Below are 230686 nucleotides of genomic sequence, written 5' to 3' on the forward strand. Positions count from 1 at the left end.
CTAAGCATGAAGCCCCCCTCGAGATGAGATTTCCCATTACGCAAGTAAGTAAGTTCCCTCAAAGAAGATGAGGTTGATAGGTCTGGGGTGGAAGCACGGCGACGTGTGGAGCTGACGGATACTAATCGAACGAGGACTTAACCTAATTTAAAAAGGGCAGGTTGGCCCTGATTTGTGAAACACAATGTCTATTTTATTCAGTTTTGAGTGAACAAACTCAAAATAGTCTGGCGACGAAGGCGAAGAGGTCACACCCGTTCCCATCCCGAACACGGAAGTTAAGCTCTTCAGCGCCGATGGTAGTTGGGGGTTTCCCCCTGCAAGAGTAGGACGTCGCCGGGCACACGGTCATTACCAATAGGTAATGGCTTTTTTTGTGTTTAATTTTAGGGGTGCAATTATCTTGCAAAGGGAGACATCCCCTAAGCGGCTTCAAAGAACTTCCTTTTTACTCGACTTTAGGATTCTGTTTTTATCATAAAAATAGCTCTGAAATTTTCTTATCTTTTCTCTTATGGTTATCCCGTTGACTTGTTCCGAATAGGGTATATTGAAGTAAAGAGGTGAATGGATGAGGATTCTTCGAAATGTTGTAACCCGTTTTTTCAAAGAACGCTTTTTTGATCATGCTGCACAGACGGCATACTACCTTCTGTTGTCTATGTTTCCATTTCTTATTTTTGTCTTTTCCTTGCTTAGTTTGTTTCCGGTGAATGAAGAAATGCTTCTGTCGTTTCTCAGACCTTTCACGCCAGACGAGGCATTCGTGTTAATAGAGAGGAATATCTGGATGGTACTGAATAAGAGCCAGGGAAACGTGCTATATGCGAGCCTTGCCGGGGCATTTTGGCTTTCTTCGATGGCGGTCCAGTCACTGGCCCGTTCACTAGATCTGGCAAATGGATATGAGCGACGTTATGCATTTTGGAGAGTACTATTACGTGACTTTAGGGTTACACTATTCTTTATGCTCGTCATACCTCTGTCATTGTTCCTGCCAATCATTGAGAAGGCATTGTATAGAGTTGTGACTTATTATGATACGATTGAACAGTGGCAAGGATGGCTGTATGTTTGGCCGAATGTTAAATGGGGTTTGGGAACATTGTTTTTGTTTCTATTTTTCCTTTTATTTTATAAAGTCATACCAACGGGGAAAATGAGGTTGAAGGAAGCCCTTCCTGGTGCAATTTTCTCTGCACTTGGCTGGCAATTGTTTTCGCTTGTATTTGGGAATTATGTGTCGAATGTTGATTATACAAGGTTCTATGGGCAGTTATCAGGGATTATTTTACTTGTTCTTTGGTTTTATTTGTCTGCAGTTATTATTTTGTTTTCGGGTTTATTGAATGCGGAATGCCGGAAGTGGGCTAGTAGAGGGAGGAGCATTAGAAAGTGATGAAGATACTTGTTGTGGATGATGATCCGAATATTTTAGAGTTGGTGAGTATCCAGTTGACGCAGGCGGGGTATAGGGTACTTAAGGCATCGGACGGTTTTGAGGCACTGGAGCTGTTAGAGACAGAATTGCCGGATTTGGCCGTGGTAGATGTGATGATGCCGAGGTTTGATGGTTATAAGTTGACGAGGAAGTTGAGGGCTGAGGCAAATATTCCGGTTTTGTTGCTGACGGCTAAAGGGGAATTGGAGGATAAGGAGAAGGGATTCCTTGCGGGGTCTGATGATTATGTTGTGAAACCGTTTGAACCAAAGGAGTTATTGTTTCGAATCAATGCCATTTTGCGTAGATATGATAAGGCGGTTGATGTATTCATCGAGGCAGGTCCAATGAAAATCAATCGGCAGAGTTATGAAGTGTCCGTTGGCAAGAAGGTATTACTTCTCCCTTTAAAGGAATTTGAATTGCTGTCGGTGTTGGCATCGAGACTGAATCATGTGTTTGCACGTGAACTTCTGCTTGAGCGAGTGTGGGGTTATGATTATGAGGGTGATGAGCAGACGTTGAATGTCCACATTAAAAGACTACGTGATAAGTTAGGGAAGCTGACTGAAGATGTAAGGATTTCAACGGTGCGAGGAGTTGGGTATAAGCTAGAGGTGTCCTTGTGAGATCGCTCTATGGCAAGTTCATTGCGATGACGGCTGCGATTATGGTAGTCAGTGGACTTATCGCATTTCTCGCGGTCAATACATATTATCATCAGTATTTGAAGGGGCAGAACGATGAGAAAAACATGACCATGGCGAAAAGTGTTGCGTCTTTTATTCAAGCAAATGAGGGGGTGGATCTTGAAGAGTATTTAACGACGCAGTCTGCAGTGGGCTATAAGTTATATGTTGTGAATGAACAACAGGAAAAGACCTTGTACGGGGACAAGTTCCGTGTTGAAAACTTATCGGAGAGAGCCGTCAATCAGGTGTTGAATGGGGACGTTTATCACGGGATGAGGGATCTTCCAAGTGAAACGTTTGTGACGGGATTTTTCTCGGATGAGTCGGCCAATACGGTAGGGGTACCGTTTGACTATAAGGGGGAAACCTACGCACTTTTCCTGAGGCCAGATATTAAGATGCTGTTCACGGAAGTCCATTATATCCTTGGGGGCATGGTACTCGTGATGGCGGTCATTAGTTTGTTGTCCATGTTAATGGTAGCGAAAAAACTGATTGACCCGATTACAGCATTGACCGTCGCGACGAAAAAGGTTGGGGAAGAACAGTTTACCGGAACACTTGCCATTAATCGCAAGGATGAAATCGGGCAGCTGGCAAAAAGTTTTCAGCATATGACGGAGAAGCTAGGTGAAAATGATCGGATTCGAAAAGAATTCATTAGCGATGTGTCTCATGATTTTCAGTCGCCGTTGCTTAATATAAAGGGATATGCACAGCTCTTATTAGATGATGAATTGCCGCAGGAGTCACGGAAAAGCTATGCGAGTGTTATTCAATCTGAAACAGAACGTTTGTCTTCGTTGACAAAGCAGTTATTGCTATTGACTTCGTTGGATCAGCTATCATCGCCGCTTGAAAGGAAACCATTCGATCTGGATGAACAGCTGAAAGAGACGGTTCGCAAGTATAGGTGGCTATTGGAAGAGAAGGAAATGTCATTGGCGATGGACATCGATGAAGTACGCTATACTGGAGATCCAGCATTCCTTGAAAAAGTGTGGGAGAACCTTGTATTGAATGCGTTGAAGTATACGGAAATGGGCGGTTCCATTGATATCCTATTAACAGCGCAGGAGAACGATGTTACCGTGATGGTTCGTGATACTGGCATTGGTATCGATGAAAAAGACCTGGTGCGTATATTCGACCGTTTTTATCGGGCGGATGATTCGAGAACGCAGCAAACAGGGGGAACGGGACTTGGATTATCGATCGTTCAGCAAGTTGTGAAACTGCATGGCGGAACCATTGATGTTGTGAGTCATAAAGGGGAAGGTACGACGTTTACAGTGCAATTGCCGAAGTTGTAACGTCCTGTTCATCTTCCGTTCATCTTGGCTGTTTAAGATAAGGGTATAATATGAACTATACAGGAGGAATATAATATGCAAGAAAAGTGGAGCTTACGATTAATTCGTGTTGCAGCAATCTTTGGTTTGATCGGAACGGTATTGGGATCACATATGGCGGGGGCAGGATCATACGCATTCCGCCCGATTCACGCACATATTTTATTGGTAGGCTGGTTGTCGCTATTTGCTTGGGGCGTCTTTTACAAAATTTACAAAGTTCGTGCGAAAAAGTTGGTTACGCTTCACGGTTGGACGGGAATTATCGGGGCAATCGGTTTGACGACAGGTATGTGGCTACAATTTATGAAGCCCTTTAATGTCAATGAAACATTGGCACTCATCTTCTACATCGTTGGTGGGACGATTTTACTTGTCAGTTTTGCGTTGTTCACCCTTATTACGTTTATGACAGAGAAAAAAGGTTCATAATGATGCCCTCCCACTATAAAATGGGAGGGTATTTTTTATGTCCAGACTCCAGCATGCTTGCGCTTTTATTACGTCCATAAAACACCTAGCAGACAGCTTGCAGTGAGGATGGTCATAAATAAAGCCACCAGCACCCAATCATGTAGGCGCACAGGTACAGGTTTGAAAAATGCGGTGCGTGGTTGACCCGTAAATCCGCGAGCTTCCATCGCAAAAGCGGAACGTTCCGCCTTTCGTACGGCGGCTGCAAGAAGTGGAATCAGCATACGCCTCATCCCCAAAAGTCGTTGCCACCACCACTTTTCCATGCCAACCCCACGAAGCCTATGCGCATGGCGGATTTGGATAAATTCCTCCTTGATAACAGGTAGAAACTGATAGCCGACCAAAATACTATAAGCAAGTTTGGGCGATAGTCGAAACTGTTGCATTAAGCTCATGATGAATGTTACTGGCTGCGTTGTCAAAACGAAAAGGAGGGAAATCGCAGAGAATGCGATGACTCGAAGCGCCAGTGATAGCGCACGCGACAGCTGTTCATCGGTCACTTCAATGCTGTTCCATGTCCAAATGATTGTACCTCCCGTATCGGCGGCAAATAAAACCGTCGTCCACAAATAACCGATAGCTGTGATTGAAAAAGGAATCATCAGCAATAGCCATAGTTTCCACTTCACAGAGCTCAGTACTACTTGCACAGTGAGGATACCTATAAAAAATAAGAAAGGTGTCCAAGGATTGAAGAACCAAGCAAGTGTCAGCATGGAAATGACAACAATGAGAAATTTTAAGGCAGGATTCATCGTATGAAGTTGGTTACGTAGTTGCATACACAACACCTCCCACAGGTGGCAATAAGGAGTGTTCCTGCAACAACGTTTCGTTTCTCCAAACATCCGCTGCATTGTAGCGTCCTGTCAATCGACCTTCTTTCAATAAAAACACCGTATCCGCAACGGCTGCTGCGAATTCCATATCATGCGTCACGATTAACAGCGCAAGTCCTTCTTGAGCCTGCTTATGCACAAGGTGATGGAGTTCCTGCAAGGCAGCTTCGTCCTGTCCGCTCGTCGGCTCATCTAATAGGAGAACGGGTCGTCTTTCTGCAAGCATCGCCGCAATGGCTGTTCTACGCTTTTGCCCATGGCTAATCGCAAAGGGGTGAGACTGTCGAATAGTCTCTAACTGCAAACGCCGCATAATATCCTCAACTAGTTCAGGTGCTACACCTTTGGAAAAAACAATCTCGTCCTCTACCCGCTGTGTGACAAACAAGTGCTCAGGTGATTGGGGGACATAGCCCGGAAGGATAGCTTCGCCTATGATATGTCCTTTCGTCATCGGTAAAATACCACAAATAGTTTTCAACAGCGTCGATTTTCCACTGCCATTATGACCGGCAAGTACGGCAATTTCCCCACTTTTCAGCTGGACGGACACATCTTCTAACAACGTTTTACCTTTTACTACGACAGACACGCCTTGCATGTCAAAGACCGTAGCAGAAGCCATCGACGACCTTCTTTTTGGGAATAAAATCGGAGCCGCCACAGCGCAATCTGCTTGTTCAACAAACCCGCCAGTCACGACCTGCAATCCCCAGTCAAAAAAGTCCTGCCAAACATCAAGACGATGTTCAACTACAATGACCGTCCAACCATACGTGCTTTGTAAGGCATCTAACCAGCCCACAAATTCTTTTGCCGTTAATGGATCCAGATGTGACAAAGGCTCATCCAATAGTAGGGCTTCTGGTTTCATAAGGATGGCACAAGCGGTTGCGACTCGTTGTTTCATCCCACCAGACAATGTTTGAATGACTGTATGTCTCAAGTATGTTAACTGCGTGACTTCTAACGCTTCCGTTATTCGCTGCTCCATCTCTGCGCGTGGCACATTCAAGTTTTCCAGGGTAAAAGCCATTTCCTCTTCTACAGTCGGCATACAAAACTGCGAATCGGGATCTTGGAACACAGTGGCAACACGGGCATTGACCTCACCAGGAGCATAGTCGTCATGGTCTTTATCCCATAACGTGATGGTCCCTGTTAGGATGCCGTCACAGCTTGCGGGATACAGGCGGTTCATCAAATAAAGCAATGTACTTTTGCCGCTACCGCTCGCACCTGTAATGACGACACGTTCCCCTTGCCGGATGGTCAATGAAACATTGTGTAACACAGGCTCCTCATTCTCGGGAAAGCGAAAGGTGACGTTGGCGAATGCCATGACAACCGGGGATTCAACTGCCGGTGCTTGTTTGGCCCATTCAACGCCCATGTTGAACCGTTACTTTCTGCTCGCGCTTCGGTTTATCCCTAGAAATGGCATAGCCACGCAGTGCTCCCATCGCAAGAAGACCATCAGATACCCACTTTCCACCAAGCCCCGCAATAAGCGCTCCACTTATGACACGTAGTCCAAACATTAAAGCTAAATAAGTAGGAGAGAGCGCCGCATAACCTGAAACCAAAAAGCCAAATGCAAAGCTGAACACTGCTGAACCGACACCTGCAAGAATAAGCACCCATGTATTGAACCGTTTATAACCTGTCGCAGCGAATGCAGCTTCTGCTCCTAATCCTTGGATAAGACCACTCAAAATAAGTCGGGGGCCAACCGCATTGCCAATCATTACTTCAATGGCGGCAGCTACGGTTTCAGATAAGACGGCCGCACCTGGTTTGCGAATGATGTACATACAGATAATTGACACGATAAACCAAATGCCGAAGATCCATTCATAAGCAATAGGGCCGATAAAACCCGCCCAAATATTGCCGACATGAACGAATAGTAAATAGACGACAGCAAACACAACAGCCAACACCGACATCAGCACAACTTCTTTCAGCTTCCAAGACTTCAACATATCAGGCATCCCCTTTATGCGAAGGACTATTGATGCTCATATTGACCGTCATGACGAGATGCCGATGTTCTGTAGTACGTGCTTTGGAAAATGCCTCTTCCAAGAATGCAAAAACTTCATGAATATCCCCGTGTAAGCCGCTAGCATAATGCATACTCGTATTAAAAACACCCTGTTCCTTAGCGCGCTCTACTTCCTTGTAAATGACCGACATATAATCTGGATTGTTCATGGGATACAAAGCAAACTGTGAGGATACATATTGCCGTAAATCTTTCACCAGTGGTTCATTTAACCGAATATCCTCTTTTTCTAAATAAACATCCCCCGCAGAATCGCCAGGGCACCCAACTGAAAAAGTCCCGTTAAAGGCGACATGTGCCCCCGTTTTTGCAGCATGTAGCACAATGGCTTTGGCCGTATCGAAAATATGAATCTCTTTGCCGCGCATCACCGTACTGACGTCATCGGTATGCATCCATACATTGGATGTATCTGCCTCTGATAATGCCCCTTTAATGATGGCTACAAAATTGTCCGCCATTGGATGAAGCGAGAAGCGTAATCCAATAATCGGGCTCGTTCCACAAGAAAATGCTGTTTCCATAACCGTTTCCCCCTATTTTTCTCCACAAAAAAAGCCACATCCGTGAAGATGCAGCCCTCTTGCGCATAGGGAACCTACGGCAAAAGTAACCGCACTTCCCCACGCCAGTATTACCTGGTTCGAGTTATAAGGGATCGAAGCAAAAGCTCTCATCTCAGCCGAAAATAGGCACCCCTAGTGCAGACAACGTATGTGATTTTGAATGTAAAGTACATATTCTGCCGAATTGTCTCCAGCGCATTCAGTGTAAAGGAAGGATTGAATTTTGTAAACTATTAACTTTAAATAGATTTTTTATAGGGGGTCAATCCGTCGATCGTATACTTCCCGTACTCAACTTGCAAAGTCCCGTTCTTCGGTACAAATGCAAGGGAGGGATTTAATGATTGGATCGTTTCAATCACTTTGTTTTGATCGATACTTGTATCTAGTTCATGTTCATGATTGGCAAATCCGAAAAAGAAAGGAGTTGACTCGAATAGTCTGTTGGCTAAGGATACTATATAATCGGTCATTTCCTCGTTGTGATGCCTGTCCGTATCCTGGCCCAATATCATTAACGGGATATCAACCTGTAGTCCAAAATAGCCTTTTCCGAACGCCCAACTGACTAGTATGGATGGTTCTCCTAAGTCTGATTTCAGTTTGATTAGTGGATACTGTTTGTCATGAAAATCATGCATATTTTTATCAATGAGTATCGTTTCATCCAACTGCCCGTCATAGTAAGAACATGTCTGAACTTCACCGATATAACGAATTAAATAATCAACCGTTTCTTAACTATTATTTACGTTATCAAATAGGAAATTGACAATAATGTTTCCACCTACACTCATAATCATTCCCTTTCCAGCTTTAGTAGCTGCTCTTTCATTTCTAAACCACCCCTATAACCCGTCAACTTCCCACTTTTTGCGATGACACGATGACAAGGAACCGTGATTAAGACTGGATTGGCGCCAATCGCAGTCCCGACGGCACGGACCGCGTTTGGTTTTTGAATTTGTTCGGCAATCTCCGTATAGGAAACTGTCTGGCCGTAGGGGATATTTTGCAACGTTTTCCAGACGGCTTGTTGAAATACTGTCCCATGGAGATCCATTGGTAATGTGAACTCTTTACGTCTGCCTTCCAAGTAATCAATTAATTCTATTGCATAAGGTTTTAATCTATTCTCATCTTCCGACAGTACATAAGTAGGGAGCCGTTTTTTCACCCATATGGCAAGCTCTTCGAAGGTAGCGCGTTGTGTACCAACATAACAAAGTCCTTTTGGTGTTGCTGCAATATATATGGTCCATGATTCGTGTGTAAGTAGCATCCAATACACGAAATCCTCACTATTTTTTATCATTTGTTTGTACCTCCATTTGATACTGTTTAGGTGTTTGCCCCGTTCGATTTTTGAATAAAGTGATGAAATAAGGCGTATTAGGAAGACCAACAGTGAAACCAACTTCCGCAATAGATTTACGATTTGTAGAGAGTTCTTTCATCGCATGTGTAATGCGTACTCTTTGGATATATTCGGCGGGTGTTATCCCGGAAACTCTCTTAAAGGTTCTTTGTAAATGATAGGGACTTCCATGACACATGTCTGCTAATATTTCCAACGACAATGGCTCGTGATAATGTGCATGTATAAATTCTTTGATTTGTTCTGTCCATTCCTCATCTGGCAAATCTAGCCCGCCAGGCTTACAACGTTTACAAGGACGAAAACCTTCGGATATGGCCTCATCCACATCGTTGAAAATACGGACGTTCTCTTTTTTAGGATCCCTCGATTTACAAGAGGGGCGGCAACAGATACCCGTTGATGTTACTGCGTAAATAAAAATAGCATCATATGACTGGTCATTTTGCGTAATTGCTTGCCATCGTTCATCAGTCAATTGCAAGACGTCTTCAGTGTTACTCATGGAATCACCTCATTTTTTTGCTAATAAGTATTTATTGGGATGTAAGAGCAAGATAACGAAATTTTTGATTGGGGTAGTATGATAAAACTATGGATAGGGTGAATAAAAGAATCCTACTATCAATTCTCGACTACCCCAGTACGTACCTTTGCTGGGGAGTAGATAGAAAAAAATATAAGTGGGAAACAACAAGAAGGAGCGTTGAGGGAATGGTTGTTCATCAAAATAAAGATTTAGTAGTAAAGGTCCCAAAAGAATTCAGTTTTAAAGAAAATCTAGGCTATATGCAACGATCTTCAAATGAGTGTATGTTTGAAATCCGGGATGACAAAATAATTAAGGCGATTACTCTTGCGGATGAAATGCTATTGCTTGAAGTGAGCGAAGGTGTGAACGGTTGTCTTGTCCTTCGTTTTTTAGGCAATTTTCATCCAACGAACGAAAAAGTACGTGATCAAGTTGTTCACTATGTACGAGAGTGGTTTGACTTAGAAAATGATTTAAAGCCTTTTTATGCAATGGCGGAAAAGGATTTGTTGCTTCAAAAAGCAATTGATGAATTTTATGGGCTACGCAATATTGGGATTCCAGATTTATTTGAAGCATTGGTTTGGGGGATTCTTGGACAGCAGATCAATTTGACGTATGCGTATACCTTAAAAAGACGTCTGGTTGAAACGTTCGGAAGCTCAATTGAATGGGAAGGCCGTCTTTATTGGATTTTCCCTGAAGCGAAAGTCATTGCCAATTTGACTGTAGAGGATTTGGCGCCTCTAAAAATGACGGTGAAAAAGTGTGAATACCTAATCGGGGTTGCCGGGCTGATTGTCGAAGGAAGTCTTTCAAAATCACTTGTAAGAGGAACTGGCGATTTTAAAGAAGCAGAAAAAATGCTTGTCAGCATCCGTGGTATTGGTCCGTGGACTGCTAACTATGTCTTAATGCGTTGCTTACGATTTCCGAATGCGTTCCCAATAGCTGATGTCGGGCTACATAATGCGATTAAACATGTAACAGGTGTAGAAGAGAAGCCGACGAAAGAAGAAATATTGAAACTAGCTGCTCCATGGAAGGGCTGGGAATCCTATGCGACTTTCTATTTGTGGCGATTTTTGTATTGAACGAAAAAACGTCTTTCCCTCTACTATGGGGGAAAGACGCTACGATTGTATGGACAATTATTCTTCTTTTGTTAGATCATCTGCTTCAATTTCACTCGGCTTCGCACGGTAAACCATAAACGCAAAAATAACGGCTACGATAGACATGGCAAAAGCGATGAAATAGACAAGTTCAACACCGGCTACCATGGCTTCACTGATTGTAGCTGGATCATTCGGCGTATCGGACTGTTGTAAAAACTTCAGTTGCCTAGAGTTCATAATACTGATAAACACAGACACACCGATTGCACCTGCAACAGGTTGTAGTGTCGACATAACGGCAGTTCCATGTGGATAGAGTCGCTTAGGCAACTGATTCAAGCCATTCGTCTCGGCGGGCATCATAATTGCGGAAACAGCTAACATTAATAAAATATAACCAAGGATGACAACCCATAAAGCAGTATCCGTTGTCAGTCTGCTCATCATAAACATGGTTCCACTTAACACAATGGATGCTGGAATCATCAGGACTCTAGGACCAAACTTGTCAAAGAGATGTCCCATAAATGGTGACATAATCCCGTTTAAAATACTCCCTGGTAAGAGGACAAGACCCGCTGTAGCTGCACTTAAAGCTAAAGGACCTTGCATATAAATCGGTAAAATAATCTCTGAAGCGAACATCGCCATAATAATAATTAAAAACATCAAAACGGCATGTGTAAACATGGGGTATTTAAACACCCGTAAATCCATAACAGGTTCTTCAAGCTTTAATTGTCTAAAGACGAATAACACAATACCAATAACCCCAGCAATAATCGCAATCAAAACAGTTCGATCCAAAAATCCATCTGGGCTTGATCCTACAGAACTAAATCCATACACAATGGACCCGAAACCGATTGTAGAGAAAATAATGGAGAGTACGTCAATCTTCGGCTTCGTTACTTCTGATACATTAATCAAGTATTTAGCTGCGAATAAAATGGAGAAAATAGCAAACGGAATGACTAGGATAAACAAATAACGCCATCCTAAGTATTCAACAATCACGCCAGAGAGCGTTGGACCAATCGCGGGCGCAAACATAATGACAAGACCTACTATGCCCATTATTTTTCCTCGTTTTTCTGGTGGATAAATGAGTAAAAACACATTAAAGATAATAGGCATTAAAAGCCCTGTTCCAACTGCCTGAACTAATCGACCGACTAACAACATCGCGAATGTTGGTGCACTCGCACTGATAATGGTCCCAATGGTGAAAACAATCATCGTACTTAAAAATAATTGTCGGGTCGTATACCATTGGAGTAACAAGGCGGATATAGGAATGACAATGGCCATCACAAGCATGAAGCCGGTCGCCATCCACTGTACAGTCGTCAATGAAATGGAGAACTCATCCATTAACGTAACGAGTGCAATATTTAACAGCGTTTCGTTTAATATCGCGAAAAAAGCCCCAATGATAAGCGAGAGCATGATCGGCAGAACCTTGGCGTTCGGGTTCTCCGACAAATACTCGTACTTCTTTGGTTGCTGAGTATCGTTCATATACAAAAAAACTCCTTCTGTCTATAGTATTTTCTAATCATACACTAAAATGTTAAGAAACAAAAAAGAGAGGATGGTCCCTCTCCGTTTAATTTTGATTAATTTTTCTTGAATTACTTAGGAGCTAATTCTTTCGTCATTAAAACATGAGGAATACCATCTTCCATGAATATGCTGGATGAAGTTTGATAGCCAAGTTTTTTATAAAAACCTTCTGCCTGTGTTTGTCCGTGTAATTTTACTCGGGATAGTCCCTTTTCCTCTGCAATTTCTTCTAAGGCTCTTAGTATTACTTTTCCGAGCCCAAATTTCCGGTAAGGTTCCAAGATACAAATTCTCTCCAATTTACCGAAGCCATCAACCCATCTTACCCGTCCAGTTCCGACAGGTTGTTCATTATAGTAAACTAAAATGTGTTCAGCAAGCTCATTAAGTGTGTCGAATTCATCAAACTCATCTTCTAAAGGAACGTTTTGTTCTTTGACGAAGACTTCTTTTCTGATATGAAAGGCTACTTTTAAGTTTTCTTCCAGTGTTATTCTTTTAGAATCCAATGTGCTTCTGTCCTTTTCTAGCTTTATTTTGTCGGGGAAATCATGATTAACTTATTGCTTCGTTTACCCAGTAAGGCACCTTCGCTAGAGATTATATATAATTATTTTTTCTACACATATTGTTAAATCTTTCTTCAGGATTTACTGAGAAAACTCCAAATTTATCTTCCCATCGACAAGTGCCAGTTGTGCATCAAATTTGTTACCTGTATTGGCTGTAAAGCCTTTGATCACATTTGTTTTACCTTTTGTGCATAAGAGCTTAATCTGGCTAGGTGTAAGCTTCTTTTTCAAAAAGGTACCAGGAAATGTTTGCTTGCAGCCACTTTTATAAGCACTACAACCGTAAAATTCTTTGCGTGCAATAATCATGCCTTCTTTACAAGCGGGGCAAGGTGCTACTTCTACTGGTTTGTAGGAGGTGCGTTGAGTTGTTTTGCTAACAACATTAGCGGCAAGTTTCGCATCAATCGGTTTGGCGTTTAATTGGCCTGGAACTTCTTCCAATAGACTATGAATGAATTTCGCAATGCTGCCGAGAAAACGTTCCTGTGTTCCTTCGCCATTGCCGATTTTACGTAAATACGCTTCCCATTTTGCAGTCATAGATGGGCTTGCCAGCAAATTCCCTTCGATGGCCTGACATAGGATGCGTCCTTTATCCGTAATCGAAACAATATTTTTCGTCACACTAATATAACCATGTCGTTTAATCGTCTCAATGATGCCACTTCGCGTTGCTTCCGTACCAAGCCCTTCTACTTCTTTCAGGATTTCCGTTTCATTCTTATCCTCGATGAGCTTCCCGCAAGTTTTCATCATGGCGATGAGCTGACCTTCTGTATACGGTTTGGGCGGCATTGTTTTGCCCTCTTTAATACCGATGTCACTGTCGACAGTTTCGTGCAACGTAAGAGGTGGCAATGTAGGCTCGTCCTTATCGTTTTCTTTGGCAGATGAACGGACAAATAATGCTTTCCAACCTTTGTCACGCTCGGTCTTGCCGACTGTAAAGAAAGGAAGTCCGTTAACGTCTGTTGTCACTTTTGTTTCGGTGTACAGATAGTCAGTATGGAACATGGCAAGTGTCGTGCGGACCACTTCTTCGTATAAGTTACGCTCGATATTCGATAATCTGCCAAGCACCGCTTGTGACGGGATTTTTTTCGTCGGAATAATGGCGTAATGCTCCTGAACCTTCGAGCTGTCAACATAACGCTTTTTCGGCGCAAGCGACTCGACAGGGAAGGGATGTCCGATGAGCTGTTGGTAATCGCCTACTTGGTCAGCAAGATAAGTGAACTCACTCGGCGTAATATAGCGCGAATCGGTCCGTGGGTATGTGACAATCTTCTTTTCGTAAAGTCCTTGCATGATTTTCAAGACATCTGCAGGGCTCGTTTTCCACAAACGGTTCGCTGCCGCCTGTAACGTTGACAGGGAATGGAGCTGAGGAGGCGGCGTCCGCTTATCAATTTTTTCCACCGATGTAATCGTTCCCGGTGATTTCGGATGGATGTTATGCTTTGCCAGCAACTCCCGAATGATTTCTCGTTTCGGTTCCTTGGCTTTTGCTTTCCCTTTATACGCTCCATTGGCAGCCGTAAAAGTCGCTTCAATTTCAAAAAACGGCTCGGAAACAAACGTCTCAATTTCTCTTTGACGTTGATAAATTAAGTAAACCGTCGGCGATTGCACACGGCCGATTGAGAACACATCCTGGATACCACGCCCTTGTAACAGCAGCGAATACAGTCGAGAGCCATTCATTCCAACGAGCCAATCGCTAATTTGCCGGGCTTTCGCTTCCTCGTACATGAGAAGGTCTTTCCGATTATCCTGTAAGTTGGAGAAACCTTTCCGCACTTCATCCACTTCAAGTGAATTGATCCACAGCCGTTTAATCGTTTGGTTTCTAGCCCCTGTTTGATAGTAAATACTATAGAATATATTCGATCCTTCGCGGTCCACGTCACAGCCATTAATGACCGTATCCGTTCCTTTAATAAGCTTTTTTACAATAGTAAACTGCTTGCTCTTCCCTTTTGCGACCTGAAACTCATAGCGTTCAGGCAAGATTGGCAGGCTACCTAGCGACCATTTTGTCCATTTTGAGTCGTACGCTTTGGGTTCCTTTAATTCAACAAGATGGCCAATACCCCACGTGATATAGGCACCTTCTGGGAAGATAGGAGAAGGTAAAAGTTCCAAATAACCTTCATGTCGTTTAACAGAAAAAGCATCCGCATAAGCCTTCGCTTGGGATGGTTTCTCCGCTAGGATTACTGGTTTCACACTAACACCTCTTTCATTTATACGATGAAACAGTAGTTCCTATAATGATAGCGCATTTGCGTAGGGGGTGCTAGTGGGGACTGGTGATTGAATAACTGACACAATCCCGGTTCATCCCATTATGGAGTCCAATAAATCAAAATTGCTCATTCAATCATGTTTGTTTCCGTGACGGTAGAATAAACAGTCATTTACTTTAAGTGGGGGTTACCAGGTACTTATTAAATTCTGAATTGTGTACGTAAATTGTACCTGAAATTGACCCTCCTTAATAACAACGGATGATTTTAATTCTTCCTTATCCTTTAAAGCGTCTATGACTCTTGAAAAAATGGTTTCTTTACAAAAGACATATGAATAGCCCCTACTATGATTGATTCATATTAATTATGGCGTTTTGTTCTAAATGGATCCAGAATTGTGTCTGAATCCGAAACCTAAAAAACGCCAACACCAAATTAGGAGTTGACGCTTTTTAAGTTTATTCGGCAGCTATCTTACATCACGTCGATCGGGCGATTTAATTTAGTCAGTATTCAAATCTTTAGACGGAACAAAGGAAGTTGTGACGAGTTCACTATAAATTTTTAAGTGGCTGTCCAGAAACTGAACTGGACAGCCCTTTTCTTACGCCCAGGACCCCCGTTTCAATTCATTGAGGAAACAAGAAGAATACGTGGGGGATCAACTGCCCGTGAAAGCCCGAATGGTTAAACTAACAATGAGTAAAGCGCTCCACGTAATCTTTTTGTTCATTCTATTCACGGGGATCTCTTCTCTGAGGAATTTCAACCCCTAGCTCTTCTAGCTGTTTTTGTGCTTCTTCCCAAGTAATAGTTCCTTCTCTTTGTTGGTCCAAAATGCTTTGGACTTTAGTTCTCGTTCCCTCATCCAGGTTGGAAAACATCTCTCCTCTATTTCCTTTTCCTTGTGACGGCAACTGTCCGTCATTTGGAGTTTTCATTCCTTCTGGTGGCTCGATACCCTCGGGTACTCCCATACCACCAGGACCAGAAGTTTTTGCAGTGGTGATTCCAGTTTCATCAAGCCATGTAACGGTATCGGAAATTGTGAACTCCACTACTTTCGTGCCGTCTTTGTAGTCACCAGCTTCAAAAAGACCATCACTTTCTTTACCAGACGTTGTCCCTCCTGAGTAAAGGGTATAGGAAGCATCTTTCGTTAGTTTTGGCGAACTAATGACGACCGATTGATAGTCTTTTGCGGGCGTAAATGTCACAATCTCATTTCCTTCGCTATCTTCTAGACGCAGTGTGGTTCCAGCAGATTGTGTCTCCGGATATGTCATCAAGATCGTATGTTGTGATGAGTCTTCTGAAGTGGCCATCGCCATACCAGAACTACCAGCAGCGATGAGGACTCCGCCAGTTATTTCAAAGTCTTCGTCATAATCCAAAGCACCATTGCCATTATTCGTAGGTCCATTGACGATCACGGTCCCGCCTGTCATTGATATGAAACCATTTGAATCGAGTCCATCACCGGCTGCATCGACATTAATATAGCCACCACTTATTGTAAGCAGTAGCTCTTCCGCTTGTTCAGTAGACGTGTCTGAATTATCGCTGCCTCCGCTAATGTTTATGCCATCATCAGTTGCTTTAACATGAATTTCTCCGTCCAAGACTGTGATGGATTTACCTTCTATCCCCTCATAACTCTTCGTGATGTCAATATTTCCACCTTTGATCAGAACGGATGTATCTGCATGAATTCCATCATCGCCGGAAGCCACTTTCAAATCGCCGTCAATTATGGTGACAGAGTTGTTGCTGTGTATCGCATCATCTAATGAATCCAGTTTAAAGCTTCCCCCGCCAATTACCACTTCTTCATTTGCCTTAAGCCCTTTGCCACTAGATGTCTCAGAGCTAGTGTCAGTTGTGCTTGTTTTCGTTTCTCCAGGAGTAGGCCGATCCATTTCAGTATTCGCTATTTTTTCAGGACTGCCGCCTCCAGATGAAATGTTGAAATCTCCGTCCGCGATCAGAAGTGAAGTCTCTGCCTGAATGCCATCATCAGCTGCCTTGATATCAAAACTTCCTACTTCAATAGCAATGATCCCTTTTGAAGCATCTTTGTCATTCGTGGACTTCATCCCGTCGCCACTCGCTTCGATACTGATATTGCCATCTTTAACAGCGAGGAGATCTTTTCCCTTTAATCCATCATCAGCTGAAGTAATTTGGATTGTTCCTCCTGTAATTTTCAATTGGTCTTTACTGGTGATACCGTCGTTGTAATTGCCTTGCACGACTAGTTTCCCACTGCCGTTAATGGTGAGGTCGTCTTTGCTGAATAACGCTGCATTCGGCTCATCTTCCTCTGAATCCTCATAAACATATTCTGCTCCGTCGGATAAAACGTTTTCAGTTCCTTCTTCTAATGAAACAACGGTCTTTTCAGCTTGTTTCACGTAGATTGGTGAAGTAGTGGAAGAATGAATTTCTGCACCATTCAAAACGAGCCGAACGATGCCTTTGTCTTCTGTGTCCACAATGATTTGCCCGTCATCCAGCTTTCCTTGGATTTCATACACACCTGAAGATTTTATCGTGATGATGCTCTTGTCGATGACGACTCCGCTATCAGCTTCAAAGCTGGCATTACTTCCATTCAACTGAATAGATGTTGCGTTTTCCCAATCAGCGTAAAAGTCTTCATCGGAATAGCTTACATGCTCGCTAATAAGACTAGCTAATTCTTGATTGCCAATCGTATTTAAGTTGTCGTCTTTTGCAGTAGACTCATTAGTGGTATTTACCTTTTCTGAATCATTGCTGCAAGCAAACAAGGATGCGGTACACATAAGAGTTGCGGCTACCTTTATAAATTTAGAATTTTGTTTTTTCATCATAAGCTCCTTCTTGCAAATGAAATTTCATCCATTTTTTAGATGATTTTTTGCTAAGAACCTTATTATTCAGTACGAACCTTAAACGAAGCTTAAAAAAGGCATTTTAAATTAAAGTTTGCATTTATTTCAATTGGTCCTATAATCAATCGTAACGAATTAAAACGTTGATAAATCATACGAGGGGGGCACTAAATGAAATTACTCATCATTGAAGATGACAAGTATCTCTCTGGATCAATATGTGAAACAACAAAGGAAATGTTCGAAATCGAGCAGGCTTTCGATGGAGAGGAAGGACTGTTTCTTGCTCAGCAAGATATTTTCGATGTCATTATTTTAGATATCATGCTTCCGTATATGAACGGTTATGAGGTATTAGAAAATTTAAGAAAGCAAAACATCACGACACCTGTCATCATGCTGACAGCCAAGGATGGAATTGATGACAAGATTAAGGGTTTTAAAATGGGAGCAGACGACTATTTAGTGAAACCATTCCATCGAGAAGAACTATTAGTGCGGCTGGAGGCAATGGTAAGGAGATCTGGAGGTCTATTTAAGGAAAATGTCCTAACTTTTAAGGAACTACATTTGAATATCAAAAATAAAACCGCGGAAATTAATGGGGAAGCACTTAAGTTGAATGGAAAACAATTTGATTTACTGGAGTATTTGATGAACAATAAAGACGCTATTTTGACCAAGGAACAGATTTTTGATCGAATATGGGGATTTGAGTCTGATACTTCTACTACAGTTGTAGAGGTATACGCCAGTAATTTACGAAAAAGTCTCAAGAAGTTTGAGTATGATCAATATATCAAAACCTTTCGTGGGTTAGGTTATATGCTGGAAGACCCTGGTGAAGGTAATGTTTAATAAACTAATTTTCAAGAAACAGCAGCTAAAATTTATGATTTTCAATTTGATCGCTTTTACTGTGATTTTCACGATCTTTAGCATTATCATTTTCGGCCAAGTTCAAAATACATTATTTTCAAAGACGGACAGGGAACTCTTATCTTTTAAAGAAATGATGACAGATAACAATCCAAAGGGTTTGCGGCTGCCTCCTAAAGTTGGAGAATTAGACCAGCCTGTACCTGATAACGAGAGGCGGAAAAATACGCCAAATCCCAGGATGATTGTCATGCATTGGGATAACGCGGGAAATATACTAAATGAAAATGAAATTGGAACCTTAATTTACGAAAACTATCTAAAAGAGTATAAGCTGGATAAAACAAATATGGACAAGATTACAATGACGAAAATCAGTGATCTGTATAACTTTAGATATATTCTTTTTAAAGACCATAATGATGAAGACGGAATTGCCTATACACAGCTGATGATTAACGTGGACGCTGAACAAACCATCATTTCCAACTTTGAGAAACTGTTCATTATCTGGTCGGTAATCTTCATCGTCCTCTCTATTTCCGCTAGTTTCATCTTATCTAAAAAGATGATGAAACCAATTATTCATTCTTGGAATAAGCAGGCGGAGTTTGTTGAAAATGCATCACATGAACTCAGGACGCCTTTGACGATCATTCAAAATAAGCTGGAGCTACTCCTAACGGCACCGCAAGAAAGAATTTCAGATAGGTTTGAAAATATTGCCCTAAGCTTGTCTGAAACAAGGCGGTTGTCTAAACTCACTACGGATTTATTGACCTTGGCAAGAGCAGATTCGGCGGAAACACAAATTGTGAAGCAATCCATTCATATCGATACATTCATCCGAAGCGTATGTACGCCTTATAAGGAAATTGCTGAGTCGCAGGATAAGCATTTTTCCCTAAATTGTCAAAGCCCTTTTACTATAGAAGCAGATGAAACACGGCTGCATCAACTGTTAGTAATTTTATTGGACAATGCTTTAAAATATACGAATGAAAACAATCGTATTCGTGTAAAAACATATGTCGAGGATCAGAAAGTTGCAATTGAAGTGAGCGATACGGGGATCGGTATTAAAGAAGAAAATGTCCATTACATTTTCGATCGCTTTTACCGAGAAGACAAAGCCCGAACTAGGGAAACGGGAGGTATGGGATTAGGATTGTCTATCGCTCAGTGGATTGTATCGATGCACAATGGAACAATTACTGTGAAAAGGAACCAGCATAAAGGAACCACTTTTATAGTCAAACTTCCAAAGTAAGAGATCACATCTTCGTGATCTCTTTTTTTGTGTTGATAAATCGTTTTAAGGTTTGTTTAAGGTTCGTCTTTTAGTATTTAGTTCATAGAGCGACAGCAAAAAGGAGTAGATGGATATGGCGATCGAAATCTTCAGTCGGAAAGAGCAAAAGTACTTAATCACTCGCCGCCAATACGAAGAACTTGTGGAACGGATTGGACCTGAGATGCGAAATGATAAGAATGGCGTCGATGGAAAATATTCAGTCACTAGCCTGTACTTTGACAATGTGGAGAAAGGCATTTATTTTGAGACCAAAAACAAACTAAAATACCGTCAGAAATTACGTTTACGCGTATACGACGATGCAAATCTTACTAGCACGGCATTTTTTGAAGTGAAGCAGAAACATAAGAAAGTCGTCAATAAAAGACGGATGCTTTTGCCGCTAGGGGAAGCGTATCGCTATTTAGAAGAAGACGGTCAAGCGGGTTTTGATCACTACAAAACGTCGAATTCACAAGTCATGAAGGAAATTGATTATTTCCGTAAGTTCTATCGGTTACGTCCCGAAATGGTCGTATCGTATAGTCGTCACGCATTGCACGGGATCCATGATTCAGAACTGCGTATCACCTTCGATTTCGACTTACGTTGCCGTAAAGAAGATCTACATATCGAGAATGGTCCGTACGGAGAGCATTTCATCGATCCAAATCTCGTCGTGCTAGAAGTGAAAGTCGATCATAGTGTGCCGCTTTGGTTAGCTCGTATTTTACAGGAGCTTCAGTGTGAGCAGCGCAGTGCTTCAAAGTTTTGTACCAGTATGGAACTGCTGAGTGGAGATGTATTACCGCAGTCAGGATATTTTGAACAGAAAGAATTGGAAGAACCACTAACAGGAGGAATAGAAAATGGATCAGATCACGAACTTGTTTTCAACTAATGGATTGGATGGAGCCACACCGACCATGTGGATGAGTATTACCGCTATGGCACTCGCTGCGGTCCTAAGTTTTATCATTACGAAAGTTTATCAAATTACATTTACAGGAGAGCGCTATTCACAAGCGTTCGTCCATACAATTATTATGATGAGTGTTGTCGTGTCGGTTGTCATGAACGTAGTAAGCGGAAATGCCGGTGTGGCGTTTGGTTTATTCGCAGTATTTTCTCTCATCCGCTTCCGAAGTGCAGTAACGAACGCCAAGGATATTGCCTACATCTTTTTCGGATTATGTGTTGGGATGACAGCAGGACTGTTTCAATTCCCTCTGGCCATTGCATTGACGTTATTCGCCAGTCTGATTTTCTATATTCTGTACAAAGTGGACTATGGCAAAGGGAAAGATACGCAAATTCTTAAAGTAACTGTCCCTGAAAACCTAAATCACGAAAATTTATTCGACGATATCTTGAATGAAAAAACCGAATACTTCCAACTTCGACAAGTTGAAACAACGAACTTGGGGACGATGATTCTCTATACATTTACCATCCGAAGCAAGACTGATACAAAAGATCAGGACTTGCTGAATGAAATCCGTGTACGTAACGCGAACTTGAAAGTATCCCTTTCCTATCTTGAGATGCGGGACTGAACCCATATAAAAAATCCAACCGACTCATTTTCAGGTGCCGGTGTATAATGTAATATAAATCAAGCGTAAATTCCCATGAAAAGTGGCCGCACGAAACCTAAGCCTTCAGTGGTAAATTTAAAAAACTCAACAATCTAGACTGACATAGTGCACTGACTTAAAGAAATGAGACAATATAAAACACCTTCAAATTGGTACATTTATAAAAAGTACCAATTTGAAGGTGTTTTTGTAATTATGTGAGTGACTGGCATTAAATACACCCAAAAATATTCGGGTGTAATGTGTACAACCTATGTATGTCAACGTATTTATAATTACACCCGGAAAAGAAGAGGATACAACTGAACGCGCCCAATGGAAAAGACGTCCTGGACGCCACGCTCCTTCAACAGCAACGAATACAGTCATGAACCATTCATCCCTACGAGCCAATCACTAATCTGACGTGCTTTTGCATCCTCATACATCAGTAAATCTTTGCGATTATCATGCAAATTCGCAAAGCCTTTGCGCACTTCATCCACCTCAAGTGAATTGATCCACAACTGTTTTATCGTTTGGTTTCTAGCCCCTGTTTGATAGTAAATGTTATAGAAAATATTCGAACCTTCGCGGTCTATGTCGCAGCCATTAATAACTGTATCCGTTCCTTTAATGAGCTTCTTCACAATCGTAAACTGCTTGTATTTCCCCTTCGCCACCTGAAACTCATAGCGTTCCGGCAAAATTGGCAAGCTATCCAATGACCACTTCGCCCATTTCGAATCATAGGCTTTCGGCTCCTTCAATTCAACCAAATGTCCAATGCCCCACGTAATATAGGCACCCTCTGGGAAAATGGGGGAAGGTAAGATTTCCAAATAACCTTCGTGGCGTTTAATAGAAAAAGCATCCGCGTAAGCTTTCGCTTGGGATGGTTTTTCAGCTAGGATGACCGGATTCATGATAGCACCTCTTTTCTTTTTGCGATGAAACATTTCTTTCAACACCGGGTCTAATGAATACCCTTTTTTGTTAAGGAATACTCGATCTCAACAGGTGTTTCAGGTATAACATTGCGCATAACAATACCCTGTTGTTCTAAATCCTTTTAGCGTTCCGATAAAAGATTGAATTGTACTGAATCGGTGTGATTCCAACAATAGTTGATTGATAATCAAAGCCGTCTAGCGCTGACTTAAAAGCGAGATGGCTTTTTTAAATTGAGGACAAATAGTAGCTTGCTTCATTTTAGTTCACTCCTTTATATCTAGTAGATAACATGATGGGTTGAAAGAATATGCAATAAAATCCCTTGACGTAAGTTTATTACCGTTATATAGTTACTTACATAAAGTAACTAACTATAGAGGAGAGAAAAGAAAATGAATAGAAATGATGCAGGTGCAGTTGTTTTACGGGTGATTCTAGGTCTTACCTTTTTCATTCATGGGTTATCCAAGTTCCAAGGGGGCTTAGGTAACACGGCTGGTTTTTTTGAAAGTCTCGGAATGCCAGGGTTTTCAGCTTACGTCGTTGCAGTTATAGAGTTAGTCGGCGGTATTATGTTGATACTTGGTATTGGAACACGAATTGTTTCTGTCTTGTTTGCAGGTATTATGCTGGTGGCAATTTTTACAGCAAAACTTGCCGCAGGATTTCTCGGCAATGGTCAAATGGCAGGGTATGAATTGGAATTGGCCCTACTTGCTATGGCTATTTTCCTTGCGCTTGCAAACAGTGCTGCTTTCTCGTTAGGTAACAAAATTTTTCGTTCAGCAGCAAGAAAATAAAAATGGAGGTAATAAATTTGAAGTTTCATAGTAAACCAAACACTTATGTAGGGCATGTAAATATTAAGGTACAAGATTTAGATCGCTCACTTATGTTTTATCAGGAGGTTCTAGGTTTTCAAATTTTGGAGCAAACGAAAAATGCAGCTAAACTAACGACTGATGGTAAAACGAGTGTATTGTCGATTGAACAACCGGAAAACGTTGTACCGAAACAAGGAAAAACTACGGGCTTATATCATTTTGCCCTTCTTCTACCTAAACGTTCTGATTTAGCTGAAATCGTTCATCATTTTACAGAAATCGGTTTTCGGTATGGATCATCAGATCACCTTGTAAGTGAAGCTTTATATATATCAGACCCAGATGGAAACGGGATTGAAATTTATATAGACCGCGACCCTTCTGAATGGACTTGGAGTAAAGGTGAAGTGGCAATGGCGGTGGATCCGTTGAATTTTGAAGATCTACTTTCCGAAGAGAAACAGCAGTCGTGGAAGGGTCTACCAGCCGGGACAGTCATGGGTCATATTCATTTACACGTATCTGAATTGAAAAAGACTGAGGAATTTTATAGTAAGGGACTCGGTTTTGAAGTAGTTAACCGATATGGTAATCAAGCACTTTTCATCTCTACTGGTAAATACCATCATCAAATCGCCTTAAACACTTGGGCGGGTGTTGGCGCTCCAACACCTCCTTTAAATAGTGTTGGGCTTAAGTCGTTTACGATCGTTTTAGCAGATGAGGCAGCACGGAATAATGTTATCGAGCAGTTGAAGAGTATTGGTGCTTCTGTGACAGAAGAAAACGCTTCTTTCGTTTCTTATGATCCTTCTGGGAATCGCATTTATTTAGAGATTTAAGGAAACAGTAAATTTGTCCGGATGAAGTATTGGAGCAGGTAAGAAGTACATCAGATAGGTGGTTAGCAGAGTGGGTTTTTTAGACAGACTATTAGGTAGATCTAATGAGGAGGAACAAACAATGACAAACGAAAAATTGAAAATAGGTATTGTTCAAGGTAGTGTACGTGAAGGACGTAATGGAGATGCAGTAGCAAAATGGATGATAGATTTTGCGGAAAAACGTAATGACGCGAAGTATGAAATTGTGGATCTTGCAAATTACAATCTTCCATTCTTAGGTTCAGCATATGCACAACCAGATGCTGCAGAACAAATAAAAGCTTGGTCAGAAAAAATGGCTTCTTTCGATGGCTATATTTTTATAACACCGGAATATAACCATGCAATTGGTGGCGCACTGAAAAATGCACTGGACTTTTTGAATCCAGAATTGAACAATAAAGCAGCTGGATTTGTTGGATACGGTAGCTTGGGCGGTACGCGTGCACATGAAAACCTACGTCTGATTTTGGGTGAGCTACAAGTTGCTGACGTACGTACCGCAGTTACGTTCTCCCTTATGTCCGACTTTGAAAACATGAGCGTGTTTAAACCTGCTGATTACCATGCAGGAAACGCAAACACTATGCTGGATCAAGTCCTTTCTTGGAGCCGGGCATTGAAAACTGAGCGATAAAATCAGCGACTTTGTGCAGTACCAACGTAGCTCAGAATGACGTCGGTACTTGCACGCTTTTTTATAATGTCTTTTTCTTACTATCTCGCACGCTTTATTTATAGGCAGAGGTTAACTTCGACAAGGTTACCAATACCATATTTCAGAAATCCTAGTCAGTATCGGTAATAATCACTTTCCGTAATGAAGTTCAGTTGAAAAATCGAGTAGTCATGGCACCCATGACTACCTTGATCCCAAGCTTACGAAGTGTGGCTTCCTCTATTTGAGTAAGAAATGGTTCAGCAGTAAGGTATAGCTTTGTAGCGGCGACCATTACAATTTGCAATCGTGTTTATAGCATTGAGCGGCAACGATTAAAAAGAACACATTGTAGAATGTGAAATATATTAATTGGAGGAATTGATCATGAAAATTGGTGTTATCGGAGCGACAGGAAAAGCAGGAAGTCTTATTGTAAAAGAAGCTAGCGAACGTGGCCATGAAGTAACAGCGATTGTTCGGAATGCAGCGAAACTGTCCGAGGAAAAAATGGCTGTCCTTGAAAAAGACGTGTTTGATTTGCAAGCGGAAGATCTTCGCGTATTTGATGTCGTCGTTAATGCCTTTGGTGCTCCAGCAGGGCAAGAGAATCTTCATGTAGATGCGGGGAGAGTTCTAATCGAATGCGTTAAAGGTGATTCTGACACAAAATTAATTGTTGTAGGTGGTGCAGGTAGCTTATTCGTAGATGAAGCGCAAACCGTTCGTTTGATTGAAACGCCTGAATTTCCTAAAGAGTATTTCGCGACGGCTTCCAATCAAGGGAAGAACCTAGAGGATTTACAAAATGCAAGTGGAATTCGATGGACGTTCATCAGCCCCGCAGCATTTTTCAACCCAGAAGGAAAAAGAACGGGTTCCTATCAAAGAGGAAAAGACAATCTCATTGTGAATTCAAAAGGAGACAGCTATGTTAGTTATGCTGATTATGCAATCGCTGTTCTTGATGAAATTGAAAGGCCTCAACATATAAACGAGCGTTTTACTCTTGTTTCTGAAGCAGAGTGATTTTGACTTAATTCAGCAGGATCTCAAACCCCAGCCAAATTAAGTCAAAGCCTCCGGCGGATGTCACAGATTTTGAAGTGAGTTAAGGAAGGCAGTCTAAGTTCACGACGTCCTGTCGCAACAAGGAAGGATGCAGTTCAATCCTTCCCCTCTGTAGGGCCCAAGCTCAATTCAAAATCTGGACGCAATCACGCCGAGACGTGATTGATTAAGGAGATGTGTATCATGCAAAATGAAACGAAGAAATCTGGAATAGAACTTGGAGTTTATACGTTTGGAGATCTAGGCCAAGATCCTCAAACCGGAAAGACAATCGATATTCATCAGCGTCTTCAAGAGGTATTGGCTACCGCGAAGTTAGCAGATGAAGCGGGACTTGATATTTTTGGAGTCGGTGAGCATCACCGTTTGGACTACGCAGTATCGTCTCCAGCTGTCGTTCTTGCTGCCGTGGCACAAAATACGAAACGGATTAAATTATCAAGCGCAACCACTGTTTTAAGTACAATCGACCCTGTCCGTTTATTCGAAGACTTCGCGACGCTTGATTTACTTTCAAATGGCCGTGCTGAAATTATTGCAGGTCGTGGTGCATTCGTAGAATCGTTTCCGTTATTTGGGTATGATTTAAGCGACTATGACGAGCTGTTTGAGGAAAATATCCTGCTGCTACAACAACTGAATACCAATGAAATCGTCAATTGGCAAGGATCTTTCCGTTCTTCACTACATAATGCCATGATTGCGCCTCGTCCAGCCCAGAAAAAATTACCGATTTGGATAGGTGTAGGCGGAACACCAGAAAGTGCAATTCGCGCTGGAAGACTCGGAACAGGATTGGCTCTTGCCATTCTCGGGGGGGATCCGATTCGTTTTAAGCCCCTTGTTGATTTGTACCGCCAAGCTGGAGCAGAAGCGGGACATTCCAACGAAGATTTAAAAGTAGCAGTGACAGGCCATACTTTTATAGCAAAAACTTCGCAACAAGCGAAAGATGAATTTTACCCTTATTACGCAAATTATTGGGGATATGTGAATAAACAACGCGGAATGGGTACGAAAATATCCCGTTCTGATTTCGAGTATATGGCCAGTCCCGAAACCGGACTATTTGTTGGAAGTCCTCAACAAATCATCGAAAAAATTCTCCATCAACATGAATTATTTGGGCATCAACGATTCATTGCGCAGATGGATATCGGAGGTTTGCCGTTTTCAAAGGTCGCCGAAGGCATTGAAATGTTGGCGACGGAAGTGGCACCGGTTGTTCGACGAGAAACGGCAAAGTGAACATTGTTGATTTAGAAGTCTAAAATAAAGCATGTATCGGTCTCCTCACATTAAGGAAATCAATACATGCTTTTTGTAATTGCCCAGGAAATTATAAAGTCTCGTACCGTGGCTAAGGTACGATATAGAGTTTTGGCGTCTAGGCTCCAGCGCTTTTTTCTATGCTTGAATGGCTATGTAAATGTCTACTTGTGCATGTTGTGGGTTCTCGCATCTAGCGTCATATAGCTCGAAATCACCCGTATAGGTTCGCTCTACTTCTTGGTGTTGTTCAAACCAGCGCCAAATTTCTTGCCACAGTGTAATGACGACATCTGTTAGGGGGCCTTCTTCAGATGTGAAGACTAAATAGGTTGCAGCTGGAATGGATTTAACAACGACCCCTTCAGGACATTCACTAGCATCCTTTACTTCTAAGCCCGCCGTGATGTCATATTCTCCATGTACACCATCTTCATAATCTGAATACAGCCCATAGGTCACGGGGGCATTCACGGGATTGGGAACCCCATCGGAGATTTTCTGCCCGTAATATCGTCCCCATAGTCCCCCGATTTTCGCATCTACCGTTATTTCATTTGCGTTTGTTGTTCTCACTGAAATGCCCATCATACAAAACTGATCTTTCGTTTTCAATACTGGTTGTCTCATTTTTTCTCGCCGCCTTTTTAGGTTTGTTTTCACTATACCAACCTAAACCTGACAGCAGTCTGTCATATTCATCTGTTATATAGATCAACGATGTTTCGCACCTTTTGTTGAATGATATTTCTTATATGTACAGGCTCAAGCACCTCCACTTTATCTGCAAAACTTAAGATGAATCCGTATAACCACTCATCTTCAGGTATGTCTATTGTGACAATGGATTGATGGTTGTCGATTGACTCCGTGCCAAATAGTTCTTCGAGTTTAAAACGATAGTCTGGATGAAATGCCATTCTTAACGTAACGATATTTTCCGGCGCATACCATGCTTGATCCCAAGGAAGTTCCTCTTCTTTCACTTCTTTTCGAATAAAAGATGCATGACAAAGCTGCAGGTCCTGTATCCTCGCCAATTTAAATAAACGAAATGCATTTCTGAGCAGGCAGTATCCATACACATACCAAGTTCGTCCTTTTTGAACAAGTGTATGTGGCTCTATGGTGCGGAAGGTGACGTTTGCATCGCTACTCGCATAAGAAAAGCTCACGCAAGTGGTTGTGGTAATGGCTTGTTTTAGTAGTGTAACTTTTTCCTTCAAACGTGCATTTTGTCCCCATGGACTATCATCTACGAATAGATAGTCGAAAGCGGGTTTTTCCTCTTTCACCGCAATTCTTTCTAATTTTTCTAATACTGCCTTAGCAGGAAGGTCTTCATAAGAAGTAAACACGCTTTTTAAGGCGATGGAGATGGATGTGATTTCGTCCTTCGTAAGTGTTTGTTTATCCATCCTGTACCCTTCAAGCAGACGAATCCCCCCATTGGCTCCCTGATAACTGATTACCGGAATTCCGGCGTTACTCAGCGTATCAATATCTCGATAAATCGTACGAACAGATACATGAAAGAAATCGGCAAATTCTTGGGCTGTTACTTTTTTACGATTCAACAACATAATGGTCATGGTTAGCAATCGATCAATTTTCATTGATTACCCTCATTTGCTCTTTTTTGATATGAATGAGCATCCTTTTACTCATACAGAATGAAACGTTTGTTCTTGTACTCGTAGTATCGCATAAATTGAAAGGCCTGCCAAATGCATAATGGGGGTAGGGGTTGGTGTATAATTGGGGGAGGATTAATAATCTCTAAAGATCTAAGACTTATGAACGTTTGGTGAAAACTGACTATTTAGGTGGGTATATGATAAAATAACAACAGCTTGGCTTTTCAATATGACAAGAAAACAGGAGTGAAATTACGTATGAAAAAGGGTTTGCTCTTAGTGATGGGTTTATTACTAAGCCTGGTGTTAGTAGCTTGTAACAACGATAGTAGTGCCCCAAATGAAGAGGCGACACAGGATATAAAAGAAAAAGTACATGAATATAGTGTGGGCACTTTTGAAGATGTAACCGCATCTATTACCTCACATGAACTCATTGTGACGGATAATGGGAAAAAGACTTCTTTTGACCTTCCTGAGGACGAGTTTTTTGTTTCGATTGCCCCATTTGTAGGAACTACACATGAATGTGGTATCCACAGTTTAACGGGGTGCCAAGGGGAATTAGTGGAAAAAGACTTTGATGTGCATATTCAGGATGAAGAAGGCAATGTCGTGGTGGATGAAACGATTGCATCTTTAGAAAATGGTTTTATCGATCTATGGTTACCGCGTGATCGAACATATCAAGTGAAAATTGAGTATGACGGTAAAACGGTGGAGTCTGAAATCTCTACTTTTAAAGGCGACAATACTTGTGTCACTACAATGCAACTAACATAATAATTGGAACCGTGAATGTGCTTAAGGTACATATCACGGTTCTTTTTTTTGCTGTCGATTATTCGCGTATTCGTATAGATTTTGCTGATTTAAATCATATGGGATGTGGATTGGATGTCCATCTAGATGGAGTCAGTCTAATTCATTAGCTGTGAATTGTGAGAATAGACTCCTAGCATTCTTCTTATTTTTTTAGAAATTAAACAAAAATAATTCTAAATCAGGCACGGGATGGTTATCCATCTCACATCCTTTTTTTACTAGCACACTTGACTGAATGTGGTTCAGTCAATTATGATTGAATCAGATTCAGTCGCGGTGGATAATACAGTAGGAGATGACTTATGAAAAGAATATCGAAAGAACCTGATATAAGACGCCAAGAGTTAATGGATATTGGTTTTGAACTTTATATGAAAAATGGTATAGGAGGATTTAGCATAAAGGATGTTGTGAATCGTGCAGGTGTAGCAACGGGATTATTTTATTATTACTTTAAATCTAAAGAAGAGTTTGTTGATGAGGTTTTGAATAATTTTATTGTGAAGAATATGAAAGAAATTCAACAAATACTTGCTTCAAATGAACCGTCCATTATGCAAAAGATGAAAGATGCACTAGAGGTGTTTTGGGTATTTGCTGAAAAATTAGCACCCTATAAAAATGTGAGTTCGTTTCAGACAGAACAACATTTCCTGCTTGAGCAGAAAGTATTCGTGCAAATACAACCACAAATCCAACAGGTAATTGACGAAGGGGTAAGAACGGGGATTTTCCAAACGGATAACTCAATTTTAGCCTCCGAATTTATTTTATACGGTCTTAGCGGTATTGCCCATTCAGAGAAGGTAGAGTTGAATCTTGATACGAAGAAAGAGTTGGTTAATTTGGTATTGACCATATTAGGATACAACCAAAGAGAAGAAGATATCTAAAAAAACACTGTGGAAAATAACTGATTAAGAATAAAGGAGGATTAATATGAAAATTTATATTAGCGGAAACGATGTGTCAAAGGAACAACTTATAAAATGGAAAAGAAAACGTATTACAAATGCTTTTCGTATACTAGGGCAGACAGAACCAAAATTAAAAGATACGGACATATTGGTGGAAAAGTTATCTGAACTAAAAATGCGTTACTCCTACGATGAAATGTACGATAAGTTACAATCTAAACTTAGATTGGGGGGAATGGTTATGCGTGTCTGTGCTACTTTTTCTGGAAAGAGACGAAAATTTTCCAAAACAGATTTCCATCTAGATGGTGTTACAGCAGAAGAAATATTAAGTGGATTTGATCATCTTATGCTCAAGCAATCATCAGAAAATGATTTCATAAATTTATCGGCTTGCCCAGATCATTATGTATTAAGACCTTTTGGAGAAAATGGCCAAGAGGTTATTGAATATACCGGTAATTCTCCGTTGCCTGTTCAATTCTTCATTGTTTACGGTGACGAAACAGGATTAAAAACACCTAGAGATAACGCTTATCAGTACCAATCAGTAGGTGTTGCACGTATGAAAGACGGCACTGTTATTGGCGGCGTTCGACATCAATTCAAAAATACGAACAATGGCGTTGAGGTAAGAGCGTCTGTTGAATTTCCAGTACTTTGTCCTACCAGCCTTGTTAAATCGCATCAAATCCATTTAGCATGTGAGTTTTCGTATTGGCTCCAATGGATAAAGGATCAGAAAAATAATAACGACAGAGCTTCCTTGAAATAGACTAAACTTTTATTCAATGAAGGCTGAGGTGAACTCTTATGTTTGCAATACTTTTGGGTATAAGTATTGGAGCCGTTTTTGCTGTGCAAACAGCTATTAATGCCCAATTACGGAGATTCGTGATTTCTCCTTTTTTAGCTTCAATGATCTCATTCGCTGTAGGGGTGATCTTCTTAACGGTTTCACTAGTCATGAGTGGTTCACCATTAGGTATTCCATTAGACTTATTCTTGAGCCAACCGATCTTTATATGGTTGGGGGGGATTGGTGGCGCCATTGCTTTAACCATCAACATACTTTTGTTTCCTAAACTAGGAAGTGTGCAAACGGCAATAATGCCAATCTTGGGAATGACTCTGATGAGTATGTTAATAGATCATTACGGTTGGTTTAACTCCATACAATATTCTTTCGGATTGAACAGAATCCTCGGTATATTTCTAGTCTTACTTGGTGTTTTTTTAGCTATAGCTATGCAAGACGCGAAAAATGAACAGCATCCTTCTAAAACCATGTTAAATCAATGGATTTGGCGTGTAGTAGGTGTACTGGCAGGAATGTTACTGGCTATTCAAATTGCTATCAATGGCCAATTAGGAAAAGTTCTTCATTCTTCTTCACACGCAGCCCTTGTTTCGTTCTTTGTAGGTGCTATTACCTTAATTGTGATTGTAGGGGTAATGGATCGTTCCTACATAAATATTAAAGAGCCTTTTAAGCACTCAGCTCCTTGGTGGGTATGGATTGGCGGTATATTAGGTGGGTCTTATGTTCTGATAAATGTGTTTCTCGTTAATCAAATTGGAAATGGACAAACTGTAATCCTTGTTTTATTTGGTCAAATCACCGGTAGCCTGGTGGTAGAGAAATTCGGATTGTTTAATTCTTAAAAAAACCGTATTAAACCAATACAAGTATTTGGTTTAATTGTTATGATAGCTGGTGTCTTTTTAATCGGAATATATTAAATAACATCATTGTTTCGCCAATGGGAGCTAAGGTTTAATAATTGAAATCCCAGAAATTGTCGTTGTGGATTTTGCTACTGCTTACTTAGCAGATAGCGGGGATGGTTACTATTTTATTAGCGTAAAGATCAATCATCGCAAAATCAGCTAGTGAGATCGAGCATTTATCCAGTTGAACCTTTCCCCTTAACCCGCTTTAATGTCGCTACAATCAAAAAGCTCACAATCACCAATAAAAGCCATGAGCTTACCTTTCCTAGATGAACAAGACTCCATGTATTCGTTTGGTTAGGATATTGCCAAGCGCCAAAGAATGTTGCGATGTTTTCGGCGACCCATATAAAAAATCCAATGAGCACAAAAGAAAGTGCGATTGGCATGCGGTAACGAGTCCCATTCACCTCATATGTGACCCATGATTGCCAAAAGACAATTATGACAAGTGCAGCTAACCACCAACGTACGTCAATCCAATAATGATGGGTGAAAAAATTCAAGTAAATTGCAGTTGCAAGAGGTACGACTAGTAAAAAAGGTGGCCACTTAACGAGCTCCACGTCAAGTCTTCTCCATGCTTGGCAAAGGAAACTTGCTACACTTGCATACATGAATCCGCTGTACAAAGGCACTCCGAAAATCTTGAAATAGCCTTCCTCTGGATAAGACCACGAGCCCATATGTACTTTGAAAATCTCAAGGGCAAGTCCAATGAGATGGAACAATGTAATCACCTTTAGCTCATCCCGCGTTTCAAGCCCAGAGCGCACCATCCACCATTGCATCAAAATACAGATGATAAGTATCCAGTCATACCGCGGAAGGATGGGAAGGGGGATGATTTGCGTCAAAGCCAAAGTGGCGAAAATAACGACAGGGAACAAACACGATAGGGCCTGCTCCCAGCCAAAATGAGCGAGTTGTTTTAGTGCTTTCATGATTGATGCCTCCAAAGGTTTTCTAAAGATAGAAGCCCTATTTATTACGAGCCTTTATCGCCGGGCTGACAGTCTAAAGCCTTACAAATCGCCAATGCACAGAATTTAAAGAGGATATGGCAGGTGGAGATCATCAGGGTTTACTGGATTAGTAGTTAGCCAATATATTCTTAATATAGACAAGGCAAGGACTGGGATTCCCATTAGAATAACAGCCATCCTTAAAAATAGCGTTGACCACCGATTCATAAAAAGTACCCTGTTTAGTTATTATGAAATTGATTTTAACACTCTATTTATCGTTATGCAATAAAATATTATCGTTTAATGGATATACTATTGATTTTAGATAAAGATAAAAGCATGCTCAAATTACAGGGTAATGCTTTATAGCTTTAAACTTTTCAAATGAATCATGACCACTCACTCAATCGTGAAAGTTCAAAGAAACACGTTTATTCACACTCGTGGGAGCCAGACCCTGCCTATTTTATAGCCACTAACCAATCAAAAAACCTTCCAACGATACATCATATTCCATAAAAATATCCTCAAACAACGCTTTATCGATCAATTTACGTAGTACGCCATCAAAATAACCAGCGATATTGCGAATCTCTTTGCGCTTTGTCGCTTGAACAGCGATATGAAGGGCTTGCATCGCCAATTGTTCAAATAAATCGCCTTGTTCCTCATGAAGACGAAATTTCATCATGCGTAATGACTGTGCACGATATATGCCGAACAATTGACGTGCTAAAGAACTGTCTCCAATCGTTGTTGTCAATAGATTTTTCATTCTTCCAAATAACGTCGTTGGTGTAGGAATCGGCTCCGCAGGATACGTATCTGTAAGAGTGTTGGTCTTCATGTTTTTAGATTCAAAAGAAAATGATTCAGGCTCAGGAACAACGTCGCCAGCCTCACTGTCGCAAGGCTTGTCCATTGTTGCCGGCATGGTCAAAGTCGACTGGTCAACGAAGGGTAAAATAGTATAGATGTTGGCACCAAGTCCATTCATAACTGGGCGAATATAATGGATCCGTTCGATGATGCCGAGCTTTTCTAGTTTGCGAATCGAACGGCGAATTGTTACGTTGGACTTGCCGATTTTATCTGCCATCGTGTCATGCTTTAAGTGAGCAGCACCATATTTCACGGAGTATCGGCGAATCATTTCAAGTACAGCACGATCTGTTGGATTCATGTCGTTCCAATGTTCAATTACATGACGGCGCGCCGCCTCGTCCATATCTTGTGTGTTTGTGAAGTGTGAATAGCCTTTTAAGTAAGCTGTCATCGTGTGGTCATTCCCCTTTATCTTTTATATAGAAGGAAATGAGGGAATCGGATACACTTTTATAAATTTTTTTTGAAAAAGAAAAATCCTTCTAGGAAAGCAAGGATTCATACAGGCACTGCTAAAAAAATGAAATCACTTTTTTAACCCAACGGCATAAAAAGGACCGTTTAGTGTGATGGTCGATAATATTCGAGCCATTTCTAGCGGTGATTCTTGACTGTCGCCATCTAGCCACTGCTGAATGACGCCTATGTGTGCGGAAGCAATATAGGAAACTAAATATTCACCAGGAACAAGTAAATTCTCCTTATTGAAAGTGGGGATGTCATTGCCCTCAAATAGTATTTTCCACATTAAACTTTTCAATTTTGTTTGAAAGGTAACATCCCCCTTCGAACCTAACAAAGCCCTCATAAGTTCTCTGTTGTCAAAAAGATACTCAAATATAGAAATGGCTGGAGCGAATGCATTAAAATCAGGTGTCCCGTTCATATTCAGGTCTTCTAGGGCAACGGGTATTTTCTTTTTCACAATGCCCTTTATATCGTTTAGAATATTTTCCTGGCATTTATTCATCAAATCATTTTTGTCTACATAATGTGCATAAAAAGTACCTCTGTTGATCCTTGCTTTCGAAGCAATATCCTTCACAGTAATGGCTTCGAAACCTTTCTCTTCAATCAATTCTACGAGTGCATTGCGTATCGATTCTTTTGTGCGTATCACGCGTAAGTCTGTATATAATTCATCCAAGGTCCTGTCTCCTCCTTCATTTTAACCAACAGAAAGTGCCAGTCTGTTGGATAACCAACACAATTGCCGTTATTGATTCTTGTCTTACCATTTTTTATATCTATTCTGTATATAGAAGATAAACAACACGTTGTTTGTTAGTGTACGGAATAAAGGGGTATAAGTGAATTACTATGGAAAAGGGGGTTTTTGATATGTCTGTATTACAGGTTGAACACCTAACAAAAGACTATGGTCATAATCGGGGCGTATTCGATGTTTCATTTACTGTGAATAAAGGGGAAGTGTATGGCTTTCTGGGGCCTAATGGGGCAGGTAAAACAACGGCAATCCGTCATATCATGGGCTTCTCTAGACCGCAGAAGGGGCATACATTGGTCAATAACCTAGACAGCTGGGAACATGCTGCTGACATTCAAAAAAATCTAGGTTATTTACCAGGGGAAATTGCGCTACCAGAGTCACTAACGGGTACACAATTTATCAAAATGATGGCAGACTTACGGGGCATTAAGGATTTTACGCATACAGATTATTTGATTGAAAAATTTGAACTGGAACCGTCAGGGAAATTAAAACGTATGTCCCTTGGCATGAAACGTAAGCTTGCCATCGTTACGGCCTTTATGCACGATCCAGCTGTACTGGTCTTAGATGAGCCGACGAGTGGACTAGATCCAATCATGCAAAATGTGTTTATAGAATTTATTAAAGAGGAAAAAGAAAGAGGGAAAACAATCCTTATTTCCAGTCATATATTTAGCGAAATCGATGCTACATGTGACAGGATTTCTATTATAAAAGACGGACGATTGATTTCATCATTTGTGGCGGATGATCTGCGTTATAACGAACAAAAAGTATTTGAAATCGAATTTTTAAGTGTGGAAGAATTTAATCGTTTTAACGAGGACGTAGAAGTGAGGAAGGAATTGCATGTGCTAGACACTGATCATTCGAAGAAACAAGCGAAAATTCAAGTAGAGGATAGCGATATCAATCATTTTATCGACCTTATTGCTTCGTATGACTTAAAATTTTTCTCTGAAATTAAATTTACGTTGGAAGATTACTTTATGAAGTTTTATGATCGCAACATAGATACGGAGGAAGGTGCTAGCTAATATGTCGATTATCGAAATGAACAACATGACGAAGGATTATGGTGATGGCAGAGGAATATTTGACGTTAACCTTTCGATAGAAAAGGGAGAAGTATTTGGCTTTGTAGGAACAAATGGAGCAGGTAAAACAACAGTCATCCGTCATATGATGGGATTTTTACAACCACAAGATGGGCATTGTTTCATCAATGGATTGGATAGTTGGAAGGATTCCGCAGAAATAAAAACGCATGTCGGCTATATTCCTGGTGAGTTTAATTTCCCGGATGCTAAAACGGGAACCGAATTCTTAAAATGGCAAGCTGAATTAATGGGCCTAACGGATATGTCTTATGCAAATCAAATTATTGAAAAGCTTCAACTGGATCCAACAGCTAATTTAAAACGGATGTCTAAAGGTATGAAGCAAAAGACTGCGATTGTAGCAGCTTTCATGGCTGATCCAGACATCTTAATTCTTGATGAGCCAACAACAGGACTGGATCCGTTAATGAGAGTTGAATTTGTTAATTTACTAAATGAAGAAAAGAAAAAAGGCAAAACGATTTTTATGTCGAGCCATATGTTTGAAGAGGTTGAACACACTTGTGACAAAGTGGCGCTCATCAAAGAAGGAAAGATTATCGCAGTTAAACCAACAATCGAAGTGAAGCACAACACAGATAAGGTCTATAAAATTGCGTTTTCTACTTCGCAGGACTATCAGCGGTTTTTATCCGAACCCTTTACTTTTATAGAGGCAAGGGAGGATCAGCGTCAAATCACAGTTACGGTGAATGACCAAGACATTAATCCATTTTTACGCGTGTTAAAAGGATATCCTATTCAATTTATTACGGAGATCCAGTATACACTTGAAAAATATTTCAAAAGCCTATATTAAAAGAAAGGGTGCAAGTCATATGAATGTCACGATACTTAAACAAACAGTACGAGCAAATTATAAGCTGTGGATTATATTTACAGTGGTATTAAGTGTGTTAAACGCAGTGCTGATTGCCGTCTTCGAACCTTCTACGCTGACAAATATGGCTGATATGGTCAAAGATACTCCATTAGCAAGTCTGTTAGGTGACACAAGCTTTTTAGGGATGCTGGCACAAACTTTTTATTCGATTCATGGTGTTATACTGCCTTTAATATTCATTATTATGACTGCCAATAGTTTAGTTGCTTCCCAAGTAGACAAAGGATCGATGGCCTATTTGTTATCGACGCCAATTAAGAGAACGACAGTGGTACGAACGCAAGCATTGTATTTAATTACAGCCATTAGTACGATGTTTGTAATCGTGACGCTTGCGGGAATAGTAGCCATACACGTTTCTCAAGGGGAGCTAGGTACTTATATAGCAGATTATATAGCGCTTAATGTGGGCTTATTTCTTCTGATGTTTGCGACAAGCGGTATTTCGTTCATGTTCTCTTGTATCTTCAATTTATCGAAACATTCATTGGCATTAGGTGCAGGTATTCCAGTTGTATTCTTCTTATTTCACCTGATGGCCCAAGTGAGTGATAGCCTGGAAGGATTAAAATATCTATCGGTGAATACATTGTTTGATACAGCTGCTATTTTAAGTGGAGAAAGCTTCTGGTTGCAATTTACTATACTCGGGATTGTGGGGATTGTTATCTATATCATTGGCATACGTTTCTTTGGGAAGAAGGATTTGCCTCTTTAATAAATAGTGCCAGTCATTCAAACATGGTTGTTTGTGTGACTGGCATCTTTTTTTAGTTACTATTCTCATTCATCATTTCCAGGAATTTAAGCGGGATGTTGATTTGATTTTTTTCGTTAAAAAGGGTTGTAGTTGAGGTGAACTCTTCGTCCATTCGTTTAATTTCATTGATTTCTCTATGAAGATTCTCCATTTTTTGATCCAATGCGTTGGCAGATTCCGCAGCCTCTTTCAACTCTGTTATCATTTTTTCAGGAACAGATTTGTTGAATTTATAAAATATTTTATGTTCCAGGCTTGCCCAAAAGTCCATAGCAATTGTCCTGATTTGCATTTCAACAAAGACATGTTCTACTCGATCTGACATAAACACAGGAATCCTTAATATCATATGAAGACTCCGGTAGCCATTGGGTTTCGGATTTTTTATATAATCTTTATACTCAATGACTTCAATATCCCTTTGCTTTTGAATCATCTCACTTAGTTTATAAATGTCAGTGTTAAAGGAGCAGTTAATACGAATTCCTGCTATATCCCGTATATGTTCCTTTATGGAAGGCAGGGATAGTTCAACATTTTTACGATATGCCTTTCCTATAATGCTTTCTGGCGTTTTCAAGCGAGTATTAATATGTTCAATGGGGTTATATTCATGTATCAATTGAAATTCTTCTTCTAAGATATTGATTTTAGTGCTTATTTCGTCTAGCGCAAATTTATAGGCCAACATGAATCTCGTCATTTCTTTTTTTAGATGATTCAATTGGTTATAGTCTAGTTCTTTTACCAGCTTCAAAATAAATTCCTCTTTTCTTCGCCTTATTAAATAATAGTACGAATACCCTAAAAAACTGAACTTGGGTTAAAGCTATTTTAGCATTTTCATTGGATATTAGCTGTTTTGGTCACTCTCTATCGAAATATATCTTGATTTCAAGGTTGTTTAGTTGAAACGTCTTCACTTGCGTGGTAAAGTGACATTGTGGTTAGCGATAGAAAGGAAAGTAGGATCCTTTCTTCGCCAAAATAAGGTTAGATTACAATTTGGAGAATGTTTTATCTTTCTTCACCAGAGGTTCAAAAGCCTGCTGAAGAAAGATAAAGCCTCCGGCGGATGTCATAGATTTTGAAAGGAGTCAAGGAAGGCAACCTAAGTTCACCGCGTCCTGCGCCAACGGTTGCATGACCTGCGTCGTGCAGGCCTCAAGCTCGATTCAAAATCTGGACGCAATTACGCCGAGGCGCAATTGATAATAGAGAGGATGGAAATAACAATGACAAACGAAAAATTAGCAATCGGAATTATCTTAGGGAGTACGCGACAAGGACGTGTCAGTCCACAAGTAGGCGAATGGGTAAAAGGAATTGCGGACAAACGTGGAGATGCAGCATATGAAATCGTCGATATCGCAGATTTTAATTTACCGTTTGTAGGAGCAGGTACTGGGGAAGAAGCAGGGTTGAAAGCTTGGGTTGAAAAGATTTCTAATTTGGATGGATACGTATTTATCGCTCAAGAATACAATCACAGTATTACAGGGGCATTAAAAAATGCGATTGATTCGGCTTATGCAGAATGGAATAACAAGGCAGCGGGCATCGTAAGTTACGGATCGACAGGTGGAGCACGTGCAGCCGAACATTTACGTGGAATTTTAGGCGAATTACAAGTTGCGGATGTTCGTAACCACCCAACATTATCTTTATTTACGGATTTCGAGAACTTTAGTGAATTTAAGCCTGCTGAATTACATGATGCAAATGTAAATGGAATGTTAGACCAAGTCATTTCATGGTCGACTGCATTAAAGTCAGTTCGTTGATTGAAACAGTTGAAGTGATTGGGGGTTGTAGGTTTCCTACACCCCTTTCTTCTTTAGAAAGTACAGGAATTGAATTACCATATACGATGTGTTAAGGTAGCTAGGATTTGCGATTAATTAGCTATACGATACTACAAGATATTTTTTTGATACCAATGTTAGTTACCACTAACTAACACCTGGAAACTAAAATAGTATGGAGGGATTCGAGATGCAAAATACTTCAGATAAAATACTTCAAGCGGCATTAGCATTAATGCAAGACAAAGGGTATCAAGTGGTTTCTGTAAAGGAAATAGCGCAGCATGCCGAAGTAAGTGAAATGACGGTTTTTCGCCATTTTAAAACGAAAATGGGTGTTTTTGAAGCAGCTGTAGAAAGGTTTTCTTACATTCCAAGTTTTGAAGAAATTTTTGCAAAGCAAATTGTTTGGGATTTGGAAACGGATTTGACTTTAATAGCAAAGTCCTATCTTGATTCGATGAATAGAAATAAATCCATTTTTTTAATTGCGATTCAGGAGAGAAGCGATTTTCCAGAGTTAAATCAAGTCATTGCCAAAAATACGATGAAACTTAAAGATTTAATCATCTCTTATTTCACTTCCATGCAAGAGAGAAGTCGAATGAAGGAGACAAATGTAGAAGCACAGGCAATGATTTTTTTAACAACGTTATATGGCTATTTTTCATCCACTGCTTTATGGAAAGACCATTTTCTACATGAATGGGAGGAACCTTTTTTCATCAATACGATTGATTTGTTTTGTGAAGCACTAAAAAAATAAATGTAATGGATAGGAGCTGAAAATAAATGATAGCTGAAAAACAGTCATTTAACCGAAATCTAATTGTTGGAATTTTGTTAGCGGCATCTTTTGTTACCCTTTTGAATCAAACATTAATCATTATAGCCATTCCGCCTATCATGAGTGATTTTCAAATTAATGCGAGTCAAGCTCAATGGCTGACAACAGCGTTTATGTTAACGAATGGAATATTAATACCTGTCACAGCATTTCTCATTGAAAAATTTTCAAGTAAACATCTTTTAATTGCGGCGTTAAGTGTTTTTTCTCTTGGAACGCTTATAGGAGCAATCGCACCTAGTTTTTCGTTCTTGCTAGTAGCAAGAGTTGTTCAAGGAATGGGAGCGGGAATTATGATGCCGTTAATGCAGACGGTTATGCTCACTCTTTTCCCACCTGAAAAAAGAGGATCTGCCATGGGAATGGTGGGGCTCGTCACAGGTTTTGCCCCTGCAATAGGTCCGACATTAGCAGGATTTCTTATTGTTCACTACTCATGGCGTTCACTATTTTATACTGTACTTCCAGTCGCTCTGATTGTTCTCGTTTTAGCACTCTTCCTCATGAAAAACGTAACGGAACAAAAGCAAGTAAAAATAGATCTTGTATCTGTTATTTTCTCGACTTTTGGATGGGGAGGTCTACTGTACGGATTTAGTATTGCGGGCACAGCTGGCTGGATGAGCGGACAAGCTCTCGGGTCAATTGGTGTCGGGGTGGTAGCATTAGTTATATTTATCACAAGACAGTTGAAACTTAAACAACCAATGTTGGAGTTCCGTGTATTTAACTCACCTATGTTTATGATTACAACGATATTGTCTGTCTTTGTCTTTGCGATTATGGTAGGAACTCAAACACTATTACCCATCTACGCACAGGATGTCGCAAGCTTTACTGCACTTGAATCAGGATTAATGCTACTTCCTGGGGCGCTGATCATGGGCTTTATGTCTCCAGTAACAGGTAAAATCTTTGATAAGTTTGGTGGTAAATGGCTTTCTGTCAGTGGCTTTTCCTTCATTACGATAGCGTTGGTTTTGTATGCAAACCTATCACTGGATGCGTCACTTGTATGGATTGCAGGGATATTTGCTATTATGATGAATGGTGTATCTATGATCATGATGCCGTTAATGACAGCGGGCATTAATGCGTTACCTCCGCATCTGATTCCCCATGGTACGGCAATGAATAATACCATTCGGATGGTGGGTGGATCGATTGGAACTGCAACGCTCATTTCTGTGATGAGTCATGCATCTTTAAACACATTCCTTCAAGAACCTAAACAAGCGGCGATGGAGGGTATTCAAAACGCGTTTATGCTTGCATCTGTATTAGGGGTTTTAGGTCTACTATTGGCATTCCGTATAAAAAGTAAGAGTGGAAAAGCGGTGAAAAAATGAATTTTGAGGTAAGTAAGGAAGCAGCTGAGTGGTATAAAAGTGAAATGGATTTAGAACAAGGTGATTATGTTCAATATTACATTCAACTTTACGGTGGGATTCCTACTGCACATCCCAATTATTCTTTAGGTATGTCCGTTGGAAAAGAAGGAAGTATAGGTGAAAAAGCTGAGGTTGAAGGAATTACTTTTTACTTTAATGAGGAGAATTCCTGGTTTTTGAAGGAGTTTGACATGAAGGTTATTGTGGAAAATGAAGAGTTTGGGTTTGTTTTTTTAGAAAAATAAGTGCTACTTTATTGGTGATAGTCATTCATTCAATCGTGAAGGAGCTGTACAATAAGAAGAGAGCAGGCAGGGAAACGTTTCGTTTTCTCTGCCTGCTTCTTTTATGGGAATGATTCGACTTATGTGGTAGTAATCGCCCCCAACCGAACAGTTCAGTTACACCAAAATTCTGGACAGTCTAACGTGTTTGTTTGAGTGAATGTGGCCGTGGCCCCATGATGATCAGACATTCACATTATCATAAATAGACAACGTACGTTGCAATGAATGGAGCTCTCCATCGTTCAATGGAATCATCGGCAAACGGACGCCGCCGACGGGAATTCCTTTTAGATTCAATGCCGCTTTTACTGGCGATGGATTTGGGGCGGCAAAAAGAGCTTTCATAATCGGCAACAATTTACGGTGGTCTACAGCCGCCTCTTTGATATGGCCCATTTTGAAGTTTTTAATCATCGCTTGCATTTCATTTCCTACAATATGAGAGGAAACAGAAACAACGCCAGCTCCCCCAATTGCTAATACCGGAATCGTTAAGCCGTCATCGCCGCTATATAAGGAAAACCCTGTGGGCGTCTGTTCGATGATTTCAGCCATTGCATCCAAATTGCCGCTTGCTTCTTTAATCGCAACGATATTCGGGATTGCTGCCAGGCGGATGACTGTATCGACGTCGATATTGACAACTGTTCGCCCTGGCACATTGTATAACATAATCGGTAAAGAAGTTGCTGCTGCAATCGTTTGGAAGTGTTGAAACAAACCTTCCTGGCATGGCTTGTTATAGTACGGGGCGACGAGCATAACCGCATTGATACCAACATCTTCTGCTAACATTGTTAGTTCAATCGATTCCCTTGTGCTGTTCGAGCCTGTTCCGGCAATTACTGGCACTCTGCCACCCACAACTTCCACTGCAAACTTAAATAATTGGACCTTTTCCTCAGTCGTTAATGTCGGTGATTCTCCAGTTGTGCCTGACACAACTAAACTATCCGTTCCGTTAGCGATTAAATAATCAATCAAATTCCTCGTTGCTTCAAAATCAATGTCCCCATGTTCATCAAAAGGAGTTACCATAGCTGTTACAACTTGTCCGAAATTCATCATTCTCCACATCCTATTCATTTTTTTAGTAAAAAATAAAATAGAGGGTGGAGGGCAATTATCAATTATGCCTTGGCGTACCTGCTTGATATCCGCCAGAGGCTTTATCTGAATCCAGATAAATTGACGCAAAAAAGCAACAACGAGGGTTCGTTGTTGCAGTGAAATAATAGATTATTTCTTTGCATAAGATAGCCCTCCATATAGTCTCCTATATGACAATCCTGTACTTGTTCAACACAGAACCAGCTTTGAGATAATGAGTGTCTCTCCACTTCGGCAAATCCCCCTTTCTACAATCTTCACAGGATCTCATTATCCTCGGATTGTCTACTAATGGTTTTTGCGCCTCTATCCTTACTTCAAAGTTCGAAATAAGTAATATTAAATTATTACCACCTTACACGTAATTTGGTATAAATGCAAGTTGAAAGTGAAATTGTTTGTTGGGGAGGCACTATAAATCCTCGTTCAACGCCTCACAGATGCTGCCATTCTTACATAAGTATGTCGTCTTCCTCTAATGACGATTGAATACGTCATGATGTTTTCGGGCACCGCAATCCCATAAAAACCTGTATCACCGATATGGTAAATATCAGCGCCTGCCATTTTACTGTTGAGTGCGATTTGGCGTATCGTTGCCTCATCCGCCCCTTCTTGGCTTGTTCCGATGGTGAGCATGGCCAATGCACCTTTTGAATGGACAAAGCGAACGTATTTTTCAGCCGTATCCACCGTGATTCCTGGTACGGTTCCTGGAGCTGGCATTAAAATAACATCAGCACCCGCTTCGATAAAGCTTGAAAGAGTCGCTTCTGAAATAATACCGCTACCCGTTTCGTTAGCGACACCAGCACCATGCATTTTTCCAGCGATAATTAATCCTTCTTCGCCAAAAATCTCTCGCGCTTTCTTAATGGCAACGACTGTTTCATCGTTTGTAACTCCAGTTTTTGGATTCCCTGTTAAACAAATAAAATCAAAACCTAGTTTTTTTGCTTCTGTTAATGCTTCTTCGGTAGCCATTCTACCTTTTGAGACTGTGTCCAGCTTTTCAATTTGTTCAGCGTTAAGATCAACGGGTTCCAAATTTAGACCGACAGGACGTCCCGTTAATTCCTTCACCTTTTGGATGATTGACTCATTCCTATCACATTCGTATCCTTCAACAGCCGGGTTAAAAACATCAAATAAATTCAATAATAATAAATCCGCACCAAAGGAAGCTGCAAGTTCAGCATTTGTGATACCTGGATATAAGGGTGCTACAGAAGTCATTGTCTCCGATAACATCACTCTTCCCTCACATGCTCGGATCGATTTCTTTAAGTCTTGCCCATTCATTTTTTGAAAATCAGAAGCGGTACAATCTAATAATCTTTTCACAGAAATTCCTCCTCTTTCAGTAATCTTATCCAAACGAGTCTAAATCGGCAATGTATTTTTGAAATAATCTACCTTTTCTATAAACCCTTGGTTGAGCGATTTATGCATCTCCTTAGTGATGGGGAAGAAGTGAAATTAGCGCTCCGCCCCGTTGATTTGCGTGATGACATGATGACAAGAAACGTGAGGCATTTATCGCAGTTCCGACTTCGCGTGCGGACTATGATTTGTGAATTCGCTCTATGATATCAGTAAAGACCAATAAATATTGGAATGTAACAAACATTAAATCATTAAAATATTTATACACTAATAGGAGAAAAGGGGGCTTAATTGAAGTGTGAGAAGGTCTATACTTTTTTTCGTTTGCGTTGCTTTGTTGACGGCTTGTAGTGATAATGACAAAACTAAAACAACCGCGTCATCTGAAACAGAACGTGCAGAAACAGTAGAGGGGAATACAGAAGCTACTAAGGATACTGTGAGACATGCAGATTTTCAGGCTGTTCTACCAACAGAGTGGCAAGTGACGTTACCGATTATGTATCCGGTTGAAGAAGGGAAATATGTTACAGCTAAAACGATGGTAACGGCGGATGAAGTGACATACGATTTTTATGAATTTGATGGCGAGGTAGCGCTGGATGATGCGAAAGTAGAAGAAGGTACGTATATAGGACAGTTAATGGTGACGAAATTTGAGGATGAGTTTGCTGCTGACGAAGCATTGAAGACCTCGCTCACAATAAATGATAACTATGTAGATATAGGATCATTCTTGGTCTATCCGTTTACAGAAGGTGAAGCAAGTGTCGTAAACTGGAACGACAATCAGGGCTGGACTATCTTTGTGCGTTCCATGGAAAAATCACCAACCGAGTTAGTGGAATGGATAGAAGGAGGAAACGTAGTTCCAGACTTATCAGAAGGTGTGTTAAACGGGCAGTATCCGAGGCCACAAATTTTAGGGCAAATGCATTTCAATGAAGATGATCAAGCTAAAACATATGTAACATGGGCTGCTAATGAAATCGTTTATACATTAAAGGACTTTGAGGATCATACGTTAGAGTGGCTTGGTGCTTTTGGGGAATCAAAATAGATTTCCTCCTTATGTGTGACGATTAAAAATCAGGTACATGGCGCCAGACACTTATCTAATAAGCATAACCCCGTTCTAGTTACAGAACGGGGTTAAAAGGTTGTTATTTAGTACAAGATCTTCAGAAATTCACTCAATCTATTTCTCTTGCTCTCTGTGTATCTCGAACATTTTTCTGAACAGTTATTGCTGCAAATATACTAAGAACAAAAGCCATGCCATAAAACCCTTTTTCACTTAAGACAATGCTTCCTGCGTTGTATAAACCGATGGCCATTAATAAAATAGAAATAATAAGTGCTAACCAGCTAATCCCATAATAAATGTTTGTAACGGGTATTCCTTCTTCCTTATCTCTTACTGCTTTTTGTAAAGATATAGATGAATAGAGACCAAAAATTAAAATGGCAAAATAATATCCTTTTTCATTCAGTTCCATGCCTGCATTAAATAAACCTAAGAGATAAGCCAATACACCTATTAACAGCGCTGCCAAGGAAGCTCCTTTGAAAGCTAGACTGGGCTCGCCATCTTTTTTTTCTACTTTCATTTTCAGGTCATTTTGTCTTTCCTTATTAAATAAATCTTCATTTTCATGATTATTCATCGAATGTATCCCTCCCCTTTCGACAATCATATCCATGTGAGTATAAATCAGCAATGTTTTTTTGTAACAATCTATCCTTTCTATAAATTATGCGGTTAATGTCACAAGTGTCCCCTGATTCCAATTTATACACATGGGTCTTTGTTTAGACTTTGGAAAAGCGTCCTTTGAAAACATAAGATAACGTAATTAGGACATAGATGGATAGGGTAATGCTCGTTATGACTATAGAAGTCGTAAAGACAATTCCAACTAGAATAGCACATAAAGCAATAATGGCGATCCATGTTGTATAAGGATAGAATTTTACTTTGTAGCCACTTGTTTGTTCAGGCATTGTTTTACGTGATTTAAGATGGGCAATCGCAATGATTAACCAGATAAATAACACCGTATATCCTAGAGACCCCATTAAATATTCAAACGTTTTACTTCCCGCAAACAAAGAAATGATTACACCAAGATATAAAAAAGAAGTACATAATAAAATGGAATAAGTAGGAACACTTTTTTTAGATAGGCGAGCAAAGATCTTTGGCATAAGTCCATCCATCGCTTGTGTGTATAGAACGCGGGATGACCCATATAAACCAGAATTCATCGATGAAATAATTGCAAGTAGGATAACGGCGTTCATAATGTGATCAGCACCTGGAACCCCAATCATTTTAAATACCATCACAAACGGACTTTCAGGTACACCATTCACTTCTGTCCATGGAATTAGGCTGACAATGATGAAGAACGGAATGATATAGAAGGAAATAATCCGTACTAATGTATTGCGAACGGCTTTCGGAACAACTTTTTCTGGGTTTTTCGTTTCAGCCAATGTAACACCAATAATTTCTGTCCCACCATAAGAGTAGATCACAACAAGCATCGCTGCAATAAATCCTGTTGAACCGTTGGGGAAGAAGCCACCGTGTTTTGTTAAGTTAGAAAAACCAACAGCTGTATGATCGCCAAAAGTGACAAGTAATAGCAATAACCCGGCGATAATAAACACAACAATCACCGTAATTTTAATTAAAGCAAGCCAGTACTCTGTTTCAGCAAATACTTTTACTGACAGTAAGTTAATGACTGTCACAGCTACAGATACGCATAGGGCGAGTATCCAAATTGGATATTGCGGTAACCAATATTGAATGAAAATGGCTGCAACGACGGCTTCAGCCGCAATGTTTAACACCCACATTTTCCAATAGATCCAATCTAGAAAATAAGCGGGGTATTTTCCTAGAATTGATTCTACTAAATCCCTAAATGTTCTTGCGTTACGATTACGAACAGCCATTTCAGCTAGACCTTGCATAACGAATAATAGAATAATTCCACCAATCAAATATGCAAAAATAACGGATGGACCGGCCATATCAATGGCCGCACTGCTTCCTTTAAATAACCCGGCTCCAATAGCCCCCCCTAAAGCCATCATCATAATATGGCGAGAAGTCATTGTCCGTTGCAATTGCTGGTTGTTTTTCTCCATAACAATACCTCCCGTAAAAATTTTAATATACCTAACTTACAATAAAGACCACGTTGGAATACCACGCTTCCTCCGTCCTTTTTTCATAGAAAAAAAGCTTATCGTCTCTTCCTTCATAATCAAATGAAAGAAGAGACGATAAGCCTTAGGCAAACCGCGGTACCACTCTTGTTGGTTCATAATGAACCCAGCTTTAAAACCTTGTAACGAAGGTTACTCGTTAAAACGTTAGAATAGTTTAACTATTCTTTTCGTCTTACCACTCCTGGGCGAGTTCAAAGCATTATTGGACTACGTCACACCAACCCGCAGCTCTCTTTACCTAATAATGGACTCTTACTATTCCCAATCGTTGTGTTGTGATATGTAATATATCGAAAATGTAATGAATGTTTAGTACTATACGGATATTTATTTATATTGTCAATCCTTATTTGAAATACCGTTTTATTGGGATTGTTTTCATAATTAAATCAATTTAACTGACCTATTATTAGGTTTTATAGATTATAATAATAGTTATTGAATTCATTGAACTTATACATTGAATTAGTTCAAGTGATAAGGGAGGGTTATACTATGTTAATAAAACCTGAAATGCTAAAAGCGGGAGATAAAGTGGCGACGATTAGTTTATCTTGGGGTGGAGCTGGGGAACCCGACTTAAAATGGCGCTATGACCAAGGGGTAGAGAGGCTCAGAACGGTTTTTCAATTGGAAGTAGTTCCAATGCCAAATAGTTTAAAAGGATCCGATTTTTTATATGACAATCCCAAAGCGCGTGCGGAAGATTTAATGAATGCATTCAAAGACCCTTCGATTAAAGGCATCATTTCAAATATTGGAGGAAGCGATAGCATTCGTCTTTTACCATATATCGATTTTGATGTCATGCGCGATAATCCCAAAATATTTATCGGGTACTCGGACTCAACTATCACACATTTGTTTTGCCATAAAGCAGGCATTACGTCTTTTTATGGACCATCTATTCTTGTAGATTTTGCTGAAAACATGGAGATGCATGCGTATACAGTAGAGGCGTTGAAAAAAACTCTGTTTGCAAATGATGCAATAGGTGAAGTGAAGCCAGCCACAGAGTGGACGAGTGAACGTGTAGAATGGATTATTGAAAACAAAAATAGACAAAGAAAAATGAATCCGAATAATGGATACGAACTACTGCAAGGAACGGGAGTTGTTCAAGGGAGATTAATCGGAGGATGTATTGAAGTACTAGAGTTCGCGAAAGGAACATCACTTTGGCCAAACGATTCGTATTGGGAGGATAGTATTTTATTTTTTGAAACATCAGAAGATACACCTGAGCCAAGCCTAGTCGAATATTGGTTGAGAAACTATGGATCGCAGGGGATTTTACAAAAGGCAAAAGGTATTGTATTCGGAAAACCTCTCAAGGAAAAATATTATGAGGAATACAAAGAGTCTATCGTAAAGATTATGAAGGAAATGGATCTGACTTCGCTACCTATCCTTTATAACTTGAACTTTGGTCATACAGAGCCGAAATTTGTGCTGCCATATGGGACAATGGCTGAGATAAATTGCGAAAATGCTACATTTTCTATTTTAGAAAGTGGAGTGAAGTAATAGGGTCAGGTGACAGTGACCAAAACTTGGGGTAGGGGGAATATTTATGGAAGCTCAAAAGTGGATTGATCAGCTAGAACTTACGCCGCATCCAGAAGGTGGGCATTATGCATCATCCTATCGATCAGATATCTCGGTGGAATGCGACCAAGGAAAACGTCCTCTTTATACGAGTATTTATTTTTTACTTCGCTCTGGAGAGGTGTCGCATTTCCATCGTCTTCAATCGGATGAACTTTGGTACTTCCATGCAGGTAGTTCTTTGACGATTCATATGATTACACCAGAAGGAGAGTATCAAGAGGTGTCTTTAGGGATAGACGTTGCAAATGGCGAGGTTCCGCAGTTTGTCGTACCAAAGCATACCATCTTTGGATCCTCCGTAAAGGATGGCAATACATTTTCTGTAGTTGGTTGTATGGTGTCGCCTGGGTTTGACTTTTTAGATTTTGAACTGTTTTCACAGGAGGCACTTTTGTCAGAGTATCCTAGGTTTGGCGAGATTATTAAGAAGTTGACTTAATATAGGTTGAATGATTGAAGTACGGTTAAATGTGTATGTACACACGTACTTCAGATGGATATTTTATTAACCATTTACAAATAAATATGGGGGTTCCTGTGCAACAAATGAATAAGTTGCACGGAACCCCCACACCAAAAATTAGATTAAGTTTTTCACAACTTTGGACATTGTTCCGCCGTCTGTTTTCCCCGCAAGTAATGGTTTTGCGATTTTCATGGCATCGCCCATGTTCATACCTTTGGTGATTCCTGCTTCTGTCAACATTGCTACAATTTCATCTTCGCTAAGTTGTGCAGGCAAGAACTTTTTGAGCAGGGCCAATTTAGCTTCTTCTTGTTCAATTAAGTCTTCGCGCTGTGCTTTTTGTGCGCCTTCCAGCGATTGATTGGTCTGCTTGATTTCACGGTTGACGATGGCAACTTCCTCTTCAGTTGAAAGAGCAGTCCCTTTTTCCTTTTCCGCGCTATCCAGTCCTGCTTTCAATAACGTCAGTACACCTTTTGCAAGCACGTCTTTTTCTCTCATAGCATTCTTTAAATGTTCGAACACAGTTGTCTTTAACATGTTTGGATTCCCTCCCATTAGTGGTTAAAAGTATAAAATAAGTGCTTGTGAAAAGCAACCAATGATGATTGGGCATCTACGCGGATGTCTAATCTTTTTCGCGTGTTTAATCAGATATGTGAATTCATAATTGGATGGAGCCTCACATAAATAATACTGTATCTTAGGGAATTAACTGGTGATACAGGAGGCAGGAATCAGTATGAGAGAAAACAATAATGGGGAATCAGGCTTTTCCACGGACCTAAACAGAGATTTATCAAAAATAAGGGCTAAGGAAATACATTCACAGACTGTAGGTGAAAGGGGTCCTGTATTAGAGCAGGACAATATTTTGCATGAAACATTGGAGACCTTTATCCATACAAAAATTTTAGAAAGACCCGTGCATGTCAAAGGTTTTGGTGCTTTTGGTTATTTTGAGACTGCGTATTCTATGACAAATTATACAAAGCTAAGCTTTTTACAAAATCCGGGGCAGCAGGTTCCAGTCACGGTGAGGTTTTCGCTTGCTGTGAGCAATAAAGGCACTCCGGATACCTCGCGAAATGTACGTGGGTTTTCTACTAAGTTTTATACTAGAGAGGGTATCTTTGATTTAGTTTGCAACCATATTCCTGTATTTTTAGTGCGGGACGCCATGCGTTTTCCGGAGGCTATTCAGGCTCTTTTACCCTCACCGGTAAATAACTTGCTGGATCCCGAGCGGTTCTGGAGCTTCGTAGCCAGAGCACCAGAATCTATCCACTTTGTTGTTCGGCTTTATTCGGATGCCGGCACAGTAAAAAGCTTTCGCCACATGCCGGGCCATAGTGTGAACACCTATGTTTGGCGAAATGGGCAGGACGTTCGTAGTTATGTTAAATATCACTGGGTTCCTGAAGCTGGAGTGCACTATATAGATAGTCAAGAAGCCGCCCGATGGAATGGCGAGAATCCAGATATTGCAGGTCAGGATTTATATGATGCGATTGCAAAGGGGGAGCCAATTGTCTATGGGTTGTATGTGCAACTGATGAATCCCGAAGATGAAAGCGGACTTCCTTATGATCCATTGGATGATACGAAGGTTTGGGATGAACGGCAGTATCCAATGATACCAGTTGGTCGCTTGATATTGAACCGGAATCCGGATAACTATATGGAACAAGTGGAAAAAGTGGCGTTTTCACCGTCCAATCTATTGGAAGGCGCCGAATTATCAGATGATAAGTTACTGCAGGGACGTGCTAATATTTATTGGGATTCTCAGCGTCGGAGGCTTGGACCAGATTTTCGCAAGATACCGATTAATCATCAAAAAGATTGGTCACCAGCTTCTCTTGTAACAAGCGGAGATGGTAGATATGTGGAGGGGCATCTTGTACGATCTGATTTGCCAAAGCAGGATGATTTTACGCAAGCCGGGCACTTTTATCATGCGCTTTCCCCTGTGCAACAAGATCATCTAGTCACTAATCTTGCTGCTGATCTTGCCGGCATATCCCAGGAAACGCAACGCATTGTTTTGACGTATTTGTATAATGCTTCGCCAGAAATGTGGGAACGGATTGTTTGGGAAATTGACATGCAGGCAAAGGGTTAATTAGATAACCCGAAAAGCGTACAATTTCTTGAAATAGTACCCAGCGATATCAAAGAAGTAAGTTCAATATTTATTATAAGAATTTCGATTAGAAAAAGCCGCTCAACCAATTGGTCGAGGGCTATTTTCTTTTGGAGAAATAAAAGGAAACGGCCCCACGTTTGTTGAATGTATATCCTTATAAGAGTCTTGGAGGTTTTGGGCATGAGCGTAGATGCGTTGTTGCTTAATAAAAAAAGTTGGGATGAGGTCGCACCACGATTTTTCGGTCGCAATCCACTTCCGGAGTATGGACCGCTTGCTCCTCGGGAAGAAGAATTGAATTTATTGGGCGGTGTGAAGGGCGCCAAAGTGTTGGATATTGGTTGTGGTAGCGGTCATTCATTGCAATACATGGACCAACGGCGTGCTGGAGAACTTTGGGGAGTCGATCTTTCGAAGACACAAATTGAAACGGCAAGAGAGCTACTGGATTCGTGCAAATCACCTGTCCATTTATTCGAATCCCCAATGGAGAATAATCCGGGTTTGCCCAATAGTTATTTTGACATTGTCTACTCGATTTATGCGTTAGGGTGGACGACTGATCTTCATCAAACAATCGAAAACATCTATCAATATTTGAAACCAGGCGGTATTTTCGTGTTCAGTTGGGAACATCCGTTATTCAGCCGGGCTGAGCTAGTAAAGAGCGAGCTTCGCTTCCACAAATCCTATCATGAAGAAGGTTCCTATGACCATGAAGCCTGGCATGCACCTGCCATCATGCAGCAATACAAAGTGAGTACATATATTAATACATTAATTGAATGTGGATACCGAATTGAGAAGGTCATCGAGGAAGTTTCTTTGTCAGAGGAAGATAAGGAAAAGCATATCAATCGCTGGTATTCCTATGAAAAAGCGAAGATGATACCGACAACGTTAATCGTAAAGTGTAAAAAATGTTAGGAATGGTTTTTGCGGATTGTGGAACAAAATGATTCAAGGTGCCGGTCATCTTACAATTAGAATGCTTGGGGGTTATATTTTTGTTACTTTATTTTTGATAATATCATCTCTCTAATAACTCACTATAATTTAGGAGCTGATATAGTATGATATACAAAAACGGACTCGATGGAATTTCTTCGGATATGCTAAAAGGCTTTTTTGTGGATTGGCCTAATCCGCCAAATCCAGAAACTCACTTAAAGCTCTTAAAGAATAGCAGTAAAGTGATTATTGCGGTGGAGCGTAAGTCCAATCAAGTAGTTGGATTTATAACGGCGATTAGTGATGGAGTTTTATCTGCTTATATTCCACTTCTTGAGGTTTTACCGGAATATAAAAATAAAGGTATAGGTAAAGAACTAGTACAGCGGATGTTAAAGGAACTGGATGACATATATATGATTGATTTATGTTGCGATGATGACCTAGTTCCTTATTATGATAAGCTCGGCATGATGCAGACAAATGGTATGATTTTGCGGAACTACAACATGCAATCTGGAAGTTGAAAAGACTGCAAATTAGTTCAAAGCTAAGACGATTGGACAGCATTGATCGGTATCATTTTGATAACGTCTACTGTAAATCGAAAATATCAAATTAGCATAGGGAAACCGACACAATATCCATCAAGCTAATACCGATGGGCGTGTGTTGTTTTCCTATTTTTATTGATATATTTCAATACCGTTTAATGGGACACTGCCATTTTCAATTAAAACTGGCTTCGACGCAGAACTATTTGAAAATATTCCACCCTTGACCGTTATTTTCTTTATTGCACCTTGTACGTGAAGACTTCGAACATTTGGCCCATTTGTTACGATTCTTCCACCAATTTCAACGTTGTCGATTACGCCGCCTTCTTTAACACTTAATCCGTCGGCGGATAGTTGCGTGATGACTCCCTTTACCAGGGATTCACCTTCTCCCCCAAATGTTTCAATATCTTCATGCACGACCAATGTTCCTAGAGGTCGACTGACTTGGATACCGACAGCAGCATTTGCATGGGTGACAATCCGTTTAAATTCCGCATGTTTTAAGCTTCCATCATACAAATTGAATCCCCGGGCACCAATCCCGTATGTCTCAATATCACTCAGGATACGCAGTGTTCCGATTTCGCTAAAGTTTACAACACCAATACCACTGGGCCCATGAGAAGTAATTCGACCTTCAGCCACCCATTCGTTCACAATTCCCCAATTATCTAGCACCATGTCATTCACGCCATAGGTTGTCAAAGACTCATGATTGATAACTTTTTTCACATACGCGCCATAAACGACAAAAGCACCACCTGAAATGACATCTGGCGTACCTTGTTTAATGCCGCCATTTGAATGTATCTCGCCTGTTTCCAACAGATCTATTTCGAGCCGTCCACCTACATCGCCGGCCCCACTGACAAATATGCCACTTCCCTGTACAGGTTTTTCGTTACTTCCTGCCTTCAGATTGGTGAGATGGGCTGTAATTGTCACGTTTGCATCGGTTTGTTGATTCCATAATGTGAAGGCGCCCTGCAAGACATATACGCCGAACCCTTTCGGTCGATCCAGCCGCTCTCTCGTATCCGCTTCGATTACGGCCACATTCTGAGCAACTACATGTCCTGAACGTATAGAACCAGTGGCTATTAACTGAACTTGTCCGATTGTTTTTACATTTCTTAAGCTTAAAGTTCCAAGTGTTTCTACATCTGAGCGGTTTAGTATTGCCCGGCGGTTGGGTTCAACTATAACTGTTAATCCATCAATACTGTTGTTCTGACTGACTTCAATGCCATCACTACCTTCTTTAAATTCGATTGTTGAATCACCTTCACCAATTAATTGCTGCCCCGGTGATAAGTGTAGTGAAGGGCTTTCTTTTATTTTCCCCTTCACACGAATTATTTCAACTGTATGATTATCAATGGCATTCACAAGTTCTTCTACTGTTGATGCTAAAACCTCATTCACACACTTCATCCTTTCATTATAATATTATTTTTCATCACTCCCAAAAATGAGTAATTCTAAATGATCTTGATTATAGGTATTCTCTTACTTGATATCCTTAAGACGTGTGATGAATAAATATTTTGCATGAGGACAAATTCTAAGTATTTGATGGGCTGATAAATAGTTGAACAGCGCCATGGATACAGTCCTAAAAATGGTTTGGAATTCACCGCTAGCGTTTGTGATGGGATAGGTCATATTTTTAAAGTATGAACCGTGATACAGCTGTTAAGTAAACGGTAAGTAAGTATGAAGCTATCAATTCTTTTACTGCTTGTATGATCGCATCAAGAAGGAGGGATTAGTCACCTTCCAGTTGACAACCACCGCATGCATGTTATATTTTCTATATATGAACATATAATCATATACCGTTATTGGAGGTGAACAAGAAAATGAATGAAGAACAGCCAAACATCCACCATGCATCCCATTTAGACGAAGAAACACTATTTGTCGTATCCCAAACATTTAAAGCGTTGAGTGATCCAACAAGAATACGAATTTTAAACTTATTATGTGCAGAGGAGCATTCTGTCAGTGATATCGCCGAAACTTTAGATTTGGGCCAGTCGACGGTCTCTCATCAGCTGCGCTTTTTGAAAAATTTACGCTTAGTGAAGTTTAGAAGAGAAGGAACGACGATTTATTATTCGAAAGACGATGATCACGTTATGAATTTGCTCACCCAAGCGATTGAGCATGCGACGCATAACTAAATTATACAGAGACATTTTATGAAATAGAGGGGGGATTTATATGGGACACGATCATGGCCATGACCATACACATGGCGCCAATAAAAAAGTGTTACTCATCTCATTTTTCATCATTGCGAGTTATATGATCGTTGAGGTCGTAGGTGGTTTTCTAACTAATAGTTTGGCTCTGTTATCAGATGCAGGGCATATGCTAAGTGATGCGGTATCATTGGGCATTGCCTTACTCGCTTTTACATTCAGTGCAAAGGTAGCCAACCAACGTAAGACATTTGGCTATAAACGATTTGAAATATTAGCAGCCGTATTAAACGGTGTAACGTTAATAATCATTGCGCTTATTATTTTTTATGAAGCCATCCAACGTTTTGCAAATCCACCTGAAGTCGCTACAACTGGAATGCTGATTGTTAGTAGTATTGGTTTAGCTGTCAATATACTCGTTGCATGGATTATGATGCGCGGTGGAGATGTCGAAGATAACTTAAATATGCGTGGTGCATTTCTTCACGTCATTAGTGATATGCTTGGTTCAGTGGGGGCGATTATTGCTGCGCTTCTCATTATGTTCTTTGACTGGGGCTGGGCCGATCCGTTAGCGAGTGTCATTGTAGCTGTACTGGTTTTACGTAGCGGTTATTATGTGACAAAGTCCGGGCTGCATGTCTTGATGGAAGGGACACCGCAAAATGTTAATATGGACGACGTCATACAAACCATTCAACAAACATCAGGTGTTGAAAGTGTACACGACTTACACATTTGGTCGATTACAAGTGGTTTAAATGCGTTATCCTGCCATATTGTTGTCGATGATAAAATGACAATTGCAGAAAGTGAACCCTTACTGCGCAAGATTGAACATGATCTTGAACACCAAAGTATTCAGCATGTAACGATCCAACTAGAGACGTCCGCACATCAGCATGACAATTCGATTTTATGTACAGCGAAAGCTGAATCGTCAGGGCATCACCATCATCACCATTAAATTTTTTGTTTGTAATATACCCATATATAGTATAATTAGCAGTGCCAGTCACTCATTCAATTATGAAGGTTCAAACAAACATGTTTATTTAAATTAACGTGTTTGTTTGTTTGAGTGACTGGAACCTTTGAAATCAACGTACAACAAATTGTGAAATAGACATGCTATGATAAGATACTTGGATTTGGAGGTGAAAAAATGATGGCTACTCGTTTAACAACGAAAGAAAAGCTACTGAATTTATTAAAAAAAGAGACTGAAATGACAGTAAGTCAAATGGCTCAAGCGCTAGAAATTACTGAAATGGCTGTCAGAAAACATCTTAATATCCTCGAAAGAGACTCTTTTATCCATATCTCTGAACTAAAACAACCCCTAGGACGACCTGTTCAAGTTTTTTCATTAACATCGCAAGCAGATGTGCTTTTTCCGAAAAGTTATGATAATCTTACTGTTGATTTTCTGAATGACCTTCAGGCGCTTCAAGGAAATGACATCATTGATCATCTATTTGAAAAGAGGCGTCAACGGCTGGCTGATAATTACTCTTCTCTTATGAAAAATAACCTATCCAATGAAGAAATGGTAGAAACATTGAAGGCTATTCAAGTTGAAAAAGGTTATATGGCTGATGTTATTAAAATAGATAACAATCAGTTCGAATTGATTGAACATAATTGCCCTATTTATGAGGTAGCTAAAAATTTTAAACAGGCCTGCAACTGTGAAACAAACATGTTTAAAGAAGTATTGAATACGAATAATGTACGACGGACAAGCTGTAGGGCTGATGGGGATAACCACTGCCATTTTCTTATTGGATTCGATGAGGATCATGCGTCTGTTTAAGGGAGGTCATCTTGTAAGAGAGTGACCTTTTTTACATTCCTCGAATATAGTGGATAAGTGGATGCAGGCAACTCGATTGACTTTCACTAATCACTTATTCTATTATTATGATAGACACTTAATATACTATAAGGTTTATAAAGTATGTTAAATGAACAACAAATCTTAGGGGGACTTTAAAATGACTACATTTACATTACCAGCACTACCGTACGGTTTCGATGCATTAGAACCAGTTATCGATCAACAAACGATGGAAATCCATCACGGCAAACATCATCAAGCATATGTGAACAATCTAAATGCTGTACTTGCAGGACATGAAGAGTTAAGTGGCAAAACATTAGAAGAACTGCTAGCAAATATCGATGCGCTACCTGAATCAATTCGCGCGGCTGTTAGAAATAATGGAGGCGGTCATTTCAACCACTCATTATTCTGGGAATTGCTTACGGCTCCATCGGAAAACAACGTGCCAACAGGCGACTTAGCTGCGGCGATTGAAAAGCGTTTCGGAAGTTTTGACAAGTTCAAAGAAGAATTTGCGAAAGCAGCAACTACTAGATTTGGTTCTGGCTGGGCTTGGTTAGTTGTCAATAAAGAGAAACAAGTTGAAGTAACAAGCACACCGAACCAAGATAGCCCAATCATGACAGGTGAAACAGCTATTCTAGGGATAGACGTTTGGGAGCATGCTTATTATCTTGCTTATCAAAACAGAAGACCTGATTATATTTCAAGCTTCTTTAAAGTTGTTAACTGGAATGCAGTTTCTGCGAAGTTTGAACAAGCGTTGAATAACTAATCACTAACGACAGGATAAGCGACCTTTTAGGTGCTTATCCTGTTTATTAAAAGGAAGGGGGAAAACTTTCATTGTCAGGACAAGAAAACAAGCAAAAGATGACCTTCAACATTTTAAGCGGTGATTCTACTGATGGAGATGGTGGATTTGGTATTGGTACCATTAGCCTTGATAATGTGACGCCCATCATCATAGATCCTGAAGAACAGGCCGTTTTTATAGATATGGATGCTTTACATGCCAAAAGTAAAATTGAAAAAAAGGTCCGTTTCAAGCCTGACAAAGAACATGCGGGACCGAATCCGAAATGTTATTGGATTGTGTGGCTGACGCTTCGAAATGATGGTGAAGGTCCTTATTATTCAGGTGCAACAGCGTGTGAAGTGCTTGTATCGCGGGAAGAACGACGCATTAAATTAGGCTATAAATCTTTACCCGAACATGTGAATTTTTTGGATAAATCGTTAAAAAGCCAATTTATCCTTTCCCATATGGATCAGCAATCGCTGGAGTTACTTAGGGAATACCTACAAGAATATGATGAACGATATTGGAAGCGTTCTAAAGATGAGTTAAAAAGTCAATTTAAGGAATCACTATGATTCGTAAAGGAAGGCCTTGAAATGGCTTTTGTGATCACATCACCTTGTGCAACCGAGCAGGCTGCATCATGCGTGGATGTATGTCCGGTAGATTGTATAGAAATGGGAGAACATCAATATTTCATTAATCCAAGGCTTTGTATTGATTGCGGCACATGTGAGTCGGTCTGTCCGGTAGAGGCCATTTATCATGAGGATTATTTATCTGAGGAAGATCAGCTGGACTTTCAAAACGCGAAAATTTTCTTTGGGTTGAGAAAATAAATACAACTATAAGTTAGGGAGTGATTGCATGCAAAGTAATTCTGAGAAAACGAACGCTTTTAAGGAAGCGATGGCGAATTATCCTACCGGCGTGACCGTTGTGACAGCGATTGATGACAATGATAAACCCATTGGATTGACAGTGAATTCGTTCGCATCAGTGTCATTGGATCCACTGCTTGTTTTGTGGTCCATTGATAAGAGAGTGTCTACATATGAAACATTTAAAAAGATTGATCAGTTTGCTATTAATCTATTAGCTGACAATCAGGCAGATATTGCTTCTTTGTTTGCAAAAAGTCATCAAGACCGGTTTGCTAATTGCGATTGGTATCAATCACAGCATCAATTACCGATTATTAAAGGGGTAATGGCATCATTACAATGCAAGACCTTTAAACAAATTGAAGCAGGGGACCATACGATTTTGATTGGAGAAGTCGTTGCAATTGATGTTGACAAGAAAGGTCCTCTTGTCTATCACGGAAGAAAGATGGGGGCATTGCCAGCCAGTTTTCATGAACAATAACATCTCCTTTGGATAGATGAGGAGGGATGGCATTGGTGTTTTACATGCATTAAAGCTAAGCTTGTTAATACCTATTAAACCCGTTGCTTTCCAATTAAATCGTGTGAAAACAAAAGACTTTTTGCTATATATCTTTTTATTTCATGGGCTTGTTTCATTCCCTAACGGAGCACGACTGATCATCAATTCCATAAACAGTGGAGCGTTTATCAAAGAATCTTTGTTCATGCTAGTCCTGTTTTTAATGATTTTATTTAAAATGATTTTGTCTTATCCTAAAATCCGAAAAAAAGGTTGAATAATATAAAAGGGGTTTTAAAATGGCGTTTGTTATAACTTCAGAGTGTATAACAGAACGGGCGGCGGATTGCGTAGAAGTATGTCCCGTGGATTGTATTACCCTCGGCAAGGATCAGTTTCTTATCGATCCAAATACATGTATCGATTGTGGCGCTTGTGAAGTTGTCTGTCCTGTTGAAGCTATCTATTTCGAAGAAGAAGTGCCTGAAGGAGAACGGGCTTCTATTTTGAAGGCGAAAACATACTTTGGGATTCAGTAAATTATAGTGTTTATTCATAAATCCTAAAATTATAGATAACATACTTGCAGGCGGTAGAGTAGTAGATGAAGAAGTTACACCTAAACGGTATACTGAATTTATGTGGAAATTCAATGAAACGGTGACCAATCATCATTATCAAAAGTGAAAAAGGTAATGGTTTCACCGCCTGAAGGGAGTCGTCAGATGGCTGAGCAAATTGAATTAATGATTATCGATGATCTGATTGAAGAGATTGTTCAAGGGAAGTATCATGCGAATAATCAATTTCCCTCGGAAAATGAACTTGCTAAACGTTATGATGTGCCAAGAATTAAAGTTCGGAATGCTTTTTTGAAGTTGGAGGATATGGGCTATCTTTACTCGAAGCAGGGAAAAGGGCGTTTTTTAAAACCTAAGAAGCGCCAGATAGAATTGCATTTGACAGGGAGTTCGAGCTTCAGTGAGAAAATGGAACGGGCTGGCTATGATTTAAAGACGCAAAATCTTGGTTGTGAAAAAATTGCCTATGACCCTAAAATCTATGCTAGCTTGAATGTGCCAGAGGATGAGGAGGTCTATAAAATTTCCCGGTTGCGAATCATCGATGGACTGCCGATTGCCCTCCACAATTCATATGTAGCGAAAAGTACTTTCCCGCAAATTGAGCAGGATGGGGACGGTATTCAGTCGATGTTTGCTTATTATGCGAAACAAGGTTTCACCGATTTTTTGAGTAGCAAAAGCCATGTAAGCATTTCATTTCCTACCAACACCGAGCGTACCCTGTTAGAGTGTGCACCATTCGTTCCGCTGTTTGTTCTTCAGAGCGATTGCATAGATGCCAAGCGACACACTGGCCTTGAATATACAAAAATTATTTATCGCGGTGACTCGTTCACCTACATACTTACATCTGAGTAAATCCCGAAGTCTTTGTCAATCCATTTGACAAGGGCTTTTTTCGTCTGCGCATAGATGACGGCCTTACTTAACAGGGCAGAATGCATAGGCTTCTTCACTTTGCATTTACATTCTTTAACAAACCCTTAACACTATCTTACTTGGCAACAAGATAAGATGGGTTTGTGAAGGAGTGAGATGATGAATCGACGCAGACGGACGAAAATTCTAATTGATGGCTCAAGAACATTGGCAAGACAACTGGCAAACGAAATAGAACGAAATTATCCTATTCATGTTGTCACTGAACCGCATCATGGTCTAACGATGATCAAGTTAAGAGAAACCGCTAAAAAGACGCTGTTTTACCTTGGCGAGGTACTTGTTACTGAAACAAAGGTTCAAATTCATCAGTCGTTTGGTATCGGAATTGTTGTGGGGAATGAAGAAGAGCTATCTTACCAGTTAGCCGTAATCGATGCCGCGTACGAAGCAGATTTAATCGACACGCAAAGCTGGGCTCCACTCCTTATAGAAGAAGAAAAGCGAATCCAACAACATAAAACAAAACAAGAAGCATCCTTATTAAAAACGAAGGTCAATTTTGAAATGATGGACGTTTGAGCGAGAACAAATAACGAGGAGTGAAATAATGGTCATTGACGTAGTGCACGACACACAGGAAGTTTTTCGTACTATTCTCCATTGCATGTCGCGACCTGGAACGATAAAAAACATTGGTGAAATCGGCGAACAGCATGGACAGCAAGAAGCTTGCCGTGACTCCACTTTTCTAAGTGCAATGACCTTATTGGACGCAGAAGTAAGCTTTCATGTCGTCGGTGAAAATACGGCCCCTATCGAAGCATATCTATCTGCACATACATTGGCGAAAGTGGCGGAATTACAAGTAGCTGATTACCTTTTCATTATGAATAATGCAAGTGCACTAGATATAAGCGAAGCATTCCATCAGTCGAAAAAAGGAACGCTCACAAACCCTCAACAATCCGCAACAATTATTATAGAAACGGAAAAATTATCAAATGAACCTGGTCTGGCGCTGCAAGGTCCAGGAATTGAGACTAGTGAAACCGTACATATTACCGCAAGTCAGGTATGGATGGGTGAGAGGGCAAAGGCCAACCAAGAATATCCGTTAGGCGTGGATATGATTGTCATCGACCAGCAAAGTAATTTGATGTGTTTGCCAAGAACAACAATGATCCGTGATTGTGAGGTGTCCTAAATGGCTTATGTAGCGGTGAAAGGCGGAACAGAAGCGATTGAAGAATCTATTAAACGGCTTACGTTTGAACGGATTCAATCTCAAGAAGTGTTAGCCGTCCATACAATCATGGCAACGATGCGTGGCATGGTCGATCAGGTGATGTCTGAAAGTAGTTTGTACTCGGAATTTTTAGCGGCACTCGCTATTAAACAATCAGAAGGGAATATGGAAGAAGCCGTATTTCTTCTGCGTGCGCATCGGTCCACATTACCGAGACTTTATTATACAAGGGTTGTTGAAACGGACACGATGGCTGTAGAACGAAGGATATCCGCTAGTTTTAAGGATATTCCAGGCGGTCAGATTTTAGGGGCATCGTATGATTATACGCACCGTTTAATGGACTTTGAGTTGATGGGTGAGTCGAAATCATCCATGCAAGCATGGCTTACTCAATTTTGGCATGAAGAAATGACAGCTGGGGAGGCATCTGATTTATCGGCATTGCCAAAGGTAGTCGATTATCTTCGAAAGGAAGAATTGCTTGCCGAAGTGGAAGACGATAATACAGAACCGATTGATGTGACGAAACAAAGCCTGCAATTTCCAACGACACGCGGTGAGCGACTACAAGTGTTGACGAGAGGGCAAACCGGGGCGTTGACGTCGCTGGGTTACGCAGCTATTCGGGGCTATGGTGCGGTCCATCCGACAGTCGGAGAACTGCGCGTTGGCAAGTTACCGTTACAGATCAGTCACCCGACGGATACATCAGGTGAAATGGAAAACGATTATTATATTGGAAAGATCAAAGTGACGGAAGTGGAATCATTCGTTCCGATTTCCATTGAAAAAGAAAATCATGCAGAAGAAATGGAGTTTGAAATTGGTTATGGGATTTGTTACGGGCAGAACGAAACAAAGGCCATCGCCATGAGCATTTTAGATCAAAGTTTAGAAATTGGAAGCCAAGGTCACCCAACGCAGGATGAAGAATTCGTGTTGCTGCATATCGATTCGGTTGAGTCGAGCGGGTTTATCTCCCATTTGAAATTACCGCATTACGTTACGTTTCAATCCAAGCTGGACAGCATGCGGAAAATAAAAAAAGTGCAGCGTGTTGCCTCGACCTGACTAAACAACAAAGGAGTCTAAAAATAATGCAGCTAAAAACCCATTTCGCCTTATTTGACGAAGGTTCTAAAAAAGAGATTCGCAGAGCGATTTTAAAAGCAGTCGCCATTCCTGGCTATCAAGTGCCGTTTGCTTCAAGGGAACTGCCAATTGCTCGTGGTTGGGGAACGGGTGGACTTCAAATTACATTATCGATTATCGGAAAACAGGATGTGTTGAAAGTAATCGACCAAGGTGCTGACGAATCGGTCAATGCGGTGAATATCAAGAAGCTCGTCCACAAAACGACGGGGGTCGCGACAACCATCGAAACCAGCGAGGCGACCATCATCCAATCTCGCCACCGAATTCCAGAGGTGCCTTTAACAGAAAAACAAATTTTGGTGCTACAAGTACCCATCCCTGAACCTTTGCGTTGGGTGGAACCAAGCGAATATAAAACAAAAAAACTACATGCCGAAAATGAATATAGCGGGGCATGGTTACTGTTGTTCGAACAAATTATGAAGTACGGCAAAACGGCTACGAATGCGGATCATCCGGTACTTGTACATGATCGCTACGTGATGGCGCCGAGCCCGATTCCCCGTTTCGATAATGCGAAAATGCATCAATCGGAATCGTTAATTTTACTAGGTGCGGGACGTGAAAAGAAGATTTATGCAGTTCCACCTTATACAAATGTCGCTTCCTTAGCTTTTGAAGATCATCCATTCGAAGTGGAATCATTCGAAGGGAAGCATTGTCATATCTGTCATGCGACAACGGTTTTCATGGATGAATTGGTTAACCAGGAAACAGGTGAAACCTATTATCAATGCAATGATACGAGTCATTGTTTGGCTACATTGAATGAAAGTCCATTGGTATCGGAGGTGGAGATGGAGCATGCAAGATAACCCCGTATTACAAGTGAAAAACTTAACGAAACAATATGGACCAGGGTGTGTAGTTTGTGAAAACGTTGGTGAGGGCGTATTGGAAAAAAACTATTGTCCGCGATGTAGAACCGTCTACGCTTGCCGCGATATTTCGTTTGATGTCTATCCAGGTGAAATTCTTGGCATCGTTGGTGAGAGTGGAAGCGGCAAGTCGACAATGATGAAATGTCTCTATTTCGATGAGCCTGTAACGAGTGGGGAAGGATATATGAGCCCTTACCAAGGGGGGATGGCCAATGTATTTGAACAATCCTCTCAACAGCAGCGTTTTATCCGAAATACGATATTGGGCATGGTGTACCAAAACCCGATTCTTGGGCTGAAGATGGATTTTTCTTCTGTTGGAAATATTGCCGAAAAACTCATTGCGGCTGGTGATCGTAACGTCCATCGAATGGAAACGAGAAGTAAAGAGTTGCTTGAACATGTGCATATTCCACTTGCTCGTATGAAAGACGAACCGAAAAAGTTTTCCGGTGGTATGCAGCAGCGAGTTCAGATTGCGAAAGCACTGTCCAATAATCCACCCATTCTCTTACTAGATGAAGTGACGACGGGGCTTGATTTATCTGTGCAGGCAAGCGTCCTTGATTTGATCAAAAAGATTCAACGAGAACTAGGAATTAGCATGATTGTCGTTTCTCATGACCTTGCCGTTATTCGAATGCTTGCTGATCGGACAATTGTCATGCTCAACGGCACGATTATTGAGCAAGGATTGACGGATCAGATTTTGGAAGATCCGCAACATGCTTATACGCAACAGCTTGTCTATTCTTTAATCTGATAGGAGTGTTCACGTGTACGTACTGACAAATGGCCAACTAATTATGGAAAATGAAATACTTCAACACCATGCTGTCGTAATTGAAAATGACCGTATCCAAGCCATAATCTCTGAGGATGAGGTTGCAGCGTACAGTGATTACACAATCATCGATGCCTGTGGCGGTTATATTTCACCGGGATTCGTTGATATCCATTCTGACTATATTGAAAGCATCATCTCGCCGCGACCAACTAGTTTAATGGACTTCAATCTGGGTATTCGGGAAGCAGAGAGAATACTCGTGAGTCACGGAATTACAACAATGTTCCACTCGCTTTCGATTTACAAGGACGATGGGTTTTCACATAAACCAATTCGTAATCCGCAAAATGTCAATCGGCTTATTGATGCCATCAACGAAACGCATACGAGTGAGCATCTGATTCGTCACCGAATGCATGCACGATTTGAAATCGATAATATTGAAGCGGTCGATCAGTTTATACAAAACATTGAGGAAGGGAAAGTCCACCTCATTTCCTTCATGGATCATACACCTGGGCAGGGGCAATATAGAAATTTGGAAATTTACCGCGAAACATTAAAAGGTTTCCGTCGCATGTCAAATGCCGAAGCGGATGTAATGATTGCCGAAAGTATCAACAAAGAGAAAATTACATTGGATCAAATCAAAGACATCGCCCAAATTGCTTTGGCGAACAATATCGCCGTCGCTTCGCATGATGATGATGAAGTAGAGAAGCTATCCTTAGTAAAAAGTTTTGGTACGACAATCAGTGAGTTCCCGACAACACTAGAGGTTGCTCACAAAGCAAAAGAAATGGGTCTGTGGACAATCGCCGGCGCACCAAATGTGTTGTTAGGTGGTTCGCATTCCGGAAATCTATCGGCTGCTGAGGCGATTGGAGAACGGACAATCGATATTTTGTGTAGCGATTATTACCCTGCTGCGCTACTCCATTCCATTTTCAAATTAAGTGAAGAGTATGGCCAAGATTTACATGAAATGTTCCAACTTGTCACATTGAATCCTGCAAAAGCGGTTCAAATCGATGATGAAATCGGATCCATTCAAAAAGGGAAAAAGGCGGACTTGATTATCATTGAGAAAATGGATGATGGCTTTCCTGTCGTGACGGCATCTATTGTAGATGGGAAATTGATCACAAGGACGATGTATCGATGAAAATGAAGGAAGTACTTTTATCCAGAGAGCCTACGATTCATGCGCATGCGCAATTAACAAGCACTCGTCTGGGTGAGTTTACTGAAATTGGTTTGTACAATTTCATTGAAAACTCAGTAGTCGATGATTATTCGTATTCAGGTCAGTTTTGTTTTATCCAAAATGCACGGATTGGAAAGTTCTCCAATATTGCTGCAATGGTGCGGATTGGTCCAACTGATCATCCGTATGAGAGGCCTTCCCTTCATCATTTTACGTATCGCCAGAAAATGTATGGGTTCAGTGACCATGATGATGAACTGTTTTTTGAACAAAGAGAGAGCCAAATCGCAACAATCGGTCATGATACGTGGATTGGTCATGGAGCCATCATTCAGCCTGGCGTGACAGTTGGAGATGGAGCGATTGTCGGCAGTGGCGCAATTGTTACAAAAGATGTGCCGCCGTATGCCATCGTTGTCGGTGTTCCATCGCAAATCATCAAGTACCGCTTCCCAGCAGAAACGATTGCGGCTCTGCAGCGCATTCAATGGTGGGATTGGTCATATGAGACGATAAAAGAACGAATGAAAGACTTTCATTGTGATATTGGGCAATTCATAGAAAAGTATGATGGAAGGGGAGAATCCGATGAGACATCTGCTTGAAGTAAAGGAATTGAGTAAGTCTTTTACCATTCATCATTTAAACAAAAATATGCAGGCCGTTCAGAACATTGATTTTTTGCTAGATGAAGGGGAATTCATTGGCATCATCGGAAAGAGCGGCAGCGGGAAATCGACCGTTTTAAAGAGCATTTATCGAACGTACTTACCAGAACAGGGGACGATTCTGTATAGCTCCGAGAAGTTTGGGGTTGTTGATTTAGCGCAACTATCCGAAAGGGACGTTTTATATTTGCGTAAGCACGAGATTGGTTATGTGTCACAGTTTTTGAATGTGATGCCGCGAACGACGGCACGTGAACTTGTGGAACAATCCGTTATTGAAATGGGGAAATCACAAGAGGAAGCGAGACAGGCGGCAATAGAAGCTTTGAGTCATTTTGACCTGGATGCTGAGCTGTGGGATAGCTACCCAAACACCTTCTCGGGCGGGCAGAAACTGCGCTTGAATATTGCGTGTGCCATTGTAAAAAAACCACGGCTTTTGCTGTTGGACGAGCCGACAGCAAGCTTAGATGATGCCTCGAAATTGAAGGTCCGTGAAGTGATTGAACGATTGAAAGCAGATGGCACGACACTGATTGGTATCTTCCATGACCTCGAGTTTATGGATGGGTTATGTGACAAAGTGTATGATTTGCAGGGGAAAAAGGTCGTTTGAAAAGGAAGGGATTCGCATGAAGGCTGACTTACATGTTCACTCTCATTATTCAGATGGGTCCTCCTCGGTGGAAGAATTGATGGAGCTGGCTGCAAAGAACAGTATCACCCATCTAAGTCTCGTTGATCATGATACGACCGACGGTATTCAAGCTGCCCAAATTGCAGGAGCAAAGCATGGCATTACAATCGTTCCCGGCATTGAAATTTCTGCCTACGATTTTACAAGGAATCGCAAAGTGCATATTCTGGGCTATCAGTTTGATGAACAAGCGACGCATATCCGGGAACTTTGTCAACCGCTGTTAACAAGAAGACATGAAAACTCACTTTGGCAAATTGAGCAACTGCAAAAAAATGATTACGACATCCGGTTAGAGGATGTTGCGCAAAAAGCAAGGATGTCAGGCGTCATTTACAAACAGCATATAATGCATAGCTTACTCGATCATCATTTTATGAGTCCACTCTACCAGGAACTGTATCGAACTCTTTTCAAAGGGAATGGGATTTGTTCGAGAGATATTGAATACGTGGATGCGGTCGCAGCAGTTAAGGCCATCAAGGCAGACAATGGTTATGCGGTGTTAGCCCACCCTGGCCAACTCGATTCATACGATTTGATCCCGGAGCTGGTGGCAAACGGATTGGACGGAATCGAACGCAATCATTTTGACCATTCACAAGAAGACAAACAAAAGGTTGATCGATACGCAAATGAATTTGGGTTATTTCAAACAGGTGGCAGTGATTTTCATGGAGAGTATGGCAAGCCTATTATGATGGGTGACCTTGTCAGTCCCACTGAATTTCTTGAGGCAGTCTTCACATGAGCTTAGTTAAGCAAATCATCAACTAAACTACTTAATTTAAAGGAGAAAATCATGAAAAAAAATCTATTGTCATTTTTAACAATCTTTTTCCTTGTCTCCATTTTGACGGCTTGTTCGTCAGGTAGTGCGAATTCCAATGATAAGTTAACGATGGTTTGGTATCCAAATGAGTCTGGTAACGATTTAAAAGCAGCTCGTGATGAAATCGGCAAAGTAATTGAAGAGGTTACCGGTAAAAAAATTGAGCATAAGTTGACAACGGATTATGCAATTGCCATTGAAACAATTGCTAACGGCAACGCTCAGCTTGCCTTTATGGGTGCCCAAGGCTATATCGAGGCAAAAAATAAAAATGACAAAATCGAGCCACTCGTTGTCCCAAGTGGAAAATCGGGAACAATTGATGATGCAGTTTACTATAGTTGGTTGGCTGTGAAAAAAGCAGAGGCAGAAAACTATAAAGTGAATGGTGAATATGCAATTGATAACATTGTAAATTCTAACTTCTCGTTTGTATCTAGCAGTTCGACATCAGGATTTAAAGTACCATCCAGTGATATCATTGCGCACTTTTCAAAAGAAGATCAATGGAAAGACCTAAACCCAGAAGATTTAATGGAAAGTGGGCCATTTTTTAAAGAAGTGTTGTATGGAGATTCACACCAAGGATCTGCGGTGAACTTGCTAAGTGGACGCGCAGATGTAGCCGCATTTTGTGATACATGTGTTGGCAATTACGTCGAGATTGCCGAAGGGGAAGCCAACCAAAAGGGAAGTATCTATAAAGTGAAGGCGGATGCAGCAGAGCCTTTCAATACTGTTGCTGGAGAAGAGTTTACATTGATTAATGTGACGCCGGTGTTAAACGCACCGTTCGCTGTCAATATGGATAACTTAAGCGAAGAAGATTTCAAGAAAATCCAAGAGGTTTTAGTGTCGGATGTGGTGAGCAAGAACGAAAAAATCTTCGTTCCAGAAGACGCTGACATGGCAGGTCTTTTTACGAAAACGGCAGATGAAAAGTTTGTAGTTGCAGAGGATTCCTGGTTCGATCCGATTCGTGAATTGTCTAAATAAGTAGCCCTAGTTATGGAAGAAGCATGTACCAGACGATGCAAGCCAATCAGGTACATGCTTTTTTTAAGGTAAGAAAATACAAGATTTTCAACCTAACTTACTGTCTAGGCTCCAACGCTTTTCTTCACTTCATTCATCCAAAACGAGAGAAGGAGTTTTTTCGATGACGTTGTTACAAATTCAGAATCTCTCCAAACGCTACGAGAAAGATAAACAGGTATTGACGGACATTAATCTAGAAGTAAGTGAAGGGCAGTTTATATCTGTGATAGGCCCATCAGGAGCAGGTAAATCAACCTTCCTCCGTTGTATCAATCGGATGATCGATTCATCGGAGGGGGCCATCTATTTTGACGATGTCAACGTCATGTCGTTATCCAAAAAGGATTTGCGGAAACATCGAACAAAGATCGGGATGATATTTCAACACTATAATTTAGTCTCCCGTCTTACCGTCATTGAAAACGTACTACATGGAAGGTTCGGCTACAAGTCCACCCTCCAAGGCATGTTAGGACTGTTCACGGAAGAGGAAAAGCTACAGGCATTCCATCTACTGAAAAAGCTTGGAATGGAAGAACATGCATATAAAAGATGTGACCAACTGAGCGGTGGTCAAAAACAACGTGTAGGCATTGCGCGTGCATTAATACAGTCACCTAAACTTCTTCTGTGCGATGAACCGATTGCATCATTGGACCCGAATGCCTCTAAAGTCATCATGGATCATTTACGGGCGATTTCTAAAGAACTGAACATCACTTGTATTGTCAATTTACACCAAGTCGATGTCGCCAAAAAATATTCGGATCGTATTATTGGCTTGAATAGGGGAGAGGTCGTATATGACGGGCTTTCTAGTGAACTGACATCGGATGCGATTCATACGATCTATGGCTCTGAAGCTGGGGATCTCATAATGGAGTAGGAGGCCTACCTGTGGATATTACGATTTTCAGGAAAAAGAAACGGAATATGACGATCTTTGCGATTATCCTAATTGGCATTACACTGCTTTCAGCAAGGATGACAAACTTTGATGTTATACATGGCATACAAACCATGCCGAAAGCGTTGGGTTGGATGGGCTCGAACTTGATCATTACGGAACAATCGCTAGAAAAAATGCCGTCCATTATGGATAAATTGATCGAAACCATCTTTCTTTCCATTACTGCAACGACAACTGCAAGTGTCTTGGCTTTTTTGTTGGCTTTAATGGGTTCACAAACAACGCAGGTTAATCGCTTTTTCGGAAGCTTGAGTAGAATCGTTGCTTCCGTTTATCGAAATATCCCGATTGTTGCATGGGCATTAATACTTCTTTTGTCATTTGGTCAAAACGCTTTGACGGGCTATTTTGCGCTTTTTCTTGCAACGTTTGGTTTTTTGACACGTACCTTTATTGAAACGATTGATGAAACAAGTAGTAGCTCGGTGGAAGCACTGCAGGCAACTGGGGCTACGTATTTTCAAGTGGTCGCGAAAGCAGTTCTTCCGGAATGCTCTCCACAGATGATTAGCTGGATCTTATTCATGATTGAAACAAATATTCGAAGCTCAACGCTCGTTGGTATTTTGACGGGAACCGGAATCGGCTTTGCGTTTGATTTGTACTACAAGAGCATGAATTATAATGTGGTGAGCCTGATTACAATTAGCATTGTCGTCGTTGTCATCGGAATTGAGCTCCTGTCTAATTACGTTAGGAGGGTTATTTTATAATGACTGTGGTGAAAAGTGATCTGACCTTAAATTTGAAACAGAATCAGGCTGGGAAAATTAAGATTAGAGTGTGGAACAAGTCGCAGGTTGTCATGGTGGGGACATTTGTTAGTCTTTTTTTTCTAACGGTCTATGGTTTTCTAACTTTTGATTATAAAGGGATTGTATTAACTGAAGCTGTGATGGCTACTCTCTATAATTTGAAGCTGATGTTTTTGCAGCCGACACTGAGTCATTTTTCCTTCGGAGAGGCTGTGTACCAAATTAGTTTAACAATGGGACTGGCTTTTTTATCGACCATTTTGGGAGCAGTTCTTTCATTGTTTATCGCTTTGTTTGCAGCAAAGAATTTATCGTCAAAGTTTGTTTCAAATATGATTATAATGGTCGTCGCGTTTATTCGCGCAGTCCCGACGGTATTATGGGTGCTGATCTTTGCGATTGCGGCAGGACTTGGAAGTGAGGCGGCCATTTTAGGAATGCTTTTACATACGGTAGCATTTTTAGTGAAAGCATTTGCCGAGTCTTTTGAGGAGATGGACAATGGGATACTCGAAGCACTGCGAGCCAGCGGGGCAAACTGGTGGCATATCGTTACACATGCAGTAATCCCTTCGACAGCAACATCGCTGTTGTCGTGGACTTTCCTTCGCTTTGAAACAAATTTTACGGTCGCGGTTGCTATGGGTGCTGCCGCAGGGGCTGGTGGAATTGGATTTGAGTTGTTCATGGCTTCCGGCTTTTACTTCGATTTGCGTGAAGTAGGTTACATTACGTACGCAATCCTAATCGTTGCAATCGGACTCGAGATGTTATCAACTCAATTGAAAACACGCTATTTGATCAATGCACCCGTAAAATAGTCTGAGGCGACAGTTGCATATGTACCTTAGCCATAAATACTAATGCTGAAAAGCCCTTTGATTTTTTAATCGAGGGGCGGTTTTTTGGTTGTGGAATACAACTGTCACCATGATTACTATCGTTTTTTTTAGATTTTTGAACAAGTCACATGACAATCGCATAGTGTAGTGATGAGGTTAACGAGTAACGGGGAGGAATGGAATGGCAAACTTTCAGGCGTTTAATGGCGTTGTCACGATGATTGATGACTTTTCGATAGGACAAAATAATGAAGCCGGTTGCTATAAACTACTATCTGTAGATGATGGGTATGGTGCAACAGTAAATTTTGTTGTAGCTCCCACGACTTATTTTGTTGACCACGTAATGGTGAACGTAGGCGATAGGGTGACTGGATTTTATGATGCAAACGCCCCGGTTCCTCTTATATACCCTCCGCAACTTCGAGCACTTGTCATGGCAAAAGATACGCCTTATCAAAACGTGAAAGTAGACCATTTTAATCGTCGACTAGAAAGTAGCGATGGTACTTTAAGATTGAACATATCCCGGGATACTCAAATCGTATTGGAAAACGGTCAAGCTTTTACAGGTAATATTGCAGATCGAAATTTAATCGTTGTCTATGGGGCTACCACCAGAAGTATCCCAGCCCAAACGACACCTTCAAAAATTATTGTGATGTGTTAGTGGTTTGAAATGAATGACAGATACCTAGTCAAGCGATTCAGTGAGTCGCTCCATTCACACTACAACATCCTCTAATCGGTTTTCCGTATCGGGGATGTTGCGTTTTCTATATTTTCAAAACTAAATCATATTAGTAGTTGTATTTATGTAATAGTATGATTATAATAAAACCTATTGGTATAATAGGGATTTAGAAAAGAGGGATATTTTTATATGGGAATAATACAAAGTGATGAAATGATCGACACGATTTTTACCGAACTGGACAGCAACTTTGACAATATTGTTGCTTGGAGAAGGCATATGCATCAGCACCCTGAGCTTTCATTCCAAGAAGTGAAGACTGCCAAATTCATAGAAGAAAAGTTAATAAGCTTTGGGTTGGATGTAAAGACGAATATTGGTGGAAATGGGCTTGTCGCAGTGTTGTCTGGAGAGCAACCAGGCAAAACGATTGCTTTGAGGGCAGATTTTGATGCACTTCCGATTAATGATGAAAAGGATGCACCTTACAAGTCCTTGAATCCAGGGGTGATGCATGCTTGTGGCCATGATGGTCATACGGCTGCTTTACTTGGTACAGCGCAGACGCTTAGTAAATTCCGGGGAGCTATAAAAGGAAAGATTGTGTTTATTTTTCAGCCTGCAGAGGAACTACCACCTGGTGGAGCGAAATTTATGGTGGAGGAAAATGTATTAGAAGACGTGGACTATGTATTTGGTGCTCATCTTGCTTCAAGCATTCCATTAGGGGAAATCGCAGTTGGAGAAGGATATAAGCAGGCAGCTGTTGATAAGTTTGATATTTTGATAGAAGGAAAAGGCGGACATGGAGCTCGGCCACATGATACGGTTGACTCGATTGTAGTGGGTAGTGAAGTTGTCAATTCATTGCAAAAAATCGTGAGTAGAAGGGTAAATCCGTTGCAATCAGCGGTCGTCACTATTGGTGTGTTCCAGGCGGGCAATGCATTTAACGTAATTGCAGATACGGCGAGATTGGAAGGTACCGTACGTACGTTTGATAAAAATGTGCGAGAACAAGTGAAAGAAGAGATCTACTCCATTGTGAAAGGAATTACAGAAGGATTTCACGCTGGCTATCAAATTGATTATCTCCATGGATATCCTGCCTTATATAATCATCCCAAGGAAACAGACTTGGTTAAAGGGCTTTTTTCGGAAGTCCTTACTGAAAGTGCTGTGATTGAACTCGAACCATCGATGGGTGCGGAAGACTTCGCTTATTATTTACAAGAGAGACCTGGAACATTTTTTTCGGTAGGGGCAAGAAATGAAAACGACAATACAAATTACCCCCATCATCATCCTAAATTTGATTTTGATGAGCGAGCTTTGTTAACGATTGAGAAGGCATTTGTGAAGATTGTATCGCACTTTTTATTTTGAAATTAAACCGAGTTAATAAATAGGAATACATGAATTAATAGATTTGTATACGAAAAGGAGATGGAAGGTATGAAATCAACTAAAATTGCAAAACTCTTATCCGTTGTCGGACTCAGTATGATGATTGCGGCTTGTAGTGCAGATGAGGCTTCTGATGAAAAAAAACCTGCTGAGCAGAATACAGAAAATAACCCGGGGCAAATTGTTGTCGAGGATGAGCGGATAAAGGCGGAAAATCCTGCTGCATCACCACAATTGGCTATCAATCGCGGAGATACGGTCGTTGTGGGATTACAGGAGCCAGGTGGCGTGTTTACACCTTATTTCAACACAAGTGGGTATGACGGCAACGTACAATCGGTTATGTTCCCTGCATTGGTTGATATTAATGAGAAGGGCGAATCAATTCCAGGTCTTGCCCAATCTTGGGATGTTTCAGCAGATGGATTAGTCTACACATTTAAACTGCGTGACGGTTTGCTTTTCGATGATGGCACACCATTTACAGCAGAAGATGTGGCGTTTACATTGACGTTGCTACATGATCCAAACTATCCGGGTGGCACGGATATCACCGAAGCGAATGTCGTGGGCGGTTTGGATTATAAAAATGGTGATGCGACCGAAGTTTCAGGCATTCGTATCATTGATGAGAGCACAATTGAAATCACAACGGAAGAAGTAAATGCACAATCGTTGCGCTTACTTGGTGGTCAGATTTTGCAAAAGGACTATTATGGAAAAGCTTATCAGAAGGGGAATCTAGACTATTTAAATAGTTTGCATTTGAAACCGGTTGGTGCTGGACCTTTCCGCTTTGTGGACTATTTACCGGGCCAAGAAATTCGCTTTGAGGCCAATGAGCATTTCTATGCTGGAAAGCCTGAAGTGGCACAATTCATTTACAAAACGACTGAAGGAGACTCCCAGCAGTTTTTCCAAACGGGCGAACTGGATTATAGCGCTCTAGCTGCGAATCAGGATAACTTTGAATTTTTGCAAACCCTAGGATTTGCAGATGTTAATGTATACACGTCGTCGGCATACGGCTATATATCATTCAACCACGAAAAAGAAGTTTTCAAAGATCCAAAGGTTCGTCAAGCGTTTGTGCTTGGTTTAGATCGTGAGACGATTATTGCTACACATTATCAAGGGTTTGCCGAGGTAGCGAATATTCCTGTATCGCCTACTTCTTGGGCTTATACAGATGAAATTGGTAGCACTTCATATGATCCTGCACAAGCAAAAGCACTATTGGAAGAAGCGGGTTGGAAGGAAGGTTCTACAGGCATAAGAGAAAAAGACGGGAAGAAGCTCGTTGTGTATTACTTCACTACGGCGGGTGGGCTTGGAGATACATTAATCCCGATTGCGAAAGAAAATTATAAGGAGATTGGTATCGATCTTCAAGTAGAACAAATGGACTTCAATGCATTACTTGCACGCGTAGGGAATGGCGATCATGATTTAGCATCCTTTTCAACGACAATGTTAACGGATCCATACAATGGGGTTCAAAATTTCCATTCGAAAAGTACATCTTCTACCTTTAAAGGCTATGGAAATGATGAAATCGATGCCTTAATCGATGCGACGATTGCCTCTAATGATCTCGAAGCGCGTACAAAAGCACTTCATGAGTTGTATAAAGGATTAGAAGACAATCCGCCAGTGATTTATATGGATTACAAGAAAGTTTTAAGTGGTACAAATGCTAGGGTAGATGGATTCAATCCGAATGGCTACCGAGGAATTGCGTCTAGTTTGAAAGACTTACAAGTAATTGATGTAAGTAAATAAGTGAATGCATAGATTGTAGAACAGATTGACTAGTATTGGTTTAGGCGTATCCAGTATCAAATCTGGGTACGTCTATCTTGGCGTCTAGGCTCCAGCGCCTAGCCCCTCGAGTCGCTTGGGCCTACAGGATGTAGGTCATGCAGTCGTTGCCACAGGACGTGGCGTTTTTAGACTGCCTTCCTACTTGCTGATAAAGGCAAAGAGCGCCTTTATCTTCAAGCCTTCCAGCGCTTGTCGGGGCTGAACAGGCGCTTGCGCTTTTGGTGTTTTTAATAATGAATAGGGGAGTTGATACTTTGAGAGGCTATGCGTTAAAACGATTACTGTATTTAATCCCGACGCTGATTGGTGCGTCCGTACTTATTTTTTTCCTATATTCCTTGGTTCCCGGAAACTTTGTGGATGCAGATCCCAATTTAACGATTGAACGCAAAGCTGAGCTTTACGCCTTATATGGTTTTGATCAACCTGAAATAAAAAGGTATTTTATATGGATTGGGAACCTACTCAAAGGGGATTTTGGTTATTCCTTGCAGTTTCAACGTCCTGTAGGTGAGGTTCTTGGAAATTATATTTGGAGTTCTTTTTTCGTAGCTTTGGCTTCACTTGTCCTGACATGGATCATAGCGGTTCTCATTGGCGTTGTATCAGCGGTTCGCCAGTATTCTCTTTTCGATTCCTTCATTACTGTACTCGTTTTTGCCGCGATGGCAACCCCTTCCTTTTTCCTTGGATTGCTGGCCATTAAATTCTTTGCCGTAGATTTGGGTTGGTTCCCCGCAGGTGGCATGATTACGACTGGGAGTAATTATACGGGTTGGGCCTATGTGAAGGACGTTGCGCAGCATATGGTACTACCCGTCCTGGTACTAACAATGCTGGGTATCGGTGGGTTAGCGCGCTATTTCCGGACCAATATGTTGGAGGTCATTAAGCAGGATTTTGTACGTACTGCAAGGGCGAAAGGCTTGAAGGAGAAAGTGGTTGTATTTAAGCACGCCCTACGAAATGCATTACTTCCTGCGATTACACTTTTCGGCTTTGAATTGCCTGCACTCTTTAGTGGTGCGATTATTACAGAGCAGATTTTCAATTGGCCTGGAATTGGGGCTATTTATATGCAGGCATTCACCGTTCGTGATTATCCACTGTTAATGGGCTTTACGATGTTCATCGCATTATTGACAGTGATTAGTAATTTAATAGCCGACTTATTATACGGTGTAGCTGACCCAAGAGTACGGCTGAAGTAAACCGAGTCATCTTATAAAAGCAAGGAGTTGAATAGATTGGTAAATCCTTCAGTTGTGACTGTCACGAAGAGCAATGCAATGAAACAACGAAAATCCTCCCTATGGGGGCAAGTATTTCAACGTTTACTTAAACAGAAAATAGCTCTTTTAGGATTAGGATTTCTGATTTTCATATTTGTGTTTTCATTTATTGGTCCGTTTTTTTCTCCTTATGTCAATTTAGGTGTAAACCCAACAAATATCAATCAGCCACCAAATGCTACACATTGGTTAGGAACCGATAAATTAGGGCGGGATGTTTTAACGAGGCTCATGTTGGCCGGAAGAATTTCTTTAACTGTCGGTCTCGGGGCGATGGTGATGTCCGTTACAATCGGTTCCTTATTGGGGATTATGGCGGGCTACTATAGAGGAATTGTCGACCAAATTGTCATGCGAACAGCCGATGTGTTAATGACACTTCCTGGATTGCCTTTGTTGTTTATAATGGCTGCTGTCATGTCAGAGTGGAAGATTCCTACCGAGCATAGGCTCTACATTGTTATGCTCATGCTAAGTTTAGTGGGTTGGCCGGGGCTAGCGAGACTGGTGCGCAGTCAAGTGCTCAGTTTGCGGGAGAGGCAATTTATCCAGGCGACAGATGCATTAGGATTACGGGATCGAAGAAAATTGTTAAATCATTTATTGCCAAACATTGTGCCGCTATTGATTGTTTCTGGGACATTGAGTGTCGGTGGTGCGATTTTAAGTGAATCTACACTGAGCTACTTTGGATTAGGGGTTGTTCCTCCTGAGGCGTCTTGGGGCAATATGATTACGGCTGCGAACTCACTCATTGACTTTCAAAAGCGTCCATGGCTATGGATTCCACCGGGAATGGCTATTTTTATGACAGTTATTAGTATCAATTTACTGGGGGATGGACTGCGTGATGCGATCGATCCCAATATGAAACGGAGGTGACTGCGATGGCGAATGAGCCTATTCTTCAAGTGAATCATTTGTTAACGCAATTCCATTCAGAGAATGGCAATGTGAACGCAGTGAACAATGTCAGCTTTGAGATTCAAGAAGGGCAAACGGTATGTCTTGTGGGGGAATCAGGATGCGGAAAAAGTGCAACGGCCATGTCAATTATGGGCTTAATCGATCCTACGTCAGGACAGGTGAAAAGCGGGGAAGTACTCTTTAACGGCCGAGATTTATTGAACATGAAAAAAGGGGATCTTCGCAGAGCCCGAGGCAATGAATTCGCAATGATATTCCAAGAACCGATGTCTTCTCTGAACCCCGTTTTAACGATTGGCGAACAAATCACGGAGCCATTACTGGAGCATGAAGTACTAACGAAAAAGGAAGCGAAGAAAAAGGCGCTGGAATTGATTGAGCTTGTGGGAATCGGGCGAGGTCCTGAAATCTTTGCTTCGTATCCACATCAGTTAAGTGGTGGGATGCTGCAACGCATTATGATTGCCATAGCACTTTCTTGCAATCCTAGCTTATTAATTGCGGATGAGCCGACGACAGCTCTTGATGTAACGATTCAGGCTCAAATCCTCGATTTACTACGAGTATTGAAGAAAGAGCGAAATATGTCGATGCTGCTCATTACCCATGACCTAGGTGTCGTTGCAGAAGTGGCGGACTATGTAATCGTTATGTATGCAGGCAAAATAATTGAGCAGGCATCCGTGATTGAGTTATTTACGAATCCTAAGCACCCGTATACGAAAGGGTTACTGAAAGCAAAACCAGTTATTAATCAGCGAAGAGAAGAGCTTTATACGATACCGGGGCAAGTACCCAATTTGGTTGATTTGCAGCCGTCTTGCTATTTTAGCGAGCGTTGTGAGCATTGCATGCGTATTTGTACGGAAAAAGCTCCTCCCATCAAGCAGCTGGATAATGGTCATCAGGTAGCGTGTTGGTTATATGAAGAAGAGGTGAGCGTATGAGTGAGGCGTTGCCTTTAATAGAGGTGAGAAATTTAAAGAAATACTACGGAGAATCTAGCAATATTTTCAAACGCAGTTCGGATGTTGTGAAAGCCGTAGATGGCGTCAGTTTTACCATCAATCAAGGTGAAACATTCGGTCTGGTAGGAGAATCTGGCAGCGGAAAAAGTACAATTGGCAAAAGTGTGTTACGTCTTTCTTCCATAACATCAGGGGAAGTGCTGTACAACGGACAGAACCTGCATCATTTAACAAAGAATGAAATGAGAAGCTTACGTCCGAAAATCCAATTTATATTTCAGGATCCTTACAGTTCACTCAATCCCCGAAGTAGAATCGGCGATGCGATAGGGGAGGCCCTCATCGATCACGGTTTATGCAGTAAAAGCGAAGTACGGCAAAAAGTGCTTGAAGTAATGGAAATCTGTGGTCTCTCTCCTCATCACATTGATCGCTTTCCTCATGAATTTAGCGGTGGGCAGCGACAGCGGATTGGAATTGCCCGGGCAATTATCCTTCAGCCCGACTTTATTGTTGCTGATGAACCTGTTTCTGCACTAGATGTCTCCATCCAAGCACAAATCATTAACTTATTTAGCAAGTTGCAAAAAGAGAAGAAGATCACTTTTCTATTTATCTCTCACGACTTAAGTGTGGTGGAACACCTTTGCTCGAAAATTGGTGTCCTCTATCTTGGGACGATGATGGAATTGGGAAGTCGTGATAGCCTATACGGCAATCCGCTCCATCCTTATACGAAAGCATTACTTTCTGCGGTTCCAATACCCGACCCAACATTGAAACGGGAGCGGATGATCTTAAAAGGGGATATCCCAAATCCAGCCGATCCTCCAAAAGGATGTAAATTTCACACACGCTGTCCATTTGCTACGGATATTTGTCGTGGAGAAATCCCGGAATTCCGGGAGGTTGAGCCAGAGCACTTTGTAGCATGTCATCTTGTTTAATCATTAGTAATAGAAAAAAGGATCGTTCGGCTAACAAGCTGAATGATCCTTTTTACGTTGAATTTTAAACTAACTCGATGCTGATTTCTTTGCTTTGGGGAGCCATCTCATAAATTTTACAGTTGCTAGACAGCAATTGTTCGAGTTTAATGAGCTCATGCTTCTCCAGATACAATCCAGAAATCCCCGTTTCCGTCAATTGATAATCACGTTCTATGAGTTTATCAAATTTCAGTTGTAACAACGTTTTTACTCCATTAAGGGTCACAAATTTTATGGTATAGCCGTCTAGGATAATTGATTTAAATAGGTCTTGATCCGAATCTGCAAGTTCTACAAGATGAGTAAAGTCAAAACGAGAATCCAAACGATCCCAAGGAGTTACATCCCGCTCGTCAATTTGATGTAGCAATTCTTGATCTGTTATGCCATGACTACGAAGCGTTTCAATCATATAAGCAGTCGGCAATGAAATTCTATTAGTCTCCACAATAAAACCTCCAATTAAAATTCTATTTAAAGCAATTGAACTATCACTATTATCTTGTATAGCAAAAATAAAATCTAGTTTAGTGTAGCCTCCCCCCAGCCACTTACAGTATGTATCAATTTCCATATTTTGTTCACTTGATGGGTTGACCATCCAATGCAAATAATATATAATCAACCATAATAATCCAGTTCGGAATAATTAAAAAATTATCAGTATCGGTTGCGTGTGAACTACATTGAAGTAGATAAAGTTAAACAACTTAGAGAAAGTCTTCTTATATTAGTACGGAGTATACAAGGTCTTTAGAGTTTAAGTTTTTATAAAAGAGGGGGGCTAGTTATAAGTAGTACTGGGAATCAAAGCATTAGTTATCTGACTTGATTCTACTTTGTTCAATAGCATCGAGTCTACCTGAACCATACATCTATGGATAAATCGACTAATCTAAAGTACTCGTACTTTTATAGAATCCATATAAAAAATGGCGGGAGGGAAAATGAATATGAAAAAAGTATTTTCAATGATCTTATCGTTGGTACTTATTGTTACCATGATGCTTCCAACGGGGAGTAGCTCGGCTGCAACAAATGATTCGGATGCAGGGTTAGGGTATGTTGATATTGCCAAGGATAAAGTGGAAATTGGAAATAATTCTATTAAACGAACTTTTGATGTTTCGGATTCTAAGTTAAATACAACTTTAATCAACAATAATAGAATTGCTAAGGATATAGTTCCTGGAGAAGGTTCAGAGGATTTTGTCATAAAATTGGTCTCCGAAGACCAAAAGCCGGAGGAGCCTAAAGGACCTGTGAATGCGGAAATTCCTGACGCACAGAAGCCTAAGACGCAAATTGATCGAACAGACTGGTTGGTAACGGTCTACGACTCGGTGGGTAAAGCTAAAGATGGTGCTAAGTTACTTGATAACGATGATAGTACCTATGTGGATTTCTCGGATGGGAGTAAAGCATGGCCTTATGAAGTCGTTATCGATCTAAAGGAAGAAAAGACAATCGGATCTTTTGGCTATCAAAAGAGACCTGGATATCAAGATAAAGCTTATGGGATCAATGGAACGATCGGAAAGTATAAAATTATGATTAGTAGCGACGGTGAAGATTGGACAGATGCGGGATCAGGGGAATTTACCGCAGGCGACTATAATCTTCATACAGTAAACAATCTCTACAATGTTGGAGATATGGTCTACGGAAACTTGGAAGAGGCTAAAGAAGCAAGATTTGTTAAAATCGTTGAATTAAGTGGTGCGCTATCGAATGATATTTCCTTTACAGGTGCTGAACTTCACCTGTACGAAGATACATTAAAAAGTACGCCACAGGACATCGTTGATAGAGCAGGATGGAGTGTAAAGGTTACTGATCCGAGTGGAACGGAAAAGAGTGGGGCAGCGTTACTAGATGGAGATAACAACACAATCGTTGATTTTGATAAAGGTGTAAAAGAGTGGCCGTATACGGTGACTGTTGATATGGGGCACGTTGACATTATTGGTTCTTTTAGTTATCAAAAGAGACCGGGCTTTCCAGACCAAGCATGGGGGATCAATGGAACAATCGGGAAGTTTAAACTTCAAGTTAGTACGGACGGAGAAACTTGGATTGATGCTGGAGAATCGGAATTTATAAAAAAGGAATACAATCTCCATGAAGAAGGCGGTTTGTACAATGTAGGTGATGTAGTATTCGCCAGCCTTGATCAACCAAGGGAAGCAAGATACGTTAGAATTGTTCAGTTAAGTGGTGCATTATCATCTGATATTTCATTTACGGGCGCTGAGTTAAATTTCTTTAGAGACTCCTATAGATTTAAGTTTGCATCCAAATCGAATGAAGGTGGAGCATCTAAAGAAGATGTAATTAAAGCAAGTGATTTAAAAGTTAAGCAAGTAGATGAAGTAGAATACGAAACAGGCAAGCGGGTTCAATTTTTATTTGAAGACTATGAAAAAGGTAAATCTGTGTGGACTATTAAGTACAACGTATTTGTTGAGGATAACTCTCCTTACTTGAGAAGTAATGTAGAAATTTCATCTTCAAATAAGGATGTTGCAATTGACTATATTGATGTCGATAAATTTGTATTGCCTAATAATGTGGAAGGACTTTTTCATCACCCACCATTAAGTGATATTTCGTCAATGTGGATTGGGAAATATGAATTAGTATTAGGTCAACCCATTTATGCAAATGGCATGTTCTTTGGATCAGAATTCCCGGCATCGGATACTGATGTAGTGGACAATATAATGCAGGTAAGATATTACTCTGGAAAAGACTTTAACAAGCTCGCGGAAGATAATTACCTCAATGCAGATGGTAGCTTTACTACATGGAATAGCGTTATGGGGGCTGCTGCTGGGACTGAAAAGGATGTCGTTCAAACTGATTTATTCGCATATATCGATGACATAGCGACAAAGACTGAATTTAGAAAGCAGTATAACTCTTGGTATGACAATATGCTAAATATTTCAGAGGAAAGCATTGCTAATTCATTCTATGGAACTGAGAAAGAGTTGAGTAAAAATGGAGTAGAGCCTTTGGACTCTTATGTTGTCGATGATGGTTGGAATGCATATGAGACAGTTGATTCAAGTGGTCAAGCAACAGGCTCACCTTATAAAAACCAAACAGGGTTTTGGGAATTTAACAACAAATTCCCTAATGAATTATATACAGCAAGTGACATGGCGAAGAACTTTGGTTCAACGTTTGGACTGTGGCTTGGGCCACAAGGTGGATACAATTATTTTGGTGGTTTCGCTGAATTCCTTGAAAAGAATGGCACAGGCCATGTTACGAATGACTATTGGAAAAGTGTAGATGTTGGTTCCAAGACATATGTAAACAATTTGACGGAGCTATTTTTAGATTATCAAGACAGATTTGATATTGAATATTGGAAATTAGATGGATTCGCTTTGAGACCTTCTACCGATGGGGACAATAATCACATGGTCGGTGGAGACAACAATATGTACTACACGGCAGAGCTTTGGGAAACATGGATTAAGTCATTTGAAGCAATGAGACAAGAGAGAGCTGAAAAAGGCAGAGGCCTATATTTAAACCTAACCTGTTATGTAAATCCAAGTCCGTGGTTGCTACAGTGGGCAAATGCGGTTTGGGTTCAGGATTCTGGGGATAATGGATTTTTGAGTACTTATGGCGGAACACAGGCGGAACAAATGATGTCTTATCGGGACAATGTGTATTTCAATATTTTCAAGAAAAATGATTTGCAGTTCCCGTTAAAAAATGTTTACAATCACGATCCGATTTACGGAGTATCTGCGGGTATAAAGTTTACGGACGATGATTTCAGGGATTATATGATGATTAATGCGACGAGAGGGACAGCATTTTGGGAGTTGTATTTTTCACCAAGTATTATGAACGATGCTAAATGGAGAATAACAGCCGATGTTCTAGAGTGGGCTGAAAGTAATGCGCAGACACTAGAAAAAGCAAAACTGTTTGGAGAGCGACCAGATCAAGGCGGTGTTTATGGTTATTCAGCTTGGAATGACGGAGAAGGCATTGTTTCATTTAGAAATGCAGGCAATAAAGAACAGACTTATACATTAAGATTGGATGACACAGTAGGTGTGTCACCGAAGTTGAAAAATGCAGAAATGGTTAAGGTTTTACCAAGAGTTGATGAAACAAGTGTGGAGATGAAGAGCTATGGTGATACATTACAGGTAACATTAGCTCCTCATGAGTCAAGGATTTATCAGTTTACATCTGAAGACAAAGCATCTGCAAAGATTATATCTGTTAAAAATATGGAGAAAAATACTGTTAGGGTTAAATTTGATCAACGAATTCAGAATCCCAGCTTTACTGTCAATGGGGAGCAAGTAGATGGAACGATTTTAGAGGATTTCAGATCAGTTGATGTTACAACGAATAAAACGATTTCAAAGGAAAACCAAATTGAGATTAGCGTCGAGAATATCTGGGGTGAATCCACTACTGCCACGGAGAAATTCTTGGGATATGAAAACGGATATGCTGCAAAGTTGTTTGAGAAAACGGATGTTGTGAATGGAGAAGACTTGAAGTCTGTACATTTTAAAGGGCCAAATATGGACCTGTTCAGTATTAAAAATACAGAATATAAGTTTAATGATCAGACACCATTGGTAGGGACAGACGATTTTTCAGTCTCGTTGAAGCTTAGAACTTCAGAAAGTAATCAGCCAATTTTAAAACAGGAAGGGGCTTATTCTCTTGAGATTGATGAACAAGGTTATCTTATCTTAAAGGTCGGAGACAATGTTATTCATTCGAAGACGACTGTAACGACTGTTGATAAAAAGGCAACGGGAACTTTTGGAACAGATCGATACAAGCCAACAACTACTTTTGAAACAACTAAAGGAAAAGTTAACGATGGAAACCTACATGATGTAAAAGTTGTAAGAGAAGCGAATGGCATGTTAAAGCTTTATGTGGATGGAGAATTATTATCTTCAAACTATGTTGAAGATAAATTCTCATTGCCGAAAGGTGAAATATCAATTGGCGGCAAAAATACGAATCTGCAGGTTGCAGCCGTAGAAATAAAAAATACAGCAGTTTCTTATGATGAAGCAGAAAAGTCTTTTAAAGATTTGAACCTGCAGGAAGGCTATAAGGAATTGGACAGAACCGGCTATGAAGCATATGCAAATTCAGAAGAGAAGCAAGCGGGCACAAATGAAGGGGTAGCGAAGAATGTTTTAGATGGGAAAAATTCTACTTGGTGGCATACGCAGTACAATGGGGGAACACCAAAGGTACCTCATTGGATCACAATAGAAATGCCAAAGGTTGAACCTGTAATGGCTTATGAATACGTAAGTAGAAATGGAAACGGAAACGTGAAAAAGTACCAATTGCAAGTATCCAATACGAACGCAGATGGTAGCTGGGAAACGGTGAAATCTGGAGAAATGGGGAATGGAGGAAGTACTTTAATTGAGTTTGATGAACCGGTTGAAGCGAAGTTCTATAGGCTGTACATCACTGAAACTTATGGCAGTCCAGCTAATACATTTGCATCAGCAGCCGAAATCAAATTGCACAAGAAAGTAGAGGGGGCATCTGACTTTTCGAAATTGGCTACTGCTTACGAGGAAATAAACCTTGTTGATGAGTCTCTTTATACACAAGAGAAGTTAGAAAGCAGCGGATTTAATGCATTAAAGCATAAAGTTGTAAGTGTGTATGAAAATCCAAATTCATCACAACTTGAAATTGATGAGGCAGTTTCTGATTTCACTCAAAACTTCTCGGATATATTATTGAAGTTGTCGGGTGGATCGCAAAATGAAATTCAAAACGTAGCGGATTTGTTAAAACTTGTTGAAGAATTTGAGAAAGCAGGAGAATTTGCCAACAGTAGTGCCGCTCGTTCTATTCAAGTTCACCTGACGTCAGTCACTCATTATGAGAAAAAGGGAGAATTGGACAAAGTTGTTAAACATTTGAAAGGCTTTAAAGAATTGCTTGCGAATTTGAACGAAAATAAGCTGATTTCTGAGAAGGCCTTTAAAGATCTAAATGCTCATACTGATTATCTGATCAATAAATAATTGTAACTCGTTAAATTTGAAGCACGTCCTCCATACCAATTTGGCGCGGGGGACGTGTTTTCAGTATTGTATGGTGTTTCTCACACAATTTCTCTATATGACTATTTCTACATCCTAGTGGATTGATGGGTTGACCTACCAAATATGGTAATATATAATAGTGAATAGTCTATCAAATTAGAATAATTAGTATCTGTGAATGAAAAGACTCTTTGCGATGGATTACGTTAAAGGTGCGAAATGCTAAACAACATAGAGAAAGTTATCGTCTACTAGCGCAAGAATAAAGTCCAGATTGAAAGGAGTGAGCGAATTGTAAGAGATACTGGAAATCAAAACATGAATTGTTTGATTCAGACCGAGCATTATGAAGTAGGGCCGAGTTTTCTTGAACCATACATCTATGGATAAACCGACTAATCTAAAGTTCGCCCACGCGCACTTTTATAGAATCCATATAGCAAAGTTAGTATTATCAGATTTTATCAATTTGCGGAGGTGTATTATCTTGAAAAGTAAAAAAAGTCGTGCTCGAAATAAAAAATTTGGGGCCTTATTTTTAGGAGCCACTTTACTGTTTGGAATGTTACCTTCACCAACACAAGTTAGTGCGATGGAGGCAATAAGTACGGAACGTGCAGCCGCAGCTAGTGAAGCGCTGAACACGATTGGTACGATCACAGCTATCAAACAAGAAGGTAGTAACGTATTTCTTGATTTATCGACAGGCGAAAAGATGAAAGTGAGTTTCCTGAAGGATAACTTATTTAGATTACATTTAGATCCAGCTGGAGTGTTTCCGGAATATCCAACACCTAATAGCAAGGATCATACGACAACAATCATAGACAAAAATGTTAGCGGTTACATGGAACAATATGGTGCGATCAAGGTCACAGTGGATGAAAGTGACGCTGACATTTATAGGATTTCTACGGATGCAGTAGAATTAAGAATTGACAAGGCAACTTCAAAGATGAGTCTATATGATAAAGCAAAATCAAAAGTGCTTTGGAGTGAAAGTAAGCCACTTAAATATGAAAATAATAAAACAGTCCAAACGTTAGATACAAATGATAACGAGTACTTTTTTGGTGGCGGCCAACAAAACGGCTATTATTCACATAAAAATACTGCCATCAATATTGCCATTGGCGGAGGCTGGGATGCAGGTGCTGCGTCAAGTCCGGTTCCGTTTTATTTAAGTACTGAGGGCTACGGTGTGATGCGTAACACATTTAAGCCAGGGGTATATGATTTTTCAGAAACAGCAACTTTTTCTCATAACGAGAATCGATTTGACGCGTATTATTTTGTAGAAGAATCTATTCCTGAAATTATTAATGAATACACGGAGTTAACGGGTAAGGCAGCGCTTATGCCGGAATTTGCTTTCTACTTAGGGCATGCTGACTGCTTTAATGGCACGCATAATGGACATAAAGATCAACGCACACTATTAAAGGATGCTGTCAAAGTAATAGATGACCATGCGGATGAGGATATGCCACTAGGCTGGATTCTACCGAATGATGGGTATGGTTGTGGATACAGCGGGTTAGACAATTTAGAGCAATTTTCGGAAAAAGCCAATGCTGGAGATGTAGAAGTTGGCTTGTGGACGCAAAGTAACCTTTATCCAGACCCGAATTTACCAGAAAACGATCCTTTACGAAGAGATCTTGACGGGGAAGTTAAAGCGGGTGTAAGAGCTATCAAAACAGACGTTGCATGGGTTGGACATGGTTATTCAATGGCGTTAAATGCAACGCGCCAAGCTGCGGAAGGAATTGAGAAGGAAGAGAACTCTGGGGGTGCACGTCCATTTATTATTTCCCTTGATGGGTGGGCAGGTACTCAACGCTATGCGAGCTTGTGGTCAGGAGACCAATACGGTGGAAATTGGGAATATATCAGAATGCATATCCCAACTTACATTGGTGCGGGATTATCAGGAAATCCGAATGTCGGATCAGATGTTGATGGGATCTTCGGAGGCGACAAAGTCATTCAAACAAGAGACTTCCAATGGAAAACATTCACGCCTGTTGAAATCGACATGGATGGATGGGCATCTGGCGGCCAAGACTATAGTAAAGAAAAGAAACCGTGGAATTTTGGACAGCCTTATACAGACATTAATAGAATGTATCTGAAACTAAAAGCTCAAATGATGCCGTATATCTATACGATTGCGGAAGAATCTACATCCACATCTATGCCAATGATTAGAGGAATGATGTTGGAATATCCGAACGATCCATATACGTATGGTACGGAAACACAATACCAGTATATGTGGGGACCTAATATGCTAGTAGCACCTGTTTATAACGGTGACGAGCATACGGCTGGCGTAAGGAACGGCATTTATCTTCCAGATGAGGACCAAGTTTGGATCGATTACTTTACAGGTGAGCAATATAAGGGCGGCGTTGTGCTAAATAACTTTGATGCGCCATTATGGAAAACGCCTGTATTTGTGAAGGATGGAGCTATTATTCCGATGGCGCCTGAAAATAACTCTATTAACGAATTGGATGGTTCAGAGAATAGAATCTTTGATGTCTATCCATCAGGTAAATCGGAATTTACGATGTATGAGGATGATGGAAAAACAGTTGAATATAAGGAGGACAAAAATACAAAAACGACAATCACTTCAGAAGTAAGTGGCGATCGTGCAGTGATTACTGTAGGTGAAGCAACAGGAGCTGGCTACAAAGGAATGGTTAAGGATAGAGGGACAGAATTCTTGATCAATACACGCCAAAACCCTGAACAAGTAACTGTTAAAGTTGGCGCTACAGAAGTCGCGTTAACAGAGGCTACAAGTGAAGAAGAATACGAAAGCCTAGACAATGTTTATTTCTATAATGAAGAACCGAATTTCAATAAGTACTCTACAGAAGGTTCGGAGTTTGAAGAAACGAAGGTTATGACAGCACCTAAATTACAGGTGAAGGTTCAGAAAACGGATATTACAGCTAATACGGTTACATTAACTGTAGACGGATTCAATAATACGCAAGTTAAGGAAGTAGTGGATGCAGAAATACCACAGGTTCCAACAGGTTTCAAAGCGGACGACGCAAATGTGACAGACAAAGAAATCAAGCTAGAGTGGAATCAGGTTGATGGCGAGAATACAACCTATGACCTACTGATTAATGATGTAGTGTATACAAATGTGTTTAAAGCGACGGACAGTGTAAAAGCGCCTTACTATACGCATGCTGAATTGCCGTTTGATACGGAATACGCGTATCAGGTAAGAGCTGTAAACACGAAGGGTGCATCGAATTGGAGCGAAGAGCTGAATGTTAAAACGAAGCTTGATCGTTACAGAAATGTACCGAAGAATATGTCGGCAAAAGCAAACAGTGAACAATCAGGTAGTGGGGCAGCACAGGCTGTAGATGGTAGAGATGATACGCAGTGGCACACGAACTGGACTACGGGGAACAAATTACCACACACGTTTGAAATTGATATGAAGCTAGCTTATCAATTAGATAAGTTAGAGTATCTTCCAAGACCTGACGCGGGTAATGGAACGATCCTAAAGTATAACTTAGACATCAGTTTGGATGGAAAGGTGTATAAGAATATTATTACTGACGGAAAATTTGTGAGAAATAAAGATGTAAAAACAATTGACCTTACTGATAATGTAACAGCTAGATATTTGAAGCTGACAATTACTGAAGCGGTTGGGAACTTTGGTAGTGCGCAAGAATTTAGACCTTATAAAAAAGACAAGACAGAAGGAATGGTTGTAGGTGAAAACATTCCAAACGGTGAAATTGATGAAAGCGATCTACTATTCTTCGCAAGCTATATGGGTGTCGATGAAACCGATACAGCTTGGGAACAAGTATCCAAAGTGGATATTAACTACAACGGCGTCATTGATGCTTACGATTTAATGTATGTAGCAGGACAATTGGGCGCAACACCACTCAAAGCAACAGGTAAACCAATTGCCGGTTCACTGGATATTAGACCAGATAAGCAACAAATAAAAGCTGGCGAAGAATTTACAGTGGACATTATCGGAGTGGGCTTAAAGGATATCAATGCCTTCAATTTAGAGCTGAATTTAGATCCAAACAAATATGAAATCGTTACGGCTTGTGCTGCTGATGACACTTGCGGCATCGTTTCACCTACAAATGCAACGAAGGGTATGTTGAATTACTCTATCCTTGCAGGGGTAGGACAGCCGGAACAACGTATCATGGCCGCATTCTCTAATAAGGGATCCCAAGCTACAGTAGAGGGTACAAATACAGTAGCTACTATTAAACTAAAGGCGAAAAAAGATCTTAACTTCGACATGGCAATCAAACGGTCATTGCTCGTGAACACATCTTTTGCAACGATTGATAAAATCGGAAAGGTCTTAGCACCAGGCGAAGAGCCAGAACAAGGTGAAGTAGACAAGACTGATTTGGTATCAAAAATTGCAGAGGCACAAGCAATTAACAAAGAAGATTACACACAAGAATCAGTACGTGTATTGGAAGCAGCAATTGACACTGCGAAAGAAGTTGTAGCCAATAAAAAAGCTACACAACAAGAAGTGAACGAGGCTTTGGCAGCGTTACAAAATGCGATCCGTGGATTAACACTAGACGGGGTCATCCTGACGAATAAGGATATGACGGCTACTGGGGATGGATCGAAAATGCAAAACGGTGAAGCTGCTTTCGAAAAACTGATTGATGGTGAAATCAGTGAGAATTCATTGGCAGAATTGAAGTGGAATTTAACACCACAAGATGGTATTTCACTACCATTAGCGGTTGACTTCAATTTCAATAAACCGCAAGCAGTTACTAAATTTGAAGTGTTTAATCGTCCACAATATACAAATGGCAAGATCAAAAAGCTAAGCGCGAAAGCATATGGCGTAAATGGCGATGTCTATGATTTAGGGACAAAAGCGGTTGGGGCGACGGATAAGTCCGTGACGTTCCGTGTTTCTGAGGCCGTTACGACGATGCCGAGCGGGGCGAAAATCAGTAAAGTAACGATTGTTTTTGAGGAATCACATAGTGGACCTCTCATGTTATCCGTTGCAGAAGTTCAATTTTTGGCGAAGAACAGCGCGCAAGTGGATACATCAGCTTTAGCATCATTAGTTGCAAAAGCTGAAGAAAAACAAGCGGAAAACTACACGGAAGAAAGCTGGGCAGTCTTTAGCGCGGCTCTAGCGAACGGAAAAGAAGTTCTGGCAAGCAGTACGAGCCAAGCAGAAATCGATGCTGCATTTGCTCAATTAACTGCAGCTTTGAATGGATTGCAGAGTAAGATTCAAAACGTTGCGGACTTGCAAAAACTTGTTGAAGAATTTAACAAGGCAGGGGAATTCGCTAACAGTACTGTCGCACGTTCCCTTCAAGTTCACTTAACGGCAGTAAGTCATTATGAGAACACAGGGGCAACTGACAAAGTTGTGAAGCATTTGAAAGGCTTTAAAGATTTGCTTGCGAATTTGCATGGAAATAAGCAAATCTCTGAGAAGGCATTTAATGATTTGAATGCTCATACGGATTATTTGATCAATAAATAATGAGTACTAGTTACTATTGCAGCACGTCCTGGAGCCAATTTGGCACTAGGGCGTGTTTGTCGTTATAATTTAGATTAGGTTGTGCAGTTTGGCATTTATATTGGATTTCGCTCTTTGTATCTGTTTGATTTCTTCCTTACTCAAGGGATTTGGATTTAACCAGTTCATGAACGCATTGTCATACAAGCCTTGATAGACAACCCCTTCATAGCAAATGGTATAAGAAAAACGATCATGAATTTGATTTTGAATAAATGCTTTTATCGTTTGAAGTTTAGAGAACATAATCGCAGCCTCCGTTCTGATAAGATGTCTTCCAGTTGTTCTGTAGGTATAGAATAACGTTTGCAAATTAAAGGCATATTAGACGAAAATGAGAATTTAATGAGAGATCCCTTTTTCGTTCCGATGAATTCCACGGAGTTTTACATTCGAGATACTTTACTTGTTTTTTTATCACTTGCATGGTAAAGTGATAATAAGGTTAGCGACGAGGAGGGAAACAAAATGCGTAATAATACGATTGGCTCGCTCATTTGGTTACGTTTAATGCGTTTCACAAATCAAAGTAACCAACTGTCGAATGATTTTTTAAAGCGTTATGATTTAACAACTGCCCAATTTGATGTACTTGTACAAATTCACATATACCAGCCGCTAACACAAAGCGAATTAGCTGAAAAAGTAACCGTGACGCAAGGCGGTATTTCCCGTATGCTCGCACGACTTGAAAAAGATGGTTGCATTGTACGTAAGCAAGAATGGAAAACGAAGATGATTAGCTTAACTGACAAGGCGGAAGCGATTTTAGAAGAGGCCATGCCAGCACAACTAGCGTTTCAAACATCATTTTTTGAAGATGTATTAACAAAAGAAGAAGAGAGAACACTATATGCGTTGATGACGCGTATTCATAAAAATAGTCAAAAAAAAGAATTGCCGCCAGAGTGATTTTTTTTACACTATCACTTGACTAGTCAATCAAAAAATAAGGAGGAACTACCATGTATCAAATACCAGGACATCACCATATTTCAATGATTACTAAAGATGCTCAGACGAATAACCATTTTTATCGAGAAGTATTAGGCTTACGCCGTGTGAAAAAGACGGTTAACCAAGATAGCCCATCGATGTATCACTTGTTTTACGGAGATTTAACGGGAAGTGCAGGGACAGAGTTATCCTTTTTTGAAATAACGAACGCGGGAAGAACCGTCCGTGGAACCAATGCCATTACCCAAATCGGCTTACTTGTGCCATCACTCGAAAGTCTAACGTACTGGAAACAGCGTTTTGAGCAATTAGATGTGATACATGGAGAGATTACAACTTATGCAGGTCGAGCAGCATTGCCATTTGAGGATTCAGAAGGATTACGCCTGATTTTATTAAATAATAATGGTGAAGAGATTCCGGAATTTTGGTCTGCTTGGGAAGGTTCCCCTGTGGAACAAGCGCATCGTATTTTAGGGATGGGGCCGACCGAAATAACCGTTCGTCATTTGGAGCGGACAGCTAAAACATTACGCGATCTATTTGGCTATGTCGAAGTAGCGCATTCTGATGAGGAAGCGATTTATCAGTCTGTTGCAGGGCAAGCATTTGGTGAAATTGTTTTGAAGCAGCTAGATGGACCGCGTGAAAAGCCAGGGAGAGGCAGTATTCATCACTTGGCAATTCGCGTGAAAAATGAGGAAGAGTTGCGCTATTGGGATGGTGTCGTGAAGGAAAGAGGATTTGATTCATCAGGAATCATCGATCGCTTTTACTTCCAAAGCCTATACTTCCGCGATGCGAATGGTATTCTCTTTGAAATTGCGACAGATGGGCCTGGTTTTACAAGGGATTCTACTGTTGAAGCGCTAGGTACAAAATTAGATCTACCGACGTTTTTAGAAGGTAAGCGTGCAGAAATTGAAGCAAAACTACAGCCAATAGACTAAGCAAGCGGTATTATATCACCGCCAAAGATGAGTTTATCACTGTCACGAGTAGAATTCGTGCGGAATAGAGAATGAATTAAAAAAGGAGAATCATTGTTATGGAAAACTACCGTATTGATACAACTAAAGGAATGGAATTTGGTTTATATTCGATTGGGGATCATCTACTAAACCCTTTCACAGGAAGTAAGATTAGCGCGGAGCAACGTATTCAAGAATTAATAGAGGCAAGTAAACTGGCAGATGAAGCTGGTTTGGATGTATTTGCGGTTGGAGAAAGCCATCAAACGCATTTTACAACACAAGCACATACGGTCATTTTAGGTGCGATTGCTCAAGCTACAAAAAACATTAAAATTGCGAGTTCTGCAACCGTGTTAAGTGTATCGGATCCTGTGCGTGTCTATGAAGACTTTGCGACACTGGATTTGATTTCAAAAGGTCGTGCTGAAATTGTTGCGGGACGTGGTTCACGGATCGGGGCTTATAGTTTGCTTGGGTATGATGTACAGGATTATGAAGAATTATTTGAAGAGAAATTAGAGCTATTGATGAAGATAAATGATGAAGAAGCAGTGACGTGGCAGGGTCAATTCCGTGCGCCATTGAACAATGCTACGATTTTACCACAACCACAAAATGGTCATCTTCCGATTTGGCGTGCAGTTGGTGGACCACCTGCAAGTGCCATTAAGGCGGGATATGCAGGAATTCCAATGATGCTGACAACGCTAGGCGGTCCGGCGGTCAACTTTAAGGTATCGGTGGATGCTTACCGTGAGGCGGCACAGCGTAGTGGTTTTGATCCGGCAGCATTACCAATCGCGACAACGAGCTTATTCTATACAGCAGAAAATTCACAGGATGCGCTGCGCGAATATTATCCGCATGCGAATGCAGGCATGATGGCGTTAAGAGGTGGCGGCTATCCGAAGCAGCAATTTGCACAATCAACAGATGTGCGTGATGCGTTAATGATTGGTAGCCCGCAACAGATTATTGAAAAAATGATCTGCCAGTATGAACTGTTTGGCCAACAACGCTTTATGGCACAAATTGATTTTGGTGGCGTACCGTTTGATAAAATTATGAAGAATATTGAGTTGATTGCGACAGAAATATTGCCAGCAGTTAAAAAATATACCACTGAGAAATAAGGAGGGGCTATTATGAAAATTGCATTGCTATCGGGCTCTAAAGTAGGGTCTAAAACCAGAACGGCGATGAATTATATACACAATATAGCGCAAGAAAAATACCCCGATGCGGAGATTACTTTGCTGGATCTTGCTGAGTTTGACATGGTCTTTAGTGACGGGCGGAACTATTGGGATTACGAGGGTGACACGAAATATGTGACCGAAATACTGATGGCAGCAGATGCTATTATCCTTGGCACACCGACGTTCCAAGCATCTATCCCGGCTACACTGAAAAACATTTTTGATTTATTGCCCGTCAATGCGTTCCGCGATAAAGTGGTCAGTATGTTTGTCACAGCGGGTACTGCGAAACATTATTTGATGGTGGAACAGCAGTTAAAGCCAATTTTAGCGTATATGAAGGCACATATTGTCCCGACGTATGTCTTTATAGAAGAAAAAGACTACAATCGCAAAGAAATCGTCAATGATGATGTCCACTTCCGCATGGAACGATTAGTGGAAGATACCGTACTTCTTGTTGAGGCTTATGCAGGGATTCGAGAGAAGAAAGATGCGGAATATGGGTTTTAACTAGTTCGTAACGACAATAAGAATCCCAATCTCTCATTTATAGCGCAGAGAGATTGGGGTTTTTTAATGATTTAGTGCTTATCATCAAGAGTCTGCACAATTTTTTCAGCTAGTTCGTGAGCTTCCAAATCCCGCTGATAGGATTCAGCAGACACTTGTCCACTTTTCACAGCTTCCAAGAAAGCAGTAATAACACCATGAAATCCGCGTTTTACAAGCGTTGGCTGCCAATCATCGCCACCGTAAGTGAGGCTGTTTTTGTCAATATGAGAGATCACTTCATTGACATTCATAACCTTACGCGTTTCATGGGCATTCATGACTTCTACTTTTTCCTCAGATGTACCCGCGTCACGATTCATAATCCCGATAGCCGTCCCTTGCGCGGCTTCCAACTGTAGAACCACATGATGAAGCAAACCATTTTCCTGTTTGCCTCGCACGCGAATATGTTCAATCGGATAGGGAAACAGATAGAGTAGCGTATCAATCACATGAATAAAATCATCTAAAACAAACTGCCGTGCCTCTCCAGCATGATGCCCTCTATTTTTCTGCATGACCACCATATTCGGTTCGGCCAATTCCTTTAACTTCATATAAGGAAGAGCATACCTCCGGTTGAATCCAACCATTAAGAGCAACCCTTTGCTTTCGGCTTTTTTCAATAAACGTGTCGATGATTCCAAGTTATATGTGACGGGTTTATCGACATAAACGTGAATACCGTTATCGAGCAGCTTATCAATGATGCTTTCATGAGATTCTGTTGATGAATGAACGAATGCCGCTGAGATTCCACTTGCTAGCCATTGGTCGAAATCCTGATAGAGATGCCTAATCGAATATGTTTCAGCGACTTTATTCAAGGTATCTTCATTCCTCGTACAAATATGGAGCTCAATTCCCTTTGTTTGCGATAAAACCGGCAAGTACGCTTTCTTTGCAATATCGCCAATGCCTATCATTCCGATTTTCACATGACCACCCCTATTTCATTGTATATTATCATCTTACAGCATTCGGTTTCCAATTGCCCTAGAATAATACATTTGCATAAAAAGTGAGGTATTTTGTAATGCGCTTAATGAGATTGCAATTTAAGGAGGGGTACTAGATGAGTACAACAAGTCGTTTGACTGTGGGGAAGCTGGTGAACAAATGGATGTGGAATCGAATATGATTCTTTATGAGGCTTAATAGAGTTGCCTATATTACGAAAAGGAGGAAATCCATTGAGTATTGTAGCAATCATTTTACAGGTTTTATTAGCGTCGATGTTTGTTTTGGCGGGTGCTGGGAAAGTTACGGGTTCTAAGATGCATGTGGAAGGCTTTAAGCAGTGGGGCTTGCCGCAATGGTTTCGGATTTTCACGGGAATTGTTGAATTAGTTGGTGCGGCAATGCTGATTATCGGTTTTTGGGAGCCGAGCTGGGCAATAGTGGGGGCTTTGTTGCTTGGATTGACAGCGCTTGGTGGTATTGCGACGCATATGCGCGCTAAGGACTCATTTAAACAAACGTTTTTGATTTTGTTGTTGGGCATTTTTGCATTTTGTCTAATTATTATCCGTTTATCGATGATGGGTTGATTGATTAGTCTATTTTAATGTTTTTAAGAATACTGAAACCCCATACTTTCGTAGACTTTTTCTACGAAAGTATGGGGTTTTCACTTAGCTATGGCAGACACATATTAAGTATGAAGTTTGACCTTTTTTTCATTTTTAAACAATAAATAATGGGCTTTCCCCACTTTATCTTCTATATAATCGAGTGAAAAATGACCGTGTGGATCTACTAAATCTCCAATTGCCCGAGATAGATTATCAATCGTAAGTTGTAATGTCTCGCACTGTCTCGGCTGGTTCCCTCGATTCATCTCATCCATGATTTCATGGGCAAGGTGTTGGATTCGACGTAAACGCATTTCTTTATTCTGCATGATATCCTCCTCCATTTGACAACTATACTGCCTAACTATATGGCCTGCGCCAAGAGTTTATGAATAGGTGTTTGAATGAATGTAGATGCTTATTTAAGCGCGTTGCGTAGTACTCCATTCAATATTTTTATGAGCAGGGGAGGAAGCAAGGTAGGTCGTAATAAAAAACGGATTAGCCCTTAAATTCTCATCTTTAGGGCTAATCCGTTTGTCATATTAAAATGTCTGCTAAAAACGATTATTGATGCAAGTTATTAATCCACATTCAATGATAGAAGAGCATGGATTCATTACTTTTTCAAAAAGTATTCTTCAATATCATCAAGCATTAAGTTTGCTGCTAAAACGCCACCAGCAGTGTTCCAAATGATATCATCCACTTGGTGGACATTACCATTTTTTGAGACATTTAGATTTTTAAATAATGGGTCCTCGATCCAATCATTTGTAAGCTTTGTTGCTTCGTTATCCCCTGTTTCATAAGTGAAGTAAAAGAGCACATCTCCGTCCATTGCTGGAATGCGTTCTTTCGTAACGCCTCTTTCAGCAAAATCGTCCACATCTTGTCCATCTGCACGTGCAAAGCCTAGTTGATCTAAAATCACACCTGAGAAGGAGTCTTTATGGTAAATACGCACATCTCCTGCCATAAAGCGAACCATTGAGATTTTTTTCTTTGTTTGATCTCCAAGTTCAGTTTTGATCGTTTCAACACGGCCATTGTATGCGTCTAATACTTCTTTCCCTTTTTCTTCTTGGTTTACGGCTTTAGCATACAAATTGAAGTTTTCTTGCCAATCCCCACGAAGTGTCTCAGCGAAAACAGTCGGAGCAATTTTGTTTAACTGTTCGTAAATTGCTTCGTGTCGCATTTTATTTCCGATAATCAAATCTGGCTTTAGTGAGGCGATTTTTTCTAAGCTAGGTTCAGATTCAATACCGACAGATTCAGTACCCGTCATGTCCATATGATCATACCAAACTTTTTGTGCGGGAGATTGAATAGCGCCAACAGGTTGAATGCCCATTGCTAGAAGAGCTTCAGCACCTTCATTTGTTAGAATTACAATACGTTTTGGCGTTCCTTTTATTTCTGTACTGCCCATTGCATGTTGAACCGTATATGTTTTCTCGTCATTTTGCTGTGCTTGATCATTTGATTCTTTCGGTGTCTTATTAGCGCCGCAAGCCGATAAGACAAGAATGCACATAATCATTATGAATGTCATAACTTTTTTCATGTCTATTTTCCTCCGATTGGTTGAGAATGATAATCATTTACACTATGTATCCTATATGCTAATATTATTCATGTCAATAGTTAATTGAAAACAATTCTCAGCGAAGTAGGGACATTATGATACATACAACTAAAGGTAAGTGGATTGCTCTTATTGTAAGTAGTTTTGCTTTTATTATTTGTTTATTTTCAAGCATTGTCTATGGGTATACGGATACAAGCTGGTCTACGGCTATTGCGGCATTCAAAGAGAATGATGGATCGACGGCACATCTTGTTATACAAAATGTACGCTTGCCACGCGCTTTGATTGCTGCAACTGTAGGAGCTTGTTTGGCTATTTCAGGGGCGATCATGCAATCCATTACGAAAAACCCGTTAGCTTCTCCAAGTATCTTAGGCATTAATGCTGGAGCCGTTTTTTTTGTCGTAATTGGGGTCGTATTCTTCCATCTACAAAGTCTTCAATCCTATATGATCTTTGCGTTAATCGGGGCTGCTTTGTCATTTAGCGTCGTTTTTGTCTTAAGTAGTATTGGCAGAGAAGGGTTAACGCCAATGAAGCTTGTATTAGCAGGTGCTGCTGTTTCTGCATTATTCTCATCTATGACGCAAGGAATGTTAACGATTAATGAAACAGCACTTGATCAAGTATTATTTTGGCTGGCAGGTTCTGTCGCCAATCGGCCAATCGATTTATTGATAACAGGGTTTCCATATCTAGTGATTGGATTACTTGCCGCTTTTGTTTTGGCGAAACAAATGAACCTATTAGCCATGGGGGACGATGTTGCGTCTGGATTAGGACAGAATGTAGTCCTAGTAAAACTTGTTTTTTCACTTATTGTCGTTGTGTTGGCGGGAATCTCGGTGGCAATTGCGGGACCTATTGGTTTTGTAGGAATTATTATTCCACATATTGTTCGGTCCTTTATCGGTATTCAACACCAGTGGGTATTTCCGTTTTGTGCATTATTCGGTGGGATGCTATTACTCTTATCCGACATTGCCGCACGATACATTATTATGCCTAAAGAAGTGCCGGTCGGAGTGATGACTGCGTTAATCGGTGTTCCATTCTTTATTTATGTGGCGAGAAGGAGAATTGGAGCATGAAAAATAAAGGAACAGTCCGAATAGGAAATTTTGCTTCGTTTATAGTAGATAAAAAGTCTTTATTCTCTACGACAATCGCAACGGTGCTTTTAATTGTACTAGCCCTTCTGTCGATGGGATCGGGAGAGTTTTTCATATCGCCTTTAAATGTCTTGAAAGCTATTTTAGGTATTGGCGAGTCATTTGATCAAACGATCATTTTTGAATTTCGACTACCTCGTATTGTAATGGCCATTTTAGTTGGAGTCGGGCTAGCGACGGCGGGCGCCATTTTGCAAGGGGTTTCAAGAAACCCTCTTGGTTCTCCGGATATTATCGGGATTACAGCAGGGGCTTCATTTGGGGTTGTCTTATTTTTAGCGTTGTTTTCAAATGAAAGTAATGCGCTAACTGTTAGTCAAGATTGGATGCCACTATTTGCCTTTGGTGGTGCGATGATTACAGCGGTCCTCGTATTCATGTTATCTTGGAAAAACGGTATTGCTCCATTTCGAATGTTACTAATCGGGATTGGAATTTCAGCTCTTATGCATGCAGGGACGACGGTTCTTATGCTTGTCGGACCTATCTATCAGGCAAGCCAAGCTAATATTTGGATTACTGGAAGTATTTACGGTTCGAACTGGACCGAAGTTCGAATGATTGCGATATGGATTTCGATTCTTTTCATCCTCACACTAGCCATGACGAGGGAAATGAATATTTTAGAACTTGGCGATGATTTGGCGAAAGGTGCTGGATCGCCGGTTCAAAAGAGCCGAATTATTTTCCTTTTACTGTGCGCTGGCTTGACGGGTGCATCCGTTGCTTTCGCAGGTGGCATTGGGTTTGTTGGATTAATCGCGCCTCATATCGCAAAAAGAATTGTCGGCCCTACTTTTGGTTCGCTGGTTGGGCTCTCGGCAGTCATTGGCGCAATTCTCGTCCTCGTTGCAGACTGGATTGCTCGTGTTGCTTTTGCCCCAATTGAAGTGCCAGCGGGTGTATGGACAGCTGTAATCGGTGCGCCTTACTTTATCTATTTGCTGATTAAACAACGAAATCGGTAAGGGGAGGGTGATGGAATTGAGGACGAGCACGCATGAGCTATATGAGGACTTGGAAACGAACTTCCGTGTGAGACGCGAGCTATATACGGAACAAGTAGCATTCTATTTACAGGATTTGATTGTTCCGGAGGCCAGAGAACGTACTTTGTTAGAAATAAAAGAAGTACTTGATGCGCCTAATCTAGCCGTTACTGCCTCTTTAATTGGAAAACGAATTGGATTTTTAGGAGCAATCTTCACCTATGCCTATTTGAAGTATGGAATCGCATATACGATGGATAGCAGCAAAATCGCATGCATGAAAAGTGATAACCATGAAAACTGGTTGCCTACTTATTATTTTGGAAACGCCCCTGTAATGAAGGAGGAGGGGGGACAGAACGCGGAGTGGATTGCAACAAATGTCTACGGAAAACTACTGGTCCCGGTAATCGATTCACTAAGTACAGTAAAAGGCTTATCAAAGAAAGTGCTATTGGAGAATTGTTATATTTATATGGCATGGATTTTCGAAAAGCATCAATTGGATATGGCTATTTTTTACGAGCTGTTGGATCATCCAGCAGAAAACTTCGGTACAGGTGTAAGTCACCCGATGCGGTTCTTTCATGAATTGCAAACGACTAGGGCCACATGTTGTTTATATTATCAACTTCACACTAAAGATAAATGCTGTAAAAAATGTCCGTTGGCAAACAAGACATGTAACAAGATATGTTGAATTAAAGAATCTTACCAACAACGCTTGGCGCTTGGGGATGCCTTCGCTGGAGATTATGTGAAAACCATAAGTTCAACATATAGAGCTAGGGATAATAATATCCCAGCTCTTTTTTATTGTAGAATTGCTTTGGAACCTTAAGATTGATTACCATCAAACAAAAAAACGCCGGACATTAAAATGTTCGGCGTTTTCGTATGAATCCTCAAAGTGTTGGTTGGGCATTAGGACGTAAACGGCATATCAATTCTCGCTTACAACCTTAACTTTCAAGAATTCGATTATCCCATCCATCAACCCTTGTGCTAACGGTAAATCTGGATTACCATAGGTCGCCATATTCCCTTCGCGATCTTCAGGTGATTCCTTCAAGATATGATTCATGTTGTCCACAATGAGCAGCTCAGTATCTTTTTTCACGTCATGCAACAGTTCCGCATCCTTGACCGGGACTTGAATGTCTCGAGTACCATTCACTAGAAGGACGGGGACTTGTAGTTTTTTCAGCTGTTCTGCCGGATCGTATTGCAACCACGAAATTATATAGGGTTGAACAGAAGGGCGGAATAGACTTTGCAACTCAGGACTTATAGTTTGGACTTGTTCGCCTTGTTTTAACTTATCTAGAATTGTGTTAGATTCTTCGAGTAGGTTGGCCGGAAGTTGTGCTTCCAGTTGTTCCATAAGTACTTGGTCAATCGGTCTACCTGCTCCCGCAATGGAAATGTATGTGTCTGCATCTGCTTGTTCAGCAGCTACCATGCCAATTAATGAGCCTTCACTATGACCGATGATGCCGACCTCTGAAAATCTTGGATCATTTTTGGCGAAGTGAACCCATGCGGCGGCATCGTCAATATAGTGGTCGAATTGTAAATCTTCTTCTTTGCCAGCTAAACTTATGTTCACACCGATTCCGCGCTTATCATATCGGATACTGGCCACGCCTTCTGCCGCTAGACCTTCCGCAATCATTTTTAAACTATTGTTTTTCCCAGGCAACGCAGGTGAGTTTCCGTCACGATCAGTAGGGCCAGAGCCTGCAATAATCACCATGAGCGGGAAGGGACCTTCACCTTGGGGGATTTCTAATAGACCATCCATCTTTCCGTTTTCTACTGCAACCTGAACAACGTCTCCTGTTTCAGCAACTTCTTCTGGACTGCCCTTTGTTAATTCGAAGGGGAAAGATTGCCCTTGCTGCGTGAATGTACCCGAGATTTTATCTTGTTCGACTTTGCCGTCAAAGGTGAGGCGTTGATTTTGAATGTTCATCTCGAAAAATAGTTCTGTCTCGTTTAACGTTACGGTTGCTAGCGCATAATCGCTTACTCCTTGTGCGGGAATGCTAATTTTGCCGCTAGTTTTGTCAAATGTCAGGATAATGGGCAACGGTTGGTTTGGAATATTAATGGAGCCGTTCCATACACCTTCAATTGTTTCCATTGAACTCACCTCTTCCGAATTCGTTTCTGGCTTTTGTTCTTTTTTCTTGCTACAGCCTGCAGTTACTAGAACGATGCTAATCAGTAAACAAAACATTATCCCTAACTTCTTCATACAAATTCCTCCAATTCTGTTCTATTTAAAATATAACAGAATTGGTTTGGTGAGTAAAGAATAATGAAACTATGTTTAATTCCACTTTGTTCCACCCCTAGTTAACTGTATTTTATGCGATATGTGAATGCGATAGGCTATAAGATCAACAAATATTTTATCGTGCGACACTAATAGGACTGTGCTGTTGTATGCTATAAGAAAAGTTCTAACACTTCCACACTTGTACTTCAAAATCTGGGGTGATAGGAACAGGTTCAATGACCAATTAGGACATAAGTTTTCTGAATACATATCCATTCGTACAATTGAATTTACTTATGGAGGTATGAAGAATATGCTAGTCGTATAGAAGCTTTGAGCGAAAGAAGGATGCCTTATGGAATACGTTATGCTTTATTTCATCGGCTTTGTAGCGACGACGCTTGGTACATTAGCGGGGGGCGGGGGACTGATCAGCTTACCAGCCATGCTGCTGATGGGATTGCCTGTTCACTCTGCGATTGGAGCCAATAAAGTTGCGAATACGGTGAGCTCATTTTCAAGTTTTTTTGTTATCTATAAAAATAAAGAAGTCACTGTCAAAGAAGCGCTGACGGTTGTCCCGCTTAGCCTAACTGGAGGGATTACAGGTGGGGTGATTGCTTCCTTTTTGAAAGAAGAGTGGATGATTGTCATTGCGATTGTTCTGCTATCTTTTGCATTTATCACCTCATTTTTAGGCAAAACGGACTTTGATGGCGGTGAGTCATTCCATGTTACGAAGAAGAGTGCTGCTTCATTGTATGGTATCGGGATTTACGATGGTGTATTTGGTCCAGGAAGTGGCACTCTTGCGTTGTATGTTTACGCACGATTGAAAATTTCTTATTTAAGAGCTGTTGGATTATCTCGCATTATGATTTTTTCAAGCTGTTTTGGCGCCTCCATTAGTTACATCTCAACGGGGAAAATACTATGGCCGTTGACGATTGCACTCATGTTGGGCTCAATCAGTGGTGCGCAGCTCGGAGTTCGACTTGCCCGTAAATTGAAAGCCAAGCATGTGAAGCCGATACTTCGGGTTGTCACAGTCCTATTAATCGTGCAAATTGTTGTGGAGTATTTTGGATAAGGTTTATAATTTTAAAAAGCTATTTCAAAAATCATCGATTTTTGAAATAGCTTTTTCTTTTTTTGTTAAAACTTAAAATAATTGCGAAGTAAATAAGAGACCCATTTACAATGTGAGTGGGATCGAATGTTTTCAAGTAATCCCTTTACAAGAGCAGGACTTAACGTTGGTTCAAGTAGCTGTTGCTTCAAAAGGATTAGCGATTCTTTTTCAATAGACTCTTCAATTTCAATTATATTTTGTTCAATGATTTCGAGAATCTGATCTTTCGTTACTTCTTCGTTCATTGGCTGTTGACGCAGTTGGACCAGCTCGGTAGTAATAAATGGGACTGTAATATGTCTCGCTAGTACATTTGTTTTTTCCACAAGTGACTTGGCTAGTAAATCCAAATCTAATGGTAAGTTATAGAATAAAAATAACTCTGAATATGTTTTCATAAAGCCTTTAACACAGTACATAACATCGTATTTGGTCTGTTTGATCTCATCACCGTATAATCGTTCAACCATCGATAACGTTACTGTCTCCAGTGATTGGTCATAGGAACGCATTTTTATGAGGAATTCTTCGTTAAAGGATTGCATTTGTTCTTTCATAAGAATTTTGGCGAAATCGGAATGCTTATGAAAGGAATTAAAGATGGTGTAATAAAATCTGTATAAAAGATCTTCATCGTTTTCAGTATGCTTGACCACGTAGTCAATATCGGAAGTGAACTGCATCATAAAGTAATCAATCAATGCTGAAATCAATTCGTCCTTTGATTTGAATGATAAGTAGAACGCGCCTTTAGAGATGCCACATTCCTCGGTTATTTGTTGGACAGAGGTAGCTTCGAAGCCTTTTTCGGCGAAAAGTTCTATTGCCTTTTCCATAATCAACTGTTTTTTCGTCATTAGTTATAATCGCTCCTAGGGGTTTTCGTTGACATATGACCCATTAGTCATTAGTATAAGAAATTGAATGAGATTAGTCAAATAGGGGAAGGTGTAAGAGTGAGAGGTTTAGTCAATTTTGTCCTCAAAAATAAATTAGCAGTATGGTTGCTAACAATTATCATTGTTGTATCTGGAATTTATTCAGGTACCAAAATGAAAACAGAGACGTTGCCGGATATTTCGATTCCATTTTTAATGGTAATGGATGTCTACCCAGGAGCCACTCCTGAACAAGTCATGAAAGATGTTTCCATGCCATTAGAGAAAGCTGTAGAAAATCTTGAACATGTGAAATCCGTTTATTCAAATTCCTATTCAAATATGTCCAATATTCAAGTGGAATATGAATATGGCATAGACATGGAAGAAGCGAAACGCGCATTAGAATCCGCGCTCGATGCAGTGTCTCTTCCAGAAGGAGCACAAGCGCCAACCATTACGGCAATTAGCATGAATATGATGCCGGTTGTTGCGCTAAGTGTAAGTAGTACGACAGAGGATATCGTTGAACTAACATCTACAGTTGAGGAAATCTTACTCCCGAAGATTGAGAAAATCGATGGAGTTGCCTCGGCAGCGATTACAGGTCAGCATATTGAAGAAGTACAACTTACGTATAATGATGAAAAGATGGCTGAACTTGGTATAACACAAGATGCAGTCAAGCAAATGATCCAAGCAAGTGATCTAGCTGTATCATTGGGTCTGTACGAGTTTGAAGAAGGTGAGCAAGCTGTTGCAGTAGACGGCAAGTTCATGACAGCTGATGAATTAAAGGGAATGCTTATTCCTGTAACACCAACTGCAACAAACCCATCACCATTTGTGAAACTTAGCGACATTGCTACAGTTGAGCTTGTCGGTAAAGTACAATCGGTTTCACGTACAAACGGTGAAAATGCCATTGCCATTCAAATTATTAAAGGGCAACAAGCAAATACGGTTGATGTTGTAAACGCTGTGAAGAAGTTAGTTAAAGAAGAAGAGAAAACAATTGACGGTCTTGTTGTCGATGTATCACTTGACCAAGGTGCGCCAATTGAAAAATCGGTTTCAACAATGATTGAAAAAGCGTTATTTGGTGGGGGAATTGCGATACTCATCATTCTTCTCTTCCTACGCGATTTCAAATCAACTATTATTTCAATCGTATCTATCCCAGTTTCGATTTTCATGGCTTTATTGCTACTAAACTGGATGGATATCACGCTAAATATTATGACGCTCGGTGCGATTACGGTTGCTATTGGTCGTGTTATTGATGACTCCATTGTCGTCGTTGAAAATATTTATCGTCGACTGCATTTGAAAACAGAGAAATTATCGGGTCGGGCGCTTGTACGCGAAGCGACGCTTGAAATGTTTAAACCAATCATGTCTTCAACGTTAGTAACAGTTGCGGTATTCGCACCACTTATCTTCGTTGGTGGTATGATCGGCGAGTTGTTCATGCCATTTGCGTTAACAATGACGTTTGCATTAGGTGCTTCGTTAATTGTTGCCGTTACAATCGTTCCAGCATTATCTCACTTCTTATTTAGGAAGAAATTATATAGTGAGAAAACAGAAAGCCACCATAAAGAGGTTGGTAAATTAGCAACATGGTACAAAGGTATTCTAGCTTGGACACTAAACCATAAAGTCATTACCTCACTTATTTCAGTTGTGTTATTAGCTGGAAGTGTGGCGCTGACGCCGTTAATTGGCTTTAGCTTTATGGGTAGTGAAGAAGAAAAAGTGATGTACTTAACGTATACGCCAGAGACGGGCGAGTTAATGGAAGATACGTTAGCGAACATTGAAGTTGTAGAACAAGAGCTATTAAAGCGTGACGATATTGATATTGTCCAGTTGTCTGTTACGGAAGCGGGAGACCCGATGTCTGCAATGATGGGCGGAGGTTCAAATGGTGCGTTAATGTTCCTTATCTTTGATCCGGACATGAAGAACTTCCCAGAAGCTCGTACAGAAGTTGAAGACTATGTGTTTAACATTGGTCAAACAGGCGAATGGAAGACCCAAAACTTTGGTGCTATGGGAGCAACTTCAAATGAAGTTAGCTACACGTTCTACAGTGAAAATTTAGATAAACTAAATGAAGCTGTAAAAATGGTAGAAGGCGTTATGAACGAAAACAAACGTCTTGAAGATGTTTCTTCAAGTGCAAAAGATGCATACGTTGAGTACAAACTCAAAGTAGAGCAAGATGAATTACTACAGTATGGGTTAACGACGGGGCAAATTGTCATGATGTTAAACCCGACGAGAACGCAAGATGTCTTAACGACGATTGACAAAGACGGTAACTCATTAAAAGTAATTGTTCAACAAGAGGAAGCGGTACAGCCGAAATCGATTGACGATCTATTGGCAACTGAAGTACCGACAGCGCTTGGGACGACGATGAAACTTTCTGAGCTTGTAGACGTTGAGCAAGGAACAACGCTCAATGCGCTTACTCGAAGCAAAGGGGAATATAACGCAACGGTTTCAGGAACGATCTTGGATGCTGATATTTCTAAAGCTACATCAGAAGTAGATAAGGCAATTGATAAATTGGATCTACCGAAAGGTGTGACTGTCGGAGTTGCAGGTGTTGCTGCGGATATGACAGAAGCATTTACACAATTGATTGTGGCGATGCTAGCGGCAATTGCAATCGTGTACTTCATCCTCGTTGTCACATTCCGTGAGGGTGTCGCACCATTTGCGATCCTAGTTTCATTACCATTTGCGGTTATTGGTTCATTTGTTGGTTTATTAATCGCAGGTGAAACGATCTCTGTTTCGGTTATGATGGGTCTATTGATGTTAATTGGTATCGTTGTAACGAACGCGATTGTACTTGTAGACCGTATTATCCGTATGGAGCGCGAAGGTTTGAAAATGCGTGAAGCGGTTCTTGAAGCGGGTGCAACACGTCTGCGTCCTATCTTAATGACTGCAATCGCAACAATCGGTGCTTTGATACCATTAGCAATTGGTTCAGGTGGCGGTGGCGGTGGCGGTCTGATTTCCAAAGGGCTTGGTATTACTGTAATCGGTGGTTTAATCAGTTCAACGTTATTGACATTGATTATTGTGCCAATCGTTTACGAAATATTATCTAAGCTGTTCAAGAAAAACCGTATTGATACAGAAGAAGACTGACCAAACAGCCCTACGCGAGGATACTTCCTCATGTAGGGCTGTTTTTCTGACTGGTTAACATATTTAAATCAGATTTTGCAGTCTAGCATTTATAGTGGATTTCACTTTTTGGATTTGTTGTATTTCTTCCTTACTCAATGGATTGGGGTTAAACCAGTTCATGAATGCCGTGTCATAAAGACCCTGGTAGACAACTCCTTCATAGCAAATTGTATAAGAAAATCGATCATGAATTTGTTTTTGAATAAATGATTTAATCATTTGAAGTTTAGTGAACATGACTTTAACCTCCATTTTTATATTTTAATCTGATGTCTTCGCGTCGTTCTGTAATTATAGAATAACGCTTGAAAATGAAAGACCTATGAGACGAACATAAGAATTTGGTGAGAGGTCGACTTTGCTGTTTCGGGAAAATTTCTCATAAAAGGTGGACACTTCAAGGGTAATCGATTAATATTTAAATTATTCTATAAAGTCGGAGTTATCATGGTAGTGGATTGAAAATGGCTTCAAACGGGTTGCGACAGCTAAAAGGAGTTATTGGAAATGCACAGTAGAGCAGCGACAGGCATGTATATGAACTACTTTTTACTCGGAATGGTTAATGTCATTTTGATTTCGAATATGGGTTCGTTAACGGACCAGTGGGATACGGATAGCGCGGGGATTAGTTATATTATTGCCGCAATCGGAATCGGAAAGTTGTTCACCTATGCGATTGCAGGTAGGTTATCGGACCGTTTTGGCAGAAAACCGTTGATCATTTTTTCCGGATTGGTGATGGGGCTATTTCTCTTTTTCGTACCATTGGCGCCGAGTTATCAGATTGCGTTTCTGCTAGCATTCTTGGCTGGGGTGGGAAATTCAGCGATGGATGCGGGGTCTTATCCGGGCTTGATAGAGGTTTTTCCGAAGTCGGCAGGATCGGCGAGTGTGATGGTGAAAGCATTTATGGCATCGGGAACGGCGATTCTGCCCTTCATGATTCTATTTTTTGCGAAACAGGAACTGTTTTACGGCTTTGCATTTTTTGTACCTGCCGCTCTATATATCCTAACGATGTTGTTTTTACTGCCGGTTTCTTTTCCGGATCATCGCATTGCCCAAGTGGGTGGAATGAAGTCGGGTAGCGAATCGGACAAGTTGTTCGTTTCGAAGCCTGAATTTTTAAAAGAAGGACTGGCACTTGTTGTTATCGGCTTTACTTCAACAGGCCTATTCACAGTCGCACAGATTTGGCTACCGTCTTACGGCGAGCAAGTGCTTGGGTTGTCGACGGCAAGCTCGCTCAAGTTATTGAGTTTTTATAGTATTGGTTCACTCCTATCGGTACTGACGTTGGCGGTATTCTTAAAGAAAATCATACGCCCAGTGACCGTTATACTGATTTACCCGCTCATTACATGTACGGCAATCATCACAATTCTTACGATTAAAATTCCTGTAGTTGCCACAATCGCCGCATTTTTTATCGGTCTGTCGACTGCAGGAGTCTTCCAACTAGCGATTGCTATTATGGCTGAACTGTTCTGGCAACGAAAAGGGCGGGTGACCGGAATTGTGGCTACGGCCGCGGGATTAGCCTCCGTCGTCATGCCGCTTGCTACAGGTTTATTGTCGAAAATGGGCAACATATCAATCATCTTTATATTTGATGCCTTCTTAGCAATTACCGGTTTCCTGGCCGCGGCATTTGTCTATTACCGCTACGGCAAAGTAATTGGTAAAAAAGGCGAAAAAAAAACGCTTGAACAGAGAATGGCTGGGAATAGGCTAGTGGATAATTAAGAGCGGATTGTATGAATCATGCATATTTGATATAGTATAAGTAATATGAAATCTTTGAAGTGGCTAAGTAAATAAGAATTGTGACACAGAAAGTATAGCGACTGTTGAGAGCTATATCACCCCTTCTTATTGAAACCTACCATCGAGATGTTATGCCAACATAACCGAGTCGTTTTCGTTATCAAACGTTTTAGAGGGCTTGCATCCATGCAGGCTAAACTAAGGTGGTACCACGTCCATTCAGCACAAAGACGTCCTTTATATGAGGATATCTTTGTGCTTTTTTGATGTCCAGATTTCGGGCGCGAGACGTTTTTCTTTATTATAAGGAGGAGAAATTAATGACCAATCAACAGCAAAATGATTTTTCGAAATGGTATATCGACACGATTCAAAAGGCGGATCTAATGGATTACACACCAGTACGTGGGTGTATCGCATTCAAACCAGACGGCTACGAAATTTGGGAGCATATTCAAGCGGAAATGGATCGACGTTTTAAAGAAACGGGGCATCGTAACGCTTATTTCCCTATGCTCATTCCGGAGTCGTTTTTTGAAAAAGAGAAGGATCATATCGAAGGCTTTTCACCGGAGCTTCCTTGGGTAACAGAAGCAGCAGGTGAAAAATTAGAAGAGCGTTTAGCACTGCGTCCAACTTCTGAAACGATGATTGGTCATCTCTATTCCGATTGGATTAAGAGCTACCGTGACCTACCTGTGTTAATCAACCAATGGGCAAACGTGTTCCGTTGGGAAAAGAAAACACTGCCGTTCATTCGTACATCTGAATTTTTATGGCAGGAAGGGCATACGGCTCACGTAGATGAAGAAGAAGCACGCGCAGAAACAATGCAAATGCTGAATATTTATAAAGAAGTGGTCGAAGAGTTACTGGCAATTCCAGTATACGACGGTCAAAAAACACCATCTGAACGTTTTGCAGGCGCTGTGGATACGTATTCTATCGAAGCGATGATGAAAGACGGCAAAGCTGTTCAAGCCGGAACTTCACATTACCTAGGTACAAAATTTGCGGAAGCTTTTGATATTAAATATTTAAATAAAGAAAACAAGCATGCATTTGTTCATACAACATCATGGGGTACGTCTACGCGTTTAATCGGTTCTGTCATTATGACGCATGGTGATGAGCAGGGTCTTGTCTTGCCGCCACGTGTTGCACCAACACAGGTTGTGCTAATTCCTGTAGGACCATGGAAGAAGAATCCTGCGATTATGGAAAAACTAGATGAAATCTTTGCAGCACTCAAAGCACAAGGCATCCGTGTGCGTTTGGATGATTCCGATCAATCTCCGGGCTATAAATTCAATGAGTGGGAGCTAAAAGGTGTTCCTGTTCGTGTTGAACTAGGCCCACGTGATTTAGAGAATAACCAAGCATTGATCAAAGCACGTGACGAAGGCGAAAAAGAAGCTGTCGAGCTTTCTGCAATTGTGGCGCGCATCGAAGAAGAACTAGTGACGATGCAAGCGCGTCTACTCGAAAAAGCACGCGCATTCCGTGAACAACATTCACATACGCATGTCGATTCCATTGAGCAATTATCAAAACACATCGCAGATTCAACTGAAAAAGGAGAAATCCCAGGATGGATCCTTGCAGGTTGGTGTGGAGATGATGCTTGTGAAGAACAAGTGAAAGAAGAAACGAAATTCACGACACGCAACATTCCATTCAATCCACCAGCAGAGAAGTCTAACTGCATCAATTGTGGGAAAGAATCGAAACATACAGTGTGGTTTGGCCGCGCTTACTAAGAATACGAAAACGCTCCACTCGGATCCAATCGAGTGGAGCGTTTTTCATGGGTGGATTTATTATGGATGAAGGAAATTAGGATTTTGCTGCTAATAAATGTTGAAAAAGCTTTCCTGACATCTGTTTTTCGTTTGCTATAAATAATTTCAGCTTTTGATTGCGGCCCCAATTATTCTGGATGATTAAAGTTGAAATGCCATACATATTCTGGGTTGCAAATGTTATACTTGCCGCGATAATTTATATAATTTCCAGTGAGGTAAACCTTCAACGATCGGGCCAGATTGTGGAGGAGTTTTTTCAGGCAATAAGATATACGCATAATAAAATAAAGAAAAATTATTACGAGAAATAGGTGGTTATTAATTAAATAAAAGGGCAAGATATTTTAATGTGGTGCTTCCATACACATTAAATATGTGGTATTATTAAGAACTAGTGTTCCGTTAACTGAAACGAACCATTAGTAAATGAGATTTTTGATAATGTTTTTCAGCAATCGGGCTATTTTAAATGAAAAACTTAATTGGCATGGCATTCTCGCCAGTAATTTCACGGGAGGTAATAAAAAATGGCATTCACATCCAAAAATATCTTTATCAATTTATCAGTAAAAGACGTGAAAAAGTCCACCAATTTTTTCAAGGAGATAGGTTTTGAGTTCAACCCACAATTCTCCGATGAGTCCACATCTTGTATGATTATCAGTGACAATATCTTTGCTATGATAATGGTTGAAGAAAAATTCAAAGGTTTTAGTAAGAAGGAAATTGTGGATACTACTACTTCTGCCGAAGCAATTCTCAGCTTTTCAGCTGAAAGTCGGGATCAAGTGGATGAGTTAGTAAATAAGGCGCTGTCATCTGGTGGTAAATCTTTTAGTGAGCCTCAAGATCATGGATTTATGTATATACGGGGGTTTCAGGATTTAGACGGTCATTTATGGGAAGTTGCTTATATTGATGAAAGTGCAATTAATCAAGAATAAACTTTAAGGTTTAGAGTTAGTTTATTCAGGTTTAATATTCTAAGGGGTGATGCCTTAAAAGGTATCATCTTTTTTTATCTTTTACAGATTAGAAATTTGTGAAGTAATGGACTTAGAGTAAAGGAGGCTTGATTTGAATAAGATTTAAGCAATTATCCTCCACAATCGGGCGCGATTGTGGAGGATCAAAAGCCTAATTCCTTACTAAAAAGAAGGAGGTATTAGGCTTTTTATTCTTCATTATATTAAATATTACCCCATTGGTAAACGTGGTGACAACAAGTGGTCGTTCATATTTCTTTCCGCAAAAAATAACCAAGCCCAGAGCCTAAAAACAGCAGAAGACTCCCCAAAATAACGATCAAAAGCGTTTCGGTTGAAGCGTTGAGTGCGCCAAAGTTTTCACTGGAATTTGGCATCATCATTAAGAATGGCTGTGCCCAAGGGTAATAAGGACCAACAGTTGCGGAATTCACGATTAGCATATTTGGTATCGTGAAAATGACATTGACGGCAAGCGGAGCAGCAAAGCTCGACCATGCAACTGACACGAACATCTGTAAAGCGATCAACGGCATACACGCTAGCCACCCACCAAACACACTTGAAAAGATAATCCCCCATGGAATTGCAGTAGAAAAGTCTTTCATCCAGCCAATGAAGAATAGGCAGCTGATAAACAACAGTTGTGTTAGGGCGATAAGAAAAATGACGATAAGAACTTTCACAATATACACCTGTCGTCTAGAAACGGGTAGAGACAGTAGTTGTTTCCAACCTCCACCGGCATGCTCATAGCGACAAATAAAGCTTGAAAAGATCCCCGTTAATAACGGCAAAAATAGAATAGCGTGGCTAATCGTCATAGCGCCCAGGGTAGCCGTCCACTGTTGTTGTTCAAGTTCCTTTATTGCATCTACTTCACTCAGGCCCAATAATATTGATAATAGGGGACTCACGAAAATCAGCAGCCAAATCGAAGACTTCCGTAATTTGAGAAATTCAGAACGAAATAATCTTCCCATTTATTTCACCTCTCTTCGATTAAAGTCTAGGAGACTTATGAAATAGAGCAGTAATCCCATGACGAGACCAGCAATCACAGAGTAAATGGGCTGATCCCATTCATTTACTAACAGGGGCCATTTCCATGGCAACCAATCGGGAAAGTTCATCGCATACATGGATACCATGGTCCCAATAATCCCTATAGTTAACGGCAATGCCTGGTTTTTTAGTGTAATGGCAAGCCAAATTTGTAAAATAATAAATGGGAGTGAAGCGAGACATGGGTAGAAACACATCTTTAGTAAAAACAGAAATGGAATATCGGTTCCGAAATTCAGTAAAAGGCCAAGTAGGATTGTGCCGCCTGCTAATAATAAGCAAGCCAGTAATAACAAGCAAAAAGAGAGTAGCACTTTCCCCGTAAACACCTTTGTCTTTGAAATGGGCAATGCCAGTAGTTGTTTCCAGGCGTTGGTCTGATGCTCAATATTGGCAATCATCGATGTGAGTATCGTTAGTCCAATGAGAATCGTAGGAATAGACAGCATCGAAACTTCGCCAATCAACCCTCCCCATAAATCCTCCTTATAGACGCCTGTAAGCCAGTCGTACCGGACCCCGAAATTGACAGCCTCCAAGCTGATGACTCCGATTGGGCCCAGGAAGACGAGAAAAAGGATCATTTTGCGCCTGATTTTTAGGAATTCAGAGGCCATAATCCGCGCCATCACAATTCGCCTCCCTGACTAGTTAGCTCTAAAAAGATTTCTTCTAGTGATTTACGTTCTTCCTCTACTCTGTAAATGGAATAGTCGTTTTGAACAAGGGATTTCACGATGTCAGCAACTTGTTGGTCCGCGCCATTTTCAATGACGAGTTTGTCTTGATTGAGATTTGTTGTATGGCCATGTGTGAATAAGGTCTTCCAAGCCGACTCCGCGTCATTAACGGTTATTTTAATTTTGCTTGTAGATTGCGCTCTTAATGCCGAAATGGAATCTTGAAAAATCATTCGTCCTTTTTCGATGATGCCTACCTGTGTCGCCATTTGGTCAATTTCTGACAGGAGGTGGCTGGATACAACAATTGTGATACCATGCTCCTTTGGCATGCTTTTAATCAGTTCTCGAATTTCGATAATACCAGACGGATCAAGTCCGTTTGTTGGTTCATCTAAAATGAGTAATTCGGGATTGCCAAGTAAGGCGGTCGCAATGCCAAGACGTTGCTTCATACCTAACGAAAATCCCTTTACTGGCCGCGTTGCGTCATTCGTAAGGCGCACGATTGACAGAACTTCTTCAATTCTAGACTTCGGTGCGTCCAATAAAATACGAACGGCTTCCAAATTCTCATATGCTGTTAAATGCCCATAGTAAGAAGGATATTCAACAAGTGATCCCACTTTCTTTAAAATCGATAGCTTTTCTTTTCGTATATCTTTGCCGAAAATCTGAATCGAACCTTGCGTGGGGCGAGCAAGCCCTAAAAGCATTCGAATGGTCGTTGTTTTCCCGGCACCATTAGGCCCTAGAAACCCATAAATTTCACCTTTCTTCACTTGTAGATCCACATGATTGACTACTCTTCTTGAACCAAATTTCTTCGTTAACTTCTTCGTTTCAATAATGAAATCGTTCATTTTCCTCACCTCACTTTTAATCTTAGTGCTCGAAGGTTAAAACGATGGGAGGGTGAAGTTTAAATTTTGTTTAAAAATAGGAAAAAGAGGCAGGCGAGAATGCGCCTACCTCCTCAATATTTTTTTATCATCATCCTGGTACCTCGTTCATCTGTCTCAATCGTCCAGTCCAGCTGCATTTCCTTGAGCATTAAGGAAACAACGGAGAGACCAACTCCAACCCCTTGTTGATTCGATTTCACCTTCATGCCAGGACCGTAGTCTTCGATTATAAGCGTTTCATGTTCGATTCGTACGGCCACAAACTGCCCGCTTCTCGCATGGCGATAAATATTTTGAAACAAGTTATCCAATACACGGTGGAACATTTGCGGATCCACTTCCCATAGCAATTTTTTCTCAGGAATATTCAATTGGATATCAAAATGAAGATTCTCAAAAACGGGATACCAGGCGGCGAAAGAAGTTCGAATGAGCCGATTGATATCGATTGTCTCCGGATGGAATGGATACTTTCCGGACGCCAATAGTGTGTAGGAGAGTAAATTCTCAATGAGTTCTCCCATATAACTTACTTTTTCATCGATGAAATCTAAAGATTCCTGCCCTGTTGGACTAAGTGACTCCTTCTTTAAGCGATAGGCGTGTCCGCGGATGGTTGTCAGGGGTGTTCGCAAATCATGCGATAAATTCGCAATGAGCTCTTTTCTAAGTGTTTCTTCCTCTTGCTCACGCTCTCTACTTGTTTCTAACTCATGAATCATGCGATTGAAAGACTGACCGAGGCGCCCGATTTCGTCTTCCTTTGTCACCTCGACGGTCGATGGGATCCCATTGGCTTCGGGGACTACCATCGCCTCTTGTAAATGAAGCAGTCTTTTACGAATTCGATAAAAAAAGAGCATAGAAATTAATATAAAAAGCATGAAAATCAATAAAAGGGCAATTGGTAAAATATAATTATAACTTTTGACGACCAAATCATTTGGACTGACCATATCTGCGCGCGGTAGTTGTAACACCATAAAGCCATCATCTGGATTGTTCCCTATAAATGCGACAACGGTAAATGGATCGATTGTATTCCCACGATTTTTCTTTATAAAGTCAATCGCAAACGAGGCTGACCACTGATTAGGAATCGATAGGGATTCCGGAAATTTGTCTCTCGTTTGTCCTGTGCCATCCACCCAGTAGATAGATGACTCTTGATAAATACTCTTTAATTCCTTCAGTTTACTGTGGATTTGTTCTTCAGAAGCGCCTGCTAACCCTTTGGCTGTCTGATGCCACATGTTCTCTAAGTCTGTGCCATTATAATAACGATCGGGTGACTCTTCTTGAGAGATACCGTTATAAAAAATAATCGACAACACAGGAATAGTTATAGGAATAATCGTCGTTGCCAGGAGAATGATCAACAAATATTGGAGTAGTAAAGAATTTTTTAGCTTTTTCATTGTTTCACTCTATAGCCGATGCCACGAATCGTTTCAACGATTTTGGGGTCACTCGGATTCACTTCAATCTTTTCTCTTAAGTAACGAATGTGGACCATCAAAGTTTTATCGCCCTCTAGATAAGCCTCTCCCCATACAGCCTCGTAAAGTTGTTCTTTTGTTAAGATTTGATTGGGATGGCGTAATAAATACATAAAAATCTGATGCTGTTTAGCTGTCAAAAAGATTTCTTCCCCATCGTTTTTTACAATACGGTTTTCTGTCATATTGACAGTTAGATGATGCAACTGAATTTCTTTAGTTAGTGCATGTTGATTTCTCCTGAATAATACGTCGACCCTTGCGGCGAGTTCTTCTGGATGAAAAGGTTTGGTTACATAATCGTCGGCAAAACGTAGCCCTTGCAGTTTATCGTCAACAGCCGTGCGCGCTGATAACATCAGAATCGATACATCGGGGTGATTGTGCTTTAAGCGTTGTCCAATTGTAAAACCATCAAGTCCTGGAAGCATTACATCCAAAATAACTACTTTAGCATTCCCTAGCATTTCTTCGACTTTTTCACCAGAAGTGAGCCAGCGCACCACATAGCCACGCTGCTCTAAGTCTTCTTTGACGATAGTGCCAATCTCTATGTCATCTTCGATATATAGAATTTCTTTCATAACATTCCACACCTTTGTCATTTGGATTTACTTTAAATCTTTGAATCTTTTGTTTTTATTCTTATACTATATCTTATATGAGAAAACATTAAAGTGGGAAGTAGTTCCCTTTTATTCGGAAAAGTATGTTGAAACTTGTTGAAAGCTTGGACAACGCATATATTCACGCTGTTAGAACTCCATTAGATGGATTATGATTGGAATATTAAGTTAAATAGTAAGAACCTGGAGGTGGCTTGCTTGCTGAAAGAAGAATTGAGGGTTCGTGCGCTATCGATGATCCAATTACCTGCTCATTTTCAACCCATCCTTGAAGAACGTTTTGAGGGAGAGAATGGACAAGGGGAGGCTGTTTTTTCATGGTCAGACGAAGGGCGAGAGGAAGGAATTACTGTCAATCTAGATTTGGAGGGTAATTTGACGGGTTTATCGACGGATATACTTGCGGATACCGCCAATACGGTATTTTTAAATACGGAAGAAAAAAGAAAGAGAGCGGAGCAATTCTTAATCAGTCATTATCCCAATGCGTTGGAAAGTTTAACTTTGTATAAAACAACAGAACGTACTCCGGCTATTCGTTTTGAGTTCGGACAAGTCGTAATGGGGATCCCTTTAGATCAGGCAGGTTGTTTTATGGATGTTGACTCCGCAGGGAATATAGTGAATTTTACATATTACGGTGTGAAGCAAATTCCTGACATACCGACTACCTTGATATCAAAAGAGGCTTTGATTGAACATGTGAAAAGTAGGTTAGATTTTCAGCTAAAGATTACGAATTTATATTCTTCCTTTTACGATGTAGCAGAAGATGGGATTCGACTTGTGTATGACCCGGTACAAGATTGCATGGATTATAAAGCGGACGTTTTGAAGCCAACGTTAACGCATGAACATGACGAAGATGTCGCTCAAATGTATGTCCCGCTGACCGCACCGGCGAAACCAATTATCCGCACCCCATTATCGGTAGAAGAAGTGGTGGGTATTTCTGATCGAATGGAAATTATTCGAGAAGTAGATATGGGGGAGGAAACGGGCATTGTGTGGCGTGAGCGGGACTGGGAGATGACAGAACAGGATTTATCGGTGGATGGTTTTTTTAAGCGGCAGACGGAGGACACGGTTAAAGCATTTGTTTCAAAAGAAACGGGTAACGTCAGGAGCTTTGCATGGTTTAAAGAGCGAAAGGGTGACCTCTACCTGAGTCACGAAGTATGCTATCAAAAAGCTACTGAATTTCTGCAGATGATGATCCCGGATTATTGTGATTATCTGCAACTGATTGTACGAGAAGAAGAGGAAGATGAGAGGACGCTGGAATCATTCGTATTTCATATGCACAATGGGCACGGAATACCCGTCCAATTGGACATGGTGATGGTTGCTGTGAATCGTACAACGGGTAAGATTGATCATTATAGCGGACCAAGCTTTGGTATAGAAAAACTGAGCGAACTCCCTATTGAACCGGCTATTTCGAAAGATGAAGCAAGTGAAGCCTTTATGAATCAGTTGGATTTTGAATTAGCGTGGAAACAAGATTATGATAGCGACATGGAATCCTATCTTCTTACTTATCAAGCGTGCAACCGGAGTTCCAGAACTACTATCCGGTACATCGATGCAATGACTGGTGCAGTTATTTCCGCTAAAGAGTACTAGTGTGGTATTTGCAAGTGTCTATGCGGAAAATACTTTTCTTTATTGACGAACGAACTAGGAAGGTAAGGAAACGAGGCATAGTAATGCGTATTTCTTGATGTTGATTCTCGGGTCATTCTTTGAAAAAGAGCAGAATTTTCGCCAGATCCCCCTCGGATTCGTCGAGTGGGGCTTTTTGGTTTCTAAAGAAATATTGTTAAACTATCAAAGCTTGGCCAGCGTATAGATTCCAAGGGGGAATGGAAAATGGTCTCATTTTTACTAATTTACTTAATCGGCATCCCGGTATCTGTGCTTTTGCATGAGATTGGCCATGCTATTGGTTTTGTACTGTTTTCGAAAGGAAATGCACGTGTTTACCTCGGTCCACTTGATGCGTCAAATAAGGAAAACTTTCGAATGGGGAGAATGCACTTCCATATCCGCTGGGCTTACTTTGGCTTTTGTACATGGGATACAAGAAATGACGATTTATCAAGATTTCAACGAATTATGAGGTTAGCGGGCGGCCCAGCGGCATCTCTTTTGTTGGCAGTCACTGCGTTTTTCGTCTCAGCTGATTTAACGCATTTTGGAACAAAGAACTTTTCAAATGGAATCATGTCCTTTAATTTAGCCATGTTTATCAGTACGAGCATCCCGATTGTCTATCCGAAATGGATGGGACCTCTTGCGGGACGCCCGTCAGATGGTTATCAGATTTTGAAAGTATTCAAAATGGAAAATAAGATAGAGTCATGATTCACATCAATTTCGAAATAAACATCGTTGCAATCCCGAAATAAATGAGAAGAGACAAAATATCATTAATGGTAGTAATGAGTGGACCTGATGCAACGGCAGGGTCCACCTTAAATTTGTATAACAGAAGTGGAATAATGGTGCCTGCCATTGTTCCGATAATAAGTGTAGCAAGTAGCGAAGAGCCAACGACAAGGCCGAGCGTTAAACTCCCGCGCCAAATAAATGCAATCCCTGCAATGACAATTGCGCATGTTACACCAATGATTATGCCGACAATCAATTCTCGATATAAAAGCTTCATGGACTTTTTGAAATTTAGATCCTCTGAAACAAGACCACGGACGACAACTGCCAGTGATTGTGTACCTGTATTTCCAGTCATTCCTGCAATCATGGGCATGAAAAAGGCTAGTGCAACGACTGCTTCTAAAGTGGCTTCAAATTTTTCGATAATCCCACCCGAAATCAATCCAATGAACAGTAACAAAATAAGCCATGGCAATCGTCTCCAAGCCGCAACGAAAGGACTTGTTCTAAAGTCAATTTCTTTTCCAGAGGCGGAAAGTTTTTCGATATCCTCATCTGCTTCTTGCTGCATTACATCTAAAATATCTTCGACGTGAATGACACCAATAAGCTGTTTAGTACGATTGATGACGGGAATCGAAACGAGGTCTTTATCGCGGAAAACTCTAGCCGCATCTTCTTGATCTAAATCCGTTGGAAATGAAACGATATCTGTCATCATAATATTCGATATTAACTCATCATCCGAAGTGCCAAGCAATTCCCGAATAGACAAAACACCTGTTAATTGATGATCCACATTAAGAATATACAAGTAGTGAATATTTGTTTTGTCTTGTACGTTTTGTCGGAGATGTGAAATGGCTTGTTCGGCTGTGTACGTTTCTTGCAGGGCGATATATCCTTTTTTCATAAGTGTTCCGGTCGTTTCCTGTTTGAAAACACCGTTTGTCATGTTGTCCATAGAAGTGGACCTCCTTAGTACGTCCACTTCTTCAAGAGGTGAAGGGGATGGACGTATTCTTTTTAATTTGTCGTGCAATGGATCTTAAACAACTGGGGGGTTCTGAACTTGTTGAACTGGACATCCCCATCACCTCCTTTCATGAAAAGTACTCTAGAAAAATAGAAAAAACACCCCTCGACAAAGAAGGGTGTTCAACACAAAAACGATATAATCGAATAAACCCTCTTCGTAGAGCTTTAGCACTATATGGCATAGGATGAAATTCATCCAGCTACATTAAAAACCACCTTAAGTCGATGGTTCCTGTTGACCCATTGGTGTCTTTCGACATTTCTGGGCAGCAGCGTATCTCCATATAGGAGCCTCACCTAACGAGGAATTCCTAATTTAATTATCAATTTCATATTCACGATACAGGTCATCTAATAAGTTGTCAAGTTACTGGGGATTACTGGGTATTTGAATAAGGGAATATATTCTTTTTTAAATGGCAGATGTGATAGGTTAGAATCAGTAGTAAAATTATTCTTATTTCGGTTAAAAACCCAGGAGGTGTTTTTATGAATAAAGAAAATACGGCATTAGTAATAATAGACGTTCAAAAAGCTTTTGATGATAACAAGTGGGGTGAGCGAAACAATCCCCAAGCAGAAGAGAATATTAATAAGTTGCTAACGTTGTGGAGAGAAAAGGGCTGGAAGGTCATACACATTCAACATTTGTCCGATAATCCGGGCTCTCTGTTTCATCCAGAGAACGAGGGGTTTGCTATTAAAGATTTGGTCGAGCCTTTGGAAGAAGAAATCGTCATTACAAAGAAAGTGAATAGCGGTTTTATAGGCACGAATTTAGAACAGGTTTTACAATCAAATGGCATCACAAAGGTTGTCATAACCGGTTTGACCACGCCTCATTGTGTGTCGACAACGACAAGGATGAGTGGGAATTTAGGCTTTGAAACGTATCTTATCTCTGACGCAACCGCAGCTTTTGGTATGAAGGATCAAAATGATACATATTATGATGCCGAGACGTTGCATGCTATTTCTTTAGCTACTTTGCATGAGGAATTTGCGACGGTACTTACAACTGAGCAGCTAGTAAGTGATATTCAATAGGATTGCTGTTTCTGCTATTTTAATTATGCAAGTAACAAAAAATGGAGAGTAAGGAGCTTACGCTTTACTCTCGGAAAAAATACTTGTAACCCCTCATCGAAACAGTGCCGTCAGCATAAGCAATACACCAGCTCTGCTCAATAAGTTTCTTGTGTTTGGCCACTCGACTTCTGCTATTTTCTATTCTTTTTACCAAGGCGTTATGTACATTTATTCGTATAGACAGGCCTGGCGTTCACCAGAAATCCCGTTAGATCAAAGATGTATTATTTATCTTGCATAAGGAACGGTAAGGACGATAGGGGGTGTGAGGGGCTATAAGGGATTGTGGAGCGTGATTAACTACTGAGAACTGGTGTTATGTGAACCTGGTATGTATGGCGTATACAAGGTCGTTCAGCGTTCGATTCCGTGGTCCCATGTAGCGAATCTAAATACTTGTTCAACATGTTTTCAGCAAGCGAGACATATTGTTAAATAAATGAACGAACAAATTACTTGAATAATTTTTGGGGGATTGTTTTGACCATAAATCTTTTATTAATCACCTTTCATATTTTGTGGTGAAGTGCTGATCTTTGCGCTTTGTGGATGGCTAACGGGTAGCTGTAGTCAATGAGAAAAGGTGCTTTTACATGGCAGCTTTTCTTATTGAGTAATAGAATAAAACAGTTCTGAGAACAGATGTTCTGCAACCTAAGATACATGCCGCATGAATTCCCTGAAAACATATTAGCTCCATATCCTCAAAAAAGTCCATCGACGTCTAGTCGATGGACTTTTTGATCATTAACGATACAAGTTTGTTTTGTTATCGTTTCAGCGATTTTGATTACATACTAGGTTCAATTTCTACTTCACGGTCGTTTAAAGGCTGAACTGGGCGATGATTGTCCTCGAAAATTTGACGGAATAAATCAATTTGTTCCTTAGACATTTCAATTGGCTGCTCCAAGACGATCCATTCAACTTCTTCTGAACATGGAGGAGTAGTTAAAGAGCCTTCATAACGGAAAGTTTGCTTATTTTCTGGCAATAATCCCATTAAATCGATTGCCTCGGTTACTTTTACATCTTCAGTTGTTACTTCTTTAGGAAGAACTTTCCATGATTGATCTAAGGCAGGGTTAGCCGCACCTTCATTAATCATTAAACCAATAACAGCTAATTCATTATTCGCGCTTTTATGCACTAAATGCAGTTCCATGTCAAAACTCTGGCCGTTAAATTGGTGTTCGCTCGGAGTGTGGAAATGGAATTGAGCTAACTTGTACTCATCTCCGTCTACGACAATGGAATTATCGATTGCTGCTGGATTTCCTTGAATCGTATGGCCGTTGTTAGCTAAAGAAAAGTTTGTTGGGGCATAATTAAATTTCAGCTCCTCAACTTCGTCGTCTTTCTCTGTTTTTGCCGTCTCGATGTTAATCGGAGACTGTTCCTGGCCGTTCGTGCAGACAGCGTTTGTAGGATCTAAATCGCCCCAATATTCCGGACCGGTTTCCCCTTCATAGGACCAGTGAGCTGGTTGAACCTCTGGTGTTTGCGTCTCTTCTTGAACCTTTTCTTTTTTCGGCACATCGGCTGTCTCAGAAGAACAAGCAGCTAGTGATAACAAAAGACAAGTCGACAAAATTGGATAAATAATTTTTTTCTTCATGTTTTTGTACGTCTCCTTTTTCGTTGAAATCTATAATTAAATAATATAGATTTCATAGTATACATCATTCAGTAAGAATAAAAACAGTTCTCCTTGTAATAATTTTTTTCTAAACACTCTCACAATATCGTTTTGTAGAAATGATTAGAGGTAAATAGTTTTATGTATACATCTCTGCAAATTCCGTCATTTGACGAGCAGATTAAGGCAGAACGTCACCAAAGTGGCTAGTGAAAAAATCCGAGGGATCAGTGTATCTAAAAAACTAAACAGGCGAGAATCCAAAAGACGATCAATGCGCATATTTGCGCAAGAGATGCGTCTTTTTTGATTATAAAAAAGTGAATACTTGAAAGCTCTTACACCTGGTCATACGATGACTAATAGCCTTCTCATAGCAGTAATTTCTTTTGGCGAGAAGCTTAGAATAGCCGGAATGGAATGTCTATCCAATTGTAGGAATACTTTAGTCTATCTATGAAATGAAAGCGAACTGCTATGACTTTCGTTATTACTTAATAGTTGTTGTATAATAAGAATAATTGATTTTTTTGATCGGTGATAGATAGACTTATATGCATGGGAAGATAGGAAGTGATAGAGTTGTTGGGAAATATTTTTCGGAAAAGCAAGCAGCAAAATAGCGAGGCAGAGCGGATCATTTTTGAACAATATTATAAACGCGTCTATTACACCGCTTATCAAGTGATTAAGGACCAGAACTTGGCAGAAGATATTGCGCAAGAGACGTTTATGAAAGCGTTTAAAAATTTACAAACGGTTCAAGATGTTGAAAAACTGGGTGCTTGGCTATCAGTGATTGCGACACGTACTGCAATTGATCATCTTCGACGTTTAAAAAGATGGAATGATTTTACGACTTCGGACGTCTATATAAATACAGAGCCAGATGCAACACAAATAGATTATGTTTCGACGGTGGAAACAGGCATTGAAAAAGCTTATGTGAAGGAATTGCTACTTAAGGAAATCGATAAGTTGAAGCCGGATCATAAGGAAGTACTCATCTTATTCTATCATCACGATTTAACATACGAGGAAATTGCCGAACTATTGGGTGTTAAATTATCGACATTGAAAACCCGAATGTTTCGTGCAAAAAAGAAGTTGAAAGAATCGATTGAGCAACAACCTGAATTGATGGAGGTGATGTCGAATGTCTAACAAGAAGAAACAGAACTTAGACCAGCTGATTCGGGAGTCGTTAGAAGAAGACATGATGGAATTCCCACCGCCGACATTATCTAGTACAGAGGCATGGGAAAGGATGGAGACAGCGCGTCGAGAAATCCGTCAGTCTTCCAGGGGGAAACGCCTTCCTAAAAAGGCTATTCTAGCTGTGGCCTCTATTTTCATGGTACTCGGTGTTGCTGCGTACCCACAAGAAGGTGGAGCTCATAGTCGGTGGAGTGAGATATTCCACCAGGTGCAAGGCTCTGTTGTGCAAGTGTTTGGAGGGTCAGGTGAGCCTATTGACAATCCAAGCGAGGAGTCTGGTTTTTTTGTCATTGAAGATTCGGAACCTGTGATGAGGGAGATGGATCTAAGGGAAGCGCAAAAGGTAGCAGATTTTACAATCCATGTTCCTGTAGTGCCTTCTGGATTTCGATTGGATAAGGTAATGGTCATGCAAGAAGGGGAACAAATGAGTAATGAGGTTTACTTGCATTATGTGAAGGGGAAAAGCGAATTTATCGTAGCTGAAAAGAAGTTGAATGGGCAATATGCTTTTGGGGCAGCGGCGGACAGTGAAGACACTGAAGTGGAAGAAGTATCGATCAATGGCCAAACGGCAAATATACTATCGTTTAAGGATGGCGTACGTAGAATAACGTGGATGACGCAAACGTCTTACCTTTATATTGAGGGGAAACTGACTAAAAAAGAAATTGTTGAAATGGCACAATCCATGTAAAACGGGGGCCTTTATAGGCCCCCGTTTAGTCTGCACTGATTTGATTGGAAACGCTTGTTAATCGTTCTGTGATGCCATTATGGATGATATCATGGTGTGCCCTGATGCGATAAGAGTAGCCACTAATTACGTTAACTTGTTTGGAATATGATATGGAATTAGAACGGTAATTTGTAGCGGGTCCAACTGTTAACACATCTACCCATTGCTTTTTGGATGGGTTCCATTGTTGTAGGTAAAGTGTCACCCTAATCGTGTCTACAGAAGTATAAGCACTCGTATTCCCGCTTACTTTAAGGGTTGTGTTTGTTAAAAGTTCGATGGATGAATAGCCGTTTTTGACGTACTGGGTGGCGAAGGGATTTAAATCTTCGTCCGCAAAATCATCTTTTGAAATAATCGGTGGTTCTGTTGGAAGTGATAATTCGTTTTCGGCAGCCGAACTTTCGAACGCGGTCCAACTCATTGTTACCATCGAAAATAGTAGTATTAATATAGTCCTGTTGAGTAATTTCATTTTCCTTCCACCCCTATAAATGTCGTTACAAATATTAACGAACAGGACATAAGAATTGTTCCGTCTATGTTGATGAGAAATATCATAAATGAGTGGGTATATCCTACTGAAATGAAAGTAAAAAGGCCTATTCAAGAATTGCCCTTGAATAGGCTTTTTTTCTTTTGATAGCCACAAGAACTATCAAAAGAAAGAAAAGGATAGCACTTATACTTCTATTCAGGGGTGAGACGAATGAATGAGTACATACAGCTGATGATAGATTGGATTGAAGAACATTTAAACAAAGCGTTTTCACTAGATGAATTGGCTACTTACATGGGATATTCCCCTTATTACTGTTCATTTAAATTTCATCAGGTAACGGGGATAAGTATTAGGCGTTACGTTCTTTTAAGAAGACTCTATTTGTCTACAGCAGATTTAGCGAGCAATCGTAGGGTAATTGAAATTGCTTTTGACTATGGCTATTCGTCTCAAGAGGCGTATAGTAGAGCTTTTAAAAAGGTTTTTGGTATAAATCCACGAGAATTTCAACTAAATAAATTGCCTGTACAGTCATTTGTTAAACTTACTATCGATCAAAGCGAGGATGGGGGTAGCGTGTATATGTCTAGAAAAAATGCGGTTGAACAGTTACAAAATGAGAAGAGAGAACTGTTTGACAAAGATGTACTTAATGTTTTGAATGGTCAAGTGATGTATGAAGAGTTTGAAGCAGAAAAACTGATGGGAGATTCTGATTATGTACCGTTTAATGAAGCGATGTGTGTACATGCGACTACGACACAAGTTTTTGACAACGAGTTTATTCAAACAAGAGCATCAGGACATCATGTGTCAGTGGAAAGCTACATCGAGAAGGTGATTGCTCCCTTAGATACTATTTTTAAGAAGGATTATAAATATATCGTTCTATGGTTTGGTGAAGACATGTTTTGTCAGATGAACCTTCTCACAATTCTTACCTACCTTGAACAGTCCGGATACACAGGTAAAGTATTCTTAAATAGCTTTAGAGAGGATGAATTTAAAGTCAGCCAAACGGAGCTTCAATTAGGGGAATATTATTCTGTATACAAAGAAGTATTGATAAACCATAGAAAGCCATCGAATGAATTACTTCCAGTAATGTATCAGGCAATAGATATATTTTTGGATATGTTAAAAGAAAATAATGAAGTCGTAAAATATATTTCCAAAAATATAGACCTTTCGACAGGGGAATTAATGAATAGGTTATTTGATCTTTTCCCCACAATAGGATACGGAGATTCGCAATATATAGAGCTTATTAATAAAATGAAGTGAGATTTTTGCTTTAAATTTATCAAATTAAAATCAATTTTATAATAGAGATATTCGACTTAATGTCCGAATAAGGTTGATTTGCGCTTCAGGCGGACGCTTTCCGCGGGCACGGCTTCAGCCAATCGAACAGCGCAGGGTTCGATTTGCCTTAATTTCTGCGTTTTTTTTCAGAAATTAAGGCATCTATTTCGCTGCTCCCAACGCTTCGCTTTTGGTCGCAAAAGCCGTTCTACGTGACGGCTCTTCCTGCGGGGGCTTCAGCTCGCGCTGTTCCCGCAGGAGTCGCCGCCTTCCGCTCCAATCAACATAAGCAGAACATCATATTAACGAACATTAAAATAGATAATTATATAATTATTCACTTTTTTGATCAAAGCAAGTAATTATGAAATCGCTTCAATTAGATATGAATACAACACTAAAGCCGATTTTCTGGGCAAACAGAAAATCGGCTTTTACAAATTGTTTACGGATTTTTTCATGTACTTCAAGTTATAGAAATTTATAAGTTCACGACGTGGATTTGGTATAGACATTTGCATACAGTCATTAATTTTACTTGGTGTTACGGGTTGGCTAACTGCACTATTTTCTAGGATTTAATACTGAACTTGTGTAATTGTAATTGCCTAGAAAAAACACTAAGAAAATCTTAAGAATTGGTGTGCGTGTTTGTTAAGATTTATTTAGTATCATATCCTTATACGAATCCTATAGGGGTGATCACGCGAGCTTAAAGAGATGGAGGAGTGAATGTAGTTGAACATTTTGATATGCGATGATGATAAAGAAATTGTAAGAGCGATTAGTATCTATTTGGAAAATGAAGGATATCAAGTATTCAAAGCTTACAATGGGATAGAGGCGATTGATGTTATTCGAGATCATGCTATTCACCTCATTATTATGGATATTATGATGCCGAAAATGGATGGGATTACGGCGACGATGAAGATTCGTCAAGATAATATGATTCCGTTAATTATGCTTTCTGCCAAGTCGGAGGATCATGACAAAATACTCGGATTAAACATCGGAGCAGATGATTATATGGCGAAGCCGTTTAATCCGTTAGAACTTGTGGCCAGAGTGAAATCGCAACTAAGAAGGTATACGGCGTTTGGAAGTCTCGAAGTGAGTAGTCATGAATTTCAAACGGGCGGACTCATGATTGATGATGAACGGAAAGTGATTACCGTAGATAAAGAAGAGGTTCACTTAACACCGGTGCAGTATAAAATTTTAAAGCTGCTCACAGCAAATGCTGGAAAGGTATTCACAATTGAAGAAATTTACGAAAAGGTATGGAATGAAAGAGCCATTAATCCAGAAAATACGGTTGCGGTTCATATACGAAAGATTCGAGAAAAAATTGAAATTAATCCGAAAGAGCCGAAGTATTTAAAAGTTGTATGGGGAGTTGGGTATAAAGTTGAGAAATATTAGTCATGCACGCCTTACGAAAGTGGTTGTGTTTCTAATTGCCATCGTTTGTTTAACGGGTACAGCGAAAGCGATTATTAACATGGAATTTAACGAGGTTCATCTTAGTAGTATCAATCAAGACCATTATTTTGAAAGCCGAGCATTCGCTGATGAAAGTTATGGCCTTACTAGCGCCTTGGCGCAATTAATCGGAAAGTATAAAAGTGAAGAATATATTTTAAGCGGTAAGGCACTAACGAAAAAAGATAGCCGGATCATTGAAGACGAATTATATAATGAATATTATTCAAATGAATATAATCATGACCTGAAAGAAGCGGATAATAAGCGCATTTTCAAAGAAAAATATGCAGAAGACATCAATCGTAAAAAAGAAGAAAGGATGAGGGAGCAAGTAAGAGAATTTTATCAGTTGCTTGGTACACTAGAAGCGTATGAAGGAACCATGTATTATGCGAGTGATGGTGAGCAGGTATTCTCGAATAGTGAACTCAATAAGAAAGAGCAATTTGAATCCTATGATGCATATATGTTATTTGAGGATTATCAACAAAAGTTTTACCCAAAACAAGTGAAAGAAAGTCAATACCTGAATTACTTTACTCACAATGTTGAGAAGTTGAATCCTCAAACAGACGTCATTTATCTAGCGTTTACAGACTCTTTCTTACAACAAAAAATGCAGGAATGGGAAAAAGACAAAACGATTGCTAAACGTTATTTTTATGAATTCATTTTATTTGTAGCAGGATTTATTTTATCTTTTGTTTATTTAATTATTGTTATTGGAAGAACATCATTTAAAGATAAAGACATTCATTTTCATGTCATTGATAAACTATATAATGATCTTAATATTGTGATTGCCGTTAGTTTACCAGCGATGTGGATAGCAGTGATGGTTGAAGTGTTGCATGATATATACATGCTGGCCACGGTACCTATTTTAATCATTGTTTTATTGTTGATTTTATCGCTTGTCAAGCACATTAAAAATAGAACAATCCTTTCGCATACACTCATCTATCAAATTCTTAAAAAGGCTTTTCTTGCGGTAAAACATGTATTTGATAGTGGCAGTATAGGTGTAAAAACCGTGTTACTTGTCATTGGTTATCCAATAGTAGTTGCGGCAACTTTTTTCATGTTTCCAATTACGATTGGTCTAGCCGCTTGGTTTGCGTTGAAAAAGGTGAAGTCGTTTAACCGCATTAAAGAGGGTGTAGAGCACATTAAGAGTGGAGATCTCCATCATCGAATTGAAGTAGACGGAAAAGGGGAATTTAGCAGACTGGCAGCGGATATTAATCGTATTACCGATGGGTTAAAAAATTCTGTCGATAGTGAGATTAAGAGCGAACGTTTAAAAACAGAGCTCATTACGAATGTTTCACATGATATCAGAACACCCTTAACATCAATCATTACGTATGTCGATTTATTGAAAATAGAAAACGATCCTGAAAAAATTACTGAATATGTAGATGTGTTAGATCAAAAGTCGAAAAGACTCAAGCTGTTAACGGATGATTTATTTGAAGCGGCTAAAGCGTCAAGTGGAAGTATGCCTGTTCAGTTAGAGCGGATTGACATCGTATCATTACTAACGCAAGGAATAGGAGAAATGGGTGGAAAGATTGAAGCGTCGGCATTAGATGTTAAGTTTGCACATCCAACAGAAAAGGTGTATGTGAAGGCTGATGGCAAACTGTTATGGCGCTCCATCGAAAACTTATTTTCGAATATTTTTAAATACGCACAGCCAACATCCAGGGTATATATTGATGTTGAAGATCTAGGGAATGAAGTACTCGTGACATTTAAAAATATTTCAGCATATGAATTAAATATTTCAGTCGATGAGCTAATGGAACGCTTTACACGAGGCGATGAATCTAGGTCAAGTCAAGGTAGTGGATTAGGGTTGTCGATTGCTGAAAGCCTTATTCACATCCAGCATGGAAAGTTTTTAGTTCAAGTGGATGGTGATTTATTTAAGGCGATGATTTATTTACCGAAGTTTCCAAATGAATAATGTAGCGAAGGAATAGGATGCGTGAGTGTCCTATTCTTTTTTTTGTGCATAGATGTATATAGGTTGAATTTGTAAATTTCGGCTAATCTCCAGAGAAGGATGAAGTTCAATCCCTCCTTAAGCGCCGAGCGTTGTTAGTGGAATTCTTTAGTTCAGTTTATGTAGTTAATAAAAGTGATCGTATCAGCCTAATACCGGATGATGTCGCCAAGGTCAATCAATTACTAATTTGAAATCATATTTTTGACTCTACTTATATAAGTATTTATGCCTAGTGGATAAAAAACTACTTTACCACTAGTTTCGAACTGTTATTATACTTCTTTTTTCATAGGTAAAAAGTCGAAACTGGTCAATAAGTCTTGAAGTTTGTAGAGTTACGTGAGATTATAAGTGAGCGTAATTTTTAATTTAAAACTATAGAAGTTAAAGGCAAACTGTACTGAAAAGGCAGGACGCAAAGCTTAGGGTCTAAAGTTTAGGGATTAATCAAAAGTCCTGCAATCTAAACAATGATCGCCTGGTTACCAAATTTACGGATTAATATATATAAATCCTTTGGCTATTCTATATTTAATAGAATAGTTTTTTGTGTGTTTAAAACCACCTGGACTGAATTTGGCGAAAAAACGTAGTTAGAAAGGATTAAGAGATTCTTGAAGTTAATAATTTAAAATCTTTGAAGCATCAGGCATCTTGCGCTTGATGCACTATTAAAGGAAGGAGATTGTGAAAATGAATAAGAAAAGGTTTTCGTTCAAAGCAAAGTTATTAGTTTTCTCTTTATTGCTATCGGTAGTACCGATTGTATTTGTTGGCGCTTTAGTGAATATAACAGTTAGCCAAAAGACCAAGGATGATTATATCAGTTTTAGTGAGAAAGAAATCAAACAAGTGGACAATGGAATTTCGTTATACTTTGAAACGATTAGGGAAAATGTCAATTTACTAGCAACTGACCCAGCCGTTATAAACGCGGATTCAAGTATTACATCTTATAAAGATATAGCGGGAGAAGCTTCAATTGATATGACTCCTTCAAAAAATGGTGAGAAGGAGAAAGCTATCTTTGATGTGTTTTCTCAATTTAGTAATAGTCATCCTAAGGCCCCTTATGTTTATATGGGTACATCGGATGGAGGATATATTCAATATCCAGAGGGGCCCGTGCCAGCTGGTTTCGATGCTAGAGACCGTCCTTGGTATACCGCTGCTATTGCAGAACCAGGAGAAGTAAAATTAACAAGTGCCTATGAGGCAACTGGTATAGAGGGAATTATCGTCAGTAATGTAGTGTCGATTGAAAAAGATGGAAAACAAACAGGTGTGTTAGGCCTGGATGTAAGTTTGGAAGGCTTAACAGATATTATTAAGGAAATCAGTATCGGTAAAGATGGTTATGTCATTCTTGCGCAAGAAGATGGAACAATCCTTGCACATCCAAAAAATCCTGAATTGAACTTCCAACCAATTTCCGAACTTAACGTTCCGGCATTAACGGATTTAAGCAAAGACGGCCCATTTGAAACTGAGCTAAATGGAGAAGACTATGTATTGAACACAATTACTTCAGAAATAGATGGCTGGAAGTATATTGCTGTCATTAAGAAGGACGAAATTTTAAGTACGGCGACTTTCATACGAACGATGCTGTTCATTATAGGTGGGATTTTTGCTATTCTTGCTGTCATCGCATCTATTTTTGTAAGTTTACGTATAACAAAGAGAATTAAAAGCATTAGTGATTTGTCTTTAGCGATGTCAAATGGTGATTTGACTCAACAAGTCACGGTAAAAGTGAATGATGAAATAGGGGATATGGGCGAGAATTTCAATACGATGTCTAATAGTTTAAAAGAAACAATGCGAAAAATTGCGCATGAATCTCAACAATTATCTGCGACATCTGAGGAGCTAGCAGCGTCTTCGATTGAAAATCAATCAGCCTCCAGCGAAATATCCGAGTCAATCCAATTGGTTGCTACTGGAGCGGATGACCAGGATGCTGCTATGAAAAACGCTGTAGGTATTATCAATGAAGTGTTTAATCGTGTTGATGATGTGACAGTGAGTATGGGCAACGTAAAAGATTCCATCCATTATTCAACGGAAACTGCCAAACAAGGTAGTGAAGTCGTTGAACAAACGGTAAGTCAGATGAGTGAAATTGATAAAAACGTGAGCTCTTCCGCTGAGAAAATTAGCATGTTAAATGAAAAATCAAATGAAATTAGACAAATCAGCTTGATGATACAGTCTATTTCAGAGCAAACGAATTTATTAGCTTTGAATGCTGCAATTGAAGCTGCAAGAGCTGGTGAACATGGAAAAGGATTCGCAGTAGTGGCAGATGAAGTTCGAAAACTTGCGGAGCAATCCAGCAACTCGGCATTGCAGATCAATGAGATCATTCACGATATTAATGATGGAATTGAAGATTCAATGGTTCTTGTCAATCTAGGCGTAAGTTCGGCTAAAGAGGGAATGAAACTCGTGAATGAAAGCGGGAAAGCATTTGGAGAAATTATGGATTCCATTCTCACTGGTACAACAAAAATATCCGAGGCCAGCATAGCAATGGAAAACATGAAAAATCATATTGCAGAAGTTGTCGTTCACATAGAAGAGGTTTCAAAAACGAGTATTGAAGTAAATAATTATTCCCAAAACGTCGCGGCATCCTCTGAAGAAATGAGTGCCTCAATGGAAGAGGTTTCCGCGGTTTCTCAAGAGTTAGCTAGGATGTCAAATGAATTGGAAGTAGCCATCCAGCAATTTAAATTGTAAAAGTATGATTTCTATCAAATCAATAACAAAAGAATTATGTTGGGTTTCCCGACGTATTCCTATATTGTGCAATAACGCCAAGGTGTTATCGGCATTTAATTAATTCTATTTAGATAAAAGGAGGAAACACCATGTTTAAAGTATTAAATCGCGTTATAACCTTGATAGCCCTTCTGGCAGTAATGGCCGTGCTACCAATGGCAAGTGTTTCTGCAGAAGAAATCAAATTTGATCCATTTGAAAAGAGTATTAAAGAAATTTCGGAAGCCTTGGATAGCAATCAAATCACTTCCGAGCAGTTGGTTACGTATTATCTAGAACGTATAAAAGCTTATGACAAGCAAGGCCCTACGATTAATTCGTTGACTAACATTAATGAAGAAGCTATAGAGATTGCTAAGCAATTGGACGCAGAGAGACAAAGTAAAGGCGCAAGAGGTGTACTACATGGTATTCCAATCGTTGTTAAAGATAATTTTGACGTAAAAGGAATGCCTACAACAGCAGGTTCTGTTGTGCTAAAGGAAGCGTACCCTGAAAAAGATGCATTTACGATCCAGAAACTGAAGGATGCAGGGGTCATTATCATTGGGAAAACAAATATGTCAGAGTTCGCAGCATCTTATGGACGGTTAGGATATGGCTCTTTGAGTGGTTTAACCTTGAACCCTTACAACCTTAAACGTGATGCTTCTGGTTCTAGTAGCGGAACTGCAGCAGCGGTCACAGCAAACTTCGGTGTATTTGGATTAGGGACGGATACATCTGGATCGGTTAGAGGACCATCCCATGTTACGGGTCTAGTCGGGATTAGACCGACGCTAGGTTTAATCAGTCGTGATGGAGTTGTGCCGTCTTCGTTAAATTTCGATACACCTGGTCCAATGGCGAAGTCTGTAGAAGATGTAGCCATTGCCTTGAGTTTCATGGCTGGGGTCGATGAGAAGGATGAGGAAACATTAGCTGCAAATGGACATATTGTTGAAGATTATAGTAAGTCTTTAGACAAAGCGGCCCTGAGAAATGCAAGAATTGGAGTAGCTGTTGACTTCTTTGGAGATAACGCCGAAGTAGATGCGATTACGAATAAGGCTTTGAAGAAAATGGAGGCAATGGGTGTAGAACTTATCCCGGTATCTTTCTCAGAAACGACAAAGTATCTGTGGACACCTATTATTGGACCGATTGGCGCAGCGGATTTCAAGGTTCAATTGGAGAAGTATTTACAACGGTTCCCTGAAAGTCAGCCAAAAACACTAGAAGAAGTTATCAAAATCAGTGAATCGCCAGAAGTTTTGAATTCAGCAACTCCAGTAAATCCAGCAGGTTTGGAAGGTCTAAAAACGAATTTGAAACAATCGGCATTTAAAGATACGCCAGAATACAATCATTTAGTAAAAAAAGAGATCCCTATGGTACGCAATGAAATTCAGTCAATCGTGGAAAAGGAAAAATTAGATGCAATTGTTTTCCCGACCATGTCATGTCCTGCATCATCAAGATTCGATCAGGAAGACCCGACGTATAAATGTGATGCTTATGACACGTATGCCGCAGGTTATGTAGCAACGGCTACGGGATTCCCTGAAATTACAGTTCCTGCTGGTGCCACGAAGGAAGACTTACCTGTTGGGGTATCTTTCCTAGGATTGCCGTACAGTGAACAATCCCTGTTAGATCTAGCTTATTCTTTTGAACAAGCAACTCACGCAAGAACGCTTCCTAAAACAACGCCTAATTTAGAAATGAATGTAGATAACAAACCAACATTTAAAGATGTAACTTCATTTGTCGATGAAATTCTGTATTTGACAGACAAAGGAATTATGAACGGTTATCCAGATGGAACATTTAAACCAAATGATCCAATTACACGTTTACAAGCGATACAATCGATTTTGAAAGAAAAGGGAATTGTCGATTTTTCCGATGTCGCCAACCCAGAATTTGTTGATGTTTCACCTGGCGACGATCGATATGAGGAGATTGCCAAGGCTGTTGAATTAGGTATCGTCAACGGAAAAGTGAATGCCCAGGGTAAAAGATATTTTGACCCTAACGGAAAATTAACCCGCGCACAAGCGGCTGCAATCCTAGTGTCAGCTTATGACTTAAAAGGAACCAACCCAACCGACTTTAAGGACGTTCCAAAGGGGAATTGGGCTCACGACTCTATTTCTGCCTTGGTAGCAAATAATATTACTGCTGGTTATTCCGACGGTAAATTTAAGCCGAATATGAATATATCACGTCAACATTTTGCTGCATTTATGGCCCGATCTTTAGATGATCACTTTAAGCCTACGAAGTAAAAGTCGATAGAGAACTTTCTTCAGGAAAGATAAAGATTACACAAAAATTATAGAAAAGATGTAGGCTTCTCATAAGCAGTTTGAGCTTATGAGAAGCCTTTTGTATGTAAAGAGACTTCACACTAGCTAATATAAATGATCGTAGCGAGTAGAGCGAAATCACTTTTTACTTCCACTGCTGTTATACAGGGTTCGATGTACCGTGCAATCTTTACTGGCACTCTGATATTCTTTATCCATTCATCTATTAATGATACGATAAATTGAATAGAACCATTGAAAGGAGGGAAGTTCCGTGTTCCTAGATAAACTGAAGAACCAGTTCAATGAAAATCAATCTTTATTTATTGGAGAGGAAACAGCTTTTCGTTCGGCCGTTTTAATACCACTCGTTCAAGTGGGAGGAGAATGGCATATCCTTTTCGAAGTACGTTCATTCACGATGAGAAAACAGCCAGGTGACATTAGTTTTCCTGGTGGTCGAATCGACTCCACAGACCCATCCCCAATGGCCGCAGCACTAAGAGAAACACATGAAGAGTTGGGTGTCGATCCCCAAACGATTACTCTTATAAGGCGATTAAGCCCTTATATTGCTTCTCCTTCCTTCGTTGTGTACCCATTTGTAGCCATCATCGATTACAGTCAAATTCTACATTCTTATAACAAAGAAGAAGTTGAAGAGGTATTTACAATACCCGTTAAATGGTTATTGAATTATGAGCCCTATATGCATTTAGTATCCGTTGAAACAGTACCTTCCGCGGATTTTCCTTTTGAAAAAATAATGAATGGTGTTAATTATCAATGGAGAACTCGTTCAATGGAAGAATGGTTTTATGATTATGAGAAGTATACAATTTGGGGGTTAACAGCTAGGATCTTAAAACATTTTGTGGAGATTATAAAATAAGTGATGCATAATCCTGTACTCGTAATAGCGTCAACTTTTTCGACTAAGGGTAGCAGCTAAGAACTCGTCATTGTTCTTGGCTGTTTTTTTTGCGTCTGTATAAGTTAAATAAAGGGGTTATCTATACAATTTAATTTCTTTAATGAATTGGTACAATTTGGGCGAGTGGAGTTGTATAATAATTTAGGGTGGTAATGGATTGAAATAAATACTCGCTCGTATCAAAATGTATCCTATGTATCTGCTTACTTGGATATCGTTAGGCTGGCAAGCTGTCTGTGATTTTTTTGATACATGGCAGTGCGTTTTCAAGTGGAGAAAGACTATGCGGATATCATAGGGATGGAAGGGATTCTGCCAAAGAAGCATCTATTATTGAATGCGTCACTGGAAATTTCCCACCGACATTCATAACAGACGGCAATACGGGTTCATTCGAAAACAAGGAAAAGAGTTAATGAAAAAATTAATAAATAATGGTGTTTTTGTGCAGGATATTTTCTATCCGACAGAAGAAACTGAGTTAGGCCATGAATATCAGTTTGTCATGAACACATCGCAGGCTGAAAATACTTTTGCGGACATGATTGAGTTTTAAAAAGCATCTAAAGGAAAAGGGGATCAGTAATGAGTCATTTTGGGGATAAATTAATCAGTGCGAGTGAGCAAAAACAAACAGTGCTAGTGGTAGGACTGGATCCGCAAATTGAATTAATGCCACGGTCTGTAAGAGGATCAAGTAACAAAGAGGTAGCAACTACAATCATAGATTTTAATAAAATAATCATTGATGCAGTCGCCCCTTATGTCGCTGCCATAAAACCTCAGTTAGCCTATTATGAAGTTTTTGGCAGTGCGGGTATCTTTGCATTAGAGGAAACGATCAAATACGCCAAGGCGAAAGGTTTATTGATCATCAATGATGCTAAACGAGGAGATATTGGTCCGACGGCGGAAGCGTATGCGAGAGCTTTTCTGTCTGATTCGCCAATGAGTGGTGATGCAGTAACGGTAAATCCATTCTTAGGCAGTGACGGCATCATTCCATTTGTGCAAAAAACAGATCAAGCGAAAGGGATATTTCTTTTACTAAAAACATCGAATCCATCATCGGGCGAATTGCAGGATCTGCGGTTGGATTCAGGAGATTTTGTGTATCAAGAGGTAGCAACTCTCATCAAGCAGCTTAGCCAGGGGACGATTGGTACATCTGGTTTTTCTAGTGTCGGCGCGGTTGTGGGCGCAACTTATCCCGAGATTGCTAAGCAATTGCGTGAGGACCTTCCTGAAACATTATTCTTAGTTCCTGGTTACGGTGCACAGGGAGGAAATGTACAGGATTTGAGCTGTGTCTTTAATGCGGACGGGAATGGTGCTGTTATATCTTCAACAAGGGCCATCATCTACTCTTATATGGCAGAACGTCCTGAGGACTGGGAGTCGTTAAGTAAAGAGACGATGAAAGAGATTATTGAAGCGAAGGCGATTCGGGCAAGGGACGAGCTTAATGGGATTAGATAAATACTTGTACATATGAGTGAAATGAGGGGTCTGATTAAATCAGAATCCCTCATTTTTTTTATTCTGAAAATATAACGGACGGAATTGTTGGAAAGATGGCAAAATGTTTTTGAGAATTGGTGAACTCTTCTAAATACAGTGGATTTCCAGGCTGGTTCTTTGTTACTGTTAAAGGGACAATAGAAGGAGGTAATGGTTGTGAGAAAGACATCAACTTTTGTACTAGGATTCTTATTTGTCGTTACACTTGTAGTTGTCGGCTTGATGGCTGACCAGTTAAAAATGAACAAAGAGACCGCATTGAACACTGAAACCGCGGGACAAAAAGTAGAGGTAAATGGAAAAGTGGCGGGAGTTACCCATACTCCGCCATCTCTAGATGATGTGCCTGAAGGGCCTCTAGGAGAAGCGATTTTAAGGGGATATGAATTGACGAATGACACGTCAAATGTACTAAGAGCAGAGGAAGCTACTGCAGATGACGGAGAACAGCGAGTCAACGCCCTATCTTGTACGAGCTGTCACGCGGGGGCTGGACTTGATGAAAACTCATCTTCACTTGTCGGTGTATCGGAAGTATATCCGATGTATATCCCGCGTTCAGGTCAAATTGTGACATTGGAAGAACGTATCAACGGATGTATGATCAGAAGTATGGACGGTCAAAAATTTGCTCCGGATGATGAAGATATGGATGCAATGATTGCCTATATGACGTATATCTCTGAAGGGATTCCTGCTGGTGCGGATCTACCTTGGCGCAACCAGAATAGCCTCGACGATTTACCAACACCGAGCGTAGCGGATGGCGAGCAAATGTATCAGCAATCCTGTGTTGCTTGTCATGCCGTGGACGGATCGGGAACGGGTTCTAATACGGGACCTGCTCTATGGGGTGAAGGTTCGTTCAACGACGGAGCTGGCCTAGCGCGGATGACGAAGATGGCAGGCTATATTCAAAACAATATGCCGATGGGTGCGGAAAAAACATTAAGTGACCAAGAGGCGAGCGATCTTGCTGCATTCATTTTATCGCAAGAGCGTCCAGAGTGGAAAAATCATGACAAAGACTGGCCGAATGGTGATCGTCCAACAGATATCATGACGAAAGAACGTCGTCAGCAAGTACAAGACGGCACCATCGATTGGGATGAAGTGCTGGGGAAGAATAAACAATAATAAGAAATAGCGAAAGTCCGGTTCTGTGTTTAGAACCGGGCTTTTTCTATGCACTAAGCGAAGGCGCCTTACTGGGGTAGCCGAAGCCGTAAGAAAAAGGAGGGATGTAGTCCAATCCCTCCACGGCGGCGAAGGCGTTTGGCTTATGACGGGAGGCCTCCCCGAGCGCCGAAGCGGATTCATTGGACTTTTTTGTTTCGTCGGAAGGAATTTAAACTTTCTAAAACTTCGTGTAATATATTCTTTACTTTAGGTAAAAAATATATTACATTGTATACAAGAGGTGATTGGGATTGTTATCCAATGGTGGAAGACAGATACGTAATCGGATTGTTGTGTTGCGAGCGGAAAGAGGTTTATCCCAAAAAGAAGTGGCTGATCAGTTAGGTGTGAGTCGGCAGACAATTATATCTTTGGAGAAAAATAGATATAATCCTTCTTTGAAATTAGCTTTTGAAATTGCGTTATTGTTTGAAGTGGATTTACATGAAGTTTTTCAATATAGCTTTGAGGAGGAATAAGGGATGGATATTTTTTTAGTTATGGTTAGGATTGCGTATGTTTTAATTTTTTTCTATGCGATGTTTATCCAATTTAAATTTGAATGGGGGGAAGAGGGGAAAGATGAGCGAGGAAAGAATATTGCTAGTAAATCGTATAGCATTGTATTCCCGCTTATCCCTTTAGGATGGCTGCTTATTGAACTGTACAGTAGCTATATTAGTGCACTGGATTATGAAGCATACAAATTGGCTATCTGGTTTTTGTTAACAGGATTGATGATTCTTCATGCTGTAAATATAACGATTTTAAAAAGGAAGTATTGAAGTAATTAGGGGGAGGGGGGGTCACATGAATGTGTTCAGCTTAATTGGGACGGTTATACTTGTGGTTCTTATGCTTTTGCCTTTGAGGAAAAAGGAACACCGAACTAAAACGGAGATTAGAAAGGCCATCGTAAGATTTGCTGTTGTACTTGGGGGCATCACGGTAATTATGGTGCTAGGTATGGGCTATTTCCTGGCATTGCTAGTAGGGGTGCTAGTGCTTATTTTAATCGATAAAAAAACGTATACGAAAAAGCGATTGCTAATCTATGGATCCATTATTCTTATCCTTGGAATTGGGGGATACACAGTGTTTCGAGATAATCCAACGTATGTCATGAATCATTTGAAGAAAAATCCGCTGACAACCTCTCTCTATGTCACGCAAAATGGTGAGGAAGTCATTAGTTATCAATCAGATATCGTTCGACCATTAGCGAGTACGGTTAAAATTCTCATTGCTACTGAATATGCGATGCAAATTGGGGAAGGTCAGTTGGACAAAGAAAGTATGGTGACGCTTGATGAGTTGAAACGCTACTACTTTGCGGGGACAGATGGCGGAATGCATGAAGCGTGGTTAGACAGTATAACAAGCGAAGGTAAAATCAAGAACAATGCTGTAACATTGCAGGATGTCACAAAAGGCATGATTGTCTATAGTTCGAACGCCAATACGGATTATATGATTGACTTACTGGGTGTCGACGCGATTAATGAGCGAGCAATGACACTTGGACTTACTTGGCATGAGGAAGTCTACCCAATTGTTGGTGTATCTCTAATCCCAAGCCATATCAAGACAGATGGGATGAACGACAAGCAACTTGTTCAAGCACTGAAAGAGTTACCGAAGGACACTTATCGTTCGTTGGCAGAAGAGTTGAGTGCTCAATTGAAAGCAGGTACGCTCGATTTCGAGGGGGCTGGGGCGGATCTTTCGATGGATGTTCAACAAGTTTTGTCAGATCGTTTCATTGGCGCGACCGCAAATGACTACGGGAAACTGATGGCCGCCATTTCGAATGATCAACTTCCGCCAGCTGCTACCGAAGTATTGCGGGACTTGTTGGAATGGCCAATGGAATTTAACGAAGGGAACAAAGATCGATTCACCCATTTGGGGATGAAGGGCGGCAACACTGTATTTGTACTGACGCAAGCGCTTTACGCGGAAACACTTGAAGGCGATAAGACGGAAATTGTTCTGTTAACAGATGATTTATCAGATTGGCAGATGGGGCTCTTAATGAGGAATTTGAATTCATTTGTTTCGAAGATGATTGGTGACGAAGATTTTCGTTTGACTGTTCAACAGAATTTGACGGAGAAGTAAGCGATAACGAACGACAAAAAGGGCCAAATAATGGCCCTTATTGTAGCAAATCATTTTTCAGTTCGCTCGTGCTTTTGCTAATTTATTTAATTTCTCCGATAGGAAGTAAGCGATTAGGGCTGACAAAATGATGGAGACAGTTGGAACGTAAGAAGCCAGTTTAAAGACAGCGTCGTTCTTTGCTGAAGTGACCTCCGGTTTATAAAGGATTGTCAAAATGCCGCCCATTGCGATTTGCATGGCCAAATACAGCCCTATGAAAATGGCGAGAAAGATTAGGTACTTTTTCAAGATGATTCCCCTTTCCTTTTCGTTGGTTTGTTACATCTTTTTCAAAACATCTTTAATCAGATGTACGAATGTGTTGCGAGATTTAGCCGCAACTTCAATGACTTCATCATGACTGAGGGGCTCATCCAAAATGCCGCAAGCCATATTCGTCAAGCAAGAGATACCTAACACCTTTAACCCGCCGTGAATCGCGACGATTGCTTCAGGTACTGTAGACATTCCGATGGCATCTCCACCTAGCGTACGAATCATGCGAATTTCAGCAGGTGTTTCGTAAACAGGGCCACTCCACCAGCCATATACACCTTCACGTAGCGTAATATCTTGCTCCTTGGCTACTTGCAAAGCTATGCTTCTTAATTCCCGGTTATAAACCTGGGAAACGTCGGGGAAGCGAGTGCCTAAATCATCATTATTTTTACCAATCAATGGATTGATGCCAACTAAATTAATATGATCTGTGATTAACATTAATTCACCTGGATTGAAATCTGTGTTGACGGCTCCACAAGCATTCGTGATAATCAGCTTGTCGATTCCCAATGCTTTCATGACGCGTACAGGGAAGGTTACTTCATCTAACGAATAGCCTTCGTAAAAATGGTAACGTCCTTTCATAGCTACGACCGTTTTGCCCTCTAATTGCCCAATGACTAACTCGTTTGCATGGCCCACTGCAGCTGACTTCGAGAAAAAGGGAATGTCCTCGTAGGGAATGACAACACTGTTTTCGATTTCGTCGGCAAGACTGCCGAGTCCGGAACCTAGAATGATACCTATTTCGGGAACGTGTTTTGTTTGATTAAGAATATAATTTTTTGCTTCTACAATTTCTTCTGTTTTATGCATGGATGGTGCCTCCTGTTGTTTTAAAAGTATTTTCCATTGCGCTTACTAGGTCGACAGCAGTTACTGTTCGTTCCCCGCCGCCTTGAACAAACGCATCATTGCCGCCGCCTTTTCCGTTGATAAGGGGAAGTGCAGCAGCTGAAATTTGCTTCATACTTGTTTCTACAGCTGCTCCGCGTGCCGCGACAAACTGTAGACGATCTTCATTGTCTGCAACGAGAAGGGCAGTGGTGTCATCGTTTTCTGTCACCAGTAGTTTAGCGAGTTTCTGTAATTGTTGAACAGTGCGTCCTGTAAATACTGCTTTGACAACGCCCTGATGTTGCGTGTTCAACAACTCTTTCGCTTCAAACGCTAACAACGATTCTTGCGCTTCTTCTAGCGATTTTTCGAGTGAATGATTGGTGGCTAGCAATTTTTCTACGGCCTCCGCGACACCGTCTTCAGGTGCACTTAACAATTGGGATGCTGTCGTCAGGCGCTTATTTTTTTGCTGCAATTGCTGCAATACACGCCCGCCGCAAACAAAGTGCACACGCACTTTGCGCTTTTGTTTTTCTGTCGATAAAATTTTCAAAGCACTGACTTGTCCCGTTGAATTTGGATGCGTGCCGCCACAGCCATTATCATCAAAGTTAGGAATGATCACAAGCCGAATTTCGTCTGTCACGGACAGTTGCTTCCGAAGAGAATACTGCTCAAGCTCATCTTCCGTCACCCACTTCGTTTCAATGGGCCTGTTTTCCAAAATCACATCATTTGCTAATCGTTCCACAGCCTTCAATTGTTCAGAAGAAACCTCTTCTGTATCCAAATCAATCGAAACCAGCTCTTTTCCTAAATGGAAACTAACCGTCGGGAAATCGAATAATTCAACAAACGCAGCCGATAAAATATGTTGGCCGGCGTGTTGCTGCATATGATCAAAGCGCCGCTTCCAGTCAATGATGCCCTCGACTTCAGTTGCACCTTCAAGGCTTTCCGCTAGCGTATGACGGATCTCACCGTCCACGTCTTCTACATAAAGTACCGAAATACCATTCAACGAACCTGTATCGGCGGGTTGGCCGCCACCTTCCGGATAGAAAGCTGTATTGTCCAATACGACATAGGGTTGACCTTGTTCATCTTGTGAAGTGCTGACAACATTTGCTGTAAACGATTGACAATAGGGATCAACGTAATACAACCGATCTTTTAACATGATATCGACTCCCGTTCGTTGTTATGTTTATTTTACCATGGATGTATAGATGGAGGAAAAGTCTTAAATCATCAATAAGGTTCAATTACTAGTTAAACTTCACAATTTTAGTTGGGTTTAATAAGTTATCTGGATCAAGTGCGCGCTTAATTTTTTCCATGACGATAAGTGCGGCGCCGTGTTCGCGTTCTTGATATTTCTGTTTCCCGATACCAACGCCATGCTCTCCCGTACACGTACCACCGCGTTCTAGCGCATACTGAACAATCCGCTCATTCAACTCATCGGCTTTAGCGATTTCTTCAGGGTTGTTCATGTCCATCATGAGAAGCACGTGGAAGTTGCCGTCACCGACATGGCCGACAATACCGCCGGGCAATCCGAGTGTCTCGACCGTTTCACGCGCATGGTTCACAGCGCCGGCTAATTCGGAGATCGGTAGGCAAACATCTGTCACCATCATCTTTTTCCCTGGATAACCATGGATAAAGGCGTAGGCTAAGTTGTGTCGCGCCTCCCATAACCTGTTGCGACCCGCGTTATCCGTCTCGAATTCAATGTCTTCGCAACGATGGTCCCCGACAATTTCCTTTGTGAAATCAACGTCTTGTTTTAATCCTGCTTCATTACCATGAAACTCCAAAAATAGTGTCGGTCTTTCCTGGTAGTTTGTTTCACTGTATATATTAGCTTGCTTGATGGAGGGTTCATCAACCAATTCAACACGTGCAATCGGAATACCTGCCTGCAAAATGGACACGACCGCCTCTACGGCATCATTGACAGTTGGGAATGAAGCACGTGCTGCCATAACGTGTTCAGGAATACCGTAAACGCGCAGCGTCAATTCCGTAAAGCAACCGAGCGTCCCTTCAGAACCTGTGAATAGCCCATTTAAATGAAGGCCAGATGCCGATTTTGCGGCCATATTCCCTGTATGAATGACCGTTCCATCTGCTAGGACAACCTCTAAATCACGAACTTGGTCACGCATGACGCCATATTTGACCGAGGTCGTGCCGCTTGCATTTGTCGCTACCATCCCACCAAGCGTTGCATCCGCACCTGGATCTACCGAGAAGAACAGTCCGTGCTTTTTCAGTTCTTTATTTAACTGTGTACGCGTCACACCGGGCTGAACTTTTACTAGGAAATCCTCTGCTCGCACTTCCAGCACCTTGTTCATGAGAGAAAAGTCGATCGTTATGCCTCCCTTAGTTGGAATGACATGTCCTTCCAAGCTCGAACCAAGTCCAAATGGTATTACCGGAATCTGGTATTTTGTCGCTACTTTCATAATGCGCGTGACGTCCTCCGTTGATGCTGGAAAAACGACGATATCCGGTAGCTGCATCGCATGGTACGATTCATCTCTACCATGTAACTCCCTCACTGTTTCATTTACGGTTACTTGATCTTCTTTCAGTATGTATCTTAACGCTTCTACGATCTTTTCAATGGATATCGCCATTTGAATATCTCCCCTTTATCACACGAATGATGTAGATCCTTGTTCTTTCATTATATAGAACAATGAGAACAAAGAAAGACACTCGATAAGTATCGAATGCCTTTCGCCAAGATTATTTTTTTATGATAGGAAGGGAAGATAGTTTTGTGAGCCATTTCGCATAGTTTTCTGGTCGAACTTTTTTCATCCACAGTGTCAAGAATAGCAAGGCTACTAACAGTAGGAAGGAAAGGATGCTTGTTAGTTGGAAGAACAGTGTTTCTTTAAATCCACCATAGCCAATGGAAATCACGATGCTGCTGATTAGAATAAGCGATACGATAGGAATCAGTTGGACGAATACATCTTTGTTTCTTTTTTTGAGTAATCGCATCATAAACGGGGAGATGACGGCGATTAATATGAGATACATCATGATTACGAGTATGTCGATGACGATTATGAATATATCCATCTACTACATGACTCCCTTCAGAGAAGGATCTCTTTCAAACCTTCCTAAAAAAACGATTCATTTAATCTATACCCAATGAAACTCGTTATTATGCATGGATATAGCCAAATTTTTAGTGGGTGTCGGTCATAAATGAATCAAGAAGAAGCTGCTTCACGGATTACTCAACAATGTCAAAGCTCTCCAACATATGGTGAAAACGTGCGCCGTGTCCTTCTGCGGCTTCAAGGAAGTAGTTTTCTATAATGATGAAACTTCCTTCTTTGTCGTTGCTGATGATATACGCCGTGACGACTTTACTTGTCGCGTCATTGCCAGCTGTCCCGTGCAACCAGAATCCTTCGACTGGCTTTGTCACGGTTTCGATTGCGCGTAGTGCGGGGAATTCTTGCTTCAATTCCGCTTCGATTTTACGAACGACATCTTCCGGTTTTTCATCCGCGATTTGTTTAATTTCCATTGTTACCTCCGGATATTTTTCTGGAAGTGGCTCAATGGTTGTGATCATGTCGCTATCTTCACCGTGAATCATTTTATAGCGGGTTTCATCGAGGTAAATCACATAGTCGGAGTTTTTACCTTCATTCAAATGGACGTCTGTTTTTTCGTTCTGTCCCTCAATACTTTGAAGGATTTCTTTTTCCGGCGCGAATAAATATTTAATCCCTTTCATGAATGCCCCTCCTGTATCTGGCGTTAAGCTGAAGACGATAGCCAGGGTTGCTGCCGCTGTGAGGACAATGGGGATGACCCGTTTTTTTGTATTTTTCACCTCTTTTGTGTGTACGGGTTCTTCATGGAACAATTCTTTTTCTAACCCATTCCAGACTTCCTCTGTTAGGCCATGCGTTTGTTGGTTGGTCTGTTTATCCAAAGCTTCTTTCGCTTGTTTATCGATAGGATTCATTGTGATTCATCCTCCTTTTCTACTACATCCAGCTGTTCTTTCAGTCGCTTCCTACCTTTAAATAATCGCGACTTAACGGTATTGTGATTCAGCCCCAGAATGTCGGCAATTTCTTTTTCGGTGAAGCCTTTTACATACTTTAAAATAAGCGGGATCCGATGCGCGTCATCCAGCGATTGAATCGTATCGTATAAATCGGATAGATGATCGAAAGATTGCTCGGCGAAGGAGGGGTCATTTTCCAAATCGGGATGCTCGAACTTGGAAAGAGGCGATTCTTTCTTTAGTAACCGAAGGCATTCATTCGTCAAAATTCGATAAAACCAAGGGTCGAATGGTAACGCTGCATTATAGCTATTTATTTGTCGATACACGCGGATGAACGTTTCTTGTACCGCGTCTTTCGCCATTTCGCGGTTGCGCGTGATGGCATATGCTGTCCGGATGGCATAGTCCGCGTAAGCTTCGTAAAAATGACGGAAGGATTCTTTGTCGCCAGCCTGGGTGTTGCGTATCCAGTCATTCGTTTTCACTTTGCCTTCACTCCTTTCAGAACAACGGTATTTTGTTGCTCTTACTATAATTACCCTTGTAGGCTTGAAAAAGTTTTCGGGTGAATAAATTTCGTAATTACTTGTTTTAATTAAGAAGGCTAATAATTATCTATTTTAATGTTCGTTAATTATGATGTTCTGCACATGTTGATTGGAGCGTAAGGCGGCGACTCCTGCGGGAACAGCGCGCGCTGAAGACCCCGCAGGAAGCGTAGCGACGAGGAGGCTGAAGCCGTGCCCGCGGAAAGCGTCCGCCTGAAGCGGAAATCAACCTTGTTCGGATTATAAGACGGATTGCACTATTACGAAATTGATTCGAGTGCGTACATTTTTTATTATCCGAGCGTTATTTGCATGCAGAAAGGTGAAATTGTGTAAAATGCATATATGGAGAAAATTAAGATAATAAGGGAGAGAAATAGATGAAAATTGTAGCGCTTGTGGGGAGTTTACGAAAAGATTCTTACAATATGCAGTTAGTAAAGACGATTGAAAAAAGATATAGCCATCTGTTTAAGCTGGAAATCGCCGATATCGGCATTCTTCCACATTACAATGAGGACGATGAAAAGACGCCTTCCGAAGAAGTGAAGCAATTTAAACATCAGATTGCAGAAGCGGATGCTGTTATCATCAGTACGCCTGAATTTAACTGGTCTGTTCCAGGAGCCCTGAAAAACGCATTGGATTGGACTTCAAGAGTGGACCGTCCACTTGTTGGCAAGCCTGTTTTACCGATGGGAGTATCCCAGGGGGCGTTAGGTACTGTGAGAGCTCAATTGCATTTGCGTCAAGTTCTCATGAGCATGGGTATCGATGCGAAAATTTTGCCGCCTGCGGGCAATGAAGTTTTCATCGGATCAGCGGGGCAGAAATTTGCAGATGGTGAACTGATAGATGAGGGAACATTGACATTTTTGGATAAGGTTATCGACAATTTTGTTGCTTTTATGAAAGAGCAATAAGCTATTTTGATGTGAAAAAACCGCCTGTTGATTTCCAGTGAGAAAATCGGAAGGCGGTTTTTTATTGTAGTTAAACTTCTTTAACCATATGATGAAACGGTTCGTCAATGATGGTCCACGGGGATACGATTTCGTAACCGAGGCGTTTGTAGAGTCGAATGGCCGGTTCTTTTTCAATTTCGACGTTCAGGGAGAGCTTGGTAAAGCCTGTTTGTTGGGCGATTTTTTCTGCGTAAGTGAATAATTGCGTACCAATTCCTTTGTTACGGAAAGCAGGGTCGATACATACTGCGTCGATATACAGTTCGCCAGGTAATGCTTCCGGATCAACTTCAGGATTGGTAGCCCCTTTTTCAGCAAGCCATTTGTTTAAGTTTTGATCGAGCTCGGCTTCAATATCGCCTGGATAGAGGGCCATGATGCCGGCCACTTTGCCATCGAGTTCGGCAACGTAGGTATAGAGATAGGAGTGGAGATTATCTTCGCGTTTGAATAATTCTTGTAATGCGAGGTCGACCTTGTCCCAATCTGTTTCACCTGTCATCCTTTTTGCAATGTCGCCGTTTGCTTCAATTAGAAGAGGAGCGGCAGATTTAGCGTCGGCTGGTTGTGCTTGTCGTATGGTGATTTCCATTGTAAGATCCTCCTTTGCCTGTCATGATGATTGTACCAAAGGGCCTGCGTTTAGGAATGTACAATGCTTAGAGAAAAGTAAAACAGCCCACCGCAAATGCAGTGGGCTGTTTAGGCTATTTGGTAGCTTTTACTCGACGTTGTAACAGAGTCGGTAATACCATACCGATTAAGATCACGACAATGCCGACAACTTGTAAGGCCGTAAGTGTTTCACTTAGCAAGATGACAGATACGGTGACAGCAACTGGTAATTCCATCGCACTTAAAATGGATGTCATAGCTGTTCCGACCTTTGGTACGGCAATTGAAAAGAGGTAGATGGGAATGACAATCCCGAATAAGCCGAGAATCAACCCGTATACCCACAATCCTCCGCCGAACAATGTTCCGTTCCAGACAATTTCTGGTGTTTGAAAAAAGAAGATGGCAATTGCTGCAAAAAATGATGTGAACAGCAATCGCGTTTCGGTGTCCATGCCTTCAACTTGGCGTTGGTTAATCATCACGAATGACGCAAAGCTGACGGCTGAAGCCATTCCCCATGCCCAACCTTGCCATGGAATACCACTTAGGTCTGCATCGATTACACCTGCCGCCAGAATCGTTCCAGCGAAAAGGAAGAGAAGTGAGATGACTTCAATCCGTTTCGGCAGGCGTCGTCTCGCGATACAATCGAACAATATACCAACCCAAGTGAATTGGAACAACATGACGACAGCGAGGGAAGCAGGCATATATTCAACCGCTTGACCATAGACAGTCCCCGTCGTTGCTGTAAATAAACCCGCAAGAACAAGTGTAAAACCCCCGCCGAATTTCGGGACTTTATGTCGAACGATGATAAAAATGATAAGCGCTATGAAAAATCCGACGAAATATTGGCTCGTCACTGCTTCAGCAGCGGTGAAACCATCTAGGATTGCCAGTTTAACAATTGTGGAAAGAATACCGTAACAACTTGCTGCAAATACTATAAGTAAGGGGTACATCCATTGTTTCATCAAAAAACCTCCCGTTCCATTCGATTAGTATAGCACGATTTGGGAGAAGTAGACATGTATGAGGTCAGACTTCTTTGGAGAGACCCCTTCCTGTAAAGTGTGTTCCATGTTACGATAGAAAAAATGAATTCGCGGGGAGTACAGTGATGATTGATTTAAAGAAAAAGCATGTGTTAATTTACGGCGACGCGTTCGTCGATTATATAGCGGAAGATCAGTCAAATTCGACATTCGTGACGTTTCTTGGCGGGGCAACGGTTAATGTGGCGGCGGGCATTTCAAGGCTTGGCGCTACTTCTGCGTTTATTACCGTGACGGGGGATGACGAAACTTCAGCATTCGTGCGGGATGAATTAGCTAAAGAAGGTGTCGACTTATCATTCGCGAAGCTAGAGAATGACAAACGAGTAAGCGGGGTTTACGTGCATTTGACGGAAGAAAATGATCGTTTGTTCCACACGTATGTCGATGAGACACCTGACATCCAGGTGGAGCCTTCGGATTTACCTGAGCAAGCGTTTCTAGAGGCTTCCGTGCTACATCTTTGTTCGGGCTCTATGTTTCAACCGACGGCCTTTGAGACAACAAGAGAAGCCGTTCGCCTAGCGAAAAAAGCGGGGATATTACTGTCGATGGATGCGAATATTCGCCCACTGCGTTGGGAAAGTGAAGCGGTGTGTCGTGAGACGATCATGTCGTTTGCTGTCAAAGCTGATATCTTAAAACTAACGGATGAAGAGCTGTTTTTCCTAACCGAAACAAAAACACTTGAAGCCGGGATCTCTAAACTAGCGTCCTATCAGATTCCAGTTGTACTCATTACTGCTGGAGAAATAGGGACGTACGCTGTTATTGAAGGAGCTTTAACACATGTTGGCGTTAAGCCAGTCGAGCCAGTCGATACGACTGGGGCGGGTGATGCATTCGTAGCAGGGATTTTGAGACAAATCCAATTAAAAGGTCAACCGGAAACACGTGATGAGTGGATTGACTATATTTCTTTTGGCAACAAACTGGGCGCACTTTGCGCAACGAAGCCAGGTGCATTATCGGCAATGCCGCGGCTTGAAGATATTGAAGAATGATCGAATCCTCCCTTTATAATGGGGAGGATTTTTTTTGTGGAGAAGTAGTGTACCAGCAGTAGCTCGCACGCAAAAGCGTGTCTTAGCCGCGCAAAGAGGAGTCGCCCGTGCGCAATCAGAAATATCGTTGCTCCCATCATAGAATATCTTTTTTTATTCATACTTAACACCGCTGTTATATACAATGTAGAACAGCGGTGTTATACTTTACATATACTAACAACAAAGAAAGGTTGTGAAGTTTATGTCTGAACTGGCAAATATCCCGTGGAATCTCATTATGCCGATAATCGTCCTTCAATTCATCTTGATGATTGTTGCGCTCGTGGACGTCATTCGTCATCAGCGGACGAACGGTCCATTTATCATGTGGATTTTTATCATTATTCTTGGTAACTTAATCGGGCCGATTTTGTACTTTATCTTTGGGAGGCGGCAAGTATGACTCTTTTGCTACAAGTAGACCATTTGATGAAAAAGTATGGGGATGATAAGGCGGTAGACACTGTCTCATTCGAAATCGCGGAACATACTTCTACTGCCTTAATTGGACCAAATGGGGCAGGGAAAACGACGACATTGTCAATGCTTGCGGGTCTTGTGTCACCGACAGATGGAAAGATTCAGTTTCAAGGGAATGCAGGGCAGGACATTCGCTCAATAATTGGATTTCTTCCGCAATATCCAAAGTTTTTCCCGTGGCTATCTGCGCTAGAATTCACAGAAATGGCAGCACGGCTAAGTGGTGTGGCAACGAGACAAGCGACAGTGGAAGCAAAGAAGACATTGGAGTTTGTAGGCCTTGGTGAAGCAATGACCAAGAAAACGGGGACTTTTTCAGGTGGCATGAAGCAAAGACTGGGACTCGCGCAGGCGATTGTTCATCAGCCGAAATTATTACTGCTAGACGAACCCGTTTCGGCGCTTGACCCAGTGGGGCGTCGCCAAGTGATGAACTTATTGAAGGAACTGCAACAGAAAACGACGATTTTGTATTCTACACATATTTTAAATGATGCAGAAGAAATGACGGACCAGTTGTTATTCTTACGACTAGGGAAGCTGGTTGAACATGGTTCACTTGATGAAGTGCGTTCTCGCTATGCAGAACCCCGAATTGTTATCGAATTTGAACGGTTGGAGGAATTGCAACGTTTTATGTCAATTGCGTCGTGGCAAGTGATTGTAAAAGGGGTGACGGTCTCGATTGACGTACGTACCGAGGGGGCTACGATGACCGAGGTCCTGTCTCTAGTAAGTTCAGGTACATTCCAAGTACGAAAAGTTGAACAGCAGACGGCAAGCCTAGAAGACATTTTTATGAAAGTGGCGGTGATCTGATGACTGGATTCGGTGTCCTGTTACGGAAAGAATGGCGTGAGCACACACGGAATTTCAAAATGCTTTGGATTCCACTGGTCTTTATTATTTTTGGCATTATGGAACCGATTACTAATCACTTCTTACCTCAAATCATGCAGAGTGTGGGCAATATGCCTGAAGGGATGGACTTCCTATGGCCAGAACTTCAAGGTGCAGACATTTTTGCTTCACTACTTGGACAATATCAGTTCGTCGGCATACTCATTATTGTGCTCGCATTCATGGGGACGATTTCGGGTGAACGGAAAAATGGAACTGCAACACTTCTCTACGTCCGTCCAATGTCATTTCGTGCTTACTTTTTGAGTAAATGGCTTGTCGCCAATGTGATTGTCCTTGGCAGCGCATGGCTAGGGTTCATGGCAGCGTGGTATTACATTGAAATCCTTTTCAACCATGTTGAGGCGGGGAAAGTTTTCTCCTTTATGGCAACGTATAGTTTGTGGCTTGTCTTTGTTGTTACGGTTGTCTTGGCGCTTAGTGCATGGCTTCCAACAGGTGGCGCAGCTGGTCTTGCCATTGGGATTACGCTTGTCTATCAGCTTGTCGATTCAATTATTGGCGCGTATTGGGCGGTATCACCATGGAAATTGGCGATGTATGCAACGTACTGGTTTCAAGTGGATGCCGATCTATCAGACTTGTGGATGAGTGTGGCTGTGAGTGTTGTATTAATCATTATACTTATCCTATTTGGTATTTTCATGTCGAAACGTAATGCTGCAAAAACGACCGTGTAGTCAAAACACCAAAAGGGTGAGGTGAATTCCTCTGTGGTAAAGTCCGTGAAAAGGACTTTGTCGAATGGAGGAATTCTGTTGCCTCAACGCAACTCCGATCGTTTTATAATCGCCTTGAAAAATCGATGGAGAAGATTAGCGGATAAAGGGACGGATGAAAGCATTTCCCGGGAAATGCCGACACTTCTCGACATCCATTATCATGAAAAGTAAACATAATTGAAGTTCCTTTAAGGGAATTAAAAATAGAAGAAGATGGGGTGCCAATCCTTGGATTTGAGGGCATTTGCCCGTGAACAGGACGCCTGTGTATGTCGGTTTTTGACATAACACAAGCGTCCTTTTTGATTGTTGTGAAGGGGAAAAACGGATTTTGGGGGCGGCGGTTAAAAAGATTCGGGAAAATGGGTATAGTGTGTAAGAAAATGATGTTTGGAATGGGGGATACAAGATGATTGAGAATTTTAGCGTTCGGCAAGAGTTGTTTGGGGACACACCAAATGAGACACTGCATTTTGGACTGACGCTGGATGGTAAGGAATATCAAGGCCATTATAAAAGTGGCGAAGTCAATTGGTTCCAAATGCAGCCTGATCAGGAAAAACATGAAATTTCACTTGAAGATTTGGATGATGAAGTCAAGCGTACGATTGAAGCGTGGAAATTTCAGTGAGTAGTGTGCGACCTTTAACAGGTGGTTTTTCTCCATTATGCTTGATGGGAGCTTTCCGTAAATGGGAAGCTCCTTTTTTATGTGAAAAAATAATGATTCGCTCATGTCCATCCTAGCTTGAAATCATCCTATTCAATGAATCATCAAAAAAATAGTGTTGTATTGTATGAAACCGTGAAAAGGCTGGCATGCTTGATTCTAGGATCACTTTATAGACGTTAGTCATACGGAGGAGGATGAAGATGGCAGATGATAAAAAAGGGTTGTCGAGGCGTGACTTCCTGAAGACGACTGGAATTGCAACAGGGGCCCTCGTAGGAGGGGGTCTCATTGGCGGACTTGTAGGTTATAACACTAAAAAGGAGGGTCCAGTTGGCGGAACGAAGGGTAATGGCGGTGGCGGAGCAGAGCATGAAGTTGTTCGCAATCGTGGATTGATGTTCTTTCAAAATATGGGAGAGTTCAATATATTGTCTCAAGCTGTTGAACGAATTTTTCCGGAAGATGATCTTGGGCCGGGCGCCATTGGACTGGGTGTCCCGTATTTCATCGACAACCAACTGGCTGGGAACTATGGAAGTAATGTAAAAGAATATATGCAAGGTCCGTTTTTTGCGGGTGAATCGACGCAAGGGTACCAAAGCAAACTGACACGTGCCGAAATGTTTAGACAAGGTGTCTTGAAAATGGATGAGGAGGCGAAAAGTCGGTTTGATAAACGATTCATTGAGCTTGAAAAGAATCAGATGGATGAAATCATTACAGCCTTCCAAAAAAATGAAGTGGATATGAAGGGCGTATCATCAGAGTATTTCTTCAAGCTTCTTCGTCAAGCGACATTAGAGGGGGCTTATGCGGACCCAATCTATAATGGCAATGTCAACATGGATGCTTGGCGCATGAAGGAATTTCCGGGCAATCAAATGTCCTATATCGCTGACATTGAAAGTGAGAAGTTTATGAAATACGAACCGAAATCGCTTAGCAATATGGAACACTAAAGGGGGAATAGTCAATGGCAACAACATTGGAAAAAGTAGATGTAGTCACTGTGGGCGTTGGATGGGGCGGTGGCATTATTGGGGCAGAATGTGCAAAAGCGGGCTTGAAAGTTCTTGGCCTAGAGCGAGGGAAATCAAGAGGTACACAAGACTTTTCATTAATACATGATGAGTTTCGTTATGCAATTCGTTACGACTTGATGCAGAACCTTGCGAAAGAGACGATTACGTTTAGAAATCATCGCAAGATGCGGGCGCTGCCGATGAGACAGATGGGATCGTTTCTTCTTGGGGAAGGACTCGGTGGCTCAGGCACACATTGGAATGGCCATACGTGGCGTTTTCTACCGTATGATTTTCAAATCAAAACATTAACAGATGAGAAATATGGCAAGAACAAACTCTCAAGTGACTATCTACTTCAGGATTGGGGTGTTACATATGACGAGCTGGAGCCCTATTTCGATAAATTTGAAAAGATGGCGGGCATATCCGGGGAGAATACAAATCCATTCTGGGGCAAGCGTACGTCTGATTTTCCAACGCCTCCGATGAAGCGGACACCCATCCTGAAAAAGTTTGAGACTGCCACAAGTAAACTCGGGTATACGCCGTTCATGTTACCCTCTGCCAATCTATCTGAGGCGTACACCAATCCTGACGGTGAGAAGCTTGCTCCCTGCCAATATTGTGGATTTTGTGAACGTTTCGGCTGTGAATATGGTGCAAAGACAACCGCTGAGGTTACGGTTATTCCAACCGCAATGAAAACGGGCAACTATGACGTTCGTTTTCATTCGAATGTTGTCGAAATATTGAAAACGGGTAATAAAGTGACTGGCGTAAGGTATATCGATACACAAACAGGTGAAGAATTCATTCAACCGGCTGAAGTTGTCGTGCTCACAAGTTATGTGATGAATAATGCAAAGCTTCTTATGGTATCAGGCATCGGACAAATGTACGACCCGGATACGGGAAAAGGTACGCTGGGTAAAAATTATGGGTATCAGATTCTTCCAGGGGCGACAGGCTTTTTTGATGAGCAGATGAATGTCTTCATGGGTGCTGGTTCACTAGGGATGACAATCGATGATTTTAATGGTGATAACTTCGATCATGGAGATCTGGACTTTATCCACGGGGCAAGTCTTTCCATTACGCAGGCGGGGATGAGGCCGATTGCCTTCAATCCGCTTCCTCCAGATACGCCTGTTTGGGGTGAGGAGTTTAAAAAGGCATCTATTTATAACTATACGCGGACATTGAGTATTGGTGGGCAGGGAGCTTCCATCCCTCATAAGGAAAATTTCCTGTCACTAGATCCGAATTACAAGGATGCGTATGGCGTTCCTTTGCTTCAGTTAACGTACAATTTCACGGAGCAGGATAAGAACTTGCATAAGTATTTGACTGCAAAATCTGAGGAGATTATGAAGGAAATGGGCGCGAAAACAGTCGTACCTGGTAGTCCTTTGACGAATTATGATATTGTTCCGTACCAGACAACGCATAATACAGGCGGGACGATCATGGGAACAAGTCCGGATGACAGTGTTGTCAACACTCAATTACAGCACTGGGATGCTGAAAATTTGTTCGTCATAGGTGCTGGGAATTTTGCACATAATGGCGGCTATAATCCAACAGGAACACTGGGCGCACTTGCGTACCGGGCTGCTGAAGGAATTGTGAAATACAGTAAACAGGGTGGGTCACTTGTATAAAGGATCAATTACAAGGTAGACGGTGTAATTATATTCGAATTTTGGATTTCTACTAAATTGAAATACATTTTAGCATTCATGCCGCCAACTTTAGAAGTGGTAGACATCTGCTAAATCAAATGGAAGGAGACGTTTATCATGAGTTTAGCGAGTATCGGTGTACCAGGTCTAATCATCATTCTTGTGATTGTTCTTATCCTATTCGGGCCAAGGAAGCTACCAGAGGTGGGCGCTGCAGTCGGCAAAACGCTTGCAGAATTTAAAAAGTCAGCACGGGATATTATCGAAGATGAGGAGTCAGCCCCTAAGGAATTGGAAAAAAAGAGTATCGATAAGTAGGTGATGGGATGGATCCTTATGGTGACCACAACCGAAAAGTTTTAAGTCCATTGGATAAAGTCGGTGCTGTGAAACAGGTAGATGAAGTGGTGGCTGAAGTCGTGGAAAGTGTTGCCGAGGTTTTAAGTGTGGAGCCTGAATTAGAGTTAGAGTTGGAAAATAACCCATCCCTTGTCGATCACCTGACAGACTTGAGGAAGCAACTTGTGAAGAGTGCTGCTGTATTTCTGGGATTTATCATACTCATCTTTTCGACCATTAATTATTGGTTCCCTTATGTCACTCGTGGGCATGAGCTCATCATTCTTGGTCCGTTAGAAGTTGTGAAATTTTATATGTCGATATCCACAGCACTAGCATTTGGGCTGACGCTACCTTTTTTGAGTCACTTTCTTTGGCAATTTGTGGAACCTGGATTGAACGAGCGGGAAAGTCGTTTCCTTAGTTTATATTCCCCTGTTATGTTTGTGTTATTTCTCATGGGTGTGGCATTCGGTTATTTCGTCGTCAATCCACTAAGTTACCAATTTCTCGTTGCGATGGGAGCTGTCAATTTCAATGTGATGGTATCGGCACAGGAATATATCGGATTTCTACTGATGACAACGATGCCGATTGGAATATTGTTTGAGTTGCCGATTGTTGCGCTGTTTTTGGCGACCATTGGGGTGCTCACTGCAGGATCTATGCGGAAAGTGCGGAAATGGTCTTATCTAGCCATTGCAGTTATTTCGGCTTTGATCACACCGCCTGACTTTGTTAGTCAACTTTTAGTTCTTATTCCGATGGCATTGTTGTACGAGGCGAGTATTTATATCGTGATGTATGCCGAGCGACGTAGTGCGGTTACAAATGAATCGACATAAAAAATCGGCGCCCTATATAAAGGTCGCCGATTTTTTACATAAGTCGAAGTACTGAATGTCTTTGCTGCTAAGCAATGCTTTTTATGACTCTTTCGCAAAGTATAAACAGCTATTCAAGCATTCAACCTACAGGGGAGGGTTAAGAGTTTTTCTGCATGCCATTCTTCGCGGCAAGTGATTCAAATTGTTTCATCAATTTGTCCCTGGCACCTTTATTTCTCATCAGGTATGCTGCGCCGAGTCCAAGTGCTGCCATGGCCATTTTGTTCATAAAAATTATCCTCTCCTTGTCGCTGTATTTTTGAATCATCTTACTATGTCCGTGTTGTGGGAAACTATACGAAAAAGGACTAAAAAGATTGTTCCATCTCGTTTCAGGTGAGACATTCGAAGGACTGGATTAGACTTAGAAAGAAACAGATATCGAAGTACTACTGTTTTATAAATGGATCGTGGGATTAATTTAACTCTAAAAGCATATACTAATTTCGCATGCGTATTCGAGAAAGCTTTTTGGAGCAATGTTAGGGAACAGTCTGAAGTGAACGGTTCCCAACACGCTAGTCAATCTGCGGATATAGTCGTATACAGCTTTGCCTTCGAAGATTGAATCGTAAAGATGAGAAGTGTAAAGGATATCAACAGCATCACGATAGTTCCGACAATGACTACGTACTGAATGGTTATAAGCTGTGCAGCTACTCCGATGATAATCGTTGCGATGATGACTAACATAGCTTCAACTAACCCATACATACTGCCGACTCTCCCCATCATATCGACGGGGATATTATTTTGGTAAAAAGTATGGAAGCCGGTATTCGCAAAGGCCAGAGAGAACGACAATATGAAAACGCCGATAGCTGCCATAAGAAAGACGTTGGAAAAAGCGAATACAATATAGCCGGCAGAAACGAATAGGGATCCTAAACCGATTAGCAACGAAGTCGATGATTTATGGGCAATCAGGGCATTGATAATCGAGCCAATGACAAACCCAGCGCCAGCTATGCTGACTAAAAAACCATATTTACTGTCTGATAAAGAGAGCACTTCTTTAGCGAACGCCGCTTCAAGTGAGTCGACGGCGGAAGTCATGACCATCACGCAGCCAAAGAGAAAGTAAATGAACATAATATAGGCATAGCGACGACTGAAATTCAACACAACCATCCAATCCTTCTTCACGACTTCAAAAGATAATTTTTCATTGACAGTATGAACCCGCAAATGTTTTTCAAGATTGGGCATTAGCATAGTGACCAATCCCGATACTAGTAAAGCGATGGCATTTATATAGATCGCAAAAATAGGTGTACCAATGATAAATAGCAATCCAGCAATGGCTGGACCAATGAGGAAACCTCCCGAATCGATTAAACTACGCAGTGCGTTAAATCGCTTTCTATCCTCAGTTGGAATGAGCTTTGTGATATAGGTCATCGATGTCGGTTCAAACATGGAACTCGCGATATTAATCAAAAAAACGACTGCATAGATAGACCAAAGAGAAGACAGAAAAGGCAATGTGGCAATAAATAACGCGCGAAATAGATCGAGGTTGACCATGAGATTACGCTTATTTAACCGATCAATCATGCTACCTGACCAAAAATTTGTACATAACGTGGCTAGCGGTTTCAGAATATAAAGGGCAGCTACTGCGAGCGGAGAGCCTGTCATATCCAGGATGATTAAGTTAAGCGCGATTAAATAAATCCAGGCGCCTACATTGGACATACCAATTCCGAACAATAAGAGTGATGGATACTTCCAAGATTCTACTACGTTTTTAAACTTCATCTAATGACCCCCTCTATTTTTGGACAACAAAAAAATCCCACCCCCAAGACATTTAAGTCTTAGGGACGAGATTGTATCCGTCGTGGTGCCACCCCAGTTTATTACGATGTTGCCATCGTAACCTTATCAGGTACGGCATATAAATATGCGTATACCTTAGCTCGATAACGGGAGCTCCCGTCACTCTATCCCCATTTCTGGTTCCAAAGTGATGCTCAGAGATTTGTTTCAATAACTCATTCCTACTCCTTTTCAGCAACCGGAGCTCTCTGCAAAGAATGAACGTTATTTACTCTTCTCTTCAACGCATTTGATTTTTAAAGATAATAGCATTTGTTGAGGGAGTTGTAAATAGGTGAATTTTTATTTTTTTGAAATAATGAAACATTTTTAGTTTGAGTAAATACATAGGTCGAGCTAAAGAATCCTACTAATAACTGGTCTAGGGGTGTTTGTACATTACGATCATTATGCAAGCCCTGCCCATTGGCATGCGCCTCCATACAATAAATGGAACAATCATTTTGTATGGAGGCGATCTTATCACTCTTTGGATCGATATTTCTACACGGAAACACCGATTAAAACTTTATGATGGTCATCGTCTAATCAAAATATATCCGATTGCTGTGGGGAGAATGGTTACATCAACACCGTCGGGGGCCTATCAAGTTATCGATAAACAAAGTAATCCCGGAGGACCTTTCGGGGCATTTTGGATGGGGTTATCAAAGCCTGATTATGGGATACACGGAACAAATAATCCCGCGTCAATTGGAAAAAGCGTGTCGCATGGATGTATCCGAATGCATAACAAAGATGTTTTAGAATTAGCCTCTATGGTTTCGATTGGAACAACTGTCCGTATCCGCAAATAAGTGACAGATTGTTGTCGCCGGTAATTTTTTATATGGTGCTTTTTATGAAGTCGTTTTGTTAGCTGCTTTTTCAGTAGCTCCTTATAAGCTACTATATATGTTGAATTTATGATTTTAACGTAATCTCCAGCGAAGGCGCCTACTGGGGTAGCCGAAGCGATAAGACTAACAGTGGTTTTCTGTTTGGCTTATCGCGGGAGGCATCCGGGGAAGGATGCAGTTCAATCCACCCTTAAGCGCCGAGCGCTGTTGGTAAGATTTTTTATTGCAACATACATAGCCCTTTTATATTTTTAAAATCCGTGCGGCTTTTTCGTATTGTTCCATCTCCATGTAATAGTTATATAAGCGTTCGGAGTAGCCTTTTTTCAAACTGGCATGTTCGCTTGATTGAAAATAGGGTAAGGCGGTACTTTCCAGGAACTCATAGTATTGTTCATGCTGGCCGTCTATACTGTATGCAAGAATTTGGAGTAATATTTTATGTAACGAGTTGTCGAATTTTGTTGCGATTTCCATACCTTCCTGCACCTTTGTCATCATGACTGTTCTACTCAGCAATTCTCCTTCGCTAGCATTTAACAAATAACTGTATAAGCGAAGAGGGTATGATGTAGCTTGTTTGTTTGTCATGCTAAGCAGTTCATTGAAATACTTGTTTGCGTTTGCATAATCTTTTCTGCCGTAGTATTGGTAAGCTACGTTATTCAGAAGCGCTTTTTTTATGTCCGGTATATTAAATGTTTCGCTGTCACGGATTAGATCATTATATAAGTCTATCAATTCCTGGAAATCTGTATTGGGACTACTTCCAATTTGTAAAAGCATTATTGCTTTTGATTTAACCGCTGCTATATAATTATTGGTTTCTTTGAAGTGCTTCAGCGCTTTTTCTGCATGTATATAAGCAGCTGTTTTTGAGCCTATCCAATGATAAGCCCCAGCTAAATCATGAAAATATTCAGGATTGCCATATACGGCCGGATTGATTTCTTTTAATGCTGTTAATGCCTTGTGGTATTTTTCGGTACTTTCATAGTTGTAGTTGTCTAAGTAATACAAACCCCAAATATGCCGCAGTAAACTTTTTTCAAAAGGGGTTAAATCCCCATATCCTTTTTCTAAATTCCTCAAAATAACGTGAGCCTTATTCAATTCCTTTACCTCTAAATAATATCTCGCTAGCAATGATTGGTATATCGTGGAATATCTAGAGGAGGATATAAAGGGTATTTCTTCAACTTCTTTCTTAATCTCTTCCATATCCTTTGTTCTGCACATAATCATTGAATTATGCCATCGGTCCAATAGCTTTCGCATGCCTTCCCAGCACTCGATCTCTTTTTCGATATCTATTTTCAAACGTTTGGCTAGCAACTCGATGATTTCAGCTGAATACGACGTTTGCTCGCGCTCAATTTTGCTTATGTATGAAACTGTACAAATCCCATTTCCTAATTGCTCTTGTGTAAGTCCTGTTTGCTGACGGTAAAACTTGATAATTTCTCCCACGGACATGTTATCACTCCCTGTGTAATAGCCATTAATTATATTCTAACATGTCTGATATTTTGGGTGTGTGTAGCGCGAGTTTGAATTTATTACTAGATGACCAACTTGTCCTAGATAAAAGAGGTACAACTTTGCTCGTTGTATTATTTTGCGGATATTAGAAAGTGTAGGTTGAGACAATTTAGTTGCAAAATGGATCCTTTATAAGGTGAAATAGTGTCAAAATTTGTCGAATATGCATGTTTATGAGGGAAATAGGAAAATAGATATATAATAATTGTCTCAATTGTTTTTGTTTTCAATGTAATTCATACTGATAACAGTTAGCAAGTCATTTAGGGCGAATTATTTCTTTGAAACTTTCAATTAAAATATGAAAAGAGGGTAACTATGAAAATTGACAAACGAAGATGGGTTGGAAAGTCTGGAAAAGGTTTAGCTGCGTTAGCCATGTCGGCTGCGTTAGTACTCCCTTCTATGAATTATGATTTGGCGAGTGCATCCGCTACAAAACTGAGCAATACGGAAAGAATTCTTGCATCTTTAACGGACGCACAAAGGGAAGCGTTACCAAAAGCAGATGCACAACAAAGTTATGGACTTCAAGGGTTCGAGGGAAATGAGCTAAGTGGGGACCAAGAGATTTCTGTCATCGTTCAGTTTAAATCGAAACCAGGGGAAGTAGCGGTCTTAGATGCTGCAGTGGATGGAAGATCTTTGACTAAAAAAGAAGCACAAAGCAAAGTCGAGCAAGAACATAACGCGTTCAAAAACGATCTTCAGCAGATATTTCCAGAAACTGGTTTGGAACAGTCGCTTTTTTCTGCTGAAGAGGGGTTAAAAGTCGTAGAAACGTCTTATCAAATCAAGCATTCTTTCAAAACTGCTTTTAATGGGGTTGCGATGACTTTACCATCCTCTCAAGTAGAAGCGCTGCTCGAATCAGAAGTCGTTCAATCGATTTACAAAGATATTATATTTACGAATGATCCACTACCTCTTGAAGACGCTAACGAAGATGCAGGTAAATCGGTCGGTACATTAGGAGACTCTTTATCATTCTTAGGCGTGGACAAGCTCCACGAAGAAGGGCTAACAGGTAAGGGCATAAAAGTGGCCGTCTTAGACACGGGAATTGACTACAATCATCCCGATCTTAAAGATGCCTACAAAGGTGGTTATGACTACGTGGGTAAAGATAGTGATCCCATGGAAGCCACCTATGAAGAATGGAAGAAGTCTGGATTACCTGAATTTGCCGCAAATGGATCTGCCTATTACACCGATCACGGCACGCATGTATCCGGTACCATTGCTGCACAAGATAACGATGAGAATTCCGTTAAAGGGATAGCTCCAGATGCTCAATTGTATGTATACAGAGTGCTGGGCCCGTATGGCACTGGAAACTCTTCTGATATTATTGCCGCAATCGACCAATCGGTCATCGAAGGAATGGATGTTATTAATCTTTCGTTGGGTGCCAATATCAATGATCCCTATTTTCCAACGAGTACAGCGATTAACTATGCCGTTTTAAGCGGGGTGACTGCAGTCGTAGCGGCAGGAAATGCTGGCTCGGGATTATATTCCGTGGGATCCCCTGGATCTGCTGCTTTAGCACTGACTGTAGGGGCAAGTGATATACCGATGCCACTGACGACTATGACAGGAAACGTACCATCTGGATCATCGATTGATCTACAATCGTTGGCAAGTGGTTTTTCTGATGACTTTGCTACTCTCAAAGGGGAAAGTTTTGAAATGGTAGATGTTGGTTTAGGTGGGGAAGCTGACTACGCTGGTAAAGATCTATCAGGTAAGATAGCATTGGTTGAACGTGGGACACATGCACTGGCAGACAAAGTTAAGTTTGCGAAAATACATGGGGCAAGTGCTGTTCTTCTTTATAACAATGTGGAAGGTCATATTGGGTTAAATCTTGGAGAGGCAACTGCTTATATCCCTACTCTCTCTGTCACGCAAAGAGATGGGCAAACATTGAAAGCTCAAGTGGAAGCAGGAAACAACAAATTTACCTTTACGAACGTAACTGTCACCGAAACAGAGGGGGATAAGCTTGCCGATTTTAGCTCCCGTGGTCCTGCACTAAAAACGTACGATGTAAAACCAGAGGTAGTTGCTCCAGGCGTGAGTATTTTATCTACGGAACCTGCTTTTCTCGTGAATCCATCAACACCTACTGATTACACGGGTGCCTATGCGAGAAAAAATGGGACATCTATGGCAACGCCACATGTGGCTGGTATAGCGGCTCTAATGTTACAAAACAATCCAGACCTACAACCAGGAGATATTAAAACGCTCTTAATGAATACAGCTGAACTTCTAATAAATGGAGAAAACAGTGCATTTGAGCAAGGTGCAGGACGTGTTGATCCTTATGAAGCCGTTCATCCCAAAATGAAAGTTCAAGTTCAAGATGAAACACTTCTACCTAGTGGCGGAGAAATGTTCACTATAGAAGAGTTGACCGGTGGAATTAGCTTTGGGGGGCTTTTAACAGGCGAAAACCAATCAATCAGTAAAACGATTAATTTGGAAAACTTTGAAAATGTGGATAAAAATTTAATCGCATCCGCTCATTTTCAAACGATAAAAGGCTTCATGGATCCAAGGGCTAATGGCGTAAAAGTATCCATTGATCCAGTGATTCAAATGAAGAAGAATGGAACGAAAAGTGTAAACGTAAAACTCACAATACCCAATACAGCAAAAGAAGGTATTTACACAGGTTATATCATGTTGGTGAACCCAAGAGATAAAAATGAAAAATATGGTGTGCCATTTAACGTTCGTATATCGGATGAAGATTATGAATTTATGGTAGCTAGTCATGCGAAAACGGGAATGGATTATAGAATTTCTCAAACTGAACCGATGGGAATGGCTTCAGGTAGTGTATTTGGCATGCTAAGATTTATGGTGAAATCGCCAATGAAGAACCTAGATATTGTGCTGCAGGATGGAAAAACGGGTCAAGATCTTGGCTATATTACATCAATGGATATAGCTAAATTCGGACCGTATACGGATGTCATCGCACCAATGGCTATTCTAGGAAGCTATTATCCATTTACCGATGATCCTAATCAGCCGATTTCTGCAAATGCTGTAACCAAAAAACCAGGTTATTATAAGTTGAAATTGATTACGACTACTGGGTCAGGCAAAACACTTGTAAACTTATTAGATCATTATGTAGATATCGAAAAACCCGAAGTGACTACGTCATTAGACCAGGAATCGCCATTTATCGAATACGGACCTGGACAAAAAACATATCCATTTTCGATGCAAGTGACGGATCCACAAGTGAAAGAAATGCAAGACGCCGGGATGAAAGTAGATCTATCCAATCTCGGCCTGCAATATACGTTTGGACCTCCGAATACTGCAAGTCTCAGCAACATTACCTATACGGATAAGGAGGGTAAGTTCTCTGAAGACATTGTCATGTATCCGGATGAACCCGTTATGAGCTTTATGGTGCAAGGAAGGGATATAGCAGTAAACAGTACCGTTCCAAAACACTATTACTTTATCAAAGAGGGCACGCCAAATGCTTATATCACTAGCCCAATTGAAGAAGTGGCGATGGGTGATACAATAACGGCAACTCTTACATTAGATAATATTTCATCCTTATCAACGGCTAGTTGGACTTTCGATAAGCTAGATTCAAATCTTGAAATTGTCGATGCTCAGCCAAATGCAGAGCTAGGGCAATTTGGGGAAGCGAAAGTAACGCTTAGCGACTCAGGTACTCCAACTGTACAATTGGATCTACCATCAACCGCCGCAATTCAAGATAAAGTGGCCGCAGTCGATGTGACTTTAAAAGTGAAAGAGTCTCGCTTCAGTACAAATGTCAAACTAGATCCTACAGTGGAGATTTCCAACGAAGAAGGAACTGCTAAGTTGCTGAAGGCAGGATATACATGGGGGTTATTGGCAAGTTATTCTGAACTGGAAGGTCCGCTGAATGTCGAAGGATTTATGATTCCAGGAACTACTAAATATAAGAATGTGGATTGGTCAAATTCGGGCGCATCCCTCACACTAACGCATGCGGATGGTACAGTACATGATATCACGCCAAGTTTAGTGAAGGATGTTAACAGATTTTCCATTTCAAAATTACCGCTGACTGGTGATCTATGGTCATGGGAATTGAATGTACCGGGTCATTTTACGACTAAAACACCGATAATGACTGGCTTTGATTATAAAGGAAAAATTTATGGTCAACAAAAGATCCTTGCATCTAGCTACTTTATTAAAAAACCAGTTGCTGGAGATGTCAATCAAGACCAAGTGATTGATATCCATGATGCACTAGCCATTCAAAGTGCATGGGGAACGACTAATCGTGCAGCAGATATTAACTGGGATGGAATCGTAGATGCAGAAGATATGAAGTTTGTGCAAACGAACTATCTCAAACAGAATCCATATGTAGAAAATGTAGGAACACCAGTGGAGCAAGTGGATGGAAAAACGCTTGAGGATATTTTGAAAAAATTGGGTATCACTTCTTAAAATAAATAGTGATAGTTGCTGGAAAAGCATATGATTCGCGATAATTAAAAACACGCCTACAACAATTGATGTTGTAGGCGTGTTTTAGTATTGCTTTTATAACCTGTTATTCACTGGATCCGCAAATCCTTTATTCACAACAGCCTTTTGTGTTACAGGTTCGTTTGCCGCCTTTGGAATCAAGAACATAATCGCGACCAATGCGAGCAATGCAAAAATCACGTTTGCGATAATGCCGGCAGATGCTGCTTTTTCAATATTACCTGATAGCGTCATCGTACCGTAAACCGCCGCGGAAATGGCAACCCCGAAGGAGCCTCCAAGTGAGCTCGCCATTTTATAAATACCTGATGCAGAACCAACTTTATCTTCCGGCGCACTGGATACCGCTGTGTCGGTAGATGGCGTGGCATACATACCGAGCCCCGTACCAAATAGGATGAACCCAATGAAGACGACGATGATATAAGCCGTATCTGGTAAAAACGTCAGTGCCATTGTCCCAATTCCGATTGCCGTCAAGATGGAACCGATAATCATCGGGAGCTTTGCGCCAGATTTCTGTAGCATTTTCTCACCGACACGGATCATGACGAGGACTGAAACTAAATAGCCGATTGAGAGCATGCCCGATTGAAACGCCGTGAATCCTCTTCCGACTTGCACATAGGTATTCGCGACAACTAGCGTACCACCAACTGCATTTAGTAAAAAGTTAGAGATTGTCGCACCTGTATAAGGTTTATTTTTAAATAAATTAAAGTCAATTAGCGCATGTAATTTACCAGTTTCAATTTTGATGAAGAACAGCATGCCAAGTACCGTTGCGGCAATTAAACCTACTGTCAGTGGACTTGTCCAACCGAAATCGGCACCGCGTGTGATAACAACGTTTAGGCCGATCATTGTGAACACAAAGACGACTAAGCCGCTGAAATCGAAACGGGAAGGACCTTTCTGTTTGACTTTACTTTCTGGTGTATCTTTCAGTAAATACATGGCGAGTAGAGCGAACACAATGGAGAAAACGAAAATCCATTTCCAGCCCATATAGGTTGCAATGGCTCCGCCTGCGAAAGAACAAACACCCGAACCGCCCCAAGAACCGATGGACCAATAGCTAAGTGCGCGTTGTCTATCCGCGCCATCAAAGTACGTTCGCATTAAAGCAATCGTTGCTGGCATAATACAAGCAGCAGAGAAACCTTGTATAATACGTCCGATAATTAAAAGAGTGGCGCCATTCGCAACGACAAGGCAAAGAGAACCGATGATACTCAATACGAGACCGATATAGGTCATCTTCTTACGTCCGATTTTATCGGCAAATCCGCCCGCCGCAACAACAAAAATCCCTGAGAATAATGCGGTCAAACTAATGGCGATGTTGAGCACGCCCAATGAAACACCCAAGTCTTCTTGCACGGCTGGAACAACATTCACCATGGATTGCGCGAAAAGCCAAAACGTGATGACACCGAATACAATCCCTGTAATCATCTTATTCGTACCTTTATAGCTAGTGGACACGATTTTCCCTCCAAAATTTAAAGCAGTTTTATGTGATTTCATCCTCTTCAATCGTTTGTATTTTCCTACTTTAGCATAATGAAGAGGAGGGGTGAAGGAGAAAAATATCATATTTCTATTGAAAATTTATTCATAATAATATGATTAAATAAACTTCTTGATAGAATAATAACACTTAAAATCCGAACGATGTTAATTTGTGCTTTAGGTAAGCGTTTTTCATAGGTTTACTTTCGAGTCAAGTAATTGTAGATGTATTCTCTGTTTTGCAATCTAATTAATGAAAATAGAATATTTTATTCACGAATAATAAATCAATAAATTTTGATATTGTTCGTGTTTTTATTTTGGGTGGGTAATTATGAAATTGATGCAATTTAATTATACAGTTTAAATTATTATATTTATTGATGCGTTGGTGTGAGGAACCTTATTCAATACAAATGAAATAAAAGGGTTTGGTAGTAGTTATCTTGAATATTTACAATTGGTGAAAATATTGAATGGGGTTGCTTATATTGAGTTATGTAGGGGAGTTAAGGAAGTTTGTCGGCAATAGGCCGCTTATACTACCAGGAGCTGTTGTTATCATTTTAAACGCGCAAAATGAGGTGTTACTGCAACACCGAACGGACGGTGGATGGGGATTGCCCGGTGGTCTGATGGAACTGGGTGAAAGTATGGAGGAAACGGCGAGGCGTGAAGTGAAAGAAGAAACGGGACTAATGATCGGTGAATTGGAATTGATGGGTATTTTCTCGGGGGAGGACTACTATTTAAAAGTAGCAAATGGTGACGAACTGTATTCCGTAACGGCTGTTTATGTGACGAGGGATATACGGGGAGATATTGAAATAGATTCAACAGAATCGATTGATGTTCAATATTTTCAGCCCGACGCGTTGCCTGTCGGATTGTTGCCGTCATACCGGAAGTATATGGAGCCGTATTTGTCTAGGTTGAGGGTTCGAGTATGAAGCTGGCCATCAAAGTTATAGATGAGATGGCTGCAACTAAAATTTTAGGTTGGCGATACGAACCGCCTTATGATTTTTATAACAATGAGTATGATACAGAGGCAGTCAAGGAATTGTTGGAGAATAACTATTTCGTCGTTGTGAATGACAATGACGAAGTGATTGGCTTTTATTGTGCCGGTTCTTCTGCACAAGTGCCGACAGGTGCACAAGTGGGCGCTTATACGGAAGATATCATAGATGTTGGATTAGGCATGGTCCCTACATTAACAGGTAAGGGCAATGGTTTTACTTTCTTTTCATTTGTATTGGAGTCGCTCTATAAAACTTACGGCAATGTACCTGTTCGTCTTACCGTGGCGACGTTTAATGAAAGAGCCATACGTTTATATGAGAAGTTTGGATTTGTGAAGGAAATGGAGTTTACGACGGATTTTGCTGACTTTCAGACGATGAGGAAGATGTAACTATGTTTAGTACATGTAGTAAAGTGAATGAATGGATGTTGGGGTTTGGTGGAAAATGGGGGATTGCCGGCGGTTGGGCGATTGATTTATACATAGGCAAAGAAACGCGTCTCCATTCCGATATAGAGGTCGCCCTGTTTCGGGAAGACCAGCGCGTGCTGAAAAAGGCATTGCCAGATTGGTCATTTGAAAAAATTGTGAAGGGTGAATTAATCAGCTGGGACGAAGAATGGATGGAATTGCCGGTTCATGAGATTCACGGCATTCATAAACAAGCTGGAGAGCGATTGGAAGTATTACTGAACGAAGCGAGAGATGGTATGTGGATATTTAGAAGGGAATCGTCGATTTCTTTTCCAGAAAGCTCACTATTTCTTGTTTCAAATGAAGGAGTCCCATATCTACATCCAGCGGTTGTCTTGCTATACAAAGCGAAAAACGCTCGTGAGAAAGATCATGCCGATTTTAATGCGGTGAAGAATTTGCTGAAGGCGGAAGATAAAGAGTGGTTATGCCATGCGCTTCGAGTTCATGTACCTGAGCATAAGTGGATTCGGGAATTATGAGGAGCGATAGGATGAATAAAATTATGGTCATCGGGGTGTCTGCTGGAGTAGGAAAGTCGACATTTGCACGTCGGTTAAGCGAATTGACGGGTATTGAAGTGACGCATTTGGATCGGCTGTATTGGAAACCGAATTGGGTAGAAGCCTTACCTGAAGAGTTTTCAGAAGCACAGCAACAAGTCGTCCAAAATGAGCGATGGATTATTGAGGGGAATTATACGGGAACATTCAATATCCGAGAACCACATGCAGACACCGTTATCTATTTGGAGCTTCCGCTTCGTGTTTGTTTGTATCGCGTGTTGAAGCGGAGGGTCCAATACCATGGAAAAGTACGGCTAGATATCGCTGAGGGCTGTAAAGAAAAGATGGATAAAGCATTTTTGAAATTCATCGTGACGACATATGGGGCGCGGAAAAAGACAATGGTGGAGCGTATGCAGCGCTATACACAGGAAGGGAAGACTGTTCATTACTTGAAGAATCGTAAACAAATTGAGGTTTTTTTAGAGACGTACATAAAGAATTAATATAAATTGTCCTCCCTTTACCTTATAGAGAGAACAATTTTAATGTTTCTAAGGCGTTAAATTTTTGTTGGCAGCCGTTCACTAATCATGATTGGCGTAATATATTCTGCTAGATTTCGATGATGAAATTTGAAAATTAAATAGAGAAAGTTGTCGTATTATGAACATAAGGAGTCCCCCTTTTTGTCTAAAAGGTTTTTCTCGCCCACCTTATTGCGACATTTTTTGGGGGCTCCTTTTTGATGTTTAAAAACCATTGTGTTGTAAGAGCTCAGAGTTATGAGATTGACTTAAGTTTGCAAACGACCTCGTACTCTATAGGAGCTTATTAAACAAACTATCCATAAGGGGGTCATTAAATGTATATAATTCTTTATCAAATTTTCCAAACTGAGAAATCGTAAGTGCTTTGACTAAAGCGCGACCTTTCAAAAGCGTTTCTTCAAATTCTTGTTCAGAATCAGATAATATTGTGATTGCTCCACCTACACCAACAGTAGCCTGTTCGGGAGTCATTATAATGGTTCGAATAACAATATTTAAATCTGTAGTTCCATTTAAGCCCAAAAACCCAATTGCCCCCGAGTAAATGCCACGAGCATTAGTCTCCAACTCGTCAATGTAATCCATTGTACGTATTTTAGGTGCCCCAGTCATCGAACCGCCCGGAAATGCTGACCGTATACAATCAATGGCTGTTAGCTCTGCTCTTAAAGTCCCTTTAATTGTTGAAACAAGCTGATGCACTGTTTGATAAGATTCAATAGCCATCAATTTAGGTACGTGAACACTTCCAATATCACAAACTAAACCCAAGTCATTTCGAAGAAGATCAACAATCATCAAATTTTCTGCTCTTTCTTTTTCACTAGTACGCAATATTTCAGCCAATCTAAGATCGTCCTCTATATTTTTTCCTCGAGCAATCGTCCCTTTAATTGGTTTAGCTTCTACTATTCGATCTTGATCAATTTTCAGGAAACGTTCAGGAGAAGAGCATAGAACACTCAATTCTCCAAACTTAAGAAAGGATGAGTATGGAGCTGGATTAATATCTCTAAGAATACGATAGGTTATTAATGGATCGAAATGTTCATTAATATTGATTCTATTCGTTAAGCAAACCTCATACGTTTCTCCTTCAACAATATACTGTTTACATTCCTCTATCTTTTTTACATACTGGGCGTACGGTTGACTTAATTCGAAGCTAAGTGGTGTGCTGGTGTCATTGTTTTTTGCTATCACTGGTGCTACTGATGGAACGTTTTGTAGTCTCTGTTCCGTAGCGTCGAACCATTCAGAAGCAGATGCCGGATCATTATAGGGAACAATACTAACTAAATATATGCAGCTCTCTTTGTGGTCAAAGGCAATTATTTGGTCGGCTAAAATAAACAGTGCATCAGGGTCTGAGGATTCATGGTGCTCATTGGCACCGCATTCAGCTTTCAATTCGTATCCAAAATAACCAACAAATCCACCATTAAAATCAAATGGCAATTCATTAGAATTTTGTTGCATTTTATGTATCTCAGAATCTATATAGTTAAAAATGTTTTCTGTAAGCTCAGTTTGTCCCTGGGAGTCACTGATTTGAATATGCTGTGTTTTTGAGTCGTACTTAATCACTTTACTTAATGGTCCATTAGTTGTTCCCATAAAAGAAAAACGAGATAAGCTAGATTCGACACGACTACTATCAAGCCAAAAAGCATATTCTTCTTCAGCAAAAAAATGTTGAAAAACGTCTTCAGGTTCTACAAAATTTAATACCTTTCTACTCAAAACCTTAACTGTAGGTAATGCAGTAGACATTTGACGAGACATGCCTCGCGGTACTATCGAAATCGATGGGATATTTCTCAACAAGTACATCTCCTTGCAATAATAATTTATTCATGAATAGTAATTTTTTTATTCATTAGAGTCAATTGCATAATTATCTGTTTGATTGTTCATAATTAAGAAAGCCTATTTTCGTTGATTGAAGCGGAAATCAACTTTGTTCGGATTTTATGGCTGATGCCTCAATGGGGAATTGACTCATTAACGAAAAATTTTCTAGTATTTGATGACCAAATTCAGTGCAAATGGATTCAGGGTGAAACTGTACGCCCCAAATTGGTTTTTCTGTATGCTGCAAACCCATAATAATACCATCTTCAGTCCAAGCAGTTTTTTGTAAACAAGTTGGTAAATCATCCTCGACAATAAGTGAATGATAGCGAACTACTTCGAACTCTTGGGGAACTTTCTTGAATAACCCGGAATCGTTATGAAAAACTTTACTTATTCTTCCGTGCATCGGTGTTGGTGCCTTAATAACCTTAGCGCCATAAGTATGGGCGAATCCCTGAAGACCTAAGCAGACACCTAAAATTGGAACTTCTGATAGGCGTAAAACATCTCGGCAAACACCAAAATCTTTTTCCTTAGTTGGTGTTCCTGGTCCCGGGGAAATAATAACATTATCAAACGAAATGGATTGTAATTCGTCCCATGAATATTGATCATTCCGAACTACTATTGGCAGTTCTTCATTTATAGAGGCAATAAGTTGATAAAGATTGAATGTATATGAATCATAGTTGTCGATTAGTAGCGTCTTCATAATTCCTTTTCCTCCTAGTACAATAGAACAGCTATTTATAGATTATACATAATAATTTAGGTGAAAAAGCATGAAAATTCATCGATGAATTTTCATGCTTTTTCGTTTGGAGAAAATGATTCACGCTCAATCCACTTCTGTGACCAAATCTCAATTTCCTTCATAATTGGAGTGAGTGACATGCCTTTTTCCGTTAAGGAATATTCGATACGTACCGGTGTTTCCGGATAAACGTTGCGGATGATAAAGTCCTGTTGTTCGAGGTCTTTTAATCGCTCGGATAATGTTTTTCCACTGACGCCAAGTTTGTCCGTCATTGTGCAAAAGCGCTGTGGTCCTGCCGTTAATTGATACAAGATAAGGGCAGTCCAGCGTTGACTTAGAATAGATACTGCCTTTTCGAAACGTGGACAAAGTTCAAATTCGTTCATATGGTTACGGCCCCTTTCGCCATGATAAGATAATCAATTACGCCTCGGCGTAATTGTGTCCAAATTTTGAATTGCGCTTGCGCAATTAACTCCCTTCAAAATTTGTGACATCCGCCGGAGGCCGAACTTGATTCAGCAGCGAACTTCTGCTGAATCAAGTTCATGTGTTGACAATTGCTATTATAACATATAAAGTTAGTTACATAAAGTAAGTAACTTACCGTGAAAAACATAGGAGGAATACAAATGAATTTTCATACAGCACCGCGTACGTATACAGGGGAAGTACATCTCAACGTCTTGGATTTGAATCGATCAGTCCAATTTTATAAAGAAGTGATTGGTTTTAAAGTACTCGAGGAAGCTGCGGATAAAGTAGTACTAACAGCGGACGGCAAGACGCCGTTACTCATCATTGAACAACCGAACAATGTCACCCCAAAAGAGGCGCACAAATCTGGCTTATACCATTTCGCATTGTTGTTGCCGAAGCGAGCTGATTTAGGGGCAATTATTAAGCATTTCATCCAACATCAAGTGCGAATTGGCGCTTCGGATCATCTTGTGAGCGAAGCGCTTTATTTGTCAGATCCAGACGGTAATGGCATTGAAATTTATATCGATCGTGATCCTAATGTTTGGAGTTGGGACAATGGAAAAGTTGCCATGAGTACGGATCCGCTGGACGGAGAAAGTATTATTGCGGAAAGTGGGGAGCAGACATGGGTCGGCCTTCCTGCTGGTACAGTCATGGGGCATGTCCATTTACATGTAGCCCATTTACCTGAAACGGAACTATTCTACAATGCGCTAGGTTTTGAAGTGGTCACGAATTATCCGCAAGCATTGTTCATGTCGAATGGGGGGTACCACCATCATATTGGTTTGAATACATGGAATGGTGTAGGTGCACCGCGACCATCTACGGGTAGTGTGGGGCTCCAATCCTTTGCGCTTATTTATCCAACTGAGGCAGTGTTGAATGAAGCGCTTGTGAAAGTGGAAGCGCTCGGGGTGAAGGTGGAATCTAACGGCAGTAGATTTGTGGTAGAAGATCCATCTGGCAATCGGATTGTGTTGCGAGTTGGGTGAGGTTTTACAGATGCAAGAAGGGACTAAAACTGTATTGGTTTTGGTCCCTTTTTGTTATTCATTATATTGAACAATTAAAAGGGAAAATCAGTAACCACTAATCTTCCCCTCTTAACTGCATCATGAGAGAGGATTGAATATGTAATAAATTGATAATGCGCCGAGCCATCTCTGAGGGAGAAGCATCATAGTCGTTACGAATCCATTCAAGAATAAACCCGTAAATGCCATATGAGCGATATTGAATAAAATAGTCGTCATTAATTTCGGCGTATTCGTCGCTAACAAATGACATTCTCTCTTGGAAAATATATTGCAATTTGTTGAGTAAACTTTCTCTGATAGTTGGTATGTAGTCTTCCATAATGATTAAGTCATAATAGTCGCGATTGTCGACGATATATTGAAATACATCTGTACCATCTGGTTGCATACGCGTTAAATCGAGCAGTGGATTGTCGCGTGTTGGTTTACAAAATTCGTATTCAAAGGTAGTCATTTCAAGGTCGATTAAATCATTTGCCAGATCATCTTTGCAGTCATAATGCACGTAAAACGTCGTGCGATTAAAGTTGGCTTCCTCGACAATATCCTTCACCTTCACTTGTGAATAGCCTTTCTCTTTCACGAGTCTTTTAAATGTTTGACGCAGCGTTTCTTTCGTGCGCTCAACACGGCGATCTTCTTTTTTTCTCATTCGTTTTCTCCTTCATTATATATTTATTAAAAGTATTTAAAAAATAATACAAAAATCATTTTATGTTGAAAACCCGTACAAAAAAGGTTTTTCAGTGATTGAAATAGATAATTTGTAGTTATACACTCAACATGAGTCAGCAATTAATGACTTTTTTGTGACTTTTCATGAGAATAAAAAATAAATAAAGTGGGGTAAAAAATGGAAATTCAAGCTATGGTAACAACACCTGAGAAAGACTTCGAAAAACGAACATTATTATTAGACGATCCAAAAGCAGATGAAGTACTTGTTAAAATCGTCGCTACTGGAGTATGTCACACGGATGCAACTGTATTAGATGGTACGCTACCTGTGCCAAGCCCGGTGGTATTAGGACATGAAGGTTCAGGTATCGTTGTGAAAGTTGGTTCAAGCGTTACAACTGTTCAAGAAGGAGACCACGTTGTACTAGGGTTCGCATATTGTGGTCACTGCGATAACTGCTTGGATGGTAACGCAGGCGGATGCGAGAGCATGATTCCATTAAACTTCTCGGGACGCAATAAACATAATCTAACACCAATTCACACGCATGACCACCAAGACGTATCCCAATTCTTTGGGCAGTCATCATTCGGTACGTATGCGACAGTTGATGAAAAAAATGTCATCAAAGTGGATAAGGATGTAGATTTACGTTACTTGGGTCCATTCGGTTGTGGGTTAATGACTGGTAGCGGCACTGTATTAAACTCACTTGCTCCAGCACCAGGCACAAGCCTTGTTGTATTTGGTACAGGTGCTGTAGGTTTAAGTGGTTTGTTGGCTGCTAAAATCGCAGGTTGCGATCCAATTATTGCGGTTGATATTCACGATAGTCGCCTTGAACTTGCAAAAGAATTAGGTGCAACACATGTGATCAACAGCACAAGAGAAAACCCTGCTGAAAAAATCAAAGAAATTACAGAGGGTAAGGGTGCACACTACTCATTCGAAACAACGGGTGTACCAGAAGTAACGCTTGCTGCACTTCGTTGCTTGCGCGTAAAAGGAGAATGCGCAACAGTTGCAGTAGGTAAACGCGACCTCACACTCAATATAACAAACGATTTAATGTTAAACGCATTAACATTAAAAGGTGTTATTGAGGGGGATGCTGTACCACAATTATTCATTCCAAAACTAGTTAGATTCTTTAAAAACGGCCAATTCCCAGTAGATAAACTGGTTAAATTCTACGAATTAGAGGAAGTCGGACAAGCGTTTGAGGATTCTAAAAATGGAATTACAATTAAACCAATATTAGTTTTAGATAAAGAATATCAAGCATAATTAGTGAGGAGTGGTTGCATGTTCGATTATAAGGAACTAACAAAAAACTATATTAACGGCGAGTGGGTTAGCGGCGAGAGCGACGAACACTACACATTAACAAACCCATACGATGATTCAAAGTTATCGACTTTCCCAATTGCCTCAAAGCAGCAAGTTCAACATGCTTATGAAGTAGCAGATAAAGCCTATGGTGAATGGGCGAAGGATGCTGGGAAACGTCGAGAAGTGCTTGAAAAATTACTTGCGTTCTTCACAGATAACGAAGAAGAAATCGTTCGCGTATTAGCAGAGGAAACTGGCTCAACATACGTGAAGGGGAAAGTGGAAGTCAGCTTAACAATCGCTTGCATTCAAGAGGGGTTCAACTATGTTGATTCATTAGGTGGCCGGGAGTTACCGGAAGTATTACCAGGTAAAATCAACAAGGCTTATCGCAAGCCACTAGGTGTTATTTCGTCTATTTCACCGTTCAACTTCTCACTTTATTTATCTATGCGTACAATTGTGCCAGCGATTATGTTAGGTAACAGTGTTGTGCATAAAGGTGATATTCAAACAGCGTTAACAGGTGGAACAATCCTAGCGAAAGCGTTTGATGAAGCGGGGATTCCAGCAGGTATTTTTAATGTTATTTTAACAACACCATCTGAGATTGGCGATTTAATGATTGAACATCCAACTGCGAAATTAATAAGTTTTACAGGTTCAACACAAGTGGGTCGCCATATAGGTCAAGTAGCGGGTGGATTATTAAAACGCGTAGCATTAGAGCTTGGCGGTAACGCACCATTTGTTGTGTTAAAAGACGCAGACGTTGAACAAGCTGTGAAAGCAGCGATTTTTGGTAAGTTTCTACACCAAGGTCAAATTTGTATGATGATCAATCGTATTATCGTTCACGAATCACTGTACGATGAATTCGTTGAAAAATTCCTTGCGCATGCAAAACGTTTACCATACGGTGACCCAAGTGATAAGTCTGTAGTAATTGGTCCATTAATCAATAACGCGCAACTTGAAAAAGCACTTGGCTTTATTGAAGAAGCGAAAAGAGATGGTATCGAAGTATTATTAGCAGGCGAACGCATTGGCAATATTTTAACACCAACAATCTTTGGTAATGTATCACCTGATAGCACGCTTGCACAGACAGAATTGTTCTCACCAATTGCTTCTATTATTAAAGTATCTTCTGATGAAGAAGCAATTGAAGTTGCGAACAATACACAATTCGGCTTAAGTTCAGCTATCTTCACATCTGATTTAGCAAAAGGTGAAGAGCTAGCTGCAGGTCTTGAGTTCGGTATGACGCACGTCAACGACCAAACGGTAAATGCTTTTGAAAACTCACCATTTGGTGGAGTGAAAAACTCAGGTATGGGTCGCTTTGGTAACCCATGGGTGGTAGATGAATTTACAGAAACAAAGTGGGTATCCGTACAAGTAATTGACCGCGAGTTCCCATTTTAAGATTGGCTAACTGTTCAAGCGAATAGATGGAGGGGAGGAGAGTCGACTTCTCCTCTCTTTTTTTATGTCTTTCCTTACGCATCTTGCGCTCTGTCAGCGTCATTCCCCCATTATCTGGCCTCTTCTCTTCATACCATGCTCCTTATATAACTGTCATTAGGATTATCTCTTGTCACGATGTATAATCGAGCGGTAAAATATTGAAACTAATTTCGACTCCATACGTAAAACAACGTATACTTAAAAATAACGATTGTACATTACTTTATGACAAAAAGGAGTGGATTTTTTGACGAAGAAATTATGGTTCCAAGCAGGCGTTGGGATTTTACTGGCCTTGCTTATTATGAAATACTTCATGGAGATAAACTGGATTTTTGCGCCTCTACTTATCATCGCAAAAACCATTTTCGTACCGTTGTTACTTGGTGCTGTTCTGTTCTATGTAACGGTGCCATTGCAGCGATTTCTGGAAAAGCGTAAAATGCCGCGTTGGGGAAGTATTTTATCGATACTTATTAGTGTTGCGGCAGTGATTTGGCTCTTCATTTCAATTGTTGGTCCGCCAGTTATGAATCAAGTGAATAACTTGGTGGATTATGCACCATCCATTGCAAAAGAGGTTACCATTCAGTCGGAAAATCTTTTTGAGGTTTTGCAACATAGAGAAGATTTTCCAGAACAAATAAACGAGTTGATTGACAAGGCCGTAAATTCTATCCAATCTGTTGCGGTTGTATCTGGAAAACTAATCGTTCAATTTTTCCAATCCGTTTTCCAAACAACATTCACCTTGATTCTCGTTCCGTTCTTCTTTATCTACCTACTAAAGGATCATGAGAAGTTTGCGCCGTTTATCTACAACTTCTTTTCGGGAAAAAAACAAGAATGGGTTAAAAAAACACTACATGATATGAATACGGTACTTCGGACGTATATCCAAGGACAGCTACTGATTAGTCTTATTTTAGCTAGCATTATGTTTGCCGGCTATTTATTTATTGGATTAAAATACGCACTGTTACTTGCCATTTTTGCTTTTTTTATGAACGTCATTCCGTTTATTGGTCCCTGGATTGCATTTGCGCCAGCCCTGATTCTAGCGTTCATTCAAGATCCTACAATGGTTATTTGGGTCAGTGTGATTACGCTCGTTGCACAGCAAACGGATAGTAATTTAATCACGCCGAATATCATGGGGAAAACGCTCGACATTCATCCGCTTACGGTTATTACAGTGATTTTGGCGGCAGGAAATATTGCCGGTTTCCTTGGGATTCTCCTGTCCATCCCAGCTTACGCAGTCGGCAAAGTCATTTTGAAAAATATTTATGATAGGCGTAAGGAAATTAAGTTAACTGCAACGAAGGATGTGTAATGGAACAAGCCCCTTGACAGAGATATGTCAGGGGGCTTGTTTTTTATAGCGCATTTATGAAAAACCTTCCTTGTGGTGCTTTGATTTCAAAGAAATACTTTTTGTTTTTTCTATAGGCTGTCTACTAACAATTGGGCAAGGTAAAATCATGAAAAAACGAGGTTTTTTAATGGACGAAACCATCAACGATAAGAAGAATTTTGTAAACGAAAATCTAGTTGGGACATACGCGAATGGGAAAGCGAGAGGCTCGCGCAAAAACTTTGGGGAGAATGCACATCTACGCTTTGGAGTTATAGATGAAAAAAGTAACGAAATTGAAACTGACACCATCTGCCAATGCGGATGGTGTCAGTTTATAATCACACGTCAAAATACAAATGCCAATGCAAGCCACACCCCGGATTGAATGCTGCTGAACATTGAGGGCACGCTGATTTGCACTCCAAATAGTCTTCAATGCATAGTTCGTAGCCACATCCCCCGCACAAAACGGCTTTTTCATCGAACTTGTCTTTTGGCCAGACAGCCGGGGCGCCGCATCCATCTTCTTCGTGACATTCATAGCACGGATAATAGGTGTCGCAACAATAGAACTTTATCGCAATGCGGTCGATTTCGGAATGATAATGAACGCAACGTGTTTCCTCGTCGAGCACTTTTCCACGAACTTGATGCATGCATAATTCCCACCCTTCTTTAACAAAAAATGTATGGAATACCTGACACAATGGATAAGCTATTGGAAAAAGGGATGATGTCATGTGGAATGAATTTCCGGTTATCCACACGAATATCTGGGATGGATTGTGGGCAATCCCCGCCATCCTTTTAGGCATATTCTTATTAAGACTATTTTTCAAACTCCCGGAAACTTGGTTTTCGACTGCGACAACGGTAATTGGTCTGTTCATATCGATTTTCATTAGTCATCGAGGCAATTTGCCCGCCGGTATTTTCATGGGATTCTTCTATAGCGGTGCAGCGGGCGGAACGATTTACTCGATGAAGGTCTGGTATATAGCATATCGAAAGAAATGACTTCATTTTAACGGGCAAAATCCACATTGCATGAGACCAGGAACGTCCTTTGAGAAGCAGCATGTTGTCCGAACTTCTGTATTTAAAAGTGCAGATGGTTCGGATCCTTTTAAATAGGTGGCGAATAAAGATCGAGATGCAATGCCTTCCCATAATGTGTCGTCTTTCAACGTGTTCAAGTCAGCACGGGCCTCTTCAGCGGTGCTAGGGTTCGATAGCAACACATGGTATTGCCAAAGAAGAAAACCGAAAATATTTTCCCATAATGTCAGGGGAGAGACGGACGAAACGGAACGAAGTTGCTTGATAACAGCACTACATTGTTCAATCAAAATGTGTTTGATGACATCACGGCGTTCATCGTCCTCTACATAACGCCAGTCTTCTGCAAAAGCAAATGTGCTTACAGCCAATTTTCCGTACTCTTCTTTGGCACCGAAAACAAGTCGATCTTTCTCTCCATCCCATACTTCGTCGTACGTTGCTAGATTGGTAAATTGCATAGCGACAAACATGCCGAGGCGGCGCATGAAGTATGAAGCGGCGACGGTCCGATTTGGACTGCCGCTTACTGCTTGGATGAGATTCAATACATCTACGATTTTGTCTGCATCGCGAAGTATTTTAAGCGTGAACAATTCCCGTTCGGGCGTACCGATATAGACGCTGTACATATTTAATTGTCTGAGTTGGTCCGAAGTTAAGTTTGTCATACTACTATTATATCGTTCCTGTGATTGAAACGACAAGTTGAGCGAGCGCTCAGTCTGGTATATAATGAGTGCAACATATATTTTTACTGGAGTGAAATCGACGTGACAAAACGATTGGCTGAAGAACAAATCATTAGCTTAATTGAACGGCAGGCGGATATTATCATCCCAATTGCCAACGGAGAACCTCATCGTTTGCTTGATATATTGGAAGAGAATCATTTGAAATTAGATAATGTTAAAATACATCAGATGTTAGCGCTTCGCGAGCGACCATATATATTCGGCGAGATGAAGGGCCATTTGTCGCATGTATCGTATTTTTTAAGTGGTGCAACACGTAAGGCATATCAGGAAGGGCATGTTGAACTAGTTCCGAATGTTTTCCATGAAGTGCCCGATATGTTGGAGAAATTCACGAAAAGGTCCATGGTTATGACTGTTGCTTCTCCTATGGATGAGCATGGCTATTTTTCACTGGGGACACAGGCGGATTACATTTCTGAATTCATTGGTCATGTGCCGTTTGTTTTGGAAGTTAATCGACATATGCCACGTACATTTGGTGAAAATCAAATTCACATTAGCCAAATAACGGGTTATATCGACAATGACTTACCTTTATCCGAAGTAATCGCACCAGCTATTGGGGAGAAGGATATGCGAATTGCTGAATTCGTAACGAATGAAATTGACAATGGAGATTCGCTTCAAATTGGGATTGGGGCAATTCCAAATGCGGTGATGAGCATGTTGAAAGACCATCGGCATCTTGGAATTCACACGGAGATGCTGACGGATGGCATTGTGGATCTTGTGGCGGCTGGAGCTGTGGATGGTACGCGGAAATTTACGCATAAAGGGAAGATTGTGGCGACATTTGCCTATGGTTCGCAACGATTATATGATTTCATTCACGAAAATCCTTCTGTTGAATTTTTACCGGTCAGTGTCGTCAATGATCCACGTGAGATTGCTAAGGAAGAGCGCATCGTATCCATTAATGCAACGACGGAAGTGGATCTGTATGGGCAATGTGCGTCTGAGACCATTGGCGGCCGTTATTATTCATCAACAGGTGGACAAGCTGACTTTGCGCGTGGTGCCCGTTTTGCAAAACATGGCAAAGGCTTCATCTGCATGCATTCTACTGTGAAAAACGACACCATTTCACGCATTAACTTACAATTATCGCCGGGATCTGTCGTCACAACGTCGAAAAATGATGTCGATCATATTGTGACGGAGTACGGAATCGCTCGTCTCTATGGAAAGTCGTTAGCGGCACGCGCGAAAGCACTGATTGATATCGCTCATCCAGCATTTCGGGAAGAGCTGCTGTTTGATGCGAAGAAGCATGGCATATTGTATTGATTGTGGAACAGCGTCCTTTACGGGGACGCTGTTTTTGTTCTGTTATATAGTATTGTTGATACTAAACTTACTCTTTATTGATAGCATTTATATAGATAACTAACCCGATTGTACCTACAAAAACAATAGTCCCGAATAGTATTCCAACGAATGAACCTATAAACTCCAAAGCAAATGGAAGAAGTAGCGTTACGATACCAATGATCATCGTAATAGAACCTACTGCCTTTGCTAATTTGTTTTTGTCGCCCTTGAACGTATTTTCATCATAACCTGCGATGAATGATAAATTCTTCTTCTTCCAAATTGAATAACTAAAAAAGAAAAGAAGTAAACTTACAAAAAGACAAACAATAAATTTACCTAACAACAATAGATCAGCTCCACTTTTCATCGATACTCACTAACTATTGTTACGTTCTGAATGAATGATAAGTTTCATTTCAATCGCTGCGGGTGGTGGTCTCCCGTCCCATGAAAAGCAAATTCTTTGTAACTATATACCCCTGATGGTATATTTGAGGGGAGAAAGTTTGGAGGGAAATGACAATGGAATGGATTTTCATTTTACTAATTATTGGATTTTTTGTTTGGCGAATGATGCCTGCGAAAGGGGTAGGTTCTGTTTCAACGGAGGCATTGAAAGGCATGCTGAAGGACAAGTCCAAGCAGTTTATAGACGTGCGAACGCCGGCTGAATATAAGGGGCGTCATCTGAAAGAATTCAACAACATTCCATTAAATGTCCTGAAATCGCAGTTGGGCGGTCTTGATAAATCGAAAGAAACCATCGTCATTTGTCAAAGTGGTGTGCGAAGTGCACAAGCGGCAAAGATTTTGAAGAAGGCTGGATTCACAGATGTTTTGAACGTTACAGGCGGTATGAGTGCTTGGCGCGGATAAATAGAATGATTTGAAATCCATGGGGCATCTAGGCTCCATGGTTTTTTTATTTGCAATCATTGTTTGAAGGAGTGCAAGCAAATCAAGCATCCACATACCACTAGACATTATTAGAAAAACACCCAAGAATGCCGTTCCTCCGCGCTTGCCCAACACACTTTTTTAGGCAGACACATATTATTTGTATGAAGAGGTGGTGGACGTTGAAAAAAGATGACAAGGCAGTTCGATATGATCCGCACGAAATCGAGCAGCGTGAATGGAAGCAGAGGCAAACGAAGGAACGGCTAAAACAGATGTTGACGGTAGCTTCACCGATATTCTTACTGCTGTTGTGGGAATTCATGTCGAGAACGGGGATACTTGATATTCGATTTTTCCCGCCGCCGTCCGCAATCGTTAGTACGTTTTTTGAGATGATTGCCAATGGTGAAATGGCCAAACATATTGGTGTGTCGCTGTACCGGATATTTGTTGGGTTCCTACTTGGCGTGATTCCAGGGATTATTATTGGTTTGCTGATGGGGCTATATTCGCCAATCCGACATTTTGTATCTCCAATTGTGATGGCGCTTATGCCGATACCTACGATTGCTTTGCTTCCGATTATTATCATTTTTTTCGGAATCGGGGATTTGTCGAAAGTCGTGACAATTGCGGGAAGCGTCTTTTTTCCTGTCGTTATCAATACGGCTGCTGGTGTTATTAATATCGATTCAATTTATTTGGATGTGGCGAAAAATTACGGGGCAGGAAGAACGAACTTCTTCTTTAAAATCGCTTTACCGGGTGCAATGCCAGTGATGTTGGAAGGTATCCAAATGGGGCAGGCGATTGCGCTTCTTACAATTGTAGCCGCGGAAATGATGGGCGCTACGTCTGGAATTGGTTATCTGATCTGGACTTCGTACAAAGCATTCTTGCTGCAGGAAATGTATGTAGGACTCATCCTCATTTCGTTTTTCGGCTATCTGTTTTCGCTGTTGCTCCGAGGAGTCCAGAAGAAAATGTTACCGTGGAGGTGAGCAGATGGGCAGGAAAGTAAAAATCATTATTCGGAACTTAACAAAAGCGTTTTATAAAAAACAATCTAGTGTCACAGCACTCGACGACATTAATTTAGACATAGGGGACGGGGAGTTTGTCTGTCTGGTCGGTCCGAGTGGTTGTGGAAAAACGACGCTTCTGCGTATTTTGGCAGGACTGGAGCATCCAAGTGTTGGTGAATTTACTATTGGAACTGATGGGGAGGGCCGCCCTCTCCAGTCGATGGTCTTCCAAGAAAGGGGCATTATTCCGTGGCTAACCGTGGAGGAAAACGTAGCGTTTGGCCTTAAAATGCGTCATATGCCGAAGGAAGTCGTAAAAGAGCGGACAGCGTATTATTTGAAAAAAACGGGACTTGAAAAGTTTGCTTCACTTTATCCAAAAGAGTTGTCTGGTGGCATGAAACAACGAGTGAGTATTGCGCGTGCATTTGCGAACGACCCGGAAATTTTGTTGATGGATGAACCGTTTGCGGCGCTTGATGAACAGAACAAATTCATCTTGCAGGAAGAGTTATTATCCATCTGGTCAGAAACGGGGAAGACGGTTCTTTTTATTACCCATAGTATTGACGAAGCGTTATTACTGAGCGACCGTATTTTGCTGATGAGTTCGCAACCGGGTAGAATTATTCGAGAAATCATGATCGATATACCGCGCCCGCGAAAAATGGAGGATATCCGGGGGAACCCAGTGATGGCTGAACAATTTGTTGAGATTTGGCAGCATCTCCAGGAAGAAGTGCAACGGTCAAGACGAGAAGAAGAGTGAAAAGGGGCGGTTCCATGACGAAGTGGTTGAAAAATGGCTGGTTACTGTCGTTACTTGCGGTGGCATTGGTTGTCGGTGCCTGCTCGCCCAAAGAAACAGCGCCAGACGATAAAGACCCGAATGAAGTGGCTGAGAACTATCCGTCTGGAGATATGTCACCACTCGACAAACGGGCAAAAGTTATCATTGCGGAAGACGGGGCGGCATCCGGTGCCGGCTTTTATATTGCAAAAGAACGAGGGTATTTTGAAGACTATAATATTGAAGTAGAGTTTGCCCAATTTGCCAACAGTGATGACATGCTACCAGCACTTGCGGCAGGTGAAGTCGATATTGCGGGTGGCGTCTCGACGGCATCGTTCTTCAACGCAATTGCACAAGGCATTGACGTTAAAATTATTGCGGATAAAGGGCATAATGTGCCAGGGAAATCGTATTTCACATTTGTCATCGGTAATCATATGGTCGACGTCATTAAAGACTACCCTGACTTTAAAGGCAAAAAAATTGCGATATCGTCCTATAACTCGATTGATGAATACATTTTCGAGCAGATGCTTGCGCACGCCGGTTTAACAAAGGACGATGTAGAACTAGTTCTATTGGGTGACTTCGGAAGTATGCTAGGTGCTATTGACAGCGGAACGATTGATGCAGCACTGAGTATTGAGCCACTCATCGCACAAGGTGTCGACAAAGGCTTCCATGTTCGGTTCGGCGATGCGACCGATTATGCGCCAGAATCGCAAATTGCGTTGGTTTTGGGGTCGCCTCAGTTTATGAACGAAGAGCAGGATATTTCATTGCGCTTTATGGCTGCTTACTTGAAAGGTGTTCGCGATTACAACGATGCCTTTATTAAAGACATTGGTAAGGATGAAGTAGTCGAAATCATGACGAAGCATACCGCCTTGAAAGATCCAGCGCTTTGGGAAAAAGTAAACGTCACAGGACTTGATCCGGACGGCAAAATGTACATCGACGACATCAAAAAACAGTACGATGCTTATAAAGCCAACGGGGCCATTCGTGGAGACGTCGACCTTAGTAAAGCGATTGATACATCTATGACGGAAAAAGCAGTGAAAGAGATTGGGGAGTATAAACGTTAACGCTTATCAGTGGGGATTCAATCTTTCACTGGAATGGAGTAGATAAAAAATTGCCCGTACCTTTTACTAGGTAACGGGCAATTTTTTTTTCGCAATCGCAGTCTGAAGGCTATGCAACGCCATGCCGATAATGATGACGGCAATTCCGACAAGGGAAAGCGGACCGGGAAGTGCAATGCCAAGAATCAGCATTTCACCAAGCATGACGAAAATCAGTTGTGTGGACTGGGTGGCTTCTACCGCCGCAAGTTTTCCTTGGTCGCCGCGTACGCGATCAGTTGCCATGAAAAATAAAGTAGTCGCAATCACTCCCGAACTAATCCCAACGATGAACGATTGAATGAGTTGGCTCACGGAAGGTGGGCCAACCGTCAATAATGCATAGATGGCAAAGCCAATCCAGACAGGCATGGTCATAAGGGTCATACCAAGCACGCGTTGAAACGTGTCGAGTCTTCCGCCAAGTAGCTCCATCATTTTACGATTCCCGAGTGGATAGGCGAATGCTGCAAAAATGACGGGAATAATGCCGAGCAAGAGTGTCCGTATTTCGACGCTTTGCGCGTGCGGAATTTGAATGAGTACGACACCGGCGAATATGATTAGTGTGATACCGAGCGACACAAGCGGAATCTTTTGCCGAATGGTCGTTTCTCCATCTTTCGTTTTCACAATGAGGGTGAAAAACGGGGCAAGCAATACTCCCGCCACAATTGTTAATTGCCATGTGCCAGCCAAAAGCCATCCGGGACTGTAAGCTGCCGCATAGGTGAGTGGGGCATAGAATAATACAAAAGCCGTTACGCTCCAAATGAAAAACGGAGCAGGCTTTGTTACCATTTCTTTTTGGACATCTCCAAGCCCTTTACGATAAGCAACGATGGCAATTAAAAATGGCACCATAAAGAAATAGCGGAGGGAGGCGCTCCAAAGCCAGCTCCCCCCTGATAATTCCATGGATCTGTTTAAAATGAATGTGACAGCAAAAAATACTGAGGAGAGGACTCCAATCCAAATTTCCCTCAACGGCGATTCCCCCTAATTACGCGCGTTCTTCAAACAGTTTTACAGCTTCCAAAATAACATGCGTCGCTTTGACCATATTGTCGACGGAGATGTATTCGAATTTGCCGTGGTAATTTTCACCGCCAGTGAAAATGTTAGGCGTTGGCATGCCCATATAGGACAGCTGTGAGCCATCTGTTCCCCCGCGTACTGGCACGATGTTTGGCTCAATATCTAGCTTTTTAAATGCGTCGGACATGATATCGACAATCTCCATGACAGGTTCAATTTTCTCCCCCATATTAAAATATTGGTCTTCGATTTCAAGTGTCACGGTGTGTGCGCCGTATTCTTTTTTCAACTGATCCGCTGTATCAATCATCAGCTGTTTTCTTGCTGCGAAAGTTTCGCGGTCGAAGTAACGGATAATGTAGCTCAACGATGTTTCTTCCGTGTCACCGTTGATATTCATGAGATGGACAAATCCTCCGTAACCATCTGTTTGCTCAGGAATTTCCTCGACCGGCATTGCCGCTTGGAACTTGTTTGCAATTAAAATGGAGTTGACCATTTTATCTTTAGCAGAACCTGGGTGAACACTAACGCCGTGGAAAGTCACTTTCGCTCCCGCTGCGTTGAAACTCTCATACTGCAATTCTCCAAGTGGCCCGCCATCCATTGTATAGGCGTATTTGGCCCCGAATTTTTCGACGTCGAATTTATGTGGTCCGCGTCCAATTTCTTCGTCAGGAGTGAAGGCAATGCGTAGTTTTCCGTGTTTAATGCCCGGGTTGGCAATTAAATATTCCATTGCCGTCATGATTTCAGCAATCCCGGCTTTATTGTCAGCGCCCAGAAGCGTTGTGCCATCCGTCATGATGAGTGTATGGCCTACGTAATTTTTTAATTCTGGAAAATCGTATACTTTCATTCTTGTGTTTTCATTTAGTTGAATATCGTTTCCACAGTAAGCGTCAATTCGCTGAGGGTTAACGTTTTTACCTGTATAATCCGTAGCTGTATCGACATGTGCAAGGAAACCAATGACCGGTACGTCACGGTCCGTATTTGCGGGAAGTGTAGCAAACAAGTAGCCGTTGTCATCGAGTGTGATGTCTTCCATTCCGATGTCGGCTAGTTCTTTTTGTAGCACATGAAGAAGATCCCATTGACCGGGCGTTGATGGTGTTGACGGACTACTCGCATCTGATTGTGTGTCGATTTTTGCATAGCGTACAAGACGCTCGATTAATTTTTCTTTCATTTTTGAAGATTCCTCCCAAATTGAAAACTTGATATACTCATCTTATCAGATTGTTCCGGTTTACGGAATACTTGACAACACGGCTCCCAATGCTTGCTGCGATGAAAATCTGTGCCGCATAATAGGACGCCATCACAAGTACGTCTCGGTATGGAATCGCGTACACGAATCGGTCAATCGCAAGGATAGAATCCGAGAACATGAATAGCAGTGCGCCGACAATCGCAAGTGTCATACGCGTGCGAATGGCCATCCAGCCCATGGTTAAAATGATGCCAATATAAGCAACGATGGCGATGCCGAGCACAATTTGTCCAGACGCGAACTGTGAACCTGCAATCCAAAAGGCCATACCGGCACCATAGAGTAGGAGTAGAATGGCGGCCCAAATGGGCATCGGTTTACGCTGCATATGCCGGAATGCAAGAATATAAAAAATGTGTCCGATGAAAAATGTCACGAGCCCAGCGAGAAACCAGTAAATGACGCCGTCTGCAATCATACAGACAAAAAGTCCCATGATAATAATCTTTTTATATGTACGGGAAAATAGCGGTCTAGTTGTTCGTGCAAGTAGAATAATAAGTGCCATCGGAATCAGTTTCATGAAAATCTTAAAGCCGACGGGCTCTGGTGGAATGAAGAAAATATAGACGGCTGCCATAATGATAATCGAAGTAAGCAGTAGTTTTTGAACCATTTAGGACAACTCCTTTCCCTTCTTTCATTCGGGGAATGGGAATGGAAATCCTTCTTTGGTGCTCCAGTTTGGGATAAAATAGCACCTAAGTATGTTGAATTAAAGAATCTTACTAATAACGCTAGGCGCTTAAGGAAAGATTGAACTACATCCCTCCTTTGTCTTCTTGCTTCGGCTACCCCAGTAGACGCCTTCGCTGGAGATTATGTGAAAATTATAAGTTCAACATATATAGAACTTTAAACAACTTTGAATCGTTTGGAATTCGGTATAGAACGATAGAAGTATACCTGTTTCACACGATAAAATATGCCAAAATACTAAGGCAAATCGAAGTGATGAGCATCGCAATCAAAGGTTTTAATGCTTTTGTACGAAGGTCACGCAGGCTGACGTTCAGTCCGAGGCCAACCATGGCTGCGGTCAAACACCATGTCGTAATCGTGGAAACGCCTAGTAGAAACTCTTCTGAAACGGGAATAGAGTGTCCAAGGACATAACTTCCAAAAAGACTCATGAGAATGAAGCCAAGTAAGAACCATGGGAATTCAATTTTAGTTTCGGGCGCTTCTTGCTCCTGACGTTTCCGTTTCATCCAGTACATGAAAATAAAACATAAGGGGATGAGCAGAAAAACACGACCGAGTTTTGCCAGTAACCCGATGGCGAGGGCATCTTCGCCCGCAGGTTCGGTTGCCAAGGCTACATGGGCAATTTCGTGTAAGCTGATGCCCGACCATATCCCATAATCGACGGCAGTTAACGGTAAAATAGGGCGTAAAATAGTGTAAGCAATCGCAAACATCGTACCAACGAGTGCAATAATCCCGACCCCAATAGCTGTATCCTCGTCTTTCGATTTGACGATGGGGGCAATTGCAGCAATCGCGGCGGCCCCGCAGACGCCGGTACCAACGGCTAGTAATAATGAAATGTTTTTATCTGCTTTGATTAGTTTAGCAAGCCAAATGGTGAGAAGAATCGCAAATAGGATGACGCCAGCGTCGCGAAGGAGCAATCCAAGCCCATCGTGAAAGACCGTATCAATATTTAATTTTAAACCGTATAAAATAATAGCGAAGCGCAATAGTCGTTTAGATGAGAAAGTGATCCCTGATCGAATCATTTCCGGATAACCAAAGAATTGTCGATAGACAACGGCTAGTATAATGGCGCAGGCCAGTTGACCGACATGATCAAATCCGGGTACTTTTGCTAACAAGTAGCCAAGCAACGCGATAAAAAAAGTGAACGCAATTCCAGCTAGCCAAGATGATGACAAGGCTGGGCGCTTCTTTTTCGTTTGTTCTGTCGTTTCCGGGGATAGCGCAGCATCCTTCAGGTCGATCGATTCATGCTCTTTACTACTCTTTTTCTTCACGTCGACACCTCCAAAAATGTACTACACTTTTAACATATTCCTCGTTGGATGATAAGTAAAATAAGTATATAGAATACTATTCATAAGTTATAACTTATAAATGGGGGTGTAATTTTTATGGATCAACACTTACATGTATTTGTCACGGTTGTGGAAAGAGGAAGTTTTTCGCGGGCAGCAGAAGAGTTGCATATGACACAACCGGCAGTGAGCCAGTACATTAAATTATTGGAGCAAACATACGGTGGGAAGCTTCTCGATCGCAGCAATAAATATGTGCGGTTGAATAAAGCTGGGGAGATTGTTTATTATCATGCGAAAGAAATCGTGGGACTGTATACGAAAATGCACAGCTTGATGGATGACTTGTCCAATCGGGCAAGGGGTCCGCTATCGATTGGGGCGAGCTACACGTTTGGGGAATATGTACTGCCCCATTTTATGGCGAGGTTACTCGAAGAATTTCCGCTTATTAAACCTCGTATTGTTATTGGGAATTCGAAAGAAATCGCGAAGTTAGTTGTGGGGCATCAGCTAGATGTGGGGATTATCGAGGGCGATTTAAAAAATGCTCATCTGTCTATCGATGCATTTGCGGAGGATACAATGTTCGTTGTAGCCTCGTCCAATCACCATTTAGCTCAGCGGAACGACGAGGTGAAAGTGTCTGACTTGGAAGAAGAAACGTGGATTGTTCGTGAATTGGGATCTGGAACGAGAGAGGCTACGGAAAGAATTTTTCAAACGATGGGCATTGCCCCGAACAATGTTATGGAATTTGGCAGCACCCAGCTGATAAAAGAATCGGTCGAATCAGGCCTAGGCATTACACTTTTGTCTCATTGGGCTATTCGTAAGGAAGCCTCCATGGGGCTATTGAAAATTGTGCCGGTAAAAGGTACTCCATATACACGTAAATTCTCCATTATTTTAAGAACTTCATTCCAAACAAAAGCTTTAGAAGTGTTCATCAATCTATTGAAAGAACACCATACATTAACGACGATCATGAAAAGAGTGGGAAACTAGTCTGCTGGAGGAATACAGCAAGAACAGCATAGAAAAAAGGCATCGCGCTTTTTTGCGGATGCCTTTCTCATGTATATATTAGATCAGTGAATAGTTCTTATGTGCGACGACGGTAAGATTGGATGCGGCGCCAATGCGTGCAGCATCCTTTGATGAAATTTCAACAATCACCGAGTTTTCGAGGATTTTGAAGATCGTACCATTTACTTCATGGTCATTACGGACAAACGAAATCTTTTCATCGATTTTGCGCGCTGCGACAAAATCCGATACATCTTTTTCCTTGCGTGGAAAAGCCATTCGAATTCCCCCTAGTGTTTATTTTCATCTTTTCCCTTTATAAACTAAAAAATGCTTAGGAAAACCCTAAGCGAGAAATAAAGATGAAACACAACTCAACGAAAATGATAGATCACAAGTTGTCTACTAAGTAGTATACCATATTTTGACGAAAATTGCAGGAATATCGTTTCCTTCGTTACAAGCATAGCGGTTGACAATATACCTATTGGGGTATAATATCGGGGTATGAATTGAAAAGAAAGGAGTTCACATCATGGAATACGATGATAAAGTAAAAAACCGTTTAAAACGGATTGAAGGTCAAATCAAGGGTATTTTGAAAATGATGGAGGACAACAAAGATTGTAAAGAAGTGATTACTCAGCTATCAGCTTCGAGATCCGCGATTGACCGGACGATTGGTGTTATCGTCAGCTCCAATCTAATCGAGTGTATTCAACAACTTGATGATAGTGATTCAAGAACGCAAGAGGATATTGTAAAAGAAGCAGTGGATTTACTAGTTAAGAGTCGCTGAAATAATGCACTCTTTTCTTTTTAGTACACGATATACCCCTATGGGTAATTAGAGAGGAAGATAGGATTGTCTGAAACGAAAAAAACGACCATTGTATTATTCAGTGGTGACTACGATAAAGCGATGGCAGCGTACATCATTGCGAATGGTGCAGCAGCGTATGACCATGAAGTGACGATTTTTCATACATTTTGGGGGCTAAATGCACTTCGAAAGGAAGAGCTGATACCGACGAAAAAAGGGTTGTTAGAAAAAATGTTCGGCAAAATGATGCCACGTGGCGCAGATAAGATGGGCATTTCTAAAATGAACTTTGCTGGAATGGGTCCTAAAATGATTAAACATGTCATTAAAAAACACAATGCCATGACACTTCCACAATTAATAGAAATGGCGGAAGAACAGGATATTAAACTTGTCGCTTGTACGATGACAATGGACCTGCTTGGACTTCAGCAGGAAGAATTGATGGAGGGTATCGAGTATGCCGGAGTCGCTGCTTATTTAGGCGATGCACAGGACGGCAATGTAAACTTATTTATTTAAACGGAGGGTTTAAGATGAGGGAAATAACAACAGTAGCAGTCGAAGCGATGTTAAAGGAAAATGAGACCGTGCATCTGATCGATGTCCGTGAAGTGGATGAAGTGAAAGAAGGCAAAATCCCTGGGGCGATTCATATTCCACTTGGGTTATTAGAGTTCCGGATGCATGAACTAGATAAAGGGACCGAGTACACGATGGTATGTCGTTCAGGCGGACGGAGTGGAAAGGCGACGCAGCTACTCGCTAGTCATGGCTTTAAAGTGGTCAATATGACGGACGGTATGCTTGCATGGCAAGGACCAATCGAATAATTTTTTTAGAAATTAACATACCTATACAGGTATAGGTAGAGAGAAAAGGAGACTGCGATATGATTCAAACAGATTTTGTACTCGATGCACAGGGATTGGCTTGTCCAATGCCGATTGTTAAAACGAGAAAGATGATGAAAGAGTTAGAACCAGGAAATGTATTGGAAATACAGGCGACAGATAAAGGATCCACGGCAGATTTAAAAGCATGGGCAGACGTTGTAGGGCATCACTACTTGGGTACGACAGAAGTCAGTGGAGTGCTGAAACATTACGTCCGTAAATCTAGCGGCGAAGAACTAGTTGAGAAAAAACATTCGTCTGTCGTTTCGAATGAAGAGCTGCAAGCAGTTTTGGAGAACAATATGGGGGCACTTGTACTCGATGTCCGTGAAACCGCGGAATACGCATTTGGTCACATTCCAGGAGCACAATCATTGCCACTTGGTGAAATTGAAAATGGCTTTGCAAGTCTTGATAAGCATGCAGAAATTTATGTCGTATGCCGTACTGGAAATCGCAGTGATGCAGCGTCTCAAAAGTTAACAGAGGCTGGATTTACGCATGTTAAAAATGTTGTACCTGGTATGAGTGAGTGGAACGGCCCGACGGAAAAGCTTTTGTAAGTAATGAAATATAGTATAGGGGGTATAGAAAAATGTCTGTAACATCAATGACGGCAAGTGAAATTGCCACAAAAGTAGTCAGCAAACAACCATTCTTCATTTTGGACGTACGCAATGCAGATGCTGTTGTCGATTGGAAAATTGAAGGGGAAAACATACAGTATCTCAATATCCCTTATTTTGATTTGCTCGATGGGGTCGAAGAGATAATAGACCAGCTTCCGACGGATCTAGATATTGTTGTTGTTTGTGCGAAAGAAGGATCTTCGATAATGATCGCGGAAATGATTGCCGAGGAAGGACGCGCAGTTCATTACTTGGCAGGTGGTATGAAAGCATGGAGTGAACATTTAGAGCCAGTGAAAATCGGTGACTTGAAGAATGGCGGAGAATTGTACCAGTTTGTCAGAATCGGCAAAGGTTGTTTGTCGTATATGATTGTTTCAAATGGCGAGGCGGCCATCATTGATGCGACCCGAATGACGGACGTATTCATTGATTTTGCGCGTGATTTACATGTAACCATTACACATGTACTTGATACGCATCTCCATGCTGATCATATTTCAGGTGGTCGCAAAATTGCTGAAGCTGTCGATGGAACGTACTGGCTACCGCCCAAGGATGCAGAAGAAGTGACCTTTGCTTATGAAGCACTGGAAGAGGGACGTACGCTAACACTTGGCAATACGACGATTGCGATTCAGCCGTTGTACTCCCCGGGGCATACGATTGGGTCCACGTCGTTCATTGTAGATGATGCGTATTTATTATCCGGGGATATTTTGTTCATTGATTCCATCGGACGTCCGGATCTTGCGGGGCTGGCAGAAGATTGGGTGGGTGATTTACGGGAATCGTTGTACACAAGATATAAACAATTATCTGAGGAGCTCATCGTTCTTCCTGCGCATTTCATGATCATCAAAGAGTTGAATGAGGATGGGAGCGTGTCTGAGAAACTGGGCACCCTATTTGCCCACAATCACGGTTTAAACATTCAAGACGAGGCGGAATTTAGGCAGTTAGTGACGGGGAATTTACCTCCCCAACCGAACGCATACCAAGAAATACGCCGAACAAATATGGGGCAGATTTCCCCTGACGAAGAAACACAACGTGAAATGGAAATCGGACCGAATCGTTGTGCAGTTCGATAATGATAGAGATTAAGCGTGCTTGAAGGAATTCTATAATTAGAAAAAAGGAGAGATTTTGATGAACGCAAACAAAGTATTAGACGCAAAGGGATTGGCTTGTCCAATGCCGGTGGTACGTGCAAGAAAGGTAATGAAAGAAATGGAGACGGGGGAAGTACTTGAAATCCAGGCTACTGACAAAGGGTCCGTCGCAGATTTGACTGCGTGGTCAAAATCAGGTGGTCATGATTTAGTGCAGCATACGGAAGAAGCTGGCGTCTTTACGTTTTGGATTAAAAAAGGCTAACGCAAAACGGAGGGGTATCCAGGTAAAGGATATCCTTTCTTCTTTTGAAAGGAGGAAATGTGATGGATATTACGTTTATCATCACGCTATTTTTAATTGGATTTATCGGCTCGTTCATTTCGGGCATGGTGGGCATTGGCGGTTCGATTATAAAATATCCAATGCTGCTCTATATTCCACCGCTTCTTGGCATGGCGGCTTTCACTGCCCATGAAGTATCAGGCATCAGTGCCATTCAAGTGTTTTTCGCAACCATTTCGGGTGTGTGGGCATACCGTAAAAGCGGTTATATTAATAAAACACTCATTTTGTACATGGGATCCAGTATTTTAATCGGGAGTTTTATAGGTGGGTATGGATCTGATTTAATGTCTGAGGGATCTATCAATCTGGTCTATGGCCTATTGGCGACAATTGCTGCAATCATGATGTTCGTCCCGAAAAAAGGGTTGGATGATATTCCGGTCGATCAAGTGACTTTTAATAAGTGGTTGGCTGCAGTATTGGCGTTTATTGTCGGAATTGGGGCAGGAGTTGTCGGCGCAGCCGGAGCGTTCATTCTTGTGCCAATTATGCTTGTCGTCTTGAAAATCCCGACGCGCATGACAATTGCAACGTCACTCGCGATTACGTTCATCTCTTCCATCGGGTCGACAATCGGTAAGATAACGACGGACCAAGTACTTTATGGGCCCGCGGTTATTATGATTATTGCAAGTATACTGGCGGCACCCCTTGGAGCGAAAGTTGGACAAAAGATAAATACGAAAGTATTGCAGTGGCTATTGGCCATTCTTATTTTGGGGACGGCTATTAAAATTTGGCTAGATTTTTAAATAAACGAAAAAAACGGTTTCGCCAAATGATGGTGCGGACCGATTTTTTCGTTGTTAACTATTTCTTTTTAAATACTGCCAACACCCGTTTTTCACTACCGTTCTTCATCCGCTGGAAATTCTCGATATGTTTCCAAATGGCAAGCATGAATAATAAAGTCGCAACGACAACGGGCCAGTAGCCGTCTGACCAAAATGCTAGGGCGAAGAATGTCACATATAGCATTAGAACTCCGAACACAAGAAAATCTGTCACAATCGCTACAATAACCAACAACGTAAATGCAACGAGTCCGAAGCGCCAATCAAGGGCAAGGAGCACGCCAATGATAGTCGCCGTTCCTTTACCGCCATTGAACTGCATGTAAAAAGGAAAGTTATGCCCAATGACCGTTGCGGCACCTGCGGCGAATAATAACAATGAAATCTGATCGGTCGGCAATCCTGCGTTTACTACGATTCTGTGTGCAAGTATTATAGCCAGTACACCTTTTCCGATGTCTATCGCTGCAACGAGCGCACCAAACTTTTTCCCTAGCACAATTGTGGCGTTCGAAGCGCCCGCATTTTTAACCCCAGTTTCTTTTAGATTAATGCCTGAAATCATCTGTGCAACAACCGAACCATGCAGGCATCCAATTGCATAGCCCAAAATAATGACGCTTACAATCCACAACCACATAACAATTCCTCCAAATGAATGATTACTTAAATTATAGCATTTTGAATTAAATATAAGTTTCAGAAAAGATTTTCAATAAACACTTGACATTGTATTGGGAATTCACCTATACTACTCCACAAGATGAAAAACTAAATCTATCAAACTCTTATCAAGAGCGGCGGAGGGACTAGGCCCTGCGATGCCCGGCAACCGGCAAGTGACCAACTTGCACAGGTGCTACTTCCTACAGATTCGTGCAAACGGTCTGAAAGATAAGAGGAGGAATAAGCGAAAGCATAACCCTCTTCTTAAGCGAAGGGGGTTATTTCTTTTTTCCAAAAATATCCCCGACGCCTCCGCATACAATCACCTTAAAAAAATACTGGAGGTAATGACAATGACAAAACTTCAACCTGAAACGCTTCTACTACACGGTGGGCAAGTGCCAGACCCAGTAACGGGATCACGTGCAGTACCTATCTACAAAACGAGTTCATTCGCATTCCGAGACACGGAGCATGCACAAAATCTATTTGCTTTGAAAGAACCAGGTAATATTTATAGTCGTATTATGAATCCGACAGTCGATGTGTTTGAAAAGCGCGTTGCTTTACTAGAAGGGGGAACGGCGGCAGTTGCATTATCTTCGGGAATGGCAGCGATTGCGTTTTCAATTTTAAATATCGCAGGCGCTGGTGATGAAATTGTCGCAGCAAGCAATTTATATGGCGGTACGTATAACTTGTTTGCCGTGTCACTTCCACGCTATGGCATCAATGTGAAATTTGTGGATGCAACAGATCCTGAAAACTTCCGTGCGGCTATTACGGATAAAACAAAAGCAGTTTTTGCTGAAACGATTGGCAACCCAAGCCTTCATGTTCTTGATATTGAAGCTGTTGCCAACATTGCACATGAGAATGGACTTCCGTTGCTAATTGATAATACATTCCCGTCACCGTATGGTTCGAATCCGATCGACTACGGGGCAGACGTTGTCATTCATTCTGCAACGAAATGGATTGGCGGACATGGGACGTCAATCGGTGGTATCGCTGTCGACGCTGGAAAATTTGACTGGACACAAGGGAGGTTCCCTGGGTTTACTGAGCCGGATGAAACGTATCATGGGCTTCGTTATGGGATTGACGCGGCAGGTGCGGCATTTGCGACAAAACTACGTGTGCAGGCATTGCGTGACTTTGGACCATGCCTGAGCCCAGACAATGCATTCGCTTTCTTGCAAGGTCTTGAAACATTACATTTACGAGTGGAAAAACATAATGAAAATGCTATGAAAGTGGCAAATTATTTGAAGCAGCATCCGTCTGTGGAATGGGTAACGTATACAGGTCATCAAGACCACCCATCACATAGTAACGCGGAAAAGTATTTGAAAAATGGTTTCGGCTCGATTATCGTTTTCGGTATTAAAGGGGGGCGTGAAGCGGGTCGTAAGTTGATTGATAACGTTACGATTTGGTCGCATGTTGCCAATGTGGGAGATGCAAAATCACTTATTATTCACCCAGCTTCAACGACGCATCAGCAATTGTCGGCTGAAGATCTTGAAAATGCAGGTGTAAAAGAGGAATTGATTCGCTTGTCTGTTGGGCTTGAATCGATTGATGATATCATTGCGGATCTTGCGCAGGCGATTGACAAGGCCGCGCCGGTTATCGCGTGAGACGGATTGGATGAAAAAGAAGGAGCGTGACGAACATGGGGACAGGAATTGTGAACATTGGGAATCTACGATTGGAGTCGGGCATTCTATTGGAAAATGTCCAGCTAGCCTATGAAAGAATAGGCAGACCTGAGGCGCAAACTGTCCTTGTTTGCCACGCATTGACGGGAAATCAGTATACAGTCGGGACGACAGAAGATCCAGGCTGGTGGAGTGGCCTTGTGGGTCGAGGAAAGAGTATTGATACTAGCAAGTATTCCGTCATTTCTTTTAATAGTCTTGGAGGTTGCGAGGGGTCAACTGGGCCAACAACTGTTAATCCATCTACGGGTGAATTGTATGGTGACTTATTTCCAGAGGTAACAATCCGGGATATGGTACATGCGGAACGTAAGGCACTGACGGAGTTGGGGATCCGGCGACTGCGAGCAGTTATTGGTGCGGCACTGGGGGGCATGCAGGTACTTGAATGGGGCATCTTATATGCAGAGGATATGGATCTTCTCATACCAATGGCCGTCACGCCGACGCTTGGTGCGTACGGAGCTGGTTTACATGCAATTGGTCGTGATGCGGGTTTTAACGAGCGTAATTATACAGGCCCCGCTTTGGTGAAACGAATTGATCCTAATAGTTATTACACACTACTCCGCGCCATGAATACGCATGATATCGGTCGCGGACGGGGTGGCGTTGTAAGTGCTGCCCGTCAAATATCGGCAAAAGTAGTTGCACTCGCGTTTACGCATGATGTGATTTATCCAACGGCAGATATTCAGGCGTTTACACGTCTTGTTGAAGATTCTAGCTATATTTTGATTAATACAGAATATGGGCATGCAGGTTTTTCGACAGAGTTTGAAAAATGGGGATTTATGATTACACAATTTATGGAGGTGGCGATATGCCGTCAATCAAAGTCGCTATACTCGGTTTCGGCACTGTAGGCGAAGGCATTTACAGGATTTTGAATGAAAGAAAAGAAGAGATTAAGAAAGAGACAGGGCATACGATCGATATCGTATCTATTCTTGTGCGTGATACGGCGAAAGAGCGCCTTGCCACACCGGGAACTAGGATAACGGATGATGTCCAAGAAATTTTTGCAACTGGCGATATCGACGTTGTTTTTGAGGCGATTGTTGGGGAAGAGCCGGCTTATAGTTATCTATCGGAAGCCATTGAAAAAGGGTGTCATGTGATTACAGCGAACAAGACGATGTTTGCTCAACATGGGCCAGCCTTATTAAAACATGCAGCTTTCCGCGGCGTTCAGGTTTGTTACGAAGCAACGACAGCAGGTGGCGTACCGATTATCCGGACGATTTCGGGTTTGCTGCCGACAGATCGTGTGCGACGCATTCGTGGGATTTTTAATGGTACCTCGAATTTCATCCTCACGAAAATGCGGGAAGAGGGAATTCCATTTGAAGCGGCGCTTCACGAGGCGCAGGTACTCGGTTACGCAGAAGCAGACCCGACAGATGATATAGGTGGTAAAGATGCATTCCGAAAACTGATGATTTTAAGCGCATTGTCATTTGGCAGGCAACCGGATTGGCAAGACGTCCCGATTGTCGGGATTGATGGCGTAACGATTGAAGCTGTGAAGGATGCATCGGCAGGGAAATTACGTTATCGCCATGTGGCCGATATTGCGTTAGATGAAAACGGAGCACTACACGGTAGCGTTGGGCCTGTCCTGATTGGACCTGAACATCCGTTATATGGCGTGGATGGTGTGGATAACGCAATTATCGTCGACACTGATCACCTCGGGGCCCTTACACTCATTGGTCCAGGTGCGGGAATGTACCCGACAGCAAGTGCGATGGTTGGAGACCTTTTACAGATCGTTGGGAAACGCGAAGCGGTAGTTGTAACGAGTTAATTATATATGTTGAACCTATGATTTTCACATAATCTCCAGCGAAGGCATCCGGGGAAGGATGTAGTTCAATCCTTCCTTAAGCGCTGAGCGTTGTTAGTAAGGGTTTTTAATTCGACATGTATAGTAGGTACCTCATTGAAATTCATGAGGTATTTTTTTCGTGAGATTTTAGACAGCAAGAAAGGGCTCCTTCGTTCGAGGGAGCCCTTTCTTATATTATTTCTTTTGTTTTATTAATTTTAATTCCGCTTTCAAAGCTTTCAGCAACGACACAATCATCAGTAGCATAACGAAAGAAAACGGTAGCGCCGCGATGATAATGGTATTTTGTAATGCTGTGAGCCCATTTACAGATAGCAGAATCACGGCGATTGTCGATTGGATGATACCCCAAGTAAGTTTGACGGGGTTCGATGGCGTCAACGAACCGTTCGTGGACTGCATGCCAAGGACGAATGTCGCTGAATCTGCTGAAGTGATGAAAAACGAAGCGATTAAAAAGATCGCTAAGATGGATATAAAGAGCGACATGGGCATGACATTAAACATTTCAAAAATGGTCAACTCTGTTGAAGGAATCGTTAAATCAACGAGGCCCTTTTTCTGGATATCAATCGCCGTTGTCCCGAACGCTGAAAACCAAAATGTCCCGAGTAATGTAGGCGCAACGAGTACACCAATCATGAATTCTCTGATGGTACGGCCTTTTGAAACACGGGCGATGAACATACTAACAAAGGGTGCCCATGAAATCCACCATGCCCAGTAGAAAATTGTCCACCCATCTAACCATTCACGATCAGTTGAGTCCAAAGGTGCGGTGCCGAAACTCATGGGAATCAGGTTAGCGATATAGCCGCCAAGTGAATCGGTGAACATATTGAAAATGAGTAGCGTAGGCCCGAGAATGATGATGAAGCCGAGTAGGACGAATGCAAGTACCAAGTTCGTATTCGACAAGTACTTGATGCCCTTGCTCAGACCGGACCAGGCGGATGCGACGAATAAAACGGTAACGACCGCAATGATGACAAACTGTGATTTAATGCCGATGGTTACGTCAAATAAGTAATGCAGGCCTGCATTAATTTGAACAGCACCGAAGCCGAGCGTAGTGGCGACTCCGAACGATGTCGCGAAAACGGCAAGTACATCAATGAAAATGCCCCATGGCCCCTCCATCTTTTTACCGAAGATCGGCTTCAATGTTGCTGAAATTAATCCCGGTTCCCCTTTGCGGAACTGGAAGAAGGCGAGTGATAAGGCAAGAACTCCGTACATAGCCCACACATGGAATCCCCAGTGGAAGAAAGACTGGCGCAAAGCTTCTTTAAAAGCTGCATCCGTATTGGGATCTTCCGTCGCGGGATTGATTGCGAAATGGGATAATGGTTCAGCTGCACTGTAAAATACGACCCCGATTCCCATTCCGGCCGAAAATAGCATGGCAATCCAGGAGACTGTTGAAAACTGTGGACGATCGCTATCTTTACCAAGACGGATCTTTCCGTATGGACTAAAAATGAAATAGACACTGAGTATGGCTGTGAATGACATGAGTAACATGTAATACCAACCGAACCGTGATGCAACGAAGTTTTTGGCGTTTGCCGTGAAGGCTTCGAAACTTGCGGGTGATAACGCGCCATATATGACGACTAAAGTAATCAGCCCAATTGCGATATAAAAGACATTTGAAATTTTCTTCATACTTCCCCCTTGAATTGCTGGTCATTTAGAGACAGTGTCCAACTATACTAGCAAAACGTTTTGAAAGCAACCATTTGATGAGAACAGTTTCCCCTTATTCGTTCCCGATTATACCTATATTTCGCGAAGTAGCAGAAAAACCGGCTAAAGACATCTATGTCCTTAGCCGGTTTTTCAATCTTCATCTTTTATATCGCGATCGGCCGGAATGGGTTCGTTACGCCAGTCATCCATTTGCTGTTTTAATGCTTTAAGTTGTTCAAAATAGAGACCGAATTGAGCTTTGTTAATGAGAAATTGTTCACCGTCATGAACGGAGCGAATACGGCCTTCAAGCACATACTTTTGGATTTGTCCGACTGGCATACTCAAGTGCTCAGCTGCTTCTTCGATTGTTATATACAATTGACACATCTCCTTAAAAAATCCCCTCTATTTCAATTAAGGCAAGTGAAATGGAGGGGATAGATAAGATCAATAACGCACTGAATAACGTTTAGATAAGTTTTTTGAAGTTTAGGCGTTTGTTCAAAGCCATCATAAGTGGAATCCCAACTGCCATGACAACGAATTCACCGATTGCAAGGGTTAGATAGATGATAAGGAACGGTAGTCCATTAAATTCTGGAATATCTGCAAAGAAGCTAAGTTGAAATGCGATGATAATCATCAGGAGCGTAAAGACGACTGTGTTCACTAGCATTCTTTTGAAGATTCCCTTTATAAATTTCGTGGTAAAAATCGTAATAGACAGAGCGATTAATGAATGCAATACTCCGAAAATAATATCAACCGCTACTGGTGAAAAGAGCAAGTTAGCGATAAATACACCGATGACAATACCGAAAATATATTTCTTGTTAAAAACGATAAGATGGTTGAACATCTCAGAAATACGGAATTGAATGAGTGTGAATCCAAATGGTGCGACTAAAAATGTGACAGCAACATACAAAGCGGCAATAATCCCGCTGGTTGCTAGAGTTTTGACTTTCATTATTCATTTCTCCTTAGTTTTTTATCGTGGGATGGTCTACGAACCACGGGGCAAAAAGCCTGCATAACAGCATATCATAGTCTATTTACTTTGTATATGTGTGAAGGAAATGTAAGAAAACTCCGTAGTATTCTGCACCTTGTTGTACCACTAGGGTGATGGGCATTTCTGTTACCTTTGCAAGGTGTATCAAATTAACTTTAACTTATATAGATATTCACCCCTCAACGCTTCTATGACAAATATCGATAAATGTAAAAGAATATTAATATGTTGTAATATTCAATCATCATTTGAGAGTATAGTGACTCACGGTGCAAATTGAAATCATCAGTTTGCGAGAAGACAAAAAAAGTATGAGGAGGTCCTTTATGAAATTGAAAAAGTGGTCATTACTTCTAGCTTTGGTTTTTGTGATGAGTCTATTTTTAGCTGCCTGCGGTGGGGACAAGAATGAGACGAGTAAAGAAAAAGAAGAAGATGACAAAACAGAGGATACGAATGTCGAAAAGCCGGCGGTAGTAGAACAGAAGTTGAATGTAAACATTAAAACAGAGCCACCTTCCCTACACCCGGGTCTGGCGACAGATACAACTTCTGGTGCAGTATTGAACCAGACGTTTGAAGGTTTGATGCGCGTGAACCAACAAGGGGAAATAGAAGAAGCGATGGCTGAAACTGCTGAAATGTCTGAGGACGGGTTGACGTATACGTTCAAAATTCGTCCAGATGCAAAATGGTCAAATGGAGATCCAGTAACAGCCCAAGACTTTGAATATGCATGGAAATGGGTATTAGATCCAGCGAACGCTGAAACAGATTATGCTTACCAATTGTATATGATTAAAGGTGCGGAAGCCGCAAAAGAACAAGGCGGTTCTTTGGACGATGTAGCAATTACAGCAGAAGACGATAAAACATTAGTCGTCGAGTTGGCGCAACCAACAGCTTACTTCCTTGAATTAACGGCATTCTATACGTTCTTCCCTGTCAATCACCAAGTAGTAGAAGCGAATAAAGATTGGGCACATGATGTATCCGCAAATTATGTAACGAACGGTCCTTTCTTGATGGACACATGGAAACATAAAGACATCATTGTATTAAAGAAAAATCCTGAGTATTGGGATGCAGAGACCGTTAAGTTGGAAACAATTACGATGCTGATGATTGATGACGAAAATACAGCAAAACAAATGTATGACCAAGGAGAATTGGACTGGTTAGGTTCACCAACAGATTCCATCCCTTTGGCAGCCATTCCGGCATATAAGAAAGAGGGTCTATTGAATATATCTCCACTTGCTGGCGTGTATTACTACGCATTTAACACAAAGGAAGCACCATTTACCAATGCGAATATTCGTAAAGCATTTGCAATGGCCATCAACCGTGAAGGCATTGTAACGAATATTACACAAGGTGAACAACAACCAGGGATGGCGTTAGTACCACCTTCGATCTTTGAAGAGAATGCAAAAGGCTACTTTAATGATAATGATGCAGAAGAAGCAAAAAAATACTTGGCGAAAGGCTTGGAAGAGTTAGGTCTAACCGAATTGCCTCCGATCAAGCTTTCCTATAACACGAGTGAGGCACATGGGGCTATCGCTCAAGCCGTACAGGATATGTGGAAAGAGAATCTTGGCGTTAATGTAGAGCTTCACAATGAGGAATGGGCTGTCTATCTGGACTCTATGGGTGCAGGCAACTTCCAGATTGGTCGGATGGGTTGGCTCGCCGACTTTAACGATGCGATCAACTTCCTAGAAATCTTTGAAACAGTCGGTGGAAACAACTATACAAACTGGGAGAATGCTGATTATCAAGCATTGCTAAAACAATCGAGAGTAGAAACAGACCCGGCTGCACGTGAAAAGTTGTTGCGTCAAGCGGAAGATATTTTTATGGAGGATTTACCATTAGCACCAGTCTATTTCTATACAAACGTATGGACGAATAAAGAGTATGTGAAAAACGTTGAAGTATCACCATTGGGCCTAGTTCAATACAAGTGGGGCTATATTGAGTAAGCGATATGTATAAGATTCATAGGGGTGATACTAGTATCATCCCTCTTTTTGGGTTAAATATGTGAACACACGCCTATGGTTTACGTTTTACATTATCCAATGGATTATGGAGGTGATGTCATTTGGCTAGGTACCTATTGAAACGGATTGGTTATATATTGCTGTCTCTTTTTTTTATCATTACAATCACATTCGCCTTAATGCAATTAGCTCCAGGGGGGCCGTTTACATCTGAAAGGAAAACGTCACCTGCGATTGAAGAACAAATGAAAGAAGCGTATGGACTCAACGATCCGATGCACGAACAATATGTGAAATATCTGATCAATGCCGCCAAATTTGATTTTGGTCCTTCGTTTAAATATGAAGGGCAACAAGTGACGGATATCATAAAAAGAAGTTTCCCTTACTCATTAATATTAGGGTTAGAAGCCATCTTAATAGCTTTGGCTTTTGGGGTGTTATTTGGTGCGATAGCTGCCGTTAGGCATAACAAGACAGGGGATTATGTGGTCATGGTTATCGCGATATTGGGGATTTCGGTACCCAGTTTTATCATGGCTACCATTTTACAATTTATATTTGCGATTAAGTTGGAAGCGCTCCCGATTGCCCGATTTGAATCATTTGCCCATACCATTTTACCGGCAATTGCTTTGGCGACAACACCCCTTGCTTTTATTGCACGACTTATGCGTTCAAGCATGCTCGAAGTGTTAAGTGCAGATTATATAAAAACAGCAAAATCCAAGGGACTATCCCAACGTGTTGTAATATACAAACATGCGCTGCGAAATGCGATATTACCGGTTGTATCCTATTTAGGGCCGTTAGTTGCTGGTATTTTAACAGGAAGTTTTATCATTGAAAAAATATTTGCGATTCCTGGTCTCGGCAATGAGTTTGTGGTGAGTATTACGAATCGGGATTATACCGTGATCATGGGAACTACTGTGTTTTTTAGCGCCCTTTTACTCGTTTCAATTTTGGTTGTGGATCTGATTTATGGATGGATTGATCCGCGGATAAAAGTAACTGGAAAGGGGGCCAATCAATAATGACACAGGTGCAACTAAAGAAGTCCGATTTCGAAGCACTTGAAGTCGATCATGCCGAAGCTGAAAAAATTGTGGGACGGAGTACATCCTATTGGAAAGATGCTTGGCGTCGATTTAGGAAAAATAAACTGGCTGTATTAGGGGTGATCGTTATTATTCTCTTGGCGATTATGGCTTTTATAGGCACTCCGATTTCAGGAGAAAGCTATGATAAGACCAATTTAATGAATGCTAACAAATCTCCGACGCTTGACCATTGGTTTGGAACAGATAATCTCGGGCGGGATGTATTTGCAAGAACGTGGTACGGTGCGAAGATTTCCTTATTTATTGGCCTTATGGCTTCCTTAATTGATTTAGTCATCGGTGTGATTTGGGGAGCGGTTGCTGGATTTTTCGGCGGTAAAGTGGATGAATATCTTATGCGCATTGCTGATATTTTGTATGGTGTCCCGTATTTGCTCGTCGTTATCTTGTTAATGGTGATTATGCCAAAAGGATTATGGACGATGATCATTGCTATGACTATAACCGGCTGGATTAGTATGGCGAGAATCGTACGTGGTCAGGTTATGCAACTGAAATCCGAGGAGTATATATTGGCATCCAGTTCTCTTGGCGCCAGTAATTTTAGGCTGTTATTTAAGCATTTAATCCCCAATACGTTTGGGCCTATTCTTGTCACGCTAACATTAACGATACCGACTGCGATATTTACGGAAGCATTTTTAAGTTATCTGGGTTTGGGAGTGCCTGCACCTCAAGCGAGTTGGGGAACGATGTCGAATGATGCTTTGTCTGCGTTTCAGTACTATCCCTATCAACTCTTCTTTCCAGCGTTTTTCATCTGTTTGACGATTCTTGCATTTAATGTCATTGGAGATGGGTTAAGGGATGCACTGGATCCAAAAGAACGCAAATGAGGGGGGATAGAAACGTGGGAAAATTATTAGAAGTCAATGATTTAGCTGTGTCGTTTGAAACATTTGGCGCGGATGTACAAGCGATTCGTGGTGTTTCTTTTGAATTAAATGAAAAAGAAACGCTGGCGATTGTTGGAGAATCCGGTTCAGGTAAAAGTGTGACGGCCTATTCCATTATGCGTTTGATACCTATGCCTCCTGGTAAATATGTGAGGGGCTCTATTCTTTTTAATGGAGAAGACTTGACGAAGAAATCAGAAAAACAAATGCAAGATATTCGCGGGAAAGAAATTAGTATGGTCTTCCAAGATCCCATGACCTCGATAAATCCAACTATGACGGTGGGCAATCAAATTGCAGAAGGACTCATCAAGCACCAAAGCATGTCGAAAAAGGAAGCCACACAACGAAGCTTGGAATTATTACAGCTTGTAGGAATTCCAAACCCGGAAAAAAGAATCCATCAATACCCCCATCAATATTCGGGCGGTATGCGACAACGAGCAATGATAGCGATTGCCTTGTCGTGTAACCCTAAAATCCTGATTGCCGACGAACCAACGACCGCACTTGACGTAACGATTCAAGCGCAGATTTTGGAGTTAATGCGGGATCTACAGGAGAAAACAGGGACAGCCATTATTCTTATCACACATGACCTTGGAGTGGTAGCTAATACGGCAAGTCGGGTTGCTGTCATGTATGGTGGGAAAATTGTTGAAACGGGACATGTCGATGAAATATTTTATAATCCTAGGCATCCTTATACATGGGGGTTGTTAGGTTCTATGCCAAGGCTTGATAACAAGGGGAGAGTATTGCAAGTTATTCCCGGCTCCCCACCAGATTTGGCTGCCCCCCCAAAGGGTTGTCCTTTTGTAGCTAGATGCCCGTATGCGATGAAAGTATGTAAAGACCAAATGCCAGCGTATACAAGTTTATCAGAAACACAACAAACAGCTTGTTGGTTATTAGATGAGCGTTCTCCGAAAGTGGACAAACCTGAATCAGCGGTTGTTGGGGGTGAAATAGCTCATGGATAAAGACCGGAAGAAGCTATTGGAAATTAACCAATTGCAAAAGTATTTTAAAGTGGACCGCAAGAGTGTGTTAAAAGCAGTCGATGGCATTACATTTGATATTTACCAAGGGGAAACATTTGGCTTGGTTGGGGAATCGGGCTGTGGTAAATCTACAGTTGGACGCACCATTATGCGCTTCTACGAAACAAGTGGGGGAGAAGTGAAATTTCATAGTGAGAACGTTCATGCAAAGAAGTCGAAAAAAGAATTAAAGAAATTTCACCGCAGCATGCAAATGATTTTTCAAGACCCCTATGCATCCTTAAACCCAAGGATGACGATAAAAGATATTATTGCAGAGGGTCTTGATATTCACGGATTGGCAAAAAATAAAAGCGAACGTTTAGCGCGTGTTAATGAATTGCTTGAAACGGTGGGTCTGAATAGTGAACACGGTAATCGATATCCACATGAGTTTAGTGGTGGACAGCGTCAACGAATCGGTATTGCCCGCGCTTTAGCCGTAGACCCAGAATTCATTGTCGCGGATGAACCGATTTCTGCACTAGATGTGTCCATTCAGGCACAAGTCGTCAATTTGTTGAAAAAGCTTCAGGATGAACGTGGCTTGACTTATTTATTCATCGCACATGATCTATCGATGGTTAAACATATAAGTGATCGTGTAGGCGTGATGTATTTGGGGAGAATGGCTGAAATCGCGCCAAGTGACGAACTATACGAAAAGCCATTACATCCTTATACGCAGGCATTATTAAGTGCCATTCCTATAGTAGATCCTAAAGTGGAACGGACGCGTGAAAGAATCCTCATTGAAGGGGACATACCAAGTCCTATCGATCCACCAAGTGGGTGTCGTTTTAGAACAAGATGTCCGTTGGCGATGGAGGTATGTAGCGATATAGAACCGAAGTTTCAGGAATACAAGAAAAATCACTGGGTAGCCTGCCATCTTTACGATGAGGACTATAAAGAATAAGGGGTGTTTGACGCACATGAGCTACGTGAAGTGATGAAAATTATAGTGGAAATAAAAACCTTCAATCTTTCGAGATTGAAGGTTTTTGTCAATTCATTTTAAATGGTCTTGTCTACAAGTTACAGCCACTTTTCGGCCCAACCTTCGACAGCCTGGAGAGCTGTTCCTAAATCATTACCCTTTCTCGTAAGGGAATACTCTATTCGAACGGGGCGATCGGGAATAACGTTTCGTATAACAATCCCAGTATCTTCAAGTTCTTTCATACGCTCAGTTAGCATGCGCTTACTTAAGTCGGGTATAAATGTGTGAATTTCACTAAATCTTTTTGGTTCTTTCATCAATGTGTAGATGATTAAGGCCATCCATTTCTTCCCGATGATATGATAGCATTCCTCTACTTTATGGCATATTTCGTTTTTTTGATCTAACTCAGTCATGACACACACACCTCCTAATGGTATTGGGAACTAATAATAACTTGGTAATTACTTTTGTTTATCAATCTTATCATACAATTCTTACTAAATAAAGTTTTTATATCCCTGAAATAGTGTCGGACATATTATTGACACAAATAGATATATGCGTTATTCTAGGTTACATAAAGTAACCGTAAATCAGTTAAGTTACTTTTGTCGGAATTGTTTGCAAGGAAGGTCCATGCGCATATGAGGCATATAGAATACAAATGCCATTTCGGGTAAGAATTAGATGGTTGAGAAGCTACACTGAAAAGGCGTAGCGAGGTCAAAGAAATTATGTTGCGACAAAAGAAGCTATTCGTGCGATTAATCGTGTAGTAGCTAATGAGTTCGTTCCATTAAATTACGTTGATGTTAGCTAAGTGGGCATGAATGCTCTGATGGCTATCAATAAAGAGGTACTTCTAGGACAAGTATAGGGATCATAGTGACAACAGAGAAAAGAGGGTACATCATGAGTAGCAACAAGAAAAAAATTCACTATGCTTGGTGGGTGCTGTTAGGATTAACCATTATGGTTGGTTTTGCAAAAGGCGGCATAATGACTGCGGGTGGATTATTTTTAACACCTGTTACTGAGGATCTTGGTATTGGAATGGGCAGCCTATCCTTATACTTTGGTATTTCCTCCATTACTACAATGATTTTCCTTCCAATTGCGGGTAAAATGATTGCGAAGTACAATATTCGTCTGATATTAGTGGTCAGTATAATCTTAGAAGCAGGGTCATTTGCCATGTTTGGATTCATGAATTCAGTATGGGGTTGGTATTTGTTCGCCGTTCCAATGGCGATTGGTTCGACTTTTGTTACGCAAATAGCAGGTCCAGTGCTGATTAATAATTGGTTTAAAAAGCATAACGGCTTGGCGATAGGAATTATGGTTGCCTCTGGTGGTGCATTTGGAGCCATTCTTCAACCGATGGCGGGTAACTTAATCGCCAGTGAAGGTTGGAGAAGTACCTATATGATTTTAGGTGGAATCGTCATGGTGGTTGTTATTCCAGTCGTTTTATTAACACTTAGAATGTCCCCAAAACAAAAAGGCTTACAGCCATATGGTGTGGGGGAAGTTGAAAAAACGGATAAGATTTCTACTCAAACAACTACAAATAGAGGGGTTACAGCTGCAGTAGCCAAAAAATCAGGTGCATTTTACGGTTTACTCATTTTCTTCTTCTTTATCACGTCGATTAGTGCCTTTGGACAACATGTTGCGCCATTTGCAATGGAATTAGGCTATGATATCAGGTTCGCAGGGAACGCAATGGGCGGCTGGCAGATCGGTGTGTTAATCGGAGCGTTAACCTTTGGTATATTAAGTGATAAGATTGGTGCGAAAAATACGGCGATTTTCGCCATGCTGTTAGGATTAGTTCCAATCGGAATTCTGATCTTTATGCCTGAAAATCCAATGATGTTTAAGATAGCGATCGCCATTTACGGTTTTGTTGTAGCATCACTGGGTACATTAGGACCTCTTCTCACAACGGCGATATTTGGCAATAAAGAATACAGTCAAATCTATGCTTCTGCTGTTATTGGATTAGCAATCGCAGGTGTTGTTGCTTTACCGGGATATGGCTATATTTTTGAACTGACAGGTAGCTATACATGGGCGTTATATGCGATTGCTGGTATGTTAATCATGAATGCAGTAGCGATCGTCCTAGCCTTTAAAGGTAAAAAGAGACTAGAAAAAGCGGGATTATGGAATTAAACACTTTATGTATTCGACTTAGTTTTATTTAAAGAGAACGAGCTATTCCTAGTAAAAGGAATAGCTCGTTTTTGGTGACTCGTCTATTTGTTATGGCGCTGTCATTAACTTTTTGGGTTTATAGGATATTTCGTTTTTCTATCCAGTTTTTAATCGAAATCATAACTTCTTTTAATGCCATGCCACTTGGTGTTAGTTCGTATTCAACTTTCTTAGTGGAAGAGTCAAGATGTTTTTTGGTCACAATCCCTTCCTTGACCAATTCATTCAATCGTTCTGTTAGCAACCGATCTGAAATCCCAGGAATGCTTTCGACGATTTCATGAAAACGTTTCGGTCCGGACATCAATGTATAAATAATAACCCCTGTCCATCTTTTGCCGATAAATTCGATGGTATCGTGGAAATTACTGCAGATATGTGGTGGTGTTTCGCAATTAAGTGGCTGGTCCACAAGGCTAACCTCCATTCTTCCTTATCTTTCATCCATCATAACATGAATCATTAAGGTTGACATTATTAACTTACTAATGGTAAGTTATATCTAACAACTTACTAATAGTAAGTTGATCAAAAGGAGGAAGTACAATGACGACAACATCAAATTCAAATTTATATAGTGTTATGCAGGCAAGAAAATCGGTGAGGGTGTTTGATCCGAACTTTACAATCGCTAAAGAGGAAATTGAAGAAATGCTGAAATTAGCTACAATTGCTCCTTCATCAAGCAATCTGCAATCATGGAGGTTCTTAGTGATTCAAGACGCAGCAGTGAAGACTGAACTGAAAGGCATCGCTAACAACCAAGCCCAAGCCGAAGAGGCATCTGTTGTAATCGCGGTTTTAGGCGATGTCGATGCGTATAAGAAAGTAGAACAAATCTACACACAAAATGTTGCAGAAGGACATATGGATGATTCGATTAAAGATCGTACCATTGCGAATACGCATGCGGTCTATCCGAATGTTTCAGCAGAAGTAAGAATGAATATTGCTTCATTCGATGCGGGACTTGTTTCCATGCAACTTATGTTGATTGCTAAAGAAAAAGGCTATGATACTTCAACAATGGGCGGTTTTGATAAAGTGAAGTTCGCTGAGAGATTCGATCTTCCAGAGAACGAATTCCCAATTGTACTAATTGCCTTAGGAAAAGCTGCTGCTCCAGCATACGGATCTTCTCGTCTGCCAATGGATGAAATTGTACGTTTTATATAAGAAATATTCTTGCCCGAGATGCTGTTTGTATCTCGGGCTTTTTTATATGATTCATCCGCTTTAATTAGGTGGAAAGGCTCGCTGCACTGTCTTTATTGTATACTTACAGGCGCAAGTGTAATGGATTGAAATAAGCTGACGAAAAAATTAGATTATGTGGTATCTTCTAATGTATAGAGAGAAATGGGGGATTGTTTTGTCGCAACGAATTTCATATTTGGTTGTCCTTTTAGGAGCGATTCTTTGGGGGACGACGGGTACCGCACAAACGTTTATGCCACAAACCATTCATCCGCTGGCAGTCGGAGCATCGAGACTAGCGGTTGGTGGGTTTTCATTGCTTATACTTTTACTTATCCTGCGTAAAATCGATTTCCGAAATTGGCCGTGGAAATCTACCCTTTACGCAGCCATTTCGATGGCAGTTTTCCAGTACTTATTCTTTTCTTCGGTCAGATTAACTGGCGTGGCAATCGGTACAGTGGTCACAATTGGTAGTGCTCCTGTTTTTTCTGGAGTGATTGAGTGGTTATTAGTCAAACGTCGCCCTACGCGGGTATGGGTGATAGCGACAGGGCTTGCGATTATTGGCTGTGCATTGCTCTTTTTAAATAAAGATGGAATCGTCGTCAATCCAGTAGGTGTTGCGATGTCACTTGGAGCAGGTTTATTGTTTGCATTTTATACCCTCGTCAATAAAGATGTACTTGCTAAGGTAGACGCCGTACCTGCTGTTGCAGTTATCTTTTCAATGAGTGCGATGATGCTATTTCCATTTTTGTTTTTATTTGAAACGGAAGGGCTTATGACGGGGCGCGGCATTTCGGTCGTGTTATATCTGGGGATTGCAACGACGAGTATTGCATACATTCTTTTCTCGGTAGGGTTGAAACGAATTCCGTCGTCATCAGCGGTCACGTTGTCGTTAGCTGAACCACTGACTGCGGCTATTTTAAGTGTGCTTGTGGTTGGTGAAAGGCTGAATGTGACATCGTGGATGGGTGTTGCGATGCTGTTAGGCGGGATACTTGTATTGACGTTGAGTGGGAGGGCGAAGAATAAGTCCGAAGCGGTATAGACGCTCATTTCAATTAGAAAACACCCTGTTGTTTAGGATATAACTCAACAACAGGGTGTTTATCCTTACTGGGATATTCAATGGTAAAGTGATATTTTAAGCTGCTTGACTGTTACTTTTGCTGTTTACAAAATAGGAACTTAGTATAGCCACCACACAAATTGATCCTACAATCCAAAATGCCGCAGAATTTACCCCGCTAAACACCTGTTGATAAAATAGGGCTCCAAATACTCCACCGAGTAATGGACCAACAATGGGAACCCAGGCATAACGCCAATCAGATGAGCCCTTCCCGGGAATAGGTAGGAGAAAGTGGGCAATTCTTGGACCCAGGTCACGTGCAGGGTTAATGGCAAACCCGGTTGCTCCTCCCAATGACAAACCAATCGAAAGGACGAGGAATCCGACGATAAGTGGATTAAGTCCTTCTGTGAATTCATTGGCACCAATTGCTAATATGCCGAGGACGAGCACAAACGTACCGATCATTTCACTGACTAGATTGGAGAGTGGCCTTCTGATGGCTGGAGTGGGTGAAAAAATCCCTAACTTTTGTTCTTTGTCGCTTGTTTTTTCCCAATGAGGTAAATAGTTCAGGTACACAATGACTGCCCCGATGATAGCGCCTAGGAGTTGAGCGACAATATACGTTGGGACGTTCTCCCAAGGAAAAGCGCCAATCAAGGCAAATCCTACTGTAACTGCTGGATTGAGATGGGCACCACTTATCCCACCCACCGCATAAACAGCTATGGCTACAGCAAAACCAAAGCCCATCGTAATCACAATCCAACCAGAATCTTGTGATTTAGACTTATTGAGCACAACCCCTCCAACAACACCGCAACCTAAAGTGACCAAGATCATCGTCCCGATTAATTCACCTAAGAAAGCTGATATAAGATTTCCCCCTTGATTGTCGTTACAGCATTAAAAAGCATCCAGGGCTTGCTTTCCGATTCTCGGAGGTTTTACCGTGGATGTGATCATCTAAGTTAAACTATAATAAGTTGCAATAAAAACACTTACCAACACCGCTCGGCGCTTAAGGAAGGATTGAACTACATCCTTCCCCGGATGCCTCCCGCGATAAGCCAAACAGAAAACCACTGTTAGGGAGGGATTGAACTGCATCCCTCCTTTGTCTTATCGCTTCGGCTACCCCAGTAGGCACCTTCGCTGGAGATTCCGTTTGAATCATAAGCTCAACATAACTAGTTATCTTTTTATTAGTCCGTGCGGATCAATGACAAACTTTTTCGCCGCGCCTTTATCAAAAGTCTGGTATCCTTGTGGTGCTTCTTCCAATGAAATAAGCGTAGCATTCACTGCCTTGGCAATTTGGGCTTTACCGCTCAGTATTGATTTCATTAAAAACTCATGGTATTTCATGACAGGCGTTTGTCCCGTTACAAAATGATGTGCTTTTGCCCATCCTAATCCCATGCGGATTTTTAACGTCCCGAATTTGGCATCTTCATCGATTGCTCCTGGATCACCTGTTACGTACAAACCTGGAATCCCTAATTTTCCGCCAGCACGAGTCACGGTCATAATAGAATTCAGAACAGTTGCAGGTGCTTCTCCACGATTAGGCCCGTTGCCATGCGCTTCGAACCCGACACAGTCAACGGCGCAGTCAACTTCAGGCGTTCCGAGAATTTGTGCTATTTGTTCGCCGATATCATCATGCACACTAAGGTTGATCGTTTCACAGCCGAAACTTCTTGCTTGCGCTAAGCGATCTTCATTCATATCTCCGACGATGACACATGAGGCGCCTAGTAGTTGCGCTGAATGGGCTGCTGCTAATCCTACAGGTCCAGCACCCGCGATATAGACAGTCGATCCGATTGTAACTCCCGCACTGTATGCCCCGTGAAATCCTGTTGGGAAAATATCTGATAGCATGGCCAAATCAAGAATTTTTTCCATCGCTTGTGCCTTATCTGGAAACTTTAATAATTGGAAATCAGCATAAGGAACCATCACATATTCCGATTGTCCGCCGACCCAGCCGCCCATATCGACATAACCGTAAGCGGATCCAGGACGGTCCGGATTTACATTTTCGCAAATATGCGTATCTTGTGATTTACAATTTTTACAGCGGCCACAAGCAATATTGAAAGGCACAGAGACAAGATCTCCTACTTTCATATATTCTACATCCCTGCCGACTTCAATGACTTCGCCAGTAATTTCATGCCCTAACGCAAGGCCACTTGGTGCTGTCGTTCTTCCGCGTACCATATGTTGATCACTGCCGCAGATATTAGTAGCAACTACTTTCAGAATGACTCCGTGCTCACATTTACGCCCGACGTTCAACGGATTGACCCCGGGACCGTCTCTTAACACTAAGTCTGGAAATCCAATATTTTCAATTTCTACTTTACCTGGACTTTTATACACGACAGCACGATTTGACATCAACATGACCTCCACTAGTAGTTTGTCCTTGCACACTACTAATATGTAAGTTTTCGATCAAACATGCCGCTATTCATAAAGTTGTTTTCTGCGAGGGGGAAGATTCAACAAAATACCCCTGCGCCCTCCTCTAGACAAAAGGAAGGCACAGGGTTATTCAGGTGTTTTGTTCTTGTTTAGTTTTCTGTCTGGAATAAAGACTTGTGGCGATAAAACCTGCCAAGATAAGTACTGTTGCTAGTAATCCGCCTTCCAAACCAAACGCCCCACCTGTTAACCAATCACGTCCTTCAGCGACTTCCACGCCATAGATGCCATGGGGTGTCGTCCCGCTTACGGCAAATCCAAAAACATTCCCTTGGAAATAATTCCACGTAATATGGTAGCCGATGGGCAACCAAAGACTCTTTGTCGCATCAAACATATAGGCGAATAAAACCCCGACCAATGCAATATTGACTAGCCCTATCATACTGACATTTGGATTACCGACATGTGCAAGGCTGAAAATCACGGCGGATACTACATAGATTACCCACTTTTTATTGCCTCTACTTGCCATTGTCGACATGACATACCCTCGAAAGAACATCTCTTCGGAGAACCCAACAAGGATAAATAAGATGAGAAATGTAATCGTAAACACTGAAAACTGTGGATTGGACAATGAATTGATAAGCGTCACATTGGTAGTCGCCATCAATACAATAAAAATCAAAGTGATAGAAATGGCACCAAGAAAAAGTCCAAACCATAAATCTTTCAAAGAACCTCTAAATCCAAGTTGTTTCATGGTTGCTTTATTCATAAAACGCCATAATAACAATGTAATCAGGATTCCTCCAGCTGTTCCGCCGGCTTGCATCAAAAGGTAAATCCATGGATGGGCATCGAGGGCGGCAAGCACGTCGATGTAACCAGACTCTCCACTAAAAGGTGCTTCCGTGAAAAATAATAGCAACATAGCGGGAATTGAAAATAGCTGTTGGACGATCAGCATGGCAGCGAAAGCTAGTAAAATGAACCAGCCAGCTCTTACCTGGCCCGATTGGTTTTTAAACATCCTATCCCTCCAATAGTAACAAAGTGAAAACAAGTTGTTTCTTTCCGACAACTTCATACCAAATGGTCGATAGATACTTCAGGAGGTTCGGCCCTCCGAATTGCGCCAATCAAAAGAAGAAATGCGATGTCCATAATCAAGACGCCTATGGAAAGGGCGAACACGAAAGTAGCCCAAGGATATTCAGGTACGTTCATAGAGAAAGACATGAGTAAAAGTGAAGCTAGGTGGAAAGCAATATAAAACGTATAGACATTTTTCGTTCGTTGTATGAGTATTTGATTACCATAGTCCGCGACAATGCTTTTTAGAACAGCAAATAAAAAGTAGGCGACAATTAATTTAAGGGAAAATAACGATACCGAATAGAGTTCCCAGATTCCAAAAGTAGGTTGTATAAGGTTAATGAAGACAGAGGGAATCGAAATAATGGCACCAATCATCGCTGTGATTCTTGCTTTTTTAGCATGTGGATATTGCTTGAGTAAGAGCAAACATCCTGATGAAATGAATAGATAGCCAATAGGATCGGCCAGCCAATCAATCCCAATTTGAATACGGAAAAAGATGAAGAGATACCCCCAGAACATGTATTGTAATGCTTTATTCATTGGCGGCCCCCTTTGTTTTTGCCTTAATAATGTCATCGACATCCTGTTTTTCCAAGTAAGGCTGCGTCGTGACCCCGGCTGTTGTAGAGAAGGTTTTGCCTGATTCGGTTTTACCGGAAATATAGATGTTCACGTCCAAAACCTTAGGCAAATTTGTAGGAAGTTTGCTGTGAACACTGAATGTGTCACCTTCTTTTAAGTGTATGGGAAATGAAACATTCGCTATATCTAGTCCAGGTATGTCGTTCCACTCTCTGTTCATCGTGTCTTGAAATTCCATATCTGTTACTCTTGATTCCAAAGGATTGTGCTGAGTATTAATCTTAACGGAGAAATCTTTCTGCAAATCATCATGGAATGAACTGTTAACCGCTTCAATTGTAAGTGGATCAAGTGCGCGATACCAGGCTTGACTGGAGTTATCGTTACTACCCGATGACATTGTTTGTTCAAGTGGGGATCCACCCATAGTCGGCGGCTGCATCATGATATGGCCAATAGGGGCGGTGACGACTCTGCCATCTGAAAAAACAACATCCATTTCTGTAAATGAATCATCCAATACATCTCCATAAGGATTGTAGAACTCCACAGTGACACTGCGTAACACATAATGATTGAATGTCTGACGGTTATCAATTTGATCAAGCCCATTCCATCCATAAGACTGTTCTGCTGGATAGGCCATAACATCCCCAGCGTTCATAGAGTTGATAACAGATGTGTCATTTTTATTCGTCAAATAGTAAAACGTCGTATATAAATGCTCTTGATACACCACATCGATATAATGGTCCAAAAAAATAGGCTCATCTAGCTGCTTTGAATAAGCGTACATAGAATTTACAATCCAACTCACGCCGATCAACCCGAGCGCAATCCAGAAAAAACGTCCTTTCACAAAATATTCCTCCTTCCATTCGTTCAAGTATAGCAAATGGATAATATATCCTCTAGGCTGATTGTTGGGCTAAAAAATCTATCTTAAGAATTTCTTCATAATTACAATGGGTGAATGTTAAGATTTGGTGGTTACAATTGGTATCATAGAGTTAAGAGAAGTGAGGTGCGGATGGTGGCGAAATTCAAAGTACTTGTGGCGGATGACGATCAGGATATCCGTGATGGGATAGAAATTTATTTGAAAAATGAAGGATATGACGTGCTGAAGGCAGCGGATGGTAAAGAGGCGCTTGAATTGTTGGAGGCTAACGATGTCCATTTGCTTATTCTTGATATTATGATGCCGAATATGGATGGTATTACTGCGACATTCAAAATCCGGGAAGCGCGCAATATCCCGATTATTATGTTGAGTGCAAAGGCGGAGGATTCCGATAAGATTCATGGTTTGTCTGTCGGTGCAGATGACTATGTGACGAAGCCGTTCCATCCCATGGAGTTGATGGCGCGAGTCAAGTCACAATTGCGCCGTTATGTTCAACTCGGTACTTATGACGGGCAGAAAACAATTGAAGTCGATGGACTCAAATTGGACGAAGACGCGAAAGAAATTACTCTCGACGGTAATCCGGTAAAGTTGACGCCGATTGAATACAAAATTACAGAGTTGCTGATGAAAAATGTGGGGCGCGTGTTTTCGATCAATGAAATCTACGAACGCGTTTGGAACGAGGAAGCGTACAATGCGGAAAATATAGTTGCGGTCCATATTCGTAAAATTCGTGAGAAAATCGAAGCGGATCCGAAAAATCCAAGGTATGTAAAGGTGGTGTGGGGCATTGGTTACAAAATCGAAAAGTGATTATACCGTTTTTTGGTCCATCGTTGCGATTGTAATTGGAGGATTGAGTATAGCCTATTGTTTTTCCCACATCATCGACTTGGTTCGGGATAGTATGGAACGTTCGAGTCGGACCATTGCTTATCTGGCGAGGCTGATGAAAGGAAGTGTGTGACGGTGAAAAAGAATTATAGTATGCAAATTGTTTTGTGGACTTCATTAGTGGCTATATTTTTAATTGCAGTACTATCATTTTCAGGTAGCAACTTACGTGATATTGGCAAGAGTTATGTAGAATCAGATGATTTTCAATGGGAAATGAAAAACTTCTATGAAAATTTAAGTGTGGCTGTTTTGAATCCGATTGATATAGAAGCAGAGAAAAGGCGGATTACAGTTACTAAATCCGAAATCGAAGAGCATCGTACATATTATGGTACGCTTTCCGATCAGATCGGCAATATTGAAGAGCAATATACACAACGAATTGCCGATGCAGAAGCAGGAAAAAGTGAAAAGCTGAAAACGACATTGATAGAAGAGCGCGATGCAAAAATCGATGATATTCGGAAGAACTTTGAATCGGATGCGCATGTAGAAGCAAAGATCCGTGCAAGTAAAGAGCAACAGTTAGAGGATGAGTTGCAGCGACGCGTTGAGAATGCTAAGGAAAATCTTTATTTTCCCGTTGTTTATGAATTGACGGATAGTCAAACAGGCGAAACATTCACGTCTGGCGATATCGATGTAACGACGGGCTATATAGAGACTTTCAGCGCGGAGGAAGGTTATTTCCGTGCGGCGCCTGATCGGATGAATGATTTTTATTATGATAGCTATCAGCCGGAAGTCTATGAAAAAAGCGTTTCAACTTACAGAGATACAGTTGCAACGAAAACTGAAGAAGTAACTGTAGGATCACAAGATGCAGCTAAGGAACCGACTAGTCAGCTGCAAACAGTGAAGAAGTTTGAGGGAACTGTAGTTGTGCCACAAAGTGTATTGCAGAAAGGTTCACTTGGTGTAAAGATAAAAGATTATGAACAAAGAAAGCTAAGTTTATATATTATTTGGGCGCTTGGTGTGCTTGCTTTAGGAGCTTTGTTGACAGTTATTCGTTTCAATAAGGAATGGGTGATGACAAGTCGTTTTGTAGAGCGTTATCATCAGCTGAAATTGGATTTGAAAGCAGCTTTGCTCTTACTTTCCGCTGGCATTGTTTGGGAATTAGCAGAGACGGTTACATGGCGCTATTTGGGATTATTTTCTCAGTATAGATTGGAAAATGGGGTTATTCTAGGAATTCAGTTTGGTATTTTAGTGTTACTGCTATGGGCGTCATTGTTTCAATTGGTCCTGTTTGTAGAACGTTTGAAGGTCCAGGGAGCATTGGAGCAAGAGATGAAGAATAGTTATAGCTTGAAGTTCTTATTGGCTTTGCAAGGAATGTTTTTAAATCGATCAATTGGCGTTCAGATGTTCTTGCTGCTAATCGGCTTTTTCCTTGCGGGTCTCGGATTGTTTGGTGTTTTCGTTCAACCTGCATTGCTGTTGATTTATGCCCCGCTTGCTTTGTTTGTCGGATTGCCATTCATTTATATCTTTGTAAGAAGAGCGGCTTACTTGAACCGCATTATGGCGGCGACAGAAGCGATGGCAGATGGGCGATTGCATAAAGAAATTGCGATTGAAGGGAAATCTCCACTTGCAGAGCATGCGAAGAATTTGAATAATCTGCGTGAAGGTGTCCGTAATTCGATGAGTGAACAAGCGAAAAGTGAACGCTTGAAAACGGAATTGATTACCAATGTCAGTCACGATCTTCGAACACCGTTGACGTCAATTATTACGTACACGGATTTATTGAAAAATGAAGACCTGACAGCGGAAGAGCGAATGAAGTATGTCGGTATACTCGATAGAAAATCAGAACGTTTGAAGACGCTCATCGAAGATTTATTTGAAGTATCGAAAATGGCGAGTGGCAACTTGGAGATACAGAGACAGCGCGTTGATTTGGCGCAGTTGTTGCAACAAGCACTTGCGGAGCATGAAGAAGAAATTTCGAAATCAGGATTGGATTTCAGAGTGAGTTTACCTGAAACAGCACTCGTAGCCTATGTGGATGGGAAAAGATGGTGGCGTGTACTCGATAACTTAATCGTCAACGCTATCAAGTATACATTGCCAGGGACACGCGTATATATTACGCTTCGTAAAGTAGGAGATAACGCAGAATTTGTTGTGAAAAATGTGACGAAGTATGAGCTTGGTGAAAACACCGATGAACTATTTGAACGATTTAAACGGGCGGATACATCGCGTCACACAGATGGCTCAGGACTCGGCCTTGCCATCGCACAATCCATCGTCGATTTGCATAATGGGAATATGACAATCGAAGTCGATGGGGATTTGTTTAAAGTGACTGTCACTGTGGCGGCTTAATGACAAGCGCCTAGAGTTAGACAATGAGAAGCTGTACGCAAATGCGTGCAGCTTTTTCAATAGAAATACATGATATATATGCCGACGAGCAAAACGCCAATGTCGGCAAACATATGAATAGTCCAAGAAGGAAAAATGGTTTGGCTACGTTCATTAGCCAGCTGAAAAATAATTCCTCCTATCCATAGTCCAGTAACAGCGAGCGCGAGAAGTGCAGGACTAAACCATGGTAGAAAAATTGCAATATGATAAATAGCAAAAAAGAAGGATGGCAAGAAAAGACGTAGACGTGACTTTGCGAAAAGATTGGGCAACTGGCCGCGGAAGTAAAACTCCTCCAGCAGAGAATTACCAAATAGGATATAAAGAGCGACGAAAGGGAATACTGTAGGTGTGATGCCAGCATCTGCTAGATCGATGAGCAATGCATCAATATCGATGAATGGGAATAAAATGATAAACGCCCAGATAATGGCACTCATAATAGCTAGACCTGACCCGATAGCAATGGACATACTTTTTTTATCGGTTTGACGAAATCGCAGGAATGGAAAACCAGTTTTACGGAATAACAGAAACGGAATACCTAGAAATAGCATCGCCTTCGCTACTGTTTTCCACACGTATTCAACTTCTAGTCCTTGTTCAATCCAGATTAGAATGGTGATGCTGATTAGCGGTAGTACAATGCCGACGAATTTTTTCAAAAATTCACCTCCAACTTAAAATGGGACGATTTGGAGTGGAAATGGTTTCTAAAATTTTCTGACAGTTGTTTAAGTTTATTTGTTTTAGGGAATAGAAGAAGAGGGAATTAGCATTATTTATTGAATAGGTAAAGAGAAGGAGGAGTGTTGGATGACAAAATCAGATGGAAAGTACCCAAACAAAGAAGATTTTGAACCGAAAGTGGCAGGGGCGGCGAAGTCCGATGAACTACCACTCGCAGATCCATCCGATTCGAACGTAACAGATGTGTTTAGGAAAAATGCGCGGGGGAAGATAGGCGAAAATGAGCCCTCTGCATTTGCTGCAAACAAGGTGGAAAAGGGTTATATTAAACCGAAATCAGATGGGGACCTTTCTTCCGAAGAACAGGAAGAATCCAATCGTGAATTCAATCAGGAGTCGCATGATAAGTGGAATCAGGAAAAAACGAATACCGTGCCTGCAAAATCTTAAGGTAAGAGCAACCATTCCATTGTGGAGGGGTTGCTTTTTTGTTATTTACATAAGGGGGAGAACTTGAACGGCTGTACATGTCTGCTAGTCAATTCTATAATGTTTTACTAGGTTAGGGAATTGAAGGAGTGGAAAGTTGATGTTGAAAAGCGCGCTAGGACGTTTTCGATTTATGGGAATAGTAGAAGGAAGTTCGTTACTCCTCTTGTTATTCATTGCCATGCCATTAAAGTATTTTCTAGATATGCCAGGAATGGTTAGTGTTGTAGGAGCTGTACATGGTGGATTATTCATCATATATTGTGCAATGGTTTTGTATGCAACGTTTGCAGTGAAGTGGCCTGTTAGGTTTACAATCGGTGCATTTGCTTCGGCATTTATCCCATTTGGCAACATTATACTGGATGTTCGTTTAAAAAAGTGGGCAGGACAATCACTCCGGGCATAGCGTAGGAATTTGTGTATAGTGAATAAGTTCGAATGCTTTTGTTCCTCCTGTATTTCGGATAAAGTATTAGTAGTTGAAAAGGAAGGATTGATTGATATCGAAACACTGAAGCAGTTAAATTTGGCACGTATGTATACATTGGGGCGCCTAGAGTCGTCAAAAGATGAAGCATGGGACATAAAACCAAATGGTTTCAACAATACGATTCGTTGGAATGTAGGCCATATTTTCGTATCGATGGAAGTGCTTGTCCAAAAAGCATTAGCGGATTACCAACCAGTACGTCCTGAGTGGATTCCTCTATTTGTAACGGGTTCAAGTCCTGAAGGGTGGGGTGAAAATGTTCCTTCGAATGAAGAACTTCTTGCTGCATTGAAAGAGCAACCGGCGCGTATTATGGAAGCATTGGAAGGGAATCTCGGCAATGTATTGGCTGAGCCAATGTCAATTGGGCCTATGCATACAATGGAAACAGCTGAGGCAATTGTTCAATTTGCAGCTTGGCATGAAGGTGTCCACGCTGGAATTATTCATGGATTGAATTGTGTAACAGCGGAATAAATCTGAGTGAATGGAGTCCCTAACTTCGGTTAGGGACTCTTTACTCTTATGGGGCTAGTTTTGATTTTGAAGTGTGTGGGGAAAGTGTTGGAGTGTCCAACGAAATTGTTAAAGCATGCAAAAAAAGCTGAAGTGTCCAACGAAATTGTTAAAGCGTGCAACAAAAAAGCCGGAGTTTCCAACGAAATTGCCGAAGCGTCCAATCATTCTACTAAACTGTCCAACAAACGCCCCACTCTTGCTTCCACAATAAAAAATAACAGCTAGAACCTGGGTCGCCCCCGATAACTAGCTGCTGCCTCTCCATATGTCACTCGACCAATTCATGCTTAAATGCATAAATAACCGCTTGCGTTCGGTCTTGCACTTCGAGTTTGGATAACAAATTACTGACATGTGTTTTCACGGTTTTCAATGCGATAAATAACTCATCTGCAATGTCCTGATTCGTCTTTCCTTGCGCCAGCAGCAACAAAATCTCTAGCTCGCGCTCCGTTAAATCATCGTGTAACTGACGTTCATTGCCGGCACGCATTTTTTGCATCATTTTTGTTGTTACTTCGGGCTCTAATACCGTTTGCCCTTTCAACGTTTCTCGAATTGCTTCTGCAATGCGCTTGGCATTCGAGGTTTTCAATATGTAGCTAATGGCGCCGGCTTCAAGCGCAGGATAGACTTTATCGTCATCCAAAAAACTTGTAACAATGACGATTTTTGCTTCTGGCCATTCTTTAATGATGGCTGCAGTTGCTTCGGCACCGTTCATTTCAGGCATGACCATATCCATCAAGATGATATCGGGTCGCAATTCGAGCGCTTTGCCGACAGCTTCTCTTCCGTTTACGGCTTCGCCAATCACTTCCATGTCAGGTTGTATTTGCAAATAAGCCGATACGCCAATTCGTACCATTTCATGGTCATCCACTAATAAGATCTTGATCATTTACTTCCTCTCCTTTCCGCGCAGGCAATTTCACTTCGACAATCGTTCCTTGTGTAGGAATCGAAACAATTTTACAAGTTCCGCCGATTTCAATCGCGCGTTCTTTGACGTTTTGTAAGCCATAGGAACCGCCTTTGCCATCGCTATCTTTAAATCCTACGCCGTTATCTTGTACGCGGAAAATGGCGAGTCCATCACGCTCGACGAATAATACATCGACTTCTGTCGCTTGTGCATGGCGAAGTGTGTTGGATAATGTCTCTTGCGCAATCCGGAATAAATGATCTTCGGCGCCTTTTGACAACGTCACTTCTTCTAAGCGAAATCGAATATCAAAGAAGACTTTTTCTCTTAATTCAACTAGTAATTCTTCAAGCCCTTCGGCAAGAGATTTATTGTTTAGTGCCGCAGGTCGTAAATGCAGAAGCAATGCGCGCATTTCAAGTTGAGCTTGCTGAACCATATGCTCCACTTGTAGCAAGGGTTTTTGCGTTTCCGCATTGTTGTTCATTTCGGTGATAGCGGATAGTAGCATAGAGGCGGCAAATAGTTGCTGCGATACGGAGTCATGCAGTTCGCGTGCAAGCCGCTGTCGTTCTTGAATAATGCGTTCTTGGATAAGTTGATCTTGGGCTTCTGCACGTTCATCGGTAATCCGCTGCAAGCTTTTTCGCTGCGTATGGATGACCGTTGACACCGTATCGATAGCCCGGTCCATGCGTGGTGTAAATTTTTCTTTTGGATGATTCTCTTTTTCCGTATCAATCAAATCGGATAGTAGTTGCTCGATGGCTTTTTCTTTTGAACGTCCTAAAAAGTTCGTCCAGATGGCGATTCCCCAGCCAAGCAATAGCGTGGTATTCAAAATCCACCAACCGAGGGGTACATCGGCAAATTGCAATTCGTAAAAGGCAAACCAACTTTCGTCTAGAGGTAAATCGAGTAGAAAGAAAGCGTAAACCGCCGCAATGCTCGTAAATATCAACGACAGAAATAACCCGCGTCCAATAACTGCCTTCATTTCCGCGTCACCTCGACATCTCCAGCCCATGTGGAAAGTGTAATGATGAGCTCTGAACCATCCTGTTGTTTCCCTTCATAACTATCTTTCATATGGAGGGATTCGTTAATCAGTCGTTTTCGGTGTGTATCAAAAAGTCGCGCATCGCCAAACAGTGTTGTGTAATGGATTCGAACGGGTATTTCGTAAGGCAATTCAATTTTGACTTTCCCAATGCCTTGTCTTACCGAAATTAAAGAAGTCCCTTTTGGTAACACGGTATCTGTCACATCAATATGAAGATCCCCGAACACGCCTTGGATATGGATGTCCTCCCATTCATACGACGAAAAAGGAGAGGACTGGACAGAAAATAATTTGTTCTTCCAAATGGCATTCGGTGTTTCTTTTTGGAATTCCTTGAGTGGACGCATAATTTCTTCCGAAGGTACGCCCTTCCACAATCGATAAAGTACATAGACCATTGCGGCGAAAATAAGTAGACGTAAACTCCATAAAGTGAAGAGCGCCATAGAGATGAAGAAAAAGCCGAGCAAAAACATCCATTTCGAGCGTTTGCGCGAACCGTAATAGAGGAGTCCGGCACCAAGAAGGACGAACACGATATTGCCATTATGGAAAAAAACTGCTTCGACAAAAATAAGCAGTAAGAAGGCGAGTGCCCAAAATGTGGTTTTATTCGTGTCGATACGTTTCATTTGGTTATTCCCCCTTCTTGGTGTCAGCTTACAAGGAGGGAAGGCAGGTACCTTCCCTTATCATCTAGTTTACACAATTTCCAGTTCTTTTGTGGACTTTTTTTCAAGTGTCGGAGCAGTTTCAATTTTCTCGAGTGACTCTAGTCTACGTTCCATTGAAGACGTTTCATACTCACGTTCAATTTTCCCGCCGAGGTTCTCAATATACTTTTTCATCTCGCCAACGGATGCGACACGGCTGTCCGCGTGTTCAGGGGAAATTACTTCATCCATACGACGATGTGCGCGCGTTACATTTTCTTTCCCCATCAATTGTAGTTGACGTACTTTCATGTCTTTCACTTTATGTTTCATTTCCTCGAATTTACGTTCTAACGAAAGGAGTTCATAAGCTGTTTCTGTGACGCTTTCTGCCAATTCTGCAGCACGTGTGTCGTATGCTGCGATTTCTGCTTCAGCAAATGCGACAAGATCTTCTTCACCGGCAGCTTGTGCAAGCTCAAGCTGGCTGCGGCGTTTGTCTGACATTTTTTCTGCTTCTGCCAGTTCCTTCTCGAGTGCCGTTTTCAATTTGCTTTGACGTTCGAGCAATTTTCCGATGGAATCCGTCTGTTTTTCCGCTTCACGAATGTATTGATTCAACATCGCAATCGGGTTTTTATTTTCCTTTTTGTCGAATAACGTGTGTAGATCCGCCTGGACGGAATATTTAAATCTGTTCCAAAGTGAGTTCATAGTAAGTTCCTCCTCATTATTTTGTGATTTCGTTCCATTGACGTTCGAAGTTTACGAACGGATCATCTGAATCGTTTGTGATGATGTTGTTGTTTTCTGTGCCTTTCCATTTACGCCACACATATAGAACACCGATGAACGCGATGATACCGATGAAAGCAGGTACATTCGAAATCGCTGAGAACAAACCGATAAGTAGAACGGCTCCCCAGAAGATTTTTTTGAATGTTGACTCGCTCTTTCTGTAATAGTGGAACCCCGCATAGGAGATTAATGCGGAAAAGGCAAGAGCAAGAAGTGATCCTAGATTGAGCAGGACAACGATCGCTGCTGTAATGCCCAGTGCTGCAAGACATAATTTTTTCATATTGTAGTTCCTCCTTTCGTTTGTAGATTAATCTTATAACGATTTTCGATTTGTCCAAACGGTCGCAGAACGGATTTGCGTCTAAGACTTGGGACTTAGGTAGTCTAGGTACATGATGAAAAAGGGAATAAACGTAGTGGATGTCACGTATAGTTTTAAAGGTTGTCCGTGCGAGTCCGAAAACTGTACTTGATGAAATCATATTCCACTAAAAAAGGAGATGGCTCTTATGATGCAAACACCGCTTTTATTATCATCCTTTGTGAAACGAGCAGAACAGTTTTTTCCAGACAAGCTAATCATTTCGCGTACCGGAGAAAATACCATTCACCGCATCCCTTATCGTGAGTTCGCAAAACGATCGAGGAAGCTTGCAGATGCACTGACGAAGCTGGGCATGCAACGTGGAACAAAAGTCGGTTCATTCGCTTGGAACCATCATCGTCACTTAGAAGCTTATTTTGGTGTTCCTTGTATGGGAGCAATTCTGCATATGATCAATATCCGCTTGTCGCCGGAACATATCGCATACGTCATTAATCACGCAGAGGATGAAATCTTGCTGGTGGATGATAATTTGTTCCCGCATCTTGAAAAACTTGCGCCATTTCTTAAGACGGTGAAGCACTATGTCATCATGGGGGATAGTACCGACATACCGGAAACGTCATTGAAAAATGTTCATTCTTATGAAGCACTCCTTGCAGCGGCATCCGATGACTATGTATTCCCGGAAGATCTTGATGAAAATACGCCCGCCGGCATGTGCTATACATCCGCGACAACGGGCAATCCCAAAGGGGTCATCTATACACATCGTGGTCTAGTGCTACATAGTTATGCACTTGGACTGTCGGATGCAATGGGAATGCGGGAGCAGGATGTCATTTTGCCAGTCGTGCCGATGTTCCACGTCAATGCATGGGGAATGCCGTTCGCAGCTGTTTTCTATGGCACAACACAAGTCCTTCCAGGGCCTGGTATGAATCCGAAATTACTGTTGGATTTGATTGAGCAGGAAAAAGTAACAATTACCGCCGGCGTGCCGACAATTTGGCTGGCCGTGCTGAAGGAACAAGAACAAAATCCGCGAGACCTATCATCACTTCGAGCCATTGTGAGTGGTGGTTCAGCATCGCCAAAAGGCTTAATCCGCGCATTTGAGGAGAAGTTAGGTGTGCCCTTCCTTGTGGGCTATGGCATGACCGAAACAACACCGTTGGTCAGCCTATCTGTCTTTACGTCTGGGATGGCCGATTTGACAATAGATGAGAAAATCGATATTCGTGCACTGCAAGGGTTGCCGATGCCTGGTCTTGAAGTACGTATCGTGAATGAACAGGGCGATGCACCTTGGGACGGTAAAACAATGGGAGAATTGGCCATTCGTGGACCTTGGATTGCAAGTGAATATTATAAAGATGAACGGACAGAAGAAG

General features: G+C 41.2%; 231 protein-coding genes, 2 rRNA genes, 1 pseudogene, 6 riboswitches and 3 other annotated features (1 of these 243 cut by a window edge). Of the genes and pseudogenes, 150 read left to right on the top strand and 84 right to left on the bottom strand.

From position 1 onward, the window contains the following. The 6 genes from ACIQ0H_RS05935 to ACIQ0H_RS05960 all read left to right on the top strand — a co-directional run. Positions 1-145, top strand: a 23S ribosomal RNA gene (locus tag ACIQ0H_RS05935); the annotation flags it as partial. Between the two features lie 81 nt (positions 146-226). After that, a 5S ribosomal RNA gene (gene rrf / locus ACIQ0H_RS05940) occupies positions 227-342 on the top strand. A 229-nt stretch (positions 343-571) separates the two neighbouring features. Continuing rightward, positions 572-1399: a YihY/virulence factor BrkB family protein gene (locus ACIQ0H_RS05945; protein WP_403412426.1), complete on the top strand. Its 828-nt coding sequence runs from the start codon at positions 572-574 to the stop codon at positions 1397-1399. After that, positions 1399-2070 (top strand): response regulator, encoded by a 672-nt coding sequence (locus tag ACIQ0H_RS05950; RefSeq protein WP_403413416.1) that lies wholly within the window; start codon positions 1399-1401, stop codon positions 2068-2070. Before ACIQ0H_RS05945 ends, ACIQ0H_RS05950 begins: the two co-directional genes overlap by 1 nt. Next, positions 2067-3446: a HAMP domain-containing sensor histidine kinase gene (locus ACIQ0H_RS05955; RefSeq protein ID WP_403412428.1), complete on the top strand. Its 1380-nt coding sequence runs from the start codon at positions 2067-2069 to the stop codon at positions 3444-3446. Before ACIQ0H_RS05950 ends, ACIQ0H_RS05955 begins: the two co-directional genes overlap by 4 nt. 75 nt (positions 3447-3521) lie before the next feature. Further along, positions 3522-3917: a hypothetical protein gene (locus ACIQ0H_RS05960; protein WP_403412430.1), complete on the top strand. Its 396-nt coding sequence runs from the start codon at positions 3522-3524 to the stop codon at positions 3915-3917. Between the two features lie 68 nt (positions 3918-3985). Here ACIQ0H_RS05960 and ACIQ0H_RS05965 read toward each other — a convergent pair whose 3' ends face one another. The 7 genes from ACIQ0H_RS05965 to ACIQ0H_RS05995 all read right to left on the bottom strand — a co-directional run bounded on the left by ACIQ0H_RS05965 (position 3986) and on the right by ACIQ0H_RS05995 (position 9321). Next, positions 3986-4747 carry an energy-coupling factor transporter transmembrane component T family protein gene (locus ACIQ0H_RS05965; protein ID WP_403412432.1) on the bottom strand — a complete coding sequence of 254 codons (762 nt, stop codon included), beginning with the start codon at positions 4745-4747 and terminating at the stop codon, positions 3986-3988. Then, entirely contained in the window at positions 4734-6197 is a 1464-nt protein-coding gene (locus ACIQ0H_RS05970; RefSeq protein ID WP_403412433.1) for an ABC transporter ATP-binding protein, read from the bottom strand. Before ACIQ0H_RS05970 ends, ACIQ0H_RS05965 begins: the two co-directional genes overlap by 14 nt. Further along, positions 6187-6789: an ECF transporter S component gene (locus tag ACIQ0H_RS05975; RefSeq protein ID WP_403412435.1), complete on the bottom strand. Its 603-nt coding sequence runs from the start codon at positions 6787-6789 to the stop codon at positions 6187-6189. The genes ACIQ0H_RS05970 and ACIQ0H_RS05975 overlap by 11 nt, the downstream gene beginning before the upstream one ends. Before the next feature lies 1 nt (position 6790). After that, on the bottom strand, positions 6791-7396 hold the full coding sequence (locus ACIQ0H_RS05980) for a YkoF family thiamine/hydroxymethylpyrimidine-binding protein (protein ID WP_403412436.1): 606 nt from the start codon (positions 7394-7396) through the stop codon (positions 6791-6793). A gap of 79 nt (positions 7397-7475) precedes the next feature. Next, positions 7476-7582, bottom strand: a riboswitch (TPP riboswitch). A 95-nt stretch (positions 7583-7677) separates the two neighbouring features. Then, entirely contained in the window at positions 7678-8109 is a 432-nt protein-coding gene (locus ACIQ0H_RS05985) for a hypothetical protein (protein ID WP_403412438.1), read from the bottom strand. A gap of 128 nt (positions 8110-8237) precedes the next feature. Continuing rightward, positions 8238-8753 (bottom strand): methylated-DNA--[protein]-cysteine S-methyltransferase, encoded by a 516-nt coding sequence (locus ACIQ0H_RS05990; RefSeq protein ID WP_403412440.1) that lies wholly within the window; start codon positions 8751-8753, stop codon positions 8238-8240. Continuing rightward, on the bottom strand, positions 8740-9321 hold the full coding sequence (locus ACIQ0H_RS05995; protein WP_403412441.1) for a bifunctional transcriptional activator/DNA repair enzyme AdaA: 582 nt from the start codon (positions 9319-9321) through the stop codon (positions 8740-8742). The genes ACIQ0H_RS05990 and ACIQ0H_RS05995 overlap by 14 nt, the downstream gene beginning before the upstream one ends. Before the next feature lie 209 nt (positions 9322-9530). On the opposite strand from ACIQ0H_RS05995, the gene ACIQ0H_RS06000 reads away from it, so the two are divergent. Next, positions 9531-10442, top strand: coding sequence for a DNA-3-methyladenine glycosylase family protein (locus tag ACIQ0H_RS06000; RefSeq protein WP_403412443.1), 912 nt, complete (start codon positions 9531-9533; stop codon positions 10440-10442). Between the two features lie 57 nt (positions 10443-10499). Here the strand turns inward: ACIQ0H_RS06000 and ACIQ0H_RS06005 are convergent, their stop codons facing one another. The 4 genes from ACIQ0H_RS06005 to ACIQ0H_RS06020 form a co-directional block, all read right to left on the bottom strand. Further along, on the bottom strand, positions 10500-11987 hold the full coding sequence (locus ACIQ0H_RS06005; RefSeq protein WP_403412445.1) for an MDR family MFS transporter: 1488 nt from the start codon (positions 11985-11987) through the stop codon (positions 10500-10502). A gap of 113 nt (positions 11988-12100) precedes the next feature. Continuing rightward, a complete protein-coding gene (locus ACIQ0H_RS06010; protein WP_403412447.1) occupies positions 12101-12541 on the bottom strand; it encodes a GNAT family N-acetyltransferase in 441 nt (146 codons plus the stop codon). Positions 12542-12682: 141 nt separating this feature from the next. Further along, a complete protein-coding gene (locus tag ACIQ0H_RS06015; RefSeq protein WP_403412449.1) occupies positions 12683-14836 on the bottom strand; it encodes a type IA DNA topoisomerase in 2154 nt (717 codons plus the stop codon). Positions 14837-15593: 757 nt separating this feature from the next. Next, complete coding sequence (locus ACIQ0H_RS06020) at positions 15594-17711, bottom strand: carbohydrate-binding domain-containing protein (RefSeq protein ID WP_403412451.1); 2118 nt, start codon at positions 17709-17711, stop codon at positions 15594-15596. Between the two features lie 195 nt (positions 17712-17906). Here ACIQ0H_RS06020 and ACIQ0H_RS06025 point away from each other — a divergent pair, with 195 nt between their 5' ends. The 4 genes from ACIQ0H_RS06025 (at position 17907) to ACIQ0H_RS06040 (ending at position 21464) form a co-directional block, all read left to right on the top strand. Further along, positions 17907-18593, top strand: a complete 687-nt coding sequence (locus tag ACIQ0H_RS06025; RefSeq protein WP_403412452.1) for a response regulator transcription factor — start codon at positions 17907-17909, stop codon at positions 18591-18593. Positions 18594-18627: 34 nt separating this feature from the next. Further along, positions 18628-19884 carry a sensor histidine kinase gene (locus ACIQ0H_RS06030; protein ID WP_403412454.1) on the top strand — a complete coding sequence of 419 codons (1257 nt, stop codon included), beginning with the start codon at positions 18628-18630 and terminating at the stop codon, positions 19882-19884. Between the two features lie 115 nt (positions 19885-19999). Further along, on the top strand, positions 20000-20809 hold the full coding sequence (locus ACIQ0H_RS06035; RefSeq protein WP_403412456.1) for a polyphosphate polymerase domain-containing protein: 810 nt from the start codon (positions 20000-20002) through the stop codon (positions 20807-20809). Continuing rightward, on the top strand, positions 20778-21464 hold the full coding sequence (locus tag ACIQ0H_RS06040; RefSeq protein WP_403412458.1) for a DUF4956 domain-containing protein: 687 nt from the start codon (positions 20778-20780) through the stop codon (positions 21462-21464). The genes ACIQ0H_RS06035 and ACIQ0H_RS06040 overlap by 32 nt, the downstream gene beginning before the upstream one ends. A gap of 407 nt (positions 21465-21871) precedes the next feature. On the opposite strand, the gene ACIQ0H_RS06045 is transcribed toward ACIQ0H_RS06040, so the two are convergent. Together ACIQ0H_RS06045 and ACIQ0H_RS06050 are read right to left on the bottom strand one after the other, a co-directional pair. Continuing rightward, positions 21872-22411, bottom strand: a complete 540-nt coding sequence (locus tag ACIQ0H_RS06045) for a toprim domain-containing protein (protein ID WP_403412460.1) — start codon at positions 22409-22411, stop codon at positions 21872-21874. Positions 22412-22461: 50 nt separating this feature from the next. Next, positions 22462-22530, bottom strand: coding sequence for a hypothetical protein (locus ACIQ0H_RS06050; RefSeq protein ID WP_403413418.1), 69 nt, complete (start codon positions 22528-22530; stop codon positions 22462-22464). Between the two features lie 301 nt (positions 22531-22831). Here ACIQ0H_RS06050 and ACIQ0H_RS06055 point away from each other — a divergent pair, with 301 nt between their 5' ends. From ACIQ0H_RS06055 to ACIQ0H_RS06065, 3 genes are all read left to right on the top strand, one after another. Further along, the gene (locus ACIQ0H_RS06055) at positions 22832-23239 is read left to right on the top strand and encodes a DoxX family protein (protein ID WP_403412461.1); all 408 of its coding nucleotides are present in this window, start codon (positions 22832-22834) and stop codon (positions 23237-23239) included. A 17-nt stretch (positions 23240-23256) separates the two neighbouring features. Beyond that, a complete protein-coding gene (locus ACIQ0H_RS06060; protein ID WP_403412463.1) occupies positions 23257-24105 on the top strand; it encodes a VOC family protein in 849 nt (282 codons plus the stop codon). 121 nt (positions 24106-24226) lie between these two features. After that, on the top strand, positions 24227-24784 hold the full coding sequence (locus ACIQ0H_RS06065; protein WP_403412465.1) for an NADPH-dependent FMN reductase: 558 nt from the start codon (positions 24227-24229) through the stop codon (positions 24782-24784). 190 nt (positions 24785-24974) lie between these two features. Here the strand turns inward: ACIQ0H_RS06065 and ACIQ0H_RS06070 are convergent, their stop codons facing one another. Beyond that, positions 24975-25112: a hypothetical protein gene (locus tag ACIQ0H_RS06070; RefSeq protein WP_403412466.1), complete on the bottom strand. Its 138-nt coding sequence runs from the start codon at positions 25110-25112 to the stop codon at positions 24975-24977. Positions 25113-25192: 80 nt separating this feature from the next. Here ACIQ0H_RS06070 and ACIQ0H_RS06075 point away from each other — a divergent pair, with 80 nt between their 5' ends. Together ACIQ0H_RS06075 and ACIQ0H_RS06080 are read left to right on the top strand one after the other, a co-directional pair. Further along, positions 25193-25834 (top strand): NAD(P)-dependent oxidoreductase, encoded by a 642-nt coding sequence (locus ACIQ0H_RS06075; RefSeq protein WP_403412467.1) that lies wholly within the window; start codon positions 25193-25195, stop codon positions 25832-25834. A 225-nt stretch (positions 25835-26059) separates the two neighbouring features. Next, positions 26060-27124: an LLM class flavin-dependent oxidoreductase gene (locus ACIQ0H_RS06080; protein WP_403412468.1), complete on the top strand. Its 1065-nt coding sequence runs from the start codon at positions 26060-26062 to the stop codon at positions 27122-27124. Positions 27125-27283: 159 nt separating this feature from the next. On the opposite strand, the gene ACIQ0H_RS06085 is transcribed toward ACIQ0H_RS06080, so the two are convergent. Continuing rightward, complete coding sequence (locus ACIQ0H_RS06085) at positions 27284-27775, bottom strand: GyrI-like domain-containing protein (RefSeq protein WP_403412470.1); 492 nt, start codon at positions 27773-27775, stop codon at positions 27284-27286. A 68-nt stretch (positions 27776-27843) separates the two neighbouring features. Next, complete coding sequence (locus tag ACIQ0H_RS06090) at positions 27844-28761, bottom strand: helix-turn-helix transcriptional regulator (protein WP_403412471.1); 918 nt, start codon at positions 28759-28761, stop codon at positions 27844-27846. 279 nt (positions 28762-29040) lie between these two features. Between ACIQ0H_RS06090 and ACIQ0H_RS06095 the strand changes: the two genes are divergently transcribed. The 4 genes and pseudogenes from ACIQ0H_RS06095 to ACIQ0H_RS06110 all read left to right on the top strand — a co-directional run bounded on the left by ACIQ0H_RS06095 (position 29041) and on the right by ACIQ0H_RS06110 (position 32267). Then, on the top strand, positions 29041-29565 hold the full coding sequence (locus ACIQ0H_RS06095; protein ID WP_403412473.1) for a CueP family metal-binding protein: 525 nt from the start codon (positions 29041-29043) through the stop codon (positions 29563-29565). Positions 29566-29909: 344 nt separating this feature from the next. Beyond that, a complete protein-coding gene (locus ACIQ0H_RS06100) occupies positions 29910-30500 on the top strand; it encodes a TetR/AcrR family transcriptional regulator (protein WP_403412475.1) in 591 nt (196 codons plus the stop codon). Positions 30501-30546: 46 nt separating this feature from the next. Then, on the top strand, positions 30547-31299 hold the full coding sequence (locus ACIQ0H_RS06105) for a hypothetical protein (protein WP_403412476.1): 753 nt from the start codon (positions 30547-30549) through the stop codon (positions 31297-31299). A 38-nt stretch (positions 31300-31337) separates the two neighbouring features. Next, positions 31338-32267 (top strand): annotated as a pseudogene (locus tag ACIQ0H_RS06110) (DMT family transporter). A gap of 164 nt (positions 32268-32431) precedes the next feature. On the opposite strand, the gene ACIQ0H_RS06115 reads toward ACIQ0H_RS06110, so the two are convergent. The 3 genes from ACIQ0H_RS06115 to ACIQ0H_RS06125 form a co-directional block, all read right to left on the bottom strand. Next, entirely contained in the window at positions 32432-33202 is a 771-nt protein-coding gene (locus tag ACIQ0H_RS06115) for a DUF817 domain-containing protein (protein ID WP_403412478.1), read from the bottom strand. Between the two features lie 499 nt (positions 33203-33701). After that, the gene (locus ACIQ0H_RS06120) at positions 33702-34502 is read right to left on the bottom strand and encodes a helix-turn-helix domain-containing protein (protein WP_403412480.1); all 801 of its coding nucleotides are present in this window, start codon (positions 34500-34502) and stop codon (positions 33702-33704) included. Between the two features lie 135 nt (positions 34503-34637). Beyond that, entirely contained in the window at positions 34638-35258 is a 621-nt protein-coding gene (locus ACIQ0H_RS06125; RefSeq protein ID WP_403412482.1) for a TetR/AcrR family transcriptional regulator, read from the bottom strand. 194 nt (positions 35259-35452) lie between these two features. On the opposite strand from ACIQ0H_RS06125, the gene ACIQ0H_RS06130 reads away from it, so the two are divergent. The 3 genes from ACIQ0H_RS06130 to ACIQ0H_RS06140 are packed head-to-tail and all read left to right on the top strand — an operon-like array spanning position 35453 to position 38067. Next, a complete protein-coding gene (locus ACIQ0H_RS06130; RefSeq protein ID WP_403412483.1) occupies positions 35453-36382 on the top strand; it encodes an ABC transporter ATP-binding protein in 930 nt (309 codons plus the stop codon). Position 36383: 1 nt separating this feature from the next. Further along, entirely contained in the window at positions 36384-37265 is an 882-nt protein-coding gene (locus tag ACIQ0H_RS06135; protein WP_403412485.1) for an ABC transporter ATP-binding protein, read from the top strand. Between the two features lie 19 nt (positions 37266-37284). Beyond that, a complete protein-coding gene (locus ACIQ0H_RS06140) occupies positions 37285-38067 on the top strand; it encodes an ABC transporter permease (protein WP_403412487.1) in 783 nt (260 codons plus the stop codon). A 52-nt stretch (positions 38068-38119) separates the two neighbouring features. Here ACIQ0H_RS06140 and ACIQ0H_RS06145 read toward each other — a convergent pair whose 3' ends face one another. Then, positions 38120-38866: a GTP pyrophosphokinase gene (locus ACIQ0H_RS06145; RefSeq protein WP_403412489.1), complete on the bottom strand. Its 747-nt coding sequence runs from the start codon at positions 38864-38866 to the stop codon at positions 38120-38122. Positions 38867-39344: 478 nt separating this feature from the next. On the opposite strand from ACIQ0H_RS06145, the gene ACIQ0H_RS06150 reads away from it, so the two are divergent. The 4 genes from ACIQ0H_RS06150 (at position 39345) to ACIQ0H_RS06165 (ending at position 42397) form a co-directional block, all read left to right on the top strand. Then, positions 39345-39893, top strand: a complete 549-nt coding sequence (locus tag ACIQ0H_RS06150) for an NADPH-dependent FMN reductase (protein WP_403412490.1) — start codon at positions 39345-39347, stop codon at positions 39891-39893. A 211-nt stretch (positions 39894-40104) separates the two neighbouring features. After that, complete coding sequence (locus ACIQ0H_RS06155; protein ID WP_403412492.1) at positions 40105-40680, top strand: TetR/AcrR family transcriptional regulator; 576 nt, start codon at positions 40105-40107, stop codon at positions 40678-40680. Between the two features lie 26 nt (positions 40681-40706). After that, the gene (locus tag ACIQ0H_RS06160; protein ID WP_403412494.1) at positions 40707-42110 is read left to right on the top strand and encodes an MDR family MFS transporter; all 1404 of its coding nucleotides are present in this window, start codon (positions 40707-40709) and stop codon (positions 42108-42110) included. Continuing rightward, on the top strand, positions 42107-42397 hold the full coding sequence (locus ACIQ0H_RS06165) for a HesB/YadR/YfhF family protein (protein WP_403412495.1): 291 nt from the start codon (positions 42107-42109) through the stop codon (positions 42395-42397). Before ACIQ0H_RS06160 ends, ACIQ0H_RS06165 begins: the two co-directional genes overlap by 4 nt. A 222-nt stretch (positions 42398-42619) precedes the next feature. Here the strand turns inward: ACIQ0H_RS06165 and dapA are convergent, their stop codons facing one another. After that, positions 42620-43504, bottom strand: a complete 885-nt coding sequence (dapA, locus tag ACIQ0H_RS06170; protein ID WP_403412497.1) for a 4-hydroxy-tetrahydrodipicolinate synthase — start codon at positions 43502-43504, stop codon at positions 42620-42622. Between the two features lie 184 nt (positions 43505-43688). Then, positions 43689-43866: riboswitch (Lysine riboswitch) on the bottom strand. A 109-nt stretch (positions 43867-43975) separates the two neighbouring features. Next, positions 43976-44893 (bottom strand): DUF7916 family protein, encoded by a 918-nt coding sequence (locus ACIQ0H_RS06175; protein ID WP_403412499.1) that lies wholly within the window; start codon positions 44891-44893, stop codon positions 43976-43978. Between the two features lie 340 nt (positions 44894-45233). Between ACIQ0H_RS06175 and ACIQ0H_RS06180 the strand changes: the two genes are divergently transcribed. Then, complete coding sequence (locus ACIQ0H_RS06180) at positions 45234-45995, top strand: hypothetical protein (protein WP_403412501.1); 762 nt, start codon at positions 45234-45236, stop codon at positions 45993-45995. A gap of 133 nt (positions 45996-46128) precedes the next feature. Here ACIQ0H_RS06180 and yiaA read toward each other — a convergent pair whose 3' ends face one another. Both yiaA and ACIQ0H_RS06190 read right to left on the bottom strand, forming a co-directional pair. Further along, positions 46129-46602, bottom strand: a complete 474-nt coding sequence (yiaA, locus tag ACIQ0H_RS06185; protein WP_403412502.1) for an inner membrane protein YiaA — start codon at positions 46600-46602, stop codon at positions 46129-46131. A 145-nt stretch (positions 46603-46747) separates the two neighbouring features. After that, positions 46748-48097, bottom strand: a complete 1350-nt coding sequence (locus ACIQ0H_RS06190) for an amino acid permease (RefSeq protein ID WP_403412504.1) — start codon at positions 48095-48097, stop codon at positions 46748-46750. Between the two features lie 128 nt (positions 48098-48225). After that, positions 48226-48459 (bottom strand) — a binding site (T-box leader). Positions 48460-48676: 217 nt separating this feature from the next. Between ACIQ0H_RS06190 and ACIQ0H_RS06195 the strand changes: the two genes are divergently transcribed. Both ACIQ0H_RS06195 and ACIQ0H_RS06200 read left to right on the top strand, forming a co-directional pair. After that, the gene (locus ACIQ0H_RS06195; protein ID WP_403412506.1) at positions 48677-49708 is read left to right on the top strand and encodes a S66 family peptidase; all 1032 of its coding nucleotides are present in this window, start codon (positions 48677-48679) and stop codon (positions 49706-49708) included. A gap of 46 nt (positions 49709-49754) precedes the next feature. After that, positions 49755-50231 carry a cupin domain-containing protein gene (locus ACIQ0H_RS06200; RefSeq protein ID WP_403412508.1) on the top strand — a complete coding sequence of 159 codons (477 nt, stop codon included), beginning with the start codon at positions 49755-49757 and terminating at the stop codon, positions 50229-50231. A gap of 141 nt (positions 50232-50372) precedes the next feature. Here ACIQ0H_RS06200 and ACIQ0H_RS06205 read toward each other — a convergent pair whose 3' ends face one another. Then, entirely contained in the window at positions 50373-50798 is a 426-nt protein-coding gene (locus tag ACIQ0H_RS06205) for a GatB/YqeY domain-containing protein (protein ID WP_403412509.1), read from the bottom strand. Positions 50799-51000: 202 nt separating this feature from the next. On the opposite strand from ACIQ0H_RS06205, the gene ACIQ0H_RS06210 reads away from it, so the two are divergent. The 3 genes from ACIQ0H_RS06210 (at position 51001) to ACIQ0H_RS06220 (ending at position 53885) form a co-directional block, all read left to right on the top strand. After that, positions 51001-52383, top strand: a complete 1383-nt coding sequence (locus tag ACIQ0H_RS06210; RefSeq protein ID WP_403412511.1) for a catalase — start codon at positions 51001-51003, stop codon at positions 52381-52383. A 204-nt stretch (positions 52384-52587) separates the two neighbouring features. Next, on the top strand, positions 52588-53334 hold the full coding sequence (locus ACIQ0H_RS06215; protein ID WP_403412513.1) for a class I SAM-dependent methyltransferase: 747 nt from the start codon (positions 52588-52590) through the stop codon (positions 53332-53334). Positions 53335-53480: 146 nt separating this feature from the next. Beyond that, positions 53481-53885, top strand: a complete 405-nt coding sequence (locus tag ACIQ0H_RS06220) for a GNAT family N-acetyltransferase (RefSeq protein WP_403412515.1) — start codon at positions 53481-53483, stop codon at positions 53883-53885. Between the two features lie 159 nt (positions 53886-54044). On the opposite strand, the gene ACIQ0H_RS06225 is transcribed toward ACIQ0H_RS06220, so the two are convergent. After that, complete coding sequence (locus ACIQ0H_RS06225) at positions 54045-55343, bottom strand: hypothetical protein (RefSeq protein ID WP_403412517.1); 1299 nt, start codon at positions 55341-55343, stop codon at positions 54045-54047. Positions 55344-55780: 437 nt separating this feature from the next. Between ACIQ0H_RS06225 and ACIQ0H_RS06230 the strand changes: the two genes are divergently transcribed. The 30 genes from ACIQ0H_RS06230 (at position 55781) to ACIQ0H_RS06375 (ending at position 80771) form a co-directional block, all read left to right on the top strand. Then, complete coding sequence (locus ACIQ0H_RS06230; RefSeq protein WP_403412519.1) at positions 55781-56104, top strand: ArsR/SmtB family transcription factor; 324 nt, start codon at positions 55781-55783, stop codon at positions 56102-56104. A gap of 40 nt (positions 56105-56144) precedes the next feature. After that, a complete protein-coding gene (locus ACIQ0H_RS06235; protein ID WP_403412521.1) occupies positions 56145-57095 on the top strand; it encodes a cation diffusion facilitator family transporter in 951 nt (316 codons plus the stop codon). 201 nt (positions 57096-57296) lie between these two features. After that, positions 57297-57944, top strand: a complete 648-nt coding sequence (locus ACIQ0H_RS06240; protein ID WP_403412523.1) for a helix-turn-helix transcriptional regulator — start codon at positions 57297-57299, stop codon at positions 57942-57944. 181 nt (positions 57945-58125) lie between these two features. Then, the gene (locus ACIQ0H_RS06245; protein WP_403412524.1) at positions 58126-58749 is read left to right on the top strand and encodes a superoxide dismutase; all 624 of its coding nucleotides are present in this window, start codon (positions 58126-58128) and stop codon (positions 58747-58749) included. Between the two features lie 98 nt (positions 58750-58847). Continuing rightward, complete coding sequence (locus ACIQ0H_RS06250; RefSeq protein WP_403413420.1) at positions 58848-59351, top strand: YwhD family protein; 504 nt, start codon at positions 58848-58850, stop codon at positions 59349-59351. A 21-nt stretch (positions 59352-59372) separates the two neighbouring features. Then, the gene (locus tag ACIQ0H_RS06255) at positions 59373-59615 is read left to right on the top strand and encodes a ferredoxin family protein (RefSeq protein ID WP_403412526.1); all 243 of its coding nucleotides are present in this window, start codon (positions 59373-59375) and stop codon (positions 59613-59615) included. Positions 59616-59643: 28 nt separating this feature from the next. Further along, a complete protein-coding gene (locus ACIQ0H_RS06260) occupies positions 59644-60144 on the top strand; it encodes a flavin reductase family protein (protein ID WP_403412528.1) in 501 nt (166 codons plus the stop codon). Positions 60145-60160: 16 nt separating this feature from the next. Then, on the top strand, positions 60161-60442 hold the full coding sequence (locus tag ACIQ0H_RS06265) for a hypothetical protein (protein WP_403412530.1): 282 nt from the start codon (positions 60161-60163) through the stop codon (positions 60440-60442). 22 nt (positions 60443-60464) lie between these two features. Further along, positions 60465-60704: a ferredoxin family protein gene (locus ACIQ0H_RS06270; RefSeq protein WP_403412532.1), complete on the top strand. Its 240-nt coding sequence runs from the start codon at positions 60465-60467 to the stop codon at positions 60702-60704. 186 nt (positions 60705-60890) lie between these two features. Further along, on the top strand, positions 60891-61607 hold the full coding sequence (locus tag ACIQ0H_RS06275) for a GntR family transcriptional regulator (protein WP_403412534.1): 717 nt from the start codon (positions 60891-60893) through the stop codon (positions 61605-61607). A 180-nt stretch (positions 61608-61787) separates the two neighbouring features. Further along, on the top strand, positions 61788-62210 hold the full coding sequence (gene phnG / locus ACIQ0H_RS06280; RefSeq protein ID WP_403412536.1) for a phosphonate C-P lyase system protein PhnG: 423 nt from the start codon (positions 61788-61790) through the stop codon (positions 62208-62210). Between the two features lie 28 nt (positions 62211-62238). Further along, positions 62239-62835 (top strand): phosphonate C-P lyase system protein PhnH, encoded by a 597-nt coding sequence (phnH, locus tag ACIQ0H_RS06285; RefSeq protein WP_403412538.1) that lies wholly within the window; start codon positions 62239-62241, stop codon positions 62833-62835. Beyond that, positions 62836-63951 (top strand): carbon-phosphorus lyase complex subunit PhnI, encoded by a 1116-nt coding sequence (locus ACIQ0H_RS06290; RefSeq protein ID WP_403412540.1) that lies wholly within the window; start codon positions 62836-62838, stop codon positions 63949-63951. A gap of 26 nt (positions 63952-63977) precedes the next feature. Further along, positions 63978-64850 (top strand): alpha-D-ribose 1-methylphosphonate 5-phosphate C-P-lyase PhnJ, encoded by an 873-nt coding sequence (locus ACIQ0H_RS06295; RefSeq protein WP_403412542.1) that lies wholly within the window; start codon positions 63978-63980, stop codon positions 64848-64850. Beyond that, entirely contained in the window at positions 64840-65679 is an 840-nt protein-coding gene (locus ACIQ0H_RS06300; protein ID WP_403412543.1) for an ATP-binding cassette domain-containing protein, read from the top strand. Before ACIQ0H_RS06295 ends, ACIQ0H_RS06300 begins: the two co-directional genes overlap by 11 nt. Positions 65680-65692: 13 nt before the next feature. After that, positions 65693-66868, top strand: a complete 1176-nt coding sequence (phnM, locus tag ACIQ0H_RS06305) for a phosphonate metabolism protein PhnM (RefSeq protein WP_403412545.1) — start codon at positions 65693-65695, stop codon at positions 66866-66868. Continuing rightward, on the top strand, positions 66865-67515 hold the full coding sequence (locus tag ACIQ0H_RS06310) for a DapH/DapD/GlmU-related protein (protein WP_403412547.1): 651 nt from the start codon (positions 66865-66867) through the stop codon (positions 67513-67515). The genes phnM and ACIQ0H_RS06310 overlap by 4 nt, the downstream gene beginning before the upstream one ends. After that, positions 67499-68194, top strand: a complete 696-nt coding sequence (locus tag ACIQ0H_RS06315) for a phosphonate C-P lyase system protein PhnL (RefSeq protein WP_403412549.1) — start codon at positions 67499-67501, stop codon at positions 68192-68194. The genes ACIQ0H_RS06310 and ACIQ0H_RS06315 overlap by 17 nt, the downstream gene beginning before the upstream one ends. A 16-nt stretch (positions 68195-68210) precedes the next feature. Then, positions 68211-69026, top strand: a complete 816-nt coding sequence (locus ACIQ0H_RS06320) for a PHP domain-containing protein (protein ID WP_403412551.1) — start codon at positions 68211-68213, stop codon at positions 69024-69026. Positions 69027-69077: 51 nt separating this feature from the next. Further along, positions 69078-70103 (top strand): PhnD/SsuA/transferrin family substrate-binding protein, encoded by a 1026-nt coding sequence (locus ACIQ0H_RS06325; RefSeq protein WP_403412553.1) that lies wholly within the window; start codon positions 69078-69080, stop codon positions 70101-70103. A gap of 163 nt (positions 70104-70266) precedes the next feature. Next, positions 70267-71031 carry a phosphonate ABC transporter ATP-binding protein gene (gene phnC / locus ACIQ0H_RS06330; RefSeq protein ID WP_403412555.1) on the top strand — a complete coding sequence of 255 codons (765 nt, stop codon included), beginning with the start codon at positions 70267-70269 and terminating at the stop codon, positions 71029-71031. 11 nt (positions 71032-71042) lie between these two features. Next, on the top strand, positions 71043-71828 hold the full coding sequence (locus ACIQ0H_RS06335) for a PhnE/PtxC family ABC transporter permease (RefSeq protein ID WP_403412557.1): 786 nt from the start codon (positions 71043-71045) through the stop codon (positions 71826-71828). Then, complete coding sequence (locus ACIQ0H_RS06340; RefSeq protein ID WP_403412559.1) at positions 71828-72691, top strand: ABC transporter permease subunit; 864 nt, start codon at positions 71828-71830, stop codon at positions 72689-72691. Before ACIQ0H_RS06335 ends, ACIQ0H_RS06340 begins: the two co-directional genes overlap by 1 nt. 202 nt (positions 72692-72893) lie before the next feature. Next, on the top strand, positions 72894-73382 hold the full coding sequence (locus tag ACIQ0H_RS06345) for a hypothetical protein (RefSeq protein WP_403412561.1): 489 nt from the start codon (positions 72894-72896) through the stop codon (positions 73380-73382). 237 nt (positions 73383-73619) lie between these two features. Beyond that, positions 73620-74792: a M20 family metallopeptidase gene (locus tag ACIQ0H_RS06350; protein WP_403413422.1), complete on the top strand. Its 1173-nt coding sequence runs from the start codon at positions 73620-73622 to the stop codon at positions 74790-74792. 69 nt (positions 74793-74861) lie between these two features. After that, positions 74862-76595, top strand: a complete 1734-nt coding sequence (locus ACIQ0H_RS06355; protein ID WP_403412563.1) for an ABC transporter substrate-binding protein — start codon at positions 74862-74864, stop codon at positions 76593-76595. Between the two features lie 275 nt (positions 76596-76870). After that, complete coding sequence (locus tag ACIQ0H_RS06360) at positions 76871-77848, top strand: ABC transporter permease (protein WP_403412565.1); 978 nt, start codon at positions 76871-76873, stop codon at positions 77846-77848. Between the two features lie 78 nt (positions 77849-77926). Next, a complete protein-coding gene (gene opp4C, locus ACIQ0H_RS06365) occupies positions 77927-78811 on the top strand; it encodes an oligopeptide ABC transporter permease (protein WP_403413423.1) in 885 nt (294 codons plus the stop codon). 5 nt (positions 78812-78816) lie between these two features. Then, positions 78817-79803, top strand: a complete 987-nt coding sequence (locus ACIQ0H_RS06370) for an ABC transporter ATP-binding protein (RefSeq protein ID WP_403412567.1) — start codon at positions 78817-78819, stop codon at positions 79801-79803. Further along, entirely contained in the window at positions 79800-80771 is a 972-nt protein-coding gene (locus tag ACIQ0H_RS06375) for an ABC transporter ATP-binding protein (RefSeq protein ID WP_403412569.1), read from the top strand. The genes ACIQ0H_RS06370 and ACIQ0H_RS06375 overlap by 4 nt, the downstream gene beginning before the upstream one ends. A 64-nt stretch (positions 80772-80835) precedes the next feature. On the opposite strand, the gene ACIQ0H_RS06380 is transcribed toward ACIQ0H_RS06375, so the two are convergent. Next, a complete protein-coding gene (locus tag ACIQ0H_RS06380) occupies positions 80836-81261 on the bottom strand; it encodes a hypothetical protein (protein ID WP_403412571.1) in 426 nt (141 codons plus the stop codon). Between the two features lie 505 nt (positions 81262-81766). On the opposite strand from ACIQ0H_RS06380, the gene ACIQ0H_RS06385 reads away from it, so the two are divergent. Together ACIQ0H_RS06385 and ACIQ0H_RS06390 are read left to right on the top strand one after the other, a co-directional pair. After that, entirely contained in the window at positions 81767-86872 is a 5106-nt protein-coding gene (locus ACIQ0H_RS06385) for a discoidin domain-containing protein (protein ID WP_403412572.1), read from the top strand. Between the two features lie 508 nt (positions 86873-87380). After that, positions 87381-92450, top strand: a complete 5070-nt coding sequence (locus ACIQ0H_RS06390; RefSeq protein ID WP_403412574.1) for a TIM-barrel domain-containing protein — start codon at positions 87381-87383, stop codon at positions 92448-92450. 69 nt (positions 92451-92519) lie between these two features. Here the strand turns inward: ACIQ0H_RS06390 and ACIQ0H_RS06395 are convergent, their stop codons facing one another. Next, positions 92520-92735, bottom strand: coding sequence for a hypothetical protein (locus ACIQ0H_RS06395; RefSeq protein ID WP_403412576.1), 216 nt, complete (start codon positions 92733-92735; stop codon positions 92520-92522). Between the two features lie 222 nt (positions 92736-92957). Here ACIQ0H_RS06395 and ACIQ0H_RS06400 point away from each other — a divergent pair, with 222 nt between their 5' ends. The 4 genes from ACIQ0H_RS06400 (at position 92958) to ACIQ0H_RS06415 (ending at position 96132) form a co-directional block, all read left to right on the top strand. Continuing rightward, complete coding sequence (locus ACIQ0H_RS06400) at positions 92958-93401, top strand: MarR family winged helix-turn-helix transcriptional regulator (protein WP_403412578.1); 444 nt, start codon at positions 92958-92960, stop codon at positions 93399-93401. Positions 93402-93454: 53 nt separating this feature from the next. After that, positions 93455-94396 carry a ring-cleaving dioxygenase gene (locus ACIQ0H_RS06405; RefSeq protein ID WP_403412580.1) on the top strand — a complete coding sequence of 314 codons (942 nt, stop codon included), beginning with the start codon at positions 93455-93457 and terminating at the stop codon, positions 94394-94396. A 98-nt stretch (positions 94397-94494) separates the two neighbouring features. Continuing rightward, on the top strand, positions 94495-95553 hold the full coding sequence (locus tag ACIQ0H_RS06410; RefSeq protein ID WP_403412581.1) for an LLM class flavin-dependent oxidoreductase: 1059 nt from the start codon (positions 94495-94497) through the stop codon (positions 95551-95553). A 12-nt stretch (positions 95554-95565) separates the two neighbouring features. Continuing rightward, complete coding sequence (locus tag ACIQ0H_RS06415; protein WP_403412583.1) at positions 95566-96132, top strand: NADPH-dependent FMN reductase; 567 nt, start codon at positions 95566-95568, stop codon at positions 96130-96132. A 71-nt stretch (positions 96133-96203) separates the two neighbouring features. Here ACIQ0H_RS06415 and ACIQ0H_RS06420 read toward each other — a convergent pair whose 3' ends face one another. Continuing rightward, a complete protein-coding gene (locus ACIQ0H_RS06420; protein WP_403412584.1) occupies positions 96204-97112 on the bottom strand; it encodes a Gfo/Idh/MocA family protein in 909 nt (302 codons plus the stop codon). 255 nt (positions 97113-97367) lie between these two features. Here ACIQ0H_RS06420 and ACIQ0H_RS06425 point away from each other — a divergent pair, with 255 nt between their 5' ends. Next, positions 97368-97724 (top strand): DoxX family protein, encoded by a 357-nt coding sequence (locus tag ACIQ0H_RS06425; protein ID WP_403412586.1) that lies wholly within the window; start codon positions 97368-97370, stop codon positions 97722-97724. A gap of 104 nt (positions 97725-97828) precedes the next feature. Here ACIQ0H_RS06425 and ACIQ0H_RS06430 read toward each other — a convergent pair whose 3' ends face one another. Both ACIQ0H_RS06430 and ACIQ0H_RS06435 read right to left on the bottom strand, forming a co-directional pair. Next, positions 97829-98077 carry a hypothetical protein gene (locus tag ACIQ0H_RS06430; protein ID WP_403412588.1) on the bottom strand — a complete coding sequence of 83 codons (249 nt, stop codon included), beginning with the start codon at positions 98075-98077 and terminating at the stop codon, positions 97829-97831. Between the two features lie 290 nt (positions 98078-98367). Continuing rightward, positions 98368-99318 carry an ABC transporter substrate-binding protein gene (locus tag ACIQ0H_RS06435; protein WP_403412590.1) on the bottom strand — a complete coding sequence of 317 codons (951 nt, stop codon included), beginning with the start codon at positions 99316-99318 and terminating at the stop codon, positions 98368-98370. A gap of 113 nt (positions 99319-99431) precedes the next feature. Between ACIQ0H_RS06435 and ACIQ0H_RS06440 the strand changes: the two genes are divergently transcribed. From ACIQ0H_RS06440 to ACIQ0H_RS06450, 3 genes are read left to right on the top strand one after another with little or no spacing between them, the layout of a single operon-like run. Continuing rightward, positions 99432-100433: a FecCD family ABC transporter permease gene (locus ACIQ0H_RS06440; protein WP_403413425.1), complete on the top strand. Its 1002-nt coding sequence runs from the start codon at positions 99432-99434 to the stop codon at positions 100431-100433. After that, on the top strand, positions 100430-101482 hold the full coding sequence (locus ACIQ0H_RS06445) for a FecCD family ABC transporter permease (RefSeq protein WP_403412592.1): 1053 nt from the start codon (positions 100430-100432) through the stop codon (positions 101480-101482). Before ACIQ0H_RS06440 ends, ACIQ0H_RS06445 begins: the two co-directional genes overlap by 4 nt. A gap of 16 nt (positions 101483-101498) precedes the next feature. After that, positions 101499-102203: a hypothetical protein gene (locus ACIQ0H_RS06450; RefSeq protein ID WP_403412594.1), complete on the top strand. Its 705-nt coding sequence runs from the start codon at positions 101499-101501 to the stop codon at positions 102201-102203. Positions 102204-102446: 243 nt separating this feature from the next. Here the strand turns inward: ACIQ0H_RS06450 and ACIQ0H_RS06455 are convergent, their stop codons facing one another. After that, a complete protein-coding gene (locus tag ACIQ0H_RS06455) occupies positions 102447-103763 on the bottom strand; it encodes a serine aminopeptidase domain-containing protein (RefSeq protein WP_403412596.1) in 1317 nt (438 codons plus the stop codon). Positions 103764-104142: 379 nt separating this feature from the next. Here ACIQ0H_RS06455 and ACIQ0H_RS06460 point away from each other — a divergent pair, with 379 nt between their 5' ends. Then, positions 104143-104877 carry a sulfite exporter TauE/SafE family protein gene (locus ACIQ0H_RS06460; RefSeq protein ID WP_403412597.1) on the top strand — a complete coding sequence of 245 codons (735 nt, stop codon included), beginning with the start codon at positions 104143-104145 and terminating at the stop codon, positions 104875-104877. Between the two features lie 65 nt (positions 104878-104942). On the opposite strand, the gene ACIQ0H_RS06465 is transcribed toward ACIQ0H_RS06460, so the two are convergent. Continuing rightward, positions 104943-105776 carry a TetR/AcrR family transcriptional regulator gene (locus ACIQ0H_RS06465; protein ID WP_403412599.1) on the bottom strand — a complete coding sequence of 278 codons (834 nt, stop codon included), beginning with the start codon at positions 105774-105776 and terminating at the stop codon, positions 104943-104945. Positions 105777-105875: 99 nt separating this feature from the next. Between ACIQ0H_RS06465 and ACIQ0H_RS06470 the strand changes: the two genes are divergently transcribed. Next, positions 105876-108968 carry an efflux RND transporter permease subunit gene (locus ACIQ0H_RS06470; protein WP_403412601.1) on the top strand — a complete coding sequence of 1031 codons (3093 nt, stop codon included), beginning with the start codon at positions 105876-105878 and terminating at the stop codon, positions 108966-108968. A 63-nt stretch (positions 108969-109031) separates the two neighbouring features. Here ACIQ0H_RS06470 and ACIQ0H_RS06475 read toward each other — a convergent pair whose 3' ends face one another. Next, on the bottom strand, positions 109032-109247 hold the full coding sequence (locus ACIQ0H_RS06475) for a hypothetical protein (RefSeq protein ID WP_403412603.1): 216 nt from the start codon (positions 109245-109247) through the stop codon (positions 109032-109034). A gap of 270 nt (positions 109248-109517) precedes the next feature. Between ACIQ0H_RS06475 and ACIQ0H_RS06480 the strand changes: the two genes are divergently transcribed. The 3 genes from ACIQ0H_RS06480 to ACIQ0H_RS06490 all read left to right on the top strand — a co-directional run bounded on the left by ACIQ0H_RS06480 (position 109518) and on the right by ACIQ0H_RS06490 (position 113529). Further along, entirely contained in the window at positions 109518-110759 is a 1242-nt protein-coding gene (locus ACIQ0H_RS06480) for an MFS transporter (protein ID WP_403412605.1), read from the top strand. Positions 110760-110804: 45 nt separating this feature from the next. Beyond that, positions 110805-111021, top strand: a binding site (T-box leader). Positions 111022-111100: 79 nt separating this feature from the next. Further along, the gene (gene proS / locus ACIQ0H_RS06485; RefSeq protein WP_403412606.1) at positions 111101-112540 is read left to right on the top strand and encodes a proline--tRNA ligase; all 1440 of its coding nucleotides are present in this window, start codon (positions 111101-111103) and stop codon (positions 112538-112540) included. A gap of 572 nt (positions 112541-113112) precedes the next feature. Next, positions 113113-113529, top strand: coding sequence for a VOC family protein (locus ACIQ0H_RS06490; RefSeq protein WP_403412608.1), 417 nt, complete (start codon positions 113113-113115; stop codon positions 113527-113529). Between the two features lie 290 nt (positions 113530-113819). On the opposite strand, the gene ACIQ0H_RS06495 is transcribed toward ACIQ0H_RS06490, so the two are convergent. The 5 genes from ACIQ0H_RS06495 to ACIQ0H_RS06515 form a co-directional block, all read right to left on the bottom strand. Next, entirely contained in the window at positions 113820-114554 is a 735-nt protein-coding gene (locus ACIQ0H_RS06495) for an ABC transporter permease (protein WP_403412610.1), read from the bottom strand. Further along, entirely contained in the window at positions 114555-115265 is a 711-nt protein-coding gene (locus ACIQ0H_RS06500; RefSeq protein ID WP_403412611.1) for an ABC transporter permease, read from the bottom strand. Then, positions 115265-116179 carry an ABC transporter ATP-binding protein gene (locus ACIQ0H_RS06505; protein ID WP_403412613.1) on the bottom strand — a complete coding sequence of 305 codons (915 nt, stop codon included), beginning with the start codon at positions 116177-116179 and terminating at the stop codon, positions 115265-115267. Before ACIQ0H_RS06505 ends, ACIQ0H_RS06500 begins: the two co-directional genes overlap by 1 nt. 113 nt (positions 116180-116292) lie before the next feature. Continuing rightward, positions 116293-117639 (bottom strand): HAMP domain-containing sensor histidine kinase, encoded by a 1347-nt coding sequence (locus ACIQ0H_RS06510; RefSeq protein ID WP_403412615.1) that lies wholly within the window; start codon positions 117637-117639, stop codon positions 116293-116295. Next, a complete protein-coding gene (locus ACIQ0H_RS06515) occupies positions 117636-118304 on the bottom strand; it encodes a response regulator transcription factor (protein ID WP_403412617.1) in 669 nt (222 codons plus the stop codon). The genes ACIQ0H_RS06510 and ACIQ0H_RS06515 overlap by 4 nt, the downstream gene beginning before the upstream one ends. Positions 118305-118490: 186 nt before the next feature. Here ACIQ0H_RS06515 and ACIQ0H_RS06520 point away from each other — a divergent pair, with 186 nt between their 5' ends. Together ACIQ0H_RS06520 and ACIQ0H_RS06525 are read left to right on the top strand one after the other, a co-directional pair. Beyond that, on the top strand, positions 118491-119972 hold the full coding sequence (locus ACIQ0H_RS06520) for a YcdB/YcdC domain-containing protein (protein WP_403412619.1): 1482 nt from the start codon (positions 118491-118493) through the stop codon (positions 119970-119972). A 246-nt stretch (positions 119973-120218) separates the two neighbouring features. After that, positions 120219-120713, top strand: a complete 495-nt coding sequence (locus ACIQ0H_RS06525) for a hypothetical protein (protein ID WP_403412620.1) — start codon at positions 120219-120221, stop codon at positions 120711-120713. 1 nt (position 120714) lies between these two features. Here ACIQ0H_RS06525 and mgtE read toward each other — a convergent pair whose 3' ends face one another. Next, positions 120715-121707: a magnesium transporter gene (gene mgtE, locus ACIQ0H_RS06530; protein ID WP_403412621.1), complete on the bottom strand. Its 993-nt coding sequence runs from the start codon at positions 121705-121707 to the stop codon at positions 120715-120717. Positions 121708-121754: 47 nt separating this feature from the next. On the opposite strand from mgtE, the gene ACIQ0H_RS06535 reads away from it, so the two are divergent. Continuing rightward, positions 121755-121970: a hypothetical protein gene (locus ACIQ0H_RS06535; RefSeq protein WP_403412623.1), complete on the top strand. Its 216-nt coding sequence runs from the start codon at positions 121755-121757 to the stop codon at positions 121968-121970. Next, a riboswitch (M-box (ykoK) riboswitch) is annotated at positions 121926-122093 on the bottom strand. Its footprint overlaps the gene before it by 45 nt. A gap of 177 nt (positions 122094-122270) precedes the next feature. Next, positions 122271-122828: a cysteine hydrolase family protein gene (locus ACIQ0H_RS06540; protein ID WP_403412625.1), complete on the top strand. Its 558-nt coding sequence runs from the start codon at positions 122271-122273 to the stop codon at positions 122826-122828. Positions 122829-123660: 832 nt separating this feature from the next. On the opposite strand, the gene ACIQ0H_RS06545 is transcribed toward ACIQ0H_RS06540, so the two are convergent. Next, entirely contained in the window at positions 123661-124488 is an 828-nt protein-coding gene (locus ACIQ0H_RS06545; RefSeq protein ID WP_403412626.1) for a carbonic anhydrase, read from the bottom strand. A gap of 594 nt (positions 124489-125082) precedes the next feature. Between ACIQ0H_RS06545 and ACIQ0H_RS06550 the strand changes: the two genes are divergently transcribed. Beyond that, positions 125083-125673, top strand: a complete 591-nt coding sequence (locus ACIQ0H_RS06550) for an RNA polymerase sigma factor (protein WP_403412627.1) — start codon at positions 125083-125085, stop codon at positions 125671-125673. Then, a complete protein-coding gene (locus tag ACIQ0H_RS06555) occupies positions 125666-126424 on the top strand; it encodes a DUF4367 domain-containing protein (RefSeq protein WP_403412629.1) in 759 nt (252 codons plus the stop codon). Before ACIQ0H_RS06550 ends, ACIQ0H_RS06555 begins: the two co-directional genes overlap by 8 nt. A 25-nt stretch (positions 126425-126449) precedes the next feature. Here the strand turns inward: ACIQ0H_RS06555 and ACIQ0H_RS06560 are convergent, their stop codons facing one another. After that, a complete protein-coding gene (locus tag ACIQ0H_RS06560; RefSeq protein ID WP_403412631.1) occupies positions 126450-126890 on the bottom strand; it encodes a DUF6147 family protein in 441 nt (146 codons plus the stop codon). Between the two features lie 285 nt (positions 126891-127175). Between ACIQ0H_RS06560 and ACIQ0H_RS06565 the strand changes: the two genes are divergently transcribed. From ACIQ0H_RS06565 to ACIQ0H_RS06620, 12 genes are all read left to right on the top strand, one after another. Beyond that, on the top strand, positions 127176-128252 hold the full coding sequence (locus ACIQ0H_RS06565; RefSeq protein ID WP_403412632.1) for a helix-turn-helix domain-containing protein: 1077 nt from the start codon (positions 127176-127178) through the stop codon (positions 128250-128252). Positions 128253-129011: 759 nt separating this feature from the next. Continuing rightward, positions 129012-129698 carry a response regulator transcription factor gene (locus tag ACIQ0H_RS06570; RefSeq protein WP_403412634.1) on the top strand — a complete coding sequence of 229 codons (687 nt, stop codon included), beginning with the start codon at positions 129012-129014 and terminating at the stop codon, positions 129696-129698. Beyond that, positions 129685-131733 (top strand): HAMP domain-containing sensor histidine kinase, encoded by a 2049-nt coding sequence (locus ACIQ0H_RS06575; RefSeq protein WP_403412636.1) that lies wholly within the window; start codon positions 129685-129687, stop codon positions 131731-131733. Before ACIQ0H_RS06570 ends, ACIQ0H_RS06575 begins: the two co-directional genes overlap by 14 nt. A 421-nt stretch (positions 131734-132154) precedes the next feature. Then, positions 132155-132265, top strand: a riboswitch (cyclic di-GMP riboswitch). Positions 132266-132468: 203 nt separating this feature from the next. Beyond that, positions 132469-134520: a methyl-accepting chemotaxis protein gene (locus ACIQ0H_RS06580; protein WP_403412638.1), complete on the top strand. Its 2052-nt coding sequence runs from the start codon at positions 132469-132471 to the stop codon at positions 134518-134520. Between the two features lie 131 nt (positions 134521-134651). Further along, entirely contained in the window at positions 134652-136832 is a 2181-nt protein-coding gene (locus tag ACIQ0H_RS06585; protein ID WP_403412640.1) for an amidase family protein, read from the top strand. A gap of 295 nt (positions 136833-137127) precedes the next feature. Further along, positions 137128-137745: an NUDIX hydrolase gene (locus ACIQ0H_RS06590; RefSeq protein WP_403412642.1), complete on the top strand. Its 618-nt coding sequence runs from the start codon at positions 137128-137130 to the stop codon at positions 137743-137745. A gap of 457 nt (positions 137746-138202) precedes the next feature. Further along, a complete protein-coding gene (locus ACIQ0H_RS06595) occupies positions 138203-138343 on the top strand; it encodes a hypothetical protein (RefSeq protein WP_403412644.1) in 141 nt (46 codons plus the stop codon). Positions 138344-138372: 29 nt separating this feature from the next. After that, positions 138373-139266: an orotidine-5'-phosphate decarboxylase gene (gene pyrF / locus ACIQ0H_RS06600; protein WP_403412646.1), complete on the top strand. Its 894-nt coding sequence runs from the start codon at positions 138373-138375 to the stop codon at positions 139264-139266. 192 nt (positions 139267-139458) lie between these two features. Then, positions 139459-140445: a c-type cytochrome gene (locus ACIQ0H_RS06605; protein WP_403412648.1), complete on the top strand. Its 987-nt coding sequence runs from the start codon at positions 139459-139461 to the stop codon at positions 140443-140445. 293 nt (positions 140446-140738) lie between these two features. After that, positions 140739-140966, top strand: a complete 228-nt coding sequence (locus ACIQ0H_RS06610; protein ID WP_403412650.1) for a helix-turn-helix transcriptional regulator — start codon at positions 140739-140741, stop codon at positions 140964-140966. Between the two features lie 3 nt (positions 140967-140969). Then, positions 140970-141272 carry a hypothetical protein gene (locus ACIQ0H_RS06615; RefSeq protein ID WP_403412652.1) on the top strand — a complete coding sequence of 101 codons (303 nt, stop codon included), beginning with the start codon at positions 140970-140972 and terminating at the stop codon, positions 141270-141272. A 25-nt stretch (positions 141273-141297) separates the two neighbouring features. Next, entirely contained in the window at positions 141298-142608 is a 1311-nt protein-coding gene (locus ACIQ0H_RS06620) for a serine hydrolase (protein WP_403412654.1), read from the top strand. Between the two features lie 57 nt (positions 142609-142665). Here the strand turns inward: ACIQ0H_RS06620 and ACIQ0H_RS06625 are convergent, their stop codons facing one another. The 7 genes from ACIQ0H_RS06625 to ACIQ0H_RS06655 all read right to left on the bottom strand — a co-directional run bounded on the left by ACIQ0H_RS06625 (position 142666) and on the right by ACIQ0H_RS06655 (position 148317). After that, positions 142666-142899, bottom strand: a complete 234-nt coding sequence (locus ACIQ0H_RS06625) for a hypothetical protein (protein WP_403412656.1) — start codon at positions 142897-142899, stop codon at positions 142666-142668. 30 nt (positions 142900-142929) lie between these two features. Next, positions 142930-143748 (bottom strand): purine-nucleoside phosphorylase, encoded by an 819-nt coding sequence (locus tag ACIQ0H_RS06630; RefSeq protein ID WP_403412658.1) that lies wholly within the window; start codon positions 143746-143748, stop codon positions 142930-142932. Beyond that, positions 143741-144952: an alanyl-tRNA editing protein gene (locus tag ACIQ0H_RS06635; RefSeq protein WP_403412660.1), complete on the bottom strand. Its 1212-nt coding sequence runs from the start codon at positions 144950-144952 to the stop codon at positions 143741-143743. Before ACIQ0H_RS06635 ends, ACIQ0H_RS06630 begins: the two co-directional genes overlap by 8 nt. 88 nt (positions 144953-145040) lie before the next feature. After that, a complete protein-coding gene (locus tag ACIQ0H_RS06640; RefSeq protein ID WP_403412662.1) occupies positions 145041-146423 on the bottom strand; it encodes an FAD-binding oxidoreductase in 1383 nt (460 codons plus the stop codon). Between the two features lie 112 nt (positions 146424-146535). Beyond that, the gene (locus ACIQ0H_RS06645; protein ID WP_403412664.1) at positions 146536-146877 is read right to left on the bottom strand and encodes a hypothetical protein; all 342 of its coding nucleotides are present in this window, start codon (positions 146875-146877) and stop codon (positions 146536-146538) included. Between the two features lie 160 nt (positions 146878-147037). Next, positions 147038-147784 (bottom strand): hypothetical protein, encoded by a 747-nt coding sequence (locus tag ACIQ0H_RS06650; RefSeq protein ID WP_403412666.1) that lies wholly within the window; start codon positions 147782-147784, stop codon positions 147038-147040. Continuing rightward, a complete protein-coding gene (locus tag ACIQ0H_RS06655) occupies positions 147781-148317 on the bottom strand; it encodes an RNA polymerase sigma factor (protein ID WP_403412668.1) in 537 nt (178 codons plus the stop codon). The genes ACIQ0H_RS06650 and ACIQ0H_RS06655 overlap by 4 nt, the downstream gene beginning before the upstream one ends. A gap of 443 nt (positions 148318-148760) precedes the next feature. Between ACIQ0H_RS06655 and ACIQ0H_RS06660 the strand changes: the two genes are divergently transcribed. Beyond that, positions 148761-149303, top strand: a complete 543-nt coding sequence (locus ACIQ0H_RS06660; RefSeq protein WP_403412669.1) for an NADPH-dependent FMN reductase — start codon at positions 148761-148763, stop codon at positions 149301-149303. A 70-nt stretch (positions 149304-149373) separates the two neighbouring features. Here the strand turns inward: ACIQ0H_RS06660 and ACIQ0H_RS06665 are convergent, their stop codons facing one another. Both ACIQ0H_RS06665 and ACIQ0H_RS06670 read right to left on the bottom strand, forming a co-directional pair. Then, positions 149374-149937 (bottom strand): GNAT family N-acetyltransferase, encoded by a 564-nt coding sequence (locus ACIQ0H_RS06665; protein WP_403412671.1) that lies wholly within the window; start codon positions 149935-149937, stop codon positions 149374-149376. Positions 149938-150052: 115 nt separating this feature from the next. Next, positions 150053-150940: an EamA family transporter gene (locus tag ACIQ0H_RS06670; protein ID WP_403412673.1), complete on the bottom strand. Its 888-nt coding sequence runs from the start codon at positions 150938-150940 to the stop codon at positions 150053-150055. 146 nt (positions 150941-151086) lie between these two features. Here ACIQ0H_RS06670 and ACIQ0H_RS06675 point away from each other — a divergent pair, with 146 nt between their 5' ends. The 10 genes from ACIQ0H_RS06675 to tatC all read left to right on the top strand — a co-directional run bounded on the left by ACIQ0H_RS06675 (position 151087) and on the right by tatC (position 158754). After that, positions 151087-152025, top strand: a complete 939-nt coding sequence (locus ACIQ0H_RS06675; RefSeq protein ID WP_403412675.1) for a PfkB family carbohydrate kinase — start codon at positions 151087-151089, stop codon at positions 152023-152025. 244 nt (positions 152026-152269) lie between these two features. Continuing rightward, positions 152270-152470, top strand: a complete 201-nt coding sequence (locus ACIQ0H_RS06680) for a PLDc N-terminal domain-containing protein (protein ID WP_403412677.1) — start codon at positions 152270-152272, stop codon at positions 152468-152470. After that, a complete protein-coding gene (locus ACIQ0H_RS06685; protein ID WP_403412679.1) occupies positions 152467-153366 on the top strand; it encodes an ABC transporter ATP-binding protein in 900 nt (299 codons plus the stop codon). The genes ACIQ0H_RS06680 and ACIQ0H_RS06685 overlap by 4 nt, the downstream gene beginning before the upstream one ends. Next, positions 153366-154148: an ABC transporter permease gene (locus ACIQ0H_RS06690; RefSeq protein ID WP_403412681.1), complete on the top strand. Its 783-nt coding sequence runs from the start codon at positions 153366-153368 to the stop codon at positions 154146-154148. Before ACIQ0H_RS06685 ends, ACIQ0H_RS06690 begins: the two co-directional genes overlap by 1 nt. Positions 154149-154226: 78 nt before the next feature. Beyond that, the gene (locus tag ACIQ0H_RS06695) at positions 154227-154361 is read left to right on the top strand and encodes a hypothetical protein (RefSeq protein ID WP_403412683.1); all 135 of its coding nucleotides are present in this window, start codon (positions 154227-154229) and stop codon (positions 154359-154361) included. Between the two features lie 238 nt (positions 154362-154599). After that, on the top strand, positions 154600-154821 hold the full coding sequence (locus ACIQ0H_RS06700; protein ID WP_403412684.1) for a hypothetical protein: 222 nt from the start codon (positions 154600-154602) through the stop codon (positions 154819-154821). 242 nt (positions 154822-155063) lie between these two features. Then, positions 155064-155822 carry a gluconate 2-dehydrogenase subunit 3 family protein gene (locus tag ACIQ0H_RS06705; RefSeq protein WP_403412686.1) on the top strand — a complete coding sequence of 253 codons (759 nt, stop codon included), beginning with the start codon at positions 155064-155066 and terminating at the stop codon, positions 155820-155822. Positions 155823-155836: 14 nt separating this feature from the next. Further along, a complete protein-coding gene (locus ACIQ0H_RS06710) occupies positions 155837-157549 on the top strand; it encodes a GMC family oxidoreductase (RefSeq protein WP_403412688.1) in 1713 nt (570 codons plus the stop codon). 138 nt (positions 157550-157687) lie between these two features. Beyond that, positions 157688-157888, top strand: a complete 201-nt coding sequence (tatA, locus tag ACIQ0H_RS06715; protein ID WP_403412689.1) for a twin-arginine translocase TatA/TatE family subunit — start codon at positions 157688-157690, stop codon at positions 157886-157888. Between the two features lie 8 nt (positions 157889-157896). Then, positions 157897-158754: a twin-arginine translocase subunit TatC gene (gene tatC, locus ACIQ0H_RS06720; protein ID WP_403412691.1), complete on the top strand. Its 858-nt coding sequence runs from the start codon at positions 157897-157899 to the stop codon at positions 158752-158754. A 139-nt stretch (positions 158755-158893) separates the two neighbouring features. On the opposite strand, the gene ACIQ0H_RS06725 is transcribed toward tatC, so the two are convergent. Next, positions 158894-159025, bottom strand: a complete 132-nt coding sequence (locus ACIQ0H_RS06725) for a hypothetical protein (RefSeq protein WP_403412693.1) — start codon at positions 159023-159025, stop codon at positions 158894-158896. A 293-nt stretch (positions 159026-159318) separates the two neighbouring features. Continuing rightward, positions 159319-160557 (bottom strand): MFS transporter, encoded by a 1239-nt coding sequence (locus ACIQ0H_RS06730; protein WP_403412695.1) that lies wholly within the window; start codon positions 160555-160557, stop codon positions 159319-159321. Positions 160558-160615: 58 nt separating this feature from the next. After that, positions 160616-160871, bottom strand: a binding site (T-box leader). A 228-nt stretch (positions 160872-161099) separates the two neighbouring features. Between ACIQ0H_RS06730 and ACIQ0H_RS06735 the strand changes: the two genes are divergently transcribed. Further along, entirely contained in the window at positions 161100-161435 is a 336-nt protein-coding gene (locus tag ACIQ0H_RS06735) for a L,D-transpeptidase (protein ID WP_403413427.1), read from the top strand. Between the two features lie 285 nt (positions 161436-161720). Here the strand turns inward: ACIQ0H_RS06735 and ACIQ0H_RS06740 are convergent, their stop codons facing one another. Then, the gene (locus ACIQ0H_RS06740) at positions 161721-162947 is read right to left on the bottom strand and encodes a helix-turn-helix domain-containing protein (RefSeq protein WP_403412697.1); all 1227 of its coding nucleotides are present in this window, start codon (positions 162945-162947) and stop codon (positions 161721-161723) included. A gap of 390 nt (positions 162948-163337) precedes the next feature. Between ACIQ0H_RS06740 and ACIQ0H_RS06745 the strand changes: the two genes are divergently transcribed. Beyond that, positions 163338-167510, top strand: coding sequence for a S8 family serine peptidase (locus tag ACIQ0H_RS06745; protein WP_403412698.1), 4173 nt, complete (start codon positions 163338-163340; stop codon positions 167508-167510). A 96-nt stretch (positions 167511-167606) separates the two neighbouring features. Here ACIQ0H_RS06745 and ACIQ0H_RS06750 read toward each other — a convergent pair whose 3' ends face one another. After that, on the bottom strand, positions 167607-169043 hold the full coding sequence (locus ACIQ0H_RS06750; RefSeq protein ID WP_403413429.1) for an MFS transporter: 1437 nt from the start codon (positions 169041-169043) through the stop codon (positions 167607-167609). A 515-nt stretch (positions 169044-169558) separates the two neighbouring features. Here ACIQ0H_RS06750 and ACIQ0H_RS06755 point away from each other — a divergent pair. The 4 genes from ACIQ0H_RS06755 to ACIQ0H_RS06770 are packed head-to-tail and all read left to right on the top strand — an operon-like array spanning position 169559 to position 171580. Next, positions 169559-170017 carry an NUDIX hydrolase gene (locus ACIQ0H_RS06755; protein WP_403412700.1) on the top strand — a complete coding sequence of 153 codons (459 nt, stop codon included), beginning with the start codon at positions 169559-169561 and terminating at the stop codon, positions 170015-170017. 26 nt (positions 170018-170043) lie between these two features. After that, entirely contained in the window at positions 170044-170484 is a 441-nt protein-coding gene (locus ACIQ0H_RS06760; RefSeq protein ID WP_403412702.1) for a GNAT family N-acetyltransferase, read from the top strand. A gap of 2 nt (positions 170485-170486) precedes the next feature. After that, entirely contained in the window at positions 170487-171050 is a 564-nt protein-coding gene (locus ACIQ0H_RS06765; RefSeq protein WP_403412704.1) for a nucleotidyltransferase domain-containing protein, read from the top strand. 11 nt (positions 171051-171061) lie between these two features. Beyond that, positions 171062-171580: a P-loop NTPase family protein gene (locus ACIQ0H_RS06770; protein WP_403412706.1), complete on the top strand. Its 519-nt coding sequence runs from the start codon at positions 171062-171064 to the stop codon at positions 171578-171580. Positions 171581-171895: 315 nt separating this feature from the next. Here ACIQ0H_RS06770 and pabB read toward each other — a convergent pair whose 3' ends face one another. From pabB to ACIQ0H_RS06785, 3 genes are all read right to left on the bottom strand, one after another. Next, positions 171896-173449: an aminodeoxychorismate synthase component I gene (pabB, locus tag ACIQ0H_RS06775; protein WP_403412708.1), complete on the bottom strand. Its 1554-nt coding sequence runs from the start codon at positions 173447-173449 to the stop codon at positions 171896-171898. A 130-nt stretch (positions 173450-173579) separates the two neighbouring features. After that, positions 173580-174194: an anthranilate synthase component II gene (locus tag ACIQ0H_RS06780; RefSeq protein ID WP_403412710.1), complete on the bottom strand. Its 615-nt coding sequence runs from the start codon at positions 174192-174194 to the stop codon at positions 173580-173582. 92 nt (positions 174195-174286) lie between these two features. Then, positions 174287-174625: a winged helix-turn-helix transcriptional regulator gene (locus ACIQ0H_RS06785; protein WP_403412712.1), complete on the bottom strand. Its 339-nt coding sequence runs from the start codon at positions 174623-174625 to the stop codon at positions 174287-174289. Positions 174626-174871: 246 nt separating this feature from the next. Between ACIQ0H_RS06785 and ACIQ0H_RS06790 the strand changes: the two genes are divergently transcribed. After that, the gene (locus tag ACIQ0H_RS06790) at positions 174872-175717 is read left to right on the top strand and encodes a VOC family protein (protein ID WP_403412714.1); all 846 of its coding nucleotides are present in this window, start codon (positions 174872-174874) and stop codon (positions 175715-175717) included. A 97-nt stretch (positions 175718-175814) separates the two neighbouring features. Here ACIQ0H_RS06790 and ACIQ0H_RS06795 read toward each other — a convergent pair whose 3' ends face one another. Continuing rightward, positions 175815-176414, bottom strand: coding sequence for a TetR/AcrR family transcriptional regulator (locus ACIQ0H_RS06795; protein ID WP_403412716.1), 600 nt, complete (start codon positions 176412-176414; stop codon positions 175815-175817). Between the two features lie 201 nt (positions 176415-176615). On the opposite strand from ACIQ0H_RS06795, the gene ACIQ0H_RS06800 reads away from it, so the two are divergent. The 3 genes from ACIQ0H_RS06800 to ACIQ0H_RS06810 all read left to right on the top strand — a co-directional run bounded on the left by ACIQ0H_RS06800 (position 176616) and on the right by ACIQ0H_RS06810 (position 180579). Beyond that, positions 176616-177728: an NAD(P)-dependent alcohol dehydrogenase gene (locus ACIQ0H_RS06800; protein ID WP_403412717.1), complete on the top strand. Its 1113-nt coding sequence runs from the start codon at positions 176616-176618 to the stop codon at positions 177726-177728. Between the two features lie 18 nt (positions 177729-177746). After that, on the top strand, positions 177747-179201 hold the full coding sequence (locus ACIQ0H_RS06805) for an aldehyde dehydrogenase family protein (protein WP_403412719.1): 1455 nt from the start codon (positions 177747-177749) through the stop codon (positions 179199-179201). 289 nt (positions 179202-179490) lie between these two features. Continuing rightward, positions 179491-180579, top strand: coding sequence for an AI-2E family transporter (locus ACIQ0H_RS06810; RefSeq protein WP_403412721.1), 1089 nt, complete (start codon positions 179491-179493; stop codon positions 180577-180579). 362 nt (positions 180580-180941) lie between these two features. Here ACIQ0H_RS06810 and ACIQ0H_RS06815 read toward each other — a convergent pair whose 3' ends face one another. Further along, complete coding sequence (locus ACIQ0H_RS06815) at positions 180942-181259, bottom strand: CHY zinc finger protein (protein ID WP_403412723.1); 318 nt, start codon at positions 181257-181259, stop codon at positions 180942-180944. 82 nt (positions 181260-181341) lie between these two features. Here ACIQ0H_RS06815 and ACIQ0H_RS06820 point away from each other — a divergent pair, with 82 nt between their 5' ends. Beyond that, positions 181342-181620, top strand: a complete 279-nt coding sequence (locus tag ACIQ0H_RS06820; RefSeq protein ID WP_403412725.1) for a hypothetical protein — start codon at positions 181342-181344, stop codon at positions 181618-181620. Positions 181621-181622: 2 nt separating this feature from the next. Here the strand turns inward: ACIQ0H_RS06820 and ACIQ0H_RS06825 are convergent, their stop codons facing one another. Further along, positions 181623-182333 (bottom strand): hypothetical protein, encoded by a 711-nt coding sequence (locus ACIQ0H_RS06825; protein ID WP_403412727.1) that lies wholly within the window; start codon positions 182331-182333, stop codon positions 181623-181625. A gap of 102 nt (positions 182334-182435) precedes the next feature. Here ACIQ0H_RS06825 and ACIQ0H_RS06830 point away from each other — a divergent pair, with 102 nt between their 5' ends. Then, the gene (locus tag ACIQ0H_RS06830) at positions 182436-183707 is read left to right on the top strand and encodes an acetyl-CoA hydrolase/transferase family protein (protein ID WP_403412728.1); all 1272 of its coding nucleotides are present in this window, start codon (positions 182436-182438) and stop codon (positions 183705-183707) included. Between the two features lie 67 nt (positions 183708-183774). On the opposite strand, the gene ACIQ0H_RS06835 is transcribed toward ACIQ0H_RS06830, so the two are convergent. Next, positions 183775-184101: a DUF3784 domain-containing protein gene (locus tag ACIQ0H_RS06835; RefSeq protein WP_403412730.1), complete on the bottom strand. Its 327-nt coding sequence runs from the start codon at positions 184099-184101 to the stop codon at positions 183775-183777. A gap of 155 nt (positions 184102-184256) precedes the next feature. Here ACIQ0H_RS06835 and ACIQ0H_RS06840 point away from each other — a divergent pair, with 155 nt between their 5' ends. The 4 genes from ACIQ0H_RS06840 (at position 184257) to ACIQ0H_RS06855 (ending at position 187540) form a co-directional block, all read left to right on the top strand. Then, on the top strand, positions 184257-184610 hold the full coding sequence (locus ACIQ0H_RS06840) for a rhodanese-like domain-containing protein (protein WP_403412731.1): 354 nt from the start codon (positions 184257-184259) through the stop codon (positions 184608-184610). 185 nt (positions 184611-184795) lie between these two features. Next, complete coding sequence (locus ACIQ0H_RS06845) at positions 184796-185635, top strand: ABC transporter permease (RefSeq protein ID WP_403412732.1); 840 nt, start codon at positions 184796-184798, stop codon at positions 185633-185635. A 4-nt stretch (positions 185636-185639) separates the two neighbouring features. Next, a complete protein-coding gene (locus ACIQ0H_RS06850; protein WP_403412734.1) occupies positions 185640-186428 on the top strand; it encodes an ABC transporter ATP-binding protein in 789 nt (262 codons plus the stop codon). A gap of 14 nt (positions 186429-186442) precedes the next feature. Beyond that, positions 186443-187540, top strand: coding sequence for an ABC transporter substrate-binding protein (locus ACIQ0H_RS06855; protein WP_403412735.1), 1098 nt, complete (start codon positions 186443-186445; stop codon positions 187538-187540). Between the two features lie 66 nt (positions 187541-187606). Here ACIQ0H_RS06855 and ACIQ0H_RS06860 read toward each other — a convergent pair whose 3' ends face one another. The 4 genes from ACIQ0H_RS06860 to ACIQ0H_RS06875 form a co-directional block, all read right to left on the bottom strand. After that, on the bottom strand, positions 187607-188566 hold the full coding sequence (locus tag ACIQ0H_RS06860) for a DMT family transporter (protein ID WP_403412737.1): 960 nt from the start codon (positions 188564-188566) through the stop codon (positions 187607-187609). 16 nt (positions 188567-188582) lie between these two features. After that, entirely contained in the window at positions 188583-189809 is a 1227-nt protein-coding gene (pepT, locus tag ACIQ0H_RS06865) for a peptidase T (protein WP_403412739.1), read from the bottom strand. A gap of 37 nt (positions 189810-189846) precedes the next feature. Next, entirely contained in the window at positions 189847-190509 is a 663-nt protein-coding gene (locus ACIQ0H_RS06870) for a lysoplasmalogenase (RefSeq protein WP_403412741.1), read from the bottom strand. A 295-nt stretch (positions 190510-190804) separates the two neighbouring features. Then, positions 190805-191791, bottom strand: coding sequence for a YeiH family protein (locus ACIQ0H_RS06875; protein ID WP_403413431.1), 987 nt, complete (start codon positions 191789-191791; stop codon positions 190805-190807). A gap of 216 nt (positions 191792-192007) precedes the next feature. Here ACIQ0H_RS06875 and ACIQ0H_RS06880 point away from each other — a divergent pair, with 216 nt between their 5' ends. Further along, a complete protein-coding gene (locus ACIQ0H_RS06880) occupies positions 192008-192919 on the top strand; it encodes a LysR family transcriptional regulator (RefSeq protein WP_403412743.1) in 912 nt (303 codons plus the stop codon). A 78-nt stretch (positions 192920-192997) separates the two neighbouring features. Here ACIQ0H_RS06880 and ACIQ0H_RS06885 read toward each other — a convergent pair whose 3' ends face one another. Next, positions 192998-193219, bottom strand: coding sequence for a DUF2187 family protein (locus ACIQ0H_RS06885; RefSeq protein ID WP_403412745.1), 222 nt, complete (start codon positions 193217-193219; stop codon positions 192998-193000). A 256-nt stretch (positions 193220-193475) separates the two neighbouring features. On the opposite strand from ACIQ0H_RS06885, the gene ACIQ0H_RS06890 reads away from it, so the two are divergent. The 7 genes from ACIQ0H_RS06890 (at position 193476) to ACIQ0H_RS06920 (ending at position 197504) form a co-directional block, all read left to right on the top strand. Then, positions 193476-193739: a metal-sensitive transcriptional regulator gene (locus ACIQ0H_RS06890; RefSeq protein WP_403412747.1), complete on the top strand. Its 264-nt coding sequence runs from the start codon at positions 193476-193478 to the stop codon at positions 193737-193739. A gap of 66 nt (positions 193740-193805) precedes the next feature. Further along, positions 193806-194285, top strand: coding sequence for a DsrE/DsrF/DrsH-like family protein (locus ACIQ0H_RS06895; protein ID WP_403412749.1), 480 nt, complete (start codon positions 193806-193808; stop codon positions 194283-194285). Between the two features lie 14 nt (positions 194286-194299). Continuing rightward, positions 194300-194596, top strand: a complete 297-nt coding sequence (locus ACIQ0H_RS06900) for a rhodanese-like domain-containing protein (protein ID WP_403412751.1) — start codon at positions 194300-194302, stop codon at positions 194594-194596. 59 nt (positions 194597-194655) lie between these two features. Further along, positions 194656-195222, top strand: coding sequence for a sulfurtransferase TusA family protein (locus ACIQ0H_RS06905; RefSeq protein WP_403412753.1), 567 nt, complete (start codon positions 194656-194658; stop codon positions 195220-195222). A 32-nt stretch (positions 195223-195254) separates the two neighbouring features. After that, positions 195255-196382, top strand: coding sequence for an MBL fold metallo-hydrolase (locus ACIQ0H_RS06910; protein ID WP_403412755.1), 1128 nt, complete (start codon positions 195255-195257; stop codon positions 196380-196382). 58 nt (positions 196383-196440) lie between these two features. Continuing rightward, the gene (locus ACIQ0H_RS06915; protein WP_403412756.1) at positions 196441-196668 is read left to right on the top strand and encodes a sulfurtransferase TusA family protein; all 228 of its coding nucleotides are present in this window, start codon (positions 196441-196443) and stop codon (positions 196666-196668) included. Between the two features lie 62 nt (positions 196669-196730). Then, entirely contained in the window at positions 196731-197504 is a 774-nt protein-coding gene (locus ACIQ0H_RS06920) for a sulfite exporter TauE/SafE family protein (RefSeq protein WP_403412758.1), read from the top strand. 58 nt (positions 197505-197562) lie between these two features. On the opposite strand, the gene ACIQ0H_RS06925 is transcribed toward ACIQ0H_RS06920, so the two are convergent. Continuing rightward, a complete protein-coding gene (locus ACIQ0H_RS06925) occupies positions 197563-198186 on the bottom strand; it encodes a glycerol-3-phosphate acyltransferase (RefSeq protein WP_403412760.1) in 624 nt (207 codons plus the stop codon). Positions 198187-198331: 145 nt separating this feature from the next. After that, positions 198332-198447: riboswitch (SAM riboswitch) on the top strand. A 118-nt stretch (positions 198448-198565) separates the two neighbouring features. Here ACIQ0H_RS06925 and ACIQ0H_RS06930 point away from each other — a divergent pair. From ACIQ0H_RS06930 to ACIQ0H_RS06940, 3 genes are read left to right on the top strand one after another with little or no spacing between them, the layout of a single operon-like run. After that, positions 198566-199855, top strand: coding sequence for an O-acetylhomoserine aminocarboxypropyltransferase/cysteine synthase family protein (locus ACIQ0H_RS06930; RefSeq protein WP_403412761.1), 1290 nt, complete (start codon positions 198566-198568; stop codon positions 199853-199855). Between the two features lie 35 nt (positions 199856-199890). Then, positions 199891-200802: a homoserine O-acetyltransferase family protein gene (locus ACIQ0H_RS06935; RefSeq protein ID WP_403412763.1), complete on the top strand. Its 912-nt coding sequence runs from the start codon at positions 199891-199893 to the stop codon at positions 200800-200802. Further along, positions 200760-201746, top strand: coding sequence for a homoserine dehydrogenase (locus ACIQ0H_RS06940; RefSeq protein WP_403412765.1), 987 nt, complete (start codon positions 200760-200762; stop codon positions 201744-201746). The genes ACIQ0H_RS06935 and ACIQ0H_RS06940 overlap by 43 nt, the downstream gene beginning before the upstream one ends. A gap of 216 nt (positions 201747-201962) precedes the next feature. Here the strand turns inward: ACIQ0H_RS06940 and ACIQ0H_RS06945 are convergent, their stop codons facing one another. From ACIQ0H_RS06945 to ACIQ0H_RS06955, 3 genes are all read right to left on the bottom strand, one after another. Then, positions 201963-203456, bottom strand: a complete 1494-nt coding sequence (locus tag ACIQ0H_RS06945; protein WP_403412767.1) for a BCCT family transporter — start codon at positions 203454-203456, stop codon at positions 201963-201965. 174 nt (positions 203457-203630) lie between these two features. Next, entirely contained in the window at positions 203631-203861 is a 231-nt protein-coding gene (locus tag ACIQ0H_RS06950) for an excisionase family DNA-binding protein (RefSeq protein ID WP_403412769.1), read from the bottom strand. 91 nt (positions 203862-203952) lie between these two features. Next, positions 203953-204453: a QueT transporter family protein gene (locus ACIQ0H_RS06955; RefSeq protein ID WP_403412771.1), complete on the bottom strand. Its 501-nt coding sequence runs from the start codon at positions 204451-204453 to the stop codon at positions 203953-203955. A 7-nt stretch (positions 204454-204460) separates the two neighbouring features. Continuing rightward, positions 204461-204506: riboswitch (PreQ1 riboswitch) on the bottom strand. 318 nt (positions 204507-204824) lie between these two features. Between ACIQ0H_RS06955 and ACIQ0H_RS06960 the strand changes: the two genes are divergently transcribed. From ACIQ0H_RS06960 to ACIQ0H_RS06980, 5 genes are all read left to right on the top strand, one after another. Continuing rightward, positions 204825-206486 (top strand): peptide ABC transporter substrate-binding protein, encoded by a 1662-nt coding sequence (locus ACIQ0H_RS06960; RefSeq protein ID WP_403412773.1) that lies wholly within the window; start codon positions 204825-204827, stop codon positions 206484-206486. A 122-nt stretch (positions 206487-206608) separates the two neighbouring features. Then, positions 206609-207544 carry an ABC transporter permease gene (locus ACIQ0H_RS06965; protein WP_403412775.1) on the top strand — a complete coding sequence of 312 codons (936 nt, stop codon included), beginning with the start codon at positions 206609-206611 and terminating at the stop codon, positions 207542-207544. Beyond that, the gene (locus tag ACIQ0H_RS06970; RefSeq protein WP_403412777.1) at positions 207544-208467 is read left to right on the top strand and encodes an ABC transporter permease; all 924 of its coding nucleotides are present in this window, start codon (positions 207544-207546) and stop codon (positions 208465-208467) included. The genes ACIQ0H_RS06965 and ACIQ0H_RS06970 overlap by 1 nt, the downstream gene beginning before the upstream one ends. A 14-nt stretch (positions 208468-208481) precedes the next feature. Further along, positions 208482-209510: an ABC transporter ATP-binding protein gene (locus ACIQ0H_RS06975; RefSeq protein WP_403412779.1), complete on the top strand. Its 1029-nt coding sequence runs from the start codon at positions 208482-208484 to the stop codon at positions 209508-209510. Further along, positions 209503-210489 (top strand): ABC transporter ATP-binding protein, encoded by a 987-nt coding sequence (locus tag ACIQ0H_RS06980; RefSeq protein WP_403412781.1) that lies wholly within the window; start codon positions 209503-209505, stop codon positions 210487-210489. Before ACIQ0H_RS06975 ends, ACIQ0H_RS06980 begins: the two co-directional genes overlap by 8 nt. Before the next feature lie 119 nt (positions 210490-210608). Here the strand turns inward: ACIQ0H_RS06980 and ACIQ0H_RS06985 are convergent, their stop codons facing one another. After that, positions 210609-210929, bottom strand: a complete 321-nt coding sequence (locus ACIQ0H_RS06985) for a winged helix-turn-helix transcriptional regulator (RefSeq protein ID WP_403412783.1) — start codon at positions 210927-210929, stop codon at positions 210609-210611. Between the two features lie 499 nt (positions 210930-211428). Here ACIQ0H_RS06985 and ACIQ0H_RS06990 point away from each other — a divergent pair, with 499 nt between their 5' ends. Further along, on the top strand, positions 211429-212694 hold the full coding sequence (locus tag ACIQ0H_RS06990) for an MFS transporter (protein WP_403412785.1): 1266 nt from the start codon (positions 211429-211431) through the stop codon (positions 212692-212694). A 118-nt stretch (positions 212695-212812) separates the two neighbouring features. On the opposite strand, the gene ACIQ0H_RS06995 is transcribed toward ACIQ0H_RS06990, so the two are convergent. After that, a complete protein-coding gene (locus ACIQ0H_RS06995; protein ID WP_403412786.1) occupies positions 212813-213148 on the bottom strand; it encodes a winged helix-turn-helix transcriptional regulator in 336 nt (111 codons plus the stop codon). Between the two features lie 134 nt (positions 213149-213282). Here ACIQ0H_RS06995 and ACIQ0H_RS07000 point away from each other — a divergent pair, with 134 nt between their 5' ends. Both ACIQ0H_RS07000 and ACIQ0H_RS07005 read left to right on the top strand, forming a co-directional pair. After that, the gene (locus ACIQ0H_RS07000; RefSeq protein ID WP_403412788.1) at positions 213283-213912 is read left to right on the top strand and encodes a nitroreductase family protein; all 630 of its coding nucleotides are present in this window, start codon (positions 213283-213285) and stop codon (positions 213910-213912) included. Positions 213913-214108: 196 nt separating this feature from the next. After that, on the top strand, positions 214109-214990 hold the full coding sequence (locus tag ACIQ0H_RS07005; RefSeq protein ID WP_403412790.1) for a DMT family transporter: 882 nt from the start codon (positions 214109-214111) through the stop codon (positions 214988-214990). 96 nt (positions 214991-215086) lie between these two features. On the opposite strand, the gene ACIQ0H_RS07010 is transcribed toward ACIQ0H_RS07005, so the two are convergent. From ACIQ0H_RS07010 to ACIQ0H_RS07030, 5 genes are all read right to left on the bottom strand, one after another. Further along, the gene (locus ACIQ0H_RS07010; RefSeq protein WP_403413433.1) at positions 215087-215893 is read right to left on the bottom strand and encodes an MIP/aquaporin family protein; all 807 of its coding nucleotides are present in this window, start codon (positions 215891-215893) and stop codon (positions 215087-215089) included. 318 nt (positions 215894-216211) lie between these two features. After that, positions 216212-217432 (bottom strand): formaldehyde dehydrogenase, glutathione-independent, encoded by a 1221-nt coding sequence (gene fdhA / locus ACIQ0H_RS07015; protein WP_403413435.1) that lies wholly within the window; start codon positions 217430-217432, stop codon positions 216212-216214. 151 nt (positions 217433-217583) lie between these two features. Continuing rightward, positions 217584-218489: a CPBP family intramembrane glutamic endopeptidase gene (locus tag ACIQ0H_RS07020; protein ID WP_403412792.1), complete on the bottom strand. Its 906-nt coding sequence runs from the start codon at positions 218487-218489 to the stop codon at positions 217584-217586. A 53-nt stretch (positions 218490-218542) separates the two neighbouring features. Continuing rightward, complete coding sequence (locus ACIQ0H_RS07025; RefSeq protein WP_403412794.1) at positions 218543-219100, bottom strand: hypothetical protein; 558 nt, start codon at positions 219098-219100, stop codon at positions 218543-218545. Next, complete coding sequence (locus tag ACIQ0H_RS07030) at positions 219093-220001, bottom strand: hypothetical protein (RefSeq protein WP_403412795.1); 909 nt, start codon at positions 219999-220001, stop codon at positions 219093-219095. The genes ACIQ0H_RS07025 and ACIQ0H_RS07030 overlap by 8 nt, the downstream gene beginning before the upstream one ends. Before the next feature lie 174 nt (positions 220002-220175). On the opposite strand from ACIQ0H_RS07030, the gene ACIQ0H_RS07035 reads away from it, so the two are divergent. From ACIQ0H_RS07035 to ACIQ0H_RS07045, 3 genes are read left to right on the top strand one after another with little or no spacing between them, the layout of a single operon-like run. Continuing rightward, positions 220176-220865 carry a response regulator transcription factor gene (locus tag ACIQ0H_RS07035; protein WP_403413437.1) on the top strand — a complete coding sequence of 230 codons (690 nt, stop codon included), beginning with the start codon at positions 220176-220178 and terminating at the stop codon, positions 220863-220865. After that, on the top strand, positions 220843-221019 hold the full coding sequence (locus tag ACIQ0H_RS07040; protein WP_403412797.1) for a hypothetical protein: 177 nt from the start codon (positions 220843-220845) through the stop codon (positions 221017-221019). The genes ACIQ0H_RS07035 and ACIQ0H_RS07040 overlap by 23 nt, the downstream gene beginning before the upstream one ends. Before the next feature lie 2 nt (positions 221020-221021). Beyond that, positions 221022-223292 carry a sensor histidine kinase gene (locus tag ACIQ0H_RS07045; RefSeq protein WP_403412799.1) on the top strand — a complete coding sequence of 757 codons (2271 nt, stop codon included), beginning with the start codon at positions 221022-221024 and terminating at the stop codon, positions 223290-223292. Between the two features lie 56 nt (positions 223293-223348). Here ACIQ0H_RS07045 and ACIQ0H_RS07050 read toward each other — a convergent pair whose 3' ends face one another. After that, entirely contained in the window at positions 223349-223999 is a 651-nt protein-coding gene (locus ACIQ0H_RS07050; RefSeq protein WP_403412801.1) for a CPBP family intramembrane glutamic endopeptidase, read from the bottom strand. A gap of 151 nt (positions 224000-224150) precedes the next feature. Here ACIQ0H_RS07050 and ACIQ0H_RS07055 point away from each other — a divergent pair, with 151 nt between their 5' ends. The 4 genes from ACIQ0H_RS07055 (at position 224151) to ACIQ0H_RS07070 (ending at position 225750) form a co-directional block, all read left to right on the top strand. Continuing rightward, complete coding sequence (locus tag ACIQ0H_RS07055) at positions 224151-224474, top strand: hypothetical protein (RefSeq protein WP_403412803.1); 324 nt, start codon at positions 224151-224153, stop codon at positions 224472-224474. 139 nt (positions 224475-224613) lie between these two features. Then, positions 224614-224922, top strand: coding sequence for a DUF3817 domain-containing protein (locus ACIQ0H_RS07060; protein WP_403412805.1), 309 nt, complete (start codon positions 224614-224616; stop codon positions 224920-224922). Positions 224923-224940: 18 nt separating this feature from the next. Next, positions 224941-225483 (top strand): DinB family protein, encoded by a 543-nt coding sequence (locus tag ACIQ0H_RS07065; RefSeq protein ID WP_403412807.1) that lies wholly within the window; start codon positions 224941-224943, stop codon positions 225481-225483. A 75-nt stretch (positions 225484-225558) separates the two neighbouring features. After that, on the top strand, positions 225559-225750 hold the full coding sequence (locus ACIQ0H_RS07070) for a hypothetical protein (protein WP_403412809.1): 192 nt from the start codon (positions 225559-225561) through the stop codon (positions 225748-225750). Between the two features lie 43 nt (positions 225751-225793). On the opposite strand, the gene ACIQ0H_RS07075 is transcribed toward ACIQ0H_RS07070, so the two are convergent. From ACIQ0H_RS07075 to ACIQ0H_RS07095, 5 genes are all read right to left on the bottom strand, one after another. Then, a complete protein-coding gene (locus ACIQ0H_RS07075) occupies positions 225794-226426 on the bottom strand; it encodes a response regulator transcription factor (protein ID WP_403412811.1) in 633 nt (210 codons plus the stop codon). Next, positions 226401-227447, bottom strand: coding sequence for a sensor histidine kinase (locus ACIQ0H_RS07080; protein WP_403412813.1), 1047 nt, complete (start codon positions 227445-227447; stop codon positions 226401-226403). Before ACIQ0H_RS07080 ends, ACIQ0H_RS07075 begins: the two co-directional genes overlap by 26 nt. Then, on the bottom strand, positions 227444-228145 hold the full coding sequence (gene liaF / locus ACIQ0H_RS07085) for a cell wall-active antibiotics response protein LiaF (RefSeq protein ID WP_403412815.1): 702 nt from the start codon (positions 228143-228145) through the stop codon (positions 227444-227446). The genes ACIQ0H_RS07080 and liaF overlap by 4 nt, the downstream gene beginning before the upstream one ends. A gap of 69 nt (positions 228146-228214) precedes the next feature. Further along, the gene (locus tag ACIQ0H_RS07090; protein WP_403412817.1) at positions 228215-228880 is read right to left on the bottom strand and encodes a PspA/IM30 family protein; all 666 of its coding nucleotides are present in this window, start codon (positions 228878-228880) and stop codon (positions 228215-228217) included. 16 nt (positions 228881-228896) lie between these two features. Next, positions 228897-229247: a lmo0954 family membrane protein gene (locus ACIQ0H_RS07095; protein ID WP_403412819.1), complete on the bottom strand. Its 351-nt coding sequence runs from the start codon at positions 229245-229247 to the stop codon at positions 228897-228899. A gap of 229 nt (positions 229248-229476) precedes the next feature. Here ACIQ0H_RS07095 and ACIQ0H_RS07100 point away from each other — a divergent pair, with 229 nt between their 5' ends. Next, positions 229477-230686, top strand: partial view of a long-chain fatty acid--CoA ligase gene (locus ACIQ0H_RS07100; protein ID WP_403412821.1) — the 5' portion only. It continues 413 nt past the right edge of the window; 1210 of the gene's 1623 nt are visible here — the first part of the coding sequence; it begins with the start codon at positions 229477-229479; its stop codon lies off the right edge, out of view.

Origin of the sequence: Sporosarcina sp. NPDC096371, from assembly GCF_044762865.1 — a bacterium.
Taxonomy (GTDB): domain Bacteria; phylum Bacillota; class Bacilli; order Bacillales_A; family Planococcaceae; genus Sporosarcina.

Coding starts and splice junctions, on each gene's coding strand:
- ACIQ0H_RS06080 (WP_403412468.1), top strand. CDS start 26,060: ATGCAAAATGAAACGAAGAAATCTGGAATAGAACTTGGAGTTTATACG.
- ACIQ0H_RS06320 (WP_403412551.1), top strand. CDS start 68,211: ATGAAGGCTGACTTACATGTTCACTCTCATTATTCAGATGGGTCCTCC.
- ACIQ0H_RS06635 (WP_403412660.1), bottom strand. CDS start 144,952: ATGTTAAAAGATCGGTTGTATTACGTTGATCCCTATTGTCAATCGTTT.
- ACIQ0H_RS06970 (WP_403412777.1), top strand. CDS start 207,544: ATGACACAGGTGCAACTAAAGAAGTCCGATTTCGAAGCACTTGAAGTC.
- ACIQ0H_RS06250 (WP_403413420.1), top strand. CDS start 58,848: ATGACCTTCAACATTTTAAGCGGTGATTCTACTGATGGAGATGGTGGA.
- ACIQ0H_RS06540 (WP_403412625.1), top strand. CDS start 122,271: ATGAATAAAGAAAATACGGCATTAGTAATAATAGACGTTCAAAAAGCT.
- ACIQ0H_RS06480 (WP_403412605.1), top strand. CDS start 109,518: ATGCACAGTAGAGCAGCGACAGGCATGTATATGAACTACTTTTTACTC.
- ACIQ0H_RS06920 (WP_403412758.1), top strand. CDS start 196,731: ATGGATATTACGTTTATCATCACGCTATTTTTAATTGGATTTATCGGC.
- ACIQ0H_RS06105 (WP_403412476.1), top strand. CDS start 30,547: ATGAAAATTTATATTAGCGGAAACGATGTGTCAAAGGAACAACTTATA.
- ACIQ0H_RS06640 (WP_403412662.1), bottom strand. CDS start 146,423: ATGGCGATATCCATTGAAAAGATCGTAGAAGCGTTAAGATACATACTG.
- ACIQ0H_RS06195 (WP_403412506.1), top strand. CDS start 48,677: ATGTTAATAAAACCTGAAATGCTAAAAGCGGGAGATAAAGTGGCGACG.
- ACIQ0H_RS06930 (WP_403412761.1), top strand. CDS start 198,566: ATGACAAAACTTCAACCTGAAACGCTTCTACTACACGGTGGGCAAGTG.
- ACIQ0H_RS06660 (WP_403412669.1), top strand. CDS start 148,761: ATGAAAATTGTAGCGCTTGTGGGGAGTTTACGAAAAGATTCTTACAAT.
- ACIQ0H_RS07080 (WP_403412813.1), bottom strand. CDS start 227,447: ATGAAGGCAGTTATTGGACGCGGGTTATTTCTGTCGTTGATATTTACG.
- ACIQ0H_RS07020 (WP_403412792.1), bottom strand. CDS start 218,489: ATGTTTAAAAACCAATCGGGCCAGGTAAGAGCTGGCTGGTTCATTTTA.
- ACIQ0H_RS06955 (WP_403412771.1), bottom strand. CDS start 204,453: ATGAAAGTCAAAACTCTAGCAACCAGCGGGATTATTGCCGCTTTGTAT.
- ACIQ0H_RS07075 (WP_403412811.1), bottom strand. CDS start 226,426: ATGATCAAGATCTTATTAGTGGATGACCATGAAATGGTACGAATTGGC.
- ACIQ0H_RS07060 (WP_403412805.1), top strand. CDS start 224,614: ATGTTGAAAAGCGCGCTAGGACGTTTTCGATTTATGGGAATAGTAGAA.
- ACIQ0H_RS06665 (WP_403412671.1), bottom strand. CDS start 149,937: ATGGAAATCACCATACGACAAGCACAACCAGCCGACGCTAAATCTGCC.
- liaF (WP_403412815.1), bottom strand. CDS start 228,145: ATGAAACGTATCGACACGAATAAAACCACATTTTGGGCACTCGCCTTC.
- ACIQ0H_RS06935 (WP_403412763.1), top strand. CDS start 199,891: ATGGGGACAGGAATTGTGAACATTGGGAATCTACGATTGGAGTCGGGC.
- ACIQ0H_RS06275 (WP_403412534.1), top strand. CDS start 60,891: ATGGCTGAGCAAATTGAATTAATGATTATCGATGATCTGATTGAAGAG.
- ACIQ0H_RS06055 (WP_403412461.1), top strand. CDS start 22,832: ATGAATAGAAATGATGCAGGTGCAGTTGTTTTACGGGTGATTCTAGGT.
- ACIQ0H_RS06400 (WP_403412578.1), top strand. CDS start 92,958: ATGCGTAATAATACGATTGGCTCGCTCATTTGGTTACGTTTAATGCGT.
- ACIQ0H_RS06295 (WP_403412542.1), top strand. CDS start 63,978: ATGCAGCTAAAAACCCATTTCGCCTTATTTGACGAAGGTTCTAAAAAA.
- ACIQ0H_RS06855 (WP_403412735.1), top strand. CDS start 186,443: ATGACGAAGTGGTTGAAAAATGGCTGGTTACTGTCGTTACTTGCGGTG.
- ACIQ0H_RS06290 (WP_403412540.1), top strand. CDS start 62,836: ATGGCTTATGTAGCGGTGAAAGGCGGAACAGAAGCGATTGAAGAATCT.
- ACIQ0H_RS06020 (WP_403412451.1), bottom strand. CDS start 17,711: ATGAAAAAACAAAATTCTAAATTTATAAAGGTAGCCGCAACTCTTATG.
- ACIQ0H_RS06510 (WP_403412615.1), bottom strand. CDS start 117,639: ATGAAAAAGCTAAAAAATTCTTTACTACTCCAATATTTGTTGATCATT.
- ACIQ0H_RS06565 (WP_403412632.1), top strand. CDS start 127,176: ATGAATGAGTACATACAGCTGATGATAGATTGGATTGAAGAACATTTA.
- ACIQ0H_RS06780 (WP_403412710.1), bottom strand. CDS start 174,194: ATGAAGACGCTACTAATCGACAACTATGATTCATATACATTCAATCTT.
- ACIQ0H_RS07090 (WP_403412817.1), bottom strand. CDS start 228,880: ATGAACTCACTTTGGAACAGATTTAAATATTCCGTCCAGGCGGATCTA.
- ACIQ0H_RS06820 (WP_403412725.1), top strand. CDS start 181,342: ATGTGGAATGAATTTCCGGTTATCCACACGAATATCTGGGATGGATTG.
- ACIQ0H_RS06770 (WP_403412706.1), top strand. CDS start 171,062: ATGAATAAAATTATGGTCATCGGGGTGTCTGCTGGAGTAGGAAAGTCG.
- ACIQ0H_RS06795 (WP_403412716.1), bottom strand. CDS start 176,414: ATGAGAAAAAAAGAAGATCGCCGTGTTGAGCGCACGAAAGAAACGCTG.
- ACIQ0H_RS06835 (WP_403412730.1), bottom strand. CDS start 184,101: ATGAAAAGTGGAGCTGATCTATTGTTGTTAGGTAAATTTATTGTTTGT.
- dapA (WP_403412497.1), bottom strand. CDS start 43,504: ATGAATTTCGGACAAGTTGTAACAGCTATGGTAACTCCTTTTGATGAA.
- ACIQ0H_RS05970 (WP_403412433.1), bottom strand. CDS start 6,197: ATGGGCGTTGAATGGGCCAAACAAGCACCGGCAGTTGAATCCCCGGTT.
- ACIQ0H_RS06445 (WP_403412592.1), top strand. CDS start 100,430: ATGAAAAATAAAGGAACAGTCCGAATAGGAAATTTTGCTTCGTTTATA.
- ACIQ0H_RS06325 (WP_403412553.1), top strand. CDS start 69,078: ATGAAAAAAAATCTATTGTCATTTTTAACAATCTTTTTCCTTGTCTCC.
- ACIQ0H_RS06360 (WP_403412565.1), top strand. CDS start 76,871: ATGAATAGGGGAGTTGATACTTTGAGAGGCTATGCGTTAAAACGATTA.
- ACIQ0H_RS06505 (WP_403412613.1), bottom strand. CDS start 116,179: ATGAACGATTTCATTATTGAAACGAAGAAGTTAACGAAGAAATTTGGT.
- ACIQ0H_RS06435 (WP_403412590.1), bottom strand. CDS start 99,318: ATGAAAAAAGTTATGACATTCATAATGATTATGTGCATTCTTGTCTTA.
- ACIQ0H_RS06805 (WP_403412719.1), top strand. CDS start 177,747: ATGTTCGATTATAAGGAACTAACAAAAAACTATATTAACGGCGAGTGG.
- ACIQ0H_RS06890 (WP_403412747.1), top strand. CDS start 193,476: ATGGAATACGATGATAAAGTAAAAAACCGTTTAAAACGGATTGAAGGT.
- ACIQ0H_RS06515 (WP_403412617.1), bottom strand. CDS start 118,304: ATGAAAGAAATTCTATATATCGAAGATGACATAGAGATTGGCACTATC.
- ACIQ0H_RS06790 (WP_403412714.1), top strand. CDS start 174,872: ATGAATTTTCATACAGCACCGCGTACGTATACAGGGGAAGTACATCTC.
- ACIQ0H_RS06355 (WP_403412563.1), top strand. CDS start 74,862: ATGAAATCAACTAAAATTGCAAAACTCTTATCCGTTGTCGGACTCAGT.
- ACIQ0H_RS06650 (WP_403412666.1), bottom strand. CDS start 147,784: ATGAATCCTATCGATAAACAAGCGAAAGAAGCTTTGGATAAACAGACC.
- ACIQ0H_RS06130 (WP_403412483.1), top strand. CDS start 35,453: ATGTCTGTATTACAGGTTGAACACCTAACAAAAGACTATGGTCATAAT.
- ACIQ0H_RS06375 (WP_403412569.1), top strand. CDS start 79,800: ATGAGTGAGGCGTTGCCTTTAATAGAGGTGAGAAATTTAAAGAAATAC.
- ACIQ0H_RS06075 (WP_403412467.1), top strand. CDS start 25,193: ATGAAAATTGGTGTTATCGGAGCGACAGGAAAAGCAGGAAGTCTTATT.
- ACIQ0H_RS06135 (WP_403412485.1), top strand. CDS start 36,384: ATGTCGATTATCGAAATGAACAACATGACGAAGGATTATGGTGATGGC.
- ACIQ0H_RS06595 (WP_403412644.1), top strand. CDS start 138,203: ATGAAAAAATTAATAAATAATGGTGTTTTTGTGCAGGATATTTTCTAT.
- ACIQ0H_RS06670 (WP_403412673.1), bottom strand. CDS start 150,940: ATGAAACAATGGATGTACCCCTTACTTATAGTATTTGCAGCAAGTTGT.
- ACIQ0H_RS06500 (WP_403412611.1), bottom strand. CDS start 115,265: ATGGCGCGGATTATGGCCTCTGAATTCCTAAAAATCAGGCGCAAAATG.
- ACIQ0H_RS06260 (WP_403412528.1), top strand. CDS start 59,644: ATGCAAAGTAATTCTGAGAAAACGAACGCTTTTAAGGAAGCGATGGCG.
- ACIQ0H_RS06210 (WP_403412511.1), top strand. CDS start 51,001: ATGAGAGAAAACAATAATGGGGAATCAGGCTTTTCCACGGACCTAAAC.
- ACIQ0H_RS06155 (WP_403412492.1), top strand. CDS start 40,105: ATGCAAAATACTTCAGATAAAATACTTCAAGCGGCATTAGCATTAATG.
- ACIQ0H_RS06580 (WP_403412638.1), top strand. CDS start 132,469: ATGAATAAGAAAAGGTTTTCGTTCAAAGCAAAGTTATTAGTTTTCTCT.
- ACIQ0H_RS06535 (WP_403412623.1), top strand. CDS start 121,755: ATGGACGTATTCTTTTTAATTTGTCGTGCAATGGATCTTAAACAACTG.
- ACIQ0H_RS06615 (WP_403412652.1), top strand. CDS start 140,970: ATGGATATTTTTTTAGTTATGGTTAGGATTGCGTATGTTTTAATTTTT.
- ACIQ0H_RS06215 (WP_403412513.1), top strand. CDS start 52,588: ATGAGCGTAGATGCGTTGTTGCTTAATAAAAAAAGTTGGGATGAGGTC.
- ACIQ0H_RS06350 (WP_403413422.1), top strand. CDS start 73,620: ATGATCGACACGATTTTTACCGAACTGGACAGCAACTTTGACAATATT.
- ACIQ0H_RS06765 (WP_403412704.1), top strand. CDS start 170,487: ATGTTTAGTACATGTAGTAAAGTGAATGAATGGATGTTGGGGTTTGGT.
- ACIQ0H_RS06815 (WP_403412723.1), bottom strand. CDS start 181,259: ATGCATCAAGTTCGTGGAAAAGTGCTCGACGAGGAAACACGTTGCGTT.
- ACIQ0H_RS06560 (WP_403412631.1), bottom strand. CDS start 126,890: ATGAGTTGGACCGCGTTCGAAAGTTCGGCTGCCGAAAACGAATTATCA.
- ACIQ0H_RS06840 (WP_403412731.1), top strand. CDS start 184,257: ATGGAATGGATTTTCATTTTACTAATTATTGGATTTTTTGTTTGGCGA.
- ACIQ0H_RS06310 (WP_403412547.1), top strand. CDS start 66,865: ATGAAAATGAAGGAAGTACTTTTATCCAGAGAGCCTACGATTCATGCG.
- ACIQ0H_RS06025 (WP_403412452.1), top strand. CDS start 17,907: ATGAAATTACTCATCATTGAAGATGACAAGTATCTCTCTGGATCAATA.
- ACIQ0H_RS06475 (WP_403412603.1), bottom strand. CDS start 109,247: ATGTTCACTAAACTTCAAATGATTAAATCATTTATTCAAAAACAAATT.
- ACIQ0H_RS06000 (WP_403412443.1), top strand. CDS start 9,531: ATGGTTGTTCATCAAAATAAAGATTTAGTAGTAAAGGTCCCAAAAGAA.
- ACIQ0H_RS06520 (WP_403412619.1), top strand. CDS start 118,491: ATGGATTATGATTGGAATATTAAGTTAAATAGTAAGAACCTGGAGGTG.
- pepT (WP_403412739.1), bottom strand. CDS start 189,809: ATGAAAGAAAAATTAATCGAGCGTCTTGTACGCTATGCAAAAATCGAC.
- ACIQ0H_RS06035 (WP_403412456.1), top strand. CDS start 20,000: ATGGCGATCGAAATCTTCAGTCGGAAAGAGCAAAAGTACTTAATCACT.
- ACIQ0H_RS06630 (WP_403412658.1), bottom strand. CDS start 143,748: ATGCATAAAACAGAAGAAATTGTAGAAGCAAAAAATTATATTCTTAAT.
- proS (WP_403412606.1), top strand. CDS start 111,101: ATGACCAATCAACAGCAAAATGATTTTTCGAAATGGTATATCGACACG.
- ACIQ0H_RS06585 (WP_403412640.1), top strand. CDS start 134,652: ATGTTTAAAGTATTAAATCGCGTTATAACCTTGATAGCCCTTCTGGCA.
- ACIQ0H_RS05990 (WP_403412440.1), bottom strand. CDS start 8,753: ATGATAAAAAATAGTGAGGATTTCGTGTATTGGATGCTACTTACACAC.
- ACIQ0H_RS06005 (WP_403412445.1), bottom strand. CDS start 11,987: ATGAACGATACTCAGCAACCAAAGAAGTACGAGTATTTGTCGGAGAAC.
- ACIQ0H_RS06370 (WP_403412567.1), top strand. CDS start 78,817: ATGGCGAATGAGCCTATTCTTCAAGTGAATCATTTGTTAACGCAATTC.
- ACIQ0H_RS06690 (WP_403412681.1), top strand. CDS start 153,366: ATGACTGGATTCGGTGTCCTGTTACGGAAAGAATGGCGTGAGCACACA.
- ACIQ0H_RS06760 (WP_403412702.1), top strand. CDS start 170,044: ATGGCTGCAACTAAAATTTTAGGTTGGCGATACGAACCGCCTTATGAT.
- ACIQ0H_RS06885 (WP_403412745.1), bottom strand. CDS start 193,219: ATGGCTTTTCCACGCAAGGAAAAAGATGTATCGGATTTTGTCGCAGCG.
- ACIQ0H_RS06455 (WP_403412596.1), bottom strand. CDS start 103,763: ATGAAGAAGTTAGGGATAATGTTTTGTTTACTGATTAGCATCGTTCTA.
- ACIQ0H_RS06685 (WP_403412679.1), top strand. CDS start 152,467: ATGACTCTTTTGCTACAAGTAGACCATTTGATGAAAAAGTATGGGGAT.
- ACIQ0H_RS06945 (WP_403412767.1), bottom strand. CDS start 203,456: ATGAAGAAAATTTCAAATGTCTTTTATATCGCAATTGGGCTGATTACT.
- ACIQ0H_RS06385 (WP_403412572.1), top strand. CDS start 81,767: ATGAAAAAAGTATTTTCAATGATCTTATCGTTGGTACTTATTGTTACC.
- ACIQ0H_RS06785 (WP_403412712.1), bottom strand. CDS start 174,625: ATGAACGAATTTGAACTTTGTCCACGTTTCGAAAAGGCAGTATCTATT.
- ACIQ0H_RS07055 (WP_403412803.1), top strand. CDS start 224,151: ATGACAAAATCAGATGGAAAGTACCCAAACAAAGAAGATTTTGAACCG.
- ACIQ0H_RS06825 (WP_403412727.1), bottom strand. CDS start 182,333: ATGACAAACTTAACTTCGGACCAACTCAGACAATTAAATATGTACAGC.
- ACIQ0H_RS06245 (WP_403412524.1), top strand. CDS start 58,126: ATGACTACATTTACATTACCAGCACTACCGTACGGTTTCGATGCATTA.
- ACIQ0H_RS06905 (WP_403412753.1), top strand. CDS start 194,656: ATGATTCAAACAGATTTTGTACTCGATGCACAGGGATTGGCTTGTCCA.
- ACIQ0H_RS06255 (WP_403412526.1), top strand. CDS start 59,373: ATGGCTTTTGTGATCACATCACCTTGTGCAACCGAGCAGGCTGCATCA.
- ACIQ0H_RS06340 (WP_403412559.1), top strand. CDS start 71,828: ATGACTGTGGTGAAAAGTGATCTGACCTTAAATTTGAAACAGAATCAG.
- ACIQ0H_RS07000 (WP_403412788.1), top strand. CDS start 213,283: ATGACGACAACATCAAATTCAAATTTATATAGTGTTATGCAGGCAAGA.
- fdhA (WP_403413435.1), bottom strand. CDS start 217,432: ATGTTGATGTCAAATCGTGCTGTCGTGTATAAAAGTCCAGGTAAAGTA.
- ACIQ0H_RS06150 (WP_403412490.1), top strand. CDS start 39,345: ATGACAAACGAAAAATTAGCAATCGGAATTATCTTAGGGAGTACGCGA.
- ACIQ0H_RS06235 (WP_403412521.1), top strand. CDS start 56,145: ATGGGACACGATCATGGCCATGACCATACACATGGCGCCAATAAAAAA.
- ACIQ0H_RS07095 (WP_403412819.1), bottom strand. CDS start 229,247: ATGAAAAAATTATGTCTTGCAGCACTGGGCATTACAGCAGCGATCGTT.
- ACIQ0H_RS06265 (WP_403412530.1), top strand. CDS start 60,161: ATGAGGAGGGATGGCATTGGTGTTTTACATGCATTAAAGCTAAGCTTG.
- ACIQ0H_RS06620 (WP_403412654.1), top strand. CDS start 141,298: ATGAATGTGTTCAGCTTAATTGGGACGGTTATACTTGTGGTTCTTATG.
- ACIQ0H_RS06270 (WP_403412532.1), top strand. CDS start 60,465: ATGGCGTTTGTTATAACTTCAGAGTGTATAACAGAACGGGCGGCGGAT.
- ACIQ0H_RS06090 (WP_403412471.1), bottom strand. CDS start 28,761: ATGAAAATTGATCGATTGCTAACCATGACCATTATGTTGTTGAATCGT.
- ACIQ0H_RS06095 (WP_403412473.1), top strand. CDS start 29,041: ATGAAAAAGGGTTTGCTCTTAGTGATGGGTTTATTACTAAGCCTGGTG.
- opp4C (WP_403413423.1), top strand. CDS start 77,927: ATGAAACAACGAAAATCCTCCCTATGGGGGCAAGTATTTCAACGTTTA.
- ACIQ0H_RS06085 (WP_403412470.1), bottom strand. CDS start 27,775: ATGAGACAACCAGTATTGAAAACGAAAGATCAGTTTTGTATGATGGGC.
- ACIQ0H_RS06960 (WP_403412773.1), top strand. CDS start 204,825: ATGAAATTGAAAAAGTGGTCATTACTTCTAGCTTTGGTTTTTGTGATG.
- ACIQ0H_RS06165 (WP_403412495.1), top strand. CDS start 42,107: ATGAATTTTGAGGTAAGTAAGGAAGCAGCTGAGTGGTATAAAAGTGAA.
- ACIQ0H_RS06495 (WP_403412610.1), bottom strand. CDS start 114,554: ATGGGAAGATTATTTCGTTCTGAATTTCTCAAATTACGGAAGTCTTCG.
- ACIQ0H_RS05950 (WP_403413416.1), top strand. CDS start 1,399: ATGAAGATACTTGTTGTGGATGATGATCCGAATATTTTAGAGTTGGTG.
- ACIQ0H_RS06910 (WP_403412755.1), top strand. CDS start 195,255: ATGTCTGTAACATCAATGACGGCAAGTGAAATTGCCACAAAAGTAGTC.
- ACIQ0H_RS06220 (WP_403412515.1), top strand. CDS start 53,481: ATGATATACAAAAACGGACTCGATGGAATTTCTTCGGATATGCTAAAA.
- ACIQ0H_RS06745 (WP_403412698.1), top strand. CDS start 163,338: ATGAAAATTGACAAACGAAGATGGGTTGGAAAGTCTGGAAAAGGTTTA.
- ACIQ0H_RS06525 (WP_403412620.1), top strand. CDS start 120,219: ATGGTCTCATTTTTACTAATTTACTTAATCGGCATCCCGGTATCTGTG.
- ACIQ0H_RS06605 (WP_403412648.1), top strand. CDS start 139,459: ATGGTTGTGAGAAAGACATCAACTTTTGTACTAGGATTCTTATTTGTC.
- ACIQ0H_RS06555 (WP_403412629.1), top strand. CDS start 125,666: ATGTCTAACAAGAAGAAACAGAACTTAGACCAGCTGATTCGGGAGTCG.
- ACIQ0H_RS06065 (WP_403412465.1), top strand. CDS start 24,227: ATGACAAACGAAAAATTGAAAATAGGTATTGTTCAAGGTAGTGTACGT.
- tatC (WP_403412691.1), top strand. CDS start 157,897: ATGGATCCTTATGGTGACCACAACCGAAAAGTTTTAAGTCCATTGGAT.
- ACIQ0H_RS06915 (WP_403412756.1), top strand. CDS start 196,441: ATGAACGCAAACAAAGTATTAGACGCAAAGGGATTGGCTTGTCCAATG.
- ACIQ0H_RS06030 (WP_403412454.1), top strand. CDS start 18,628: ATGATTTTCAATTTGATCGCTTTTACTGTGATTTTCACGATCTTTAGC.
- ACIQ0H_RS06405 (WP_403412580.1), top strand. CDS start 93,455: ATGTATCAAATACCAGGACATCACCATATTTCAATGATTACTAAAGAT.
- ACIQ0H_RS06880 (WP_403412743.1), top strand. CDS start 192,008: ATGGATCAACACTTACATGTATTTGTCACGGTTGTGGAAAGAGGAAGT.
- ACIQ0H_RS06140 (WP_403412487.1), top strand. CDS start 37,285: ATGAATGTCACGATACTTAAACAAACAGTACGAGCAAATTATAAGCTG.
- ACIQ0H_RS06190 (WP_403412504.1), bottom strand. CDS start 48,097: ATGGAGAAAAACAACCAGCAATTGCAACGGACAATGACTTCTCGCCAT.
- ACIQ0H_RS05975 (WP_403412435.1), bottom strand. CDS start 6,789: ATGTTGAAGTCTTGGAAGCTGAAAGAAGTTGTGCTGATGTCGGTGTTG.
- phnH (WP_403412538.1), top strand. CDS start 62,239: ATGGTCATTGACGTAGTGCACGACACACAGGAAGTTTTTCGTACTATT.
- ACIQ0H_RS05965 (WP_403412432.1), bottom strand. CDS start 4,747: ATGCAACTACGTAACCAACTTCATACGATGAATCCTGCCTTAAAATTT.
- pyrF (WP_403412646.1), top strand. CDS start 138,373: ATGAGTCATTTTGGGGATAAATTAATCAGTGCGAGTGAGCAAAAACAA.
- ACIQ0H_RS06680 (WP_403412677.1), top strand. CDS start 152,270: ATGTCTGAACTGGCAAATATCCCGTGGAATCTCATTATGCCGATAATC.
- ACIQ0H_RS06900 (WP_403412751.1), top strand. CDS start 194,300: ATGAGGGAAATAACAACAGTAGCAGTCGAAGCGATGTTAAAGGAAAAT.
- ACIQ0H_RS06200 (WP_403412508.1), top strand. CDS start 49,755: ATGGAAGCTCAAAAGTGGATTGATCAGCTAGAACTTACGCCGCATCCA.
- ACIQ0H_RS06045 (WP_403412460.1), bottom strand. CDS start 22,411: ATGAATCCGGTCATCCTAGCTGAAAAACCATCCCAAGCGAAAGCTTAC.
- ACIQ0H_RS06990 (WP_403412785.1), top strand. CDS start 211,429: ATGAGTAGCAACAAGAAAAAAATTCACTATGCTTGGTGGGTGCTGTTA.
- ACIQ0H_RS06240 (WP_403412523.1), top strand. CDS start 57,297: ATGGCTACTCGTTTAACAACGAAAGAAAAGCTACTGAATTTATTAAAA.
- ACIQ0H_RS06645 (WP_403412664.1), bottom strand. CDS start 146,877: ATGGATATATTCATAATCGTCATCGACATACTCGTAATCATGATGTAT.
- ACIQ0H_RS05980 (WP_403412436.1), bottom strand. CDS start 7,396: ATGGAAACAGCATTTTCTTGTGGAACGAGCCCGATTATTGGATTACGC.
- ACIQ0H_RS06985 (WP_403412783.1), bottom strand. CDS start 210,929: ATGACTGAGTTAGATCAAAAAAACGAAATATGCCATAAAGTAGAGGAA.
- ACIQ0H_RS06115 (WP_403412478.1), bottom strand. CDS start 33,202: ATGAAAGCACTAAAACAACTCGCTCATTTTGGCTGGGAGCAGGCCCTA.
- ACIQ0H_RS05995 (WP_403412441.1), bottom strand. CDS start 9,321: ATGAGTAACACTGAAGACGTCTTGCAATTGACTGATGAACGATGGCAA.
- ACIQ0H_RS06300 (WP_403412543.1), top strand. CDS start 64,840: ATGCAAGATAACCCCGTATTACAAGTGAAAAACTTAACGAAACAATAT.
- ACIQ0H_RS06940 (WP_403412765.1), top strand. CDS start 200,760: ATGCCGTCAATCAAAGTCGCTATACTCGGTTTCGGCACTGTAGGCGAA.
- ACIQ0H_RS06100 (WP_403412475.1), top strand. CDS start 29,910: ATGAAAAGAATATCGAAAGAACCTGATATAAGACGCCAAGAGTTAATG.
- ACIQ0H_RS06345 (WP_403412561.1), top strand. CDS start 72,894: ATGGCAAACTTTCAGGCGTTTAATGGCGTTGTCACGATGATTGATGAC.
- ACIQ0H_RS06870 (WP_403412741.1), bottom strand. CDS start 190,509: ATGGTTCAAAAACTACTGCTTACTTCGATTATCATTATGGCAGCCGTC.
- ACIQ0H_RS06490 (WP_403412608.1), top strand. CDS start 113,113: ATGGCATTCACATCCAAAAATATCTTTATCAATTTATCAGTAAAAGAC.
- ACIQ0H_RS06925 (WP_403412760.1), bottom strand. CDS start 198,186: ATGTGGTTGTGGATTGTAAGCGTCATTATTTTGGGCTATGCAATTGGA.
- ACIQ0H_RS06850 (WP_403412734.1), top strand. CDS start 185,640: ATGGGCAGGAAAGTAAAAATCATTATTCGGAACTTAACAAAAGCGTTT.
- ACIQ0H_RS06845 (WP_403412732.1), top strand. CDS start 184,796: ATGAAGAGGTGGTGGACGTTGAAAAAAGATGACAAGGCAGTTCGATAT.
- ACIQ0H_RS06705 (WP_403412686.1), top strand. CDS start 155,064: ATGGCAGATGATAAAAAAGGGTTGTCGAGGCGTGACTTCCTGAAGACG.
- ACIQ0H_RS06040 (WP_403412458.1), top strand. CDS start 20,778: ATGGATCAGATCACGAACTTGTTTTCAACTAATGGATTGGATGGAGCC.
- phnG (WP_403412536.1), top strand. CDS start 61,788: ATGAATCGACGCAGACGGACGAAAATTCTAATTGATGGCTCAAGAACA.
- ACIQ0H_RS06395 (WP_403412576.1), bottom strand. CDS start 92,735: ATGTTCTCTAAACTTCAAACGATAAAAGCATTTATTCAAAATCAAATT.
- ACIQ0H_RS06160 (WP_403412494.1), top strand. CDS start 40,707: ATGATAGCTGAAAAACAGTCATTTAACCGAAATCTAATTGTTGGAATT.
- ACIQ0H_RS05945 (WP_403412426.1), top strand. CDS start 572: ATGAGGATTCTTCGAAATGTTGTAACCCGTTTTTTCAAAGAACGCTTT.
- tatA (WP_403412689.1), top strand. CDS start 157,688: ATGAGTTTAGCGAGTATCGGTGTACCAGGTCTAATCATCATTCTTGTG.
- ACIQ0H_RS06545 (WP_403412626.1), bottom strand. CDS start 124,488: ATGAAGAAAAAAATTATTTATCCAATTTTGTCGACTTGTCTTTTGTTA.
- ACIQ0H_RS05960 (WP_403412430.1), top strand. CDS start 3,522: ATGCAAGAAAAGTGGAGCTTACGATTAATTCGTGTTGCAGCAATCTTT.
- ACIQ0H_RS06230 (WP_403412519.1), top strand. CDS start 55,781: ATGAATGAAGAACAGCCAAACATCCACCATGCATCCCATTTAGACGAA.
- ACIQ0H_RS06725 (WP_403412693.1), bottom strand. CDS start 159,025: ATGAACAAAATGGCCATGGCAGCACTTGGACTCGGCGCAGCATACCTG.
- ACIQ0H_RS06315 (WP_403412549.1), top strand. CDS start 67,499: ATGAGACATCTGCTTGAAGTAAAGGAATTGAGTAAGTCTTTTACCATT.
- ACIQ0H_RS06205 (WP_403412509.1), bottom strand. CDS start 50,798: ATGTTAAAGACAACTGTGTTCGAACATTTAAAGAATGCTATGAGAGAA.
- ACIQ0H_RS06430 (WP_403412588.1), bottom strand. CDS start 98,077: ATGCAGAATAAAGAAATGCGTTTACGTCGAATCCAACACCTTGCCCAT.
- ACIQ0H_RS06465 (WP_403412599.1), bottom strand. CDS start 105,776: ATGACGAAAAAACAGTTGATTATGGAAAAGGCAATAGAACTTTTCGCC.
- ACIQ0H_RS06980 (WP_403412781.1), top strand. CDS start 209,503: ATGGATAAAGACCGGAAGAAGCTATTGGAAATTAACCAATTGCAAAAG.
- ACIQ0H_RS07025 (WP_403412794.1), bottom strand. CDS start 219,100: ATGAATAAAGCATTACAATACATGTTCTGGGGGTATCTCTTCATCTTT.
- ACIQ0H_RS06415 (WP_403412583.1), top strand. CDS start 95,566: ATGAAAATTGCATTGCTATCGGGCTCTAAAGTAGGGTCTAAAACCAGA.
- ACIQ0H_RS06460 (WP_403412597.1), top strand. CDS start 104,143: ATGGAATACGTTATGCTTTATTTCATCGGCTTTGTAGCGACGACGCTT.
- ACIQ0H_RS06700 (WP_403412684.1), top strand. CDS start 154,600: ATGATTGAGAATTTTAGCGTTCGGCAAGAGTTGTTTGGGGACACACCA.
- ACIQ0H_RS06710 (WP_403412688.1), top strand. CDS start 155,837: ATGGCAACAACATTGGAAAAAGTAGATGTAGTCACTGTGGGCGTTGGA.
- ACIQ0H_RS06675 (WP_403412675.1), top strand. CDS start 151,087: ATGATTGATTTAAAGAAAAAGCATGTGTTAATTTACGGCGACGCGTTC.
- ACIQ0H_RS06800 (WP_403412717.1), top strand. CDS start 176,616: ATGGAAATTCAAGCTATGGTAACAACACCTGAGAAAGACTTCGAAAAA.
- yiaA (WP_403412502.1), bottom strand. CDS start 46,602: ATGAATAATCATGAAAATGAAGATTTATTTAATAAGGAAAGACAAAAT.
- mgtE (WP_403412621.1), bottom strand. CDS start 121,707: ATGGACAACATGACAAACGGTGTTTTCAAACAGGAAACGACCGGAACA.
- ACIQ0H_RS06120 (WP_403412480.1), bottom strand. CDS start 34,502: ATGACAGCTTACTTAAAAGGCTATTCACACTTCACAAACACACAAGAT.
- ACIQ0H_RS06410 (WP_403412581.1), top strand. CDS start 94,495: ATGGAAAACTACCGTATTGATACAACTAAAGGAATGGAATTTGGTTTA.
- phnC (WP_403412555.1), top strand. CDS start 70,267: ATGACGTTGTTACAAATTCAGAATCTCTCCAAACGCTACGAGAAAGAT.
- ACIQ0H_RS06730 (WP_403412695.1), bottom strand. CDS start 160,557: ATGAAGTTTAAAAACGTAGTAGAATCTTGGAAGTATCCATCACTCTTA.